The following is a 217,686-nucleotide window of genomic DNA, read 5'->3' on the forward strand; positions in this document are numbered from 1 at the left end:
GGCAAAGCCCGCGCCTTCAGTCTGGCTGCGCGGAGTGACGTCGAATCCGACCTGGCCGGCGCTGTCCCACAGGTCACCACGGATGTCGCGGCCCGCGGAAACGGTCAGGTTGCCGCCTTGGTCCGGATACCAGGCCTGCCATGCCCCCAAGGCGGCCGCATAGCGCCCGTCCGCATCGGTCGGCCCGAGCACGGTGGACAGCCCCGGTGCCGGCGCCCGCCCCGGATTGAACGCTGCATCGCGCCCGTTGCCGAGCGATGTCGGGGCGCCAGCGGTGTACACACCGAAGCCCGACATCATCCGCACGTCGCGGCCGGCCAGCAGCTGCAGGTCGCCCTTGCCGGTGCGCAGCACACTCCACAGCGGCGTGCCCAGCTTCGAGCCATAGATCGTCTTCTCGATCAGTTCGCCGCCGCCATAGCAGTAGTCGGTGATCGCGCAGAAGCTCTCTTCGGTCATGCCGAAGATCTCGGCGAATTCCTTCGCCGACATGCCCACCGCCGACTCGTCGCCCACCAGGTCCAGCGAGGCCTGCTTGGCCACCAGGCGCGGGGCCAGGCCGCAGAAGCCTTCGCCTGCGTCGCACAGCGTCTGCTCGTCGACGCCCAGTTCGTCGGCCACTTCCTTCAACGGTCGATTGGCGTAGGAGGGATCGCCGATCAGCGCAAGCGCGCCATCCAGGGTGAGGACCCGCTCGCCGATCCACTCGCTGGTCTTCTGCACGGTGCCGATCGTTCCATAGTGGCTGTCGGCCAGGATCAGGTCGCCCTTGGCATCCAGCCGGCGCAGGCGCGGATCGGCTGCCGAGGTATCGGCACCGGCCACGGCAGTGACATCCCACGACGTGGTGCCTTCCGGCAACATTGCCGCCAACGCCCAGTTGCGGCCCTGCCTGCCGTTGGCATCGGCCGGCCGCAGGTTGACCGGCTTGCCGCCGGGCAGCTTCACCGCGGTCATCGACGGAATCAGCGAGCCCGGTGCCAGTGCAACCGCGCCGGACAGTTCCATGGCCTCCGGCAACGCCGCGCCTGCCGGCCAGAGCTGCGCCGCCAGCGTTGCTTTCGAAGCGAGCCGGAAGCCGGCGCCCAGCCGGTCACCGGCAGCCAGCTGCAACGGCTGCTGCAGCAGGCTGCCCGCAGCCAGCACGGTGCCGTCGGCGAGGGTGACGGCTGCCGGCAGCACCGTGCCCGCCGCCAGCAGCAGGCGGGCGCCCAGCCGCATCTCCGCCGGCAGCACGGTGCCGGCGGGCACATCGGTCTGCGTGACCGGAATCGCGTAGTTCAGCACCGCGCCCTTCGGGAACCGTGTCGCGGCCTGCAGTGTCACACCATCGATGGGCACCACGATGTCGCCGCCAAGCGGGGTGATGCGCAGCGTATTGGCATCGGCCGTCTCTCCGAGCATCCAGCCCGATTCATCCGGATTGGCCGGGGGCGGCGCGAAGCCATCATTGATGCTGCCGTAGATGCTGAGGTCGCCCGCTGCGCGCAGCACCAGCGCAGCCGACTCGCCGAATCCACGGCGCAGGGGGTCATTGCGATTGGCCTGCGGACCATAGCGGTAGCCGGACAGGTCCAGGTCGCCGCGCACGGTCAGGTTGCCGGTGGGATTGTCGGCCGATACCTGGCCCACGATCTCCACGCCAGGCCGCAGGCGCACCTTGCCCAGTGCCGCAGTGCGCGCCGCCAGATCGGCGTTGCCGAGGGCGGCGTTCATCCATGCCTGGTTGTGCGGATCGACCACCGTGTCCAGCCATTGCTGGGTGACCAGCTGCGGCCGATGGCCATTGACGTCCGGCGTCGCTGCCAGCGGGGCGTCGGTATAGCGCCGGAAGGCATTGACCAGCACATCCCGCGCGCCGGTGACCGACGCACCGGACTCGGCGCGCACTGCTGCATCGTCAGTGCCCCGTCGCGGCACACTGAGGGTGAAGGTGCCTCGTGCCACGCCATCGTTCTGGCCGGGCGCGTCGCCCTGTGCAACCGCGGTGCCGCTGCGCAGGTCAACGCGCGCGGCACTGCCCAGCACCACCTCGCCGTCGCGGCTGCCCAGCTCCACCAGCGCACGGTTGCTGCTGTCGATGATCTTGCCGTAGCTGTCCACCCGCAGCCCGCTGCCGTGTGCATCCAGCAGTCCATCCACCTGCAGGCGGTCACGCGCGGCCAGGCGGATGCTTCCCACCTGCTCTCCGCTGGCGTCGATGGTGCCGAGCACATGCAGGCTGCCGCCATCGATGCTGAGCGCAACGTTGCGCGCCTTCAGCGTGTCGGTCACGGTCAGGTCGCCCTGCTTGAGCTGGAAGCTGCGGGTACCGAAGAAGCCGCCCGCATCCAGCTGGCGATTCAAGCCGGCGAAGTCGGAAAGCTGCTGCGCGCGCAACAGCAGTGCGCCGCTGTCATAGGGCACCGTGCTGCCACCGGTGGCCTGGCGACCACTCGCGCTACCACGCAGGGTCCCGGCCAGGTCGATGCGGCCCGCGTTCTCGCCCAGCGCATTGGCGGTGATCCGCCCTGCGCGGTTGTTCGATGCCGAGACGTCGATGCTCGAACCCGCGGCGGCCAGCACGTTGCCCTGGCGGGCGGTGAGTTCAACGTCGCCGCCCCAGCTGTACTTGTCCAGATCGTCCATGCGGATGCGACGCCCGGCCAGGTCGATGCGGGCGTTGCTGCCCAGCACCACGTCGCCGTCCGCCCTGGCCTGCAGGCGGCCCGAGGCCAGCGCCATGGCGGAGTCGATCAGGATATTGCGTGCCTGCAGCCCCAGTTCGGCGCCCAGCGCGTCGTGCCCCCGGGTCTGGCCGGCGCCGCTGATGCGCAGATCACCCCCGCTGCGTACCTGCAGGGTGCTTCCCGCCGCGCCGGTCAGCAGCGGTGCCTGGATGTCCAGTGCGCCGCCGCTGTACTGCCAACCCGTGCCGGCCTGGTAGGCGCCCTGGGCCTGGTAGACATCCAGCGTGCCCTTGCCGGCGAACTGCACCTGGTCCGTGGCCCGCAGCGAGACGCCGTCGAACCCGAGCACCTGGCGGTTGGCCGGCACTTCCGAACTGGGGCGTGTATAGGGCGCGCGGCCGAGGATCAGCGAGCGCGTGTTGAGCTCGAGCTGTCCATGGCCGAGCCGATCGACCATCGCCGCGCCCGGCGCCTGCGGGGTACCGTCGGTCAGCACCGTCGATACCGCCTGTGTGCCATCCCACACCAGCGTGTCGGCATAGATGCGGGCCTGGTCACCGGCCTTGCCGTAGCCATGGATGGCCGGCGCCCCCAGCACCAGCTCGCGCAGGCTGCTGTTGCCGGTGGCCGGATTGCGGGTGTCCAGGTCCACGCTGCCGAATACATTGATTGCGTCGCGCGCGGACAGGCTCAGTGTCTCCAGTGCGGGCGTGCCAAGCGCGGTATTGCCCCGCAGCAGCTGCTGCAGGGTCTGCTGGTTCAGCGCCAGCCCCTGCGGCAGCGCACCCTGTGCGGCCATCGCCTGCAGCGATGCAGCATCACCGAGGTTGATGGCGGTCATCGACAGGCCCAACCGGCGTGTGCCATAGCTGACATTGTCGCGCAGCTGGAACCCGCCCTCGGTACTGACATTGATGCTGCCCTCGGACAGCAACCGGGTCTGCCCGGTGCAGCTGTCGCTGCGGCAGGCGCCCACATCGATCGCCACCCGGGCGGCCGCGCCCCCCGACAGCAGGTTGGTCTGGCCGTTGGACACGGCCAGCACGCCCGTGGTCGCGTCGAGCTTCATCAGATAGCCATCGGTGGCGTCGTAGCCGGGCTTTCCACGCCCGACCGTACTGATCACGGCGCCCTGCTCGATCACCACGCCCGCGCCACCGGCTGCTGCGCCCAGGATCACCTCAGGGGCGCTCAGCGTTGCACCGGAACGAACCAGCACGCCGCCGCCTTCCGATCTCACATTCAGCGTGCCGGGCAGAGTGGCGTCCGGACGCAGGGTCACACCGACCATCAGGCGCGAGGGCTGCAACGCCGTGAGCGCGTCGGCGAAAATGGCCGCCATGCTGCCCGCGCTGGCGCGCTGGCCTGCACCCAGCACTTCCAGCGTGCTCGGGCCACCATTGCCGACCACCGACACCGTACCGCCGAAGCCCTTGCTGCCAGCCTCGGCCGCGAAACGTGTCATGCCCTGCATGCGCAGTGCGTCTGTGGTGCCCAGACCTGCACCGGCGCCCAGCGTCAGCCGCAGCGTGCCGGCGTCCACCGACTGCATGCCGCGCGCGATGCCACGGCGCGCCGCATCGTCCTGCACGAACGCGTTGTAGCCGGTTTCGTTGTAGCCGGAGTGGCGGCGCACCACATCGGCCGGGGTCAGCACCAGGTCCGTCCACAACGGCGATGCGGCAGGCCCAAGCCCCTGCGCCTGCTGGCCGCTGACTTTCCACGAGCCGGTTCCGGTGGCGGTGGCCAGCGCCTGCTGCGTGCCCTGCGCCCCCACTTCTACCCGGAACGCGCCCGGCTGCAGCGCGTAGGACGCCGGCAGCAACGTATAGGTGCCCGCCGCCAGGCCCGGCACCCCTTCAGGCACCGTGATGCGCTGGCCGATGCCCGGGTCGGCGCTGCCGTCGGCCAGGCCCAGCGGCGCGATGCCGTTGCGGTAGGACGGGACAATGGCATACACCGCGTTGCTGCTGGCGCTGAAGGTGTAGGCCGGATTGGCGTCACGCAGTGCATGGCTGCGCACGTCCACCGAGCCGCTGCGGCCACTGACGAACCCTGCGCCGGTCAGCGTGCCGCCACCGGACAGGTCCAGCAGTGCACCGGCCTGGATGTCGACACTGTTGGCATGCAGGTCGACACCCACCGTGTCCACGGCGCTGATCATGCCCACCAGGCTGGGGCTGACATCCTTGCCGTTCAGGCGCCAGCGCTGGCCATCCACGGTGCCACCGAAGGGAACGCTGAGGCCGGCCGCGCTGCTTGAGGTCACACTGCCGGGCAACAGCGTGATACGCGACGCGACATTGCCTGGGCCCAGGCCGCCGATCACCAACTGTCCCAGCGGCGCGCGCACGACGCCTCCCTGCTCGACCGTGGCGGCAACCAACGCCAGCAAACCGAACACCGAATCGGCCGCAGGAGGCGTGGCGCCGGTGCCATGGATGCGAAGCACGCCCTTGGCATCGGTCCAGTTGTTCTGTCCACCCAGCACGTCGTAGATCGATACCGCGATACGGCCCTTGGTTCCGGCAACCGGATAGATCTGCGCGGCCGTGATGTCCAGGCTCGACGGCGCCAGCAGCTGGGTATCGAAGAAGTTGCTGTTGCCACTGACTTTCGCCAGCAGCCGCAGGTCGCCGCTGCTGGCAAGGTGGGCGCTGCCGAAGCCGGCCAGATCGACCGTATCGCGTACGTCCAGCACCTGTGCCGAGGCGCTGAAACTGTGGTTGCCGGCGTCGGCACGGGCCGCCACCGGCGCCACAAAGGGATTGTCCGAGGTGTCACGGAACCAGCGTGCCTGCGCAAGGCGCACATAGGGCGCCTGCACGTGCAACGCCGATCCCGCCGCGCTGCCGGTGGCCATGCCCATCGCGGCATCGCTCAGCCCGTACAGGCGCAGGCTCTGCCCCACGCGCAGGTCGACATCCCCCTGCGCGCGAAGATCGCCGAACACCGAAAGATGGTCGAAGCCACCGGCCTGCACCTGTGCCGCCGACAGCTCGGCGTGCCCGTGCTGCAATGGCGTGGACGCGCCAGGGGCTGCATCGCTGGACTGCTGCACCAGGGTGATTGCACGCGGGCCAAGTTCCGCAGCGCCCGCCCGGCGCTCGTACACCCCACCACCGAAGGCCACGCCCAGCGTGCCGCCCTGCGCGCCCACGCCACCGGCCGCCGCCCGCAGCGTGCCATCCAGGTACAGGCCATTGGCCGAGCGCAGCACGATCGTGCCGCCGTCGCTGGCCACGGAGCGGGTGCCACTGCCATCCACGGTCAGCGTCTCACGGGTACCGGACGCATCCAGAACCGCGCCGCGCTCGACCACCACGAAGGCATCCGGCGGACGGTTCTCCAGCGCATCGCGCGACTCCCAGTCCAGCGTACCGCCGATCCCGATGCTGCCGCCCGAGTGCAGCACGCCCTGGTGGCGACCCGCGGCGTCCTCCGCGGCGAAGCTGTCGCCGGACACATCCAGCAGCGCGTTGCTGCCGATGCGATAGCGCAACGGGGTGCCGCCGATCTGGTAGCGCTGCTGGTTGTCGCGGACATCGTCGAGGCGGATGCTGCCTGCCTTTGCGATCAGCGCACCGGCCACGTCGATGTTGCCACCGCCGCGCAGCTCGATCGACTGCCCGGCATCGACCTGCACGACCGCGTTGCTGCCGATCCTTACATCTCCGCCCAGCGTATTGCGCTGCGAGCGCAGCAGCACGCTTGCGCCCTGCCGCTGGGTGACCGACCCGCTACCCGGGTCGAAGGCATACAGCGGTGCCGTCCAGGCGTCCAGGCCCTCGCCTGCGGTCGCTGCATCGGCAGCGGCCTGGCGCACGCGCAACGTCGGTGCGCGCACGTCCAGCCGGGTGCCATCGGCCACCTCAAGCCCGGCATGGCCGTTGATGTCGTATTGACCGAATCCGCTGCGCAGCAGCGTCGGTGACAACCACAGGCTGCCATCGTCGCGGGCCCGGTCAGCCAACGTCACCTTGCCCCCGGTCGCCAGCTGCAGGGTGCCGGCCCCCGTGCCGCCCAGGCCGCTGAGCCGCCCGTCCAGCTGCAAGCGCCCACTGCCGTCGGTGGTCACCTGGCTGCTGTCGGCCAGCAGGGCGATGTCACCGCCCTTGCCTGCACTGGCCTTGCCCTGCAGGTCGACGCGTCCACCTGCATCGACACTGATGCGGCTGCCTGCGGCCAACGACACATCATGGCTGCTTTCCAGCTGCACGCGACCGCCGTTGATCCATGCCTGCGCGCTGCCGGCGCCGCCGTCCAGGCGCTGGTTTGCCCAGCGCCCGTCCAGGTCGATCACCGCCGCTTCGCCCAATGCGACCACACCACGGCCGTTGGCCTGCACCACCTGCATGCGGCCGGTGGCGTCGGCCAGGAGGTTGCTGGCAGTCAGGCTGCCACCGCCAATCCGGACCTGGCCGTTGATGTCGATGCGGCCACCGACCAGGTTCAGCTGCCCGCCATCGGCAAGGGCCAGCTCACCGTCGATGCGGATGCTGCCTGCCGTCGCCAGGTCCAGCCGGCCCCACTGCTGGGCGCTCAACTGTGCACCATCAAGCCAGACGGTGTTGCGCCGGCTCTCATCCAGCGCGCTTTGCAGGCTCCAGCGTGCGGTGGCCGCCGCGGCCGTGCCGATGCGCACCTGCGAGTCGAACACCGCATTGCGGCCGGTACCGTCGTAGCGCCCCAGCCACAGCTGTGCGCCGCGTGCCACCGCCGTCTGCGACTGCACGTAGCCATCGGTGCTGCTCCCCGGTGCCCGCGTCTGCCGCACGCCATTGAACACGGCAGTATCGATCTGCCCCTCCAGCACCGCGGTCGGCGCCGAAACCAGCAGCCGCCCAGCATCGCGTCCCACCGTGTAGCCATTCTCGTAACGCGATTCATTGCCGATCAACGGATTGCGCCAGGCTTCGGTGATGCCCCAGCGCGCCTGTTCCACTTCAAAACCGCGATACAGGCCGGCGAATCCACGATCCACCGGCGCGTCGTCCAGGCGATACAGCTGTCCATCGTTGCCGCGCAGCCAGCTCTCCTTGAGCATGCCGCTGGCCACATCGAGGCTGCCGCCTGACAGGTTGATCCGCGAACCCGCGGCGCTGACCACTTCGCTGCCGGCAAGCTGCACGATGCCGCCCTGCGCGGCCCATTCGCCGATGGAGTGGCGCTGGTTGCCCAGGTAGCCGCTCACTTCCAGCAGCCCTCCGCCGGCATACCAGCGTTCGCCTTCATGGCCGCCGGTACCGGCCGGCACGTAGATCAGGCCGCGCCGGTCGACCCAGACCCGGCTGCTGTTGAGCGTGCCGGCATCGCGCACGTCCGGGGCATCGCGCAGTTCGTTGCCCTGCACGTTGATTTCCAGCTGGTTGCTCTCCATCGCCACCTTCACCCCGGTGGCACCGGATACATCCACGCGTGCGCCATCGCCCAGCAGCGTGCGCTGGCGCGCGTCGACCACGATCTGGCCGCCGGTGGCCAGGGTCAGCGACCCGGCCTGGGCCTCGACCGTGCCACCGGAGACGATTTCCACGCGCGACTGGTCGCGCCGATCCTGCAGCCGCGACAGGTTGTCGAACGCGCCCTGTGCGGCGGTACTGCGCACCTTGTCCTGGGTGGCCGACTCGTTCAGCAGTGCCTGCCGCTGGCTGTCGAGCGCGGTGGTCTTGCCATCGTCCTCAAGCAGGATGGCCGTGGTGGCATCGCGGCCGAGGGTCACGCTGGCCTTGCCATCGCTGGCGGAGGTGAGCAGGTGCACGGTGCCGCGCTGGTTCAGGGTGCTGGTGGCGACCGCGACGCCGGCCTGCTCGACATGACGTCCGGCCAGCGTGATGTCGCCTTCGCGTGCCTGGATCAGGCCGCTGTTGCGCACATCGCCTGCCGTGCTGCCCGCCACGAAGCGCGGCGCGATCTCGTTGCCACCTGTAGTGGACGACGTGTTCTGTGCCGTGCCCACGCCGCGCCGGATCACGAAGCTGTCGCCCGCGGCGAGCTGGGTCTGGCCCTTGCGGGTGTCGATCTGGCCGGCATTCTCCACGCTGCGCCCTGCCAACAGGACATAGCCGCCCCCGCGCGTGGCCGTGGTGGGCTCATGGGTGGCAATGCGTGCACCTCGCTCCACCATCACCTTGCCGAACGCCTCGGTCAGCGCATCCGAACTGGCGTTGACGCTGTACAGGCCTTCATCACGGAACTGCGTGTCGCTGATCCGCGCCGCCGCCGCCACCAGGTTGCGCACGTTCACCTGGCCGTTGTTGCCGAAGATCACGCCGTTGCGGTTGACCACGAACACGCTGCCGTCGGCCTTCAGCTGGCCGAGGATCTGGCTGGGCCGTGCGTTGGGGTCGTTGACCCGGTTCAACACCGCCCAGTCCGCGTTCTGCAGGAAGTTCAACGTGGTGTTGGCACCAATGTTGAAGGTCTCCCAGTTCAGGATCGCCTTGTCTGCGGTCTGTTCGATGCTGACCTGCACGCGGCCATCGGCGCCCTGCGCCTGGATGGCCTCGCGGGCGTTGGTCCAGCCCCGCGTCAGCGGGTTCTCATCCACCTTCAGGCCGTCCTTGCCCAGCCCGTCTGCGACCACGAATCCCGCGTCACGCCGCGCCTGCCTGGCTTCCTGCTGCAGCCGCTGCTGCAGCGCGATGGCCTGTGCGGCGGTCCCCAGGTTGTCGATCGACTGTTGCAGCTGCTGGCGGGCTGCATCCTGCTGCTGCGCGGGCAGCTGGAACTGGATCGGCACCCCGCTGGGCATGCGTCCACTCTGCGCGGCCGCGCCCTGGGCGGCACCGCGGTCGGCAAACCAGGCCGGGCTGAAGGCCTGCTGGGCCTGACTGGCCGGCGCCACCACCGTGCCAAGCGCAACGGCGACGGCCCAGGCCATCGGGTGGCTGCGGCGCAGCGTGGACGGGCGCGAAGCGGTCGTGAGCGGATGCGACATCTGAACCTCGTCAACCTGGTTGGGCGGCCGCGATCACGGCGCGCTCTGAAGGATCGGGCGGCACGCGCCCTGCTTCTGTAAGACGGGGACGGCTGCGTGAAGCCGACATCAAAAGACAGCGCCGCCGATGCGGGAATGGGCCGGATACATGCCCGGTCCGGCGCCGGCGGCCACACGCAAGAGAGCGCCGGCCTCACGGCCGGCGCTCGGTTCAAGCACTGCGTTCGACGCGATTACGGGCGGCCGAGGCCGGCGCAGGCGCTGGCGTTGTTCACGCCGTTGACGCTGCTGGCGAGCACGAAGCGGGTGCGGATGGCATCACGCCAGGCCGGGGTGAGCGGAACGAAGCCGTGGGCACGCGACGCGGCATCGTTGTTGCCGTTGTAGTGGCCCAGCAGGAAGCCGCGCAGGGCGAGCGCAACGTTGCCGGCCTTGTAGCACTGGCCCAGCTCGAAGGTGGTGTAACCCACGATCGGGTAACCGACGGCCGGCGGGTTGGTGAACACCGGGGCCCAGTTGCGCACGTCATTGGCAGCAGCGCCGGTCGGCGGCAGCACCGTGTCCAGGGTGGCCTGCACGCTCGGGTCGTTCGGCGAGAAACCACGCACCTTGGCGATCTTGGTGGCGTCGCTCAGGTTCGGCACCACGTCCGGGCCGATGTAACCGATCGCACCGGTGGTGGCGTAGACCTTGTCATACAGCGGCTGGCTGCCCAGCGCCGAAGCGGTGGTGAAGTTCGCCGGCAGCGACGAGAACTGCTTCCAGAACTCCTGGGTGGTGCTGAACTTGCCGCCGATCAGGGTGCTGCCGGCGGTGTCGCTGGCCGAGCAGGCGCTGGCCAGGAAACGGGTCAGCAGTTCGGTGGTGCCGCTCTTCTCGTTGCGGTATACGACGGTGATCGGGCCCGAACGATTCGCGTCCAGGGTGCTCCAGTTGGTGATCGTGCCGGCGAACACGCCGCACAGCTGGGTGACGCTCAGGTCAAGGTTGCCACCGGCGCTGTTGAACGGAACGGTGACCGAGGTGCCGACCGACGGAATCTGGATCAGCGGGCCGTAGGTCGGGGCGAAGTTGGCGGCGTAGGCGGCAATCTCAGCGTCGGTCAGCACCGAGTCGCTGCCGGCGAAATGCACGGTGCCGGTGGTCTTGAACAGGTCGGCACGGTTTTCCAGGAAGGCCTGCTTGCCGGTGCCCGAGCCGGTCACTTCATAGCTGAAGTTGGCCGGCAGGATGCTGTCGGCCGAACCCTTGTACAGCTTGGCCGGCAGCGACGCGCCACCGCCCTGCACGAGCGACTGCGCCGAGGCGGCGCCGGCGGTGGCCAGCAGCGCGGTGGCAACCAGCGCGGCCAGGGTCTTGTACTTGTTCATGATCTTCTCCTGAAGGGTTTACTGCGAAGGGAAACACCAAGGGAGGAACGGTCACTTCACGCCTGCTGCCGCCGAGGGCCTCCCAGCCCACTCTGCGGCGACGTGTCCATGCTGGTCTGCGCCGATGACAGGCCGCTTAAGAAACCTGTGGAAGATCAGGAAAAGGTGTGGAGGATTGTGTGGAGAATCGGGTGATTCCATCCGCGCTTGGCGTGGATCTACTGCACCAGCTGGTTCATCTCCATGATCGGCATCAGTACCGCCAGTACGATGGTCAGCACCACCCCGCCCATCACCAGGATCATGGTCGGTTCCAGCAGTGCGGTCAGCGCCATCGCCCGGCGTTCGATCTCGCGCGAGATGGTCTGTGCAGCGCGATCCAGCAGTGGCGCCAGCGAACCGGTCTTCTCGCCACTGGCCACCAGGTGCACCAGGATAGGTGGATAGACCTTCTGCACCTTCAGCGCAGAGCCCAGCGCCGCGCCTTCGCGTACCCGCGCGGATACGTCGTCGGCGCAGCGCGCCAGCAGTGCATTGCCCAACGTCTGCCGCGCCGCCTCCAGGGCACGCAGCAGCGGCACACCGGCATCGAGCAGGATCGCCAGCGTCGAGGCAAAGCGCGCACTGTTCACGCCCAGCACGAAGCGCCCGACCATCGGCACGCGCAGCAGCATCGCATCCCAGCGCAGGCGCAGCTCGGGCCGGCGCAGTGCAAGCCGCCACGCTACCACCAGCGCGCCACTGCCCAGCGCCACCCACACGCCCCAGCTGCGCACGAACGCGCTGGCAGCCAGCATCACCTGGGTCAGCATTGGCAGCGTCTGCCGCGCCTGCACGAACGCGGTCACCACCTGCGGCACGACGTAGCTGAGCAGGAAGATCACGATCGCCACCGATACCAGGCTGATCGCCGCCGGGTAGATGAAGGCGGTCAGCACCTTGGCCTGGAGTGCATTGCGCTCCTCGATGTAGTCGGCCAGACGCTCCATCACCCGGGCCAGATCACCGGAGTCTTCGCCCGCACCGACCAGCGCGCGATAGATCGGCGGGAAATCACGCGGCCGCGCGGCCAGTGCCACGGTCAGGCGCTGGCCGGCGCGCACGTCGGCACGCACCGCGGTAAGCGCCTGCGCGACGTGCGGGCGCTCGGCCTGCTCGATCACCGCACTCAGCGCGCTTTCCAGCGGCAGGCTTGCGGCCAGCAGGCTGGCCAACTGGCGCGTGGCCCAGGCCAGCTCGCTGGCCGACAACCGGCGCGCGCCCCAGCCACTGCCTGCGGCGCGTGCCGCACTCACCTGTACCGGTGTCAGCCCGCGTCCGCGCAGCAGCTGGCGCGCGCTGCGCGGGCTGTCGGCATCCAGCTGTCCTTTCTCGATGCGGCCCTGCGCATTGGCGGCCTGGTAGTCGAACAGTGCCATCGTCGCCTCAGGCGTCGCCGGTAACGCGCAGGATCTCTTCCAGCGTAGTCACGCCACTGTCGACCCAGCGCTGGCCATCCTCGCGCAGGTTGCGCATGCCAGCACGCCGCGCCGCCTCCCGCAGCGCAGGCTCACCCTGCCCTTCGTGGATCAGGGCGCGCACGCGCTCATCGACCACGAACAGTTCATGGATACCGGTGCGCCCGCGATAGCCGCTGTTCGCGCACGCCGGGCAACCGACCGCGCGCCACACGGTACGGCCCTCGCCATCCACCTCTGCACGCCGGCACTGGGTGCACAGGCGCCGCACCAGCCGCTGCGCCAGTACGCCGCGCAGCGACGAGGCCAGCAGGAACGGCTCCACGCCCATGTCGGCCAAACGGGTCACCGCCGAGATCGCGTCGTTGGTGTGCAGCGAGGCCAGCACGCCATGGCCGGTCAGCGAGGACTGTACCGCGATCTGCGCGGTTTCCAGGTCGCGGATCTCGCCGATCATGATCGTATCCGGGTCCTGGCGCAGGATCGCGCGCAGTGCGGTGCCGAAACTCATGCCGATGCGCGCATTGACCTGGATCTGGCCGATACCGGCGAAGTCGTACTCCACCGGGTCTTCCACGGTCAGGATGTTGCTGGTGCTGCTGTCGAGCTGGCCCAGCGCCGCATACAGCGAGGTGGTCTTGCCACTGCCGGTCGGGCCGGTCACCAGCACGATGCCGTGCGGTTGCCGGATCAACCCGGTGAAGGTCGCCAGGGTGTCGTCGGCCATGCCGAGCCGCTGCAGCTGCAGGCGGCCGGCATCCTTTTCCAGCAGGCGCAGCACCGCGCGCTCGCCATGTCCGGTCGGCACCGTGGACACGCGGATGTCCAGCGGCCGGCCGCCGACACGGATCGCGATGCGGCCGTCCTGCGGCAGGCGCTTCTCGGCGATATCCAGGTGCGCCATGATCTTGATGCGCGACACCAGCGCCGCATGCAGTGCACGGCGTGGCTGGACCATGTCACGCAGGGTGCCGTCCACCCGGTAGCGCACCACCGAATGGGTCTCGAACGGTTCGATGTGCAGGTCGCTGGCGCCATCGCGTGCGGCCTGCGCCAGCAGTGCGTTGATCATGCGGATCACCGGCGCGTCGTCCTGCGCGTCCAGCAGATCGGTGACTTCCGGCATGTCCTGCATCAGGCGGTCCAGATCCACTTCACTTTCAGCGGCACCGACCACCGCTGCGGCATCGCCGCCGTCACGATACTGCTCACCCAACCGTTGCTGCCACGCTGCGGCTTCCAGTGCCTGGAACGGCAGCGGGCCGTGCCGGCGGCGCAGTTCGGCCACCGCCCAGGCGGCGGTTTCGGCAGTGCCCAGCAGTACCGGCTCACCGCCGGCCTCGGCCAGCATCACGCCATGGCTGCGCACCCAGGCATACGGCAGCGGCACGGTTACGCTCACGGGCCGATCACCAGTTCCGGCGTGTAGCCCAGCCCACGCAACTGCTGCAGCGCCGGGTCCAGCCTCGCCGGGTCGCGTGGCAGCCGCACCCGCAGGCGCTGTCCACTCCCGCCCGGCGTGGCCTCGGCATAGGCCTGCAATCCCAGTGCCCGCGCCTGCGCCACGCCCTGGTTGGCGCGTGCCACGTCCAGCCCCTGCGCGAACTGGACCAGCTGCGCGTCGCCTTCGCCAGCCGGATACAACGCCGCCAGGCTGCTGTTCTGCAACGGCTGGCCCTGGCCATCGCGCGCATTGCCCTGGCCCAGCACGGACAGATCCTGCGGCGGCAGCTGCGGCGCGGAAAGCGCGGGCAACGCCCAGCTCTGTGCCGGCTGCGCACCGGCCTGCGCGTTGCGCATGTAGTCGTAGCGGTCGCGGGTCAGACGCTGCCCGGCGGCCGGGTCGCGCACCACGTGCGGGCGCAGGAACACCATCAGGTTGGTCTTGGCGCGCTTGCGCGTATCGCTGCGGAACAGCGCCCCCAGCACCGGGATCTTTCCCAAGCCGGGCACCGCATCGCGACCATGGCTCACGCTGTCTTCGAGCAGCCCACCGAGCACCATGATCTGGCCGTCATCCAGCAGCACGCTGGTGTCCAGTGCACGCTTGTTGGTGATGATGCCGGCCGTGCTGGTCGCGCTCTGCGCGTCGATGCTGCTGACTTCCTGGTAGATGTCCAGCTTCACCGTGCCCCCCTCGGAAATCTGTGGACGCACGCGCAGCTTCAGGCCGACGTCCTCGCGCACGATTGTCTGGAACGGGTTGTTGCTGCCGCCCCCGCCGTCGGTCACGTAACGACCGCTGACGAACGGCACGGTTTGGCCGACCATGATGCTGGCCGCCTCGTTGTCCAGGGTCATCAGGTTGGGCGTGGACAGGATGTTGGCACCCCCCCGGCTCTGCAGCGCATTGGCCAGTGCCTTCATGTTGAGGATCTGGCCCACCCCCGGCAGGTTGATGGTGCCGTCGATGACACCGATCTTCAGGCCATCCTTGGGCAGCACGTCCAGAGTGGTGCGCGCGCCGGTGTTCAGCCCGCTGCCACCCGTGGTTCCCCCGAAGTGGGTGCCGCCGAAGGTGCGGCCATTGCCCAGCATCCATTGCACGCCCAGTTCGGCCGCGTCGGTCTGGTTGACCTCCACGATCAGGCTTTCCACCAGCACCTGCGCGCGGCGCTGGTCAAGCTGGTCGATCACCCGCCGCAGGTTGCGGTACACCGGCTCGGGCGCCGAGATCAGCAGTGTGTTGGTCGCCACGTCGGCCTGCACCGAGATGCCGTTCTGGCTGAAGCCGGTACTGCCGGCCTCGATCGGGTCGCGGCGGTTCGGATCAAGCCGCTGTGATTCGAGCGCATTGCCGCCGGCCTTTGCCTGTTGCGCCTGCGCCTGCGACGGTTGTGACGGCGTGCTGCGGCTGGCATCGCCGGGCAGCGGCGTGATGCCTTCGTTGCTGCCCATCGCCGGTGCATCGCTCTGCCCGGCCACCACGCCGCGCAGCACCCCGGCCAGCTGGTTGGCCTGGGCGTTGCGCAGATACACCACGTGCAGGTTGCCGGACTCGTCCTGGGCCTTGTCCAGCTTCTCCACCAGCTGCCGCGCCAGGCGCGTGCGACCGGGGCTGCTGGAGCGCAGCAGCACGCTGTTGCTGCGCGGATCGGCCATCACCACCACCTTCTGGCTCGGCTCGGCGCCTTGTGCATCCAGCAGCGGCGCCACCATCGCCGCTACGTCGACGGCGATGCCCTGCTGCAGCTTGACCACATCGGTGTCCATGCCAGCCGGCGTATCCACGCTGGCGATCACCCGCGCAATGCGCTCCAGGTTGTCGGCGTAGTCGGTGATCACCAGGGTGTTGTTGCCCGGGTTGGCCGTGATCGGGTTGTCCGGGCTGATCATCGGCCGCAGCACCGCCACCAGTGCGGCCGCGTTCTCGTAGCGCAGCGCGAAGGTCCGCGTGGTCACCTCGCCGCCGGCGCCACCCGCACCGACGCGTCCGCCGAGCAGCTTGGCGTCGGCCTGTGGCACCACCCGGCTCACACCGCCGCTCTCGACCACGGCGAAGCCACGCATGCGCAGCGCACCCAGCAGCAGCTGGTAGGCCTGGGTACGGCTGACCGGACCCTCGGAGACCACGGTCATCTTGCCGGTCACCCGCGGATCGACCAGGAACTGGCGGCCGGTGAAGCGCGCTGCCATGCGCAGCACGCCACCGATATCGGTATCCACCAGGTTCAACTGCACCGGTTCATCGCGGGCGTCCTGCGCCAGCACCACAGCCGGAACATGCGCCATGCCCACGATCAGGGCCAGCGCGCTGCTGCAGGCGAGACTGCGCATCGCTCTCATGAATGACCACCCGCAGCGGGTGCCATCACGATGTTTCCGGAAATCCGTGCCGCCGGCATGTTCGCATCCCCTGTACGTGTCAGTTGCAGCTGCTGCAGTTCGATGGCCGGATCAGCCAGCACCGGCAGCAGCCAGTTCCACAGCGCGTCGGCGGGCACGGCCTGCACCTGCAGGTGCCAGCGCCCGTCGCGTGCTTCGATATGCAGTCCTTCGGCGAGGCCGGCGGACCTGATCCGTTCGCGCAGCCCGGCCAGCGTCGGGCGTTGATCCCGGGCCTGCTGCTGGCGCTCGCGGGCGCGCAGCAGCGGCGCCAGTGCGGTGGCCTGTGCCTGCAGCCGCGGCAGCTCTGCCTGCCAATGCGCGCGCTGCTTCAGCAGCGGCTCCAGCCAGAACGAGCACAGGCCCGCCACCAGCAGCGCACCGATCATCACGCCCAGCATCAACCGGTCGCGAGGCGGCAGGCGCTGCCAGCGCTGCTGCAGGCCTGCCAGCCCCCCACCCCGGCGCAGGGTCGGTGTGGTCACCGGTCGCCCCCGCTCACGCGCAGGCGCCCATCGTTCGCGCGTGCCAGCTCCAGGCCCTGTGCCTGGGCTGCCTGCTGCCACTGCTGCAGCCGTTGTGCGTCGTCGGCCAGCGCCTGCGCATCTGCGTCCAGTTCAAGGTCCAGCTGGCCCGGTTGGTAACGCAGGCCGCGGACCTGGCCGCCCAGTTCCGGAATGGCCTGCAGCGTACTGGCCACCTGCCGCTGCACCGCCGGCAACGACGGCAGCGGCGCCGGTGCTGCCAGCGCCCGCCGCGCCTGCAGCACCGGGTCCACGACATCGGTGATCTCTGGGAAGCGCGCGCTGAACTGCCGCGCCATGTCCTGCTGCAGCGCCTCGCCTTCGCTGCGCCAACGCGAGACCTGCAGTTGCAGGCCCAGTGCCGCCAGCAGCACCGCGGCCAATGCCAGCCCGATCGCCAGCCGCGGCCGCTTCCGGGCCGCACTGGGCAGGGGCAGAGACCACCCTGGCAACGGTCCGCAGGCCTGCAGTTCGTGCGCGACCGGCGTGGCAGGCAGGCTTTCCGGCCACGTGGACGGCACGCTACCGATCCACTGCACGGCCTGTACGCCGGACTGCTGCAGCCGTGCCGCCAGCGCCTGCATCACCGCGCCCGCGTCACGCCCGCCGCACCACTGCACGCCGCCCCGGTCGTGCCCGCTGCGCACCAGCAGGTGCTCACCGCAGGCCCACAGCGTCGCTTCCCCGCTGTTCCACGGCAGCAGCAGCGGCGTCGGGTACAGTGCCCGCAGCCGCAGGCCGCACGCTTCCAGCAGCTGCTGTGCCTGCACCATCGCCTGCTGGCCCAGCCAGGCGACCGGCACGCTGCCGTCATCGGCCTGCGCGCCGTGCGCCAGGGCCACTTCCTGCAGGTCGTCCAGCAGCATCGCCTCAACTTCGCCCTGCAATGCAGCCTGCAGCCTGCGCCCGGTCAGCGGTGGCAGCTGCAGCTCCAGCAGAATCAGGTCGTGCGGATCGAGGCAGGCCAGCACCTCGGCCTGCGAATGGCGCTGGCCCAGTGCCATCAGCGTCCCGCGGCCATGCGCCTGCACGGCGCCCTTGTGCAGCAGCGCCCAATCGACCTCACTGTCGGTGCGCAGGCGTTCCAGGGGTGGCAGGCAGATCCTCAACTGCACGCTCATGCACCGATCCTCGTCCACACGCGTTGCACGCGCACACCGTCATCGCGGTACTCACGCCAGATCAGCGCCCGGAAGTCGACCGCCTGGCCGTCGGCCTGTACCTGGCCGACGGCGAGAAACCACTCACTATGAATGCCAAGGGGCACCAGGGCCATCTGTGCGCTGCTCAGTTGGAGTCGATTGGCAATGTCACCGCGATTGAGCAGCCAGTGGCCGCCGTCCCGCTCCCCGAGCAGCGCCTGCAGGCGCCCCCGTTCGACCTCGGGCGTGACCGCCTGCAGCACGCTGAGATCGCAGGTGTTGGCATTGACCAGGGTCTGCGCCGGCAGCACCACGGTGCGCCGTGCCAGCGCCTGCACGGCCAGCGGATCCGACCCCGCAAAGGCCTGCTCGATCAATGATTCGCGCGGCAGGGGCGCCTGCGCCTGGATGTCGCCATCGCGCAGGCGCGCCTGTATGTGCTCGGCCGCAGAGGCGCAGGCGCCCTGCCCCAGCCCCTGCCCGGCGCACAGGGCGATGAACGCGTGCCGTGCGTCCGGGTCCGGCCTGCCGTGTGCCAGCAGATTGCGCAGGTTGAACATCGACTGCGCATCGACCAGTTGCAGCTGTACCGGAAGCGGCACCTGCGATTGCAGCGGCCGCGCCCAGCGCCCGTCGCGCACCGTCGTCACCTGCTCGCGCGCGTCTTCACGCAACTGCTGTGCCGCGCGCTCCAGCGAGGCGTCCACGGTCATGCGCACCTGCGCGCGCAGCTGGTCGCCGCGCAGCATGCGCAGCTGCGCCGACTGCCGGGTCAGCAGCGCGGTGGCGATCACCGCCACCAGCGCCACCACCAGCATCGCCACGATCACCGCCATGCCACGCTGGCCGGCGCACGACACCGAACGCATCCGGGTTGCCATCGGCGGGCCTCACAGCTGCCAGGAGCCGATGTCCGCATTGCCGGCCTCGCCGCCCGGCGTGCTGTCCGCGCCCAGCGAGAACACATCGATGTCGCCGTGGGTGCCGGGAATCTGGTACTGGTAGGGATGGCCCCACGGGTCATTCGGCAGGCGGTCCAGATAGGGCGTCACCGGCATTGCACCGCCGCCCTGCGGTGGTGTCACCAGTGCCTTCAGCCCCTGCTCGGCAGTGGGGTAGCGTCCGTTGTCCAGCTTGAACAGCTTCAATGCCTGCATCAACGCAGCGATATCCTGCCGCGCCGCCACCACGCGCGCCTGGTCGGGGCGATCCATCAAGCGTGGCACGATCAACGCAGCGAGGATGCCGATGATCACCACCACCACCATGATCTCGATCAGGCTGAAACCCTGCTGCCGAGCCCAGCGACCACGAACCTGCCTTGCCATTGTTCCGCCCCCGTCATCCTGGAAGAGACCGCTGCGCCATGGTCAGCGGTGCATGTGTCAGTACGATAAACATCCGCCTGCTATTCGCAGTGCCTGCGCCTGCTGTGGCATTGCGCGCATTGCAGGCACGCACGCGGCTTCCAGCAGTGGCGCAGGCACTTCGCCCAGCGTGTCTTCGATACAGGCACGCAGCAGCGGCTGCGCGCACGCCTGCAGCAGCCGCACGCACTGCATCGGCGTCCATGCCGTGCCGTGACCGAGGCCGACGAACAACCGATAGGCCTGGTGATAGCGCAGGTCATCGAACACCCGCTGCGCGCTGTTCAGATCGCGCATCACCACCAGCAACGCGGCGCGTTGCAGCGCGCGCGTATCGCCCGCATCGAACGGCAGCAGGTTCATGACAGTCTCGGGCCAGGGCCGCAACTGCGCATCAAGCACCCTGCGCAGGGCCAACAACGGATGCGCGCTGCTGTCCTGGGCTGCCCAACGCGCAGCATCCGCCCACGCATCGCTGGACAGCACCCATACCCACGAGCGTCCATAGCGTTGCACGTTCATCGGCGCATGCCGTGCCTGCTCCAGCGACTGGCTCAGGTGCCGGTCCAGTTCCAGCATGGTGACACTGCGACTGTCTGCCATCGGCATCACCTGCGCTCTGCGACGCGTGATGCGCCGTACTCAGGGAAGACGTCGGCAGGGCGGATGAAGCGACAGCGCGAATGCCTCTCTGTGCGCTGCGTAGCGCTTCCTCATCGGCGTCATCGCAGCGTCATCCGCCTGCAGGCTTCGCGCTCCAGGCGCGGCGCGTCGCCGCCACAGCGGCGCGCCAGCACGGCCACCTCACTGCGTTGCGCGAAGGCCGTCAGCGCATCGGTCATCGCCACGTCATCCAGCCATGACGCCATCGCAACACGCAACGGCGAAAGCTGCCAGCCCTCCATCACCCCGTGGCCGCCAGCGACGAACCAGTGCCACAGCCGATGGTGCTGCACCTGGTCGTGCAGCTGCGCCAGCTCATCGATTGCGTACATGCCCATCAGCAGCAGCGCCCTTGCCATCGCCGCGGGCGCCAGCGCACCCGCCTCTGGCAGCGGAAGTACCTGCTGCTGCAGGCGCAGCAGCATCGCCAACGGATGCGATTGCGGATCGAACTCCAGCAGCACCGCCTGCTGCTGCCATTGCGCTTCGGAGACCACGCACACCCACGGTGATCCATAGCGATGCACCATCAACGGTCGTCGTTGCGTGGTCTCCAGCAACGCCGACAGATTGCGACGCAGATCCAGCACACCGATGGTCTCGTTGCGCACCCCAGGCCTCTCCTTGCTTGCAATGGCCCTGCGTGAGGCGCGGGGCCAGCGTCATCATCTAACCAAGGACGGCGATGCCACCCGGAAAGCGACGCAGATCCAGCGACATCGACTGTCGCAGCTGATCAAGGGCCGCGTCCGGATCATCGATGCGGAAGCGGCCGCTGACCGGCGCACGCGCCAACGCCGATTCACCCAGCACGATCCTGCCGCGGCGGTAGCGGTTGATCTCGTCCACCACCTCACGCAGCGGCGCGCGGCGGAATACCAGCATGCCCTCGGTCCAGGCGCTTACCTCCGCGGCCACCGCCTCGGCCACCACGCCACTGAGGCGCTCGTCGTAGCGGGTCTGCTGCCCCGCCTGCAGCTGCAGGCGGCCCTGCGGATGCTCGATGCGGGCGCTGCCGTGCAGGCAGGTGACCCGCACCTGGCCGTGGGTGTTGCGCACGTCCAGGCGCACCGCACCTTCGTCGGCAATCACGCAGCCTGGCCCGGCAAACAACGCCAGGCGCAGGCCGGCCCGGGTTTCGATCGCGGCCTGGCCCTGCACCAGTTCAAAGCCCTCGCCATCGGCGGCGGCGCGACGGCGCAGGCTGCTCTGCGTATCCAGATCGATCTTCAGCTGCGGCACCGGCGTGATCTGCAGGCGCTCGCCGGTGCCGGTGTGGAAATCGGCGGCCATTGCCGTGACCGGCGGCCACAGGCCCAGCGGCGGGCGGATCGCGGCGACCACCACCAGGCTGGCCGGCGCGGCAATGGCAGCGCCAAGGAAGGCACGCCGGCTCCATCGCTGTGCACGGCCCGGTGCGACCGGCTGGCGTGCCGCGGCCGGCAGCTGTTCGCCCGCCAGCCGCACCTGGTCCCACTGCCGGCGTGCACGGCCGAAGGCCTCTCGATGGCGGGGATCGGCGTCGCACCACGCGCGGAACCTGCGCCCATCGGCGGCGGTGGCCTCGCCCGAGGTCAGCCGCACCACCCACGCATGCGCCTGACGCTCGACGGCATCCAGCGGGCGTTGCGGGCGATCGTCAGCGTCCATGGGGGCTCATGCCGGACCCGCACGCTGCGGGGTTCTGCTCGGCGTCAAAGTGTAGACGGATGCCGGCGCTCAGAACCGCACCTGGCGCCCCTGCCCGCTGCGCTCGGCCAGGTAGTCCTGGGCCGCCTTCAGTTCGCGCTGCACCAATCGCAGCGACACGCCCAGGTGCTCGGCCACGTCCCGCTGCTGCAGGCCATCGACGCGGATGGCCAGCAGGATGCGGCGGCGGCGCTCGGGCATGCGCTGCAGCAGGGCGACCATGTCCTGCAACGCGAAGTCCAGTTCCGCGGCCTGCGCCGGGCCCGGCGCCGGATCGGCCAGGTCCATCAGCGCATCCACCTCATCCAGGCTCAGCAGTCGATGGTCGGCACGTTGGCGGTCGATCACGGTGTTCATCGCCATGCGCAGCAGGTAGGCCGCCGGGTTCTGCACCGCGTCCAGCCGATCGCGGCGGGCGCTCAGGCGCATCCAGGTATCCTGCAGCGCGTCGCCTGCCAGCTCCTCCGAGCCCAGCTTGCGCACCAGGCGCCGCTTCAGCTCGTCGTAGGCCCCCAGAAGGTGGTCCATCAGGTCAACTGCCCCAGCCGTACCGTTGCTCATGTTCGAATCCTTGAAGTCATGGAAGGGGCGAGCGCCGGCCACAGTCGTGGTCGATGCCGGAAGGTCGGATCTGCAGCGTCACCGGCTGCGGCAGCGCGGCGGCATCGGGCGCCAGCACCAGCTGCGCCAGCGCCTGCAGCAGGCGTGCGTCGCGGCCTGCATTGCCACTGCCGGATACCATCTCGGGCGCGTGCACCTGGCCGTCGCTGTCAATGCGGAAGCGCAGCGTTGCTGCATAGCGGCCCGGCGCGATGCCCGGGTCGTCACAGAACGCCTCGCGCAGGCGCTGCTGCACATCGCCATAGCGACGGCGCCGCTCGGCGTCAGCAGGTTCGCTGCCGCTCGTCATTTCATTCGCGGATTGCGCGCCCCGGCGCAGCACCACGCGCTGCTCGCCGATCACCTCGGCCTCGATGCCGGTGTCCTGCAGCAGCGCCTGCAGCGCAGGCAACGGCGGCAGGCTGGCACGCAGCGCATGGCTGCTGCGCCCAGCGGCAAGGTCACCCGGATACATCACCGACCACCCGCTGATGACACTGAATCGCTCGACGGCCAGCTCCAGCGGCTGCGCCGGGATGTCGTAGGCATGAACACCGTCCTGTGCGGCGGCCGCGAAGGACAACAGCAGCCATGCGGCGATGGCCACCCTCCAAGTTCTGACCGCATGGTGTCCATTCAGCCCCCTGACGTAGAACACATGACCCTCGGCAGCGACAGCAGCTGCAGTGCACGCGCGGCACGACCGGAACCCCGGCCCGCGCGACCAGCAAGCGGGTTCAAACCGTACCGGCACCACATGTCATTGCGATGACCAGCGCCCACGGCCGAGGGCGAGCCCGGCTGCGCGGAGTCCGCTGTGAAGCAACGGCATCCGGCCCCATGCCGACCAAAGCGTGTCGACCAAGGTCGACACCCACCAAGAGCAGCTGAGGTCGACACTTGCCAAGAGCAGCTCGTGCCGTTCCGGCACCTCGCGGGGAACTGTCGAAGGCGGGGTGGGTCCGGTTGCAGGGGTGTCCGCGGCATGGATGCCGCGGCCAAGCCCCCAAGGACGGGTTCACGGCGTCCCCTACAACCGGACCCACCCCGCCAACACACGGAATGCCCGCTGCTGTTGCTGTTGCTGCTGGGGTTGCCGGCCAGCGGCCGGCACGACCGCGGGTGCCGGGTGCAACCCGGCCAGCCCCCAGCCCTCAAAGCGGCAGGCGGGTGGTCTGCTTGATCCGCTGCATCGGAATCTCGGTCTTGGTGTTCTGCACCCCGGCAATCCGGTTCAGGTGCTGCATCTGGAATTGCCGGTAGGCATCAAGGTCGGCCACCGCCACCCGCAGCAGGAAATCGCAGTCACCGGCCATCAGATGGCATTCAAGCACTTCCGGGAAAGACTTGATGCTGTTGATGAAGTGATTGGTGGTGTCCTCGTCCTGCCCGCGCAGCCACACCCGCACGAACACGGTGAACCCCCGCCCGACCTTGGCCTCGTTCAGCAGCGCCACGTAGCGGTCGATGTAACCGCCTTCCTCCAGCAGCCGCACCCGGCGCAGGCAGGCCGATGGCGACAGGCCCACCTGACGGGCCAGCTCCAGGTTCTGCAGGCGTCCGTCCCCTTGCAGGGCGTCGAGGATGCGCCGATCAAGATTGTCGAGCTGGTACTGCATGAAATTCCACCCGTCTCGGCTATGGCCGCAGGAAATTCCAATCTTCCTTAATTCAATGGCATCAACGCAACCCGATTTCGTGATTGGACCGCTAGGATGGGCCACCCCACTCAGTTGTGTCGTTCCATGGACGCCCGTACCACCCTCCCCCTGCCTGACGCCGCCTGCGACACCGCCCCGCGTGCCGAATTCCTGCGCGGCCTGCGCGCCGCCGTGCCGGTGATGATCGGCTTCATTCCCTTCGCCCTGGTGCTCGGCGCCCAGGCCGCACAGAAGGGCCTGACCGCCCTTGAAGTACCACTGATGACCGGCCTCAACTTTGCCGGCGGCTCGGAATTCGCCGCGGTCGAGCTGTGGACCTCGCCGCCGCATATCGCGCTGATCGTCGCGATCACCGCGCTGGTCAACAGCCGCCACCTGCTGATGGGTGCCAGCCTGGCACCGCTGTTGCAGCACCTTCCGCGCCGCCGGGTGCTGCCTGCGCTGTTCTTCATGTGCGACGAGAGCTGGGCGATGGGCGTGGCCGACGCACGCCGCCGCGCCCTCGGCTTCAGCCTGGCCTACTACCTGGGCGTCTCGGCCGGCCTGTACACGGTCTGGGTGGCCTGCACCGCGCTGGGCGCGATCGTCGGCCCGATGCTGGGCGACATCCACGCCTACGGCTTCGACATGGCGTTCCCCGCCGTGTTCCTGGTGCTGCTGCGGGGCATGTGGCAAGGCATGAAGGCCGCGCGGCCCTGGCTGGTGAGCCTGGTGGTGGCCGCCACCACCTACCTGCTGGTGCCAGGTGCCTGGTACGTCGCCAGTGGTGCGCTGGCCGGTCTGGCGGCGGCCTGGCTGCTGGCGGAGGACGCGCCATGATCTTCAATGGCTTGATCCACTGGACCTCAGTGCTGACCATCGTGCTGATGGCGGCCGCCACCTACCTCACCCGCATCGTCGGATTCCTGGCGCTGCGCAACCGTACGCTGAGCAAGCGCGCGGTAACAGTGATGGAAGCCGCACCCGGCTGCGTGCTGATCTCGGTGATCGCACCGGACTTCGTCGCCGACAAGCCGGCCGATCTGGCGGCGCTGGCGATCACCCTGCTGGCCGCCACGCGCCTGTCGATGCTGCCGACGGTGCTGATCGGCGTGGTCTCGGCGGGAGTACTGCGCTACCTGATGGGCTGACGCGCCCGCCCTTCCTGGGTAGAGCCGAGCCCTTGCTCGGCTCCACAGGAAACTCCCTGCGACACCCGGTCGCAGCCGATCCCGTCCGTCACTTGACCAATATCAAATCGCCCGCCGCCGCGCGGGCGTATTCCTATGCAGGACCCGAACACGCCGGCGTTTCCGGCATCCACAAGGACCCTGCGATGAGCTACACCCCCGACAACGCCCAGCTGCTGAACGCCCTGCAGAACGTCATGGTGATCTCCACCACCGACCTGCAGGGCAACATCACCTATGCCAACGACCTGTTCTGCACGCTCACCGGCTTTGCCCGTGAAGAGCTGATCGGCCAGCCGCACAGCATCGTGCGCCATCCGGACGTGCCCAAGGCGGTCTACAAGGACATGTGGGACACGATCAAGGCCGGCAAGACCTGGACCGGCATCGTCCCCAACCTGGGCAAGGGCGGCGTGCTCTATGTGGTCGACACCACCGTGCAGCCGCTGTTTGACGCCGAAGGCAACATCACCTCGTACATCAGCATCCGCCGCGTGGTGAACGACCTGATGCAGAACTACGACCTGGTCGAGTTCAGCAAGGAAAAGTTCGACGACTTCTACGAGGCCGCGTGAACGCGCTGCCGACCAGCACCGCCATCAGCCGCCTGCTGGTGGGCTTCGCGTCCGAGTCAGGCAATGCCCGCGCCCTGGCCCAGCGCCTGGGCGCGGACCTGCAGCCGCACGCGCCGCAGGTACTCGCATTCAACGACATCGACGTCGCCAGCCTCGGCCACGGTGACGTGCTGCTGGCGATTTCCAGCTCGTTCGGTGACGGAGAACCGCCGGCCAATGGCGAGCAGTTCTTCGAAACACTGCGCCAGACCCCGACGCTGAGCGGCCTGCGCTATGCGGTATTCGGGCTTGGCGATACCGGCTACCCGCGCTTCTGTGGCTTCACCAAGGCGCTGGATGCCGCGCTGAGCGAGCGCCAGGCGCAACCGCTGCTGCACCGCGTGGATGCCGATCTCGGCTACGAGCAGTTCTTCCAGCAATGGCAGCCGGTGCTCGGCCAGGTGCTGGACGGAAACCCCGCCGCCGGCCACGACCTGCGCCTGCAGGTGACCGCCTATGGCGAAGACAACGCCTTTGCCGCGGGCATCGTTGAACGCCGCCGCTTGAACAGCAGCGATCCCGCGGCCTGGCACCTGCAGCTGGACATTGCCGGCAGCGGCATGGCCTACCGGGCCGGCGACACCCTGCACGTGGTGCCGGAGAACGACCCGGCCCTGCTGCAGGCATTGGCCGCCTGGTACGGCGACGCCGCCGCCGTGGCCACCCTGCACGACCGCGAGCTGCGCCTGCTGGGCAAGAACGTGCTGCGCGAACTGGCCCGGCTCGGTGGCAGCGAAACCTTGAAGGGCCTGCTGAAGGTCAGCCAGAAGCGCGAACTGGAGGCGTACCTGCACGGCCTGGACCTGCTGGATGTGCTGCAGGATCACGCCACCCCGGACAGTGTTCCGCCGGCGCGCCTGCGCGAGCTGCTGTCACCGCGCCTGCCGCGGGCCTATTCGATTGCCTCGCACCCGTGCGACGACCAGCTCAGCCTCTGCGTGCGCGAAGTGCGCTACACCCTGCGTGGCCGCGAGCGCTTTGGCACCGCCACCGGCAGCCTGCTGCATGGCGGCGACCACGCCCGTGTGTACTGCCGCTCCAATCCGGGCTTCCATCTGCCCGATAGCAGCGAAGCACCGCTGTTGCTGGTCGGCACCGGTACCGGCATCGCGCCGTTGATGGGCCTGATGCAGGAACTGCAGGCGACCTCCTGCGAACGTGAAGTGCACCTGGTGTTCGGCGAGAAGCATCGCGAACACGATTACCTCTATCGCGAACACCTGCAGGACTGGCACGCGCGCGGCGCGCTGGCTGGCCTGCATACCGCGTTCTCACGCGATGGGGCCGACAAGGTCTATGTGCAGCATGTGCTGCTGCAGCGTGCCAGCGAGGTACGCGATGTGCTGGCCCGTGGCGGGCATCTGTACCTGTGCGGCAACAAGCGCCACCTGGAAGGCGCGATACGCGACGCCATCGATGCCATCGCTGGCGAAGGGCACTGGGACGCAATGCGCGGCGAAGGCCGCACGCACTGCGAACTGTATTGATCCGTCCGTCGGGTAGAGCCGGCCGCTGGCCGGCTGCTCCAGATTTCGTGGTTGCCGGCCAGCGGCCGGCACTACCATCAGAGGTGACCAACCATCGCCTGTGCATCACGGTAGCGGCGGCCGCTGGCCGGCTGCGCCGGATTCCGTGGTTGCCGGCCAGCGCCCGGCACTACCATCACGGGTCAACTGCCGACGATGCGGCCGTCCACCACGCGGGCCACCTGCTGGCCGAACACGGCCACGTCCTGCGGGTCGTGGCTGATCAGCAGCAACGGGATGCCGGTCTTGTCCAGCACCGTTTCCAGTTCCTGGCGCAGATGCTGGCGCAGGTCGTGGTCCAGCGCGGAAAACGGTTCGTCCAGCAGCAACGCCTGCGGCTGGGTCACCAGGGCGCGCGCCAGGGCGGTGCGCTGGCGCTGGCCACCGGATATCTGCGATGGCAGCAGATCGCCCACCGTGTCGATGCGGAAAGCATGCAACCACTGCTCCACCGCATCGAAGCGCTGGCTGCTGCGTGGATTCAACCAGCCCTTCTGCAGCCCGAACGCCACGTTCTGGCGCACGCTCAGGTGCGGGAACAGCGCATAGTCCTGGAACACGTAGCCCAGCCGGCGACGCTGCGGCGGCAGGTCCACGCCAGTTGCCGCATCGAACAGGGTCTGTCCCTGCAGGCGCACATGGCCCTCGCCGGGCCGCAGCAGCCCGGCCACCGCCTTCAATGTCAGGCTCTTGCCCGCGCCCGAGGGCCCGAACAGCACCACCTGCCGCTGCGTGCACTGCAGCGACACGTCCAACACGAAATCCTGTCCGGCCGCCTGCAGGCGCCGTTGCACCTGCAGGTCAAGCCACATCACGCAGCTCCCGACGGCGCCCACCGACCAGCCGCGCGGCCAGCAGCAGGATCACGATGCACACCACCGAGGTCAGGATCACCAGCGCATTGGCCTTGCCATCCTGCCCGGCCTGTACCGCTTCGTAGATGGCGATCGACAGCGTCTGCGTGCGGCCCGGAATGCTGCCGGCCACCATCAGCGTTGCGCCGAACTCGCCCATCGCGCGCGCGAAGGCCAGCAGCAGGCCGGCAAGAATGCCGCGCCAGGCCAACGGCAGCGTGACCCGGAAGAACACCGCCGCTTCGGACACGCCGAGCGTGCGCGCGGCCTGCTCCAGCTGCCCGTCAACACCCTCGAACGCCGCGCGTGCCGGCTTGAACACCAGCGGCAGCGAGGCCACCGCTGCCGCGATCACCGCGGCCTGCCAGGTGAACACCAGGTTGATGCCGAACCAAGACTGCAGCCACGCGCCGATCGGGCCATTGCGTCCGATCAGCACCAGCAGGTAGTAGCCCAGTACCGTCGGTGGCAGCACCATCGGCAGGGTCAGCAGTGAATCCAGCAGCTCACGGCCCGGAAAGCGCCGTCGCGCCAGCAACGCGCCCAGCGCCACGCCCAGCACCAGATTGATCGCGGTGGCCCAACCGGCCACCTTCAGCGACAACCCCAGTGCGCTCCAGTCGAGATCCATGCCTCAGGGCTTGCCGAACCCGTGCTTGGCCAGGATCGCCTGGCCCTGCGCCGAACGCACGAACGCCGTGAAGCGCTTGGCCTCGACCGGCTGCGCACTGGCCTTGGTCACCGCCAGCGGATAGGCGATGCGCCCCGACACCGGCACTGCGAAGGCCCGGCGCACCCGGTCGGGCATCGCCTGCGCATCGGTGGCATAGACGAAGCCGGCGTCCACTTCACCGCGCGCCACGTAATCCAGCGACTGGCGCACGTTCTGCGTGGTGATGGTCTTGCCCTGCACCGACGGCCACAGCCCAGCCTTCTCCAGCGCGCCCTTGGCATAGCGGCCAACCGGCACGCTGTCCGGGTTGCCCAGCGCAATGCGCTGCACGCTGGCACCGGCCAGGTTCTTCAAGCTGCGCGGCGCGGCCGTGGCCTGCGGCGGCACCACCACCCACAGCGCGTTCACCGCGAACACCTCGCGCGTGCCGGCCGCCAGCAGGTCCTGCTGCTGGGCCTGGTCCATGGTGGTTTCATCGGCCGACGCAAACACGTCCACCGGCGCGCCGCGGCTGATCTGCTGCAGCAGCACGCCCGAGGCAGCGAAGTTGAAATCGACCTTGGTTCCCGGGTGTGCCTTCTCGTAGGCGGCGCCCAGTTCACGGAAGCTCTCGGTCAGGCTCGATGCCGCCGACACCGTCAGGTCGGCCGCCCAGGCCGGCACCGTGGCCAGCAGTCCCAGCAACAACAGTCCCGCTCGTTTCATGGTCGGCTCCCGGCCAGGTTCAGTTCGGATCGGATTCGTCAGCCACCGCCAGCGCCGCCAGGCGCTCGGGCTGCAACAGCAGGATCTCGCGCTGCTTCACCGCGATGATCCCATCATCGCTCAGGCGGCGCAGCACGCGGCTGGCGGTTTCCGGCGCCATCCGCAGGTAGTTGGCGATCTCGGTGCGCGCCATGGTCAGGTTGAAGCGCGTGGCGGAGAATCCGCGCCGTGCATAACGTTCGGACATGTCCAGCAGGAACGCGGCCATGCGCTCCTCGGTGCGGTGGTTGGCCGCCAACGTGGCGACCTTGCCGATCTCCGCACTGAGCAGGCTGAACAGCTTGGCCTGCAGCCCCGGCATGCGCGTGGCCAGCAGGCTCAACTTGGGGAACGAGATGCGGCACAGGTGCACGGTATCCAGCGCCACCGCATTGCAGGGGAAGCGCGAACCATGGATCGCGTTCAGGCCGATCACCTCGCCTGGCAGGCTGAAGCCCAGCACCTGTTCATTGCCCTGGCTGTCATCGACGAAGGTCTTGACCATGCCCGCGCGCACCGCCGCGATCGAGTCGAACGATTCGCCGGCACGGAAGATGTAGTCACCGGCATGGAACGGACCGACATGGTCGACCAGCACATGCAGGTCACCCAGCGCGGTTTTGTCATACCCCTGCGACATGCAGGCATCGGAGAACGCACAGGTGCTGCAGAAATGCAGTGCGTCGCCGTCGTCGGCAGCAGCGGGATTCGGTGTCGCCTGGCGAAGGCGACCATGCGAGGGCGGATTCGGAGACATCGAGGCAACACTCAAGCGATGGCGGCCGCCGGCCGGAAGCATGCAGCCATCATACGCCACAGCAGGCGACCTTCTTCGGCCAGGCGCAGCACGCGTGCGTCCCACTGCGCCCAGCCGCGAGCGAGCAGTGGCGACAGCGCCGGCAGCTGTGCGGCGAAGCACTCCTCGAACGGTTCATCGTTGCGCCATTCGAAGGCGGCGGCATCGAGGGCATGGTCGCAGGCAATGCTCTGCGCCACCTCGGCCGCCAGCCGCTCGTCTTCAGACAGGATCAGGCCGGCGGACACGCCGATGTGCCCGGCCTGCAGCCGAGCGCGCCATTGATCCCATTCGTCCTCCAGCCGGTAGAACACCTCGCCGATCTGGCTGCAGGCAGACAGGCCGAGGCCAATGAAATCGCTGCGGTCACGGCGCGGCACGCCGGCCAGGTCGCAGTGGCGCTGGCCATCGCCTGGCCCGTGCGGGTTCGGCAGGTCACCCCGTTGATAGTGATCGCCGCCGATCGCCTCGTAGCCCGCTGCGCGCAGCAGGCGCCAGGCCTGCAGCCAGTTCGCGGCGGACGGATGCTGCGGCAACGCGCACGGTGCCGGCAGCAGCACGCGCTCGGGCGCTTCGGCCAGCACCTCATGCAGGCGTTCGATGAAGCCTGCATCCTCGCAAGCTGGCACCCGCAACTGGTAGTAACGCGCGGTGAAGCCCACCTGCCGCGCCTGCGCCAGCAGGGTCGGCCCCGGCGCGTCAGCCCGGTCGATCACGTTCAGGCGGGTGCACCCCAGCGCACGTAGTTGTGCCGGTGACAACGCGCTGCCAGCATCCAGCCGCACCTCTACCTGGGGTCGCGCCACGGTGCGCAGGTGCTGCGGCACCGCGTCCAGCAGCTGGCCGAGTTGCGGCGGTGGCAGCGTTTCGGCCAGTCCCAGCTGCAGGACCATGGCCACCACCTCGCGGTCCTCGGCCAGTGCATCGGCCTGCAATCGCAGCGCCTGCAGCAGTGTCTCCAGATAGGCCTGCGGCGGCACATCGCGCCCGCCGCGCCCGGCCTGGAAGCCCAGGGTCAGCCCGCGCGGGATCAGGTGCTCGTTGCTGGCGCGCACCGCGGCGCGCCAACCGCTCTCCCCAAAGCCGGTGCTGAACTGGTCAGCCGGCGGGAACAGCACATGCCGGGGTTGCCGCAGCAATGCCGCCTGCAGCGCGGTGTCCTCACTCTGGTCAACGTGGAAGCTCATGGCAGACATCTTCGGGCGTCTCTCCTCGCGTTGCCCTGATTGAAATCAAGCGCGGCGCATCGGTGGATTCATGCCGGCCAGCGGCCGGCACTACCCTTTCACCCGCTGACCGGCAACCCCGTTCACCTGCCGCGCGCACGATCGGCCGCGGCGGCGTCGATGGCTTCAGGCAGATCCGTCTCGCGGTCGATCTGCGGGAAGTGGCGGCGCTCCATGCGGCGGATGGCGAAATGCATCCAGGCCAGTGCAGCGGCCACCAGCACGAACAGCAGCATGAAGCAGCTGCTCCAGATGCCCAGCGCATCGTTCAGCGCACCGAACACGATCGGCAGGATGAAGCCGCCGAGGCCGCCGATCATGCCGACCACGCCACCGACCGCGCCGACGCGATCCGGGTAGTACACCGGGATGTGCTTGTAGACTGCGGCCTTGCCCAGCGACATGAAGAAGCCCAGCACGAACACCAGCACGGTGAACAGCACCACGCCGATGGCCAGGTGGAAGTGGATCGGGCCGTGAATGCCCTTCACCACGTACTCGGTGTCCGGGTAGGCCAGCAGGAAGGTGCAGATGGCCGAGACGCCGAAGGTCCAGTACATCACCCGGCGCGCGCCCATCCTGTCCGACATCCAGCCACCGACCACGCGGAACAGGCTGGCCGGGATCGAATAGCACGCCGCCAGCATGCCGGCGGTGCCGACGTCCATGCCATAGGCGCCCACCAGGTAGTGCGGCAGCCACAACGCCAGCGCCACGAAGCCGCCGAACACGAAGAAGTAGTACAGCGAGAACCGCCACACCTGCAGGTTCTTCAGCGGTGCCATCTGCTCGGCGAACGGCACCGGCTTCACGCCTTCGCGGCGCCGCTGCTCCAGCGACGGGTCTTCCTTGCTGAAGAGGAAGAACAACACGGCGGTGACGGCCAGCGCCACCGCCCAGACCTTGGCCACCATGGTCCAGCCGGCGGCCACCATCACCAGCGGCGCCAGCAGCTTGGTCACCGCCGAACCGATGTTGCCGGCACCGAAGATGCCCAGCGCGGTGCCCTGCTTGCTGGCCGGGAAGAACTTCGACACGTAGGCCACGCCGACCGAGAAGTTGCCACCGGCGATGCCCACGCACAGCGCAGCGAACAGGAACTGGGTGTAGGTCTGCGCATAGGTCAGCATCCAGGTGGCCACTGCGCCACACAGCATCACCAGCACCATCACCTTGCGGCCACCGAACTGGTCCGACCAGATGCCAAGGAACACACGGCTGACCGAACCGGTCAGCACCGGGGTGGCGATCAGCAGACCGAACTCGGTGTCGTTCAGTCCGAGCTGCTGGCTGATCTGGATGCCGATGATCGAGAAGATCATCCACACGGCGAAACACACGGTAAAAGCGAAAGTGCTCAGCCACAGCGCACGCTGCTGCTGCCCGGCACTGGCGGGGGCAAGAGCCTGGTTCATGGGGTCTCCTCGTTCACGATGGGTCAGCCGATATCCGCTTCAGCTTCGATCTCTTCCAGCCCGCGCACCGGATAGCGTTCCTGCAGCTGCAGCAGGTAGGCCTGCACTTCGCGCTGGCGCACCTGCAGTTCCAGGTACTCACGCAGCTGCGGCAGCACCACCTCGAACGGCTGCGGCTGGCCTTCTTCACGGGCGTCGATGCAGACCACGTGGTAGCCCCAGCGCGATTCCACCGGGAAGCCGGCCAGGCCTTCGCGCAGGCGGAACACCTGGCGATCGAACTCCGGCGTGGTCTGGCCCCGCTGCAGCCAGCCGAGGTCACCGCCCTCGCTGCTGGAGGGGCAGCGCGAATGGCGCAGGGCGAAATCGGCGAACAGGTGCGGCGATTCCTTCAGCAGCCCCACCAGCCGCTCACCCTCGGTGCGTGCGGCAAACCGCCCGGCAACGTCATCGGCCGGTGCCGCCAGCAGGATATGGCGCAGGCGCACGCGATCGGGCGAGCGGAAGCGCTCCGGGTTCTGCTCGAAATAGCGGCGGCAGTCCTCGTCGGTGGGTACACGGTCCTCGATCGCATCTTCCAGCAGTTGCTGGATCAGCACTTCTTCATCGCTGACCCGCCCACCCTCGGGCGCCTGCAGCCCCAGCCGCTGCGCCTCCAGGCGCAACAGCTCGCGCACCACCAGTGCACGCGCTGCCTCGGCGCGTGACTGTTCCGGGCGCATCGCCCGATGGTGCTGCATCTCGCGGGCGATCTCGGCCTCGCTGATGGCAATGTCGTCCACGAACAGCCGGCTCGGTGCCGGCTGCCCGAGCGAACGCGGCCCCTGCTCCGCCGCATCGTGGTGGTGCGAATGCGCCTCGGCAGGCACCGGTGCGGCGGAGTCGATCACAGTGATCGGCAGGAATTTCGGCAGGCTGCCCATGGCTTACTCCCGCGGCCCGTAGCGCAGCGTGGCCTGGCGCCGGCGCACCACCTGGTAGGGCCGCCACAGGTAGCTGATCGGGATGCTCCACACGTGCACCAGGCGGGTGAACGGAGCGATCAGGAACAGGGTCAGGCCCAGGAAGATGTGCATCTTGTAGACCCAGCTGACGCCTTCAATGTAGTCGGCGGCACCGGCACGGAAGGTCACGATGTGCTGGGCCCATTCGGCCAGCTGCACCATCACCCCGCCGTCCAGGTGGCCGGCCGAGATGCGGATGCTGTACAGGCCCAGGCACAGCTGGGCGAACAGCAGCACCAGCACCAGGGTGTCGCCGAAACTGCCGGTGGCACGCACGCGCGCATTGAACAGGCGGCGTACCAGCAGGATGCTGATGCCGATGAAGCACAGCGCGCCGAACACACCGCCGACCACCATCGCCAGCATCTGCTTCTGCGAGGAGGTGATGAAGTGCTCGTACACCGCGTGCGGGGTCAGCAGGCCGACCAGATGCCCACCGAGGATGGCCAGGATGCCGATGTGGAAGCAGTTGCTGCCGATCCGCATGCCCTTGTCCGACAGCATCTGGCTGGAGCCGGTGCGCCAGGTGTACATGGCCTTGTCATAACGGGCCCAGCTGCCGATCAGCAGCACCGCCACGGCGATGTACGGGTAGTACTGGAAGGCGAATTGATGCAGGGAGTAACTCATGGCTGGACCTCTCGATGCGAAGGACGGGCCGGCGAACGCACGGGCGGCTTGCAGTCTTCGGCAGGGGCTTCGGCGCCGAAGCGCACCGCCTCTTCCTCCCACAAGCGGTCCATGGCCTCGGCGGTATCGTCGCGGACTTCTTCACTGGCACGCTGGCGCAGCGCCTGCAGATCGGCCTTGCCGTCGCCGGCTTCGACCAGGATCTCGAACAGCACCCGATGCGGCAGCTCGCGCTCGGCGGCGCGCGCAGCCAGCATGCCGGCGATGTGGCCGATGTGGTGCAGCCACTCACGGGCCTCGCTGCCGGGCCGATGGGCCAGGAACTCCAGCAGCAGCGGCAGGTAGTCCGGCAGCTCGCGAGCATCCAGCTCGAAGCCATTGCGGCGGTACGTCTCGACCAGATCGACCATGGCCTGGCCGCGATCACGCGATTCGCCATGGATGTGTTCGAACAGCAGCAGGCTCATCGAACGACCACGGTCGAAACTGGCCAGCCACGCGGCCTGCGCATCCAGCGCATCGGTGCCCAGCAGCTGCTGCACGAAGCTGCGCAGCTGCTGGCGGCGGGCGGCGTTCAGCGCCGGGTCGTCGCAGGCGGCGAGTAGTTCCTCGCCGTGCTGCCACAGTTCCTCACGGGGGTAGTCCAGCAGCACCCCGACCAGCTTGAGCACGCTCATCACACCACCTCCTTGCGACGGTGGTTCGGCCCCTTGTCCACCACGAACGTGCTGGTGCTGCGCTGGCCGAACAGGTCGGCCGGGCTGTCACCGTTGCAGCCATTGCCGAAGGTGAAGCCGCAGCCGCCGCGCTCGCCGAAGGCATCGTTGGCATATTCGCGGTGGCCGGTCGGAATCACGAAACGGTCCTCGTAGTTGGCGATGGCCAGGTAGCGGTACATCTCTTCCACCTGGGCAATGCTCAGGCCGGTCTGCTCCAGCACCGCGGTGTCTTCTATGCCGTCCACGTTCTTGGCCCGGCGCCAGGCACGCATCGCCATCAGCCGCTCCAGCGCGCGCACCACCGGCGCTTCGTCACCGGCGGTCAGCAGGTTCGCCAGGTAACGCATCGGGATACGCAGCGAGGCCACGTCCGGCAGTTCGCCGCTCATTCCTACCCGGCCACGCTCGGCCGCCGACTGGATCGGCGAAAGCGGCGGCACGTACCAGACCATCGGCAGCGTGCGGTACTCCGGGTGCAGCGGCAGCGCCAGCTTCCAGTCGATGGCCAGCTTGTAGACCGGCGACTGCTTGGCCGCGTCCAGCCAGCTGTCCGGAATGCCTTCCTTGCGCGCGGCAGCGATCACCGCCGGGTCGTTCGGGTCCAGGAAGATGTCCAGGTGCGCCTGGTACAGGTCCTTCTCGGCGGCCACCGAGGCAGCCTCGGCAATGCGGTCGGCGTCGTACAGCATCACGCCCAGGTAGCGGATGCGACCCACGCAGGTCTCCGAGCACACGGTCGGCTCGCCCATCTCGATGCGCGGGTAGCAGAAGATGCACTTCTCCGACTTGCCGCTCTTCCAGTTGTAATAGATCTTCTTGTACGGGCAGGCCGACACGCACATGCGCCAGCCACGGCACTTGTCCTGGTCGATCAGCACGATGCCGTCTTCCTCGCGCTTGTAGATCGCGCCAGACGGGCACGCCGATACGCACGCCGGGTTCAGGCAGTGCTCGCACAGGCGCGGCAGGTACATCATGAAGGTCTTCTCGAAGGCGCCGTAGATTTCCTTCTGCACCTGGTCGAAGTTGTAGTCACGCGAGCGCTTGCTGAACTCCGAACCGAGGATTTCCTCCCAGTTCGGGCCCCACTCGATCTTCTGCATGCGTTCGCCGCTGATCAGCGAGCGTGGCCGCGCGGTGGGCTGGTGCTGGCTGTCCTTGGCGGTGTGCAGGTTCTGGTAGTCGAAGTCGAACGGCTCGTAGTAGTCGTCGATCTGCGGCAGGTCCGGGTTGGCGAAAATCTTGGCCAGCATCCGCCAACGGCCGCCGGCACGCGGTACCAGCTTGCCGGCGCGGGTGCGCACCCAGCCGCCGTTCCACTTGTCCTGGTTCTCCCATTCCTTCGGGTAGCCGATGCCCGGCTTGGTTTCCACGTTGTTGAACCAGGCGTACTCGACGCCCTCGCGCGATGTCCAGACGTTCTTGCAGGTGATCGAGCAGGTATGGCAGCCGATGCACTTGTCCAGGTTCAGCACCATCGCGATCTGTGCACGGACCTTCATCACACCACCTCCTTGCTGGCCGATGCCGAAGCACCAGCGGGCTGCTCATCGTCCAACCAATCGATCTTGTCCATCTTGCGTACGATCACGAACTCGTCGCGGTTGGTACCGCAGGTACCGTAGTAGTTGAAGCCATAGGCCAGCTGCGCGTAGCCACCAATCATGTGGGTCGGCTTGAGCACGATGCGGGTCACCGAGTTGTGGATGCCGCCGCGGGTACCGGAAATCTCCGAACCCGGCACATTGATGATGCGTTCCTGGGCGTGGTACATCATCGCCATGCCCGGCATCACGCGCTGGCTGACCACCGCACGCGCGGCGATCGCACCGTTGACGTTGAACAGTTCGATCCAGTCGTTGTCGACGATGCCGGCGCTGCGCGCGTCATCCTCGCTCAACCACACGATCGGGCCACCGCGCGACAGCGTCTGCATGATCAGGTTGTCGCTGTAGGTGCTGTGGATGCCCCACTTCTGGTGCGGGGTGATCCAGTTCAGCACGATCTCCTTGTTGCCGTTCGGGCGCTGGTTCAACAGCGGCTCCACCGTGCGCGTGTTGACCGGCGGCCGGTAGCCCATGAAGGCCTCGCCGAAGTCGATCATCCACTCGTGATCCTGGTAGAACTGCTGGCGACCGGTCACCGTGCGCCACGGAATCAGCTCATGGACGTTGGTATAGCCGGCGTTGTAGCTGACGTTGTCGTCTTCCAGCCCCGACCAGATCGGCGAGGAGATGATCTTGCGCGGCTGCGCCTGGATGTCACGGAAGCGGATCGCCTCGTGCTCCTTGCCCACCGCCAGATGGGTGTGCTCACGGCCGGTGAAGGTACCCAGCGACTCCCAGGCCTTCACTGCCACGTGGCCATTGGTTTCCGGCGCCAGGTGCAGGATCACTTCGGCCGCGTCGATCGCGGTCGAAATGGCCGGGCGGCCGTGGCTGACACCCTCGTCGTGCACGGTATGGTTGAGCTTGCCGAGGAATTCGACCTCGTGCTTCGTGTCCCAGCTCATGCCCTTGCCGCCGTTGCCCAGCTTGTCCAGCAGCGGGCCCAGCGAGGTGAACTTGCGGTACAGGTTCGGGTAGTCGCGCTCCACCACCGTCATCGACGGCATGGTCTGGCCCGGGATGGCCTCACACTCGCCCTTCTTCCAGTCGGCCACGCCGAACGGCATGCCCAGTTCATTGGGCGTGTCATGCAGGGTCGGCACCAGCACCAGGTCCTTTTCCACGCCCAGCACGCCCGGCGCCATCTCGCTCACGGTGCGGGCGACCTCCTTGAAGATCTCCCAGTCACTGCGCGATTCCCACGCCGGATCCACCGCCTTGGACAGCGGATGGATGAACGGGTGCATGTCCGAGGTATTGAGATCGTCCTTCTCGTACCAGGTTGCGGTCGGCAGCACGATGTCCGAGTACAGCGCCGTGGTGCACATGCGGAAGTCGAGCGTGACCAGCAGGTCCAGCTTGCCTTCGGGTGCCTCGTCACGCCACTTCACTTCCTGCGGCTTGATCGCGCCCATCTCGCCCAGGTCCTTGCCCTGCAGGCCATGGCGCGTGCCGAGCAGATGCCGCAGCATGTACTCGTGACCCTTGCCCGAAGAACCGAGCAGGTTCGAGCGCCAGATGAACATCATGCGCGGATGGTTCTGCTGCGCATCCGGGTCGGCGAAGGCGAAGTCCAGCGAGCCATCCTTGAACTTGCCCAGCGCATAGTCGGCCGGGGCCACGCCGGCCGCTTCCGCCTCGCGCACCAGCTGCAGCGGATTGCGGTCCAGCTGCGGCGCGCACGGCAACCAGCCCATGCGCACGGCGCGCAGGTTCAGATCGGCCAGGCTGCCGCTGTACTTGCTGGCATCGGCCAGCGGCGAGAGCAGCTCGTCCACCTGCAGCTTCTCGTAACGCCACTGCCCGGTGTTGAAGTAGAAGTACGAGGTGCCGTTCATGTGCCGCGGCGGGCGGCTCCAGTCCAGGCTGAACGCCAGCGGCTGCCAGCCGGTCTGCGGGCGCAGCTTTTCCTGGCCCACGTAATGCGCCCAGCCGCCACCGGTCTGGCCCACGCAGCCGCACATGATCAGCATGTTGATCAGGCCGCGGTAGTTCATGTCGTTGTGGAACCAGTGGTTCATGCCCGCGCCGACGATGATCATCGAACGGCCGTGGGTCTTGTCGGCGGTACGCGCGAACTCGCGGGCGATCTCGATCACTTCCGCACGCGACACGCCGGTGATGCGCTCCTGCCAGGCCGGGGTACCCGGCACCATGTCGTCGAAACTGCGCGCCACGTTGCCGCCGCCGAAGCCACGGTCCACGCCGTACTGGGCCAGCAGCAGGTCGTAGACCGTGGCCACCAGGGTGTCGCCGCCGTCGGCCAGGGCCAGGCGACGCACCGGGATGTTGCGCTCAAGTACCTCGTCGGCCGGCGCCGCGGTCCAGCCGTCGGTCTCGATGCCACCGAAGTACGGGAAGCTGACCGCTTCGATGCCTTCATGGCCCTCGGCCAGGCTCAGGCGCAGGCGCGTATCGGCGCCGTTGCTGGCCTTCTCCTCGATGTTCCACTTGCCCTTTTCACCCCAGCGGAAGCCGATCGAGCCGTTCGGCACCACGATCTGGCCACTGCTTTCGTCATAGGCCAGGGTCTTCCAGTCGGGGTTGTTCGCTTCGCCCAGCCCGCCGAGTTCACTGGCGCGCAGGAAGCGGCCCGGGACCAGCCGGCCATCATCGCGACGCTCCAGGCGCACCAGCATCGGCATGTCCGAGTACTGGCGGCAGTAGTCCTGGAAGTACTGCGAAGGCGAATCGACATGGAACTCGCGCAGGATCACGTGGCCGAACGCAAAGGCCAGCGCCGCGTCGGTGCCCTGCTTGGGGTGCAGCCAGTGGTCGGTCAGCTTGGCCAGCTCGGAATAGTCCGGGCAGATCGCCACCGTCTTGGTGCCGTTGTAGCGCGCCTCGGTGAAGAAATGCGCGTCGGGCGTGCGCGTCTGCGGCACGTTCGAGCCCCAGGCGATGATGTAGCGGCTGTTGTACCAGTCCGCCGATTCGGGCACGTCGGTCTGCTCGCCCCAGATCTGCGGCGAGGCCGGCGGCAGATCGCAGTACCAGTCGTAGAAGGACAGGCAGGCGCCGCCCAGCAACGACAGGTAGCGTGCGCCGGCCGCGTAGGACACCATCGACATCGCCGGAATCGGCGAGAAGCCGACCACGCGGTCCGGGCCGTACTGCTTCACCGTGTACAGGTTGGAGGCCGCAATGATCTCGTTGGCCTCTTCCCACTGCAGGCGCACGAAGCCGCCCATGCCGCGGCGGCTCTTGTACGAACGCGCCTTTTGCTTGTCCTCGACAATGCTGGCCCAGGCATCGACCGGGTCCTTGCTCTTGCGCGCTTCGCGCCACAGGCGCAGCAGCGTGCCGCGGATCAGCGGGTACTTCAGCCGGTTGGCGCTGTACAGGTACCAGGAATAGCTGGCGCCACGCGGGCAGCCACGCGGTTCATGGTTGGGCAGGTCCGGGCGGGTACGCGGGTAGTCGGTCTGCTGGGTTTCCCAGGTGACCAGGCCGTTCTTGACGTAGATCTTCCAGCTGCACGAGCCGGTGCAGTTGACGCCGTGGGTGGAGCGCACGACCTTGTCGTACTGCCAGCGGGCGCGGTAGCTGTTTTCCCAGTCGCGGCCCTCGCTCTTGGCAAATCCATGGCCATCGGCAAAAGACTGGGGGTCACGCTTGAAGAACTGCAAGCGATCAAGGAAATAACTCATCGGGGGTCTCCCTTTGCGGACATCTGCAACGTGGCTGTGGTGTTCATTGGCTGCGGTGCGTTATCAAGTTGTCAGCAGGGTGTCTCGGCACCGCGCCGGTAGTACCACCACCAGGTCACGGCCAGGCAGGTGATGTAGAAAACAACGAATCCGTACAGCGCCATGTCGGGGCTGCCGGTCAAGGTGATGGACGAGCCATAGCTCTTGGGGATGAAGAAGCCGCCATAGGCGCCGATCGCACCGGAGAAGCCGACCACCGCGGCCGACTCGATGCTGGCCTGGTGCGCGGCCGCCGCCTTGCCTTCGGCGGTGTCGTTGGCCGACCAGCGCTCGTGCAGGGTGCGGAAGATCACCGGGATCATGCGGAAGGTGGTGCCGTTGCCGATGCCACTGAGCACGAACAGCGCCATGAAGCTGAGCAGGAAGCCATGGAAGTTGCCGCCCTGGCCGTGGCTGGGCAGGAAGTGCAGCACCCCGAACACGGCGGCGATCATCAGCGCGAACACCCAGAAGGTCAGGCGCGCGCCGCCCCAGCGGTCGGCCAGGCTGCCGCCCACCGAGCGCATCAACGCGCCCAGCAGCGGGCCGATGAAGGCGTAGGCCAGCGGATTCACGTCCGGGAACTGGCTCTTCACCAGCATCGGGAAGCCGGCCGAGAAGCCGATGTAGGAACCGAAGGTGCCGATGTACAGCCAGCACATCAGCCAGTTGTGCTTGCGGCGGAAGATCACCGCCTGCTCGGAGAACGACGAGCGCGCACTGGTCAGGTCGTTCATTCCGAACCAGGCCGCAACCGCACAGATCGCGATCGCCGGCACCCAGATGAAACCGGCGTTCTGCACGAACAGCGACGCCCCGCCCTCCACCGTGGGCTGCGGCGCACCACCCAGCGCACCGAACACGCCCACGGTGATCACCAGCGGAATCACCGCCTGCGCCACCGACACACCCACATTGCCCAGGCCGGCGTTCAGGCCCAGCGCCAGGCCCTGCTTCTGCTTGGGGTAGAAGAAAGAGATGTTGGACATCGACGACGAGAAGTTCGCTCCGCCAAATCCGCACAGGATGGCGATGACCACGAACACCCAGTACGGCGTGGCCGGGTCCTGCACCGCAAAGCCCAGCCAGATCGTCGGCGCCAGCAGCGAGGCGGTGGACAGCGCGGTCCAACGGCGGCCACCGAAGATCGGAATCACGAACGAATAGAAGATGCGCAGGGTCGCGCCGGACAGGCTGGGCAGTGCCACCAGCCAGAACAGCTGGTCAGTGCTGAAATTGAAGCCGATCTTCGGCAGGCTGATCGACACCGCCGAGAACAGCACCCAGACCGAGAAGGCCAGCAGCAGCGAGGGAATCGAGATGACCAGGTTGCGGGTGGCGACCCGCTTGCCGGTGCGCTCCCAGTAGCCGGGGTCTTCCGGCGTCCAGTCGCTGATGACGCGACCCGGACGGGAGGTGCTGCGGACAACAGGATCGCTACCGACGGTCATACATGGCTCCAAGGCTGTGGAATGACGTGGGTACTGCGTTTCAAGTTGTGACCCGTCGTCATGCAGCCATTAGGCCGTGCAGCACGGACGACGGGGTTGATCTGGATCAATCAGGAACGGGTTTCCACCCTGCCCCTGACAAATGTCAAACCGATGAAGCCGCGCTGCGGCGGGTTACCCCGCGCTGGCGCACGCTGTCGCGCACATCGACATCGAACTGGAGTTGAAGCTGGCTGCCATCTTCCAGGGCGATGTCGAATGGCAGGCCATCACGGCACGGCAGGCGTGCCGCCAGTGCTTCGACCGCAATGCGCGGCAGGACCAGGCGGCAGAAGGTGCCGCCGTCCAGCAGCACGGGCTGCTCGCCAGCATGCAGCGAGACCGCCATGCCCCAGCCTTCGATGCCGCCAAAGCGGGTCATGTTCTCGACCGATTCACCGGCCAGCAGGCGCGCCAGCTCGGCCTCGTCCAGGCGAAGCCGTACCGACTGGTCCTGCAACTGCACTTTCATGACGCAACATCCTCCCATTGTTCGGGGGTATTGCAGTTGACCAGTCCGGCCTCGTCAACCGGGGCCAGGGCGACGGTGTTCACGCCCAGGCGGCGCTGCAGCGCCTGCAGCGAGCGCGGGCCGTCGGGGTCATCCAGCATCGATGCCAGCGCGGCCCGGCAAGCATCGTCCATATTCAGCAACATGGGCAGGGGGTGGCCCGTAAAGATCGTGCACGGAGCGTGATGGCCGTCACGCAATTGCTGTAACAGGCGCGGGGGCAGCAGCGGCGTATCCACCGGCACCACCCAGGCCGGGCCATCGGGCATGTGCGTAGCCACGCTGTAGAGCCCGCCCAGCGGGCCACAGCGCGCCACCTGGTCGGGGATGCCGCCGAAGGCCGGATAGTCGCCGCTTACCCAGACCCGCTTGGCACCAGCCCGCAACAACAGGCCGCGCATGTGCTCCAGCAGCGTGCGCCCCTGCCACGGCAGCAACGCCTTGTCGCGGCCCATGCGTCTGGACAGGCCGCCGGCCAGCACGATGCCGTCAATGGTGGTGGTGGTCGTGCGCGTGGTCATGGGCATGTGCGGGCTCGCTGTCCGCATGGCAGAGACTGCACCCCTCGCTCCACTCGCTGTCGCCGTCCTCGTAGTGCTCCTGCTTCCAGATCGGGCACTGGTGCTTGACCGCTTCGATCAGCTGCCGGCAGGCACGGAAGGCCTCGTCACGGTGCGGGCTGCCGGCAGCCACCACCACCGCCACGTCGCCGATACCCAGGCGACCCTTGGCATGGGCCACATACAGCTTCAGCTTCGGCCCGAACGCAGCCTCCACGTCCGCGGCCAGGCGCTTGAATTCGTTCAGTACCAGCGGCTCGAACAGGTCGTAGGTGATCCCGGTCACCGGCCGGCCGATATTGACGTCGCGCACCTTGCCGATGAACACATCGATGCCGCCGAAGCCCGGATCGGATACTGCGGCGATACCCTCGGCCGGATCGATCGCCGCCTGCGCGCGGTCCACCACCTTCGCGATGATCTTCTCGCTCACGGCTCAGCCCCCGCTTACCGGCGGCAGGATCGCCACCCGGCCATCGTCGGGCAGCGCCTCGTGGTCGCGCAGCACGCGTTGCTGGTCGGCGAATGCCGAGTAATCCAGCAGGCCCGCGCGGAAACCCGGCCAACGCACCGGCAACAGCTCGCGCAGTGCCTGGCGCAGATCGGCCACAGTGCCACCGGCCACGTCGAGCGCGATTTCGCGGCTGGCATCCAGATCGGAAAAGGCACCGAACAACTGCAGATTCACCTGTTTCATCATCACTCCTGGCTCACCAGCTGCACCGGTTCGTGGTGACCCCAGCCCTGCACGCGCACGTAGGTGCCCGCGTTGGCCAGGTCTCCCTCGGCCTCCAGCACCACCCAGGCGTTGGCCTGCAGCATCGACATCAAACGGAACGATTCCTGCCCGGACAGCACGCGCGCACTCAGGCGCCCCTGCCCGTCCACCTCCACCCGCGCACGCGCGTGGAAGCGCAGGCCCGGCGGCTTGCGTACGTCGGCCTGCAGCGGCAGCTGCAACACGGTTTCCGGCGCCAGCCCCAGCAGGCGGCGCAGCACCGGCTCCACGAAGAAGCGCTGGCCGACGGCGGCCGAGACCGGGTTGCCCGGCAGGCCGAAATACAGCGCACCATTGGGCAGCACCGCAAACAGCAGCGGCTTGCCCGGGCGGATCGCCACCTTGTGGAACACGATGCGCGCACCGCGGCCACGCAGCGCATCGGGAACGAAATCGTAGCGGCCGGCCGACACCGCGCCGGTACTGATCAGCAGTTGAGCCCCTGCGGCCAGCGCTTGATCCAGCACCGCGTTGAACGCGGCCACGTCATCGCCCACCGTGCCCTGCCAGACCACTTCGGCACCGGCCGCTTGCAGGCGACCGACCAGATAGGGCCGGTTGCTGTCACGGATCTGGCCCGATTCCAGCGCCTGCGCGGCCTCGGTCACCAGCTCCTTGCCGGTGGCGATCACAGCGGCCTTCGGTCGTGCCATCACCGCCACTTCGCCCACGCCGATGGCGTGCAGCAGGGTGCGGGCGTTGATATCCAGCACCTGCCCGGCCTGCAGCACGCGCTCGCCGTCGCTCACGTCCTGGCCACGCAGGCGCACGTGCTGGCCCGGCTTCACCGCGCCCTTCAACGCGATACGGGTCGGGCGGCCGTCCTCGCTGGCGAGGATCTCCACATTCTCGACCGGCACCACGGTATCCAGTCCGGACGGCATGCGTGCGCCGGTCATGATTTCCCAGGCACCCTCGCCGCCCTCGGCACCGGCATCGCCGGCGGCCTGCCAGCCCTGCACCGTGAATTCGGTACCGCTATCGAACGCAGCACCGTTGGCACGCAGCGCAAAGCCGTCCATCGCAGAATTGTCGAACGGCGGCAGCGACTGCTCACTGATGACGTCACTGGCCAGAGTGCGGCCGCCGGCCTCATGCAGCGGCAGGCGCTCGGTCGGCAGCGGCGTGGCCGCATCCAGCAGGTGCTGCAGGGCTTCGCTATAGGCAATCATCAGTGGCCACCACCGTCGACCATCGCCAGCGCGTGGCCCAGCACCGGCGCCAGGATGTCCAGGCACTGTGCCGCCGCCTTCGGGCTGCCCGGCAGCGCGAACACCAGCATGCCGCCCAGCTGCACTACTTCGGCACGGCTCAGCCAGGCCATCGGCGTGTGCTGCGCGCTCAGCGCCCGCACCATCTGCGCCAGGCCGTGCACCGGCCGCGCGTTCAAGGAACGCAGCGCCTCCGGGGTCAGGTCGCGCGGGCCCAAGCCGGTACCGCCGGTACACAGGCACAGGCGCACGCCATCGGCAGCCAGTGCCTGCAGGCGGCCCGCCAACGGCTCGATGCCATCGGGCAACACCTCGGCGGACACGACCTCACCACCCAGCCTTTTCACGCCAGTCACCAGGGTCGGGCCAGAGACATCTTCATAGGTACCCTCGCTGGCGCGATCGCTCAGCGTGATCACCGCGCAGGCCGCGCCCTCCAGGCCCTTCGGCGCACGCGGCTTGAAGCGCGCGCGCTCGGCCTCGTCCATGCCATCGGGATGCAGCCACACACCGCGCTTGCCGCCTTCCTTGAACAGCAGGCGGATGCCTTCGATGCGCAGCGCCGGTTCCACCGGCTTGCTCAGGTCGTACAGGGTCAGCAGCGCCGCGTTGACGCCGGCCAGTGCCTCCATCTCCACGCCGGTGCGCGCCTCGCTGGCGCACTCGCACCACACGCGGATCGCCTGCCGTTCCGGTACCGGCGCGCAGAATACCTGCACCAGCTCCAGCGGCAACGGGTGGCACAGCGGCATCAGCATCGAAGCCATCTTGGCGCCCTGCAGGCCGGCAATCTCGGCCATCACCAGCGCATCGCCCTTGGGCAGGCGGCGCTCGACAATCAGCGGATAGGCCACCGGGCCGGCATGCAGCTCGCCCACCGCCACCGCACGGCGGCGGGTGATGCGCTTGTCGCGGACATCGGCCATATGGAAGGCCGCATTCAATTCCCCACTCATCGTGTTGCTCATCCTCCGATGGAGGCCAGGTGCGGGGTGAGCCCGGTCTGGCCCTGGTGCAGGCCATGCCCGGCCGCTTTAAGGCCAAGCTGGGTGGTGATGCGCGCCAGCAGCGCGTCATGGTCATCGTCGCTCTGCAGCAGCGGCCGCAGCGGCACGCCGAACTCGCCGAACAGGCACAGCCGCAGGTCGCCCTTGGCGGTCACCCGCAGGCGGTTGCAGCCCTTGCAGAAGTCACGCGAATACGGGGCGATGATGCCGATGCTGCCGCGATGGTCGGGGTGCCCGAACTCGCGCGCCGGACCGGCATCGGCGGCCCGCGGGCGCTCGTGCCAGCCAGCGGCCAGCAGCTGCTCGATCACCACGTCGGCACGCAGGTGGTGGCGCTGGAAATAGGCTTCGTTGTCGCCGGTGCGCATCAGTTCGATGAAGCGCACGCTGAAGGGACGGTCGCGCAGGTAGTCCATCCACTGCGGCAGCTCGTCGTCGTTCAGGCCGCGAAGCAGCACCGCATTGAGCTTGATCGCCGGCAGGCCCAGTGCCTGCGCCAGGGCCAGGCCCCGCTCGATCTCCGGCAGGCGATCGTGCCCGGTAATGGCCTTGAAGCGCTCGCGCTGCAGGCTGTCCATGCTTACGTTCAGCGCGGTCAGCCCCGCCCGGTGCCAGCCGGGCAGGCGCCGCGGCAGCAGCGTGCCGTTGGTGGTGATGGCCACCTTGCGGATGCCCGGCACCGCCGCCACGGTGGCGATGATCTCGTCCAGGTCCTTGCGCAGGCTGGGTTCGCCGCCGGTCAGGCGGATCTTGCTCATGCCCAGCGCGGCGAACGCGCGCACCAGCCGCGCGATTTCATCCACCTGCAGGAAGCGCGGGCGGCCATCGGCCTGGTAGCCATCGGGCAGGCAGTAGCTGCAACGGAAGTTGCAGGCTTCGGTCAACGACAGGCGCAGGTACGGAAAGCTGCGTCCGAAACCGTCGGTGAGTTGGCTCATGGCTGGTCCACCTTGTTGCTCCACCGTCTTGCCTGTGCCCGGAATGGCCCGGAAACCCTCGTCTGCTGGAACGATTGCCAGAGTACGCGGCCATCAGTTCCATGGGCATGACTTAAATCAATCGTCTTCGGCCCCACACGGCAGGCGTTGTGGCAGCATGCGGCTTTCCGTGCAGCGGGCGTGTGACAACCCTCATGATGATGAATGATTTCCAGCAGCTGCTGCACGCCGCAGGCCAGCAGGCTGAACCGCAACGCTTGCTGTTCGTATTCGTGCGCGCCGAGCTGCCTGAGTCGCCCACTGACGACCAGCGCGGCCGGCATGACCGCCGCGAGGGCGGCACCCTGTCGCCGGTGCTGTGCGTGGACAAGCTGCCCGCCGAAGTGCCCAGCTTCCAGGCGCTGGCGGCTGAATCGACCACCACCGGCATCGACTGGGACCTGGTGTTCGTGGCCGCGCTGGACGGCCGCGCCGGGTTCGCCCCCAACAGCGATGAGGCCGCGCGCCCGCTGAAACTGATGGTCAATGCCATCCATGACGGTCAGATCGGCCGCTTCGCCGCCTTCGACCGGGGCGGCGAGCCTGTTCAGTTCTATTGACCCACCAGCTGCAGGGTCAGGAAGAAGATCACCAGCACGGTGTTCAGGCCCCAGGCCACGGTCAGCCCGCGCGCGGCCACGCCCAGGTTGGGATTGTGTGCGCTGGGCGCCGCCCGCCAGACCGCCGGAATGATCCAGCCGGTATAGAGCAGCAGGGCGGCAAACACCCCCAGCAGCAGCGGCGTGCGCCCGTTGGCCAGGGCCCAGAGAGCCACGGCCCACAGAATGTTGCTGGGGATGACGCCCTGCAGCCAGAACACGCTCCAGAGGCGGGAACGGCCCGTGGTGTCGGGCGCCGGGTGCAGGGAAGCGGTAGCGGTCATAAGTCTCCTTCTGGTTAGGAAACGTGCTCGGGCAGCCTGCGCTTGGCGGATGGGAACGTCAACCCGTGTCGTGCATCACGCTTTGGCGTCTGATGGCGGAATGGTACGGACCTGGCCGGCGCTGGCCGACTGCGACCAGTGCGCGAGCTGGACCGCAACACGACCGCTGCCACGCCCCGGAACACCTTGAGCATCGGGGTACTACATTGCTGCAGCGCACATATGCAGGGCGCATACTTCTCTTCTCGTGCAAACAGGAATCCACTCGATCATGGAAGAAGCCTCCATCCAGCACGGCATTCCGGTGCCTCCGCTCTACAAATTTGTGGGTGCAGAGCGACTTGTTTCGATTCTGAAGAATCCCTCGCTTCGATTCACCCAACCCCCGCTACTCAATGATCCCTATGAGTGCCATCTGACATTGGACAGGAAGGAGGTCATGCGGGCCTTCCGAGCGTACTGGAGAGAGTGCAATCCAGCGATGGAAGATGCCGAACTGGACGTGCACATGCAGGCGATGGAGGCCGAGCGTATGTCCGATGAACTTCTTCGGTATCGCGACTTCAGGAACAGCCTTGGGGTCGTTTCGCTTTCGGAGGACCCGCTGAATCTTCTGATGTGGTCGCACTACGGGGATGAGCACCGCGGCGCGGCCATCGAGCTTGACTGGACCCACACCGATCTCAGACCGGGTTCAACGGGCGGATCCACCTACTCGGATCTGGTCAAGGTCGATTACAGAGAAGACAAGGTTTGCGGGCGCCCGGACCCGGACACGATCATCAAGGTTCTCTCCACCAAATCGCCGCATTGGAGCTATGAACGTGAGTGGCGTCTGATCCGGACTCTCAACCTCACGCGCAAGGTCCAGGACAACGTGCATGTCGTTGATTTCGATCTGTCTGCGATCAAATCCATTCATCTGGGAGCGAATTTCAAGGCCCATCTCCTCCCTGAAATCAGGAGGCTCTGCGATGAGCAGGATGGCGGACACATTCAGTTTCTCAAGGTTGCCGTCTCCCCCCACAGATTCCAGCTGCGGGCATCCACCCTGGAGGCGCATGGTTGGGCACTGCTTCATCGCGAACACCATTTTGGAGATGCAGCACCGGAAGCACTCGCCTGTCTTCCGATGGAGGGCGACATCTGATGACGGGACGGCTCTCAACCGGCAAGACGCGGCGCTGAACCCTCCAACCTCAGGATCCGGACATGCCCAGCAAAGCAACATCCGCCACTGCCCTCGCCCTCCTGCTTTCAGTTGTGTTGCCGGCCCACGCCGCGCAGAACGCGCCCGCCGACATCAAGGCCATCGAACAGGTCGTCGAATCGTTCCGCACCTCGCTGATCAACAAGGACAAGCCGACCTACATGGGCCTGTTCTTCTCGGACAAGGCGGAAGACATCGGCTGGCAGTACGTTTCGGAGGATGTGCGCCTGCAGGACATCCGCAAGGCCAAGCCCGATGCGATCAAGGCGCGGAAGATTCCCGCCAATAATTTCATCGCGCTGATCGATGGAGTCGTGGCGTCGCCGAAGCCGAGGGAGGAAAAATTCTCCAACACGAAGATCGAGACCGATGGCGACGTGGCTTCGGTGTCGTTTGACTACAGCTTCCACGACGATGAGGTGAAGACCAACTGGGGCAAGGAGATGTGGCAGCTGATCCGCACCGAACAGGGCTGGAAGATCTTCTCGGTGGTCTATTCGATCCGCGATTCACGCAGCCCGGCGGAGTGAATCGCCGGCGGCCGCGCCCGGCTATTCCTGCGTAGCTAGGTGACTCGGCCCTTCGCAGTACTACGCCGGTTGAGCGCAATGCTAACGAGGGTCCGACGCTTTCCCGACGCCCGTCTGCACATCCTGTCGCGAGGTCAATTCATGGCAGGACCGGCATGCAGCCACCTCCCCCCAGGGACAGCGGCAAGTACCCGCATGGCAAGACCGGCCTTCGCCGCATCTTCCACACGCTGATCCATTCACGCGACGGCTTCATCGCCACCTTCCGGGGCGAAGCGGCCTTCCGGCAGCTGTTGCTGCTGCACGCGTTGCTGATGGTCGCGGCGTTCGTGCTGGACATCAGCACGATCGAACGGGCCGTGGTGCTGGCCGTCTGCTTCATCAGCCTGCTGGTGGAGCTGCTCAACTCGGCCATCGAAGCAGTGGTCGACCGCATCTCGCTTGACCACCACCCGCTGTCCAAGAACGCCAAGGACATGGGCAGCGCTGCCCAGACCACCGCGCTGCTGATGGTCGGCACGGTGTGGGGGGTGATCCTGCTGGGCTAGGTCACGCCTGACCCGCCGGGCATGACCCGGCGCGCCCCTGGGCGGATGTCTTACTGCGTGGTCAGGGCAAAATCCAGGCCCGCACACACCGCCGCCACCTGCGCGTCGTTGCATTCCTGCGGGTTGGTGCGCGGGCTGTCCGGGTAGACCTCGGTGGTGGTGGCAAAGCGCGCGTCGGTGAAGCCGGCGCAAGCGCCGATCGAACGCGATTCACCCCAGACCACGCCCGGCGACTGCAACGGCAGGCCGACCAGATTGCCCTCGGCATCGGCCGGGGCGATGTGGGTGACCGGCGCAACCGCGGCGATCAGCGCCTTCTGGAATTCGGCCTGCGGATCTTCGCTGTTGCCGATCACGTAGAAGCCGTCCGGAATGGTGTCGCGCTCGAACGGCTTGCCGTCGCGGGCGCAACGGGCCGGATCGAACTCGTGCAGGTCGCTGTCGGTGGTCTCGTGCAGGTCCAGGTGCACCAGCAGGCTCGGCTTGCGCTCGGCCACCCAGCGCATCAGCGCGGCGGCTTCCTCGATCTGGCCGCCGTCACGGAAGCTGCGGTTCGGGTCGATGGCATCCGGGTTCCAGCGCTGGATGCGCTCGTAGCCCCACGGACTGACGCACGGCGCCACGATCAGGTTCAGCCGGCCCAGGTAACGCTCGGCCTGCTGTTCCAGGAACTGCAGGGCGCCATGCACGCCGCTGGTCTCGTAGCCATGCACGCCGCCGGTGATCAGCGCGGCCGGCAGTGCCGGGTTCCAGTCATGGTTGACCACCGCGAACAGCGGATAGTGGTCCGGGGCGTAGTCCAGCTGGCCGTACTGGATCACATCGAAGATGCCGTCATCCAGGCGCTCGAGGGCGGCCACCACATCGTCGTGGTAGCTGCGCTGGCGCTGCTGGCGGGCCCGCCACTGTGCGCGTTCGGCGTCGCCCCAGGGCTGTCCGGGGGTGCCGATCGGATAGAACTGCGCAACAGTCATTGGGGAACTCCAGGGTCGAACGGGTGGGTGCAGCCGGTCATTCTAAGCCTTGTCGCGCCTGCGGGTCCCCTCCCCCTGCCCCGCCTTCATCCAGCCGGGGTCATCTGGTTGTAAAATCAACGGTTTTTGGCCCCTCACCCCTTGATGGCGAACGCAGCGCAGCCGGTCCTGGGTGGACCGGAATTCCTCCGCCTGCTCGCCCGTCTCAGCGACGGCGCGATGCCGGCCAGCAGTCCCGCCCTGACCGATCGCCTCGGCCAGTGGGTGGACTGGAGCCGTGCCGTGGCCCTGTCAGGAGCCCTCGGCGGGCGCCTGCCCGAGCCGGGCGAGGCCGCCGAAGCAGTCGAGGATGTGCTGGCCGACTGCGCCCAGGCCCATGCCAGTCTGCTGGCCTCGATCCGCGAGGATGCCGAGGCCGAGCGCCTGCTCGACCTGGCCGAAGCCGCCGCCGCACCCAATTTCGCCTCGCTGCGCCAGCGCTACCGGGTGCTGCAGCAGGCCATCCAGACCGCCACCGGGCGCCTGCGCGGCCGCCTGCGCGACCAGCTGGTACAGGTTTCGCCCGAGCTGGCACGGCTGGCCGAGGTCGACGCGGTGATGGAACAGACGCTCACTCCGCGCGAGCACAGCCTGCTGGCCACTGCGCCGGCGGTGCTCGGCGCCCGCTTTGAACGCGTGCACGGCCAGCCGGGCTGGCGCGCGGCCTTCCGCCATGACATGCGCACCCTGCTGCTCGCCGAGCTGCAGCTGCGCTTCCACCCGATCGAAGGGCTGCAAGACGCCCTGCGCTCCCACTGACCGGAACACCATGTCCAGAACTGCTTTCCATGTCGTTGTTTTCCTTGTCGGCCTGCTGGCCGTGTGCTGGATCGGCATTGGCTACGTTTCGGTGCATCCGTTGGGGGCAGCGGTGGCCGCGATCATCGCCGCCTGCTACATCGCCGGTGGCGTCGAGCTGTACCGCTACCGCCAGGCCAGCAACGGCCTGCGCACTGCGCTGAGCGACCTGTCCAGCGCGAAGGAAAGCCTGGCCCCGTGGCTGGAGCGCGTGCCGGTGGGCCTGCGCAACGCCGTGCGCCTGCGCGTGGAAGGCGAACGCACCGCCCTGCCTGCGCCGGTGCTGACCCCGTACCTGGTCGGCCTGCTGGTGCTGCTGGGCATGCTCGGCACCCTGCTGGGCATGATGGATACCCTGCGCGGCACCGGCCTTGCGCTGCAGAGCGCGACCGACATGGCCGCCATTCGTGGCTCGCTGGCCTCGCCGGTGCAGGGCCTGGCGGTGGCGTTCGGCACCTCGATCGCCGGTGTTGCCAGTTCGGCCATGCTTGGCCTGCTGGCTGCCCTGCTGCGTCGTGACCGCCTGCAGGCCGTGCAGCAGCTGGACCGCGCCATTGCCGGTGACCTGCACCCGTACTCGCAGGCCTGGCAGCGCGCCGAATCGCTGCGCCTGCTGCAGGCGCAGTCCGCTGCGTTGCCGGCACTGGTCGACCGCCTGCAGGCGATGACCCAGACGTTTGAACAGCACAGCACCGCCGCCAATGAACGCCTGCTGGCCGGCCAGGCCGAGTTCCTGACCCAGAGCCAGGCCCTGCAGGAGCGTCTGGCCGTGTCGCTGCAACAGTCGCTGCGCGAAGGTGCCGAAGCCAGCGCCGCCGCCATCGGTGGCGCGCTGCAGCCGATGGCCGAGACCACCCTGGCCGGCCTGGCCCAGCATGGCCAGGCGCTGCATGCCCGTGTCGAGCAGGCGGTGCAGCAGCAGCTGGCCGGTCTCAGCGACGGTTTCGAGCGCAGCCGCGTTGCCACCGAAGCCAGCTGGGCCAAGGTGGTGAGCGAGCAGACCCAGGCACAGCAGGCGCTGGTGAGCGACCTGCGCCAGCACCTGCAGGCCTTCAGCGATGGCCAGGGCACGCACGCCGAAGCGCTGGTGACACGCATCGGCGAGCGCCTGCAAGCCGATGCCAGCAGCAATGCCGACGCCTGGCGCGCCGCCGCCGAACAGCAGCAGGCACTGAATACCGCGCTGGTCGAACGCCAGCAGCAGGCACTGCTGGCCGCCAGCGAGCATCTGGACGCGCGCGCCGAGGCACTGCTGCAAGCACTGGACCAGCGCCATGCTGCCAGCCAGTCCTTGCTGCAGGAGCATGAAAACCAGCGTTCCCAGGATTGGCAGGCCGCGCAGGCGACCGCCGCCACCGCGCACGCCGAACTGCAGGCCAGCCTGGACAGCCGCGAGCAGCAGCGCCAGGCGCGTTGGGACGCGGTCAGTGCCGAACTGCAGCAAGCGCACGCCACCCTGCAGGCGCAATTGCAGGCTGGTGACGAACAGCGCCTGCAGCGTTGGAGCGATGCCCTGCAGCACGTCTCCACCGATCTGGCCGAGCGCCTGCAGGCCAACGGCGAACACCTGGCCGCGCAGCAGCAGCAGGTCTGCGACACGCTGGCGGCCACCGCGCAGCAGATTGGCGAGAACGGCCGCGCCCAGGCCAGCGCCACGCTGGCGGAAGTCTCCACCCTGCTGCAGACCGCCGCCGCCGCGCCGAAGGCCGCTGCAGACGTCATCAACGAGTTGCGCAGCACGCTCTCCGAGAGCCTGGTGCGCGACAACGCGATGCTGGAAGAGCGCGGCCGCCTGCTGGCCACCGTGCAGACCCTGCTGGATGCGATCAACCACGCCTCGCACGAACAGCGCACCGCGGTGGACGCACTGGTGGGCGGCTCGGCCGAGCTGCTGGAACGCGTCGGCAACCGCTTCACCGACCATATCGCCGCCGAGACCGGCAAGCTGGATGGCATTGCAGCAGCCCTCAGCGGCAGCGCCAGTGACGTTGGCCAGTTGGCCGGCACGTTCGGCGAAGCGGTCGCGCAGTTCGGAAGCGCTTCCACCGAGCTGTCCGGCCGCTTGGAACAGATTGGTGGTGCACTGGATGCCTCGCTGGCCCGCAGCGACGAGCAGCTGGCCTACTACGTGGCGCAGGCGCGCGAGGTGGTCGATCTCAGCCTGCTGTCGCAGAAGCAGGTGATGGAAGAACTGCAGCAACTGGTCGCTCGCCGCAGCAAGGCCGGCAGCGCATGAGTGACGAACTGGAGGTCGACGGCGGCTCGCACGCCCCGATCTGGGCCGCCTTCGGCGACCTGATGTCGGTGCTGCTGGGCGCGTTCGTGCTGATCCTGGTCGGAGTGGTCGCGGTGCAGCTGGAGCTGTCGCAGCGGCTGGACCAGGAAGTGAAGCAGCGCCAGGCTGAGGCCAAGCGCCTGCAGACGCTGGAACAGGCGCTGGCCGGCCCGTTGGCGGCCGGCCGTGTAACCCTGGTCGATGGCCGCATCGGCATCAGTGGCAGCGTGCTGTTCGCACTGAACTCCGACCAGCTGCAGCCGGAAGGCCAGGAGCTGCTGCGCAGCCTGGCCGCGCCTTTGGCCGCCTACCTGGGCAGCCGCGAAGAAATCCTGATGGTCAGCGGCTTCACCGATGACGCGCCGGTGCGTGAAGGCAACCGCCGTTTCGCCGACAACTGGGAGCTGTCCGCACAGCGTTCGCTGACCGTGACCCGCACCCTGATCGCCGACGGCGTGCCCGCCGATGCGGTGTTTGCCGCCGCATTCGGCAGCGAGCAGCCGGTCAGTTCCAACGCGAGCGAAGATGGACGCGCGCGCAACCGGCGCGTGGAAATCGCGCCGATTCCCAAGCCCAAGGCCCCGGATGCCAAGTAAGCCACCCGCACAAGACAGCCTCCGTGCGCTGGTGCGCGACCTCGATGCGGGATCGCGCTCGCTGCCGCATTACCCGCAGGTGCCGATGCTGCAGCAGGTGCAGCGCGAGTGGTCGGAACTGCGCAGCCAACTGCAGGTGCGTCGCTCATTGCGCACCGAGGCCCCGGCCGACGGCGGCCCGCTGAACTCGGCGGTACTGGTGCAGCGCATGCTGGACACGATGCAGTCGACCAGCCCCGGCTACCTGCGCCATTTTATCGACTACGTGGACACCTTGTCCTGGTTGCAGGCACTGCAGGACGGCACCGCCAGCGGCGGTGATACCGCGAAGCCGAAGCGCACGCGCAAGCCGCGTTGAACACCGATTGGTAGTGCCGGCCGCTGGCCGGCAACTGCACATTGCCCGATGGGTCCATGTAGCTGCCGGCCAGCGGCCGGCACTACCCACCCCGCAGAGCGCCTCACAACAACTGAACATGTCACCAGACAGTCATCTGTCTAGCGCACCATTTTCACGTTGACCCACGGCGCCTGCAGCGCCCGCCGGTCGCATCGGCTGTCTCCCCTTCTCAACCCCATGAGCTCCGCGCCGACGCGGTGGCTCGTGCCTGCCTGAGTGTCCGCAACATGACGAAGACTTTGTTGGCCGCTGCGCTGTCGATCGCGCTCGCTCCCGCGGCCTGGGCGCAGGATGCTGCCCCGACCTCCAGCACGCCCTCCGCCACCAACCTCGATGCGGTCTCGGTGATCGGCAGTGGTGAAGCGCGCCAGGTGCAGCGCATCACCCGCGAGAACCTCGACATCCTGCCGCCGGGTACCAGCCTGCAGAAGACCCTGAACCTGCTGCCGGGCGTCAACGCGCAGTCGGCCGATGCGCTGGGCACCAACGAGCAGTCGATGACGCTGAGCCTGCGCGGCTTCAACTCCACCCGTCTCGGTTACACGCTCGACGGCGTGCCGCTGGGCGATGGCGCGTACAACAACTACAACGGCCTGACCATCAACCGTGCGCTGATCAGCGAGAACATGGACGGTGCGGAACTGGCGGTGGGTATCGGCAGCCTCGGTACGCCGTCCACCAGCAACCTCGGCGGCACGATTTCCTATACCTCCGACCGCCCGGCCCAGGAACTCGGCGGCCGCGTGGTGCAGACCTTCGGCAGCGATGCCAACCGCCGCACCTTCGTGCGCGTGGACAGCGGCGAGTACAACGGTTTCTCCGGCTACGTCTCCGGGATGAATGCCGTCTCCGATCTATGGAACGACCAGACCGCCTACAATAAATCCACTACCAAGCAGTTCAATGCCAAGGGTGTGTGGAACTTCGAACGTGGCCAGATCACCGGTTTCGTCGATACCTCACGCACCACCCAGGCCGACTACTTCTACCTGTCCAAGGATGAGATGTCGCGCGGTCTCGGCTGGGACTGGGGCGGCTACGCACCGGACTGGAACAAGGCGGTGGCCAAGGCCTACTGCAACACGGCCAGTTTCAACGCGAAGAAGTGCGACAGCAGCGGCCCGGACAAGGATGCCGACGGTGCCTTCACCGCCGGGCAGATCCTGCGTGACGACAACCTGTACTACCTGGCCGGTGACTTCTTCCTGGCCGATGGCTTCAGCCTGCGCGCGCTGGCCTACCACCATGATGACCGCGGCGAAGGCCACAACTGGAACAGTGGCGCCTGGTCGAACAAGGGCACCGCACAGGAAATTCCGATCATCTTCCGCAACACCATCTACACCATCGACCGCGATGGCGGCACGCTGTCCTTCGACTGGGAGCTGGGTCCGCACCGCATCGAAGGTGGCGTCTGGTACGAGCGCAACACCAGCAGCGCCGAGCGCTACCAGACCGCCGTGGATGGCCCGCGTGACCTGAGCGGCATGAACACCCTGCCCTCCGATGTCGGCGTGTTCGCCCAGCGCACGAGCTGGAAGACCCATCAGTTCTTCCTGAAGGACACCTGGCGCCTGCTCGATGACCGCCTGACCCTGGAGTTCGGCGCCAAGAGCCCGCACGCCACCTCCGATGCACAGGCACTGCCGGGCGACGCGAAGACGCCGATCTCGCCGACCTCCAACAACCAGTTCGCCACCGGTTCGTTGAAGGCCAGCAAGAATTTCCTGCCCAGCATCGGCGCCAACTTCCGCCTGGCCGAGCACCATGAAGTCTTCGCCAGCTATGCCGAGAACATCGCCATGTTCCAGGGCGGCTTCAAGCTCGGTCCGCAAGCGGTCAGCCAAGCGACCTGGAATGCGCAGGGCAACCTGAAGCCGGAGGAATCCCGTTCTCTGGAAGCCGGCTACCGCTTCGTCACCGATACCCTGCAGGCCTCGGTCGCGGCCTACAGCGTGCGCTTCGACAACCGCCTGCTGCAGTACAACCCCTGTGACTCGCGGCAGCCGGTCGGCCCGACCTGCGGCAATCGCTTCTACAACGTCGGCGGCGTCGACAGCCGTGGTGCCGAGCTGACCGTGCTGTGGACCCCGAACGCGCATTTCAGCTGGTACACCTCGGCCTCGCTGAACCGTTCGACCTATGCCTCCAACTACGTGCAGGCCGGCGTCGAGCAGCAGATCAAAGGCAAGATCCAGACCGATACGCCCAAGCAGCTGCTGGCCACCGAAATCACCTGGCGTGACAACGGCTGGTTTGCCAGCCTGCGTGGCAAGTACACCGGCGAGCGCTTCTACACCTACACCAACGACCAGGGCTTCGGTGGCTTCACCGTGTTCGACCTGGCCGGTGGCTATGACTTCGGCCAGGTCGGTTTCGCCAAGGGCATGCGCCTGTCGTTCAACGTGACCAACCTGACCAACAAGCGTTACGCCAGCAACCTGGATTCGAGCGTGTTCGCGCCCAGCGACCCGGCCGGCAAGCTGTATGTGTTCCATGCCTCGGCACCGCGCCAGGTGTTCGGTACGATCGACCTTCGCTTCTGATCGACCGCCCGGAGTCCACCGATGCTCGCGACCGCCATGCTGCTGGCCACCCTCTCCGCCAGCGGATACTCCGCCCCACATGAGGCCAGTGGTGCGCCGCCACGCACCCTGCAGTTGGGCGGTCGTACTTACGTGGATAAAGGCCTGGTCGCCGCCGGGCGGCTGCCGGCGGGCACGGTGGACTTCCTCGGCGACACGCTGGGCTCGTTCTCTTCGCTGGCGGTGCAGCCCGGCACCTGGAAGCGCACCACCAAGGGCTACGAAGGCGTGCTCTGGACACTGCCCGACCGCGGCCGCAACGATCCCGAGGCCGGCCTGTTCTACGACTACGCCGGCCGCGTGGAGCGCATGCAGCTGCGCATCGACACCACCCCGGGCAAGCCCGGTGCGCTGGGCACGCTGATCATGGTGCCCGACAAGGGCGTGGTGCTGAAGGACTTCAACGGGCACCCCTTCACAGGTGCCGACCCGGGCGACCACACCATCATCCAGCGCGACGTGGTGCTGCCCTCGCCCGCCAGCGGCGCCGGTGTGGGCAAGGTGTCGCTGGATGCGGAATCGCTGCAGTTCACCGCCAACGGTCATTTCTACATCGGCGATGAGTACACCGCCAACGTCTACTACTTCGATGCGAAGGGCCAGCTGCAGGGCGTGATCGTGGCGCCGCCCGCGATACGGCCGCAGCGCGATGGCAAGCCGGCCTTTGGTTCTCTGGTGCCGCCGCAGACCGGTCGGCGCAACAACCAGGGCGTGGAAGGCATGGGCTTGTCGCCCGATGGCAGCCGCCTGTTCGTGGCACTGCAGAGCGCGACGCTGCAGGACAGCGCGCAGGGCAATGCGGCCGGACGCATCAACACCCGCGTGCTGGTCTATGACGTGACGACCTCACCGACGCCACAGCAGCCGATCGGCCATTACGTGATGGCTTTGCCCGCGTACGCGCACGACGGCAAGGGCAAGCTCGACCGCACCGCTGCGCAGAGCGAACTGCGCGTACTGGACGCCCACCGCTTCCTTCTACTGGCCCGTGATGGCAACGGCCTCGGCAAGGACGGTGACGACCCCATCGTCTACAAGTCGGTGCTGCTGGTGGATGTGTCTGCTGCCAGCAACCTGGCCGGCAGCACCTACGAAACCGGCACCACCTCGGTACTGGCCGACGCGGCGGACACCACGTTGAAGGCCGGCATCGTGCCTGCGCGCAGCGACGAGCTGCTGAACCTGCTCGATCGCCCGCAGCTTGCGCGCGCCGGGCTGGACCTGGACACGAAGCGCGGCCCGCATGCTGGCCTGCTGTCGGAGAAGTGGGAAGCCATGGACGTAGTGCCGGCACTGGACCCACAGCACCCGAACGACGTGCTGCTGTTGATCGGCAACGACAACGACTTCATCGCCCGCCACTGCCGCATGCAGGGCGAGGCCTGTGACAGCCCCTACGACAACGACAACCGCGTGCTGGTCTACCGCCTGACCCTGCCCTGACAGCAGGTGCCATGTGCGAAATCCTGCTAGTGCCGGCCGCTGGCCGGCATCACGACCAGGCCGACCACGCATAGGGATACTCGCCAATCTGCCCAGAAAGACCAGCGCGCACCGGATTCCCGAGGATGTACAAAGCCTGCCGCGTGAGCGACTCCTCAGCCCTCAACGCAACGGGTAGTGCCGGCCGCTGGCCGGCATCACGACCAAACCGACCACGCATAGGGATACTCGCCAACCTGCCCAGAAAGACCAGCGCGCACCGGATTCCCGAGGATGTACAAAGCCTGCCGCGTGAGCGACTCCTCAGCCCTCACTGCATGATCGAAGTAGCCAGGCTGCCATACCGTACTTCGACGGCCCGCCAGGCGATTCAGCGCAAGCGCACTCGACGACTTCATTCGGCGTGCAATGTCTGGGAGGTGAGCTGCGCGCAGCTCGAACATCCAGTGGACGTGATCCGGCATGACGACCCATGCGAGTGACTGCACAAGTCCACGCTGTTCGATGTAATGGAACTGGTCGATTACACATGCTGCTGCAGCTTCGCTTTCAAAGAGCCGGCAGCGCTGATGCGTGGTAGTTGTCAGAACGTAGACCTGGCCGATGATCGAGCGACGGCCCAGGCGGAGGCGATGGCTGCTCATGCCCCATAGTGGAGCGATCAGTGGGTGTTGAACGTCAGATCTCGCCTCGACGGGTGTTGGGGGATGTCTGAAGTTGAATGAGGTTGCCGGCCAGCGGCCGGCACTACCAGGGATTATGGGTTGCCGGCCAGCGGCCACCGGAGCTCACCCGCGCAGGGTGGCGCCGCCGTCCACGTACAGGTCGCTCATCGCCACGTGTCCGGCCTGTTCGGACAGCAGGAACATCACCGCATGCGCGATGTCGTCGGGCGTGGCCAGCTTGCGCAGCGGAATGCCCGCCTTGTAGGTCTCCAGGCTGCCGGCGATCACCCGCTCCGCACCGCGCTCGTCCTGCCACATGCCGGTCTGCATCGGGGTCAGTGTTGAACCCGGGGCGACGATGTTGCAGCGGATACCGAGCGGCGCCAGCTCCAGCCCAAGGCAACGGGTGAACATCGTGGCGGCAGCCTTGGATGCCGCATAGGCGGCCATGCCATGCCGCGGCACGCCCGCCGCATTCGAACTGACAGTGACAATCGCACCCTGCCGGCGTGGCGACATCACCCGCGCCAGTGCACGCCCGACATGGAACACGCCATCGGCGTTCACCGAGAATACCCGGCGCCAGTCGGCATCGGTGGTCCCGGCGACTTCGCCCACGTGCAGCACCCCGGCCACGCTTGCGGCCAGGCCGATCGGCCCGAGGCTGGCTTCCACCCGATCCACGAGTGCGTCCACCGCCACGCTGTCGGTCACATCGAGCGAAAACGCGTGCACGCCCGCGTCATCCACACGTGGCGCCTCGCGATCGGTGGCCACCACCGTGCAGCCAGCCGCTGCCAGGAACCGTACCAGCGCTTCACCGATGCCACCGGCCGCGCCGGTCACCAGGGCCACGCGGCCTTCAAAGCCGGTCAACTGCATGTTGCGATCTCCTGTTGCTCATCCCAGTGGCGCAGCCGCGCCGACAGCCACGGTGCCAACTGTGCCACCGCGTCACGCCCAGTCAGTTCGGCGTGCAGGAACGGCAGCTCCAGCGCCTGCACCTTGCGTGCGTGCGCCCGCCACAGCGCCGCCCGCAGCTGCGGGCGTGCCTGGTGATCACGACCGGCGCGCACATGTACCAGGGTGCCGTCGAACGGCCGGTGGATGTGTTCGCGGATCAATCGATTGGTGCCGGTCACCGCACGCACCACGCCGTCCAGCACCACGTCCGGCAGACTGCCCAGCGCACTGCCGCCTCGCCGCAGGAATGCAAGGATGCGTTCGCGGTTGTCCAGCTCCGGATGCGCCTCCGGGTCATGGCCGGCGATCGCCAGCAGTGCGCGCAGCGCGGCAATCGGGTCAGGCTCCGGTTCGGTGCGCCAGCACTCGCTGGGGTAGGCATCCAGCAGTACCAGCTCACCCACCTCACGGCCGATCTCATGCAGGCGTACCGCCATCGCCTGGGCGAGGATACCGCCCACCGACCAGCCCAGCAGGTGCACCGGACCCTGCGGCTGCAACGTCACGATGCGGCGCACGTAGTCGTTGGCCATCGCTTCGATGCTGGACGGCATCGGTTCGCCTGCATCCAGCGCGGGAGACTGAAGGCCGTACACCGCACGTGCCGGCTGCAGCGCCCTGGCCAAGGCCCGATAGTTCCATGCAATGCCACCGGCCGGATGCAGCACGAACAGCGGTCCAGGCCCGGTGGCATCGGTGGCGGCCAAGGCAATGACCGGCCCCAACGCGTGGTCGGCCAGTGCCGGTGGTTCAGCGATGCGCGTCGCCAACGCGGCCACGGTTGGCTGGGCGAACAGGGCACCCAGGCCGAGATCGCAGCGCCAGCGCTGTTCGATGGCCAGCAGCAGGTGCACCGCCGACAGCGAGTCGCCGCCGAGGCTGAAGAAGTCCGCATCCACTGCCACCGGTGCCTCGCGGCCCAACGCCTGCGCGAACAAGCCGGCCAGTTCCTGCTCCAGTGGCGTGCGCGGCGCCAGTCCGCCCACGTCCTGCTGCGGCGGCTTCGGCAACGCATTGCGGTCCAGCTTGCCGTTGGCGGTCACCGGCCAGTGATCGACGCCAACAAATGCCGACGGCACCATGTAATCCGGCACGCGCGTGGCCAGATGGCTGCGCAGTGCGCTGGCATCGGCCAGCGCGGATGGCACGTAGGCCACCAGCCGGGCATCGCCGGGCGCGTCCTGGCGCAGCAGCACTTCCACGCGCTCCAAGCCCGCCAGCTCGCGCAGCGCCGCCTCGATCTCGCCCAGCTCGATGCGCAGGCCGCGCAACTTCACCTGGTGGTCGCTGCGGCCGAGGTACTCGACCGCACCATCGTCGCGCCAGCGCGCCACATCGCCGGTGCGATAGATGCGTTCGCCATGTAGGAATGGATCGGCAAGGAAGCGCTCGGTGGTCAGGTCATCGCGGCCAAGGTAGCCACGTGCCAGCTGCACGCCACCGAGGTAGAGATCACCTGGCACGCCCACCGGCAGCGGCTGCATCTGCGCGTCCAGCACATACAGGCGGGTATTCCAGACCGGGAAACCGATCGGCACCGGCCGTGAACGGTCCTGCGCCGACGCAGGCCAGTAGCTCACGTCCACCGCCGCTTCAGTCGGGCCATACAGGTTGTGCAGTTCGGCGCGCACGCGTGCATGGAAGCGGTCGCGCAGCGAAGCGTCCAGCGCCTCGCCACTGGTGAACACGCGACGCAGCTGCAGGCCTTCGGAGGCCGGTGCGGCCAGGAAGGCATCGAGCATCGACGGCACGAAGTGCGCCGTGGTGATGTCATGCGCGCGGATCAGCCGTGCCAGCTCGGTCGGATCACGATGCGCGTCCGGCCCGGCAATCACCAGCGTGGCCCCACACAGCAGCGGCAGGAAGAATTCCCAGACCGAAACATCGAAGGTCGCCGGCGTCTTCTGCAGCACGCGGTCGTCGGCCTGCATGCCGTAGTGCTCGCGCATCCACAGCAGGCGGTTGACGATGGCGCGGTGCTCGATGACCACGCCCTTGGGTTCGCCGGTCGAACCGGAGGTGTAGATCACGTAGGCCGCATCGTGCGGTGCCGGATCGGCCCACGGCGCGGCGAAGCTCAGTGCGGTCCATTGTTCCGGTGCGAGCACCGGCACCCTGGACATCCGCGCCGACACATCCGCCGCCGCCAGCACGCACGCCGGCTGCGCCGAGGCCAGGATGCGCGCCAGGCGTTCGTCAGGATGGGCCAGGTCCAGCGGCAGGTACGCGGCTCCCGCACGCAACACGGCCACCAGCGCAATCACCAGTTCCAGCGAGCGTGGCAACGCCACCACCACCACGCTGCCCGGGCCGACGCCCATCGCGCGCAGCTGGGCGGCCAGCGCAAAGCTGCGCGCCTCCAGCGTGGCGTGGTCCAGCTCGGAATCGCCGAACACCAATGCGGTCGCCTGCGGATCGCGGTCCATGCCCTGCTGCAGCAGCTCAACCAGCGTGGTCTGCGGCAGCCCATGTGCAGTGGCATTGAAGCCGTGCACCACCTGCTGGGCTTCGTCGGCCGTGGCCAGCGGCACCGTCGCAATGTCGTCAGCGTCCAGCGCCGCCGACACGAAATGCAGCAGGCGCGCGGCATGCGCCTGCACGTCCTCGCGGCGGTACAGCGCGGGATTGGCTTCAATCTCCAGATCCAGAACACGCTGGCCATCGCCACGGTAGCCCAGCGTCAGATCGTCGACCGGCCCGGTGCACAGCACCTCCAGCGTCGCCTGCACACCGGGCAACACCAGCGGCGCGTAGAACGGCTGCACATTCACCAGCGGACCGTGCAGCCGTTGCTGCGCGCCCACCAGGCCCAGGTCACGGCGCAACTGCTCGCCACGATAGCGGCCGTGCTTTCGGCCCTGGCTGAGTTGCCGGCCCAGTGCCCGGCTAAACGCCTCGACACTGCCCTCGCCCGCCGCGACACGCAGCGGCAGCACGTTCATCACCATCGCCGGCACGCGCGCCGATGCGTTGCCGAGCCGCCCCATGAAGGGCACGCCCACCACCACTTCGTCGGCCGCGCTCATCCGCCGCAGGTACTCGGCCGACAGCGCGGCCAGCACATCCGGCCAGGGTTGCAGCCAGCGCGCCGAAGCCTGCAGCAGCTGCTCGCGGAACGCGGCATCGAGCGGCTGCACCCAGCGCAGCGCATCATCGCTGGCCGGCTCGGTACCCGCCAGGCCCACGCCCGCAGGCGCCCCCTGCAGCTGCTCGCGCCACCACTGGCCGGCCAGCCCGCGACGTGCGTCCGCGCGATAGGCCGCGTCGTCCGCCAGCACCCCAGCCAATCCCGGCAAGGGCTCACCCGCGCGGCCGGAGTACAGCGCGCAGACACGGTCGCTGAACAGCGCCATCCCATAGCCATCGGCGGCCAGGTGATGCACACGCAGGTACCAGGCCCAGCGCTGCCCGCCCAGATCGAACAACACCTGCTGACTGATCCGGTCGCGGGTCGGATCGACCGCGCTGAGCCGGTCGGCCTGCATCAGCGCACGCGCCTCCGACACCGGGTCGGCCTCGCCCGACAGATCACGCACCGACAGCAGCGGCACGTGCGCCGGGTCGTGCCATTGCAATGGCTGCCCATCGGTGCCTTCGGCAAAGCGCAGCGCGAAGGCCTCGGCTTCAACCGCCGCCTGGTTGGCCGCCGCCACGAACGCAGGCACATCCAGCAGGCCGTCGATCCACACCGCATGGGCGGTATTGAACGACGGATTGTCCGGTGCCAGCCGCTGTGCGAACCACAGCCCGGCCTGCGCCTCGGTCAACGCCCGCGGCGTTGCCATCGCAGCCGCGCTCATGCGCGCTGCGCAGCCTGCAGCGTCTGCACCACACCCCACCACTGGCGCAGCGTGGTGTGTTCGGCCAGCTGCGAGAACTCCAGCGGCAACCCGGTGTTGCCCCAGGCCAGCACCAGTCCGAGCATGCGCATCGAATCCAGGTCCAGGTCGATCAGGTTGTCGTCGTCACCGATCTCGGCCGGTGCACAGTCCAGCACCCGCGCCACATCGGCACGCATGCGCTCCAGGTCCAGCACCTCACCCGTAGCGATCATTACAGTGCCTCCAGCAGCTGGTCGGTCGTCATCGGCACACCGCTGGTGCGCGCGATCCAGTGCAGCGCCTGATCGTGGTCGGCGCGCGAGAAATCCGCCACGGCATCGGCGGCGATGAAAGCTTCGATGTCGCGCTGGAACGCTTCCACCACCGTCGCCGTGCAACCGATATGCGCATACACACCGGTCACCAGCAGCTGGTCGCGTCCGCGCACCCGCATCAGCGTTTCCAGGTTGCTGCGCTGGAAAGCGCTGTAGCGATGCTTCACCAGCACATGCTCGCCCGGCTGCGGTGCGACGGCTTCGATGATCGGCTCATGGTCGGCACTGCGGCGCATGCCCGGCCCCCACAGGTCGGCCTGCAGGCCGCGATCACGACGGTCCTGGTCACCGTGCTGGGCGGTGTAGAACACCGGAATGCCGTGGGCACGGCAATGCGCCAGCAGCCGCGCGATGTTGTCCACGGCCGGTCGCAGCGGCGCGTTGCCGGCATCGAACGCGGCGAGGAAGTAGCGCTGCATGTCGTGCACCAGCAGTGCGATGCGATCGCGCTGCGGGCGCCACGGGCCGCGGGCCTGCGGCAGTTCGGCGGCGGTCGGCAAGGGGTAATCGGTAATACGGGGCAGCGCCATCAGCGCGTTCCTCCTGTCTGTTGCAGATGACGCGCGCGCAGCTGCGCGCGCAGTTCGCGGCGGCTGATCTTGCCGACCGCGGTGGTATCGAAACTGTCGACGAACACAACCTGGTCCGGCACCTTGAACGCGGCCAGGCCGCGCGTGCGCATCCAGGCTTTCAGTGCTGGCGCCTTGATCGGCTCACCCTGCTGGATCACGAACGCGCAGCTGCGCTCACCGAGATAGTCGTCGGGAATGGAGACCACGGCGGCGTCGAACACGCCCGGGTGAGCCAGCAGATGATCTTCGATCTCTTCGGCGGAGATTTTCTCACCGGCCCGGTTGATGTGGTCACCCGCGCGCCCCTGCACCACCAGGTAGCCGCCCGGAAGCTGCTGCACGCGGTCACCGGTGCGGTAGAAGCCGTCGTCGGTGAACGAGCGTGCATTGGCCACTGCATCGTTGTGGTAGCCGCGAATGGTGTACGGGCCGCGGGTCAGCAGGTGACCGACTTCTCCTTCGGCCACCGGCTGGTCGTGGTCGTCGACCACGCGCACTTCGTCGTCCGCACTGATCGGCCGCCCCTGGCAGGCGACGATCAGGTCTTCCGGATCATCCAACCGCGTGTAATTGACCAGGCCTTCGGCCATGCCAAACACCTGCTGCAACGTGCAGCCCAGGCCGTCGATCACCCGCCGCGCGGCCTCGGGCACCAGCTTGGCGCCTCCCACCTGCAGCACCTGCAGGCTGGACAGGTCATGCGCGGTGGTCGCCGCCGCCTGCGCCCACAGCAACGCCAGCGGCGGCACCAGGCCACAGCAGGTCACGTGTTCGCGGGCGATCAGCGGGAACGCCGCGTCCGGGCCGGGGCCGGGGCTGAGCACCACGCGGGCACCGGCATACAGCGCGCCGAAGAACCCCGGCGAGCTCATCGGGAAGTTGTGTGCGGCCGGCAGCGCGACCAGGTACACGCTGTCGCGGTCGATGCCGCAGATCGCGTTGCTGGCACGGAACGAATAGATGTAGTCGTCGTGCGTACGCGGAATCAGCTTGGACAGGCCGGTGCTGCCACCGGAGATCTGCAGGAAAGCCACCGACTGCGGGTCCGGGTCGGCCGGCAGCTGGGCGCGGTCGCCCTGCAGCCCGTCCAACGCGATGAATTCCTGCGCATCGCCGTCGATCACCACCGTGCGTATCGCCGGCACGTCGGCCTGCAATGCCCGCGCCAGCCCGCGATGATCGAAGCCGTCGTGCAGATCGGGGGTGATGTAGGCACTGGCTTCGGCCTTGTTGGCGAAGTGCACCAGCTCGGTGATGCGATGCGCGGGCAACGCATACACCGGCACCAGGCCAGCGCGGAACAGGCCACAGACCGTGGTGATGAAACCGGCGGTATTGCCCAGCTGCACCAGCACCCGCTCGCCCGGCTGCAGGCCCCGTGCCAGCAGCCCGGCACCGATACGGCCGGCTTCGTGCCACAGCTGCGCATAGCTCAGGCGCACGTCGCCAGCGACCACGGCAATGTCATCGGCATAGCATTCCGCGCGCCGGCGCAGGAAGGCCGGGAAGGTTTCGCCACGCCAGTGACCGGCCTCGCGGTAGCGCGCCACCAGGTCATCAGGCCATACCTGCCGCAGTGGCATACGGGAAGAAGTATCAGAAGTGTTCATGCAGCAGGCTCGATCGCGGGCGCGGTGTCGTGGACGCCCAGCGCATTCAACAGGGCAGCAAACTTCGCTGCGGTCTCGGCCACTTCGGCCTCGGGCTGCGACTCGGCGACGATGCCGGCACCTGCGTACAGGCGCAGCTGCGTGCCCTGCAGTCGCGCGCAGCGGATCGCCACGTACCAGTCGCCGTCGCCCTGTGCGTCCAGCCAGCCGACCGCGCCCGCATAGAAACCGCGCGGCACCGGCTCCAGCTCGCGGATGCGCTGCAGCGCAGCCAGGCGCGGCGTGCCACAGACTGCCGGTGTCGGATGCAATTGTGCGAGCAGCTCGGCTGCAGGGGTCTGCGAGTCCTTCAGGGTGGCATGGATGCGCGTGCCAAGGTGCCACATGCTGGCAGTGGCATGCAGCGCCGGGCGCGGCTGCGCATCGATGTGGCTGCAGTACGGCGCCAGGCCGTCGACGATCGCGTCCACCACATGACGGTGTTCGTCATGATCCTTGGTCGAGGCCAGCAATGCCTGCGCGGCGCGCTCGTCTTCGGCAGGATCGGCACTGCGGCGTGCAGATCCGGCCAATGGATGCGACAACAGCTGCGCGCCACGCTTGCGCAGCAACAACTCGGGCGTTGCGCCGACCAGCCAGGCGGGCGCCTGCCCCAGTTCGACCGGAAGCGGAACCGCGTAGGTGGCCACCGAAGGATCGGCGCCCAGGCGCGCCAGCAGCACCTCCGGTGACAGCGCGTTGCGGGTACGCGCCAACAGGCTGCGCGCCAGCACCACCTTGTGCAGGTCCTGTTCGGGTGCGCGCAGCGCCTGCACTGCCGCGGCAACGGCGGCTGCATAGTCCTGCGCTGCGGGCTCGGCCTGCAATGGGCCCTGCAGCGCGGGTGCCACCTGTGGCTGCAGCGGCAACGCCGGCAGCAGGCGCTCGGGCTGGTACAGCGCATCGTCGGCACGCGGCTCGAACGGCACCGCCCCGACCAGCAGGCCCGGCCCGCCGCGCTGCTGCGCGAAGAACTCGGCAACGCGCCCGGCCAAGCTGGCCAGCGCGCCATTCGGCAGCGTCGCCCGACAGCCACGCGCGTGCACATGCTGGCCAGCATGCTGCAGCAGGAACAGCGACGCGTCGTCGCTGTTCTCCAACAGCGCCGGTGCAGCCTCGGGCCACGCGCCCTGCATCAGGGAATCGCTCATGGGGTCTCCTTCATCCGGTGCGCTGCGGCCAGCGCGCACAGCAACAGCAGCAGCGCGCCGACCAGCAGGTAAGGCAGGCTCGGCCCGCCGCGATACAACAGCGTGCCGAGCATCGGCCCGGCCACCATGCCCAGGCCCTGCGCTGCCGCCACGGTGCCGGCGGCGGCGCCCTGCTCGTGCGCCTCCACGGCATCGGCGGCCAGCGCCTGGAACGAGGGGAACACGAAGCCCATGCCGAACGCCGCCAGCGCGTAGGCCGCCGGCAACTGCCAGGCGTGCTGTACGCCCGCCACGGAGGCGAAACCAATACCGGAGATCAGTGCACCGAGGATGATCCAGCGCCGCGGGTGCACGTCCAGCTTCATCACCAACGCCTGCGCCAGGATCAGACCGACGCCGACCGCGGTGAGCGCGATGCCGGCCATGCGCGCGCCGGCTGCAGCATCCAGACCCAATCGATCAATCGCGAAGAAGCCGACCGTGACCTGCGCGATGGTGACCGACACCATCGCGATGAACGCCGCCAACTGCGGCAGGCGCAGGCGCGGGTCGAGCCTGCGCATCGGCGCGCGGCGCTGCGCGCCGCCTCCCGCCACCGGCGGCGTGGCCGGCAGCCGCCAGGCCAGCAATGCCAGCGCCAGCAGCGGCAGCACGGCGGCCACATACAGCGCCAGCGACAGATTCGTGTAGGCCAGCCAACCCGCGGCCGCCGGACCCAGCACCATGCCCAAGGCGTTGGCGCTGCCCAGCCGGGCAAGGAAGCTGGCGCGCTGTCCGGCCGGGGCCTTGTCAGCGATCAGCGCGGCGGCCGTGGGCGGGACGGCCGCATAGAACAGCCCGATCAGGCCGCGTGCACCCACCAGCACCAGCACCGACACCAGTACCGGCGGCACCGCCTGCAGAGCAACATCGATGAACACCGCCAGCGCGATGTAGACCACGGTGTAGGCACTCATCGCCAGCATCAGCACGCGCTTGCGGCCAATGCGGTCGCTGAGCTGCCCCCACGGGCGCGCAGCCAGCATCCACAACACGCCCGCCGCCGTGACTGACAGTCCAGCGTGCCACTCGGACAGGCCGAGCATGCGGACCACCGGACCGATCACGGCAACGAAGGACATCATCGCCATGGTGCCGATCAGGGCTGCCAGGACCAGCGCCGGCAAGCCGGGAACGACGGGACGTGCGTGCATGGAACACCAGCCGTAACAGGGAAGGATCGCCGGGTACGCCTGTGCGCCCCGCCCGGCGTCCGTCCCGTTCAAGGGGCGGACACCGCCCTCAAATGATAACGGCTCGTATTTGCATTTGATACCCATTCTCTTGAATGGGCGTGTAACAGTGGCTTCAGCGCGTTGCGCGCAGGCCCAGCAGGCCACGCCGCTTGAACCACCATTCCAGAGGCAGCGTGACCAGCGGCGGGCCGGCCGCCAGCAGCGCCAGCGCACTGGCCCACCACGGCCAGCGCAGGCGCACGGCCGCGAGCAGGGTGACCGCCACGTAGACCAGGAACGCCGCGCCATGCAGCGGGCCGAACAGTTTCACCAGTGCGACGTTGGCCATCGGGCCGTACTTCATCCACATGCCGATGAGCAGGCCGGCCCAGGTCACGGCCTCGATGAAGGCGACCACTGCGAACAGGCGTCCGGTCGGGTGCATGGGGGAATGTTGGGTCACGCGGGGCTCCGGCATCGGGAAATCAAATGCGAATGATACGCAGATGCACGCCCCCTGTAGAGTCGAGCCATGCTCGACTGCCGTTGATTCGGCGTATCCAGCAGAAGCAGTCGAGCATGGCTCGACGCTACAGTCGGCGCGCGGATACGTGCGGAAGGATCTGCTCTCCGATCTCGCGCAGCACGCTGTCCATCGGCCGCGCGTTGTCGACCAGGTTGAACATCACATGCGCCACGCCCTGCGCATGCACGCGCAGCAGATAGTCGCGCAGACCGTCGCGGCCGACCTTCAGGCCCAGCGGCAGCGGCTCGGGCGGTGCCTGCGGGTCTGCCTGCAGGTCCAGCAGCATCGACTGCACGAACGGTTTGCCTGCCCCGCCGCGTTGCACGAGCGCCTGCTGCCACAAGCCGATGCGCCCTTCCTGCGCAGCCTCCTCGCGGTGATAGGTGGCCCAACCCTCGGCCTCGCGCGCGATCCACTGCAGGCTCTGCCGCGCCGTGCCCACCACCAGCATCGGAATGCGCGTGGCCGGCGCCGGCAGCACATCGAAGCCGCCGGTCGCCCGCAGCACCGCGGCCCGCTCATCGGCATCAGGTGACAGCGCCGCGCGCAGCAGCGACCAGCGTTCGCGGAAGGTCGCCGCCCTGCCCTCCAGGTCCTCGCCGAAGGCGGCGAACTCTTCCGGTCGATCGCCCGATCCCAGCCCCAGCACGAAACGTCCATCGCTGATCCGGTCCAGGCTCAGTGCCGACTTCGCCACCTGCAGCGGTTGCCGCAGCGGCAGCACGATGGCCGCACTGCCGACCGCGATGCGCTCGGTCGCGGCAGCCAGCATGCCCAGCCACAGGAACGGATCGTCCAATGCGCTGGCCGTCGCATCCGGCCCTTGCGGCACCATCAGCGGCACGTCGCGCGTCCACAGTGCGGCGAAGCCCAGATCGTCGGCCAGCCGCGCGATGCGCCGCGCCTCGCGTGGATCGGCCAGCCCATGCGCCGCAACGGGCGTCATCAGGCCCAGGCTCAGCCCTTGTTGCGGAAACAACGAAGCGTAGGCGGGATTGAATTCACTCATGCCGCCAGCTTAGCGTGCAGGTACCCGGCGACGCTGACGCGCCACATACCACGGGAAGAACGCTGCATGCCGAAGATCCGCCCCGCCCATGCCGATGACCTGCCTGCGATCAGCGGGGTGTGCCTGGCCGCGTTCAACGAGGCCGTGGCGCCGCCGCTCAGCGCGACCGGCATCGCCACCTTCGGTAGCGTTGCGGCCGCCGATGCGTTCGGCGCACGCCTGCAGGGCGACAACCTCATCCTCGTCGCCGAGCAGGACGCACGCGTGGTCGGCGTGGTCGAACTGAAGGAGGGACGGCACCTGGCGATGCTGTTCGTCGATCCCGCCTGCCAGGGCCAGGGCATCGGCCATGCCTTGTTCGAAGCGGTGCTTCCGCAGGTGCGCGGGCCGATGCTGACCGTCCGCGCCTCGCTCAATGCAGTGCCGACCTACCTGCGCTATGGCTTCGTGCTGGATGGCGAGGTTGGCGAGTTCAATGGGTTGGTGTATCAGCAGATGGTGTGGGCAGCGGCCTGAAGGCATCCTCCTGGCATTGACCGGCAATGCCCGACGGGCGTCATGCCCTGCAGCGCGCCCGTCATAAGCAAACTGAATCAGCACGTTCCCCGGCCCTTCCTACAATGGCCTGTCACCCCGCCCTTCGAGATGCTGCCGATGCGCGTCGCGCTTTCCGTGTTGCTGCTGGCCTCGGCGCTGAGCGCCTGCACGCCAGCCCCGGTGTCCACCGCCAACTCCGCCGAAGCCCCGGCACCGGCCACCGCCATCGCCTGGCGCCAGGGCGACGTCGACGATGCGTTCGCCGAGGCCGCCGACAGCGGCAAGCCGGTGCTTCTGTACTGGGGCGCGGTCTGGTGCCCGCCCTGCAACCAGCTCAAGGCCGGCCTGTTCAAGGACCCGGCCTTCATCGCACTGACCGGCAAGTTCGTGCCGGTCTACCTGGATGGCGACGAGGAAGGGGCGCAGGCGTGGGGCGAGCGCTTCGGCGTACGCGGCTACCCGACCCTGATCGTGCTCGACCCGCAGCGCAACGAAATCACCCGCGTGGCCGGTGGCAACGACGCGGCCGAACTGACCCGCGCACTGACCGTGGCCGCCGGACGCCGCAGCGCAGTCGCTGCCACACTGGCCACCGCGCTGGCGACGCCGGACAGGCTGGCCGCCGAGGACTGGCAGGTGCTGGGCGACTACGGCTGGGAAGTGGATGCCAACCGCCTGGCCGGCGAACGCAGGAGCGAGGACGTGCTGCGGCAGCTATCCAAGGCGGCGCCGGAGGCTACCCTGCAGCGTCGTTTCGCGCTGCTGGCGCTGGCCACCGCGGAGAAACCGAGCGCCTCGCCCACCGAAGTCCGTGAGCTGCTGCAGGCGGTACTGGCCCAGCCGGCCGAGGTACGCCGCAACCGCGAGCTGCTGGGCTATGCCGGCGCCACGCTGGTCAAGCAGGCCAGTGCCGGCCCGGCCACCCGCACTACGCTGGGCCAGCAGTTGCTGGTGGCGCTGGAACGCGCCGACGCAGAGCGCGGCGACCGCGCCGACGACGCGCTGTCGCGGGCCCTGACAGAGGTGTCGCTGGCCCGCCAGCAGCAACCGAAGGGCGCGCTACCGGCGGCGCTGGTGGCGCGGGTCAAGCAACGCGTCGCCGCGGCCGATGCTGCCGCCACCGATGCCCATGCGCGCCAGGCCACGATCAGCAGCGCGGTCTATGCCCTGCGCGAGGTGGGTGACGACGCGGGAGCGGAAGCGCTGTTGCTGGCCGAACTGAAGCGCAGTGAGCAGCCGTACTACTACATGCCCGAGTTGGCCGAACTGGCCGAGCAGCGCGGCGACACCGCCGGTGCACTGGAATGGCTGAAGCGTGCCTACGACGGTGCGCAGGGCCCGGCCACCCGCGTGCAATGGGGCGTGCTGTACGTGGAAGGGTTGCTGAAGCTGGCGCCGGACGATGCACCGCGCATCGAGCAGGCCACCAGCTCGCTGATCGCCGAACTGGACGCACAGCCGTCGGGTTATCACCAGCGCACGCGCCAGCGTTTCGAGCGCCTGGCCGGGCAGCTGAAGGCGTGGAGTGGCAAGCACCAGGGCGCAGAGACCCTGGCGCGGTTGCAGCAACGGATGCAGCAGGCGTGTGGCGAGCAGGTCGACAGCGCTTGCAGGGACTGGCTGAGCTGATTGTGGTAGTGCCGGCCGCTGGCCGGCATCCCGATGTTGCCTGATTGCCGGCCAGCGGCCGGCACTACCACGCCTCTACGCCGCGCTTGACCTCAACCAATGTTGAGGTGCGATAACGATCTCCCCACGGCCAGCCCGCTGGCCTTCCCCACGGAGATTGCTTCGATGTCGTACTCGCTTCCCCCGCTCCCCTACGCCTATGATGCCCTCGAGCCGCACTTCGATGCGCGCACGATGGAGATCCACCACGGCAAGCACCACCAGACCTACGTCAACAACCTCAATGCCGCCCTCGAGCAGGCCGGCATCGCCGCGCAACCGGTCGAGGCGCTCATCGCCAACCTTGATGCGGTGCCCGAAGCGCAGCGCGGCGCGGTGCGCAACAATGGCGGTGGCCACGCCAACCACAGCCTGTTCTGGACCGTACTCAGCGCCAGTGGCGGCACCCCTGATGACGAACTCGGCGCGGCCATCGATCGCGATCTCGGCGGCTTCGATGCGTTCAAGGATGCCTTCAGCAAGGCCGCGCAGACCCGCTTCGGCAGCGGCTGGGCGTGGCTGACCACTGATCGCAACGGTCACCTGCAGGTTGAAAGCAGCGCCAACCAGGACAGCCCGCTGATGGGCGCAGCGGTCGGCCTGTCCGGCAACACGCCGATCCTGGCATTGGATGTCTGGGAGCACGCCTACTACCTGCATTACCAGAACCGTCGCCCGGACTACATCGGTGCGTTCTTCAACATCATCAACTGGGCCGAGGTCGGCCGGCGCTACCGCCAGGCCCGGGCCTCATGAGCGGCGAGACACTGCCGTACGCCGGGCCGTGGGCGGGGGTGTTCCCCGCCCCGGCTCCGGTGCCGTCGGTCGGGATGCCGCCGCGTGCATTGCGGCGGCTGCTCGGCCATTTCCCCACGGGCGTGGCGATCGTCTGCGCGCGCGACGCGCAGGGCAAACCGGTCGGCCTGACCATCAACTCGTTCGTGCCGGTATCGCTGCAGCCACCGCTGGTGCTGTGGAACCTGGCGCTGCATGCGCAAAGCCTGTCCACCTTCCAGCGCGCCACCCGCTTTGCGATCAGCGTGCTGGCAGCCGACCAGGACGCGTTGGCACGGCGCTTCGCCGATCCACAGGTGCGCGACCGTTTCGACGGTCTGCCGCTGCTGGAGGATGACGAAGACGCCCCGCCGCGCATTGCCGGTGCGGTGGCCCACCTCACCTGTACCCGCCACGCGCAATGGCCGGTGGGTGATCACCTGCTGCTGGCTGGCCGCATCATCGATGTCCACGAGAACGGGGGCGCGCCCCTGCTGTTCCATCGCGGCCGTTTCCAGCCGGGACCGCAGGAACTGCTGCAGGAGGTGCGCTGATGAACATCGAGGCCCTGGAATGCATGCTGGCCAGCGGCAAGGACGGCGCGCTGCTGCGCTTCGGCCTGGGCAAGGGCTGGCTGGATGCCGGCAACCCGGTACGCGCGGCGACCCATCTGGGCCGCTGCGTGGTGCTCGATCCGCAGTACTCGGCGGCCTGGAAGCTGCTGGGCAAGGCGTGGCTGGCCAGTGGCCAGCCGCAGGCGGCGCGCGAGGCGTGGCAGCGCGGGCTGAGCGTGGCCGGCAGCAAGGGCGACCAGCAGGCGCGCAAGGAAATGCAGGTGTTCCTGCGTCGCCTGGACCGCGAACAAGCGGCCCTGGCGAAGGCGGGCTGAGTGGATCAGCCCGCGTTGGCCGATGCCGGTGCGGACATGATGTCCGCCATCGGCAGGCGGCGCGGCTTGCTCGGGAACGCGTGGCGCAGGATGCGCCAGACCACCTGGCCGAACTGGCGCGGCAGCGAGCCGTTGTTGTAGTGCTGGCCGTAGCGGCGGCAGATGTCCTTCACTTCCTTGGCGATGGCCGCATAACGGTTGGCCGGCAGGTCCGGGTAGAAGTGGTGTTCGATCTGGTGGCTGAGGTTGCCCGACAGCACGTTGATCAGGAAACCACCGCTGATGTTGGACGAACCACGCAGCTGGCGAAGGTACCAGTGGCCACGCGATTCATTGCGCAGGCATTCCTTCGGGAAGGTTTCCGACTCAGCGGTGAAGTGGCCGCAGAAGATGATCACGTAGGTCCAGATGTTGCGCAGGCCGTTGGCCACCATGTTGCCCAGCATCACGGTGAGGAAGAACGGGCCGGCCAGCAGCGGGAAGTACACGTAGTCCTTCAGCACCTGGCGGGCCATCTTGCGCGCCACCGGGCGGGTCTGCAGCCACATCGCACGGGCACTCATGCGGCCCTTCAGCCAGCGGCCCAGGCGCAGGTCCTGCGCGGCCACGCCCCACTGGAACAGCAGCGCGAAGATCGGCGCGATGATCGGCTGCAGCAGGTAGAAGGGCTTCCAGCGCTGTTCCGGGAAGATGCGCAGCAGGCCATAGCCGATGTCATCGTCCATGCCACGCACGTTGGTGTAGGTGTGATGGCGGAAATTGTGGGTCTTGCGCCAGTTGTCGGCGGTGGCGACGATGTCCCACTCGTAGGTATTGCCATTGAGCTTGGGGTCGCCGGTCCAATCGAACTGGCCGTGCATGACGTTGTGGCCGAGCTCCATGTTCTCCAGGATCTTCGACAGCGCCAGCAGCAGCGTGCCGGTGATCGCGGCCGGCCACAGCAGCGGCATCCAGAACAGCGGCGAGAACGCGGCCAGGAACAGCAGGCCACGGCCACCGACGCCGAACCAGCGCACGGCGGCGGCCACGCGGCGGATGTAACGGGTATCGGAGGCGCCGAGGCTGCCGATCACACGGTCGCGGATCGCGTCGAGTTCCTCGCCGAAGGCATGCATCTCGGCAGTACTCAGGGCACGGTCGGTAGCGCGGGTCATGGCAGGCGTCCTCAGAGATCCAGGGTCAGGTCGGTGGTCGGCGCGCTCACGCAGATCCGCACCGGCTGCGCCGATTCGGACTGCAGGTCGCCGGTGCGCAGGTGGCGGGTAGCGCCACTGACGCGATCACAGGTGCAGGTGTTGCAGATGCCCATGCGGCAGCCGTGCTTGGGCTTGATGCCATGGGCTTCGAGGCTTTCCAGCAGCGAGCGGCCGCGCGGCACGCTCAGCTGGCGGCCACTGCGTGCCAGCGTCAACGACACCTCGCCTTCGCTGCTGGCATCGAGCAACGGCACCGGCGGGGTGAAGGCCTCGGCCTGGAAGCCCGCCACCTGATGCGCCAGGCGTTCACGTGCGGCGGCGACGAACCCATCCGGGCCGCAGGCCAGCACATGGCGCTGTGCCAGCGGCGTGTCATCGCCGGGCACCTGCAGGTCATGGCTGCCGATGCGCGCGGCCGGGATGTCGCCTTCGCGGGTGGCCAGCAGATGCACGCGCAGATTCGGCTGCGCCGCCGCCAGCGCCTGCAGTTCATCACGGAACTGCAGATGGGCGGCAGTGCGCTCCCAGTAGAACAGGTCGACCGGTGCCGCCAATGGGCGCTGGCAGGCTTCGCGCAGAAGGCTTCGCATCGGCGTGATGCCGCTGCCGGCAGCCAGCAGCAGCACCGGCGCGGCGGCGGGCATGTGGAACTCGCCGAACGCGGCATCGACACGGAACAGCTCGCCCGGCCGTGCGTGGTTGACCAGATGCTGGCTGACCCGGCCGCCCTCGACCGCCTTGACGGTAATCGCCAGCTCGCGTCGCCCAAGCACCGTGGGGCTGTAGCTGCGCTGCCACACACGTCCTTCAATTTCCACGCTCAGGGTCACGTGCTGGCCGGCGCGCATGCCGGCCCAGTGCCGGTTGGTGCGCAGCACCAGGGTTGCCGCGCCCTCACCGGCCGGCTCACGCCGTACCAGGCGGGCCATCGGCTCACGCAGGGTCCACAGAGGATTCAGCTGACCTGCCCAGAAATCGAACAGCGTCGGCGACACCCAGCGGTGCGGAGAAAACAGGGAAGGACGGACGACAGCGCTCATGGGCGCACTATACGGGCGCACATACACCTGTGTATACATGTGTATATTGAACCGGATTGGGTATGATTCAGCCTTGCCCCACCGGAACACCCATGGCCGCCGCCACCGCCCTGACGCCGAACGAAGATGCCAACAGCCCGACCCGCCGAACGGTGAGCCGCGAGGATCTGCTGGCTGCCGCGCTGAAGCTGATCGGGCCGCACCGCAGCCTGTCCACGCTGAGCCTGCGTGAAGTGGCCCGCGAGGCGGGCATCGCACCGAACAGCTTCTATCGGCAGTTCCGCGACATGGACGAACTGGCCGTGGCCCTGATCGACGTGGCCGGCCGCTCGCTGCGCACCATCATCGGCGAGGCCCGCCAGCGCGCCACCTCCAGCGCCAGCAGCGTGGTGCGGGTGTCGGTGGAGACCTTCATGGAGCAGCTGCGTGCCGACGACAAGCTGCTGCACGTGCTGCTGCGCGAAGGGGCCGTCGGCTCGGACGATTTCAAGCACGCCGTCGAACGCGAGCTGCACTATTTCGAGGAAGAGCTGCAGCACGACCTGGTGCGCCTGGCCGCCCTGGATGGTGCGGTCCTGCACAAGCCGGAACTGGTCTCGATGGCGATCACCCGCCTGGTGTTCGCGATGGGCGCGTCGGCCATGGACCAGCCTCCGGAGAACGACCCGGAACTGGTCGAGCAGATCTCCACGATGATCCGCATGATCATCGTCGGCGCCCGCACCCCCGCCGCCTTCCGCCGCGGCTGACAAGACGCGAATCGTGCATCGCGGTACATGACCACCGGCAGGGTCGCGGCTTCGATATGTAATGTTATAACACCTGCATGATCCATCTGGATGCCTGGCGCGCGCAGAATTGCGGCGGCTTCGATATATAGCACTTGCTATATCTATGAGCCACTGCTTTTATATGCTCCAGCCAGGTCGCCCTCGCCGCCTTTCCTCCCCCAAGGACGACGCCCTCATGCACGTTGCCACCCCGCTCTTCCATCGGCTGCCCCTGACCGCCGCCATCGCCCTGATCCTGCCGCTGCCTGTACTGGCCGCCTCACCGAAGCCGACCGAACTGGACCGCGTGCAGGTCAAGGTCAGTACTGCCACCCGCAGCGAACGCCTGCTGTCGGACGTGCCCATCCGCACCGAGGTCCTGCGCAAGGAAGACATCGCACTGCGTGCGGCCACCGACTTCTCGCGCGCCGCCGAACTGATCAACGGCCTGCGCGTGGAGAGCAACTGCCAGAACTGCAACACCAGCGAAGTGCAGCTGCTCGGCCTGCCCGGCGCCTACAACCAGCTCTTGTTCGATGGCATTCCGCTGCTGTCCACACTGGGCAGCGTGTACGGGCTGGAACAGATTCCGGCCGGCTTCGTCGACCGCATCGAAGTGGTCAAGGGCGGTGGCTCGGCGCTTTACGGCCCGGGCGCGGTGGCCGGCGTGATCAACCTGATCCCGCCGCTGCCGGCGCGCAGTGGGGGCCATGTGCAGGCAGGCGTGGATGTATTGAAGGGCACGCCGCAGAAGAACGCTGATGTGCGCCTGGACCTGGTCGCGAAAGATTCCGACGCCGGGCTGTCGGTGATCGCACAGCGCAACTGGAACAGCGGCATCGACTACAACGGCGACGGCTATACCGAGATCACCCGCAAGAACCTCAAGGTCGGCGGGCTGCAGGCCTGGTATGCGCCCACGCCGGGCACGCGGCTGCGCCTGGACCTGCAGGTGACCGACGAAACCCGCCGCGGCGGCAACCGCCTGGACCAGCCCGAATACCTGGCCAACATCGCCGAATCGCTGGATACGAAGTATCGCCGTGGCAGCGTGTCCTGGGATCAGGAAATCAATGCCGACGTCGATTTCCGTCTGGCCTATGCGTTCGCCGATATTGATCGCGACAGCTTCTATGGCGGCCTCGGCGACGTGGTCACCGATCCATCGGCGCCGGGCTACGACCCGTCGCAGCTGGACCCGAACGTCGCCGGCAGTGCCGCCTCGCGTTCGTGGCGGCAGTACGGCCGCACCCATAACCCGCTGCACTACATCGACAGCCAGTTGAACTGGCGCGTGGGCGCGCACGCGCTGGCCTTTGGTGTGCAATACAAGCACGAGGCGCTGCGCGACGACAACCGCAACGGTGCCGGGCAGCGTCTTGCGGTACTGGAGGATGCGCGCTTCCACAACCTGGGTGCCTTCATCCAGGACGAGTGGAGCCTGCGTGACAACGTGGACCTTGTACTCGGCGCGCGCGTGGACAAGAGCTCTGAACTGGACAATGCGGTGTTCTCGCCGCGCATCGCGCTGGCCTGGCAGGCCACGCCGAACCTGAAATGGCGCGCTGGCGTTGCCACCGGCTTCCGTGCACCGGAAATCTTCGTCGAGGACGTGCATGTGGATACCCTCGGCGGCGAACAGGTGCGCGTGCGCAACACCGACGGCCTGAAGGAAGAGCGCGCATTGACCACGCTGCTCGGCTTCGATTGGCGTTCGGACCCGGCCAACCCGGTCTGGAGCTGGGATGCCACCGCCTCGTATGCGCGCATCCGCGACACCTTCGCGCTGGGCGAGATCCAGCGCGGTGAAGACGGCCAGCTGAGCCAGCTGCGCTACAACGCCTCCGGCTCGAACGTGCTGGGCGCGGAAACCAATCTCGGCTGGCAACCTTCGCCGCAGTGGCGGCTGACCGCCGGTGCCTCGTGGTACCGCTCGCGCTTCCGCGAACCGCAGCGCATCTTCGACGACACCGGCGAGGGCGGCGGCACCGTCATCGAGAGCCGCGATTACCTGAAGACACCGCGCTGGACCGGGCTGGCCCAGCTCAGCTGGATGCCGGCCGAGCCGTGGGAAACCTTCGTGGCGCTGCGCCACACCGGCCCGATGTCGGTGCTGAACAACCGGCTGGGCCAACTGCACCGCACCCGTGCGTTCCTGGTCACCGATCTCGGTGCACGCTGGCACCGGCATCTGGGCGCACAGGCGCAGCAGGAAGTGTCGGTGGCGGCAGGCGTCAAGAATGTGTTCGACCAGCGCCAGAAGGACCTGGAAACCGGTGCACTGCGTGACAGCGATTACGTCTACGGCCCGCGCTTTGCGCGCTCGTGGTACGTCAACCTGCGCTATGCGTTCTGACACACTGCGAACACTGTTGCTGGCCGGCGCGCTGCTGCTGGCCGTGCCGGCGATGGCGACGGACCTGCACGCGCAGGTTTCGGCCTCGTTGATGCGGCCCGAGCAGCGCTCACTGCGGCCGATGCAGTGGCCGGCGCCGCCGAAACTGGTGGCACTGTATTTCGGTGCCGACTGGTGCGCGCCCTGCCACGCCTTCGTGCCGACCCTGCGCAGCGTGCGTGATGCCCTGCGCGAGGCCGGCGCCGATACCGAAGTGGTGTACGTCAGCCTGGACGAAAGCGAGGCCGCGTTGCGGCGCTACATGCGCGCGCAGGCCATGCCATGGCCGGTGCTTGACCCGCGCCGCGCCAGGCGCATGCCGGCGCTGCAGGCCTTGGCTGGGCTGGCACCGCCGAACCTGGTGCTGATCGATGCCGATGGCAAGGTGCTGGCCAATGGCTGGCAAGGCCGGCGTTACGAAGGGCTGCAGCCGGTGTTGAAGCAATGGACGAAGCAGGCGTGCGCGCAGCAACAGGCGCGCTGCCCGCCTGAATCTGTAGCGTCGAGCCATGCTCGACTCAGCACGCATCGCGCGAACAGCCGTCGAGCATGGCTCGACGCTACAGAAACCGGGATCGCGCGAAATGCCGCCGGGCATTGCCCGGCGCTTCCGCTACGGCGCCCCGCCCTCGGCCTTGCGCACGAACGCCTCGAACAACGCCAGCGTCTGTTCGCTGACATGGTGCTCGATGCCCTCGGCATCACGGCGCGCGGTATCCGCGTCCACGCCCAGCGCCAACAGGAAACGCTCCACGGTCTGATGGCGCTGGCGGCTGGCCTGCGCCAGCGCCTCGCCTTCCGGGGTCAGGAACACGCCACGGTACGGCCGCTGCACCACCCAGCCGTCACGGGCCAGGCGCCGCAGCATCTTCGCCACCGTCGGCTGGGCCACGCCCAGGCGCGTGGCGATGTCGACCTGGCGGGCCTCGCCGCCGTCGGCCAGCAGGTCCGAGATCAGCTCGACATAGTCCTCCACCAGCTCCATCCGGTGCGCCTCGCGCACTTGCCGGAAGCTCTCGACCTGGCGCTCGGCCTCGATCAAGGGGGTGCTCTTCAGCGATGTCGAATCGTCGGTCTTGCCCACGCCTGCGCCTGTCCTTCCGGTGTACTCCGGTGTTGAACCTGAATTCTGGACCAGCAACGCGATAAAGACGATTGTTTCACATTGCTAATGACTATAGCAGGAGCTATATTCGGACCCATGAACACCCTGGCGCCCCGCGACCCTTCGGCCTCCACTCCGGCCAGCCTGGGCGCGCTCAACGCGTCTGTAGCGGTGCCTGACAAGGGCCATTGGTGGTTCCGCCTGCTGGCCTTCCTCGGCCCGGGCTACATGATCTCGGTCGGCTACATGGACCCGGGCAACTGGGCCACCGATCTGGCCGGCGGCTCGCGCTTCGGCTACCTGCTGCTGTCGGTCATCCTCATTTCCAACCTGATGGCGGTGATCCTGCAGGCGCTGTCGGCGCGGCTCGGCATCGCCACCGGCATGGACCTAGCCCAGGCCTGCCGCGCGCGCTACCCCAAGCCGGTGAACCTGGCGCTATGGGCGCTGTGCGAAGCGGCGATCATTGCCTGCGACCTGGCCGAGGTGATTGGCACGGCGATCGCGCTGAAACTGCTGTTCGACCTGCCACTGCTGTGGGGCGCAGTGATCACCGCGCTGGATACGCTGCTGGTGCTGTTGCTGATGAACCGCGGCTTCCGTGCACTGGAAGCCTTCGTGATCGCGCTGCTGATGGTGATCTTCGCCTGCTTCGTGGTGCAGATCGCAATGGCCGCGCCACCGGTGATGGCGGTACTCGGCGGCTTCATCCCGCGTGCGCAGGTGGTGACCGATCCGCATGCGCTGTACATCGCCATCGGCATCATCGGCGCCACGGTGATGCCACACAACCTGTACCTGCATTCGTCCATCGTGCAGACCCGCGCCTACCCGCGCACCGATGAAGGGCGTCGCAGCGCGTTGCGTTGGGCAGTCACCGACAGCACCATCGCGCTGACCCTCGCGCTGTTCATCAATGCCAGCATCCTGATCCTGGCCGCGGCGGTGTTCCACGCCAACGGCCGCTTTGATGTGGAAGACATCGAGCAGGCGCACCAGTTGCTGGCACCGATGCTGGGCGTGGGCGCGGCGGCCACCCTGTTTGCGATCGCCCTGCTGGCCTCGGGACTGAACTCCACGGTGACCGCCACGCTGGCCGGGCAGATCGTGATGGAAGGCTTCCTTCACCTGCGCCTGCCGCCGTGGCTGCGGCGCTTGATCACCCGGGCGCTGGCGATCATTCCGGTGGTGGTGGTGATCGTGCTGTTCGGCGACCAGGGCGCGGTAAAGCTGCTGGTGCTGAGCCAGGTGGTGCTGTCGATGCAGCTGCCGTTCGCGATCATTCCGCTGGTCCGGATCGTGACCGACAAGGTGACGATGGGCGCACTGGTGGCGCCACGCTGGCTGGGCAGCATCGCGTGGGTCATCGCGCTGGTGATCGTGGTGTTGAACGTGAAGCTGCTGGTGGATACCTTCGCCGGCGCATAGCCCGTTGTAGAGTCGAGCCATGCTCGACTCGTCGCGCATCGCGCGAAAGGCAGTCGAGCATGGCTCGACTCTACATAAGCCGGGATCGCGGCCTACAGATACAACGCGATAGCCGCTTCAATCTGCTGCGGCGATTGGAATCCAGGCAGGCGCTGTCGTTCGTCTCCGTCACGGAACAGCGACAGCGTCGGCGTCTGCCGCAGCCCCAGTTCCCTGAAGAACGCCTCACCCAGCACCTCCAGCTGCACCCGCAACAGGGTCGTGCCCTGCCCCGCCACACTGTTCGCCACGCGATGCAGCGACATTTCCAGCATCCGGCATCCCGGGCACTGGTCCTTGTGGAAGTCCACCAGCACCCGCGGGTGCTCGGCCAGCAGCTGCTGGAACTGCTCAGGCGTGGTGGCGTCGATGATCTGCATCGGTGTTGCTCCAGTAATGGGCCAGGACCCCATCGGTCCAGGCCTCGATGGCCGCGGCATGGCGCTCGCCGTGCGGCATCTGTTCGATCTCCAGCGGCGGGTAGTCGCTGCCGAAATAACGGATCAAGCGGTGCACGGCGCCGCAGTAGTACTCCTGCCCCCACTGTGTCTCGCCGGTTCCGAACACCGCCAGCTGCCGCGGCCGCTCGCCGCGCTCGGCGATGCCGGCCACCCACGCCTTCATTTCCGCAGGCGTGCGGCCGGCGTTGTCGGTCCAGCAGCCGAGCAGCACCAGGTCGGCCTCGTCGGCCGCCAGCGGTGGCGCCTGGCGCAGGTCATCCGCCTCCTGCCAGTGAACGACATGACCCGCAGCCCGGCAGCGCCCGGCAATCTGCCGGCCAAGCTCGCGGGTGTTGCCGCTCAGCGAGGCCACCACCAGCAGAATGCGCAGCACCGCGCCGGGCTCAGAGGTCGTCGAAGCCGTTGTCGACGTTGGTCTTCTTGTAACTTGCATTGCGCATCTCGAAGAAGTCGGTCTTGGTCTCGGTGAAATTGTCGGCGTAGGCCTTGATCCACGGCATCACGTTGTCGGTGGTGTCGCTGTACAGGCGCTCGATGCCGAGCATGCCGGCCATCTTGTTGGCCCGGTACTTCACGTAGCGCGTCATCTCCTCCACGTCGATGCCGTCGATGCCATCCAGCACTTCCGACGACCACTGGGTCTCCAGCTCGATGGCATGCTCGAACGCCTGGTGCACATAGGCGGTCAGTTCGTTGGTCTGCAGCTCCGGGTTCTCGCCGATGATGGCGCGGATCAGCTCGCTGATGAACTTGGTGTGAGCCAGCTCGTCGCGGTTGATGAAGCTGATGATCTTGCCGGTGCCGGTCATGCGGTTCTGCCGCACCATGTTGTAGAAGTACGCGAAACCGGAATAGAAGTTGATGCCTTCCAGGATCGAGGACTGGATCAGCGACTTCAGCAGCGTCTCGGCGGTCTTCTCGCGCATGAAGTCGTCATACGCGCCCATGATGGGCGCATTGCGCTTGATGATGGTCGGATGGGTGCGCGCCAGCTCGAACACGCGGTTCTGGTTCGGCAGGTCGGTGATCGAGGCCAGCACATAGCTGTAGCTCTCGTTGTGGATCACCTCCTGCTGGCCGATGATTGCCGCGTTGGCGTGCGCGGCCGGATCGGTGATGTACTCGGCCACGTTGTAGATGAAGCGGGTCTGCGGCGAATCCAGCGTGGCGAGCAGGCCGATGATCGAGTCGTAGGCATTCTTCTCGCGCCCGGACAGCTCACCGTACTGGCGCGCATCGGCCTTCATGTCGACTTCGTCGGGGATCCAGAAGTTGGTCGACAGTTCCTTGTAGGCCCGATAGAACGACGGATACGGAATGTCGTTCCAGTTGAGGATGCCGCTGGTGCGTCCGTTGATGATGCCGGTGCTGCGGTTGGGATGGCGCGGTTCGAGGATCTTGATGCGGTCGAGGGGGGTTGCCATGGTTTTCTGCCTTCGTTCTCTTTCTATCGTGTAGCCGGCCAGCGGCCGGCACTACCCTGGATCGCGGAGTTGCCGGCCAGCGGCGGGCACGACCGTTGGTCAGCTCGCGCACCACTCGCATTCGCTGATGTCGATGTCGTTGGAGCGCACGTAGTAGGTGGTCTTCAGGCCTTCGCGCCACGCGCTCAGGTGCAGCTCCAGCAGCGTGCTGGCGCGGATCGTGCTGGGCACGTACAGGTTGAAGCTGATCGACTGGTCCACGTGGCGCTGGCGGCGAGCGTTCTGGCGCACGCTGGCGAACTGGTCGACCTTGTAGGCGCCCTTTTCGTAGTACGGCCAGGTCTCCAGCGACAGGCCGGGCGCGGCCACCGGCCGCCGGAAGTCCTTCTTTTCCTCGTAGTAGAACGCGCTGTAGATCGGATCGATCGATGCGGTGGAACCGGCAATCTGCGCGGTGCTCATGTTCGGCGCCACCGCCAGCAGCCAGCCGTTGCGCAGGCCATGCGTGGCGACCTCGCGGGCCAGGCTGTCCCAGGCCGCGCCACTGTAGCCACGATCACCGAAGTAACGGCCGTTGTGCCAGTCGCTGCCAGCGAACATCGGGTAGCTGCCCTTCTCCTTGGCCAGCTGCGCGCTGGCCTGGATGGTCAGGAAGTTGATGCGCTCGTACAGGCGGTCGGCCAGCTGTTCGGCATCCGGCGATTCCCACTGGATCGCCTGCTGCGCCAGCAGGTGGTGCCAGCCGAAGGTGCCCAGGCCGATGGCGCGGTACTTGCGGTTGGTGATCGTGGCCTGCGGCACCGGCAACGCGTTGAGGTCGATCACGTTGTCGAGCATGCGCACCTGGATCGGGATCAGGCGCTCCAGCACGTCGGTAGCCAGCAGGTCATCCGGCGCACTGATCGCACGGCCGAGGTTGATGGAGGACAGGTTGCAGACCACGAAGTCGCCCGCGCGGCGGGTGGTGACGATCTGGTCGCCGCTGACGATCTCCTGGATCATCCGCGTCGGGCTCATGTTCTGCAGGATCTCGGTGCACAGGTTGCTGGAATAGACCATGCCCGCGTGCTTGTTCGGGTTCTTGCGGTTGACCTCGTCGCGGTAGAACAGGAACGGGTTGCCGGTCTCCAGCTGGCTGAGCATGATCCGTTTGAACAGGTCGATCGCCTTCACCGTGCGGCGGCTGATGCGCTCGTCGGCCACCAGCTCGGCATAGCGGTCGCGGAAGCTGCCCGAGCCGCGCTTCTCATCGTAGAAGTCCTGCAGGTACCAGCCCTTGGCGCTCTTCACTTCGTGCGGGTCGAACAGGTACCAGTCGGCACGGCGCTCGACCGCTTCCATGAACAGGTCCGGCACGCACACCGAGGTGAACACATCGTGCGCGCGCAGGCGCTGGTCACCGTTGTTCAGGCGAAGATCGAGGAAGGCCTCGATATCGCGGTGCCAGATGTCCAGGTACACCGCCACCGCGCCCTTGCGCTGGCCGAGCTGGTCGACCGAGACCGCGGTGTTGTTGAGCTGCTTGATCCACGGCACCACGCCGCCGGAGGAATTGGGCACGCCACGGATCGGTGCGCCACTGCTGCGCACGTAGCCCAGGTAGGCGCCCACACCACCACCGTGCTTGGACACGCGCGCGATATCGGTGTTGGAGTCATAGATGCCCTGCAGGCTGTCATCCACCGTGTCGATGAAGCAGCTGGACAGCTGGCCACCGACCTTGCCGGCATTGGCCAGCGTCGGCGTGGCCACGGTCATGTACAGGTTGGACAGCGCCCAGTAGGCCTCGCCGACCAGCTGCATGCGCCGCTCCCGCGGCTTTTCTTCCTGCATCAGGTACAGCGCGATGGTCAGCCAGCGCTCCTGCGGCAGTTCGTAGACCTCGCGGCTGCGGTCGCTGGCCAGGTAGCGCGTGGCCAGCAGGTAGAGGCCGTTGTAGGCGAACAGGCGATCGCGTTCCGGCTCGATCATCTCGCCGGCCTGCTGCAGCTCTTCCTTGGAATAGCAGCGCAGGATGTCGTTGCTGTAGATGCCACGGTCGGCGAGGCTTTCCTGCAGGCCCACGTACGAGCCGTACTTCAGGCTGACGTCATAGAAGCGATTGCGGCTGGCGCGCTTGTACAGGCGGCGCAGGTAGATGCGTGCGGCGAACTGCTCCCACTCCGGCGCGACCAGGTCCACGCGCGATTCGGCCTCGCGGATCAGCAGGTCGACCAGGTCATCGGCACTGAGGCTCGGCTTGCGCTCGACCATCGCCTGCACCACGCGGCGATAGTCGCTTACATCCAGCTGCGGGAACTCCGCGTGCACGGTATCGATGCTGCGCTGCAGGCGCTCGGCGTCGAACGGCAGGCGACGGTTGCCGGCCTCCTTGGTGATCCAGGTCGGCACGCGCTCGCCGCCAGCGCGCAAAGCGTCGCCGGCGCCGGCCAGATCGGCCGCGCGGTAGGTGTTGTCGGTCATGGTCCTGCGTCTCCAGGCTCGCACGCACAGGGGCGTCGATGCCGTGGCAGCCCTGCACGCGATACCGGCGCACGGGGCGATCGGGGTGGGATGCCAACGCACGGGATCATCAGGTCGTCGGCATGCGCCTGCGCCTGCGGCCGGTATCCGGGCCGTGGGGGCGACCTGTGTCCGCGCGATGGCGGCCGCGTCGACACGGCAAGCCTTCAGGGGCGGGCCGCGAGACGTTTGCTGCATGTCCGGCGGCGGCGGCTGACCGGGAGTGACGGCCACAACATAGTGGGGATATTCCGAGTCGTCAACACAAGATGAGGTAATCACGACATGACGCGACGATCCGTCGCAGGATGCCGTGTTGCAGCGGCGGCGCCTTGTCGAACGCGCCCTCGTCCCCAGTTCGATACAACCTCCACTTTCCCCGGAACACAGCCCATGCGCGCTGCCCAGTACGCTTCCTTCGCCGACCCGGCCGACGTCCTTGCCGTTGCCGATGTGGCCCTGCCCGAACCCGGCCCCGGCGAGGTGCGCATCCGTACCGTGCTGGCCTCGATCCACAACCACGACCTGCTGACCGTGCGTGGCCTGTATGGCTACAAGCCGACCCTGCCGGCCATCGCTGGTAGTGAGGCACTGGGCGTGGTCGATGCGCTTGGCGAAGGCGTCGAGGGCCTGCGGATCGGCCAGCGCGTGGCCGCCGCCTCGGTGCACGGCACCTGGGCCGAAGCGTTCATCGCACCGGCGCGCATGGTGATTCCGATGCCGGACGCCATCGCCGACGAGATGGCCGCACAGCTGATCGCGATGCCGCTGAGCGCGCTGATGCTGCTGGAGTTCCTGCACGTCGAGCCGGGCCAGTGGATCGTGCAGAACACCGCCAACGGGGCCGTCGGCAAGTCGCTGGCGATGCTGGCGCGGGCGCGCGGCGTGCACGTGGCCAACCTGGTGCGCAACGCCGACGCGGTGGCGCAGCTGCAGGCACTCGGCATCGATTACGTATTTGATACCTCGGTGGACGGCTGGAAGGATCGCGTGCGCGCCGCAACGGGCGAAGCGCAGGCAGCGGCGGCAGTCGATTCCATCGGCGGCGACGCCAGCGGCGACCTGGTCGACCTGCTTGGCCACCACGGCACCCTGGTCTCGTTCGGCGTGATGAGCGGCCAGCCGATGCACATCCCCGCCGGTGGCCTGATCTACAAGGAGGCCACGGTGAAGGGCTTCTGGGGCAGCAAGGTCAGCCAGGCGATGGCGGTGGAAGACAAGCGGCGGCTGGTCGGCGAACTGCTGAAGCGCGCCGCCGGCGGCGAACTGACCCTGTCAGTGGAGCGGGTCTTCGCACTGGATGATATTGCCCAGGCAGCGAAGGCCGCGGGCGGCTCGGGTCGCAACGGCAAGGTGCTGCTGCGGCCTTGATGGGCTGGCATTGCCTTCTGTAGAGCCGAGCCATGCTCGGCTGCTTTCCGGTCAGTGTGCGGAGCCGAGCGTAGGCTCGGCTCTACAGCAGCGCGCGGACCAACGGCCCGCACCCACCGAGTCATTTCGTTAAGAACCTGTGATGTATAACTGAATGCGCTTTCGTCATTGGAAGGCGCGTGCAGTCGCGTGCGGTACTGAAGGCTCCTCCCCGTTCGGCGTTGTCGCTTTCATGTACCGCACCACCCTGAACCTGCTTGCCGGCGCCATCGCGCTGGGCCTTTCCGCCGGAACTGCCGGCGCCGCTGAAACTGCCGACACCGGCAAGGACAGCACCACCCTGGGCGCCGTGCTGGTGACCGGCTCCAACATCAAGCGCAGCGATACCGCCGGGCCCAACCCGGTGCAGATCGTGAGCCGCGAACAGATCGAACAGACCGGCCGCTCCACCCTCACCGACGTGCTGCGCAACCTGTCGGCCAATGCCGGCAACAGCTTCGACGAGCAGTACACCGGCAGTTTCGCCGCCGGCTCGGCCTCGATCGGCCTGCGTGGCCTGTCGCCGAAGAACACGCTGGTGCTGGTCAACGGCTACCGCGTGTCCAACTTCGGCTTCGCGCTCAACACGCAGGACACCTTCGTCGACCTCAACGCGCTGCCGATCAGCGCGGTCGAACGCATCGAAGTGCTGAAGGACGGTGCCTCGGCGGTGTATGGCTCCGATGCCATCGCCGGCGTCATCAACATCATCCTGCGCAGGAACTTCCAGGGCGTGGAGGTCGGCGGCGGTTTCGGTACCGCTACCCAGGACGGCTTGAACGAACGCAAAGCCAATCTGCTCGCTGGGTTCGGCGACCTCGAACAGCAGGGCTGGAACGTGCTGTTCGGGCTGGACCTGCTCAAGCGAGATCGCCTCGACGCCGATCAGCGCGCCTACACCCGCAGCGGCGATTTCCGCGACAAGCCCGGTGGCCGCCTGGCCGGCTGGTCCACTGCCGGTGGCAACTGGCTGTCCAACCCACGCGCACCGCAGCCATTCGCCAACTGCCCCGATGGCAGCCAGTTGCGGCCGTACAGCGATTTCGGCAGCACCCTGCCCGGCCAGGCCTGCGCCTTCAACGCACAACCGTTCAAGACGCTGCAGCCCGGCGCCGAGCGCCTGCAGGCGTCGTTGAGTGCGACCTACCGCTTCAACGACAGCGTCGAAGCGTTCGCCGACGTGCTGTACAGCCACAACAAGGCCGACCAGATCTTCAGCGCGCCGCTCACTGTTGGTCCCGGCCTGCGTGCGTACAACCCGGCCACCGGCACCCTGATCGACGTGCCGGCGGTTCTGCCGGTCGGCCACCCGAACAACCCGGGCAGCACGCCGCTGCCGTTCGAGTACACCTTCTTCGATCTCGGCCCGCGCCTGAAGGACAACACCCAGGTGTTCTACCGCGCGCTGGCCGGCGTGCGCGGCAGCGGTGAACGCTGGGATTGGGAGGCGGCGGCGCTGACCTCGCAGAGTGCGCAGCGCGAGTATGTCGACAACTTCGTCAACCGCTACGCGTTCGAGCAGACCCTGCGCGATGGCAGCTACAACTTCCTCAATCCGTCCAGCGCGCCGGGCGCGCTGGATGCCCTGCGCCTGCAGACCAAGCGCCCGGGTTGGTACAGCCTGCACTCCTTGAACGTGAAGGCCTCGACCACGCTGTGGGAGCTGCCGGCCGGCACGGTCGGCTTCGCCTGGGGTGCCGAGTTCCGCAAGGAATCGCTGGATTCGCGTACCAGCGCGCAGGTGCTGTCCGGTACCGAACTGCGCCCGGCCATCAACGTGGTCAACGGCGAGCGCCAGGTCAGTGCCGCGTACGCCGAACTGAGCGTGCCGCTGCATCGCACGCTGGAGCTGCAGCTGGCTGGTCGCGGCGACCACTACGATGACTTCGGCAAGGCGTTCTCGCCGAAAGTGGCGCTGCGCTGGCAGCCGCTGGACAGCCTGCTGCTGCGCGGCTCGTTCTCACGTGGTTTCCGCGCCCCCTCGCTGCCTGAGATCGCGCCGGGCCAGACCGTCAGCTACGGCTCGGTGATCGATCCGCTGGATCCGCTACAGCCCGGTGGCAGCCGTGGCGTCACCAACATCCGCACCGGCAACCCGGACCTGAAGGCCGAGCGCTCGCGCAACTTCAACGTGGGTGCGGTGTGGTCGCCGGATGGCGACACCAGCATCGGCCTGGACTGGTACCGCATCGAGCAGGACAACCTGGTCAAGCCGGACAGCGCGCAGTTCATCGTCGACAACCCGACCCTGTTCCCCGGCCGCGTGCAGCGTGATGCACAAGGACGCATCCAGTTCATCACCAACCAGTACGCCAACCAGGGCGAGCTGACCACCTCGGGGCTGGACCTGGACGCCACCCGCACCTTCCGCACCGACGGCTGGGGCAGCTTCACCGTGGCCGGCAGCTGGAGCCACCTGCTCAGCTTCAAGCAGCCCCTGGTGGCCGGCCAGGCCCCGTATGACGGTGCCGGCAACAACCGCCACGGCGCACTGCCGCGCACCCGCGGCACCACCTCGCTGAACTGGGCGGTGGGTGACTGGAGCAGCACGCTGAGCCTGCAGTACGTGAGCGGCTACGACCAGCGCGTGGCGACGGCGACCAGCAACCCGGGCCTGCGCGACCGCGTCAAGCCGTATCACCAATTGGATCTGTACGTGGCGTACGAAGGCATTGCCAACACCACGCTGTCACTGTCGGTGCTGAACCTGACCGACAAGGACCCGCCGTTCGATCCGGCCGGTGGCTCCAACGGCTTCGACATCAGCCAGTACAACCTGCGCGGGCAGTTCGTCTCGCTGGGGGCACGCTACCGGTTCTGATGCGGTATCGGGGCGGCGGTGATGCGCCGCCCCATTTGTGCTGCCGGCCAGCGGCCGGCACTACCACCGACCGCCGGGGCAAGCCCGGCGGTCGTGCATCAACGGCTCAGGTGCAGGAACTGCAGGTGCCGTTCGTACTGGCTGATGATGTCGTTGATGATCTGCTTTCGGCTGTAGCCGACCAGGTCGTAGTCCTGGCTGCCTTCGAACAGGTGCACTTCAGCGCGGTAGTAGCGCTGGTTGCGCAGCTGCTGCGCAGCGAACGACGGCGTCAGGTAGCCGCTGAGGATCACCCGGTACAGGAAGTCCTGCTGTTCGCCGTGGTTGACCGACAGCTCCATGTCACCCGCTTCGAAGCGGGTGGCCACGTCCCAGCCCTGCCCGCGCAGCTGCTCGGCCACCGCTTCCATCGCCGGCTTCACCGTGTCGTCCATGAAGCGGTAGACCTGGTCGCGCACCGGGAAGTGCATGGCCTGGCTCAGGCGCTGGCGCCAGCCCTGGTGGTGGCGGTCGTCACCGATCAGCGGCGAGGGACGGTACTGCAGCGCGCGCTTGCGGTGCGATTCGTCACTGAAGGCGCGGGTCAGGCCCCACATCATCAGCAACAACACTGCCGAGAACGGCAGCGACGCCAGCACCACCGCCGATTTCAGCGCATCGATGCTGCCGGCCAGCAACAACCCGGCGGTCAGCACCGCGATGACCGTGCCCCAGAACACACGCAGCCAGCGCGGGCCATCATCCTCCGGTGCACCGCCGTGCGAGGACAACGTGGACAGCACCACCGCGCCGGAGTCAGCCGATGTCACGAAGAAAATGAAACTGACGAACACCGTCACCGCGATCACTGCCTTGCTCCACGGGTAGCCGTCCAGCAGCGCGTACAGCACGGTGGGTGGATCATCCACCGCCAGCTGCGCCAGCTGTTGCTGGCCGTGGTGCAGCACCTGGTCCAGCGCGCTGTTGCCGAAGATCGACAGCCACGCCAGGGTGAAACCGAGCGGTATCAGCAACACGCCGAACACGAATTCGCGGATGGTGCGGCCACGCGAGATGCGCGCGATGAACAGGCCGACGAACGGCGCCCAGCCGATCCACCAGGCCCAGTAGAACACCGTCCAGCCACCCAGCCATTCCGGGCGACCGCCATAGGCGTACACGTCGAAGCTCTTGCCGACCACGCTGCCCAGGTAGTCACCCAGGTTCTGCATCAAGGTGCTGAGCAGGTATTGCGTGGGGCCGGCGCACAGCATGAACAGCACCAGCGCGATCGCCAGCAGCATGTTGATGTTGGCCATCCAGCGCACGCCCTTCTCCACGCCGGAGACAGCCACGGCCACCGCTGCGCCCATCATGCTGACCACCAGGATGATCTGCACCAGGTTGGAGTGCGGGATGTTGAACAGGTGCGACAGGCCGGCATTGAGGTGCAGTACGCCGAAGCCCATGTCGGCGCCGATGCCGAACACGGTGGCGACGATGCCCAGCGCGTCCACGGTGTAGCCGATCGGGCCGTTGATGCGCTTGCCGATCAGCGGGTACAGCGCCGAACGCAGTGCCAGCGGCAGGTTGTGGCGGTACGCGAAATACGCCATCGCCATCGCGGCCAACGCGAACACGCCCCAGCCATGCAGGCCCCAATGCAGGAACAGCAGCTGCATGGCCTGGCGTGCACCGGCCTCGCCCGCTGCGGGGTCGCCCTGCGGCGGTTGCAGGTAGTGGGTCAGCGGTTCGGAAACGCAGAAGAAGAACAGGGTGATGCTGATGCCCGCGGCGAACAGCATGCCGGCCCAGGACAGATAGCTGAACTCCGGCTCGTCATGGTCGGCACCGAGCTTGATGCCACCGTACTTGGACAGCGCCACGCCGACCACGAATACCAGGTACAAGGTCATCGCCAGCAGGTAGTACCAGCCGACATTGAGCGCGGCCCAGTCCTGGGCCTTGACCAGCAGGCGGCCCGCGCCCAGCGGAAACAGGCTGACGAACAGCGCGAACGCCACGACAACGATCGCCGCGAAGGCGAACACAGGCCGAAGGGTGCGCACCGGGGATTGTTGCGGCTCCAGGGCTTCCATGGGGCGGCGTTCTCCGGCAGATCAGTGAATTAGCCGACCGATTCTGGCTGAACCGCAGTGGACAGAGCATGAAGTCGCGGCCAGCCGTCACAGGCTGAGGCCGCCATTCTGTGCTATCACGCGCGCGCATCCACCCGCTCGGACCCGGCTGCATCGGCCACGCCTGCCGGCGCGTGCGGCGCGCACAGCGTGGCCCCTTCCGCCAAACGCGCGTCGGCGCTGGCGCACTCAGGCCAACGCACGACGCAGGATCAGCACGCTGTCGCCGAGGCCTTGGGCGCGACGCCCGGAGAATCTGCACAACGCTGGCAGGAAGCGCAACCGGGACACCGCGCCACGCACCTGCCGCTGCACCTCGGGCGTGCCCTGGCGAAGGCAGTGCCCGATCACTGCAGCCAGCACGCCAAGCGGCAGGCGGGCGTGGCGCACACTGCCACTGGTGAACAGCAGCCAGTCACGCGCCTGCGCCTCGGCCAGCGCCATCACCTGCAACGGGTCTTCTTCCAGATCGAGGAAGCGCAGGCAGCCCTGCGTGTCCACCGCGATATTGCGGGGTGCGCGCGCAGCAGCTCACCGGCGGCAAGCCCCATCAGGCGCTCGGCTTCAGCGGGTCCCGCGCGACGCAGCAGCCGCGCCAGGCTCGGCCCGCCGTCCTCCAGCAGCAGCGTGGCTTCACCGTGGCCCAGTACGCGCGGTACCGGCACGCCGCGTGCGGCCAGTTCGCGCAACCGACGATGCTCCAGCTCGCACGCCAGCCCGGCGCGCAGCCGCGGCGGTGGTCGCAGGCAGCGCAAGCCCAGCAGGCGCACCACCACATCCAGCACGGCCAGTGCCAACCTGCGCCGCTCCCCCGTGTGCTGTTTCAACCAGGTTCGCCGCCCCTCCACCAGCAAGGCCTCGGCCATATCAGGCTCCCTGCGCGGTCTGGACGGGCGCCTCGGCGAATGCCAGAGGTCGGGTGGGCGCACGCATCGCATGCAGGTTGCGCACGGCATGCAATCGCGGGAGGGGGCTGCGCATGGCTCAGTACTCCACGCGCCAGCTGAGCTGCAGCAGGTCCAGCCCCGGGTTGGGCTTCTTGATGCTCGCATTGGAGTAATGCGAATAGCGCAGCGACAGGCTGTGGTGTTCCGCCACGCGCAGGCCGATGCCGAGGTGGTCGCCAAACTGGAACGCGGTACTGATGCGACGACCGCCCACACGGGTGGTATCGAACAGCGTCGGGCCAATGCCCGCTTCAACGAACAGGCGGGCATTCGGCCACCAGCGCAGCATCGGAATGGCACTGGCCTGCCAGGCGTGCTGGCGCTGCGGGTCGCTGGCCTGCCAGCGCGCGAAGCCCAGCTCCATCGCCAGCTCCAACGGACGCCCCGAGGCCGGCTCGCGCCGCCACAACGGGCCACTGTCCCAGATCAACCCTGCACGCTGGTAGTCGCCACGGCCATGACCGAGCTGCAGGCCGATGGATGGACCGGTTTCGGCGGCCGCCGGCAGAGCCGGCAACAGCATCAACAGGCTGGTCCAGGAGCGCATGCTGCGCGCCAGCAACGAGGTTCGGAAAGCAGCAGGGACAGACGGGACCACGCGACAACTCCAGGCGGGAGCCGCACGCCACCTTCACGCCGGCAGGGGCCGGCGCGTCACGCAACGTGGGCTGGGAATGACGCGGACGCGGGCGCGTCCACGAAAGCGTGCATCACCCGGAAAAGTACGGGGGCCACTTCGATGCACAGCCTGGATCACGCCGCTACCGCGATCCTCGTCGTGCGGTATCCGCTTTGTAAGGCTTTGTCAGTGCAGCGCGGCCACCGGCCAGCGCATCACGAACGAGGCACCGCCGAGGGCGCTGTCCTCCACCCGCACGCTGCCGTGGTGGCAGGCCACGATGCGGGCCACCATTGCCAGGCCGAGACCAACACCGCCGGTCGTGCGCTGGCGGCTGAGGTCCAGCCGGGTAAAGGGCTGGAACACGCGCTCACGATCGGCGGCAGCGATACCCGGGCCATCGTCGCAGACGCGCAGCTGCCAGTGATCGCCGTCCCGCTGCAGCTGCAGGCGCACCCGCGAACGCGCGTGCGCCAGCGCGTTGCGCAGCAGGTTGAGGGTGGCCCGCGCCATGTAGTGCGGGTGCAGCTGTACCTGTGGTGGCACGCACTCCACCACTTCGCAGGTGATGCCACTGCCCTGCGCATCGCGGCTGATCACGCGCAGCTGGTCCTGCAGCCATTCAGGGGCATCCACGCGCTCCTGCTGCAGGCGCCGGCCTACATGTTCCAGCCGCGCCTCGAACAGGAGTTCGCCGACCAGCTCGTCCAGGCCGCGCAGGTCTTCGCGCATCTCCTGCAGCAACTGCCTGCGCGCGTCTGCACATGTCTCGGCAGACAAAAGATCCAGCTCGAACTGCAGCCGGGCGATCGGCGTGCGCAGCTCATGCGAGACGTCGTTGGTCAGCTCACGCTGGCGTGCGACCAGGCTGGCAATGCGTTCGCCCATTTGGTTGAACTGACGGGCCAGCGGCGCCACGCTGGAGCGCTCGGAGATGCGCGCGCGGGCGTTGAGGTCGCCCTCGCCCATGCGCATGCTGGCCGCGCCCAGCCGTTGCAGGTCGCGCCAGGTCGGCCAGGCCCACGCCAGCAGGAACGCCGCCGACACCGAGACCAGCAGCAGCACCGCCAGCGCGATCGAGGCCGGGTCAAGCGGCGGTGAACTGGGCAGCCGCAGATGCAGCCATTGCGCGGGTGCACCGGCGTGTCCCGGCAGCAGCCGGTAGAAGTCCTGCTGCTCGTTGCGGGCAAGGAGGCCGAACTGCTCAAGGGCCCGCTGTTCCTCGGCCCGCGGCCGCACCGCATCGGCTGCCAGCAGCTCAAGCGCGGGCCCATAGTGCGGCGCCAGGCGCTGCAGCTCGGCCTCGCGCTGTGCGGCATCCCTTCCCTGCAGCAGCTCGCCCAGCGTGAACAACGGTCCGCGTACCGCATCACGGTAGTAGGCGTCGGCGTCGTTGCTGAAGCGCTCCTGCAGCAACAGGGGTACCGTCCACAGCGCCACGCCGAATCCGATGCTGGCCAGCACCAGCAGGCGCAGGAAGAAGCGCAGCACGTCAGGCCCCGGCCGGCAGGAACAGGTAGCCCTGGCCGCGCACCGTCTTGATCCGGGCCGGGTCGCGTGGATCGTCCTGCAGCTTCCGCCGCAGCTTGCTCACGCACATGTCCACGCTGCGGTCCAGGCCGTTGAAGTCGATGCCGCGCACGCTGTTGAGCAGGTCGTCGCGGCTGAGCACCTCGCCACTGCGGCTGGCCAGCGTCCAGAGCATCTCGAATTCGCCGGTGGTCAGCTCCAGGCGCTGCCCACCCAGCTGCACGGAGCGGCTGCGGCGGTCGATGTCCAGCGTATCGAAGCGCAGCCGCTGGTCATCGGCCTGCGCCTGTGCCGGGCGCCGCAGCAGCGCGCGCAGCCGTGCCAGCAGCACCGGTGGCTCCACCGGCTTGATGACATAGTCATCGGCGCCGGATTCCAGGCCCAGCACATGGTCCAGCGCGTTGTCGCGGGCGGTCAGCATCAGCACCGGGACGTTGCAGAACGCGCGCAGGTCGCGGCACACCTGCAATCCATCACGGCCGGGCAGCATCAGATCCAGTACCACCACGTCCGGCTGCAGTGACTGGACCGCTGCACATGCCTGGCCACCGTCGTGCACGCAGTGCACCTGGTAGCCGTGCGGTTGCAGGTAGCGGCTGATCAGGCCGGCCAGCTTCAGATCGTCTTCCACAAGCAGCAGTCGGGTCATCGAGTTCCATCTCATCCGGCGCCCGCCGCACGGTGGCGGGCGCGGCCGATTCTACCCAGCGCCGGAAGCGCCGCATCGGTCGGAAGTACCGGATCGATCCCGCCGTTGGCTTCAGGTCATCACATGCACCGCGCACAGCTTGTTGCCATCCGGGTCGCGCAGGTAGGCCAGGAACAACTGGCGGCCGGCCATGTTGCGGATGCCGGCCGGGTCTTCGATGGCGGTGCCGCCATGGGCCACGCCGGCGTCCTGCCAGCCGCGCACGGCCTCGGCACTGTCCAGGGTGAAGCCGATGGTGCCGCCGTTGGCATGGCACGCCGGCTCGCCGTCGATGGGGGCGGTGACGATGAACATCCGGCCGTCCTTGAAGTACACCAGGCGACCCTTGTCGTCGAACACCCCCGGGCGCGCACCCAGGGCGGTGAACAGGGCCTCATAGAAGCGGTGCGCGGCCTCCATGTCGTTCGTTCCAACGGTGATGTGGCTGAACATGCGGGCACTCCTTGTGGAAAGACCGCAGTGTCGGCGAGCGCAGGGGCGCATCGCAAATCCATCCTCCTCGCGCCTTGGCTGCACAAAGGTTTGTCGAGTGGCGCACGATCACCCTATAATGGGAATCATTCTCATTAATGATCGATGCCGATGGCCGTGCCCGCCGCCTCCAGCACTGCGCTGGCGGGGTTCTACCGCGAACACCATGGTTGGCTGCTGGGCTGGCTGCGCCGCCGCACCCACAACGCCGATTGCGCTGCCGACCTGACCCAGGACACCTTCCTGCGCCTGCTCAGCCGTCGCGTCGATCCGGCCGAGCTGCGCCTGCCGCGTGCCTACCTCAGCACCATCGCGCACGCGCTGCTGGTCAACCACTGGCAGCGCGCCGACCTGGAGCGTGCCTATCTGGCCGCGCTGGCCGCGCAACCGGAGCCGGTGCACCCGTCTGCGGAGGAACGCACGCAGGCATTGCAGCTGCTGCATGCCATCGCCGACATGCTGTCCGGCCTGGCCGAGCGACCGCGGCGCGCCTTCCTGCTGGCACGGCTGTCCGGACTCGGCTATGCGGAGATCGGCCAGCAGCTGGGCGTGTCCGAGCGGATGGTCAAGAAGTACATGGCACAGGCGATGCTGCATTGCCTGCGCTTGTCCGGCGACGCCAAGGCATGAGTACCGCGCTCGCCAGCCCGGCGCTGGAACAGGCCGCAGAGTGGTTCGCGCTGCGCCAGCAGGGCTGGAGTGACGGCGACCAGCAGCGCTGGCGCGCATGGCTGCACGCCGATGCCGGCCACGCCGATGCCTGGCAGCGGGTCGAGTCGGTCTGGCAGTCGTTCGCACCGTTGTCGGCTCCCGCGGCAGCGAGGGCGCTGGATGCTGCTGGCCGTCGCCGCCGGCAGGCACTGCGCGGCCTCGGCGGCGCCCTCGGCCTTGGCGCCTTCTCGTTGCTCGGCCTGCACGCCGTGCAGCTGCAGCGCGGCCTGCAGACGCAGCGCACCGCCGCCGGACACACAGGCCACTGGACCCTGACCGATGGCAGCCGGCTGTGGCTCAACGCCGACAGTGAAGTGTCGATCGACATCGGCAACGGCCGCCGCAACCTGCACCTGCTGCGCGGCGAACTGCTGCTGCAGACCGGGCATCTGGCCGCATTTGCCCATCTGCCGCTGTCGGTGCATGTACCGGGCGCGCGCCTGCAGCCGATCGGCACCCGCTTCGCGGTCGGCCGTGAGCCGCAGGGCAGTCGCCTGGATGTGTTCGAGGGCGCGGTGCGCTGCCTGCCGCTGTTCGGCGCGGCGCAGGACGTACCCGCAGGCGGCGCGATGCGGATCGGTCCAATGGGCGGACTGACGACGGTCGATGCGGATCCGCTGCGTGGCGACTGGCAGGATGGCCGACTGCAGGTGCAGGACGTGCCCCTGATCCGCGTCATCGACGAGCTCGCCCGCCACCATCGCGGTTACCTCGGGTGTGATCCGGCGCTCGCCGCATTGAACGTCACCGCCGTACTGCCACGCCTGGACAGCCTGCAGGCCCTGCAACTGTTGGTCCGCGCCCTGCCGATCCGCATCGAGCAGCGCTGGCCGTGGTGGACCGTCATGCGTCCGCATTGAAACAGCGGTTCCCTTTCTGCGCCCTCACCGGGCCTAGCAAGGGAACCCATTGCGGATGTTGCCGCCCCCATGAAACTGCCCTGCCCCTCCCCTCGCCCGCTGGCCATCGCGCTGTGCCTGGCCCTGACCACCCCGTGCCTGTTGCCGGCCGCCGCCCATGCACAGGACACCAAAGCATCCGTGCGCTGGCAGATCCCGGCGGGTGCGCTCGACCAGGCCCTGACCGCGTTCGGCCAGCAGTCCGGCCTGTCCATCGCCGCCGATGCGCGCCTGACCCGGGGTCGCCACAGCAACGGCGTACAGGCCACGCTCGACGCCGATGCCGCATTGGCACAGCTGCTGGCCGGTACCGGCCTGACCTTCCAGCGTGATGCCAGCGGTGTGGTGCTGCAGGCGGCACCCAACGCTGAAGCAGGAGTGCGCCAGATCGGCACCCTGCGCGTGGCTGGCCAGGCCAGCGAAGGCGCTTCGCCGTGGGGCCTGGCCGACGCCGATGCGGTCTACCGTGACAGCGGCTCGCGCGTGCACCTGGACCGCCAGCAGCTGGAACGCTTCCGCGGCCAGTCGATCGGCGATGTGCTGGCCGGTGCGGTCGGCGTGCATACCGCTGACGTCCGCAATGGCGGCGCGCTGGACGTCAACATCCGCGGCCTGCAGGGCCAGAACCGGGTGCCGGTGATCATCGACGGCGGCCAGCAGGCCATCGACGTGTACCGCGGCTATGCCGGCGTGCAGCAGCGCAGCTACCTCGATCCGGACCTGATCAGCGCGGTCAGCATCGAGAAGGGACCGAGCCTGGCCGCCAATGCCGCCAGCGCGATCGGCGGCGTGGTCTACATGGAAACGCTGAACGTCGATGACATCCTCGACGATGGGCAGGACTGGGGCCTGCGCGTGCGCGGCGGCGTGGCCGACAACAGCATCGACCGCACGCGCGTGTTCAAGCAGGTGGCGCGTGGCAGCGACAACCGCAACAGCCTGCGCGACCCGCGTGACTGGAATGGCAGCGTGGCCTTCGCCCAGCGCGGCGAAGACTGGCAGCTGGTGGCCGCCTATGCACGTCGCCGCCAGGGCAACTTCTTCGCCGGCAGCAACGATGCGCATCGTTACGACAATCAGCACTTGTCCAGCGGCGGCACCGGCATGTCCAGCCAGGCGGTGTCCAAGCTCTTCCATCCGGGCGACGAGGTACTCAACACGCATACCGACAACGAATCGGCACTGCTGAAATTCACCTGGACACCCGACCCCGACCAGCGGCTGGAGCTGAGCCACCGCTTCTTCAACTCCAGCTTCGGCGAAATCATGCCGTCGGCGATCGGCCGCGTGGGCGAGTCCAACGAATGGGTGACCTACGTGGACAAGGCCAACACCATGTTCCAGTTCGAGCCGGGGAAGATGCGGGTCAACGCCACCTCGCTGCGCCATCGCTACCGGCCCGAGGCACACCCGTGGCTGGACCTGAGCAGTACCCTGTGGTTCACCACCGCCACCAGCCGCATGTTCAACAGCAACATCGCCAACACGCCGCTGTTCAAGAACTATCCGGGTGACGCGATGCCCGACACGCTGGGCGAGACCTACGGCCCGGGCCTGCAGTCGGACGTGAAGACCCAGCGCTGGGGCCTGGACAGCAGCAACACCACCCGCTTCAGCAACGATCTGGGTGAGTGGACGCTGCGCTACGGTGCCGCCTTCCAGCATGAGGACACCGCGCCGAATTCACCGGTGCTGCCGGTGGACTACAACAACAACCGCTACCTGCGCTCGGGCACGCGCCGCGAAGCCAGCGTCGTCGCCTCGCTGCAGTGGCAGCCGTGGGACTGGCTGTCGCTGACCGCGGGCGGGCGCTTCATCGACTACCGCACCCGTGACCGCAACCGCGTGGCCTTCGTCAGCGAATCGCGTGACCTGCGCTACACCTTCGCCCGCCTGAGCAAGGGCGGCCAGCTGCTGCCGGGCTGGTACAAGGAGTGGTACCCGGACGCACAGGGCAACTACACGTATGACTCGCTGCGCGCCACGCCCTATGGCGACAGCACGCTGGGCCAGGCCTACGACTTCGATGGCTTCATTCCCGATCCGCGCGGTGCCAACGGCTTCTACACCAAGCAGATTCCCACCGCGTGGGGCTACAAGCCGGCGATCCGCCGCTCCGGCCACGGCTTCGCACCGTATGCCGAGGCCCGCTTCAACCTCGATGCGGACATGTTCTTCTACGTGAAGTACGCGCAGGGCTGGAAGATGCCCAGCCTGTTCGAATCGACGCTGGGCAACAGCACCTCGGCGCCAGTGGCCGACCTGAAGCCGGAAAAGAACCGCTCCTGGGACATCGGCTTCAGCCTGCTCAAGCAGGACCTCTGGCGTGACGGCGACCGCCTAGCGTTCAAGGTGGCCTGGTTCAAGAACGATATCGACAACGCGATCACCCGCCGCTTCGATTCCAGCACCTGGGCGTTCTACGTCGACAACGTCGACAACTACACGGTGTCCGGCTACGAGCTGCAATCGGGCTATGACGCCGGCATTGCCTACCTGGACCTGTCGGCCAGCTACTACCAGCGCGCACGCACCTGCGATGCGGCCACCGCCAAGCGCCTGCGCGAAGACCCGTATGCCAAGTGGAGCAAGCTGGATACCACGCCGGACTGCGTGGACGGCGGCTTCGGTACCTCGTTCGTCAACGCGCAGAACCCGCCGAAGTACTCGATCCACAGCACGCTGGGCTTCCGCCTGTTCGACCGCCGCCTGGATACCGGCATCCGCCGCACCTACAACAGTGGCCCCACCCATGAACTGGACAAGCCCTGGAACACGACCGGTTCGACCGGCCTGCAGAACATCTACCTGCCCACCGCGATCTATGACTTCTACGCGCGCTGGCAGTTCACCCCGAAAGCCGAGGTGGAACTGGTGGTCAGCAACCTGCGCGACACCTACTACATGGACACGCTGGCGATGAGCCTGATGCCGGGCCCGGGCCGCACCACGCGGCTGAACTTCACCGCACGCTTCTGAGCCCTGCGGATACGACAGCGCCCCGGGGAGATCCTCCCCGGGGCGCTTGCCTGCGCGACTCACGCTCCGGCAGGTGCCGGTGACTCAGCACTGGTGGGTGCCAACCTTGGTTCGCACAGCGGCGCATTACTTCGCGGTACTGAGCAGCAGTACCGCGAACGTGACCAGCGCGATGCCGACCCAGCCGATCGGACGCAGGCGGTTGCCGAACAGCAGGCGGCCGCAGGTAGCGGTACCGATCACACCGATCGCACCCCACATCGCATAGGCGGTGGCCAGGTCCATGTAGCGCACCGCCTGGCCCAGCAGGGCGAAGGCGATCCAGACCATGACGATCGCCGCAACACCCCAGCGCCAGCGGCGGAAGCCTTCCGACTTGGCCACCATCATGTTGGCGGCGACGTCGATCAAGGCCGAACAGATCACGAAAAACAGGGCCAGGGTGTTCATCAGTGCGCCTCCCCGAGGGTGACGCAGACGATGCCGACCACCGCCAGCACCAGGCCGGCCAGCTGCTGCAGCGACAGGCTCTCGCCGAACACGGTGAGGCCGACCACGGTCAGCAGGGTCAGGCCGAGGCCTTCCCAGACCGCATAGGCCACGCCGACCGCGATGCGACGCACCGAGAGCGCCAGGAAGTAATAGGACAGTGCCAGCGCGCCAGCCATGACCAGGTAACCGGTCCAGCCGCCATCACGGGCGGCATGGGCCATGAACGAGGTACCGACCACTTCGGCGACGATCGCCACGGTCAGGCAAGCCCAGGCGACCAACGCGCCACGGGCGGGAACAGTGCGGGACATGTGAAACTCCTTGCAGGGCGGGGACCGCGCCCCGCCATCAGTAGATCCACGCCATGCGTGGATGATCCGGAACGCCCCACAGACAGGGGCGACGACCGGCAGTATCATCGTCTTTTACGGTGGGATCAAAATGGATTCCATCGACAAGAGCGATGGATCAATGCCCTACTCTCCTGAATCCCTGCAGGCCTTCGTCGAAGCCGCAGCGCTCGGCTCGTTCTCGGCGGCAGCGCGCCGGCTGCGCAAGACCCAGTCGACGGTCAGCACCGCCATCGCCCACCTCGAAGCCGACCTGGGCGTGAGCCTGTTCGACCGCAGTGGGCGCTACCCACAGCTGACCGAAGCCGGCCGACAGGTGCTCGGGCATGCCCAGGAGATCCTCGCCGCCGATGTGCGCCTTCAGCAGTTGAGCGTGCGCCTGGCCGCACCGGTCGAAGCGCGCCTGACCGTGGTGTTCTCCGATGTCTACCAGCTTGATCCGGAGCTGCGGGTCCTGCAACGGTTTGCGGAGGCGTTCCCGGAGATCGAGCTGGAATGGCTGGATGCCGAAGGCGAGGACGTGCTGGAGCTTGTGAGCAGCGGCCGCGCCGCGCTGGGCCTGCTGCCCAGGCAGGAACGCTATCCCGATGACCTGGTGGCCCGACCGCTGGCCCACCACAGCGAACTATCGATCTACGTGGCGCGCGACCATCCGCTGGCCGACGCCGGCCGCCGCGCGGCAGCCCAGCTGCCACGGCACCGGCAGGTGCGACTGAGTGCAGAGGTCGACCACGCCCGCGCGGCTACCGGGCTGGCGTGGACCGCCACCGACTATCTGATGGTGATGGAGATGGCCGAGGACGGCATCGGCTGGGCCGAACTTCCACGCGCGCTGGTACAGCGCTATGACCGTGGGCAGCTGGTGGAACTGAGCCTGCCCGGCTGGCCCCGGCGTATCCACAGCGACCTGCTGTGGCGCCGTGACACGCCGCCGGGTCCGGCCGCCCTATGGTGGGCCGACGCGCTTGGATAAGGTAGTGCCGGCCGCTGGCCGGCAATCCCAGTGTCCCGTGGTTGCCGGCCAGCGGCCGGCACTACCGATCAACGATGGGCGAGCGCGTAGTCCAGGGCCGAGCACACCGCGGCCACCTGTGCGTCGTTGCACTGCTGCGGCGTGGCGCGCGGGCTGTCCGGGTAGACCTCGGTGGTGGTCGTGTACTTCGCACCGGTGATGCCCGCGCACAGCGCCAGCTTCACCAGCGGGTACTCAATCACGCCATGGGCGACCACCGGCGAACCGATGATTTCGCCCTTGTCGTCGGCCGGGGCGATGTGGGTGACCTTCTCCACCGCGGCGATCACCGCCTGCTGGAACGCCGGCTGCGGGTTCTCGCTGTCGTCGACCAGGTAGAAGCCATCCGGGATCAGGCCCGGCTCGAACGGCTTGCCATCACGCGCCGCCAGGGCCGGACGGAACTCGCTCTCGTCGCTGTCGGTGGTTTCATGCAGGTCGATGTGCAGCACGAACTGGCCCTGGTAGGGCCCGATCAGTTCGATCACGGCGGTCGACTCGCGGGCCGGGCCGTCGGCGCGGAAATTGCGGTTGGGGTCGATCGCATCGAAGTTCCAACGGTTGATGCGCTCGAAGCCCCACGGGTTCACGCACGGCGCCACCAGCAGGTTGGCCTTGCCGGCATAGTCGGCGGCGTGCTTCTCGAGGAATTCCAGCGCCCCCATCACGCCACTGGTTTCGTACCCGTGCACGCCACCGGTGACCAGCGCGGCCGGCAGCGCCGGATTCCAGTCGCTGCTGCGCAGGGCAAACAGCGTGTAGGTCTCGCCCGCGTAGTCGAGCTGGCCATAGGCCACCTTGTCGAAGCGCGAGGCCAGTGCCTCGATGCGCGGCAACACCTCCTGGTCATAGCGACGCAGGCGCTGCTGGCGGCCACGCCACTGGTCCCGTTCCGCCGCTCCCCACGGCTGGCCAGGGGTTCCGACGGGGTAGAAAGCGGCTTGGGACATGGCGGATCTCAGCGAGTCAGGAAGCAATCCATCACTCTACCACCCGGTCATCGGCATGAACCGCAGACGCATTCCATTGGCGAATGGAATCAGCAATAATTCTCATTTACGACCTTCCACGACCTGCACCGATGCCCATCAACGCCCTCCGACCGGCCCACCTGCCGCTGGCCGCCGCCCTCGCCCTGTGCCTGCTCCCGGCCGCCAGCGCCTTCGCCCAGGACGGCGCCACCACGCTGGACAGCATCCAGGTCTCCGGCAGCTGGCTGGGCACCGGCCTGCACGACAGCGTCAAGAGCTTCGCCGGCGCCCGCACCGTGGTTGACCGCCGGCGCATCGAGGCCAGCGGCGCGGCCAGCATCGGCGATGCCATGCGCCGCATCCCCGGCGTGCAGGTCACCGACAACTCCGGCACGGCCGGCAGTTCGGTGTCGTTGAACATCGGCGTGCGCGGCCTCACCGGTCGCTATTCGCCGCGCTCCACCGTACTGCTCGATGGTGTGCCACTGGCGGTGGCGCCGTATGGGCAGCCGCAGCTGTCGTTCGCGCCGACCAGCCTGTCCAACATCGAATCGATCGACGTGGTGCGCGGCGGCGGCGCGGTGCGTTACGGGCCGCAGAACGTGGGCGGCATCATCAACTTCAGCACCCGCGCCATTCCGACCGGCGCCGGCCTGCACGGTGAGGCCGGTGTGCGCTACACCGCCTACGATCACGGCGGTGGCGACAGCACCCAGTACAACGCCTTCCTCGGCGGCACCGGCGACAACGGGCTGGGCGCCGCCCTGCTCTACTCCGGCCAGGACGGCCGCGGCTGGCGCCAGGGCAGCGATGATCGCTTCAACGATCTCGCACTGAAGTTCGCCTACGCCATCGACGAACAGCAGGAACTGCGTGCCAAGCTGTCCTACTACGATGTGCGCTCACTGACTCCGGGCGGCCTGACCCGCGCGCAGTACGAGGCCGATCCGTTCCAGAACACCCGCCCGGCCGATTTCTGGAAGGGCCATCGCACCGGCATCGATCTGGGCTACACCAACACGCTGTCGGCCAACAGCGAGTTCGAGGTGCTGGCCTATTACAACGAGAGCAGCCGCGCCAGCTCGCTGATCAATGCCGCCAACACCCAGCTGACCGTGCAGCCGCGCGACTACCGCGTGCTCGGCATCGAGCCGCGCTACACCCAGCGCCTGCACTGGGGCAGTACGGTGCATGACATCACCGCCGGCTACCGCTTCCTGCGCGAGCGCGGCAACGACCGCAGCTACACCGTCACCCGCCGCACCGGTGCGGCCAGCGCCACCACCCGCTTCGACAACGCCACCGACGCCCACGCGTTCTACATCGACGACCGCATCGCGGTCGGCCAGTGGCGGATCACCCCGGGCGTGCGCATGGAGTGGATCGACATGGACCGCCGCCAGTCCGGCGGCAGCGCGACCTTCAGCAGCCGCAACAACAAGGCCCTGCCCTCGCTCAACATCGCCTACCTGCTGACCCCGCAGCTGACCGTGTTCGGCAACTACACGACCTCGTTCGGGCCGGTGCAGAACATCCAGCTGAATTCGCAGAGCGCCAGCAACCCGCTGAACCCGGAAGTGGCCAAGACCACCGAGCTGGGCGCGCGTTGGCAGGACGGCGCACTGCGCGCGGAAATCACCATGTTCAAGATGCGCTTCGACAACCAGATCCTGCAGGTGCCGGGCATCACCCCGCCGACCTTCCAGAACATCGGCGCCACCGACCACAAGGGCGTGGAAAGCGCGCTGGAATACCACTTCGCCGAGGACAGCGCGCTGGCCGGGCTGGAGCTGTACGCCAACTACACCTGGACCAAGGCGATCCAGCAGTCCGGCGACAACCGCGGCCTGGACGTGCCGTTCTATTCGCGCGACACCGACAGCGTCGGCGCCCGCTACGCGCTGGCTGGCTGGACCTTCAACGTCTCCAGTACCCACCAGAGCGGCCAGTTCTCCGATGCGGCCAACACCTGGGATGAGACCGCCGACGCGCGCGTGGGCCGCGTGCCCGGCGTGCGCCTGTGGAACGCACAGGTGGCCTGGCAGGTGCCGGGGCTGGGCGACAGCGAGATCGCGCTGGGCGTGAACAACCTGGCCGACAAGCGCTGGTACACCCGCAACGTCGACGGCAACGCCGGGCGCATGGTGGCCGCGCCGCGCACCTTCTACGTGCAGGGCCGCTACCGCTTCTGAGCCGGTAACCGCCCGATGCAGTGACGGTGGCGCTCACGGTGGCGGCGTATCATGCCGCCACCATGTCACTGCCCGTTTCACCATCGCGCCTGCATCTGGCCTTCCAGGGCCTGCGCCTGCGCCTGCGCGGCAGTGACCTGTGGTTCATCGCGCTGGCGCTGCTGGTCGGCCTGATCGCCGGCTACCTGACCCTGCTGCAATCGGGCATCGCGCGCTGGCTGCAGGGCGCGCTGTACGGCCTGGACGAAGGCATGCGCCTGAGCTCCCTGCCCTCGCTGACCTGGACCGCGCTGCTGGTGCTGCCGCTGGGTGGGCTGCTGGTCGGCCTGGTCAGCCTGGCCGCGACCCGGCTCAAGCGGCCCCTGCTCGATGCGGTGGAAGCCAATGCGCTGCATGGCGGCCGCATGTCGATGCGCGACAACCTGATCGTGCTGACCCAGACCCTGCTGTCCAACGGCTGCGGCGCCTCGGTCGGGCTGGAGGCGTCGTATACGCAGATGGGCGCCGGCAGCGGCTCCCAGCTGGGCCGGGTGATGCGCCTGCGCCGCAACGACGTGCGCATCCTGGTCGGCGCTGGTGCCGCCGGTGCCATCGCCGCCGCCTTCGGCGCGCCACTGGCCGGCGCGTTCTACGCCTTCGAGATCGTCATCGGTGCCTACACCCCGGCTGCACTGGCGCCGGTCGCGGTCGCCGCGCTGGCCGGCGCGTTCGTGGCCGACCAGGCCGGCATCGAGGCCTACCTGCTGCCGGCAGCCTCGACGATTGATGTCCGCGCCGCCGACTACGCCATCTACGGCTTGCTCGGCTGCTGCTGCGCGATGGTCGGCATCGCGGTGATGCGGCTGATCGCCTCGATCGAAGGCACGGTCAAGCGCAGCCCGTTGCCGTTGTGGGGCCGGCCGGTGGTGGGCGGCCTGCTGCTGATTCCACTGGCGCTGGCCAGCCCGCAGGTGCTGTCGTCGGGGCATGGCGCGCTGCACCTGGACCTGACTACACATCTGCCGCTGATCTGGATCGGCGGCCTGCTGACCCTGAAGTGCCTGGCCTCGGGCATCTCGCTCGGGTTTGGCTTCCGCGGCGGCCTGTTCTTCGCCTCTCTGTTCATGGGAACCCTGGTCGGCGCCCTGTTCGCCGGCCTGCTGGCCATGGCCACCGGGGTGCCGGTGATCGACGCCACCTCCGCCGCGCTGGCCGGGATGGCGGCGCTGGCCGCCGCCGTGGTCGGCGCACCGATGACCATGGCCATGCTGGTACTGGAAGGCACCCACGACTTCCTGTTGACCAGCGTGGTGATGAGCGCGGTGCTGGTCTCCAGCACGCTGGTACGGCAGTGGTTCGGCTATTCGTTCTCGACATGGCGCATGCATCTGCGCGGCGAGACCATCAAGAGCGCCCGCGACGTGGGCTGGGTGCAGAACCTCAACGCCGGCCGGCTGATGCGCAAGGGCGTGGCGACCGCACCGGCCGACCTCGACGCTGCCGCGTTCCGCCAGCGCTTCCCGCTGGGTTCGGGCAGCCGGGTGGTGCTGATCGATGGCGAAGGCCACTACGCCGGCATCGTGCAGATTCCGCGCGTCTATGGCGATGGCGTGAAACCGGAGACCGTGATCGGCGAACTGGCCGAGAACCGTGACGTGTCACTGTCACCGGCCGCGGACGTGGTCAGCGTGATGCAGCGCTTCGACCAGACCCAGGCCGACGAACTGGCCGTGGTAGCCACCGACGGCCAGGTGCTGGGCGTGGTCTCCGAAGCCTTCGTGCGCAAGCGCTACGCCGAGGAACTGGACAAGCGCCAGCGCGAACTGATGGGCGAGCGCGTCGAGGACACCGACTGACCCCGCAAAAGGGGACGGAGGGGATTAAGTCGTTTCCGGCACATCTGGATATCCACGCAGGGCGTGGATCTACTGTCACCTCCACCGGGTAGACTCGGGCCATGCGCTTCATTGAAACCTTCCAGGCCGGCCCCTTCGCCGACACCGTGGTCAGCCTGCTGGCCGCCTTCGTGCTTGGCACGCTGATCGGCGCCGAACGCCAGTACCGGCAGCGCACCGCCGGCCTGCGCACCAACGTGCTGGTCGCGGTGGGCGCCGCTGCCTTCGTCGACCTGGGCATGCGCATCGCCGGCAGTGCCGAGGCGGTGCGGGTGATCTCCTACGTGGTCTCCGGCGTCGGCTTCCTCGGCGCTGGCGTGATCATGAAGGAAGGCATGAACGTGCGCGGCCTGAACACCGCCGCCACGCTGTGGTGCTCGGCGGCGGTCGGCAGCTGCACCGGTGCGGACATGCTGGCCGAAGGCGTGCTGCTGACCGTGCTGATCATTGCCGGCAACACCCTGCTGCGGCCGCTGGTGAATGCGATCAACCGCATCCCGATCAACGAGGCGGCGACCGAAGCGACCTACGAGGTGCGCCTGAGCGTGGATGCCGAAGCAGTGCCGCGCGTGCGCGAGCGGCTGGTCGATGCACTGGAGGCCGCGCAGTATCCGGTTGGCGATGTGCAGGTGGTCGAACATGCCGACGCGCCCACCGATGTGATCGCGGTCCTGGTCAGCACCGCCGTCAGCGCCGATGAACTGGACGTGGTGCTGGCGCGGATGGAACACGTGCCAGGCGTGCTGCACGCCACCTGGGAAGTCAGTACGCGCGATTGATTCATCCAGGCATGGCGTGGCGCAGTAGATCCACGCCATGCGTGGATGCGCTTCTCTCACCCTCCCGCGATGCGCTGCTGGGCCCTCAACAACTTGCGGAATGAGCCGCACCGGCGCGCATCCTGCGCCTCCGGGCAGGCCGCTGCCCGCTGCAGGTGCCGACGTATCCGCTGCAGCTGGCTGATCTGCCGCTGCAGTACCTCGGCCTGTGCCAGCAGGGCGTCCCGGTCCAGCGTGAGGCATCCGCGCAGGGGCGGCAGCGATACCCCGATCTGCTGCAGCGACAGCCCGGCCGCCTGGCCGAGGCCAATCAGCGCCAGCCGCTCCAGCACCTGCTCGTCGTACTGCCGGCGCATGCCGCGACGGCCCAGGGCCTGCAACAGCCCCAGCTGTTCGTAGTAACGCAGTGTCGAGGCCGGCACGCCACTGCGCTTCACCACCTCGCCGATATCCAGTTCACGCATGGGCTTGACCTCAAGTCGCCTTCAAGCGCCAACCTATGGGCAACTTCCCAGCAAGGCAAGGCCATGGCCAGCACATCCCCGGTTGATCAAAGCGCGCTCTGGAATGGCTCTGGCGGGCAGGTATGGGTCGCGCAACAGGCCATGCTCGATGGCCTGTTCCAGCCGCTGGCCGATCTGCTGGTCAGCGAGCTGCCGGACACCGTCACGCAATTACTGGACATTGGCTGCGGTACCGGCGCCAGCCTGCTCGCGTCCGCGGCGGCGCGACCAGAGGCGCACTGCACCGGCTTGGACATCTCCGCGCCGATGCTGGCGCTGGCCCGTCAGCGTGCCGTCGGCGCAGGACTTGAGGCGGACTTCATCGTGGCCGACGCGCAGCAGCATCCGCTGCCGCCGGCACACTACGACTGGATCCAGTCGCGGCTGGGCGTGATGTTCTTTGAGGACACCGGCGCGGCCTTCGCCAACCTGCACCGCGCGGCGCTGCCCGGCGCCGGCCTTCGTTTCATTGCCTGGCGCGGCGCAGACGAAAATCCATTCATGACCACCGCCGAGCGCGCCATCGGCGATGCGCTGGATCTGCCGCCGCGCGTGCCCGGCGCTCCGGGACAGTTCGCCTTCGCCGATGGCGAACGCGTGCGGCACGTGTTGCTGGCCGCCGGCTGGAAGGATGTGGATGTGGTCGCCGTGGACCTGCCCTGCTCGATCGCCCGTGATGACCTGCCGACGTACGTGGGCCAGTTGGGCCCGCTGGGTCTGGCACTGCGCTCGATGCCGGAAGCCCGCGCCGCCGCACTTCGCGACAAGGCACTGGCGGCGTTCGCCCCCTTCATCGAAGGCGACCGCGTGCGCGTGGAGGCCGCCTGCTGGCACGTAAGCGCCCGCGCCTAGAAAAAGGGACGGAGGGGATCAAGTCGTTCTTGCCCCGGCAGTGCCGGAAACGACTTAATCCCCTCCGTCCCCTTTTACCTACAACGCCTCGCCGGCATCGGCCAGGCGCGATTCGATGAGCGCGTACCACTGCTGCAGAACGTCGATCAGCATGTCCAGCTCGGCATCGGTGCGCTGTGCGCGGCCGCTGCGCAGGCAGGCCTGGGCTTCCTGCAGCTGGGCCAGGAACCCCGCCACGGTATCGGCCTGCAGGATCAATCCCGGCAGCCGCCGCCCGGGAATACGCACCACGGCGTGGTTGCCGAGCTGGCCGTACACACTCAGTGTGGTTTCCGTCTTCATGGAAAGAGGCAGGAATTGGGCATTCATCGCGTGCACCATGGAAAACCTGAGCCGCCGGCAGGCGTGGATGACGGGGGAGACGTTGCCACGTCCTGCCGACGGTCAGGGGGGACTCGGAATGCCGGGGTCATGCCCCGGCGCAGGAATCTCAGCGCGGATGGGCCATCCCGGCGATCTGCACCCGCCGATTCGGTGCCAGGCAGGCAATCAGCTCGCGGCGGTTGCGCTGCTCGCACTGCACGATCGGCTCGGCGGCCCCGCGGCCTTCGGCACTGATGCTGGCTGCCGGCACTCCACCCTGCACCAGTGCGGCGCGCACGGCATCGGCACGGCGCTGCGACAACGCCTGGTTGTAGCTGGCGCTGCCGATGCGGTCGGTGTACCCGGTCACCCGGATCGACTGCACCTGCGCCGCCTCACGCACCTGCGCCAGGATGCCCTGCACCGCCTGCTGGCCTTCGGCGCTGAGCTTCGCACTGTCGAAGCCGAACAGTGCGTCGGCAGACAGCCGCAACGGTTGTTCCGGCAATGGCGCCGGTGGCGGTGCCGGCGGTGCCGGCGGCCGCGGTGGGTCGAGCACGGCCGCGCACGATTCCGGCTTCCAGTACCCGGCCTGGGCAATGCCCTTGCCGTCGAAGCGCACCTGGAACTGGCAGGTGAAGTACTCCGCGCCCTGCGCGGTCCGGAAGTTGAACAGGTAGTTCCATTCACGCACGCCCCACATGCCTTCGTTGAAGTGCGGCGTGCCCAGCAGAGTGTAAAGCTGGCGCTTGCTCATGCCCGGCGCAAAGCGGCGCAGATCGGCGACGTCGGGATAGGTGCCTTCCTTCAGCGAGGCTTTCGATGCCTCCGGGAAGTGCACGGCGGTGGCTTCGGCGGGGCCATCGGCAGCCGGCGCATGGCTGCGGCAGGCGGCCAGCAGGCCGATTCCCAGGATCAGTCCCAGTGTCGCGGCAACGTGGCCGGCCCGGGCGATGCGATGCTGTTTCATGTCATTCCCCCTGTTGACGTTTCCGCGCTGCCGGGCCGCGTTGGCGGCCCGGCGGCGGCGATCACCACTGGATGCCGGCACCGACGGCCACACCGGCCTCGCCACGGCTGTTGGTGGAACCACTGAACTTGTAGATCCAGCGCCCGCCTTCGGAGACACCGGAGATGCCCAGCGCCACGCCCGATTCGCCGTTGTAGCTGCCGGCGGCGATCGAAGCCATGCTGCGGCCGGCTTCGCTGGGCTGCGGCAGCGCCGCAGTGGCCATCGCCGAGGCGATACCGGCCGAGGCGCGGTTGTCGGTCTTGCGCAGGTCGCGCTCGAAGCCGCCCATGCGCTCGTCGGTGTAGGCCTTCGACCAGTCCAGGGTCTGCGCCATGCCCGACTTCAGCTGGTCGACATTGACCGCATCGGTGCCGGCAGTACCGGCGGCAACGTTGCGGACCGTGGTCGGGCCGCTGCTGGTGCTGCCGAGGGTGACGCTGTTGAAGTTGGTGGCACCGTTGACCGTGGTGTCGTAGCGGATGGTGCCCTGCTGCGAGGCCTGCAGCTGGCGAACGTTTACTGCATCGGTGGCCTGCGAGCCGTCAGCCACGTTGACCACCTGGCGCTCGGCACCGGCGGCACCGACCGACACCGTGTTCGCCCGGTTCGCCACCGAACCCGCACCCAGTGCCACCGAGTTGTCGGCCTGTGCCTGCGAACCGTTGCCCAGCGCAGTCGAATTGGCACCGGCAGCAGTCGAGCCTGCGCCACCGGCGGCCGAGTTGGCACCACTGGCGGACGGGTCGGCCAGGTTGTTGGTGTTGTTGGCGCGGAAGCTGCCGGCCACGTTGGTGATGTTCTGGATCTTCTGGTCGGTATAGGACTTGGACTGGTCGATGGCGTAGTTCACGCCGTTCTTCAGCTGGCCGACGTTGGTCGCATCGTGGTCGTCGGAGCCATCGGCAACGTGGGTGATCTTGCGTTCGTTGCCAGTGCTGCCGACCGACACTTCACCGGCCGAGCTGCTGGCACCGGTCTGCCCGTAGGCGCCGGTGTAGCCGCTCTGCGCGCCGACGCTGGCCACCGAACCGGCACCCAATGCCACACTGTTGCCGGCACTGCTGCTGGCGCCGTTGCCGACCGCCACGCTGTTGGCACCTGCGGCACTGGCCTGCGGGCCGACCGCCACCGCTTCGGCACCGGCCGCGGTTGCAGCCGCCGCCGTCGAGTTCACCGCCAGGTAGGCACTGCCGCCGCCACCGTTGGTGATGCGCTGGTTGAGGACCTTCAGCGAGCCGTCCACCGCGCTGAAGGCTGCGGTGACGTTGTTGTAGTCGCCGCTGGTGAAGCTGCCATCGGTGGCGATGCTGGAGATGCTGAACTTCGGCGCGGTCCACACATTGGTGGTGCCGTTGAAGGCGGTGCTGCCACCGAAGTAGTTGGCGAGGGTGCTGTGGGTGCTGAACAGCTGGTCGCCGGTGATGGCATCGCTGCTGCCGGCCAGGATGCTGCCGGCGGCGACGTTGGTCACCTTCACCGCTCCGGTGCCGGTGCCCTTCAGCGAGACACTGTTGATCACGTTGCCACTGCCGTCGACGTCGTACTTCACCGCCAGCTTGTCGATCTCGCCGGTCTGGTCGGCAACGTTGGCCAGCGAGTTGCTGACCGCATCGAAGGCGGTGCCGACGTCGTTGTAGCTGCCCTTGGTGATGGTGCCATTGGCGGCGATGTTGTTGATCGAGTAGGTCGGTGCGGTCAGCACACCGCTGGCGTTGACCGCTGCGCCGCCGCCCAGGTGGGTGGCCACGGCCTGGTTGGCAGCGAACAGCTGGGCACCGTTGATCGCCTCGCTGCTGGTGGCACTCACCTGGCCCGGGCCGAGGTTGCGCAGCGTGGTGGCGGTGCCGCCCTGGCCCAGCGTGGCGCTGGCATAGTTGACGCTGCCGTCGCCATTGAGGTCGTAGCGCAGTGCGCCGGCCGCGGCCGCCTGCAGCTGGCCGACATTCACCGCATCGGTGGCGGCGGTACCGGCTGCCATGTTGGTGACCTGGCGCTCCGCACCCGCCGCGCCGACCGACACGCTGTTGGCGCGGTCGGCCAGGCTGCCGGCGCCGACGGCGATGCTGTTGGCAGCGGTTGCACGGGCGTTGGTACCGACCGCGATCGAGTCGGTGCCGCTGGCCACGGCCTCGGTACCGGTCGAATTGACGCGCAGGTACTTGGTGCCGCCGTTGCGGATATCGGTGATCTGCGTGTTGAGGTTGACCAGCGATCCATCGACCGCTGCAAAAGCATCGGTGGCGTTGGTATAGAGGCCCTTGGCGATGGCACCTCCGGTGGAGATGGTGCTGATCTCGAACAGCGGCGCCGTGAAGGCGCCCGTGGCCGGGTCGAAGGCCGCACGACCACCGAAGAAGCTGGCGATGGCGGCGTTGGTGCCTGCCAGCTGTCCGCCGTTGACCGCCTCCAGGCTGCCGGCAGTGACCGCGCCGCCGGCAAGGTTGCCGATGGTGGTGGTACCGGTGCCCGCGCCCAGCGTGACCCGGCGATAGTTCGGGTTGCCGGCACCGTCCAGATCGTAGGTCACCGCGACATCGGCCACGCCATTGATCAGGCTGATCGCGCCCTTCAGCTGGGCCACATTGACCGCATCGGTGTTGGCGCTACCCGCGGCGAGATTGGTGATCTGGCGCTCGCCACCGCCTGCGGTACCCACCGACACTTCACCGGCCGAGACCTGCGGCGCGGTGAGGCCATAGGCGCTGTAGCTGGCCTGCGCACCGCGCAGTGCGGCCGAGCGGTAGCCCAGTGCGACCGAGTTGGCCTGGTTCGAGGTGGCCTCCGCGCCCAGCAGGGTCTGTCCGTTGGCGGTGCCGACGGCGCTGTCGCCGACAATCACCGAGTGGCCCATGCGCGCGGCATAGTCGGCCGTCGGTACGCCGGTCGGGTTGCTCGGATCGTTGGTGCCGGCACCGGGGAAGGCGACATTGGCATCCACCTTCGGCAGTTCGTGGCGGGCGTTGGCACCGATCACCACTTCCTTGGAACCGTTGGCGAAGGCGCCGTCACCCATCAGCACCTGGTAATCCTGTGCGGCATTGACCGCCCAGCAGGAGATGTCGGCCAAGGCGATGTCGAGGCACTTGGCTGCCCATGCCGGCGAATCCTTCGGCAGCAGCAGGCCAAGCAGGCCGCCCGGATTGCCGTTGTTGATGTTGTAGATGTAGCTGTCGGAGGTGACGCCACCGATCAGGGTCAGGTGTGAGCTGCCACCGGTAACCGCACCGCCCAGGCCATTGAGCGTGCTGCCGACCGGCGACAGGTTGACCACCGGCAGACCCAGCACGTTGACCGTCGAATAGGTCTGCATCACGTTGGCATTGCTGAGCTTGAGATTGCCGTTGCTCAGGTAGCCATTGCCACCGAACAGGCTGGTGGTGGTCGGACCGATCAGCTGGCCAACATTACCGACCAGGCCGCCGGTGCCGATGATCAGGCCGGCATTGGGGTCGGCGGCAGCCGGCGCCTTCGGACTGGTCGGCGGAATCGCAGAGGGTTTGGTCAGGCCGAGGCCGCTGAGCGTGCCACCGACCAGGCCACCCACGGCGCTGCCCAGATTGCCGAGGGTGCCATTGAGATTGCCATTGAGCAGGTTGCCCACGGCGCTGCCGACGTTGCCAAGCGTGTTGCCCAGCACCCCACCCAGGCCACCGGTGCTGCCGCCAGTGGCGCCGTTCAGCACGCCACCGACGGTGCTGCCAACGGTGCCGACTGCACTGCCCACGGTACCGACCGTGCCATTGAGGGCACCGCCGACGGCTCCACCGACCGTGCCCACGGTGCCATTCAGTGCGCCACCCACGGCTCCCACGGTGTTGTTGAGCGTGCCGCCCACGGCACCACCCACGTTGCCGACCGTGCCGTTGAGGGCACCGCCGACGGCGCCCACGGTGTTGTTGAGCGTGCCGCCCACCGCACCACCCACGTTGCCAACCGTGCCGTTGAGGGCACCGCTGACGGCGCCACCCACCGCGCCGACTGTGCCGACGGCACCGTTCAATGCGCCACCGACGGCGCCCACGGTGTTGTTGAGCGTGCCGCCCACCGCACCGCCTACGTTGCCAACCGTGCCGTTGAGAGCGCCGCCGACCGTACCGACAGCACCGTTCAATGCGCCGCCCACGGCCCCCACGGTGTTGTTGAGCGTGCCACCCACCGCACCGCCTACGTTGCCAACCGTGCCGTTGAGGGCACCACCGACGGCGCCGCCCACCGCGCCGACTGTGCCGACCGCGCCATTCAATGCGCCACCCACAGCACCCACGGTGTTGTTGAGCGTGCCTCCGACGGCACTGCCCACGCTGCCGACTGTGCCGTTGAGAGCACCACCGACGGCGCCGCCCACCGCACCGACGGTGCCGACAGCACCATTCACTGCGCCACCGACGGCGCCTACGGTGTTGTTGAGCGTGCCTCCCAGGGCACCGCCTACGTTGCCAACGGTGCCGTTGAGAGCGCCACCCACTGTGCTGCCGACCGTGCCGACCGCGCCGTTCAATGCACCACCCACAGCTCCCACGGTGTTGTTGAGCGTGCCGCCCAGGGCACCGCCTACGTTGCCAACCGTGCCGTTGAGGGCACCACCGACGGCGCCGCCCACCGCGCCGACTGCGCCGACCGCGCCATTCAATGCGCCACCCACAGCACCCACGGTGTTGTTGAGCGTGCCTCCGACGGCACTGCCCACGCTGCCGACCGTGCCGTTGAGAGCGCCGCCGACCGCGCTACCGACTGTGCCAACCGTGCCGTTCAATGCGCCACCGACGGCGCCCACGGTGTTGTTGAGCGTGCCGCCCAGGGCACCGCCCACGCTGCCGACCGTGCCGTTGAGGGCGCCACCGACAGCATTCCCAGCGGCGCCCACCACACCGCCGACCAGGCCACCCACACCCAACGCGCTGTTCTGCGCCGCTACGGTTGCCTGGCCCGCCAGCTTGAGATTGCGATCCGCCACCACTTCCTGCCCATCCGGCGCCTGCACGCGCACCTTGCCGGCTACGCCGGTGTCGAAGGCCGCGGTGATCGCGCGGTCATGGGTTTCTCCCGGCAACTCTTCCTTGGCCGGCAGGGTGACCGCTGCCGTCGCCTTGGCCTGCCCGTGAGCGTCGATCTGATGGCCCGCCACCTTCAGCTTCGACTCCAGCGCACCGTCAGCTGCTGCCTTCAGGCCTGGCAGGCCTCCCGCCGACGCAGCACTGACGCCGGCCGCAGCCTTGGCACTGCTGTCGATCGACGCCACCTGCGCGCCCGCAACACCGACCTGGGCCTTGGCGCGTGCGTCTGCGGCAATGCCCAGCGGCGCCTGCGCCGCCGGTGCGACCTGTGCAGCCAGCGATGCATCCACCTGCGCGCCCCGTACCGCAGCATTGCCCAGGCCTACGCTGGCGCGCACATCCGCCGCAAGACCCGGTACCGCGACCTGCTTCGGCGTGCTGTTGGCCGCCAGCTTCACCTGTACGGTGGCCGGCAGCACATCACGCACCACCGGCAGCGACGCCGTGCTCAACTGCAGGCCAACGCGCGCATCCGCGCTGATCGCCGGGCTGCTCTGCGCCTGTCGCGCGGCAGCTGCCAATGCAACTTCGGCATCAACCTTGACCGGCATCGGCTGCGTGTACTTGGCGGCAAGCGCCTGCAGGTCGCGCAGCGATTGATTCGATTCGGATGCCCCCGCGTGCCCGCTGGCCAGCGCACACAGCAGGGCAAGGGCCAGGGCGGTCGGCACCAGCAGGACACTGCGCGGATCACGGGCAGCGCTGCCACCGCTGTCGCCCGTGGCCAGTTCCGAGGCCACAACCAGAGCATTGAGCTGGCGGTTCCATACACGCCGGTAGATGCGGTTCATGAGCATTTCCCCCGTAGGCGAACAACTGGAATGTCAGTGGACTTGCCGCTAGGCAGGTGACTGACATTTCAGCGCGGGCGGAAGCCACGGCGCACTTCATTCCGGCACGGCAATCGCGCATTCCGGCAAATCCACGGCCGGAATCGGCAGCCGGTTATGCAGAAGCGGCAACCATATCGGCAAGCGGATGTGCAATTCCGGCAGAAACCACGGAAAAGCCCTTGTGCCGCTTGATTCAGGCCGGCTGGCCAATCTGCGCCGGGGCGCGCATCAGGGTATCGCGGGGCAGCTCGCCAAATACCTTGCGGTAGTTGTCGGCGAAGCGGGAGAGGTCCCAGAGCCCGCAGCTGAGCGCGATCGCCTTCACCGAGCGCCGGCTGGAATCAGCCATCGACAGGCTGCGGCAGGCCGCGCACAGCCGCAGCATCGACAGATAGCGGTTGGGCGATGTGCCGAACAGGTCTTCGAAGGCGTATCGCAGGCCGCGCTCGCTGACCCCGGCCGCATCGCATATCTCATTCATGTAGATATTTCGGCGCAGGTTGAGGCGCATGAAGTTTTCCGCGCGCTGCGCAATCAGATAATGCGTTCGCCGCGCGCGGCTGCAGCCGGGCCGGTCGGAAGCGCCGGCCCCGAGCAGCGCCTGTACATGCTCGTGCAGCAGGCGCTCTGCTTCTTCTGGCTCGAGGTTGCCGCCCTGCCCCAGCTGGACATGCAGCTGCTGATAATGACGCGCAAGCGGCGCCGATTCGCTGGAAAGGTTGAAAAGCGACAGTGCCTGTCCAGCCGGTGGCGTGCTGCGCAGGCTCAGCTCGGTCAGCTTGCGCTGCACACGGGCAACCGGCGCCAGCATCAGGGTCAGGTGCGTACCAGGGCTCAGCGTGAACTCGCTGATGCCCTCCGGCATTACCGTCAACGCCATGCCGGGCGTCAGTGGAACGCCGTGGCACCAGCTCAGTGTCTCGTCGGTCGCGTGCAGGTATCCCAGCATCGCCCAGTCCGGTGGCAGCATGAAGCGGCCGCGGCAATGGAATCCGCAGCTGATGCTGCAGAACAGGGCTTCCTCGTGTACGCGCGAAGCGAACGCCGCCCGCGGCCCATTGCCATCGAGCAGCAGCAGTTCGACATCGCACACCCGAAGTACACCGCTCAGCGTTGCCAGATCGATTGATCGCAGGCCGCCGTCGTCGCTGTCTCCTACCCCACCATCGACCATGACAGTGTCATCCCCCCATTGATCCGTCACACGCTGCGGCCCCCACTGCCTGACAGGGCCACACCTTTCCACGAACATCCCTCGTTGCCGGGACGGACGCAGCCAATGCCATGCAAACTGCCCGGGAATTGCCACAACCTGAAGCCGAGTATGCCCGATAATCCACCCGGGTAAACCCGCAGCCTGTATTGAAGAAAATAGATACACAGGTGAAGAAAATGTGCCCGCGACTGGCACGGTTTTCGCATGTGATCGAAACAGCATCACATTATCTGCACGTCAGTGAATCGTTTTGCCTGCGAACGGATTTGCGTCACAGAAACAGCCTGAAAGTTTAAGCATTGACGGGTTTCTGCCGAATTTGCATATAGGTTCCAGTTGCAGCCAACCGCCATTCAGGCAAAGTCGATAACACGGTGATCCGGCCACTTCAACGCGGCCGCACCCTGGGGGAGCACATGACCATGGCCGTATTGCACGACATTCCGACCAGCGGCGCAGCGCCGCGCGGTGGACGGTGCGCGGCCGGCATTTTCCCCTGGGCCGATCACCCTGCTTGAGCACGGCGGGCACACCCCGTCGTGCCTCCCCCGCCAGGACGCGCGGGGGTCCACGGACGATCCCGGCGGAGCCGGGCCACCGCCCAACAGGTGTCCTGCAGCAGACAGGTAGAGGGAGAAAATCACCATGAACGCATCGATCCGCACGTTCCTGAAGGAAGAAGATGGTGTCACCGCGCTTGAATATGGATTGCTGGCGGCGGTCATTGCCGGTGTCCTGATCGCGGTCGGCCGCACCCAGATCACCTCGTTTTTCACAACGCTGTTCACGCACCTGACGGACATCGCCAAGGACGCCACCACGGCGGCGAAGTAAACGCGGCGGATATGGACCGATCCAAATACCGGTAATAGTGAAACTACCGGAAGCAAGGTCGGGGAGTTTCCAGGGACAGCCCAGTATCGGGCGACGGAGTGTGCGATGACACTGCTGGGATTGTTGGCCATCGGCGTGTGCCTGCGGATCGCGATCAGCGATCTGTACGCCCGCCGGGTGCCCAACGCCTGGCTGCTTGCCGCGTGCGCGCTGGCTGTACCGCTGTTGATCGCTGGCCAGTTCAGTACGCCGCGCCTGCCGTGGGGGTCACACGTTGCGGGCGCGGCGCTGGGCCTGGCCGCATTGCTTCCGTTCTACGCCGTGCGCTGGATGGGCGCGGGCGACGTGAAGTTCTTTGCGGTGCTGGGGCTGTTGCTGGGATTGGAAGCGCTGCTGCCGATCTGGGTGACCGCCAGCCTCGCCGCCGGGCTTCATGCGCTGGTGGTGCTGGCCTCGCGCCGCCTCGGCCCCATGCTGCCGACGGGCCTGCAGCTGCAGATGACCCGGGCCAGCTCGCAGTGGCAGTCACATCCTGCCCTTCGCGAACTGCAGAGCGCACGGCAGGGACGCCACGGCATTCCCTACGCCGCCTATCTGGCGCTGTCGGCCATCGGCTGGATCATCATCCAGGTCTACGGAGGTGTTTCATGAACACTCGCAGCCCTCGCCGGCAACGCGGCGTGGCCAGCATCGAATTCGCACTGATGCTGATGCTCGGCCTGCTGCCGCTGCTGCTGTTCACTTTCACCGGGGTGATGATCATGGCCGCGCAGCAGACGCTGGCGACCGCATCCGCAGAGGGAGCACGCGCCTCCCTGCGCTACGGCACCAACGCCCAGCGCCGCACCGCGGCCTGTGTCGCAGCACGCAACTCAATGCAGTGGCTGCTGCAGTTCTCCAAGCAGGACGTGGACTGCAGCGCAGGCGGCAGCAATGCCATCGTGGTCGCCGCGCCCGCGCCCTGTGCGGGGCTGCCCGCCGCGCAGTGCATCACCGTCACGGTCAGTTACGACTATGCCGGCCACCCCTTCCTGCCCGGCACCGCCACCCTCTACGGGTGGGTGATGCGGGCTCCCATCCGCAGCGTCGCGGTCGCCCAGCTCGACCTCGGCAGCGGCACCTGACGATTGGTACAGGAGACGGTTCCATGCTCAAGTTGACCCGCATCGCCGCCGTCGCCCTGATCGGCCTGGCCGTGCTGCTGGCCGTGATTGCACTGATGATCGGCCGCAAGCCCGACGCGCCGGTACATGTGGCGCCGGTTGCCAGCGCGGACCCGCAGGCCGTCACGGTGGTCGAAGCCGTCGCCCGGCTGCCGGCCGGCGAGCCGATCACCGCCAACGGGCTGCGACTGGCCCAGCGAACCACGCCGGTCGCCGGCGCCGCGACCAGCATTTCCACCGTGGTCGGCAAGGTTCCGGTCCAGGACATTGCAGAAGGCAGCGCGATCAGCAGCTCGGCCCTCGCGCAGGGCTTCTCGCTGCAGCTGCGGACCGGTGAGCGAGCACTGGCGGTACCGGTCGACGAACTGGTCGGCGCGGGCAATCGCATCCTGCCCGGTGATTTCGTCGATGTGTTCCTAAACCTGCGCACCGCCCAGCCCAGCGCAGGGGGCCCGGGCGAGGCCGCACAGGCGCGCCTGCTGCTGTCGCGCCTGCGCGTGCTGAGCTATGGCCAGCAGGATATCGCGCCCAACCCGGGCGATACCGCCGGCAGCACCGATGGCAGCGAACGCAACGACGCACGCGCGGCGGACATCACCGGCAGCAGCCCTGGCGCCAGCGACCAGACCCGCCAACCAGCGCGCAGCGCGGTACTGGCGGTACCGGTGGCGGACGCCAACCGGCTGCTGCTGGGCGCCCAGCAGGGCAAGCTGTTCCTGGCACTGCGCAACCCGGCCGATACCGGCCTGCCCGACCTTGCCCTGTTCCCGCAGGCGCCGGGCGTGATCGATCCGCTGCGCGGACTGGATGCAGAGCAGCAGGTGGCCCTGCAGCGCCCCGAGAACCATGCCTTCGCAGGCATCGATGGCGATGCGCTGGCCGGACGCGGCGCCGCCCCGACGCGCGTCAACCCGCAGGCGGCGCCGCGCGCACCGGCGGTCCGCCACGGTGCACCACGCGCCTCCGGCATTGAAATCATCCGGGGTGACAGCTCTGCTCCCCGTGGTTCCCTCTGACCTGCCCCGAGTGCATCCATGACCCAACGCCGACTGTCTCCACGCCCTTCCCCTCGCCAGCGCTGGCTGGCCCTGATGCTGGTGCTGCTGGCACCGGCAACAAGCGTGGCCGCCGACGATCTGGTGCTGCAGGCCCGTGAGCAGCGTCCTTGGAGCCTGCCCGCCGACCTCGAGCGCGTGGCCATCGCCGACCCTGGTGTCGCCGACATCGTGATGCTGCGCGGCCAGCGCCAGGCGCTGCTGGTGGGCAAGGCGCCCGGCACCACCACATTGCTGCTGTGGCACCGCAAGCAGGCCGAGCCACAGCGCGTGCAGGTGCGCGTGCAGAGCGCCGTGCAGGGCGCGGCGAGCACCGGCACGAGCGGCCTGCTGTTCACCCAGCAGGACCAACAGGGCCTGCTGCAGGGAAGCACGGACAGCGTGCTTGCGCACATGCAGGAACAGCAGACTGCGGCGATGGCACTTGGTAAAGAGGGCCAGCTCGCCGACGCGTCGACGGTCAGCAGCGGTGGCGTGGTCCAGGTCGAGGTCAAGGTGGTGGAGTTCAACAAGACCGCCCTGAAGCAGATCGGCATCAGCTTCCAGAACCGCAACGGCAGCTTCGCCTACGGCATCGCCCGTCCCGGCGGCCAGCTGCCCGGCAACACCGGCATCCTGCCCGGCATGAAGGAAGGCGAATCGGGCAACGAGTCCACTTCACCGATTTCCTCGGCGTTCCGCCTGGTGTTCGGTTCCACCAAGGGCCTGTGGAATGCCGATGTCGACCTGCTGCAGAGCAACGGCATGGCCCGCGTGCTGGCCGAGCCCACCCTGGTCGCCTTGTCCGGACAGAGCGCCAGTTTCCTGGCCGGTGGCGAACTGCCGATCCTGGAACCGCAGGGCCTGGGCACCACCACCATCACCTACAAGCCGTTCGGCATCGGGCTGACCGTGACCCCGACCGTGCTGGCACCGAACCGCATCGCACTGAAGGTCGCGCCGGAAGCCAGCGACCTGGACTACAGCAATTCGATTGCCCTCAATGGTGTGCAGATCCCTTCGATCACCACCCGCCGGGCCGACACCACGGTTGAACTGGGTGACGGCGAGAGCTTCGTCATCGGCGGCCTGGTCAGCTCCAACGTGGTGTCCAGCGTCAACAAGATTCCGCTGCTCGGTGACCTGCCGATCATCGGCTCGTTCTTCCGCAATTTCGACTACAAGCGTCAGGACAAGGAACTGGTGATCATCGTCACGCCGCGGCTGGTGCAGCCGCTTGCGCGCAACACCGAACTACCGCTGCCCGGCGCACGCGAAGCCAAGCCGAACCTGCCCGAATGGGGCTCGTGGCTGCTCGGCCCGATCAGCCAGGACCCGGTGCCCGGCTTCTCACGCTGATTCCATGATGCCTGCGATACCACGACCATGCCCTACGCCACCGCCCAGCCACTGCATCCACAGGGACCACCGATGAACCTGGTCCTGTACGGAATGGATCGCGAACTGCTGCCCCGGCTGGCTGCCAAGTTGCCGCCGACCACGACCCTGCACTGGCAGGACAGCAACGCGCCGACCTCCGCACAGGACCTTCAACGCGGGGGCCAGAGCCTGGTGCTGCTCGATTTCCGCCCCGAACACGCGGCCGCCTCCAGCGCACTGGCCCAGCAGCTGCAGCAGACCCAGCCGGACCTGGTGCTGGTCGCGGTCGGCGCCACCAGTGCCGGCCAGGTCGAAGGCGTGGTGATCGCGCTGCGCGCCGGCCTGCGCGACGTGCTGGACCTGGACAGCGACAACGCCGGCATCGAAGCCGCGTTGCGACGCGCGCTGTCACCGCGACCGACGGCCTCGCCACAACTGGCGCACAAGGCTCGCCTGATCGTGCTGCTGGGCGTGCGTGCCGGGGTCGGCACCAGCACCCTGGCCGCGCACCTGTCAGTGCTCGCGCAGCAGACCCGCACTCTCGCCCAGGGCGAAGCGTTGCAGCAGGATGGCCTGCTGATGGAGCTGGCACAGCCGTCCGGCGATCTCGCGCTGTACCTCAACCTCGACAGCCGCTTCCACTACGAAGACGCGTTGCGCAACGCCAGCCGCATCGATGCCACCCTCGCCCGCACCGCCATGGCCCGCCATGATTCCGGACTGGTGCTGCTTGATCGGGCCGGTGGCAGTGACGCGGTGCCGCCCTCCGATCCGGGTGCACTGCTGCAGCGCCTGCGCGCGGTCTTCGCCAGCGTGCTGTGCGATGCCGGCGGCTGCCCCCTGCGGCAGTTGCCGCCGCTGCTGCTGGATCAGGCCGACGAAATCTGGCTGGTCACCGACGCCTCGATCGCTACCCTGGTGTCGCTCGACCAGGCGCTGAAGCATCTGGCGGGTCAGCGCGAACGCGAGAAGCGGCTGCAGCTGGTGATCAATCGCCACGACGACAGCAGCGGCATGAGCCCCGAACAGATCGCGCGCCGCTTCGAGGTGCCGCTGCTGGCCACCTTACCCGAACGTCCACGCGTGCGCCTCGCTGCCAGCCAGGGCCACCTGCTGCTGCAGGACGCACCGCGCGACCCCTACCTGCGTGCTCTCGCCCCGCTCGTTTCGCGCCTGGACCCGGCTGCATGCCCGGTGCAGGCACAGGGACTGCGGGAAAGACTCTCCCTTGCCCTGGGTGGATCGCAATGGAAGACAAGGTAACCCCGTTCCCGCATGCCGCCACCCGCCCGGTGCTGCCCGACAACCCGCCGGGCCACCTGCCGTTCGCGCAGACCGAGCAGTACCAGAAGGTGCTGTCGGCCGCGCATGAGCACCTGCTCAACAGCATCGAGGACGAGCGAATCGACATCGATTCCTGGGCGCCGGATACCATCGCACGCTGGGTGCAGGTGCAGACGGTGGGCTTCATCCAGGAATGGCGCATCCCGATCAATGAAGAAGAAATGCAGGTGGTCGCAGAAGGGCTGGTCAAGGAGCTGACCGGCTTCGGCCCGCTCGACGACCTGCTGCATGATCCGTCGATCGAAGACATCCTGATCAACGGCTTCAAGGACGTGCACGTCTCGCAGGGTGGCCAGCTCAAGCGCGCCACGCAGCGCTTCACCGACGATACCCACCTGTTGCGGATCCTGCGGCGCATCCTCGCACCATTGGGGCGCCGCCTGGATGACTCCTACCCGATGGTCGATGCGCGCCTGCCCAATGGCGGCCGCCTCAACGCGATCATCTCGCCGCTGGCGGTGGATGGACCGATGGTCTCCATCCGCAAGTTCCGCAAGGACCCGTTCACGCCTGACGAGCTGCTGGCCAAAGGCACCTTCGATGCGCCGATGCAGGCGCTGCTGAAAGCCATGGTGCTGGGGCGCTGCAACATCCTGGTGTCGGGCGGAACCAGCTCCGGCAAGACTTCGCTGCTGAACGCACTGGCCAGCTACGTGCCGCCCAATGAGCGCGTGATCACCGTCGAGGACACTGCCGAACTGTCGCTCAACCACCCGCACGTGGTGCGTCTGGAAAGCCGTATCGGCGGCGCCGAAGGCCATGGCGCAGTGAGCATCCGCGACCTGGTGCGCAACAGCCTGCGCATGCGGCCGGACCGCATCGTGGTCGGCGAAGTCCGTGGCGCCGAGGTGCTGGAAATGCTGCAGGCGATGAACACCGGCCACGACGGCTCGATGGCGACCATCCATGCCAATTCACCGCGTGATTGCCTGTACCGCATCGAGATGCTGGCAGGTTTCGCCGGCTTCCAGGGCAGCGAAGACAGCCTTCGCCGGCAGATTGCCAGTGCGATCGACTTCATCGTGCAGATCTCGCGGCTGGGCAGCGGCCGCCGCGTGCTGGTCTCGATCACGGAAATCACCGGCGTCAGCGACAACCTGATCACCACCCAGGAGATGTTCCGGCACGAACTGCAGATCGACGCAAACGGCCGGGAGATCGACCGCTGGATCGGCCTGGGCTTCCAGCCCCACTCGCACAAGCTGGAACCGTTCCGCCAGCTGCTGCGCGAATCGCTGTACGGAGACTATTGAGCATGGGCACCGGTCTGCTGCTGGGCGTGCTGAGCATCATCTCCGTGCTGCTGGCGCTGGCGGCATGGCTGTGGGGCACGGCCAGCACCCGCGAGCAGCGCCAGGCTTCGCTGCAGCATGCCGAGCAGCAGCTGGCGCGTGGCAATACAGCCACTTCGCCATCGGCCAGCATCGCCAGTGCCGCCGCCAACGAGCCCGCGCGGCCTGCCAGCAGCGGGCGCAGGCCGCTGCCCTGGAATGGACTGCTGCAACGTGCGGGCCTGCAACCGGGCTGGAAACTTCCGGTGATGCTGCTGGTGCCGGGGCTGGTGCTGTCACTGACGGCCATGCTGCGGCTGGGCACTGCGTGGATGTTCCCGCTGACCCTGCTGCTGTACGCGCTCGGTTGCTGGCTGTGGATCATGCGCCGGACCACCCGGCTGCGCGCGCAGCTGCTGCACCAGCTGCCCGATTTCCTCGACAACCTGGTGCGCCTGACCGCCCTGGGCAACAGCCTGCAGGCGGCCTTCCAGGTCGCGTCGATGCAGACCAGCGCGCCGCTGCGTGGCCTGCTCGACACCACGGTGCGCTATGCCCGCAGCGGCATGGATCTGGATCGTGCGTTGTCACTCGCCGCACAGCCCTATCGCATGGATGTACTGAAGGTGCTGTCGGTGGTGATCGGCGTCAGCGTGCGCATCGGCGGCCGCTCCGACCAGATCCTGCAGCGCATGGGCGACTTCATGCGCGACCTGGAACAGGCGCAGCAGGAGCTGGCGGCGACCACCTCGGAAACGCGGATGTCGGCCTGGGTGCTGGGCCTGCTGCCGCCGGCCAGCGCCGTGCTGATGGCCATCGCCAGCCCCGACTTCTTCCAGCCCGTGCTGCACGAGCCCCTCGGCCACAAGGTCCTGCTGATCGCGTTGGGCCTGGAGCTGGTGGGCGCTTTCCTGCTGTATCGACTGGCCAAATCGCTATGAGCCATCGCAGCCCCCCTGGAGAAGCCCGATGAGTGCAAGCACCTGGTTTGCGCTTTCACTGCTGGTGCTGGCCGCGGGCGTGGCCCTGCTCGGGTTTGCCGGCTGGGTCCGCAGCCATCGCGAACAGCGTACGTCGGCCACGCTCAAGACCGCCCTGCAGCCGCGTGACGAAGCGCGCGAAGTGGAAGCCGCGGGCCGCGATTCGCTGGGCTGGCTGGAGCGCTTCGGCCGCTCGCTCAGTGGTGGCCGCCTGGAAGCCGCGCTGCTGGCCAACGAGGATCGCCTGCTGCTGGATCTGGCCGGCTGGAACACGCGCCGCGGCACCGCCATCTATCTCGGCGTCCGCCTGCTGCTGGCGCTGCTGGTACTGGCCCTTGCGCTGGCCTTCAGCGAAGCGACCGGGCTGGCGAAGATCATGGTGGTGATCGGTGCACTGGCAGCGGGCCTGCTGCTGCCCAAGTTCGCCCTGTCTGCCTGGGTCAAGCGTCGCCGCCGTGCAGTCGAGAACGAGCTGCCGTTGCTGATCGACCTGCTGCGCCTGCTGCAGGGGGTGGGATTCAGCATGGACCAGAGCCTGCAGACGCTGGGCGACAAGCTGCGTGATGCGCTGCCGATCCTCGGCGGCGAACTGCAGGAAGCCAACGTGGCCTACACCCACGGGCGCACCCGCGCGCAATCGCTGCGCCGCCTGAGTGACGTCTACGGTGACGACGACCTGAGCAGCCTGGTGCAACTGATCCTGCAGGTGCATGCACACGGTGGCGCGGTGCAGGAGCCACTGCGCCAGTTCAGCATCCGCCTGCGCGAGCAGCGCCGCAATTCGCTGAAGGAAAAGGTCGGCAAGCTCTCGGTGAAGATGACGGTTGTGATGATGCTGACCCTGCTGCCAGCGCTGATGCTGGTTCTTGCCGGCCCGGCGCTGGTTGCGCTGGCCGCCACCATGTCCTCGATGGGAACGACCTGATGCCCGCCCTTCGCACCGCCTGCCTGCTGTTCGCCCTTGCCGCCGTCGCCAGTGGCTGCGCGTCGACCACGCCGAAGTACCTGCGCGCGCCCAGCCTGGCCGCGCCCGAACCGGCACCACAGGACAGCCGCAACGCCTACCTGGAACTGATCGCGCGCATGCAGCAGCAGGGCGCCTGGTATGCCTCGCTGGCCCACGTCGATGCATTCCGCCAGCGCTACGGTGATCGCCCGGCGCTGCGGCTGCTGCAGGCCGACGCCCTGCGCGAAACCGGGCAGGCCGACGCGGCCATCGCGCTCTACCGCGAACTTTCCACGGGGCCGCAGGCGGCCGCCGCCGCACATGGCCTGGGCCTGATCGCCGCGCATCGCGACGACGCCGCCGGCAGCGAGCAGTCTCTGGCCCGGGCCACCCAGCTGGAACCGCTGAACACCGACTACCTCGGCGATCTGGGCTACGCGCGGCTGCGCGCAGGACAGTTCGACCAGGCCCGTGAGCCGCTGGCAAAGGCGCTCGAGCTGTCACCCGGCAATGCCAAGGCGACGGCCAACCTTGCGCTGTGGGCGGTGCTGCGTGGGGACACCGCCACGGCCGAGCGCCTGGCCCAGCAGGCCAACCTCAACGAAGACAGCCGCCGCGGCATCCAGCAGCAGGCCGAGCAGATCCGCGCACGCCTGCAGCAGCGCCAGGCGGCAGCAGCGGCACGCGAGGTGGCAGCCCCCCGCGCGGTTGCCGGCCCGCCGGCCCGCCCGCAGGCCGCAGCCCGGCTGGCCGCCGAAGCGCGACGCGACGCTCGCGATGAGCGGAATCCGCAGCGCCTGCCACCTTCGATGCTCGAACGCTTCAGCACCCCAGACCAGCCCACCGGGAACACGCCATGATCAAGCCACACCTGACCCGTCGCCTGTTGCCCGCGCTGAGCGGCCTGCTGCTGGCGACAGCTGCCCAGGCACAGCAACAGCCACTGACCGGGCAGATGCTCGGCGGCGCCCGTCCCGCGGCAACCGCAGCGCAACCGCTGCAGTCCGAAACGCTGGCAACGGTCGACGTGTCCGCGCCCGAGGCACCTGTACCCGTACCGGCACCCGCCCCTCCCCCTGCCTACCACGTCGCCAGCACTGCGGCCGTACCTGCGCCCGCGGTACGCCGCAGCGAGATCGGCGACGCCACGCGCAGCCTGTTCCAGCTGCAGGCCTCGGGGCAGCAGGCCGGCCCGCGCCTGCCGATCCTCGGCGACCAGGCCACCCTGAGCTACGCACGCTACCTGAAGAGCTTCCAGCACGAGATTCCCGATTTCTTTGAAACCGATGTCGGCAAGTCCAAGGGAACATCCTCATCCGGACGTTGAGGTAGGCCATGAAACGCCCACGCCAGTTCAGCTTCAACCGCCCCCGCGGCGGCATGTCGGTCACCATGATGCTGGTCATGCTGGCGCTGCTGGCCATGCTCGGGCTGGTCGAGATCGGCTACCTGTTCTGGGCCAAGCGCGATGCGCAGAAGGTCGCCGACCTGGCGGCGCTGGCCGGCGCCCAGCGCCTGGAACTGTGCACGTCGGACAACAGTGACAACAGTGCGGCGCGGCAGAGCGCGCTGACCCAGAACCGGTTTGCCGGCAGCCTGCAGATCAGGTGCGGGAACTGGAGCGCGACACGCGACACGACCAACCGCTTCCAGGCCACCGTGGATGCGGCCAACCCCCGCAACGCCGTGCAGGTCATCGCGCAGCGAAGCGTGCTGCCCTTCTTCGGGCAGAACACCAGCTTGCCGACCGTCAGCGTGCAGGCGGTGGCGCGCCGCTCCGAGCCCACTGCGGTGTTCGCCGTCGGCTCGCAGCTGCTGCGGACCCGCGGCGATTCGCTGCTGATGTCGACCCTGCGCCTGATCGGCCTGGATGTCACCAACGCCACGGTGCTTTCCTATGACGGCCTGGCGCAGGCCAACGTCACACCCTCCGGCCTGCTGAAGGCGCTCAACATTCCAGTCAGCGCCAACCTCAGTGTGGCCGACTTCAACCGCCTGCTGGCGGTCAACAAGATTTCGCTGGCGCAGCTGGTCGACGCCACCGCCACGGTGGTCGGCCGCGATACCACCGTCGGCGTGCAGCTGCGTGCCCTGTCGGACCTGGTCGCCACCCGGCTGGACATCACCAAGCTCAACATCGCGCTGGGCAGCGAATCCGGCGGCGGTGGCCTGTTCGCCGAGGTCATCTCTCCGGACGGTACCGCCGGCAGCGCGCTGGAATCGAAGATCAGCGTCCTCAACCTGATCAGCACCGCCATTTCCATCGCCAATGAAGGCAACGGCATCGCGATCGGCGGCCTGAACCTGCTGGGCATCAACGTGCAGGCCGGGGTGGTCGAACCGCCGTCGATAGCAATCGGTGGCGTGGGCTCACGCGCCTACAACGCGCAGGTCCGCCTGATGGCCGATGTCGACAGCAACAACCTGTTTGCGCTTGGCCCACTGCTGCAGCTGCTGGGTACGCGCCTGCATCTGCCCGTGCACGTCGATGTCGCCAACGCGATGGGCACGCTGACCGGCATCCAGTGTGGTGGCACCTCGCCCCAGGCCACCATCCAGGTCGACTCCTCGGTGCTGCGCGCCTGCGTCGGCAACGTCGATCCCGCACAGCGGTTCTCCAAGAACAATGTCTGTGACAACACCCTGCAGAAGGAACAGCTGCTGACACTGCTGGGCCAGCCCTTGATCAACGACAAGATCACCCTGCCCGCGTTGACCAGTTCGCAGAACCTGACCCTGGCTGCCGGCGAGAGCGGCTCCACCCAGATCAATCCGCTGGCACTGGGCAATGCCGTTTCCGATCTGGTCAACGAGTTGCTGCGGGTCCTGTCCGGCATGCTCAGCTCACCCAAGCAGGGTATGAGCGCGAACGACACCGCCAAGGCGCTGGCCGACCGCTACCTGCAGGCGACGTTCCCGCCCAACACGCGCTATGACGTCAACAAGCTGATTCCGCTGCTGCGCGATGGCGACCCCAGCCGGCAGCTGGCGCCGCTGAACAGCTGGAATGTGCCCGGTGGCCTGCCCTACGCCTGCGGCCTGCTGAACCTGGTCACCTGCCACAAGGACGGGCCGGTCTGGGATGCGTTCAAGGTCACCGTTACCGGCCAGGGCCTGGGCGTGCTCGACGGGCTGCTCGGCTCACTGGTCGGCGGCCTGCTGATCAACCGCTGCGACAGCCTGCTCGGCAACCTGATCGACTACAACGGCTGCGTGCGCAACAACCTGGCGTCGTACATCCAGACCGCGCCGGCCGGCTTCCTCGATGGTGCCGGTGGAACCGGCGTCAGCAACCCCGATGGCAGCGTCAGCTGCAGCGGGCTGCTGTGCACGCTGCTGAAGCCGATCCTGGCCGCGCTGCGCCCGGTCCTCAACAGCGTCGGCACCCTGCTGACCAACCTGCTGGCCAGCGTGCTGGGGCTGGAACTGGGGCGGACCGATGTCAACGTGCAATCGATCCAGTGCAGCGCCGCGCAGCTGGTCTATTGACCCGTGACGGGCGCCCTTGGCGGCGCCCGCGCCCATGCTAGACTCCCGGCGGGGAACCACCTTCATCTCAACCCACACTCATCCGTGGATGGTCTAGACATGCGAGAAACTTCAGGGGGCGCGGTCTTCGCCCGTCAGGCGCGCGGCGCGGCAATGCTGGCCGTGGCCATGATGCTGGTGGCACCGGCGGCGATGGCCGCCCGTGGCGACCGCGAAGCCGCCGCAGAGCCGGCCGCGCGCACCGCACCGGTAGTGCGCAACACCGTGGACGAACTCAAGCAGCTGATGGATTCGCGCCAGCTGACCGAGCTGCGCACCACCTACAACGGCAACTACGGTGCCAGCCTGCTGTTCAACGCCAACACCCTGACGTATTACGTCGCCCTGTTCCAGGAAAAGAACTTCTGGCGGGTGATCAAGACCGATGCCGTGGACAACGCCGAGCGCGTGTACCGCACATTTGCGCAGCAGTCCGAACAGCTGGCGCAGGTCTATATCGACACCACCCGGCTGGAAGCCGGCAAGCGCTACACCGAGCGCCTGGTGGCCTATAACGAGGAGCGCCTGCGCACCCTGCAGCAGGAAATGGAACAGCAGCAGGCGCAGTCGGCCCAGGTCAGCGCGGCCCTGCAGCAGGCCCAGCAGCAGGCGGTCAGCCTGAGCACCGACGTGCAGAGCACCAACAGCCAACTGGACGCGCTGCAGCGCCGTATCCAGATCCTGCAGGCCGAACAGGGCAACCCGGAGCTGAGCCTGCCCAAGCCGGACAGCGTGCCCTCGCCGGCACCGGCGGCGGCCAGCGACGGTCGCTGAGCCCGCGCTTCCAGCGTCTCCGCACAACGGCGCCCTTGGGCGCCGTTGTCGTTTCCAGCACTGAAATCAGCGACACGCGTCGTGCACCGCGTCATCCAGCTGTCGGCGCTGTACGAAGTCCAGGCGCCTGGTCCTGGCCAGCGCCTTCCCGCGTTGCTGCCGTGCACGCTCACAGGCGGCGGGATCAGCGCTGATCGGGATCAGCGCAGCGCGCGCGCGCCCGGGGCGTGACGCCCGCCGCCGGGCCGGCGCTGCAGTGGACGTGGCAGGCACCGGGCCACGCGACAAGGACTGTTCCGCCGGAACGTCCCAGCGCCATTCCGCGCGCCCCTGGCACGGCGTCTGCTGGTAGACCGGGTAAGCGCCGTCCACGCACTTGTAGACGTGGGTCTGCGCGCCTACTGCGGCCGACAGCAGCAGGCACACCAACAGGCAGCATGGAAGTCTGGGCATTGCGGGCTCCGCGACAGGTCCGCTGCCATCGTCAGCCGGCCCCCGGTCGCCCGCCAGAGCGATACACGTCACAGCCCCGGCAATCCAGCACAGGCGTGCAAGGCATCCGATAGCCATTGCGCTGTACTGCCGGAGGCACCGGCAGGCCTGCCGGTGCCTTCCCTCCCTTCCGCCAAGGAACCTGCAATGAGCAACTACGTCACCGTCGCCGATGGCGCCCGCATCTTCTACAAGGACTGGGGCAGCGGACAGCCGATCGTGTTCGCCCACGGCTGGCCGCTGTCCTCCGATGCCTGGGACCCGCAGATGCTGTTCATGGGGCAGAGCGGCTATCGCGTGATTGCGCACGACCGCCGCAGCCACGGCCGCTCCAGCCAGACCTGGGACGGCAACAACATGGATACCTACGCCGACGACCTGGCCGCGATGATCGACGCGCTGGACCTGAAGGACGCGATCCTGGTCGGCCATTCCACCGGCGGCGGCGAAGTGGCCCACTACATCGGCCGCCACGGCAGCAAGCGCGTCGCCAAGGTGGTGCTGGTCGGCGCCGTGCCGCCGTTGATGCTGAAGACCGCCGGCAACCCGGCCGGCACTCCGCTTGAGGTGTTCGACGGCATCCGCAAGGGCACCGGCGGCGACCGCTCGCAGTTCTTCAAGGATCTGGCCACGCCGTTCTTCGGCGCCAACCGCGATGGCAACAGCGTCACCCAGGGCATGCGTGATTCGTTCTGGCTGCAGGGCATGCTCGGCGGCGTCAAGGGCCAGTACGACTGCATCCACGAATTCTCGGAAGTGGACTACACCGGTGACCTGAAGAAGATCGACGTGCCTGCGCTGGTCGTGCATGGCGATGATGACCAGATCGTACCGTTCGATGCTTCGGCCAAGCTGTCCTCGCAGATCATCAGCGACGCCGAACTGAAGGTGTATGCCGGTGCACCGCACGGCCTGACGGTCACCCACGCCGACGCGTTCAACGCCGACCTGCTGGCGTTCGCACGCAAGTGATGTGTGGCGGCGGCGCCTGAAGCGCCGCCGCTTCTGCGGTAGTGCCGGCCGCTGGCCGGCAACTTTTCCATCCTGATCCAAAGCACATGCAGCCGGCCAGCGGCCGGCTCTACCAGAGCAGGTCAGATGTCACTGTGGTGGTGCGGAACGCCGGCCTTGGGCAGCGGGTCATGGCCGCCCACGAAGTGACGTACCACTGGTGCCCGTTCGCCGCGATGCAGTTCGCGCAGCACCTCCTGGATCGCCTTGTCATCGGCGGTGATGCGTTCGTGCTGGCGCAGATGCTCCAGCCACGACGGGGTCACGAAATACTCCAGGTGGATGCCCGGCGTCGCCACATCCTCAACCACGCCCCAGACCACGGCGCCATCACGGCGACGGATCGTTCCCAGCGCGCGCATCTGCGCCTGGAATGCGCTGCGATCGGCATCGTCGATGCGGTATTCAATGGTCACCAGCACCGGGCCGCGATCATTGGATACCGGTACTGAGAGTTCCGGTGCCGGCCAGTGCCCGGCCGGACGCAGGTTCAGGTCTTCAGTACCGGCGATGCGCACGCGCCAGACCAGCAGTCCGCCGATCACCGCACCAGCAGCAGCCACCAGCAGGGCCAGCTCAGGCGAGGTGCGCTGCGCCAGCGCGCCCCAGCTCAGGCCGCCAGCGGCCATGCCGGCAGAGAACACCATGATGTACAGCGCCAGCGCGCGCGCACGTACCCACGCCGGTACCGCCGTCTGCGCGGCGATCTGCAGCGAAGAGAGCACGGTGATCCAGGCAAAGCCATTGACCAGCATCACCACGGGAAGCACGTACCAGCTGCGGGTCAGCGCCAGCCCGACCAGGCTCAACGCCAGCGACAGCGTGGCCAGCAGCACCAGCAGGTCGCGGTCCATCTGTGCGCGCAGCTTCGGCAACAGCAGCGCGCCGCCGACCGCACCGATGCCAATGCAGCCCAGCAGCATGCCGTACTGCCCCGCCCCACCCTGCATCTGCCCGCGCACCACCACCGGCAGCAAGGCGTTCATCGCCGCGGCGAAGAAGAAGAAGCCGACCGACTTGATCAGCACTGCCTGCAGCCGCCCGGCGCGGCTGGCATAGCGCAGGCCTGCCTTCAGGCCGGCACCGAAGCCTTCCGGCGGCAGGCTGGACTGCTTCGGGTCGCGCTTCCAGCCCCACACCACGAACAGCATCGCGGCGAAGGTGATGGCGTTGAAACCGAAGGCCCAGACCGCACCGAGCTGGGCCACGATCACGCCGCCGATGGCCGGGCCGATCGAGCGCGCGATGTTGATGCCGATCGAGTTCAGCGCCACCGCCGAGGCCAGCATCGGCTGCGGCACCAGTTCGGACACGATCGCGGCCTGCGCCGGCATCGCCATCGCCGCGCCACACCCCATGCAGAAGGTCAGCAGCACCAGCAGTTGCGGGGTCAGCATGTCCATGGCGGTCAGCGCCGCCATCACCGCAGCCACCAGCAGCATCCAGCCCTGGGTGGCCAGCAGGTACCTGCGCCGGTCGACGATGTCGGCCAGCGTGCCGGCGGCCAGTGCCAGCAGCACGATCGGCACCGTGGTCGCCGACTGCACCAGCGCCACCATCAACGGTGAGCCGGTGCGCTCGGCCATTACCCAGGCGGCGGCCACATCATTGACCCAGGTGCCGATGTTGCTGGCCAGGATCGCCAGCCAGATCGAACGGAACATCCGGATCTTCAACGGCGACCAGGCCCCTGCGGCCGGTACGGAAGGTTGCGACGCGGTTGCGTTCACCATTGCCATGCTCCAACGATCGAGGCGAACAGCGTGTCCTGGCCTCCGGCCTGCTTCAGTGCAGGACCGGCATCGACCCAGGCCAGCTGCAGCTGCCATTGCCAGTGTTCGCTGGCCTGCCAGCGGGTTTCGGATTTGTACTGGTTGCCGATGCGGCGTGCGCCACCGGCAGTGCCTGGCAGCGCCAGCAGCGGTGCCGGCGTGGTGTAGACCGCATCGGCGCGCCGATGCTTCCAGGCCATCTGTACGCCCAGCTCCGTCGTTACCGTGTCGTGCAGGCGCAGGCTCAGCGTAGGCTGGATATCCATCAGGTTGGCCGGCGCCAGCAGGCTGGCCTCGCTGAAGTAGGCCGACTTCGGGAACAAGGCATTGAACGTTCCCAGCCGGCCATCGCGCAGATTGCCGTCGCCGCTGGCAATGTCGGCCTTCAGGCCCAGCCGTGGCTGCAGCGGCAGGTCCGGCCAGCGCCAACCCGTATCGGTGGCCAGCGTCCATGCGCGGATGTCGAGGTCACCCGTGGCGGTCCCCAGTTCACCGCCCTGCACCACCAGTTCGTTGTTCCAGTCCAGTGCACCGGCCTGGCCGAACCAGCGCGCGCCGAGTGTCTGCCGACGTTCGGTACCGCTGCCTGCGGCGAAGCGCGCGCCGTCGCGGCGGTAGTCCAGCAGGTACAGATCCCACTGGCCCGACGCCTGACCGCGCGCCGTCGTGGCGTACGCCCCCCACAGGTGGGCACCGTGTTCGCCCCGATCATCGAAGGCACCGGCTCGATTCTCCACCGGCCGCAGCACCATCAGGTCCAGCATGCCGAGGCGGCCTTTCCAGCCTGCACGTGCGCCGTCGAAGGCCAGGCGGATGTTCGGCCCATCGCGTACCGACAACAGCCGCGAACTGCCGTAGCCGGCCTCCTGCCGCCCCAGCTGCAGGTGAAAGCCACCGTGCTGCCAGCGCCAGTACGCCTGCTGCACGTCCAACGCGCTGCGATCGGTACGGCCGGGGCCGCCGGCCTTGCCACTCTCGGCGTGCACACCCAGCTGCAGCTTCGCCTGCCAGGTGTCTTCCACATAGGTGGCCGAGGCCAGCGCACGCAGCAGGCCGTAGCCATCCTCTGCGCCTCCGATGCCGAAGCGGGTCGGATCGTAGTACAGGCCACGCACGCGTAGCGACGCATCCCATTGCAGTTGGCCGTCGCCTGCATCGCTGCAGTGGCCACCGTCGCAGGCCAGCGCCAGCGCCGGCATGGCCAGCAGCGCCAGGCTCAGAACGCGAAGCACGAGCATCCCATCGCGCCCCAGAACGCGGTCAGGTCATCGGTCGGCGCCACGTGCCGGGCGGCATGACCATGGGCGCCATGCGTACTGCAGGCCACACCGTGGTGATGGCGGTGGGCAGCGGCCAGGCCGGTCGCGGCTCCACCCACGTGGTAGCCGCCAAACCGGTTCACCGGCGACCAGTTGGGCATCGCCGGCGGCAGCTGCGGGGCCAGGGCGGCGTAGTCACCGTCGGCGTGCACGATGCGGCCACCGACCACGGTCAACACGCTGGTGATGTCGGCGATCCGCGCGTCATCGACGCGGAGGAAATCAGCCGACAGCAGGATGAAGTCGGCCAGCTGGCCAGCCTTAAGCGTGCCCTTCACCGCTTCGTCGCCCGAGAACCACGCGCTGCCCTGGGTCCACAGGCGCAGCGCCTGTTCGCGCTCCAACAGGTTCTCATCGCCGTACAGGGCCAGGCCGCCCACGGTGCGCCCGGTCACCAGCCAGGACAACGCCACCCACGGGTTGTAGCTGGCCACGCGGGTGGCATCGGTTCCGGCCCCCACCGGCACGCCTTCGGCCAGCATCCGCTTCACCGGCGGCGTATGCCGCGCCGCCTGCACACCGTAGCGCTCGACGAAGGCCTCGCCCTGGTAGGCCATGCGGTGCTGCACGGCGATGCCGCCGCCGAGCGCGCGGATGCGTTCGATGTTGCGCGGAGTGATGGTCTCGGCATGGTCGATGAACCAGTGCAGGCCATCGAACGGCACCTCGCGGTTGACCTGCTCGTACACGTCCAGGATGCGGGTGATGCTCTCGTCGTAGGTGGCGTGGATGCGGAACGGCCAACGCTTCTCGACCAGCAGCTTCACCACATCGTGCAGTTCCGGTTCCAGCTCCGCCGGCAACTCCGGGCGTGGCTCGTTGAACAGCTCGAAGTCGGCAGCGGAGAACACCAGCATCTCGCCGGCCCCGTTGTGGCGCAGCAGGTCATCGCCCTGGCGAGGCTGCAGCATCTCGCTCCAGCCGCGGAAGTCATCCACTTCCTTGCCCTTGTTCTGGGTGAACAGGTTGTAGGCGATGCGCACTGTCAGCTGGCCATCGCGGTGCAGCTGCTCGATGACCTGGTAGTCCTCCGGATAATTCTGGAAACCGCCTCCGGCGTCGATCACCGAGGTGATGCCCAGCCGGTTCAGCTCACGCATGAAGTGGCGGGTGGAATTGGCCTGGTACTCGATCGGCAGCCGGGGCCCCTTAGCCAGCGTTGCATACAGGATCAGCGCGTTGGGCTTGGCCAGCAGCAGTCCGGTCGGGTTGCCCAGCGAGTCGCGCACGATCTGCCCGCCCGGCGGGTCCGGCGTGTCTTTCGTGTAGCCACAGGCCCGAAGCGCAGCGCGGTTGAGCAGCGCGCGGTCGTACAGGTGCAGCAGGAATACCGGCGTATCCGGCGCGATGTCGTTGAGTTCCTGCAGGGTCGGCAGGCGCTTTTCGTTGAACTGCGCGGCAGTGAAGCCACCGACCACGCGTACCCATTGCGGCGCCGGGGTGCGATCAACCTGTGCCTTCAGCATCGCCATCGCATCGGCCAGCGAACGCAGGCCATCCCAGCGCAGTTCCAGGTTGTAGTTCAGGCCGCCGCGGATCAGGTGCGTGTGGCTGTCGTTGAGGCCGGGCAACAGGCGCCGGCCCTGCGCATCGATCAGGGTCGCTTCGGTGCCCCAGTCGCGCATGATCTGCTCGTCACTGCCGACGGCAACGATGCGCCCCTCCTGCACGGCCAGCGCCTGTGCGTGTGGCTGCTGCGGGTCGAGGGTGGTGATGCGGGCATTGCGGATGACCAGCGTGCTCATGCGACGCTCCTTGGAAGTGGAATCGAATGCAGCTCCGGCGCGGCCAGCCAGGCCCAGCGCCATCGCGGCGCTGCCGCCCAGCACCACGTTGCGGCGGCCGTGGTCGAGTGGATCGTGACTCATGCGAGGTCTCCTGGAAGGCGCTGGCCGTCCAGTGCCCAGGCGCCGGGCCCGGCCAGCGCGAGGGCCAGCAGTACCGTGGTCCACATCAACGGGTACTCGCTACCGCCGCGCATCCAGAACCAGCCCCTGGGCAAGGACAACAGTACGGTGAAGCCGATGAAGGCAGCCGCCGCAAGCGCGGCGACGCGGGTCTGCCAGCCCAGCAGCACGGCCAGCCCGGACAGCACCTGCAGCAGGGCCAGCAACAGCGGCAGCGGTGCCACCGCTGGAAGGCCGAAGCCGCGCAGTTCAGTGGCAAAACCGGCCAGCCCGGGGCCTCCGAACCAGCCGAACAGCTTGCCCAGCGCGTGCGGCAGCAGGAAGCCTCCGGCTGCCACGCGCAGCATCAGCAGGGCCAGGTCGAGGCCATGGCCGGCCAGCATGCTCAGTGCCCGCCTTCCTGCGCGCCGAACATGCGCTTGGCGTACTGGATGCCGATGCCATAGCCGCCGGCGTGGTCGCGGGCGATGCCGGTGGTCAGCTCGTAGGTCTCGCCACGTGCCCAGTCGCGCTGCAGTTCAAGCAGGTACTGCACGCTGGTCGTCGGCACCGCGCCGGCCTGCACCATGCGGGTGATCGCACGCTCGTGGGCCTCTTCGCTGACATCGCCACAGGCATCGGTGATCACGTACACCTCGAACCCCTGCGCCAGCGCTGACAGCGCCGGACCGACGATGCAGACGCTGGTCCACAGGCCGGCAAGCACCAGGCGGCGCTTGCCGATGCGATTGATCTCCGCGATCACCGCCTGATCTTCCCAGGTATTCATCGAGGTCCGGTCGAACACCGGCTGGCCCAGGAAGATCTCCGGCAGTTCCGGGAACATCGGGCCGGAGAACGACGTTTCGGCCACCGTGGTCAGCAGCACCGGTACGTTGAAGCCTTTGGCGCCCTTGCTGATCAGCGACACGTTGTTGCGCAGCGCCGAGATGTCGATGGTATGGGTGGCGAATGCCATCTGCGACTGGAAGTCGATCAGCACCAGCGCGTGATCGGTGGGCGACAGCAGGGACGGGGCGGCAACAGCGGTGGCAAGGCTCATGGATGGACTCCGTTGGAAACATTTTCTGTGGGAAGCAACAGGGCCGCATCGCCGGCCAGGTACTGGCCTGGGCTGCAGCCGGTCTCGGCGCGGAAGCTGCGGACGAAATGGCTCTGGTCGAAGAAGCCCAGCTGCTGCGCCAGGGATGACATCGGCTGCTTCGCGCCCGGCAACAGCTGGCAGGCGCGCTGGATGCGGCGGCGGCGCACGTAGCGCAGCGGGCTGGCGCCCGTGCCGCTACGGAACAGGCGCACCAGATGGAAGCGACTGACACAGGCAGCCTCCGCCAGCTCGGTCACCCGCAGCGGCTGTGACAGGTGGTCATCGACATAGCGCAGGGCGCGCTGCAACGCCGCCGTCTGGTGCGGGGCCAGCGATGCGGCGGGCGAAGCAGGCAGGGAAACGGTGGCCATGGGGGACGCCGCAGAGGGGTGGCTCATGGTCGGTGCCACGCGCCGGAAGCCCTACCCCCGTCGGACGAAGCCGGCACCTACCCGAATGGGGGAGGCCGCCGCCCCAGCAGGCGACGGCCGAACAGCCGGGCATCCAGCGAATAGGCGCCCGGCCCAAGCAGCAGCAGCGCCAGCGGCAGTGGCGCAAGTGCCCAGGGCTGGGCCAGCAGGTACAGGCCCAGCGTTGCCAGCACCGCCGCCAGCGGGGTCAGCGCGCCCAGCACCAGCATCGCGGCCACCACCAGGCCGGGTATCGACCACTCACCGGCGTGCGCCGCCGGCATGCACAACGCAGCGGCCACCCACAGCCGCAGCCAGAGCAGGCCAAGGCCCGGTGCACGGTCGGGAAACATCACGAACAGGCGCTGCATGGCCGGGCTCCACGGAACATGCCGGGGTGATAGCCGAGCGGCGCGCCATGCGCCTACCCCGTTCGGGTCACCCTGGCCTGCCCCGTACCTGACAGAATGCCCGCCATGCGTGGCCGCCCCTTCCCGTTCCAGCACCGCCTGCCAGCGCTGCTGGCGTGCCTGCTGCTGTTGATCTCCCTGCAGGCGTTCGCCGTGCAGCGCCCTTTGCTGAGCAGCGGCCTGCCCGGCTACGAGCACACCGCCTGGCGGGTTGGCCAGGGCGCGCCCGGCGATATCTGGGACATCAGCCAGGACCGCGATGGCCTGTTGTGGCTGGCCACCGGCTCGGGCCTCTACCGCTTCGATGGCCGCCGCTTTGAACGCCAGCCGGCACCGGTCGGCAGCGCCTTTCCCTCCTCCAACATGGTCACGCTGGCGCACGGCAGCGATGGCGCACTCTGGATCGGCTACTTCCAGGCCGGCATCAGCCAGCTCGCGCGCGGCCAGCTGCACAACTACGGCCGCGGCCAGGGGGTGCCGGTCGGCGTGGTGCCACACTTCAGCCAGGCCCGTGACGGCCGGCTGTGGGCAGCCATCAATGGTGGCCTGCGCTGGTTCGACGGCCAGCGCTGGCAACCGCTGCCGAGCGGGAGCGGCGTGCCGGAGCATCGCGTGCAATGGGTGCTGCATGACAGCCGCGGCACTTTCTGGGTACTGGCCGACCTGAAGGTCTGGATGCGCGCATCAGGCGATGCCGTGTTCAAGGACACCGGCATCGCCGTATCGCAGATGGCGTCAATGGCCGAAAGCCCGCAGGGCGAAGTGTGGCTGGCCGACCGCGTGCGCGGCACCTCGCCGCTGGCCAACGCGCAGGGCCTGATGGCCGAGCATGAGCGTGAAGCACGGCGATTGCCGGATCTGGTCGCCGCGCGCCTGCAGTTCACCGCCGATGGTGCGTTGTGGGCCACGATGAGCCCACATGGCGGTGTGGCGCGGGTCACCTTCCAGGGCGATCATGCCGTACGCATGGAACGCTTCGATTCACCGCACGGGCTGACCGCCACGTCGGCCGTGCCGATCATCGTCGATCGCGAGGGCAACCTCTGGGTCGGCACCAATCTTGGCCTCAACCGCTTCCGCGCACGCAGCGTGCATACGCTCACCGCCGGCCCCAGCGACCCCTACCGCTCACTAGTGCGGGCCAGCGATGGACGCGTGTATGGCTATGGCGAGGACCTCAAACTGTACGATCTGCGCCGGCCGTTGCTTGACGGCAACGCCGCGCAGCTGCAGGCGGCCGCACGCCAGGCGCCCACACCGGTCTGGCAGTTCGACTGGGTCAACCTGGCACGCACGGTGGCCGGCCACACCACCCTGATTCCACTGCCGGCACCGTTCACCGGGCAACCGCTGCATGCCCTGCTGTTCGCCGACGACGCGCAGGCCTGGGTCTGCAGCGGCGAACACGGCGTGCTGCATTACCAGCATGGCCAGTGGCAGCGCGAAGCGCGCTTGCCGGAGCAGGCCTGTTCGTCGCTTGCATTGGACCGCGACGGCCAGCTGCTGCTCGGCTATGCCGACGGCCGGCTGCGCCGCATGCGCAGCACGGGCATCGACACCTTCGATGCCACCCAGGGGCTTGCCGTGGGGCCGGTGACCGCGCTGCTGCAGCATCAGGATCTGCTGCTGGTGGCCGGCGAAGCCGGCCTTGCCGCGCGCGTGGGAAATGGCCCATTCGTGCCCGTCCGCACTGACATGGCCGGTGTGCTCGAGGGCATCACCGGCATGGTCGCCGACGCACGCGGGCATTTGTGGCTCAATGGCAGCCGGGGCCTGGTGCGGCTGCGGAGCAACCAGCTGCGCCGCGCCCTGCGCACCGGAATACAGGTGACGCCGCGCCTGTTCGATGCGGTAGACGGCATGCCAGGCATTGCCCTGCAGAGCGGGCCGATCGCCACCGCCGCGCTGGCCGATGACGGACTGCTGTGGCTGGCCACCAACCAGGGCCTGGCCTGGCTGGATACCACGCGCTCGCATGTCAACATGATGGCGCCCAGCGTGCGCATCGGCGAGGTGCTGTACGGCAGCGCACACCAGCCCCTGCACGACGGCCTGCGCCTGCCGGCAGGCACCAGCCAGCTGCAGATCGACTACGTGGCGCTGTCGCTGGCACGCCCGGAGCGCAACCGCTACCGCTATCGCCTGTCCGGCGTCGACGACGGCTGGCAGGACGCCGGCAGCAGTACCCGTGCGTACTACACCAACCTGGAACCGGGCAATTACCGCTTCGAGGTGGAAGCTGCCAACGAAGACGGCATCTGGAGCACCACGCCGGCCAGCCGCAGCTTCCGCATCGCGCCCACGTTCATGCAGACGGTGTGGTTCAAGCTGTTGTGCGCAGCGGCGATACTGGCACTGCTGGTGATGGCCGTACGCATCCGCAGTGGCCAGCTGGCGGCATTGTTCCGTGCTCGTCTGCAGGAGCGCCACGGTGAACGCGAACGCATCGCCCGCGACCTGCATGACACCCTGCTGCAGGGCAGCCAGGGCCTGATCCTGCGCCTGCATGCGATCAGCCAGTCCGCGCAGACCCCGGCGCCGGTGCGCAGCCAGCTGGAGTCGGCGATGCAGCTGGCCGAGCGCAACCTGGCCGAAGGCCGCGAGCGGGTCAACGCATTGCGTGATGGCCCGTTCGCCGATCGCGACCTTGCGTCGGCGCTGGCCGATGTGCACGCCGAGTACGCCGGCAAGGGCACCAACCCGCTGCGCCTGACCGTGGAGGGGGCAGCGCCACTGCTTCAGGCCGACGCCGCTGAAGAGGTCTTCCTGATCGGGCGCGAGGCGATCCGCAATGCGCTGCGTCACGCCGACGCCAGTGCCATCGAGGTGGAGCTGTCCTACGGCACGCGTTGCTTCCTGCTGCACGTGCGCGATGATGGCGTGGGCATCGCCGACGAGCACGCCGGCCACGGCCACTGGGGCCTGCAGGGCATGCGCGAGCGGGCGCAGCGCCTGGGTGCCGAGCTGCAGCTGTGGACCCGCCCTGGACTGGGTACCGAAATTGCGCTGGCGGTTCCCGCGCGGCGCCTGTATCACCGACTTCCATCGCGTTGGCGCTGGCCCTGGAGCACTCCGAAGCATGACTGAAATCCCTGCCCCGATCCGCGTCCTTGTGGTCGATGACCATCCCCTGCTGCGCGACGGCCTGGCGGCGCTGCTGGGCGCACAGGCCGACCTGCAGCTGCTTGGCGAAGCCGCCGACGGCGAAGAGGCCATCGCGTGCTACCAGCGGTTGCACCCGGACGTGGTGCTGATGGATCTGCAGATGCCACGCCTGGACGGTGTGGAAGCAATCGTGCGGATCCGCGCGCTCGACCCGCGCGCGCGGATCATCGTGCTGACCACCTACCGCGGCGACGTGCGTGCGGTGCGCGCACTGCAGGCCGGTGCCAGTGCCTACCTGCTGAAGGACATGCTGCGCCATGAACTGGTCGACACCATCCGCATGGTGGCCGGTGGCCGGCGCGCACCGATCCCACCGGCGGTGGCTGCCAGCATCGCCGCGCACGTGGTGGAAGACCGGTTGTCACCCCGTGAAACCGAGGTGCTGCGGCACGTGGCGTCTGGCCTGTCGAACAAGCGCATCGGCGAACGCATGCAGATTTCCGAGCAGACGGTGAAGGCGCACATGAAGAGCCTGATGGACAAGCTTGGCGTGGGTGATCGCACGCATGCGGTCACCCAGGCGCTGCGGCGCGGCATCATCAGCCTGGATGACAGCGCTCACGATTGACGCACGGATCCACGATCAGTAGATCCACGCCATGCGTGGATGAATCCCAACCGGATCGAATACTTGGACAGCGGAACAGATTGAGCCGAGCATGGCTCGGCTCTACCGGAACGGACGAGCCCAACGCCGCCGTCAGTTGGCCTTGGCTGCCCCGGCATTCCAGGCGGCGACCTTGGCCTTGGTCTCGGCCAGCATCCTGTCCAGCGCGGCACGGTCATACACATTGCCACGCAGGATCACGCTGTCGATCTTCTCGGTCGCGGCGATGTCCTGCAGCGGATTGGCGGTCAGCAGCACCAGGTCGGCGGCCTTGCCGGTGGCCACGCCACCGTAGCGATCGATCTGGCCGAACCAGGCCGGGCCGGAACGGGTCGCCGCCGACAGTGCCTGCGGTGCGCTCAGGCCTTCTTTCACGAACAGCTGCAGTTCCTGGTGCAGGGCGATACCCGGGAAGTTGTACGAGTTCAGGAAGCCCGCATCGGTGCCGGCGATGATCGTCACGCCGGCTTCCTGCAGCAGCGGCAGCACTGCGGCCACCTGGTGGTACTGCGCGTGGCGCGCTTGGATCTGCGCGGGCGTGGCCTTGGCGGCGCGATCCACGCGCCACTGGTAGGTGGCACGCAGGCCCGGGCCGATGTAGGCCAGGTACGGGTCGTTGGCGTGGTCATCCTGGTCGAGGAAGTCGAGGATGCGGCCACCGTTGAGGGTCGGGGTCACGAACACGCCACGCCTGGCGAAATCGCGGTAGGCGTGCATCGCGGTCTCGCGGTCGAAGCTCGCGTCGAGCCGCCGGTTGGCTTCGGCACGGTCGATGCGGCCGGCGCCGAAGTCGGCTGCAATCTGCGCCTCGTCCTTGCTGCCGGCCTTGAACGCATAGTCCAGGTGCTCGATCGAAGCCAGCCCGGCATCGACGGCCTGCTCCACGGTCAGCGCCATCGGGATATGGCCGGACGCCTTGAAACCCGCCTTGCGTGCGGCACTGGCCGAGTACAGGAACAGCTCCGGCTTCAGCGTGCTGTCGGTGATCTTCACGAAATCGACCTTGTCCTGCTGCAGGCGGGCGATCGCCTGGTCGACGTCCGCCTCGCTGCCCACTTCGATCGTGCCCTTCCAGACCGGCTTGATGCCTTCGATCTTCGCGCCCGAACTGAGCAGGCGCGGCCCGAAAAGGGTGCCCTTGGCGATCTCGCCACGCCACTGCAGCACCTGCTCGGGCAGGTCGCCGGAGCAGTCACGCACGGTGGTGATGCCGTGCACGATGTACAGCGGCAGCAGCGCCTTGTTCTCTTCGATCAGCGCCGGGCCGCCACCGAAGTGCACGTGCATGTCCCACAGGCCCGGAATCAGGTACTTGCCCTTGGCATCGATCTGGCGGGCGGTCTTCCACTGGCTGCGCAGCTGCGCATCCGGACCAACGGCAACGATGTCCTCGCCGCGGATCACCACGCTCTGCCCAGGCAGCGTGTTGGCATGTTCGACATCCACCACGGTGGCATTGCGGATCAGCAGGTCGGCACGCTCGGCGGCCGAGGCCGACAGCGGGGCCACTGCAACAAGGACGGCAAGAGACAGCGAATGGAAACGGAACATGGACAGCATCCTGGTGAGCACGCGCAGCGTGCGGGTGGAAGGGGTCAAGCCTCAGCGCACCGCGCCGTACTGGCGCAGCAGTGCTTCGATGTCGGTGTAGCCGCGTTGCCGCGCATGGGCCAGTGGTGTCACGCCATCGCCGTCGTCCCGTTCGGGATCGGCACCGGCATCGAGCAGCAGCTGCACGATCTGCACATGACGCGGTCCTCCATCGCCGAGCAGGATCGCTTCCAGCAATGCAGTCCAGTGCAGGCGGTTGACATGATCCACCGCAACGCCCGCGCGCAGCAGCGTGCGCACGGTGGCGACGTGGCCGCGCTCGGCGGCCGGAATCAGCGCGGTACCGCCATAGCGGTTGGTGCTGCGCAGATCAGCGCCGTGCGCCAGCGTCATCGCCAGGATTTCGTCCAGGCCACGCGCACCGGCGTACAGGTAGGCACTGTCCTGCAACGCATCCTTGGCATTGACGTCGGCACCGGCTTCGATCAGTTCGCGCGCGGCATCCACGTTGTTGCCATGCGTGGCCAGCAGCAGCGCGGTGCGACCTTGGCCGTCGCGTGCTTCCAGATCGGCGCCCTCTTCCAGCGCCGCGCGCACCGCCTCGCTGTCGCCGCGGGCGGCCGCGTCGCGCAGGCGCGCATCGGGCGAGCCCGCGGTGGCCGAACATGCAGGAATGGCCATCGCCAGCAGGCACAGCAGCAGCAGGCGCCCCAGCGGAGCGGGCCAGCGACGGCAACGATGGATACGCATCTTCGTTTCTCCTGTTCGGCGGGTCCTGCGGGCGCTGCCGGCACAACCGCAGCGCCATGCTTGCCGCCCCCTTTCCTGCATGGTAGAAGTCGCCACTTGCATCCAGAAGTGAAATGTTCAAATGCCAGACAGTGCCAAATCGAATAGAACCCTGTTCGAACTGGACCTGCTGCGGGCGCTGGTGATGGTGGCCGACTGTGGCAGTTTCACCACCGCCGCCACGCGACTGCATTCGACCCAGTCCACGGTCAGCCAGAAGGTGCGCCGCCTGGAGGAACTGGCCGGGCACCGCCTGCTCGAACGGGGCCACCGCGATGTGCATCCCACCGATGCCGGCCACACCCTGCTCGGCTATGCGCGGCGCATGCTCGACCTGAACGAGGAAATGGCGCAGGCACTGGCCGGTGCCACGGTGGAGACCGCCGTACGCATCGGCGTGCCCGAGGACTTCGTCAACGCGCAGACCACGCGGATGCTGGCGGCCTTCAGCCGTCGCCATCCGCAGGTGAAGCTGGAGATCAGCAGCGGACTGAGCCGCGACCTGGCGCACGGATTCGACCATGGCGAGCTGGACCTGGTGCTGGTCAAACAGCGTCGCAACACGCGTCAGGCCGTGCACTGCCGGCGTGAGCCTATGCATTGGATCGACAGCCTGCGCAGCAGCTGCCTGCAGCTGGATCCGCTGCCGCTGGTCACCTTCCCGCCGCGCGGGCTGTATCGCGACGAGATGATCCACGCCGTGGAAGCGCTGGGCCTGCGCTGGCGCATCGCCTTCACCAGCTCGTCGCTCAGCGGCATCCAGGGCGCGGTGGCCGATGGCATCGGCATCAGCCTGCTGCCCCGACGCGCGGTCATGCGTGAACACCGCATCATCGATGGTGAGCGCGACCTGCCGGTGATCGACAACTACGAGATCGGCCTGCTGCATCGCGCCGATGCCGATGACGCCGTGCGCGCGCTGGCCAGCGAGTTGTGGCGGCAGGTGCAGCGCGAACCGGATTGAGCAGCGTAGATCCGCGCCATGTGTGGATGCGTTTCGCGCATCAGACATCGATATCTGAACAATCCTGCCGCGCCTGGGCGTCACATCGCCAGATACAGTGCCCACTGTTTCCGTGCTCCGCGGCGCCTCGCCATGTCCGACGAAATTCCCGCCCGCTTCGATCCCCTGCCCGCTGCCCTGCAGACCCATCTGCAACACCAGCGGTCGTTGATCGCTGCACGCGTGGCGGCCGGTTTCCCCAGCCTGCCGGTGCAATGGCCACTGCCAGCCAGCACGCTGCAGCGTGTGGTCGACGCCGAACTGATCGACCGTGACGACGGCGACGGCTGGGAGGCCCTTGGCGTGGCGTTCGGCGACACCCTGGCCCAGCGCGTGCCAGGCCTGGTGTGGATGCAGGTCACCGACGCCTGGGGCATCGATGCGGTGCTGCGCTATGCCGACAGCAGCCTGCAGATCGGCGCCAGTACGCTGCTGCTCAAGCGCGTCGAACAGGGCGAGGTGATCGACATTGCCCACCTGCTGGCGTGGCTGGAGGAGTTCGTCGCGACCCGCGCCGACGATTACGTGTGAGCCGCGCGCCGGATTCGATCGCATCACCCACGCATGGCGTGGACCTACAGCCAGCGGCCGTCCACCACCACGCGGCGTTCCACTGGCACTGCAGCCACCGCCGCCGGGCCATGGTCGGCACGCACCGCGACAAAGGTGGCCGGTAAGCCCTCCGCAAGGCCGTACTGCGGCAGCCCGATCACCTGAGCGGCATGGGTGGTGACCATGTGCAGCGCCAGCATCAGGTCGGCGTCCGTGTAGAAGCCGGAGCGGTAGCCCAGCAGCATCGCCCGCTGCAGCAGGTCGCCATTGCCGTACGGCCACCAGCAGTCGCGGATGTTGTCGTTGCCGGCGAACACGCGCACCCCGGCATCATGCAGCGGGCGCAGTGGCGGGAACGGATGGTCGCCCGGTGCATTGCTCATGATCGCTACGCCGGCCGTTGCCAACGCCTCGCCGACCTGCAGCGCGCGCGCCAGCGGCACCTCACCCAACGAATAGGCATGGCTGACCGCCACCCGGCCCTGCAATCCGGCCGCCCGGGTCCGCGCAGCGATGCGCAGCAGCTGTGCCAGCCCGGTCTCGCCGGGTTCGTGCAGATGGATGTCCAGCCGCACGCCATAGCGCTCGGCCAGGCCGAACAACAGCGCCAGCTGCCCTTCGGCATCGCCGTCGAGGGTGGTCGGGTCGATGCCGCCCAGTACCTCCACGCCCGCGGCAATGGCCTGCTCCAGCACTGCGGCGGTGCCTGGGCAGGACATCACCCCGGCCTGCGGGAACGCCACCAGCTGGATGCGCACGATGTCGGCACAGCGCAGCGCCGCCTCGCGCACCGCGTCCAGATGGCGCAGCCCGGTACTGCCATCGATGTCGACGTGGCAGCGCATCGCCACCGTGCCGAAGCCGCTGCACTGGCGGATCAGCGCCTCGGCCCGGTCGATCATCGGTGCCGCGCCCGCCACCGCCGCCTTCTCCACCGCCAGGCGCTCACGCAGGCTGTTCACCGGTTGGTGCGGATGCCAGCGATCACCCACGAAGCTCTTGTCCAGGTGGATATGGCCGTCCACCAGGCCTGGCAGGACGGCAAAGCCGCTCAGATCGACGCTTTCCGCACCTTCGCGCGGCGTGCCTTCTGCGTTCAGGCCGCTGATGCGTCCGTTGCGGATGTGGAAATGCAACGGTGCACCGTCGCGATCCACGCCGCCATGGACGAACTGAAGCGTCATCGGAAACTCCCGCAAAGCCAGGTCATGGCGCCATCCTGCGCCCCCGGCACCCCCATCGGCCAACGAAATATCTGGATGCCATGCATTCATCAGAACGATGAATGCCGCAACGACGGCCGGCCGCTGCCACGCCGTGCACACGCCTGAACGGGTACCATAGGCACCTGTTTCCGCTGTGATGCCGCATGGGCCCGTCCGACCGCCACGATCGTCTCCGCCGCTGGCAGGCCGCGTCCCTGCTTGCCGCCGCCCCGATCGCCAGCCTGTCCGCCACTGATGCCGCCGCCACTGCACCGCTGCAGGCACCGCCTGGACAGCAGCGCATCGCGCCGGCTGCGCTGGTCGAACGGCTGCACCAGCGCGTGCTGTCCGGGCAGAGCGCTACCGCCACCCTGGAGCACTGGTGCGCCGAGCATGGCCTGGCCGAGCAGGCACGGGTGCGTGCGGTGCGCGTGCGCGGCCAGGACAAGCCGGCACCGGCCGACGTGTTGCAGGCGCTGGGCGCGGCGCAATCCGGTACCGCCCTGCGCTACCGCCGCGTGCAGCTGGTCTGTGGCAGCCGCGTGTTGTCCGAGGCCGACAACTGGTACCTGCCCGGCCACCTCAGCCCGGCCATGAACGACGTGCTGGACAGCACCGACGAGCCCTTCGGGCGCGTGGTCGGCCCGCTCGGCTTCCAGCGCCAGACCCTGGCCGACCAGACCTTCTGGCCGCCGCGCGGCGAAGGCGATCATGGCGTGATCCTGGAAGTGCGCGCCCTGTTGCGCGACCGCCAGCAGCAGCCTTTCAGCTATGTCATCGAGTCGTACCTGCAGCAGGCGCTGCCCTGAACCGACGGCGGGCGCAGCGGCACCGCACAATGAGCCAAAAGCAGAAGGCCCGGCAATGCCGGGCCTTTCGCTTGCAGCGGGATCAGCGGAACCGGTAGTCCAGCTGCAACCAGTACTGGCGGCCATACGGGTCGTAGTTGCCGACCGGATAGAACGGCCAGCCGCCTCCGTTCCTGTCTGCCGGCGGGCGGCTGTCGCGCAGGTTGTTGACGATCACGCCCACCGACAGGTTGTCACCAAACTGGCGGAACACGCTGGCGTTGTAGGTCATGTACGGACCCATGCGGCCACTGCCATCACTCTTTGGCAGCGAGCCGAAACGGTTGCCATACAGCGTGGTGGTCCAGTCACCCTGGTTCCAGGTGATGCTGCCGTTGGCCTTGCTGCGCCACTGGTAGTCATCCAGCGAATTGCGGATGTCGCGCTCCGGGTCGTCGGAGAACTGCCGGTATGTGTGCTCCAGCACCACGGTGTAGGCCAGGCGCGTGGTGAAGCGGCCATAGCGGCCCGCATCGAAGCGCCAGTTGCCCTTCAGGTCCAGGCCGCGCACCGATTCGGACGCCGCGTTGATCGGGTTGATCAGCACGCGGGTCACCTGGTCCGGTTGCACGGTGGCATTGGAGGGGTTGCGGATCACCCGCGACAGCGCGTCCTGGCACAACGGTGAGCCGATATCACGCGCCTCGCCGCCCAGCGTGCGGCCCAGGCGGCAATCGGCCTCGTCGCGCAGGATGCGGCTGGTGTCGAGGCTGGTCACCTCGTTGTCGATGCGGATGTCGTAGTAGTCAGCGCTGAAATCCAGCCCGGCCAGCGGCGACCAGACCACGCCGAAGCCATAGGATTTGGCGGTTTCCGGCTGCAGCTGCGCATTCGCGCGGTTGCTGTAGTCAATCGACAGGCCGTTGTAGTCGCAGTTGTCATACGACTGGCCTGCGGTGCGGCAACGCCAGTAGTCGGTCATGCCCGGGTTGTAGCCACGGGTCTCGGTGGCGAACACGTAGTTCATGTCCGGCGCGCGGAAGCTGGTCGCAGCGGTACCACGGATCAGCAGGCTCTCGATCGGGCGGAACTCCACGCCGAAGCTCCAGGTGGCCTTGCCGAGGTGCTCGCCGCCGGCACGGTACTGGTCGTAGCGACCGGCCAGGGTGGTGGTCAGCGACTTCAGCAACGGCAGTTGCAGTTCAACACCCGCCGCATAGCGGTCGCGCTCGCCCCCGGCACCGATGCCGGCGCTGGTATTCCAGAACTCTCCACTCCCCAGCCGCGGATCAGGGCGGTTGCGGTAACCCTGGCTGCCAGCCTCGACCACCGCCGCCAGCGCGGCATCACCGCCGGGCAGCTCGAACAGGCGGCCGTTGATGCTGGCGCTGAAGGTCTGCAGCCACGCCGCATTGCGGCTTTCCTGGTAATCGGACAGCCCCGCGTACTCGTTCGGCGTCAGCGGCTTGAACAGGCGTGCCGGGTCCGGCGCATAGACCTCCACGCCATCGCGCACGCCCAGCTTCGGGCCGAGCAGGTATTCGTTGATGCCGGCCAGCAGTACCGGGCGACGGGTACGGTTCTCGTAGCGGGAACGGCTGTAGACCGCTTCATAGTCCCAGTCGCTGTCGCCGATCCGGCCTCGCGCGCCGACGTTGAACGACCACGAGTTTTCCAGGAAGCGGTTGGCGTTGCGCGGCAGGCCACCAATCTCTTCCGGTGCGAAGCGACGGTACCAGCTCTCCAGGTTGCCGGTGGTCTGGTTGTAGAAATAGTTGCGGGCCGACGTCCAGGTGGGCGCGCGGGTGTTGTTGGTGATGCGTGCGCTGCCCAAGGCCAGATCGGCGAACAGGTCGGTGGTCTCGTTGACGTGGAAGGTCAACAGGCCATACCCATTGAGGTTGCGCTTCTCGGTCTGCACGGTCCAGTAACTGGCAGCAGCCTCGTTGCTGCCGCAGTACCAGCCCTGGCGCGGGTTGAAGGCACGGAACACACTGCCGCCGTAGATGCCCGACGCCGGGTCGCAGCCGTTCGTACCCGGGTCGATGTTGCGGCCGGTGGCGGCGTTGCGCCGGTAGGCGATGGCGGTGGCCTGCGGCGCCTTGCCGGTCGGGTCATCGTCCAGCGAATCCATGAAGTCGCGCTGGCGCGCGTGGATCGCCTTGCGCACATCGAACTCGAAGCCGAACAGGCCGTCCCAGCGCTCACCGGAACCGCCGCCGACCACCTGCACGCGCTGGTTGTCGCCACCGCCCTGCTGGGTACCGCCAGCGCGCACGTTGACGTCCACGCCCTCGAAGTGGTCCTTGAGGATGATGTTGACCACGCCGGCGATGGCATCGGAGCCGTACACCGCCGATGCACCGGCAGCCAGCACCTCGATGCGCTCGATCAGCGCGCTCGGAATGTTGGCCAGGTTGACCACGTTCACCGAACCTTCGTAGGCCAGTGGGTAGTCGGACTGGCGTCGGCCGTTGACCAGTACCAGCGTGCGGTTTGGGCCCAGCCCCCGCAGATTGATGGTGTTGGCGGCCGGGGTGAACGTATTGCCGAAGTCCTCGCCCTGCACGTTGCCGGTGTTCTCGGTCAGGGCACTCAATGCATCGAAGGCATTGCGGTAGCCCTGTGCATCGATCTGCTCACGGCTGATCACCGTCACCGGCGACGGCCCCTCGACGCTGGCGCGGGGAATGCGCGAGCCGGTGACCTTCACTTCCTGTAGCTGGGTGGGTGCGCTTTCCTGCGCGAAGGCCGGCGACGAGACCAGCATCAGGGACGACAGCGCAAGCACCAGCGGACGCGGGCGCAGCGCCTTGTGAGAGGCGGACATGGGCTTCCTGGAGGAGTGGGTGGTGGCACGGGCGGCGGCCATCGGCACATAACGTTCCCGTAACGAAAGTGTCCTGAATGGGCAGTTTCAACGGAAATGACCAGCCCTGATGGACTTATGCCTGAACCGAATCAGACCTGCCGCGGCAGCGATCACGCTTTTGCAACGATTTGAATGGTCTGCCGCTGCGGGCCTCGCCATCGTTGCGGGGATGATCAGCCCATATCCGACCCCCGCCCTCCCCCCGCTACGCCCGGTGCTGCGCCGCCATCTGCTGCAGCTGCAGGTGGCGCCGATCACCCTGCGCCCGTTCCAGCGCACCGATCTGCCGCGCTGGCGCCTGTTCGACGACCGTCGGCAGCGCGGCCGCCACCCCCCGTCCGGCATCGACGAGGAAGCACGCTTCCTCGCCCATATGCATCGCTCACGCCTGGAGCAGGACAACGACCAGCTGATGCTGGGCGTCTTCGATGACGAACACGGCACGGTGCTGGACCAGCTGCACATCCGCCTGCAATCGCAGGAGGCGCGCTGCGTCGAGCTGCTGTCGCTGCAGCACGGGCATCCGCATGTCGACGCCATGCTGCAGGCACTGTGCCCGTTCCTGTTCGACGGCGTCGGCCTGCATCGCGTGTTCGTGATGCTGCCCCCGGACGGCAACACGCCGTTCGCCAATGCGCTGCACGCCTTCGGTTTCAACCTGGAAGGCCTGCTGCGCGACCATCACCTGGACATGGACGGCTGGCAGGATCGCCAGCTGTGGGCACTGACCGCGCCGATGTGGCGCAGCGGCCTGCAGGTGGCGGACTAGCGCACCCGTTCCAGCACATCGCCGGCACCGGTCAGCACCGAGCAGGCGTGGTCCTGCAACTCTTCTCCGCTGGCCTCGTTGCCGGTTTCCGCGTCCACACGGGTGGCCAGCAGGATGAAGCCCGGGCCACCCTGCACCCGGTCACGCCCCGCCACCACCAGACTCCACTGGCCCACGTCGTCCACGCCTGCCAGGCCATAGGCCAGCAGGTTGAGTGGATTGGCGGTCAGCTCCGCGCCCGGCAGCAGGCGTGCCTGGTAGCGATGGCCACGCAGCAGCACCGGCAGTGGCGCCCACTCGGTGCCCACCGCAGCAGCGTGTGCATCGAGGGCCTGCAGTACGTCTGCACGCAGGCAGTCGACATGGATATGCAGCTGGTGCTGCGAGCGCCCATGCGGTGAATTCAGCGCCAGGCTGGCCACGCTGCGCGGCAGCGGTTGGCCCAGGGCCCGCTCGGTATGGCCGCGGGCCTGCCAGGCGGCGGCGAAGTAGTTCGGTGCGCCGCGCCGGTACAGGCTGCGGTTCTCGATGCCACTCAGCTTGTCCAGCGGCATCAGCAGGAACTGGTAGTCGCCGTGCGCGTCCTTGACCAGCACATCGCGCCGATCCACCGCCGCCTCCACCTGCAGGCAGTCACCACGCGGGCCTTCGGCCCCGCGGCAGTCACGCTCGATCAACCGCCACAACGCATCGGAGTGGGCCGGCGGTGGCGGAGCACTGGCACAACCAGCCAGCGCGGACAGGGACAACAGCAGCAACAGGCGGGGCACGGCACTCACGTCAATGGCTCGGCCAACGGCCGCGGCCCGTAGTGTAGCCGCCCTCCCAGCCACGCACCGCGCCGGCGGCATGGAGGCTTTCCTTTGCCCTGCCCGGGATATGCGGGGTCGCGCCGAATCGCTTGCATGGCGATCCCGGCGTTCCGCCGGATCACTGTCCTGGGTCAGTAGGTGCCGTACGACACTTCCACCACCACCGGCTTGCCCGCGTCCTGGGCCGGCTGCAGGGTGAAGCGGTCCAGCGCGCTGCTGTCGTCGCCCAGCGGCGTGCTGCGGAACTGCAGGCGGTAGGTCGACCCGGCCTGCACGCTGCCATCGGGCAGCAGCCGTGCGTTGGCCGGAACCAGCAACCCACCCAGATCGCTGTAGGCTTCGGGCGCATCACTGAAGCCGTAGTCGACCAGTTCATCGGTACGCCGCATCTCGTAGACCCGGGTCGGCCACGGCCGCGCCGTACTGCGGCCGTTGCGCAGATCGGTCACCCACTGTTCGGGCAGCTGGTAGACCTTGCGCAACGCCGTATCGTCCAGTTCGGCGCTGGCCACCTGCAGGCAACACACCAGCCGCTTGCTTTCGCGGTCGTAGATCGCGAAACGGGCGTCACGGCTCGCCGGCACCGGCAGCAGCGCGAACGGCACATCCCGCAACGCCGGCTCGGCGCCATCGCGCGAGCCCAGGTTGCGCCAGCCACCGAAGGTCGGCTCGGCCGCCTGTGCCGCGGGGGCGGCCAGGCAAAGCGCCACCATCAGCGCGCCGGCCGCGGGTGCGATCCAGTTGTGCATGTTGTTCATCCGTCAATGGCACCAGGCCAATCAGTTTCGTGAGGATGCCATGAAGATGCAGCGGCTGCCATGTGGGGACGGGCAAAGGCGCGGCGGCGCCGGTTCCAGCCCGGCGACGAAGCAGGCCTGCCCGCTAATAGGTTCCGAAAGGCACCTCGACCCTCAGGGCTGCACCGCCCCTGGCCGGTTTCAAGGTGTAGGTGTGTACGCCACCATCGCCATCGGCCAGCGAGGTTTCATCCCGCTGCACCGTATAGCGCTCCCCGGCAATCTCCAGCGCATCTGGCCCCGCCACCCGCGCATCTGGCGGCAGCAACAGGCCACCCGCTGCGTCGCCCTCTTCCCTGAAGGTATGGCTGCCCATCGCATCCTGCACCTTCAGCAGCTGGACATGCGGACGATAGGGTGCGGCATCCAGATTCCAGCCATTGGTCAGATCGGTCACCCACGGCCCCGGAATGTGCAAGCGGTCCTGGAGCTCGCTTTCACTCACCTCGGCGCCTTGCACCGACAGGCAACACACCACCTTGCCTGCCCTGGCGTCGTAGATCGCCCAGCGACTTCCCACCGGTGCAGCATGGGGAAGCATGGAGAAATGGAAGTGCCGCGCGTAATCACTGTCGGAGACCCGGCGCCACCCGCCCACGTCGGGCGGCTGCGCATGGCAACTCGCTGCAAGCAGTACGCCTGCTGCCGCGAGCGCCGCTCGATTCACGAACCCGGCCATCTTCACCGGTCAGCCGCCCATGGCTGTTCCCAGCTGCTGGAACGCGCCGCCGATGGAGGGGATATTCGCGGGCGGCAGCGTGGCGGGATCGCGGCACTCCTGTGCCCTCCTGCCGGCGACGCTGAAGACCTCGCGATAGCGCAGGTAGCCGTAGGTATTGAGGCGCGGAATGTTCAGCTCCGTCCACTTCATCATGTAGAAGCCAGCCAGCGAATCGTGCATGTAATTGTCGAACAGGTTGGTGCTGACATCAGGCACCGGCGTAGCGTTGAGCACCAGGTCCAGCAGGGTGCTGGTTTCGGCGGGAATGCCTGCGTAGGTGTAGGCCGCAGCGGACGCTCGTGGGGTTGGCTCGAACACCGGACGTCCGGCCTTGCGTCCGGCGTCCATGCGTTTCTGGCTTTCATCCAGCTGGCGGCGGTAAGCCGCCATGTCGCTCTTGCCTTGGGCCAGCTCGGTGACCAGATTGGCAAAGTCGCGCTGCGCGTTGGCCAGATCCACCTGATCCTCTGCATCGGACTGCTTGAAGAACGGCTGCTGTAGCAAGCTCTGCGGGCCGTTGGGCAGGCGCTTGCCCTTCCAGGCCACGTACTGCCGACAATGACCGGTGATCTGCTGTGTGTGTGCGCCTGCAGGTACCCCATGGCCGGTCAGCCAGGCGTTGTAATCGCGGATCAGCTGTGGGTGGCAGCCGAAATGCGTGGCATAGGCCGGGTCCTCGTTGAGTTCGGTGATCGTCTCCATCATGACACCCGCCTTGATGGCTTCGTGATGCATGTCGATCAACGGAATCTGTGACAGCTTGGCCTTGCCGTTCGCTGCGCCCGACACGAAATCCTTGCCCTGGCCGCCGGGCGAGTAGCCACCGCCGACATCGGAATGCATGCCGGGATAAAGCACTTCCTTCCCGCTGGTCGCCAGATCCAGCGGGAAGTTGATGCGCTGCTCATGCAGGGCAGCGAAATGCACGCATTGCCGGGCTTCGGGGTGAATGCTCATCATGTCACCGGCGGCCCAGTCCCATTTGCCCTTGGATACCCGGCTCATGGCAGCAACGCCCACCGATGCTACGGTGTCGAAGATACCCATGAAATTTAGGTAGAGCGGAACACCGGCGATGTTGTAGCCACAGCCGCTGCCCCAGGCCTCGGCGGTTTCATACAGCCGATGCACGAACGCCCGCGCCTGTGCGGCACCGCGCGAGAAACCGAAAACGGACACGTGCACAGAGGTGACGCGACGCTGGTGGCTTTTCACCACGCGCTCGAGGCGTTGCGCGATTCCGGTCAGCATGGCGCGGCGCGTCATACCTTCCAGCAGGCGCGTCTCGCTCATCGAACCGACCAGGATCTTGGCTTCAGCCGGCGTGATCAGATCATTGGATTTGAGGTACTGATGCACCGAGTTGATGACTTGCAGGATCGCCCAATGGATGCGATCGGCACCGTATCGTGCAGCCCCTCCTCCCAGCGTGTCGCCATCCTGGTTGGTATCGCCGACCTCGGAAAATGGCGTCCCCACGCCGGGAACATAGACGCTGAAGAAGCCGTTCTCCGGCTCGGCCAGGTTGGCGTCGTACAAGCGTGCCACGTTGCTGTGGCCGTTGCGTGCAAGCTGGGTGCGGGTGGCGCGTGTCTTGCCGGTGACGAAGGTCCCTTCCCACTCACGGTTGTTGCCGGTGCCATCGAAGTAGATGCTCACATGAACCTGGCCCTGGCATTGCGAACCCTTCTCGCGCAGGCACGCCATCGCCTTCGCCCGCCGCTGTGCCTCAGCGCCGCTCAGGGCCCGCTGTCCGTTGGCGGGCATGGGCTGCGCGCCAGTCGCCGTGCGTTCATTCATGTCCTTGCCTCCTTGTTCCGATGTCCGTCCCTGCCGGATTGCTTGTCCCTGTTGATCCCACCCCGCTTACCATCAGCCAGCGGGCGGGCGCCGGAGGTGCTCCCACACGGGATTTTCCCCCTCACGCAACGGCGCCTCGGGTCCCGTCAACGGATAGTCCGGGTGCCCCAGTATCAGATTGGTCACGAACACCTTGACCTGGCCATTGCGCAGGAAGTGAACAGCGAGACTGCCAACCTCGTCGTACCTGGGGATTGATACCGTCGCCTTCTGGTAGGTTTCCAGATCAGTTGTCCACTCGATCTCCACGTTCAGATCCGGAGTCCATCGGTCAGGAACAACAGCGCAGCAGACCGTGCCGCTTGCCGAGTGACGTCGAGCCGATCCTCCGCTTCCACCATTCACCTGGAACTGCGCAATGGACTGGTCGGTATGGTTGTAGCCCCGCACTCCCACAGGTGTAGAGGCGGGCTGGCCCTTGCAGGCGGCCAGTACCGGCAGCAGAAGCAGCACAACCAAGGCGGACAGCAGCGGAACACGCATAATGTGATGTGTACGCACGAATCGTGGGATCATTTCTTCTTGTCCTTGAGGGTGCAGCAGCGACCCGAGCAGCGCGTCATGGCTGTTGCCTTCTGGTTTCCAGCATCTTCATTCCTGATGTAGTTGCTGACGTCATCATTCGCGCCTGGCCCTCTGATCAGCTTTCGAGGGGGCGCCGAAGGTGCTCCCACACCGGATTCTCGCCTTCGCGCAAGGGCGCTTCAGGGCCGGTCAACGGATAATCGGGATGACCCAGCGCCAGACCGGTAACAAAGACCTTGACCTGTCCGTTGCGCAGGAAATGGACCGCCAGGTTTCCGAGCTGGTCGTACTTTGGAACTGCAACAGTCGCCTTCTGGAACGTTTCGAGATCCGTCGTCCATTCGATCTCCACCTTCATATCCGGTGTCCATCGATCAGGCAGCATCGCGCAGCACACCGTTCCGCCTTCCGAGTGGGAATCGGCCGACCCGCCACTGCCGCCGTTCACAAGGAACTGCGCGATGTAGGCATCGGTGTGGTTGTAGCCCAGCACAGCCACCGGTGTGGAGGCTGTCCGCCCCTTGCACGCGGCCAGGGCTGGCACCAGGAGCAGCAGTACCAAGGCCGCCAGCAATTGAGTGCGCATCAAACGCATGGTTGTTCCTCTAGTTCAATGGTGTTGCCGCTTCGGCCGGCAAGGCCGTGGGGGCTTCCCATAATGGAACGCCCATCAACCAGATGTCGTCAGGCAAGGCCGACGCCCAATCCGGGAACGGAGCCTCAAAGGCACTGGCCTCCTGCGAAAACCGGGCCCGCACGGCGGAATGATCCCGGCAGGCGCCTGAGGTGTACAGCGCCAGCAACAGGTACTGCACGTGATCGTCCACCTGGTCCACGCCGTGCGCGATCGTGTCCTGCATATGCTTGACGACGAACGGGTACAGCGCGCGATAAGGCACCCGCTTCATCTCATCGGGAATGACCCGGCGGAGCTGGGCGATGGCCACATCCGGTTCGCACGCATCCAGCAGGCACGTGTACTGCTGCTGGTCCAGGCGCAATGGCGGAAGTGCAGGCAGGCCGGCATCGTCCACCTCGGCCAGCGGCCATTCCTGCAGATCGCCATAGCGATCGAAGTACTGCAGGCGCTGCACGCCCTCCAGCAACGCGGCACGCTGCGCGGGCAACAGCAGCTCCAGCAGCGCAGGCAGGATGCGCGTGTCGTACCAGCGCAACAGCATTTCGCGACCGCCCTTCTCGGGCACCTTGACCAGATGGAAGGTCCGCAGCCGCTTGGCGAGCTCGTCCAGTTCCAGCGCACTCCACAGCAGGGTCACGCCCGGCCGCTGCGTGCCCATCTGCCGGATCTCCGCATCCAGCCTGGCGTGCACGGCCGTGTCCGGCCAAGCCACCAGCAAGGGAGCGATATCCAGCAGGCTCGCCTCGGCCGTGCCCTCGAACAGCGAGCGATAGTGCGCGCCCAGGCGCTCCAGCCGCTCATGGAAATGCGGCCGCTGCGCGCTGTCGATCACCGCATAACGATTCATCACACCAGCACTCCCGGCGTGCCCTGGCGCATCGCGTCGAGAATGCAGCTCTTGCAGCTGCTGCGCGGGAACTGGGGAAGCGGATAGCCCTGTTGGGCCGGCCCAACAAATGACTTGCTGCCGGCATGCACGGTGATCGTGCCGGGGCAAGCAATGGTAATGCTGCCGCCGGCAATGGTCAGGCTGGCCCCTCCGGACGTCGCGACGTGGATCGTGTTGGCCGCGGCGAGCTCCACCGGTGCCTGCGCGCTGGCGCCACGCAGCGCACCACGCGACTGGATGCGGACCAGGTCTGCATGCGCCTGGATGTCCAGCGTTTCGCTGCCGGCCACCACGTCAAGTGCCGTCGGAGCGGCGGCGGCCCCTTCAACGACGGATGCCAGCACTCCGATCGCTTGCCCGGCATGAAGCCGCGCCTGCCCCATCGTGATCGCCTCACTGTGACTGCCACTGGCCAGCAGCAGGCCTTCGCCGCTGCTCCAGTGCATGGCTTGGCCCGCCACCTGCACAACGCCCTGCGGAGCAGCCATCCCCAGGAGCGGGTCGCCCGAATGCGGCACCCTGCCCTGGCCCGCCTCGGACGCGCGCTCGGCCGCACTGCCCTTTCCTGCGCCGAAATCGTCGCCACCGGTGGTGGTACGCACGCTCGCCAGCAAGCCGGGGACCGGTGACTTGTCGGCCACCATCCTGGAGCGCGCCGCAGCCTTGGCACCCTCCTGCATCGCCAACGGACTGGTTACATGCGTGCGCGCGGCTTGGGTGAAGCGCTCGCCCAGGGCCTGCAGCTGGGTCAGCAGCGCGGCGGGCTGCACCGCCTCGCCTGCAGGTGCAGTCGATCGATGACCATAGGCGGTGAACCACACGCCCGCCGTCGCCCGTACCGCCCCCCAGGCATCGCTGCGCAGCTCGAAGCCGGTGCCGCGCACGCTGCCTACATAGTTGTCAGCCTGGTGCCGGAGGTGACCCAGCGACAGCTGCGACGCCTGCTGGCTGCTGGCCAGCTGTGCACGCAGCTGCTGGTTCGAGTCGTCGAACAACAGGTGGTTGCTGCCTTCACCGCCGTCCCATTCACGCGAGCGGATACCCCAGAGTGCTCCGCCCTGCCGATGCGCCTGGTCGCCCGCGCCTGCTGCGTGCCATGCCGGCGCCTGGCCGCCACTGAGGTTGGCCTGTGCGCTGTGGCGCGCATCACCGGCCTGGCCGTAGGCAGAGACATCGCCCTCGCTGCTGGCACCAGCGGGCGTCGGCGTCACGCCGGCCTCGCCGCGCCCGTTGTACAGCGCCCCCAGCACCAGCGGCCGGTCGATGTCACCGTCCAGGAAGCCGACCAGCACTTCCTGGCCGATCCGCGGCAGGAACTGGCTGCCGACGCCCGGTCCAGCGTAGCGCTGCGCCACGCGCAACCAGGCACTGTCATGGGCACCCTCGCCCTGCGCCTGCTGGAAATGGAAGCGCACGCGCACGCGGCCGTGGCTGTCGGCATGCAGGTCCTTGCTGTCACTTCCCTGGCCGGCCACCACGACTGCCGTCTGGTACCCGGGCACCGTCGGGCGAGGATTCAGGCGGGCTCCGGTGCCATCCAGCAGCAGCGGTCGCCACGGGGTGGCGCGCGGCACCGCCTCAAATCGATTGCCGTAGCCAATCGCCTCAGCCTGCTGCCACAGTGCGGCGTCTGCGCTGTCGCCGGGGGCGACGCCGAGTGCGTCGTCAAGGCTGCGACGCAGGTCGGTGGGCAGGTTGTTGATGCCGGCATGGTCGACCGCGACCAGCAGCAGCTCCGGCGGTGTACCGCCCGGGGCCTGCTGCAACCGCAGCCAGCTTCCCGACTGCAGGCCGCGCACGGTACCGTGCCCTTGCCAGCGTCGACTGTGTGCTTCGCGCGCCTGCGCCTGCAGGCGGGCCTGGCGCGATGCGGCCGCGCCATCGCTGAAGGCATAGGCGCCCACCGCATCGAAATCCTCGCGGGTGGAGCCGTTGCCGCCGCCCTCCATCGGCGACTGGCCCGACAGTGCACGCACCTGGCGATAATCATCGCTCTGCAGGCTGACCGTCGTGCTGGCCAGGCTGCGGTGCAGGCCGATGGCCTGCACGCTGTCGCTGGTTTCAGTGGCATCGCTGCGGTGGAAGCGCACGCCGGCCCCGGCGCTGGTGGCATCCTCGGGCAGTGCAACGCTGTCGGCAAAGATCTCCAGGCCATTGCCGCAAGGCGCTTCCTCGTCCGGATACAAGCGCCAGCCCAGTCCTTCCTCGGCCAGCAAGCGCTGCAGGAAGTCCAGATCGCTCTCACGGTACTGCACGCAGTAGCTGCGCACACGCTCATCCAGGAAGGCGTCGACGCCTTCGGCCCAGCGCCAGCGTGCGATGTCGGCGTGTGCGGAAAGCACCGCATCGACAATGGCGCGGATGCCTTGTTCCTGGAACACGCGGCTGTGGCGCGCATGCTGCAACCACCAGGTCCACGACACCAGGTGCAACCGGTAACGCACCAGCCCACCGTCGCCCCCGACCCGCGCGGCGTCGGCCACCAGCCCGCTGCGCTGCCACTGCCCGCCGTCGGCGCGCTGCGTGATCAACGTTGCGCGCGTGGCAGGCAATGCCCCCAGTTCGAGGCCAGCATCAGTGCAGAGCACCTCGACCTCGGTCCATGCGTGCTCGCCCAGCGCGTCACGTCCACGCCAGCGCTCCACGGTGCATCCCGTGAATGCTTCCGACTGCAGACGATACAGGCGCTGCGCATCGCCAAGACCTGCAACCTGCGTCATCAGGTAATTCAGCTGATCCATGCCATTTCCAGAGTGAAGACGCCAGATCCATGCGGAATGGCGTCGGTTTCCAGTTCCCGAATCTACCAGAACAGCGTGTTCGTCAAAATCACGGCGCGTTATTGCGCAACGAACTGCGCTTTGCGTCACATAACCGACGGAATAACGTATTCAGCTACAGGCACTTGCCCGGATCCCGTAATCGCGTTCACATTCAACGGCTAGAATCGTCCGCAGTCCCCAACGAGACCTGCCATGCTGGATCAGGAAGCCCTGCTGGCCCCGATTTCGGAAAACGCCCCGACCGGTGAAGACCTGTCGTTCTCGGCGGAATTCGATCGGATCATCGAAAACCGTCGTGCCGACGACCCGACCCTGGACCAGGGTGCGTGGCAGACCGACATCAAGTACGCCGACTGGAGCAGCGTGCTGCGCGAGGCCGACAGCCTGCTGCAGACCCGCACCAAGGACCTGCGACTGGCCGGCTGGCTCAGCGAGGCGGCCACCCAGCTGGAAGGCTTCCAGGGCCTGGCTGCTGGCTACCGGGTCACCGCCGGGCTGTGCGATCGCTTCTGGGATGAGGTCCATCCTCAGGCTCCGGACGGCGACTTCGAAGAACGCATCGGCAACCTCAGCTGGCTGCTGACCAATTCGCTGCAGTGGCTGCGGGCGGTGCCGATCATCGTCGCCCCGCAGGGGCGCTTCAGCCTGACCGATTTCGAGCATGCCCACGCCCGCGCCAACAGTGGCGAGGACGATGACGGCCGGCCCGGCCTGGACATCCTCACTGCCGCCCGCCGCGACACCCAGCACGGGTTCTACCGCCAGCTGGCGGATGACCTGCCCGACTGCAGCCAGGCCCTGGCCGAACTACAGGCGGCGGTAGACAACCGGCTGGGGCTGGACGGCCCCAGCTTCAGTGCCGTACGCGAACAGCTGGAGCATCTGCAGCGCACCGTGCTGCGCTTTGCCCGCGAGGCCGGAGTGTTGCTTGATGGCGAGACCGGGGCGGTGGAAGACCCGTTCAGTGACAGCCATTTCGCCGAAGACGCACCCACGTTCGAGACGACGCCGGCTGCGCCCTCGCGCGGCCCCGCCGGTGCGCCGGGTTCGCGCAAGGAAGCCTTGCAGCAGCTTCGCCAGGTCGCCGAGTTCTTCCGCCGCACCGAGCCGCACAGTCCGGTTGCCTATCTGGCGGAAAAGGCAGCGCGCTGGGGCGAGATGCCGCTGCACGTCTGGCTCAAGCGGGTCATCAAGGACCACGGCACGCTGGAACAGATGGAAGAAATGCTGGACGTCAATCCAGAAGACTGAGCTGCGCGCCAGGGCCGGGGAGCCTGACCGGCTCCCCGGGCGCAGTTACTGGATCTTGAACTCGATCCGGCGGTTGCGCGCACGGCCGTCGTTGCTGGTGTTGTCCGCCACCGGCTCATCCGGCCCCTTGCCCAGCACGTCCATGTGACTGCCGGGGATGCCCTTGGACATCATGTAGTTCTTCACCGCCAGCGCACGTGCATGGCTGAGCGTGAGATTGGACTCACGCTGGCCGACATTGTCGGTGTGGCCGATGATGAGGAACCGGCTGTCCGGCATCTGCGCCATCTTCGCCACCATCTCGTCGAGGATGCTCATGCCGAACGGCGTAAGGCGCGCGCTGCCGCTCTGGAATTCAATGATGCGGTTGGCCAGAGTCTGGTCCAGCACGTTCTGCTGCGAGCCCACTTTCAGCGCGTTGGTCACCGTGTAACTGGTGTTGCTGGCCAGGCTCAGGTCACTGGCGACCTGCTGGCGCAGGGCTTCATTGCCGACTTCACCCGTAATGCGCACCGCCTGGCCATTGACCTCCAGCTTTCCGGGCGACACCCGCTTCAGGCCCGGATTGATCATGCCGGAAACATAGTCGCCCCAGTTCGGCGGCGTGGCGATGGTTTCCACCTGGATGCGGTCGACCACCCGCTCGGCGCCATAGACCGCGCGCAGGTTGTTGAGCAGCTTGGCCTTGGTCGCCTGGTCAGGCACCACGCCTTCGATGACCACCGGACGCTCGCCGGCGGCCACTGCCGGCGCGTTCTGCGCGGCCAGCGGCGCGACCACCAGCAGCAGCGGCAGCATGAGATGGAGAGGTTTGCACAGGCGCATCGTCAGGTTCCCAGGAAAGTCTCGCCGAACAGCTTGCGTGCGGTGGCCAGGGCCAGGTCGTCACGGTCGAGGAAGCTGCCGAAGCGGTTGAGGTTGTAGTCGCCGCGCAGGTAGTCGTCCACCCACTCCGAATGCTGGATGCGGATCAGGAAGTCGCCCGCCTCGGCCGGATCCAGCACGGCGCGCAGCACCTGGCGATCAGCGCCGTTGAAGCCGACGATCATGCTTGGCGCAGCGTCGTTGCGGATCAGTACGGCAAGTTCGAAATCGCCGCGTGCGACGAAGCTGGACAGCAGGTCGAGCCAGAACGCCGCCACCAGCGGGCGATAGGCCGGATCGCGCACCAGCGGGAACACCAGCGCCTTGTCGATGTTGACGTCGCCGCCACTGAGCACCGGCTGCAGCAGCAGGCCCAGCGCGGGCAGCACCTGGCGCAGCGCCACGTCGCCGTGGCCGGACTCGCGCAGGCGCTGCTCCAGGTCGGCCACCGTGGTGTTCTCGAGGAAATCCTGGAAGCTGCCGTTGTAGTCACCCGGGTCGGTGCTGATGCTGAAACGGGCATCGGCCAGCTGTGCCAGCGCCTGTGCTGCGTCGCTGTCCTGGTAGGCCTGGCGTGCGAGCCTGGCCAGGCCCGACCAAGCGTTGGACATCGCCAACGGACTGCGGCCGATGAACGGCAACGGCTCAGGCGCATCCAGGCGCAACGCCGACAGCAGCGGGAAGCGCCGCTCGGACGCGTCGCGGCTGGCCAGGAAGTGGCCGCACAGCACCATCTTGCTGCGCGAGCCCAGGAAGGCGTAGTGGATCTCGGGCGCTTCGTCGTAGCGCTGCTTCCAGTCCGGGCTCTGGCTCAGCAGTTCCAGGCTCTCGCCGGCCCAGCGGTCGAGCCAGCCCAGCAGCTGGTGGTTGTCGGCCGCGCGGACGAAATCGCCGCGCGAGGGCACCTTGCCGAAATAGGACACGCCCGCGCTGACCACCCGGCTCATCGGGCGCCTCCAGCGGCCGGAGCCGGCGTCGCTGCCGGCGCAGCAGCGGGTGCCGCCTGCGCCGCGGGCTCGCCACCGGCAACGCGTTCGGGCAACTGCAGCCCGCGCTGCCAGTCACCTCCGCCCTGTGCGGCCTCACCGGCACGACGGACGATGCGCATCTCCACCGGCACCGACACACCGTTGCCCGTCCAGGTGATGCGGCTGGAGTCATCCAGGCGCTCGACCTGGCCCGCCCCCATCAAGCGGTTGACGCCGTTCGAACCCGGCGCACTGAACACTTCCACCGTCCTGCCATCGCCGGTCACCGCGGTGATCTTCACGCCCGGCACCTGGCCGACGTTCGGGTACTGCATGGTCGTCCACTGCGGTGGCGTGTTGCGATAGCGCAGCACCTGGCCGTCGATCTCGATGGTGTATTCCAGCGCGCCGGCCGCCGGTGCCGGCAGGATCTCGAAGATCGTGGTGTCCTGCGCCGCGCCGGCCGCCGAACCACTCACCCAGTTGCCGTAGTTGGCCACCAGTTCGGCCGACAGGTTCACGCCCTGCCCGGCCCAGCGGCGGGTCTCCAGCAGCGGGCCACGCTGGATCACCAGCGTACCCAGTGCCTCCTTGTTGAAGGCCGCGATGCTGCCACTGGCGCCGAAGATGCCGGCAATGTCGCTCGGCGCCGCATCGACGTCGGAGTTCAGGTTGAACGGGTACTGCTGGCCGATGCGTGCCTTGAAGGGATCATAGACCTGTGCCTTCCAGGTCTTGTTGACTTCATTCTCGGTCGGCGCGATCAACGTGCCGAAGGTCTGGGTCAGCGGGCGCAGCAGCAGCGGACGCAGCGCTTCACGCTGCTTCTCGTCCAGCCCGGTCAGCACCTGCTCATCGACCAGCGCCAGGCCCACGCTCAGTTCGGAACCTTCGTTGCTGAAGGTGTCCTGCATCAGCTTGCGGGTAGCGACCCCGATTTCGCCCTGGCTCTTGATCGCGTTCAGACGCGCGCGCAGCTTGGCCAGCGTGTCGAAGTAGGCCGTGATCACGGCCGGCTGGTCACCGCGCTCGCTGGTCAAGCGGGCAATGCCCTCGAACGCCTTGCCGATCGGGCCGACCGGCTGTGCCGCAGCCGCGGCGGCCGGGTCCTTGCGCAGGATGGTGCGCTGGAACCAGGCGACGAAGCCCTTGCGCGCCTTGCTGGAGCGGGCCAGCGCCTGCGGGTTGTCCCACACGGTCTCTTCGTTGATGCGCTCCAGCAGCACGCGCAGTGGCGAATTGCTGGCATCGCCCAGCTTGTTGATGCGTGCCACCGCCTCGTCGAAGGTGCTGAACTCCGCCACGCTCAGGCCCTGCAGGAACCGGGTCCACTCGCGGGCATAGTCGTTCTTGTACAGGTTCACCAGCTCGCGCGAGACGTGCTCCGGGCTGCCGGCCAGCGACAGGTCGCTCTGCTCGGTGGTCCCCAGCACCCAGTCGGTGGTGCTCAGCTGCGTGTTGGCCGCTTCCTTGATCGCATCCTGCACGTACTCTTCCCACGCCTTGCGCGAGAAAGCACCGGAAATGGCGTAGTTGCCGTTGATCATGCGGCCGTTGCGCTCGACGCCGATCAGGCTGTCGACCGTGGTGGTGGTGAAGCGTGCACCGGCGCGGGCCTTGATCTGCGCGTACACGCGCTCCATCGCCGGCTGGCCCTTCATCACCTGGCCCAGTGCCTGGCGCGTGTCGGACACCAGCGTGACCTTGTTCTGCACCTGCGGCCAGCTCGGCTGGCCCGCCTGCGCCACGTAGAAGGTCATCAGCTTCTCAGCCGCGCGGACCATTTCCTCGCGGCTCATCTGCCCGCGGTTGGCTTCCAGCCAGGTGCGCCAGAACAGGGTCAGCTGCTGCGACAGGTGCGCACCCTCCACATACTTGCGGTTGCCCAGCATCAGGTAGGTCTTGAGCGCGTTGTAGGCATCGTTGGTGCTGGTCGGCGACGCGTTCTGGTACAGCACCTCGCTCTCGGCAGCGCTGCTGGTGCCCTGCCCCAGCTTGTCGCGCTCGGCGACCACCTGGCCCAGATAGTTCTCCAGGTTCGATACGGTCGGCGCCAGCATCACCTGCTGCATGCCGTGGTTGTACTCGCGCAGCAGCTTCTCGCGGATGGCCGTGCCCTGGTACAGGCCCAGATGGGTGGTGATGCCCCCTTCCTTGCCATAGCGGTCCAGCTGCTCCATGCGATCCTGCAGCAGCAGCAACGCATCGATACGTGACTTCAGGTCCATGCGGTCCTTCTGCACGCGCACGGCCTGGTCCAGATCCTTGGTCGCATTGGCAACCAGCTGCGCATTGGTGGTGTACGACCACGTCCACAGGCCCAGCGCGAGGGCCAGCACGCCCACCGCGCCCAGGAACACGCCATAACGCAGGCGGTTCTGGTGCGGGCTGGAATACTGCCGCACCAGTTCCTTGTCGGCAAAGATGACCTTGCGGAACAGGTCCTTCAGGAAGAACGCGGTATGCCCGGTCGGCGCCTCGTCCACGTTCGAGCCGCGCTCCAGGTTGAACTGGCGGCCGACGCGCTCGGAGGCGTGATGCACCGAGCGCCCTTCCTGCAGCGCGCTGGAGAAGTAGAAGCCGCGGAACACCGGCTTGAACTGGTAGGGGTTGTCTTCGAACAGGGTGGCGATGAAGGTGCGCAGCGCCGGCTTGATGCCGACGAACTCCAGCGGCAGCGACAGCAGGCCCGGCGAGACCTCACGGCCACGCTGCATCGCCATGTGGGTCAGGCTCATCTCCTTGATGCCTTCGGCCAGCTCATCAAAGTGGCTGTCGAAGGCGGCCAGCGCGTCACCCTGCTGCTGCACGTCGAACGGCAGCGTCGCGCCCCACACATGCTCGCGCTCGCCCGGATCGAGGTTGCGGAAGAATTCACTGAAACCGGCGATCAGGTCGGCCTTGGTGAACAGCACGTACACCGGCGCGAATACTTCCAGGCGCTCGGTGATTTCCTGCACGCGCTGGCGCAGGTTCTTGGCCAGTTCGATGGCGAACTCCGGCTTGCTGCCGGACAGCTCGGCCAGGCTGGCGGCGATGATCACGCCATTGATCGGTGCACGCGGGCGGTTCTTCTTCAGCAGGCCGAGGAAGGTCAGCCACTCCAGCCGGTCCTCGACGCTGACCGAGTAACGGCCGGCGGTGTCGAGCACGATGCCGTTGGTGGTGAAGTACCAGTCGCAGTTACGGGTACCGCCGATGCCCTGCACGACGTTGCCGCGGTTGTCCTCGAACGGGAACTGCAGGCCCGAATTGAGGATCGCGGTGCTCTTGCCGGCCGCCGGGTTGCCGATGATCACGTACCAGGGCAGTTCGTACAGCGCGGCGTTGCCCTTCAGCACCCCCATCCGCGAGCACTTGATCTGCTTGACCGCATCCATCATGCGCGTACGCAGCGCTTCGGTATCGGCGCGCTGTGCCGGCTGCGCGCTGGCTACCGCCTTGTCCGCCTCGTCCTTGACCATCGCCTCCACGCGCTTGGCGGCGCGCCGGGCAAGCATCCGCTTGACGACCCAGACCAGCAGCGCCAGCACCAGCAGGCCGGCCAGCACGATGGCGACCCAGATGCCGATCTGCCGTGCCTCGGCCTCGCCGTAGTGGGCCAGCGCAGCGGCACCGACCAGGCCGATCACCATCCACAGACGGTAGTCGCGCAGGTAGTAGCTGAAATTGCTCAAACTCATGCAGGGATCCAAGGGTCAGGGAGCGGACGGCGCCTCGGCCGTCAGCGTCGGGGAAGGAAAAGGATCGACCAGCCCGAACAGGCGCTGCTGGTTGTCGGCGACACCGAGCAGCAGCACAGGTTCGCTCTGGCGCTGAAGCTGCGCGTGGGCCAGCGCCAGCTGGGCCAGCGGCAGCGCCGGGCCCAGTTCGCCGGCGCTGATGGTCAGCGCCAGGCTCTGCGGACTGAAATCGAGATCGGGTGCCAGGGTGGCAGCGATGGCAGCGGCATCCACCATCAGGTCGCCCCGGTGGTCAGCGTCGTGCAGCACGAACTGGGCCTGGGCGCCATCGGTCGCCAGTGATGCATGCCACTGGGTGGCGAGCGCCGCCAGCTGCCGACGCTGTTCTGCCGGGCGCTGCCCCTCGACCTGCTCGGCACTGACCAGCTGTGGTCGCCACAGCCGGGCGTCGCCTTCGCGTGCAGCAGCCTGGCTGGCCAGCAGCACGCCCGCTGCGCCTTCACCGGGTACGTGGCCATCGGTGCGCTGCGCCGTCGCCAGCACCCCGGCCGACTGCCAGGCCGAGACGATGCCGGCATCGATGCTGGACGCGGCCGCCAACAGCAGGTGCCAGCGTGGCGTCGGCGACGACGCCAGCGCATCGATGACCCGCTGCACATACGGCCACACATCGCGCGCACCATCCAGCACGGCAATGCGCACGTCGAAGCGGCGCGCATCGAGGCCGGCATCACGCGCCTGTCGCTGCAGCCACTCCTGTACCCACGGGCGCAAACCATCGGACCAGCTGCCCGGCACCAGCAATTCGAGGGTGAGGATATTCTCAACGCGCTGCTCATCGCGGCGGCGCAGGCCGGCCACCACCACCTCTTCGGAGGCTTCGATCTCCGGCAGGGCCGTGAAGACGGCCTCCAGCAGGCGTTCCAGCACCGGCCGCAGCAGCGCCAGTGCACGCCGTTCGTGCGCGGCGGTATCGATACCGTCCTGGCGCACCTGCAGGACTTCGAATTCGTCCAGATCCGGTGCTGCGCTCATCCGCACCGGCAGGTTGTAGTTGTCGCGGAAACGCCCGTCGAGCACCGGGCGCGGTGGCGCCGCCGCAGCCGCCAGCAGGGCCTGCGCATCGAGGTCCATGCCCAGGCGCAGGTGGCCGGCCAGCAACGCAACGGCAGGCACGCCCGACGGGGCGCCAGCGACACTCTCGCGTTCGGCCGGGGCCGGGCCGGAACGATCCTCACCGGCTTTCTGCAACGCCACATCGGCGCCGCGCCGCGCGGCGTTGCGCAGCATGAAGCCGGCACCACTCAGCCCCACCGGCAGCAGCCCCAGATAGGCCAGCATCTGCATGCCGGTCGGTACCGTGCCGCTGTTGCGCCAGTAAAGAATCGTCGCGCCCCAGGTGGCGATGAAGACCATCACCACCGACGCTGCCTTGCCCAGCCATCCCGCCATCAGTTGCCGTGCTCCATGCGCTGCTCCCGTCGACCGCGTCGTTCAGCGCAGGCCAGTGGTGGCCTGTGACGCCATCAGCGTCGCTCCGCACGCCGTGCGGTCGCCATCGCGCGCCACCGGCTGACCATCGATCACGACGGTTGCGTCACCACTGACAATCGATGTTGCGCCATGCACGGCGCAGACTGCACGGTCGCCCACCCGGGCCACCGCCTTGCCATTGATATCGGTCTGGCCGGTGCCTGCCACCACGCTGCCTCCGTGGCTGAGCTTGTCACCGACGACGATAAACGGTCGTGCCATCCATCATGCTCCTTGATCCTGTGTGACCTGGCGCTCCATCGCCCCCTGTTCCCCGGCGACCCAGATCATCGCGGTAACCATACCAGCACCGCCATGCGGTTATCACCCTTGGCGTGACAGTTCTTCACGCTTGGCCGCACGGGCCGCGCGGCAACGCGCTGTCATTTCCACGTGAACATAATCCTTGATGCTGCGCCAGTTTCCACCCCAGTCCAGGCCTGCCTGTTCAGCCAGCTCGCCGTACAGGAAGTAACCACGCTTGGTCCACTCGTCGTTCATGTCCCACTGCAGCTTGCCATTCCGGATCGGCGCACTGTCCACGCCCAGCCCATATTGATGGCAGCTCTGCCAGGCGCCGGCACGTGTCGCCTTGCCTCCGGCCATCAGCTCGGCCTGCCGCTGCGGACTGCGGTAACCCTCGATCAGCACCATCTCGTAACCGTACTGGCGGCGCATCACCTCATAGATGGCCAGCACGCGCTGCTGCAGATCGGCATCGATCTGATCCCACTTGCGGTCTGCCGTCACGATTTCAGGCCGCAGGCGGCGCACCTCGGCGGTGGTGAAAACTTCCGGTGGTGGCGGCGGCGGCGGGGTCAGGCGCTCCCCCCGCAGCAGCTGGGCGACCATCGAACTCGACTCGGCCAGATCATCGCCGCGAAAATCTTCGAGCACCACCGTCTGACGTGTGATCAATATCACAGTTGGAGGAATCAGCAGCGCCGCTGCCGCAATCGCCATAATCGGCCAATGCCGCCGAAGGGCACTCTGCGCAGCGCCAGCTTCTTCACGAACCCCACTGCGCACCCGGGTAACACCATGGCCGACTTTATCGCCCACCCGACCCGCCTTGCGACGGAATCCGCCCAAGCGGCGCGACAGTGCCTGGCGCAGCGATTCCACGGTCTCGGGAAACAGCAACACCCAGCACACCGCCGCCACAAGTGCGACAACGGCAATGGCAGCAACCACGATTGGCAACACCGGTCCTCCTTGACTCGTAATCTGGTTGACGCCCCACCGCCTTTCACTAAGAATGCGGAAATTCGCTTCGGCAGATGCCGAGTCAAACCAAGGGCTGGATGCACTTGAATAATGGCGGAATCAATCGGCCAAGTCTGCTCTCAGGGGGAGCGCAGGCGAAGGGCCAGGCCCCGAATTCGGGCCGTATTCTGGCAGACATGGAGGGCCGGCAGGCAACCGCGTCCCCTCGTGCTGCGCGCGCGTCGGCCGGTGGCAATCGGCGCCTGGGGCTATGGCTGGGCATCGGCGCCGTCGTCGTTGCCCTTGCCGGGCTGGCCGCCTGGGGCTTCTCCGGCAGCAGCGATTATCCGGAACCGAGCGAGTATTCGCTGACACCGGATCCGGCCCATGCCACCGGGCACCCGGACATTCCGGCGGGCGCCCCGCGTGACGGCGCTGCCATGATCGTCGATGCGCCGGCCACCGCCGGTGAGCCGGCCCTGCCTGCACCTGCCGCAGACACAGCGCCTGCATCCGTTGATGCCGCTTCGGTCGCTGCGGCCCCATCGGCGGCGACTGCAGCGAGCGGGGCGGCCGCACGTAGTCCTGCGCCTGCCGCACGCGCTTCGCGTGCCGCAACGCAGAGCGACGCAAAGAGCAAGGGCGATGAAAACCTGCTCGGCACCCTGCTCGGCATCATCAAGGAAGAGGACAAGGCCAAGGCCAAAACGAAGGCCAATGCCCAACCGCAAAGCATGGACGACCTGATCGCACAGATCGAGGCCGACCAGCGCAAGCGCACCGAAGACGAGCGCGCCGCCTTCGAGCGCGTGGCCAGCAAGAAGTCCGCATCGACCGAGTCGAACATCCAGGCTCAGCTGCGTGCCTGCCCCAGCCCCGCGTCGCTGAAGGGCGTGGATTGCCGCCGCCGGATCTGCGCAGCGGTGAGCGGGAAAGATCCGGCCTGCCCGGCGATGTAAGCCAGGACCTTGGAGTCGAGCCCTGCTCGACTCTCCCGGTCAGATGGACTGCCGACCCGCCTGCGATTGCGCCATGACCTCAGGCTCGGCCAGTCTCAGATCATTCGGATCGACCTTGCAGGCATCCTCCACCCACTGCGGCCATTCCGGCATGCGGCAGGACAGCAGGACCAGCCAGCGGCACAGCACCAGCGGCAGCAGCAACGGCATCAGCACGAAGCGGGCGCCCAGCATGGCTGGGCCAAGGCTGGCGACCACAAACAGGTAGCAATTGCGCAAGGAAGGATTGACCGAAAGGTTCATCTGCCGGCCCTCGATCGTGTCGACCACGTCCGCCGGCCCTTGCTGCATGTAGCGCCTGACGAATTCCCAGAGTCCCTTGATCGCCTGCTCGTCATCGAAGTAATGGCCCACGGCAAAGGTACGCTGAACCACGCGCTCATCGATGATGCTGCACCGGAGATCGCGCAGGAACGCCTGGCTGGTCCCTCGTCCGATATAGAACACCGCTTCATCCCAAGGCACTGCCACGGCCCCTTCCTTGCCGCCGGTGAAGAAATAGACCATCCGGTTGCGACGATTGAATCGGGTCGGATACCAGACGTACGTAAAGAACTCGTACTTGAGTGTCGTGTGCCAGAACAAGACCGGCGCGCCGATCACACACACGGCCACCATTGCGTACATCACCCAGTCCCAGACGTCGCCCTCAAGATTGGGGATCACCAGCGTGAAGAGAAGGAAAAAGCCGAGAAGGAACAGGCCTATGGTGCCCAGCAGGACCACGGTGGTCGACACCATGCCGCGCAGCCTGAAACGCCGGTCGATCAGTTCGATGTAGGTTGAGTTGAAGCGGACCAGTGAGGCGCGTTCGTCGGGCGCTGCGACTTGGGCTGCATGGACATCGAAACGAGAGCGACTCTCCTCTGGAGAGAGCGGCTGTCCCACGGGAAACTTCTGCATCCATCCGGTGTACATCACCGCATCCTTGACGGCTGTCCTGGAGTGCATGTTAACCGCCTCCCGCGCAACAGGGATGGGCCCAGGAGACACGCCGTCGGAGCGCCGGGGCCCTGACCGTCACAGCTAGCCGGTCGACCGCGTGATCGCACACACGATGGCAACGCCCATCACGACACCAGTCGCAGTGCAGATCATCGGCCAAGCCTTGTCCAGGAAACCCAGACGCGGATTGTCGCGCCAATCACGTTGCCATTTGTCTGCTCGGTCGACACTGGCGCCGCCCTCCACTTCGGTCGGCCACGCAGGGATGCGGCTGGTCGTCATCGCCAACCATCGGCCCAAGGCAATGAAGCTGAAAGGCAAGCAAAGAACTACGTGCAACCAAGGCCAGTGAACCAGGCCGGCAAAGGTCCGGACCACGCCAAACACGAATCCCTCTTTCCTGTCATGGATGGGCAAGTAGAAACCCACCTCCCCGCAAAGATGCTCAAGCGCCGCGTCCCCGCCCTGCATGTACATCCGGATGAACTCCCACAACCCCAGCAGATCCGACCGCTCCCCCATGTACTCGTAGCCCAGCGAGAACGTCTCCAGGACGGTCTTGCGGTCATCGGAGAGAAAATGCGCGCGGATGTCGTGGGTTCGCCCTATGGGTGGGGTCGTTGACTCGCCGATGAAGAAGAACAAACGGTCCCAGTCACCACTGGCGACCGTACCGTCCTGGCGGAAGAAGTGCACCTTGCGATTCATGCGATCCAATCGGATCGGATAGTGCGTCCATCGGAAGCACTCGCTTCTAAAGAGCCACACGATGCCGGCAAGAATGAACAGTGAAACGGGCGCAATGAAGAGCCAGAAGCACCAGAGGATCCAGCGTTCGTCCTCCCGGAATGGCTCACCCAGGACAATCAGGTTCACGAAGAGGTAGGACGACGTGGGCACGAACGCGAGTGCGCCCATGACCGAGAGCCAGACATTGAAGCCCTTCACCGGGTACCAGCGATCCACCAGCTCGAGGCAGGTCGAGCTGAACCTGATCACGGACAGCCCGCTCCGTGCGGGCACTCCTACTGAGGCCGAAACGTCCAGTCGCTGATCTTCCTCAGCGGCCGTGAGGGGACGATTGACCGCAAAGCGAAGATTTCTGGTATCGATTCCAGCGTAGTCCATTACCTCACCACTCCAACCCAGTCCATGAACGATCCTACTGCAACAACGTGGTGTCGTGCGGCCCTGCGACATGCACGGGAACGTTGCCGCCGGTGAGCGCTCCTCCCGCCTCGCCGTCGACCGACTCCGCCATTCGAAACAACCCCAGCACAGTGATGCTCATGCCCAGCAGCGTCATGGGCTTGCGTCAGCACTATTCCGGGCATAGCCTCGATGGAGCTCGCATTCAAAGCAAATGTCGCTGCATGCAGACCCAACAGGATCTCCGCTTTACTGAAGGCGCCCTGCCCCCTGATGCAACTCCGCAGGCCTACTCCGTGCGTGACGTGATGCGCCTTGATGACGAGGCCATGGTCTGGTCGGAAAGCAATGCTGCTTCGCGGATGGAATCCATCATGCCGGTCGCTGCACTGGTGATGCTGTGCATGGCCATCGGCCTGGGTTACATGGGGGTGATGGCGGCGCTTGAACCCACAGAAAGCATGGGAATGCGTGTGTTCGTATCGGCGAGCGCGGGCCTTGGGGTCGCGGCACTCGCAGCAGTCGCCTTTCTCTGCGTCAAATTGAGTATCGGCAGCAGACAGAGCGACCTGTACTTCTTCCGCAGGACCCGGAAAGTCTTCTGTGTTGTCGACGGCAAGCAATGCCTGTTGGACTGGAACAACGTCAGGCCCTATGCCCGCGTCGGCCACGGCTCGGCCCAGCCCGGGGCGCCGCTGATGATGGCTCTCGACCTCATGGAGATCTATCCTGAGACTCCTGAACTGTGGCGCCTGCGCTTTACTGTCGATGGCCCCCTTCCAGACCGGGAGGCCTGCCAGCAGGCATGGGAGCTGATCCGGCGCTATATGGATGAAGCGCCCGAAGCGATGCCCCCCACTTTTCTGGTTGATCCATCGCACTGGACGACATCCTTGCTGGAGCGGGGACCGCTCTCTGCCGGTGGCGCGGGCAAGGAGATGATTGAACGCATCCGCGCCATGAACTGGAACGTCTTCGCTGTCCCGCAGTATCTGGGGAACGTACTGCTATGGCTGATCTTCTGGCCAGAACCCTTGTCACAGATGCTCTATGCCCGGTTCAAGCGCCCCGTAGCGCCACCCATGGACCTTTTTGCCAGCAACTCGACGCGCGGCAGCAGCGAGCACTATTCCATCGTGCGCTCCAGCCCGGAAGACATTGCCGGAAGGAGAAAGGCTGCCCTCCAGGTCGCGGTGGTGTGCAGCTTGAGTTGCCTGATCAGCTTGATTGGCTGGAGCTTCATCATCTACTCGCTTGTTTTCCTGCGCAGCTGACAACGCGTTCTCTGCCTGCTGCTGTCCCTCATCAGTACGTATCCGATTGCACAATGACGATTTCTTTTGGAAACCTTTTCTACATTGCGCTGTCCATTGGACTCATCGCGCTCCTTGCGCACTCCATCTATCACTACCTTGGCCGGTTTACCGGCTGGCAGTCCAGGAGCAAGCGATGGCTTGCCATCAGTCCGCTGATTGCGGGCATCGCACTGGTGCTTTTCACTGTGATCTTTGTCAGCACGAAGTGAGATGGCGGGGAATCTGAGCGCCCGTGATCTCTGGCTGGCCAGGTACGCGTAAGACCGTCATGCGCCGAGATGCGGATGCAACGTGACACAGGCAAGGCAGATGCCCAAGCTTGCACGCTGTCAATGCGGATGGCGGGGCACGTCGAAACCCTTATCTGCGCCGCTTCGTACCACCCGCCCCCGGCTTCTCCAGGCTGAGTCGCTCCCTCAGAGTAGCGTCAGTGAATGGACCGGCCCCCACTGAATGCAATACTTCAGCCGGCCATCGCGGCTTCCGCTGCAACCGATAACTGACGTAGCGGTTCAGTCCGATGTACGCAGTCAAGGGCAGCGCGATCAGGCTGATCGTACCCAGCAGCCACATTGCCGGCCCCTTTTTCCAGTACTGATGGGAACCCGGGCCGATCAGAGGCTGCGCAATTGTCAACGCCTCGCCCAGGCTTACCGCAAAATCCTGAAATCGCGACTCACCGGGCGTCCAGACGGGACCGACACCCTCCATCATGCGGCGTATGTACTCCCAGCGCTCTACAGGGCCGGACTGGTTACCAAAGCCAAAACTCGGGCCAACGCCAACACGTTGGATTTCCACCGGGCTACCGGGGCGATCCGAGATCGTAATCACCAGGCTCGCTTCTCGGCGAGGTACTTGGCCGGTAAAGATCGTATAGCTGACAACCTCCGCGCTTACGCACTCCCAGTCGTAAGACTGCACTTCGCAACGAGGTCGCGCAAAAATATTCCAGCACCACTGCCACCAAGGGAGCCCAATTGACTTGAATATGTGGACTTTCCTCGCACGGGAATCAAACAAGACAGGCTCTGCCCGATAACCCACCCAGTCACTCTGTATAAGCGCCAGTACAATCAAGAGCAAAACCAACTCAAGAACTGCCACCCAACTGAAGCCCATTACAAACAAAGAGATGTAAAGACCAAACCCTACGGTGAATAGGCCAACCCAGCCTCCGCTGCTGGCATAACCGCGCATGGCACTCATCTGATCGACAAACGAGATCCCAAACTCGTAAACGTCGAGGACACCCCCATTCGTGGAAGCTCGCGAAGATGCTTGGTGATTCCTCTCGGGAAGCTTCAGCGCAGAAGACGGCACAGCTGAATCATCCCGCATCGCGCACCAATTTGCAACGTAATGGCCTCCCCCGCACTTAAACACGACCTGAGCGTCGCAGTCGAATGTTGAACTCTAGTGCGGATGTCATGGTGAGCAATCAGATGCAGCGGATTGCCATGCTCGCCTTTTCTCAGTGCAGTGGAGGGCGAAGTTAAATCGTACTGCACCGTGCATCCGGAAATCAGCGTCAATTTATCCAAGATAAGTGAGATTTGCGAATATCAGCGCTTCATTTTCCATCGATTGGCGAAGATTCAAAATCCAACATTCAGTGCCCACCGGATGCATACTTGGTCCATGGCGCTTCCTGGGCGCCGCGAACCTCTATATGGTCTGCAAGTGACATCCGCATCGACTCCTTGTTCTTCCCGCTGCCGCGCGGCCTGCGGCCCTACCGGGTCGCAGGCGCGCACGACGATCACCCGGCCCGCACGGTCGCTTCCAGTTGAAGGTGCACGCGCTCGCTACATCAAACGCTGATTGAACCCTTCTGGAGTTGCTCACGCACCTCGTCATTGCGAGCCTTCGCGGCCGCAATCGACTCCTTCCAAAAGCGCTCCATCTCATCCGCCCGCCCCCCTTCTCGATTCACGCGCCCATACACAGCAGGCGCACGGAGCGGAGGCGCTCCAGAATTTGCAGAGGCTCCATGTCTTAGCACTGCCGCAGGCCAAACCGGCTTACGGCACAGTTTCATCGCAAGGAAGCGGAACAGCGCCCAAGGCACCGTCAGTGGAAGCGCAATCAACATCAAACCTTCACCTGCAGATGACACGTGGATGATGAACGCATTGCGGAAACTGGGCTCAACCGAGGTGTAGAGCTGCAGCGGCGGGAAAGGCAGTGCGGAACGCCCCTCTTCCATGAAGCGCCGGATCATTTCCCATTGTGCAAGCGTAATCGCAGGATCACGACCACTGTCAGACCCAACGGCAAAGGTGTGAACGACTTGATCGCCGCGCATCACCAAGCCTCTCAGATCATAGGTATATCCTTCGCCAGGCCCCATTGGCTTGTCCCTGCCGATAATAAATTTTACGTCCTGCCATGACGCCGAAACTACTTTGGCGCCTTTACCAGTAAACACATGGACCTGTTGTGAAATTCGATCAAATCTTACTGGATAGTACTGATATCGCAGAATATCACGCAACAGCAACTTCCAGAAGACGAATGCCAGGAATCCGAGAACCACAGCGATCAAGCCTGCAATCGCATATGTATCGCCTGATGCGAGCGAACCAACTCGATCGACCAAGGACATCGTTGCATGCAAGATTGCCACAATAAATATAATGCCAAGCGAAATAAATACACTGGCACCCATTAACGCCCACCCTCGATATCGAAAGTGACGATCTACATACTCAATACAATTATCATCAATGTATATTATCCCCTTATCGATCGGGGTGAACGTGGACGAGTCAAACTGGCGCAGATCTGCGCGCCTCTCATACTCGGTCAATGGACGATTATTGCGATACCGCTGGGCTAGCCAACCTGCAAACTGACTCACTTCTCACGCTCCCGCAGGAAGCATTGCGTTGTATGCCTCACCCTGCGCCTCAGGCGACTCGAACCTACCATGCTCATGCACTCCAAACGGCGTCATATCAAGCCACCTCTCAACCTTGTCATCACGAATAAGATTAATAATCCACTCGCCCAACATGCTTATCAACCCTAGCACCAGAAGTACAATGAAGCCCACACCCGCCGTCATGGCACCAACGAACATGAGATAGGCCACCACCGCGCCTGCAACAGCCGTTGTTCCGTAGAAAACAGCCATCGGAATATCTCCGGACTTTATTGACTCATACGCCTTCCACCCATCAACAACAGCGCCTAGTAATCCACCGACTGTGCCCAGCAATTTGCCGAGAAAGCCCACAAGTCCCGCCATGTTTGTGACTTCAATTGCACCAAATCTGATCTCGGCCGCCAAAGCCGTTCTTCCCCACGACGTCTTGGCCAAGGCCATGCCCGTCAATTCAACACTGGTACCCGCAAATCCGACGAGTGCAGAAGCAAGACTCAATTGCCTACGACCAGCCGGCCCCTCCTTCTCCACATCCAACTTGCCGTACGAATCCGCAACGTTCCAAGCGTCCAGGATCAGTCCGACAACGCCCAAGCGCACGTCCAAGCTGACATGCGGAGCGGTGTACTGCGCGGCGCGATTCCTCACCAGCGCCCTCACTTGCTCTTCGCTCATCAGCATATTTGCCATCGCCCCCGGCTGTCCATTCCGGACGGCCGCCATCGCCTCCTTGTCCCAGAAAACGGCCCACTCAAAGACCTTCCTACCCCGGGCGTTGCGATCACCTGTAGCTACGCGTGCGCCGCTACGCTCACTGAGCTCCTGACGGAGATGCTGATCGACACGCGCCCTCAGCTCGCGCTTGTTTACTCCGACCTGCCCTTCGCTAAGCGCTTCTACCAGGAAGTGCGCCATTTCACGCTCAGACGCACGAATACCAACCCTCTGAATGCGCTTTCCGGAAAGCACCCCGAGGAGGCCAACCAAATTATTTCTCGTAGCGGCAGAGATGGATATGTTCACTCCGGCTTTCACGATTGCCGATCCGGCTTTTGACAACGCCGTGACGATCACTCCAGAAGTCTTGAAGACAAGTCCCGCAACCAACCCCAAACCGTGTTGGAGTTCCTGAGGCCGGCTGCCTCCGCGGTCCAAAACATGCCCGTAGGCCTTGAAGATATTTGACCACGCCCCAGCATTGTCTGCGTTGCTCAGGAAAGTTTTTGACTCCCTTTCGATCACGTCTGCGGCGATCTTGTCATTCAGGGTCAACGCTCGAACCGTACAGTTTTTGATGTCCTGAAAACGCCCAGCCAGATCTGCAAGGACTGCACCTTGCACACAGTCGAAGCCAACGACGCCATCAAGCGTGCTGTCTACGATTTCAGTCAATCTCATGGAACTGTAGGAAAGCTCGTCATGGTGGTTGCATGCCAACCACGTTCTAAAACCATCATCCTTGTACCAGAGCACAAAGCTCTGGGCGATCGGAGTCAAATGAGTGGAGGTAAAGCGCTCCATTTGCGGCACCAAGTTGGTATCGAACTGGTCAAGCTTTTCCTGGCTGTAGTCATCCCGATATCGGTCCCACGCGGAGTCCCTGGCATCTCTATCTTCTTCAGCAGTCAGCTCCTCACGCATCTTCGTGATGCCCGCAGCATAGAGCTCCATTGCGGCGCGGCCAGTGTAGGCACTGGCGCGAACCTTGCTTAGTTTATCGGCAGCCGCCTGATCCTCGATCGCCTGCCGGATACCGCGAATGGCGACAGACGTGGCGTGTTTCCAGGCCCTGTCATCCTCTTCCTCAAACTCCCTGGTTTTCTGCCGGATCAGGGCTGAGAGCTCCTGCGTGAGTCCGGCAGGATCATTCAAGGCGAGCATCATTGGACGAGAGTCGGCCGCACTCTTTGCAAGCCAAGCTTCCATTCCAGGAACATCCTGCTTGCACCTTACAAATGGCACAAACGAGAAGGAGAAGCCGGGGTTAGCATATACCTCAACCGACTCAAGCGTTCTTGTAATTATGTCATCTGCACCTTGGCCCTGTGTCTTAGCTGGTGGCGCAGGCGTGACCGGCGGCAACAGAGGGATCGTCACCTCCTGCTGCTCGCGGATTTTTCTGCCGAATTTGAATTCGCTGACCAACGCCAGGGCACCGCTGACACTTCCTGCATGGTCCAACGCTTTACCCTTGAGCCACGCCTGTACGTCAACGCAACGCATGTGCTTCTTGCGCTCACCCGAGCGACGATTTCGCTCCAGTATTTCCTTGGGCCACGGAGCTTCAGTGAAGCCGAACCAGACTTTTCCGGCACGCTTCGGATCCGGAATAGTTACGAAACGAGCAACCTGCGAGTCAGCCATTCGAGCACAGGTTGGCTGAAATTCTTCAAGCGGTGGGGGCGCAGCATACGGGTCGAACTCCAGCAGGTAGGAGTCACTGGTGATCTGGTAGCCCTTCCACTCCCCACGAACTTCGTTGAACACGTAAAGGTAGCCCTGGCGAGCGAGCCGGAGGGTATAGCGCGCTTCGTTCGGAGGCAGGGCAATACTTGTAACGTCCTTGCCGAAGGCTCCGCCCAGAGCAGGACCCTGCCACATCTCCTTCACGTCGGTACGGCTGATCGCGTATCGCAGCGGGAGAATCGGCAGGCCGACCTGATCACAGATTTCACATTTTTTTGCAGGGTCGCACGACTGCGTCGGCTTCTTATCCATGCTGCCAAACTCCTTGATCCTGCTGCTTCAACGGTGGCTCGCTCTCATCATCTTCAAGCGCGGCTGTGACAATGCTTCTGTATGCACCGGGCTCAAGGCGAGCTATGCGGATGGCTTCCTGGTACATAGGCGCTTCATGAATTCCTGGCGGCTGCGTGATCGAAACGAATGCAAATGCCTCCTGGTCATCGGCATCGGACAATCCGAGTGCGTCGGCACTCAAAATTTCGTCGTATACCTGCTTGGAGACACTGTGATCATCGATCCCATGGTCTACGCGGAGCAGCCTATCAATCACTCTATTGATAGATGCCAACGAGGAAATGGCATGCATCTGGCCTGGCGCGAGAGGCAATCCATCATTGCCTGTTCCTCTGCTTTCATAAGTACGCCAGATGTCTCTTTTTGCGCTTGGAGCTGTCCAGGACTGAACAGGCCCCAAGAGGGCATCCAATTGCGAGGTGGATAGAATCCAAGTCAACGCACTCCAGACGCGAGGGTCGTAGTACCTGAACAACATGCGCTCGCCATCTACCTTCCTCACTAGTCCGCGCGCGAGTTGATTTCGGACGTGCTCCGGTCCCGCATCGCTGACCAGCAGGGCAGAGAATGGGACCCTGTCATGTTCCCGGGCGTAGTGGACAGTTTCATCCAGAGCTGCAAGGCGGGTATCGGCAGACATTTCGCCCAGTCGCAGCAGATACGGGAACAGATGCTCCTGCCCTCGTAGTTCCTTGGGCACGATTGGTTCGCACGGCCACAGTTGGGCAATTCGGCGATCAATCTGCAATGGGTTGATCAGCGCGTACTGGTGGGCCTCGAACAGGCGATGGTCGAGTTGCATCAGTCAGCCACCGAGCGGAACCAGGCCAGCGCCAGACTTTTCGGCGGCTCGCACTCGGAACTCACACGCCTTGTGTGTACCAGTCGGCATCTTCGCCTCCCCCCCCACACTCGCCGGCCCCACCCAATCCCGCTGGCTGGCCTTGAACTCCACCTTGCCCGGCGCGCCCAGCTCGATGTTGTCGCCCTCGATCCGGATATAGGCACCGGCCGCCGTCGCCAGCAGGTGCTTGCTCGGCGCCGACAGCTGCACGTCCGCTTCGGTACTGGCGATGCGTACCTTGGTCTTGGCCGCCACGATCATCTGGTTCTTGTGCGCACGCGCGCTCACCTTGCCCTGCGCGGCGTGCAGCGCGATGCCGCGCTCCTGGTTCGGGCTTTCACCGCTGGGCTGCACGCCGGCGGTGTACATCACCAGACCGCCGGCCACCGCCATCGTCAACGAGCCCTGCGTCATCCAGTTCAGTGCCACGCCGCTGGCCAGCGTGGTGTGGGTGCCGCTCACCCAGACCTGGTCGGCCGGGGTCAGGCTCAGCACGCCGGCCACGCCGCTGCCCAGCAGCACCGGTGCACTCCAGCCCGGTGCTTCACCTTCGCCACCGGCGATGCTGCCGGCGGCACTGCCGCTGTGGGTGGCGCGCAGCGTCTCCTGCAGCTCGGTCAGGGTGGTGTCCACCGGCAGTTCGTTCGGCTCGCCGGGCAGCTGCGCCTGCTGGTTGGCGGCCGATTCGGCCAGCTGCTGCAGCAGCTGCTGGCTTTCCTGCAGCTGGCTCAATGCCTGCGGCGCGGCCATCTGCGGCGTGCCCTGCTCGGTGGTCAGCAGCAGGCCCCGGCCGGCGCGCAGCGCGCCCTGTGCCTGGGTGGACAGCTCCACGCCGAAACCCCGCTCGCCTTCGCGCACATTGTCCTGGCCTCCCTTCAGATGCCCCAGGGTCAGCGTGGTCTCGTGCTGGGTAGTGGACAGCTGCGCACGGCCCTGCCCGGGCGTGTCGTCGAAGCGCAGCTGCTGGTAGCCGCCGGTGCCGCCCTGGCTGTCGGCCAGCGCCTGGCTCTTGAAGCCGGTGTACACCGCGGCGTGGTCGTTGCCCTCGAACCAGGCGGCGGCGTTGCCGGTGGCGGTGGCGCCCCCACCGTTGATCTGGTTGTGCTGTGCGTCCTGCTGGCCACGGCCGTTGTAGACCGCACCGACCACCACCGGGCGGTCGATATCGCCTTCCAGGAACGCCACCAGCACTTCCTGCCCACGCCGCGGCAGCACCACGCCGCCCCAGTTGTCGCCGGCCCACGGCGTCATCACCCGCACCCAGGTCCAGGCGCCCCCATTGGCCGGTGCGTTGTCATCGCCGCCGGGATGGGCCAGGCCGCTGCTGGCGTTGCCGCCGCGCTGCCACGGGAACTGCACCTTGATGCGATGGTCGCGGTCGGACAGCAGCGGGTCGCCATCGCTGACCACGATCGCGCTGAGCGTGCCGGTGATGGTCGGCCGCGGATGCAGGTGCGCGCCGTGGCCGTCCTCGGTCTGTGGCCGGTAGTTCACTTCGGCCGGGATGGCGACGAAGCGGTTGTCGTAGAACGCGGTGGACACCTCCCCCGGCGCCTGGCCGTAGGCCAGCCCGGACAGCGCGTCCGGCAGCGCCGGCACCGCCACGCTGGACGGACCCAGGGTCTGTTCCAGAGCGTCGAACACGTCGGCATCGAGGTTGTTGCGCGCCTGGTGCAGCACCGACAGGCACAGGAACTGTGCGTCCTCGCCGACCTGCGGGTGCTGCGACAGGCCGAAGCGCGCACCGGGCGCCAGTGCGCGCCATTGGCCGGCGCCGTCGATGGTATGGGCGCGCACGCGCAGCGCGTCCAGATGCTGCTGCGCGCGGCGCTGGCCGCGTGCGTTGTCCTGCCAGCCATAGGGGCCGCAGGTATCACGGTCGACAATGCCCAGGTCGTTGCCCTGCCCGGCCTCGGCGCTGGCCTGGCGACGCTCCAGGGTGCGGTAGTCCCAGGTCGTACGTTCGACCTTGCCCGGCCGCCAGCGGTGCGCGGTGGACCACTGCTGCACGCTGTCGCTGCGCTCGCTCTCGTCGCGGCGATGGAAGCGCACGCGGCCCAACTCCGCGGCGTCGTTGCTGTGGTCGGCCAGCACCAGGGTGTGCGTGCCGAAGTCCGCGCCGCCGGGCTCGCCGGCATGCTCGAACCAGTAATAAATGCCCTCCTCGGCCAGCAGGCGCTGGACGAAGGCCAGGTCGCTTTCCTGGTACTGCGTGGTCAGGCTGCGCCGCGCGTACTGGCTGGCGTCACCCAGCGACCAGCGCCAGGCCGGTGCCAGCCCGCTGTAGTCGGCGAACAGGTCTTCGACGATCTCGACCACGGTCTTGTCGTGGAAGACGTAGCTGTCCACCCGCTGCGACAGGAACGCCAGCCACGGCTGCAGGCGCAGCCGATAGCGCGCCAGGCCGCCATTGCTGCCCAGCCGCTCGGCGGCGGTGATGCGACCGTGCAACGGGCGCAGGCTGCCGTCGGCCTGCTGCAGCTGCAGCAGCGCGCCCTGCCCGATCAGCGGCGCCAGTGACAGGCCGGCATCCAGCGACAGGGCGGTGATCGTCCACTGGAAACCCATGCCGTCGATCTGCTCGACGCCATCGAGGGTTTCGGCCACCAGCACATCGCTCCCCAGCGACGTGTGCAGCCGCAGGAAGCGCTGGGCGTGCGAAGGGCCGGCCAGCGCGGCCCGCAGGTTGTTTACCAGATCCATGGTGCTTCCCCTACTTCCCGTGCCTCAAGGTGGTCTGCATGCGGCATGCGCATCGGTGTACTCCGCGTCCCGCGCCCGCGCGGCCTGCGTCCCGACCGGGGCGCAGGCACGCACGGCCATCAGGCAGCCTGGACGATCTCTTCCAGCTGCAGGCGCACGCCCTCGCTGATCTTCAGGCGGTAATCGCGGCCGCCGGCGGTGATCTGCAGTTCGCGTACGTTGCTCACCAGCTGCGGCTTGCCAACCACCGGGGCATCCATGTGGATGCGCCACGAACCGCGGCTGATCTGCGCGGCGACGTTGCGGGCATCCTGGCGGGCGGCGGGCACGGCCGTGTCCAGCAGCTCGATCACATGCTCCGGGCGCAGCCGGTTCCAGGCACGCACGCGGTCCAGTTCACGGCCCAGCCCCAGTTCCAGGCTGTCGCAGTGGTTGAGGGCCGCTTCGCGGTCAAATCCATAGAATTCCATCAGCGTTCTCCTTCTGCTCAGTGTCATGACACTTTGTATTTGAAGTCACCCTTCTTGCCGGCGGTGACCTTGATGGCGTTGATCCGGTTTCCTTCGGCCATTGCCGCCAGCACGCTCTCGGCGATTTCCGGCAGCAGGGTTCCATTGAGGATGTGGTCAACGTTGCGCGCACCCGAGTCCACTTCGGTGCAACGTGCAAGCACGGCCTCCACCAGGCTGTCGTCCCAGCTGAAGGTGGCCTTGTGATTGGCGATGACGCGGTCGCGGATGCGGCCGAGCTTGAGCGTGATGATCTGCGCCAGCACGTCATCGTTGATGGGGTAATACGGCACCACCTTCAGGCGACCGAGGAAGGCCGGCTTGAAGGTGCGCATCAGTACCGGGCGCAGCGCGTCGGACAATGCCTCCGCGCCGGGGATCTCTTCGGCCGGCTTGTTCAGGCAGGCCTGCATGATCTGCGAGGAACCGATGTTGGAGGTAAGGATGATGAGGGTGTTGCGGAAGTCGATCTCACGGCCTTCGGCATCATCCATCATGCCCTTGTCGAACACCTGGAAGAACATTTCCAGCACGTCCGGATGGGCCTTCTCGACTTCATCCAGCAGCACCACGCTGTACGGGTTGCGGCGCACCGCCTCGGTCAGCACGCCACCCTCTCCGTAGCCCACGTAACCCGGCGGCGAGCCCTTCAGGCCGGACACGCTGTGCGCTTCCTGGTACTCGCTCATGTTGATGGTGACCAGCTTGCGCTCGCCACCATACAGGATGTCGGCCAGGGCCAGCGCGGTCTCGGTCTTGCCGACACCGGACGGACCGACGAACATGAACACGCCACGCGGCTTGTTCGGGTCTTCCAGCTTGGCAGTCGCGGTGCGCACGCGCTGGGCGATCGCATCCAGTGCATGGTCCTGGCCGATGACGCGCTCGACCAACAGATTGCCGAGCGTACGCACGGTGCGGATTTCATCCTTGACCATGCGACCCAGCGGCACGCCGGTCCAGGCCGAGACTATTTCGGCCACCACGGTGCCGTCGACCTGCAACGGCACCATTGGGGTTTCGCCCTGCAGCTCACGCAGTTCGGCCTGCAACCGCGCCAGCTCGGCATGCTGCGGCGAGAGCTCGGCCTTGGCCTTGCCGCGCTTGGCAGCCGGCTTGGCCACGGCAACATCGCCTTCGTTGTCGTCATTGGACGGCTCGGGATCGCCCGATGCAGCCTCGCCCTGCTCCATCTGCTGGCGCAGTACGGCGATGCGGCCGGCCAGGTCACGTTCGCGGCCCAGGCGCTCTTCGTTGCTGGCCAGCACGGCCTGCGCTTCGGCCTGTTGTGCATGCAGTTCGGCCAGGCGTTCGCCGTGCTGGTCGCTGCCACCGGCCGTCTCGCGCTGAAGTGCGGAAATCTCCGCCTGCAGCCGGTCCAGATGCTTGCGAGTGTCTTCGATGATCGCCGGAGTGGCGCTCTGCCCCAGCGCGACCTTCGCACACGCGGTGTCGAGCACGCTGACTGCCTTGTCCGGCAGCTGGCGGCCGCTGATGTAGCGGTGCGACAGGCGCACTGCTTCGGTCACCGCCTCATCCAGCACGCGGATGTTGAAGTGCGCCTCCATCAGCCCGACCATGCCGCGCAGCATCGCCGCAGCCAGCGCCTCGCTCGGTTCCTCGACCTTCACCACCTGGAAGCGGCGCGCCAGCGCGGCGTCCTTCTCGAAGTACTTCTTGTACTCGCCCCAGGTGGTGGCGGCGATGGTGCGCAGCTCGCCGCGAGCCAGTGCCGGCTTCAGCAGGTTGGCTGCATCGTTCTGGCCGGCGGTACCGCCGGCACCGATCATGGTGTGCGCTTCGTCGATGAACAGGATGATCGGATGCGGGCTCTTCTTGACCTCGTCGATCACGTTCTTCAGGCGGTTCTCGAATTCGCCCTTGACGCTGGCGCCAGCCTGCAGCAGGCCCATGTCCAAGGTGTGCAGCTCCACCCCCTGCAGCACGTCCGGCACGTCCTTGTCGGCGATGCGGCGGGCCAGCCCCTCGACCACGGCGGTCTTGCCGACGCCGGCCTCGCCGGTAAGGATCGGATTGTTCTGGCGACGGCGCATCAGGATGTCGATCACCTGGCGGATCTCGCCATCGCGGCCGATCACCGGGTCGATTTTTCCATCGCGCGCCCGCTGGGTCAGGTTGGTGGTGAACTGGTCCAGGGCCGGCGTCTTGGACAGGCCGCCCTTGGCCTCGCCCGGCACCGCTCCCTCGTCCTCACCCGCTTCACCGCCGGCCGAGGCATCAGCGAAGCGCACGGTCTGCACCGCTTCCTGCGAGCCCTCGGTGAGCTTGGCGAAGTCGTGCTTGAGCTCGTCGCGCTTGAAGCGCACGAAGAGCTTGGAGCCCCGGTAAGCCAGCTGCGCCAGGTCGGGTTCGGTCAGCAGGGCCAGCAGCAGATGGCCGCTGCGGATACGGGTGGTTTCCGAGTCAAGCGAGGCGATCAGCCAGGCATGCTCGAACAGCTTGGGAATGTGCTGGGAGAACACCGGAGTGCGGCTGTTGCCGGTCTTGAACTGGCTGATCTCGTCGTTGAGATCGCGTTCCAGCGACTCGGGCAGGATGCCGCTGCGCCGTGCGATCAACACGAAATCGCTCTGCGGCTGTTCCAGCAGGGCCAGGAACAGGTGTTCCAGGTCCACCTCGTAGTTGCCGCGTGCCATGCACAGGTTCGCCGCCCGTTCGGCGGCCTGCCGGCAGGTGTCGTCCAGTTTGCTGATCAGGGTCTTGAGGTTGATGCTCATGCGGAAACGCGCACTCCTTGCTGGAACCGTTCGGGGGCCGATGGCGCGGACGCCATCGGCGCAGTGTCATTGCAATGTGTGGATGCCATAGGTGGTGTCCTCACGCGAGGTATCCTGCGGCCGGGTGCACAGGTAGCTGTCCCAGCCCAGGCGGACGCTCCCTGCGCTACCGAGTGCGCTGCCCTGTACATCCTCGGCCCGCAGCACCAGGCGAACTTCATACTCAAGAATGCCGCCGGTCAGCAGCGACAGCCATTTGGACAGCGCTTCGGCGGCACTGCCACCCGGCAGGAACGCATCGAACTGGTCGCGGCGCAGCGGCCCGATGCGCAGGCGCAGGCGCAGGTCGCGCTGCCACACCCGGTCTCCGGCCAGCGCACTGGCACCGAGCACCGCGTTGGCCTGGCCCAGGCGGGTCGCCTGACCCGGCGGCACCCGGTACCACGCGCCCACGAACTGCTCCAGGTGCAGCGGCACCTGGAAATAGTCCGACAGCACGCGCTGCATCAGCGCCGCCGAGACCGGTCGTTGCCGCACCGCGCCGGCGTAATAGGCCACCGCCTGGTCAAAGATCTCGCCGTCGCCCTCGTGCAGGCGGTCGCGCAGCTCGCTCATGCCCATGCCCAGCAACGACAGCACCAGCGGCAGGAAGCGCTCACGGCGATCCAGCTCGTACTGCAGCGCCAGGCGATGTTTCTTCCAGGCGGCGTAATGCAGTGACACCGCACGGGTGGAGAAGATGTCCAGGAACGCCCGTGCGGTCCGGTCGCGTTGGTAGAGCTCGCGCAGCTGCAGGGTTTCGGTGTAGTGCAGGGGCAATGCACCGGCCGTCCCCAGCAAGCCCATGAACTGAGGCGTCAGGTGGACCTCGGCGAGTTCCTCACCATGCAGCGCCTGTTCCACGGCCTCGCGGTCCAACAGCCGCTCACCCTTGAGCGAATACACCTCGCCCTCGGCCGACAACTCGGTGGCCGGAAACCCCAGCGACAGCGAGTTGCGGAAGCGCACGCGCATCGGCACCGCCTGGCCGGGCTTGACGCCCTGGCGCTGGAATACCTGCTCAAGCAGGCGCACCGCCTGGAAGAACTCGAAGCGGTGTGGTTCGGCCAGCAACTGCTGGGCTACGCCAGGATCGATTCGCCGCTGCGCGCTGGGCATCGGACGATCTCCTCTCCGCTGTCGCCGGATACCAGCACCAGTCGGGTAAAGCTGTTGGCATGCACGTAGAGTGCAAAGAAGTGGTCCATCACCTGGGCGAAAGCGGCCACGCCGGTTCCCACGAAATGGGCCTCGTTGATGGTCAAGCGGATTTCCAGGCCACGCACCACCGAGGCGAACTGGCGGCCGTGCATCCAGGTGGTCACCGGCGTCTGCTGCAGCTCGAGGATGCCGTCGATCTGGCGGGCCGACACATTGCTGCCGGACAGGTCATACAGGCGCAGCATCTCCTTCAGTGCCGGAAGCCCGCTGGCAGTGAGCGACAGCTGGTTCAACGACAGGTGCGAGATCAGGCGCCACTGTGCGTTGCGGCCGTGGCGGAATCGCAGCGGCTTGGTCGGCTTGCGCAGCAGGCTGATCGCCTTGGCCGGGCTGCCGCCCTCGATGGTCAGGTCGCCTCCGGCCACGCCGAACGCCAGCTGGTTGGGCAGGTCGCGATTGCTGCAGGTCAGCTCCAGGCTGACCGTATCGGTCTGCGGCAGTACCGGATTGAACGACAGGTCGACGAAGCTGATCTCGGTTTCGAAACCCGGGCTCTGCCGCGCGATGTCTTCGTCCCGCCGCGCCACCCAGTACTGGCCGGTGCGCTCGGGGTCTTCGCCATGATGCAGCGAATAGAACGGCCGGAATGCCTGGATCAGCTCGCCATGCGGCGTCTGCCGGATGCGGTGCACCGAGTCGATTGAATGCACTTCATAGGCGAACGCGCGGCGTGCATCCGCCAGCACCGGGTAGTTCACCGTACGATGGGTGACACGGATCGGCTCGCCGCTGGTGCGGAACAGATTGACGATGGGCGTGCAGCCAAGTCGCACGTTGTGCGCGCCCAGCTCCTCCAGCACCATCGCGTTGCCCCGGTCCTGGCCCTGGGCGTGCAGTACCAGGTGAAGGGTGAAGCGTCGGCTGGCACCCTCCGTCACCGACGGCAGGTGCAGGTCGACAAAGCCGAATTTCTCGGGATAGGCGAACAGTTCGGTCAACAGCCGATAGGCCGGGTGCGAGCGCGCCGGAAAGTCGATCAGGGCCTCATCGTCGGCGAATCCGACCGGGCTCAACGGCACGCTGTCCAGGCGCCGCCAGCGTCCGTCGCCATCGGATTCGACGTAGGCCGCCTTGACGCCAAGCATCAGGGCATCGCGCAGCGCAGCCCGTACCGAGGGCTCGCCATCGAGGAACAGGCGCAGGCGATCGGTGCCCAGCTGGTGAAAACCCAGCTGATCGGACAGCAGCTGGAAGCCCATCGAGATCTGGCCACCGGTTCCGGCCGGCAGGGTCGTCGCCATTGGCGCATCGGCGACGCTGCGATACACCACCTGCTGCACGCCGACCGGCGCCAGCACCACATCGTAGGCCGTACGGAAATCGCAGGGCACGCCCCGGACCGGACGGCTCTGGACGGCGGTTCCACGCGGCACGCGTACCGGCGCGCTCAGTTTGGAGGCCACCCCTTCGGTATCGAAATGGGCGATCGAGCAGGAGGGGAACGGCCGCAGATAGTGCGGATAGAGCACATCCAGCAGTGCGTCGGTGAACTCGGGATAGTCGTCCTCGATGCGCTTGGATACGCGCGCACTGAGCAGCGCGAAGGCCTCGATCAGGCGCTCGACATGCGGGTCCTGGCTGCCCTCGGCGGAGAGCTGCAGGCGACCGGCGATCTTCGGGTAGCGCTCGGCGAACTCGCGCCCGTAACGGCGGAGGTAGCCCAGCTCGCGCTCGTAGTAAGGCAGCAGGTCCTGCATCAGGCGGCCTGCGTGCGACGTGCGCGGGTGACCTGGTACTGCAGGGTCGAGGGTTGCAGCATCGCATCGAAGCTGACCGGCTCGCGCGCAGGCTCCAGGTCGAGCAGCGCATGGATGGTGAAATGCAGCCCGCCGGCAAACTGGTTGCCCGCATCCAGATGGACGTTGACGTTGCGCAGGCGGCGCTCATGGCGCGCCACGGCCTGCTCCAGCGAGCGGCAGATGGCAGCACGATCGTAGGCGTTGGCCAGGCTCATCGCGGAGAAGTCCGCCAACCCGTAGGTCAGCAGCGATTGCCGGCAATTGGGGAATTCCTTCATGTCGCCTTCCTGGAACGCGGCGCGCGAGTTCAACAGCCCCTCCAGGTCGCGGGCGATGGATTCCTTGTACTGCTCCAGCGAGACGGACTTGAAGACCGGCCCGGCGCCCGTCTGCTTGGGGGCGTCGTCGAACAGTTTTTCCAGCAGGCTGGGTTCGAGTCCCTTCATTGGTCGATCCACTCAGGTTCGGCATCCGTGCGGGCGGCAGCGGTGCATCAAAGGCAAGGCCGTTCCTGGCCTTGCCCGGCGATCAGACTGCGATGGCGCACGAGGCGCCATCGCAGCGACACAGCATCACACGGTGTAGTTCGGGATGTTCTTGGTTGCACTCCACTGCGCGACGGTCTTGCCACCAACTCCGCCTTCCGGCTTCTGCTGCTGGTAAGTCCACTTGATGGCGCCGAAGCTCAACTGAACAACTTCCTGGGGCATGCCTTCCTTGTCCACCGTGGTGGTGACGCGGTGGACCAGCACGTTCAGCAGCTCGACCGTGTAGTAATTGATCGCGTTGCCGTCCTTGTCGGCGCGCATGAACTGGATCTGCGCCTTCGGGAAGGTGGTGCCGTTGGAGGCGGCCTGGTTGAGGGCCGTGGAGGCGAGGTCGATCGACTTGGTGATTTCGATCGGGGACAGGTTCACGCGGGCTGCGGTGGTGCCGCCGGAGGTCGACGCGGTGGCCGAACGCGGCTGCAACAGGTCCTGCGAGAACGACTGGATTTCGATCCAGTCCTTGTGCTTGTCGTCGTGCGACTCGCCCTTGATGGTGTCAATCGAGAGGAAAGCGTGCTGCATATCTGGTCTCCTAAATTCCGTTCTTCCGTGAGATTTGATGTGCCAGGCGCGGGCCTGGCGGTTAAGGGGGGCTACGCCCTCTTGAAATAAGCGTCACTGCAATCCGGGGAGCGGACTCCCCTGGACGCTTCAGTTGAAGCAAATCGTTACGACTTTTTCGCGGACGCCGGCAGTTCGGCGACCAGACGCAACGAAACAGACAGCTCATCGAGCTGGAAATGCGGCCTGATGAAGGCCACCGCGCGGTAGACACCGGGCTTGCCCGGCACCTCCGAAACCTGCACAGAGGCTTCACGCAGCGGGAACTGCGCCTTGGCTTCCTGCGACGCGTTGTCGTCCAGCAGTACGTACTGGGCAATCCAACGGTTCAGGAATTCCTCGACGTTGCCCGCCGAAGCGAAGCTGCCGATCTTCTCGCGCATCATCGCCTTGAGGTAATGGGCGATGCGCGAGACCGCGAAGATGTACTGCAGCTGTGCAGACAGGATCGCGTTGGCATTGGCCGAATCGGTGTTGTACTTCTTCGGCTTCTGTGCCGACTGTGCGCCGAAGAACGCGGCGTAGTCGGTATTCTTGCAGTGCACCAGCGGCATGAAGCCGAGGTCACTGAGTTCTTTTTCACGACGATCGGTGATCGCCACTTCGGTCGGGCACTTCAGCGCCACTTCGCCATCGTCGGTGCGGAAGGTATGGGTCGGCAGGTCTTCGACCAGGCCACCGCCCTCCACGCCGCGGATGGCCGCGCACCAGCCGAAGCTCTCGAACGCCTGGGTCAGGCGCGCGCCCATCGCGTAGGCGGTGTTGCACCACAGAAACTTGCTGTGGTCGGCCGCTTCGATCTCTTCGACGAAGTTGAACCCCTCGACCGTGGTGCCGTCCTTCGGGTTGTACGGCAGGCGGCCGAGGAAGCGCGGCATGGTCAGGCCCACGTAGCGGCTGTCCTCGCTCTCGCGGAACGACTTCCACTTGGCGTACTCGACGGTGTCGAACACCTTGGCCAGGTCACGCGGCTTGCCCAGGTCGGTGAACGTTTCCAGGCCGAACATGCCTTCGCCGGCCGCGGAAATGAACGGCGCATGCGCCGCTGCGGCCACGTGCGACATCTGCTCGATGAAGTACATGTCCTCCGGCTGGCGGCCCAGGAAGTAGTCACCGATCAGCGCGCCGAACGGTGCACCGCCGAACGTGCCGAATTCCTCCTCGTAGACCTTCTTGAACAGCGCGCTCTGGTCGAAGTCGATGGCCGACTTGAAGTCCTTGACCAGGTCCTTCTGCGGCGAATTGAAGACCTTGATCTTCATGTTCGGGCCAGTGGAGGTCTGCTGGCACAGGTAATGCAGGCCCCGCCAGCTGCCTTCCAGCTTCTGGAAGGGCTCGGCGTGCATGACCGCGCTGAGCTGCTCGGAAATGATCCGGTCGATCTCGGCGATGCGTGCGTCAAGGGTCAGGTTGAGGTTGTCGGAGACCACCACGGTACCGTCGAGGACTTCCTTCGCCAGGGCGGCGATGATGTCCTTGGCGCGATCATGCTCGGTCTTGGACTTGGCGACCTTGCTCTTCTCGACGATCTGGTCGAGCAGGCCCGCCTCTTCGGTTTCGACGGCCTGGGCGGCCAACTGGCTGGCTTCAGCTGACATGGGTCAGTCCTCCTTGGTCACGCCGAGCTTCTTCAGCTGCTCGGTGTTGTTGAGCACATCGGTCAGCAGGTCTTCCAGCTTCTCGTTGCCAGCCAGCTTGTTGCGAAGATCAGCCAGCTTGGTACGGGACTCGAGCAACCGGCGCAACGGCTCGATCTGCTCCACCACCGATTCGGGGCGGAAATCCTCGATCGAATTGAACTTCAGCTCGACGCCGAACTCGCCACCTTCGTCGCTGATCCTGTTCGGCACGCGATACACCGCGCGCGGCGCGATGCCTTCCATCACTTCATCGAAGTTGTCCAGATCGACGTTGACGAACTTGCGATCCTTCACCTTCGGCAGCGGCTGCTCCGGGTTGCCACTGAAATCGCCCATCACGCCTACCACGAACGGCAGTTCCTTCTGCTCGATCGCGTCACCCTTCTCCACATCGTAGGTGAGCTGGACGCGCGGCGGGCGGATCTTCTGCAGCCGCTTCTGGATGCTTTCCTTCTTGGCCATGAGTGTCTCCTGACTGGGGCCGGTTCCGGATCAGTTGCCGATGTTCTGGAACGGATCGGAGGTGTTCGAGCGGGCAGCGGGCTTGGCCGGCTGCGTGGCGGCGGGCTGCGCGTTGGCGGCCGGAGCGACGGCACGACCTGCGCGGGCGCGGCTGCGCGGCTTGGGCTTGGGCGTCGGATCGAGAATGGCATCACCCATGGTGTTGCGCAGGGTGGTGGCCAGCGTCTGTGCTTCCTTGCGTGCGGTGTCCGACGCCAGTGCACCACGCCCCTGCAGGCGGGTGAGCGACTGGTTGGCAACGCGGAAACCGGCAACGGTGATCACGCCATCGGCCACCAGATCGTTGGGATCGCGCTGAAGCACCTCTTCCGCCGCGACGATCGCGCGGGCGTACTGGCCCTGATCGAACTGCAGCTGTGCGATGCGCACCCACGGCTCCTTGCGCGTCGGGTCGGCCTTGGCCGCCACTTCGAACGCGCTGATTGCGGCATCGGCACCGCCAGCGGTGACCTGCGCCTCCGCGTTGCTCAGCGTGGTTTCGAACGGCACGACCTCGGCCTTCTTCGGTGCCGATGCGCAGGCCGCCAGGCCCGAGAACATCATCAGCGCGAACATCGGCCGGTAAACAGCCTTCCCCATTGCCTTCACTTCCATAGTGATCCCTCGTCGAAATTAGTTCCTAAAGGAAGCCGAATCTCCGCCGATACAACACACGGGATTCCTGCCCCTGTCGGCGGCAGTGTACATTCGCGAATACGCGCCGGTATAGTGAATTTCGTCAAGAATATGGCGAATCCGGTAGACACACTCTTCACATCCCGATGTGATATTCGCGAGCAAAAACGCATATACGCGCACCTTTTACCCCGCACTCCGAGCCCGCCGACTGCACATGAATGCGCAACTTTTCCGATTCCGCCGCGTGATCTCCGTCACGATTTTCTCCCTGATTATGTCCGGCTCCCTGGCAGGCTGCGCCAGCGACAGCAAGTTGGGTAAAGCGATGGACAAGACCCTGCAGGCGGTCGGCATCCGTGAGGAAAAGCCCCAGTCGCCCCCGACCGTCCCGCTTCGCCTGTACGCCGGCAGCAACCTCAATGCCGGCAATGACAAGCGGGCCACTGCCGCGGTGGTCAAGATCTACCACCTGCGCAGCCTGCAGCGCTTCGAACAGGCCCCCTTCAACGCCTTCCTGGACCAGGCCGGCGAGCAGGCGGCCCTGGGTGCGGACCTGCTGTCGGTCAACGAAGTCGTACTGACCCCCGGCGCCCGGCAGGAATTGTCCGAGCAGTTGAGTGAAGGAAGTGCAGTGCTTGGCGTGGTCGCCCTGTTCCGCGCCCCGGCCGAGAATCGCTGGCGGCTCGCATTCGACACCAAGGGCAAGACACTGCCGCAGGACGGGGTCACCATCGGCGTCCATGCCTGTGCGCTGACCAGTGACAGCAAAGCCTTGTTGACGCGCATTTCCGGAGATCCGGGCAGTCTTGCATCAATCCGTTGTGCAGGCGCGAAATAGCATCGCGCCGGAATTCTGGCACCCAAATTCGTCGATGCGATAGTATCGCCGGTGCAAGGTTTGCCCCGATTCGCTGAATGTGCGAAGTGATTCACATTTTCACATTACTGGATGGGGATTTTTGTCGCAGCGGAGCGCGACGATAATGGAACCGGCCCACCAGGGCGATTTTTTCGAGCTATTTCCAAGGATTGAACGTGGCTTATGTAAGCAGGATGTCGAAGGTACTCTGGGGTGAAGGGCTGTTCCTGCGCCCCCAGCATTTCCAGCGTCAGGACGCCTATCACGAAGCGCGGCTGCAGGACCTTTCGCAGACGCTGCATCCCTACGCCTGGGGTGCGCGTCGCGTGCGTTTCGATCCCCATGCGCTGTCGGGCGGCACGCTGCGCCCACTCGACCTGTCGGCCGTGTTCCCCGACGGCGAGACCTACGACGCGCCGGCCCATGACAGCCTGCCCGATGCGGTGTCGCTGCAGGATCTGCCGCCGGGCGTGCAGTCCACCGTGGTCTACCTGGCATTGCCACTGCTGCGCGATGACGGCGCCAACTGCGCCGATGCCGAGGGCACCGCGCTGGCCCGCTACCGCCAGGCCAATCGTGACACCCAGGACCTGTTCACCGATGCGGTGGAAGCCGAACTTGCGTTCCTCAGCAAGGCGGTGAAGCTGCTGACCGATGATCAGCCGCGCGATGCCTACGCCACCGTGCCGGTGGCGCGCGTGCGGCGCACCTCCAGCGGCGGCTTCGAGCTGGATGACGAGTTCATCCCGCCGTGCGCGCAGCTGCAGGCCTCGCCGTTCCTGCACCGCGAACTGCGCGCGGTGCTCGACGCGCTGCAGGCCAAGGTGGACGCACTGTATGGCCTGCATCGGCAGACCTCGCAGAACATCATCGAGTTCCGCTCCGGCGATATCGCCTCGTTCTGGCTGCTGCACACCATCAACAGTTCGTTCAGTTCGCTGGCGCATCTGCTGCATCATCCGCAGCTGCATCCCGAGCGCCTGCACCAGGAACTGCTGCGCATGGCCGGCGCACTGCTCACCTTCTCCAATGCCTACCAGCTGGGCGACCTGCCGGTGTATCGCCACGATCAGCCGGAAGCCTCGTTCCGCAAGCTGCTGGAGATCGTGCGCGCACTGCTGGATACGGTGATTTCCACGCGCTACTTCAAGATCGCGCTGAACGAGATCAAGCCGTCCTACCACCTGGGCCGGCTGGACTCGCAGCGCATCGATGGCAACGCCTCGTTCTACCTGTCGGTGTCGGCGTCGCTGCCGGCACAGGAACTGATCCAGAGCGTGCCAGTGCGATTCAAGGTCGGCGCTCCGGATGACGTGGAGAAGTGCGTGCTGTCTGCGTTGCCGGGCGTGAAGCTGGCCCATGCCGCACAGGTGCCGGCAGCGATTCCGGTGCGCCCTGGCAGCCACTACTTCGAACTGGACGCGCGCGGCGCGCTGTATGAGCGCATGCTCAAGGCGCAGTCGGTGATGATCTACGTGCCGGCCGGCATTGCCGAGCTGAAGATGGAACTTGTGGCGGTGACCTCATGATGAATTCCCCCCTGCCCCCGACCCCGGGCCCGATGCCGTCGCTGACCGCCAACGGCGCGATGGCCAATCCCACGCCGCAGGCCGCCAACCCGCAGAGCCTGCAGGACCTGATGTCCGACGGTTTCTACCTGCTGTTGCTGCTCAAGCGCGGGCAGCTGCCGCATGATGCGGAGAGCTTCGTGCAGATGGTGCAGAAGTTCCTCGATGGCGTGGAGCGCAATGCGATGCGCCTGGGCGTGGCGTCCGAGGATGTCTACGCTGCCAAGTACGCATTCTGTGCTGCCGTGGACGAGGCGATCCTGTCACAGCCCTCGCCGTTGCACGAGACCTGGGAACGCAACCCTCTGCAGCTGCGCCTGTTCGGTGAGCACCTGGCCGGCGAGCATTTCTTCGACCGCCTGGAAGAGCTGCGCCGACAGGGCGCCGCGCGCCTGCCCTCGCTGGAGGTCTACCACTACTGCCTGCTGATGGGCTTCGAAGGCAAGTACCGGCTGGAAGGCACCGAGAAGCTGGGCTACCTGACCGCCCGCCTGGGCGATGAGATCGTCTACCTGAAGGGCAAACGCCACGGTTTCGCACCTCACGCGCTGCCGCCGGACAATGTTCGCCACAGCCTGCGCCGCGTGGTGCCGTTGTGGCTGCCGGCGGTGGTGGTCGGCTGTTTTGGCATCTTCGCCTTCTTCGGCATGCGCACCTATCTTGGCCATGAGACGCGCCAGCAGCTGGCGGCCTACAACGACGTGGTGCAGATGCCCGAGCGCACTGCCCACATCACGATCACCCTGCCATGAGCCTGATGATATGGACATCCCAAGCTCCGCACTGCTCGCATCCCTTGCTTCGCTGTCCCATCGCGAACGCCTGATCCAGCTGAAGGGGCCCGAGGAAGGCCTGGTCGTCGAACGCTTCGAAGGCACCGAGTCGGTGTGCGGCGACAACCGCCTTCAGATCGACTGCCTGGCCACCGACGCCTTCCTGGAACTGGAATCCTGGCTGGAGCAGCCGCTGACCCTGCAGCTGCGCCAGGCCGACGGCTCGCTGCGGCAGTGGCATGGCCTGTGCACCGAGGCCGCGCAGCTGGGCAGCGATGGCGGCCTGGCCCGCTACCGCCTGATCCTTGAACCCTGGACGGCGCTGCTGCGGCTGCGCCGCAATGCGGTGATCTTCCAGGACCAGGACACCCGCGCCATCTGCGAGCAGATCTTCACCGACTACCCGCAGGCGGTGTTCCGCTTCGACGTGCAGGCCGAACTGCCGGTCCGTGCGATCACCACCCAGTACCGCGAGACCGACTGGGCCTTCGTCACCCGCCTGCTGGCCGAAGCCGGCCTGGCCTGGCGCATCGAGCAGGCACAGGGCGATGAGGCCGCGCACACGCTGGTGGTGTTCGAGCCGGGGGCCGAGCTGCCTGACCGCGGCACGTTGCGCTTCCATCGCGCCGACATGGCCGAGGCGCGCGATGGCATCACCGCCTTCGCCGAGCGCCAGCAGCTGGTGCCCAACGCCAGCACCGTGGCCAGCTGGCACAGCGAGCAGGTCGGTGCCGTGGCCGCGCAGTCCAGTGCCGACGCTGGCAGCCTGCCGGCGCTGGAGGTCTATGTGCAGCCGCGCGCCGGCCGTTTCGCGCAGTCCGGCTGGGCCGATGCCGAAGCGCAGGCGCGGCTGGATGCGCTGCGCGTCGGCCAAGTACTCTACAGCGGCAGCGGCAGCGAGCGCCGGCTGGCCGCCGGCAGCACCTTCAGCCTGGCCCAGCATCCGCAGCACGAAGGCCAGGCCTTCCAGCTGCTGGCGGTGCAGCACGTGGCCCTGAACAACCTGGACCAGGGCATCGCCGACCTGCTGGGCAGCCCGGCACTGGAACGCGGTGCCTACCGCAACAGCTTCATCGCCACCGGCAGTGGCGTGCCGCTGCGCGCCCTGCCGCAGGACCGCCCCACCCTGCACGGCCCGCAGACCGCGCGCGTGGTCGGCATCGCCAACGCGGCGGTGACCCCCAACCGCGAGCACCAGGTGCGCATCCAGTTCGGCTGGCAGCGCGGCAGCACGCCCAACCCCGGCGGCCTGACCGACACCGGCAGCGCCCAGCCCGGCCATGCCCCCGGCGACCACACCAGCGGCAGCTGGGTGGCCGTGGCCGAATGGGTGGCCGGCCCCAACTGGGGCACCAGCTTCCTGCCCCGCGTGGGCAGCGAGGTGCTGGTGGAATTCCTGCACGGCGACATCGACCAGCCGCGCATCACCGGCCAGCTGTACAACGGCGAGGTCGCCCCGCCCTTCGGCGGTGGCATCGACGAGAACGCGCGCCATCCCGGCGTGCTCAGCGGCCTGCATACCCAGGCCCACGACGGCAGCGGCACCCAGCAGTGGCTGATGGATGACACCCCCGGCCAGCTGCGCACCCGCCTGCACAGCTCGCTGGCCGACAGCCGGCTGGAACTGGGCTACCTGATCGCCCATCAGGACACCGCCCGCGGCGCGCTGCGCGGCGAAGGTTTCGAGCTGGCCACCCAGGGCTGGGGCAACGTGCATGCCAGCGAAGGCCTGCTGCTGTCGGCCAGCCTGCAGGAGCGCGCCGCATCCACGGTGATGGACAACGCCAGCGTGGTGGCGCAGCTCAAAGGCGCCGAACGCAGCCTGGAACAGATGCAGCAGACCCTGGCCGAGCAGCAGGTGCCGGGCCTGGCCGAGTACCAGCGCACCCAGCAGCTGCGCGAGCAGATCGACCCGAAGGCGCAGGGCCGCTACACCGGCGACGTGAACGGGCAGAGCGCGATGAAGCCCGGCAGCGACGGCCGCAGCCCTGGCGAGCAGCCGGTGGAACGGCTGGGCACGCCGTTGCTGGTGGCCGAAGCGCCGCACCACGTGGCCTGGACCACCGCGGCCAGCGCCGTGGCCTATGCCGGGCAGAACCTGCAGATGACCGTGCAGCAGGACCTGCACGTCAGCGCCGGCGAGACCCTCGCCACCGTGTCCGGCGAGCATGTTTCGCTGTTCGCGCAGAGTGGCCCGCTGCGGGTGATCGCCGCGCAGGGGCCGGTCAGCCTGCAGGCCAACGATGGCGAGCTGGAGCTGCTGAGCGAGCAGGCGCTGACCATCACCGCCACCGACGAGCGCATCGACGTGCTGGCGCAGACCAAGGTGGTGCTGCAGGCCGGCAGCAGTGCGATCACGCTGGAGGGCGGCAACATCACCTTCAGCTGCCCCGGCGAGTTCAAGGTCAAGGCGGGCGAGCATCCGTTCATGGGGGCCGATACCAACCCCGCCATTCCCGAGCACCTTCCGCGAGGCACGCAGCTGGTACCGCAGCAGTTCGGGCTGCGCCTGGTCGAGCAGTTCGGGCTGCAAGGACTGGCCGGCAAACCCTACACACTGGACATCGGCGGGCAACGCTTCGAAGGCGAGCTGGGCTCCGATGGCAGCCTGATGCATGAGATGCCCGAAGGCGCGAAGCAGGCCAAGCTGAAGGTGTTTCCGTTCGGCGCCGACAACCACCCCTGGGAATGGACACTCGATCTTGCCGCACAGAAGCAGACGGACGAGCACACCGGGTTGCAGTCGCGCCTGAAGAACCTTGGATTCTACGATGGCGCGGTCGACGGCGACTTCGGCCAGCTCAGCCGCATGGCCATGCAGCGCTTCCACCAGGCACGTGAGCTGGTTGGGCTCAATACACCCAGCCTTCCCGGCGTCACCTCGCTGGGCAAAGACCACGACATCTAGGACGGATGCATGATCTACGGCAATCACAACCTCCGACGAGGCGACCACGATGGCACGCCTGCGAACAACAGGCCGCCTCGCTGGGGTGGCGTCGACAACCCGCCCCCGCCCACGCCTGCGAACGCACAGACACCGCAGAACCAGGGCGGCGCGACGCTGGCGATCCCGCAGCACGTACGCCAGCTCCAGCAGGACCTGCGTACGCTGGGCTTCATGTTCGTCGGCACACCTGATGGCGGATTCGGCCGCGGCACCGAGTGGGCGGTACGAGAGTTCCAGATCTATGCCAGCATGGCCAATGCCGCCCAACTGAACCAGGGACGGCTGCACGGCTGGCAACCCCAGGCAGGCTTGACCGCACCGGAAGTGATGGCACTGGGACTGCGCCCCAATTCCAATCCACCGGAAAGCTATCACGTCGCCTCGCTGGACCGGGTCGCCAACGGATCGCGCTACACCGGCCCGATCAGCGGCGTGATGAACGCCAATACGCGCACAGCGATGGAACACTGGTTGCGCAACAACTATCGTTGCCCGGTGGTCATCGAGGCATGGCAGGTTGCCACCGGCAACAACCAGCGCACTACGCCGTATACCAACGGCGTCAACATCTGGAACTTCGACGAGATCACGCAGGGCACCGTGCGCAATGCCTCCAACCGGGTGGTCGCGCGCGTCCGGATGTTCAGCAGGGACTTCACCGGACACTACACGCTTCCCAACGGTCGCCGTGATGATCAGTACCAGTCGCTGGGCAGCTACGCGCGGTTCATGACCTATGGCGGCCCGATGAGCGAAGTGCCCAACCATACGTGGGCCGAAGCGGAAATGACGCCGGAACGCTTGATCGGTCCAGCGACCACCACGGCAATCCTGGCCGCCACACCGAACGGCGCCGCAGCGTCCACCTATCGTGTTGTGCGTGCCACGGCCGAGCAGGAATGCATGGGCATGTTCGACAGCATCAATGCCTACGATGACGCTCTGGTCTCTCTCGGCCCGTGCCATTGGACCATGGGCCTGATGCCTGCCGGCGGCTATGACAATGGCGAGCTGCCTGGCTTCCTGGCCTACTTCCTGCATCGCAATCAAGCCGACTACCAGCGCTATCTCGGGAATCTGGGTCTTTATCCGGCGACGGCCTGGGCAGGCGTCAACACAGGGCCGCTCTGGGACCGTACGGGCCGGAAGTACGTGGGCTGGATCCGCCATCACGACGAACAGACGCAACCTGCACAGGCGGCCACCGGTCTGGCGCAGCTGCCCATGGTCGACCGGGCGACCCTGGAAGCAAACTATTTCAAGACCTGGCACTGGTTCTATCGCTTGGCCATGATCGGTCGCACCTGCGCGAACTTCCAGCAGGCGATGTGGGATATGGTGCGCTTCCGTATCCGCGATATCCGTTCAGCCCCTATCACGGTCAATGTGGGTGCCGTTCATATCAACGGCACGCTGGGCGATATCTACACATCGGAGAAATCCGTCGCGATCCTGCTTCGGTGGCATATCTTCCGTCCGGGCCACGTGACCGGCGCCCGCGTCAGGGATTCGTTGACCCGTGCCATCAACGGCCATGCACAGTTGAATTGGTCGACGGCACCGGCGCAATGGACCAACGCACACGAGCAGGCGATCACCGCGCAGTTGCTCACTGACGCACTTTCCGTCAACGACACGCAGGATCGCCTCGCCAACTGGCCGACCTATGCCGGGCGCAACGGCCGCAACTACACCCTCAACAATGAGTTGGGCGCCTTGCGCGATGGCCGCGGCTCCTTCCATTTCGATACCACGGGAATATGACGATGCCTTACGTCCTTCGCGCCGCGCCGCTGCTGGCCGGTCTTTGCCTGGCTACCTCCTGCGCGGCCAAGCAGCCTGTCGCCGATGTACTGGACCGCGCCTGCGCCGCAGTGTCCATTGACGATCGGATCGAACTGCTGCCGCTGGAAGGAAAGCACGTCAGCGCCTGCCCGCCCGGCGATGATGAAGGCTGCCCCTACAGCGGTCAGCAGGGAAAAACGTCGTTGAGCGACACACCGGATCTGAACAAGGATGGCCGGAAGGACGCCATCCTGACCTACTTCGGCAGCAGTTACGGCGACATCGACGTGACCGACAAGCTGGTCCTGGCCCAATGCAAGGACGGAACCTACATCCGTCTTCTGGAAGGAAAGTTCACGACATTGTCAGCACCTGCCATGCCCCATGCCGTGTGGCCTGAACTGGAAGCGACGCGGAATTGCCCGCAGGGCCACGGTGGTGCAGTCCGTACCGAGAAGATCCGGCTGACCTTCGATAGCAAGGCAGCACAGTATCGTGGACCTGCAGGCCTGAATCTGGCCGCGGCCTGCCAGGCTCAAGGCGATTGACCGAAGTACGCTGCGTGCTCACGGCACGCAGCGGGAAGCGGGACAGTATCCACGCCAGAGAACAAAGAACCTGGTGAGAGCGTTGGATCTACCTGCCCTTCCCCCAGCAAGAAGCTCACCACCGCTTCCGGCATTACGGCGACAGCAAATTCTCCTGATCCTCAAGCGCACTTACTAGTCGCCTCGGGCGTGTCGACCTATGAGATGACGCCAATCACCATCAACGGTCGCAGGCTGTCTACTGCCGAAGTGGACGCTGATGACGGAAACGCCCCCCGCATCGGGCCACTGCAACTGGTAATGGGAGTCTGACGCAGACAGCATCAGTTCCGATCAGCTACAACCGCTCTTATGGGCACATCATGTCTTATTCGCACACCATGAAGCAGTTATCAAACAGGCTTACAGCACTGGTAGCCCTCTCCTGCTTTTGGGCTCCCGCTTGCTCATCAATGCCAAAGGACAACGAACTCAGTGTGCGCTCCCCAAGAGGAATTACAGTCACAGCTGATGGTCCGATTGCACGCAACTATCCGCAGACCAAGTGCCTTGACTTCCGGCGAAAGCACAAGAGCATCGGGTTTCTCTGTTTCTCCTCCAGCGAGCAGTTCATCACTGATTTCGGCATTGCAGCAACAGCGTCTCCTGATGCTCAGAGGCACTTGCAGGTAACCTCAGGCATGTCTACCTATGAACTGAAGCCGATCATCATCAACGGCCGCACGCTGTTTACTGCCGAAGTGGATTGTGACGACCGGGACGCGCCCCTGTATCGAGCCACCTCAACGTGTCATGTGGCATTCATGCCCGTGGCCAATGCCCACTTCTTCTATAGCAATTTCATTCTCAGCAATGAAGCGACTTCCACATCGGGGGTCGATGAGCGGACGGTCATGGACATCTGGAAAAGCCTGGCCAGTGCCAGTGGCGGGCATGGATGAGCACTGACGCAAGACGCATTCGCAGACCCGGTCAATGTCTCTTGATCGCTTTCATGCTGACCATGGGCGGATGTGGCGGGTCGGCCCCCAAAGCGACGTTCGAGACCTCTCCTGCACTATCCGACGCGGATCTGAAAGGTCTTTACCCGGGCACGCTGCTGAGGCAGGTGGTGTTCGAGGACATCGACGGCGCGGGCCTGCTGCTGATTTCGCGTAGCGAACAGACATCGCCGGCGCAGGGAGACAAGGAACCATTGGATCAGATCACGCTGCGTGCAGAGCTGTTCCGGCGTCCTGGCCTGGCGGCGCCCTGGACGTCACGCTGGATCCAGGAAGATCCGGTCCAATGCGAAGGCCTGGACCTAGAGGCGGGCTATTTCCTGGACCAGGTGACGGCCACCGACCTGGATCACGATGGCCGTGCCGAGCTGACCCTGGCCAGCCACAGCTTCTGTGGCGGAGGGGTAGACCCGCAGCAGCTGCGCATCGGCCTTCGCCAGGGCGAGCAGTATTACGAAGTACGTGGTGAATCGCTGGTGCAGGTGGAAGGCGATGAACCCTTCGGCGGCGACCGGCAGGACGATCCTGCGCTGGCATCGGCTGCGCCGGCGCTGCGCGCGCACGTGGACAAGGTGTGGGAAGCGATCAAGCGCGGCCAGCCCGGCCCGCCGTGAACGCCGCGCCCCTGATCCAACGCATGCCGTCGCCATGGGCACGGTGCTATGGTGGCGCCATCATGCCCCACCTGGAGCCGTTCCAATGACCCGAATCAGCATCACCCGTCTCGCCGTTGCCGCCCTTGCCGCGCCCCTGCTGCTGTCGGCCTGTGTCAGCACCCCCGGCCCGGAAGTAAAGGGAACGGGCCGCTGCGACGCCAGTCAGCTGGGCTGGGCGGTAGGCCAGCCAGGCAACGAAGAAAACCTGCGTCGGCTGTCGCGTGAGAGCGGCGCCGGGCTGGTCAACCCGATCGGCCCGACCACCATCACCACCAAGGACATCCGCCAGGACCGCCTGCGGGTCTACATGGACAAGGACAACATCATCACCGCCGCACGCTGCGAGTAAGCGCTGACACGGGCTTCTGTAGAGTCGAGCCATGCTCGGCTGCTCTCCGGTCAGGCTGCACGGAAAGCCAGCCGAGCGCAGGCTCGGCTCTACAGGGCTCAGGGTTCGGTATAGCCTGCGCAGTCCGGCAGCGCCTGGTCCGGATGGAACATTCCTTCGCTGAAGCGGAACAGACGTGTGTAGCTGCACGCCGGGTCCTGCTCGGTGCGCAGGTCCTTTTTCTTCAGCGGGCCCTTGGCCAGTGAATCCTCGAAGCGCGAGGCGCCGGCGGGGAATCGTGTGGCCACGGTCTGGTAGCGCAGCACCGGCATGGCCTGCGCGGCCGGGTCCAGTCCCAGTTTCGCCGAGAAACTGTACTCATCATGGCAGGCCCCGGCCCGTTGCCTCGCATCCTGTTCGCTGAAACAGGCCCGGATCGACGCATTGCCCTGCCACGGAACGGTCAGTACATCGTCATCCACCTGGATGTCGTCCTGCAGGTGGCGCACGCGTGCCAACTGCAACGTGGACGCATCGGCACCGCCGCCGGAATACATGCTGCTGAAGGAGACGATGCCCCCTACCAGTACGTTCTGGCGGGCGCGCTGTTGCGGATCGGTCACCACCGCATCGCTACCCACACCGGGGGCCAGGCGCACGATCCATGGCCACAGCTTCAGTTCGCTTTCCTGCGGCACGTCGATGCTGACGTGGTAGACATGCGGGTCGCCCTCCGCGGTTCCCCGCTCCGACACCTCCAGTGTTGTGGGCCGATCGCCATCGTGGGCCACCGGCTGCACGCGCACGCACCATGCGCCATCGGCGGTGCAATGACGCACCCCTGCCGCGTCCAGCACCTGTCCCAGCGGCTCCATCACGTTGCCGGCCGTATCGCGCTGCTGCGGCAGGATCGAGCCTTGGGCCAGCACCAGCAGCGGGGTGGCCAGCCATGCGGTACACAACACGCTGCGCGCTACGGTGATGGGCATCGGGGTGGCTCCTGCGTGTGGAACCCCGATGGTAACCGCTCCCCCGTAGCGTCGCGCTTGCTCGACTGCATGTAATCCGGCAAAAGAGGCCGTCGAGCAAGCTCGACGCTACCCGGATCGGTTGTCTAGCCGCAATCGCAGCCACCCCACCCCTTCGCCTTCGACGTCTGGCCGATACCCGGGTTGAAGGTGTTGCTCGGGTCCAGCTGCCGGTAGAACCCGGCCAGCGCCGGCTTGGCCGGGTACAGGTGGCCGACGTTGTGCTCGGCCGGGTACTCGGCGCCGCGCTGGTCCAGCAGCGCCCACATCGCATGCTCGATGGCCAACGGGTCTTCGCCCCTGCGCGCGATGTAATCCTGGTGGAACACGTGGCACAGGAAGTGGCCGTAGTACAGCTTGTGCAGCAGGCGGTTGTCGATGTCGGCCGGCAGCTGCTCGAACCAGTCGGCATCGTCACGGCGAAGCGCGATGTCCAGTGCCACGATATCCTGCACCTGCTCGCGGTGCACTTCACGGTAGCGCACTGCGGCACCGGCCACCGCGAAGCGATGCAGGAACGCCTTCCGGCCCTCCTCTGCCGTGCAGTGGAAATAGCCGCCTTCATGGCCTGCGAAGAAGTCGCTCAACCAGGCCTCGGTCTGCGCTGCGTCCTGCGCGGACACCTTCAGCAGCAGATGATGTTCATAGCGCTGGCGGAACTCGCCCATGCGCTTGGGCAGGTGCGAAGGCAGCAACCCGGTCAGCACCTGCATCACCCGGTCGGTGACCCCGCGCAGGCCCAACCGTTCGAACCAGCCATCAACGCGGCTCTTCAGCGCGAACGCAGCCGGCACGCGGGCAGTGCCGAGACGGTCGATCAGCAGGAAGCTGTCCTTGCCGTAGCGTTCACCGATGTCATAGGCATCGCGGTGGATGTACTCACCGGCAATCGGCAGGCGCTCGAAGCCGGTCAGCAGATGGCGTCGGATCGCGGTCAGGCTGTCGGTGCGGTTGCTGCCGATGTAGAAGACCTCGGCGGCCTCCTTCTCGAAGGTATCCAGGCGCACCGCGAACACGGCCAGCTTGCCGGCAGATCCTGCGGCTTCGAAGTGGCGGCTGGGGTCGGCATTGAAGCGCGCCGGGGTATCGGCATCGACCCGGCGCACCTCCTCGGCATAGCGCGGATCGGAGGCGGCGCGGCCCTCTCCATCGCCCACATCGGCGGCGCTGTATCGCCCCTCCTGCAGTCGCTGCAGGATCTGCTCGGGCGTATCGCCCAACGCGATGCCCAGATGGTTGACCAGCTGCAGCTGGCCCTGCGCATCGACCTGCGCGTACAACGCAAGCTCGGTATAGGCCGGGCCGCGACGCACCAGCGCGCCACCGGAGTTGTTGCAGATCCCGCCCAGCACCGAGGCGCCGATACAGGACGAGCCGATCACCGAATGCGGTTCGCGGCCCAATGGCGCCAGCGTCTGTTCCAGCCGATCCAGCGTCGCGCCCGGCAGGCACAGCACCTGCCGGCCGTCGTTCAACAACTGGATGCCGGTCAGGCGCAGCGTGCTGACCAGCACGATCGGACGCCCGTAGTCGTTGCCATCCGGGGTCGAGCCGCCGGTCAGGCCGGTGTTGGCCGCCTGCAGGATGATCGCCGCCCCGCCCTGCACCGCCGCCTGCAGCACGTGCCACAGTTCCAGCAACGTGCCCGGCCGCACCACCGCCAGTACCGGGCCGTCGCCGAAGCGGTAGCCACGGCGGAAACGACGGGTCGCCTTGTCACCGGTCAGTACATGGCGGCTGCCGACCGCTTCGCGCAACTTCGCCAACACCGCCTGCTGGTGGCTCATGGCAGGCTGACCAGCGAACCGCGGCCGATATCAGCGATGCGGCGCGCACCGGTCAGTGTCATCGCCACGCGCATCTCCTTGGCGATCAGGTCCAGCAGGTTGGCCACCCCGGCTTCGCCCTGCGCAGCCAGTGCATAGACGAAGGCACGGCCCAGCAGCACGGTATCGGCCCCCAGCGCCAGCATGCGCACCACGTCCAGGCCAGTGCGGATGCCGGAATCGGCGAGGATCTTCAGGTCGCCCTGCACCGCATCGGCAATGGCCGGCAGTGCGCGTGCGGTGGACAGCACGCCGTCCAGCTGGCGGCCACCGTGATTGGAGACCACGATGCCATCGGCGCCGAACTTCACCGCATCACGTGCATCGTCCGGATCAAGGATGCCCTTGATCACCATCGGTCCCTTCCAGAATTCGCGGATCCACTCCAGGTCTTTCCACGAAATGGAGGGATCGAAGTTGCTGCCGAGCCAGCCGATGTAGTCCTCCAGCCCGGTCGGGTTGCCACGGTAGGTGGAGATGTTGCCCAGGTCATGCGGGCGGCCGAACAGGCCGACGTCCCAGGCCCAGTGCGGATGGGTGATGGCCTGGCCGATACGGCGCAGCGAGGCGTTCGGTCCGCTCATGCCCGAGTGTGCGTCACGGTAGCGCGCGCCCGGTACCGGCATGTCCACGGTGAACACCAGCGTGGTCACGCCCGCGGCCTGCGCGCGCTCCAGCGCGTTGCGCATGAAACCGCGGTCGCGCAGCACGTACAGCTGGAACCACATCGGGCGCTGGATCGCCGGTGCCACTTCCTCGATCGGGCACACCGAGACGGTGGACAGGGTGAACGGGATGCCGCGGCTGTCTGCCGCGTGCGCCGCCTGCACTTCGCCGCGCCGGGCATACATGCCGGTCAGGCCAACCGGCGCCAGCGCCACCGGCATCGCCAGCTTTTCGCCGAACAGTTCGGTTTCCAGGCTCAGGTCGGACATGTTGCGCAGGATGCGCTGGCGCAGCGCGATGTCGGACAGGTCGGAAACGTTGCGCTTCAGCGTGTGCTCGGCATACGCGCCGCCATCGATGTAGTGGAACAGGAACGGCGGCAGCCGGCGTTGCGCTGCGGCACGGTAATCGGTGGAGGCGGAGATGATCATGGGGTCAACCGTGTGGGGAAGGTAGACGCGAGGCCCGCGCACGCCGGGCTTCGTTGTCATCGAGGGTGCGCAGCGTGGTGTGCACGAACTCGAGGTGGGCATGCGCGGCGGCGCGCGCGCGTTCGGGGTCGCCGGCCAGCACCGCGTCCATCATCTCGCGGTGCTGGTCGGACAGTGGCGAGAAGGTCCTCGCCGAGGTGTAGAGCTTCTCGCGGCTCTGCGAGATATTGGTCTGCAGCAGTTCGAACAGCCCGCGCATCACCTGCAGCAGCACCAGGTTGTGCGACGCCTCGGCGATGGACAGGTGGAAGGCCGCGTCGGCCTCCGCTTCGCCGGTGGGATCGTCTTTGCCGTGCGCATCCATCATGGTCTGGAACGCCTGCGCGATGCGGGTGCGGTCCTCGTCAGTGGCGCGCAGCGCGGCGTGCCAGGCGGTGGCGCCTTCCAGTGCGTGGCGGATCTCCAGCACGTCGAAGCGGTATTCCGGGTCGCCCTGGAACAGCGGCAGGTACGGCGCCAGCGGTTCATCCAGTGCCTGCCGCGCCCGCGCCGCCGGTTCGGCCACATAGGTGCCGCCACCGACCCGCGCCGTCAACAGGCCCTGGCTGGCCAACTGTGCGATCGCCTCGCGCAATGCAGTACGCGAGACCCCCAGCTGCACCGCCAGGGCGCGCTCGGCCGGCAGCCGGTCACCCGGCTGCAGCCGCTGTTCCTGCACCAGGCCGCGCAGCTGCGCAGCCACCTTGTCCGAAATACGTTGCGTGCTCATGGCGCCATTGTGGCCCGAAGCGCGCAGCGGGTGGTCGGCCGACCGTGCATGGCTCAGGGAATCATCCAGGTCAGCCAGTAGGCCTGGGCCAGGGTGATCAGGCCGACCATCGTGGTGAAGATCAGGCTGTGCTTGACGGTGAAGCGGAACAGGTCCGATTCCTTGCCGGCCAGCCCCACTGCGGCGCAGGCAATGGCAATCGACTGCGGCGAGATCATCTTGCCGGTCACGCCACCGGTGGTGTTGGCCGCCACCAGCAGCACGTCGGACACGCCGATCTGCTGTGCGGTGGTGGCCTGCAGTGCCGAGAACAAGGCATTGGACGAAGTGTCCGAGCCGGTCAGGAACACCCCCAGCCAGCCAAGGAACGGCGAGAAGAACGGGAACGCATCACCGGTGTGTGCCAGTGCCAGGGCAAGCGTGGCCGACAGCCCCGAGTAGTTGGCGATGAAGGCGAAGGCCAGCACCATGCCGATCGAGTAGATCGGCATGCGCAGCTCGCGCACCGTCTCACCGAAGGTCTGCAGCGCCGAGCGGGCCGGCATGCGCAGCGCGATGATGGCGATCACCGCAGCGAGGATGATCGAGGTACCGGTGGCCGAGAACCAGTCGAACTTGTAGATCGCCTCGTAGCTGAGCGGCGCGTCCACGATCGGTGGCATCTTCTGCACCATCTGGTCCAGGCCCGGCACCGGGATCTTCAGCACCCAGTTCTCCAGCGGGCCGCCCGCCGCGAACAGCGACTTGAACGGCTTGATGCTCCACAGCGTAACCATCGCGGTGAGGATCAGGAACGGCGACCAGGCCTTGGCGATCTGGCCGACGCTGTAGCGCGGCGCCTCCAGCGCCTGTGCGGCCGCCTCGGCGCTGGTTTCGGTATCGAAGCGGAAGATCCGCACCGGCTTCCAGCGACGCAGGAACAGGGTCAGGCACACCAGCGATGCCAGCGAGGCGGTGATGTCCGGCAGTTCCGGGCCAATGAAGTTGGAGGTCAGGTACTGCGCGATGGCGAACGAGCCCCCGGCCACCAGCACCGCTGGCCAGGTTTCCCTGATGCCGCGCCAGCCATCCATGATCGCCATGATCCAGAACAGCACGATGATGGTAAGGAACGGCAGCTGGCGCCCAGCCATCTGGCCGATCTCGAACGCATCCAGGCCGGTGACCTGCCCGGCCACGATGATCGGAATGCCCATTGCACCAAAGGCGACCGGCGCGGTGTTGACAATCAGGCACAGGCCGGCGGCATACAGCGGCTTGAAGCCCAGCCCGACCAGCAGCGCCGCGGTGATCGCCACCGGCGCGCCGAAGCCGGCCGCACCTTCCAGGAAGGCACCGAAGGCGAAGCCGACCATCAGCATCTGCAGGCGCTGGTCCTCGGTGACCGACAGGATCGAGGCACGGATGATGTCGAACTGCCCGGTCTTGACCGAGACTTTGTACAGGAACACCGCGCCGATGATGATCCAGGCGATAGGCCACAGGCCGTAAACGAAGCCGAAGCCGGCTGCGCCCAACGCCTGGGTCAGCGGCATGCGATAGAACAGCAGCGCCACGCCCAGCGCGATGGCCACGGTGATCGTGCCGGCGAGCCAGCCCTTCATCCGCAATACGGCCAGGGCGATGAAGAAGAACGCGATCGGCAGCAGCGCGATCAGGCTGGACAACCACAGGTTGCCGGCGGGGTCGTACAGGTGTTGCCAGGGCTGCATGAAGGCTCTCGACTGGGGGCGGGATGTGCTCCACCGCAGGCGGTGGGTCGCCGTGGCCGATACTTATTGGTATTACCAATAAGCAAAATCATCGAGCCACTCAGGGCGGATTTAACCGTCACTCCGGCGAAGCGCCTATTAGACCATAGGGCTAGGCGCCATATTGGTCCGACCAAATAGACCCTGATGGTAGTGCCGGCCGCTGGCCGGCAACTCGAGATTCCCTTACGAAATCCGCCTCTCCAACCGCCGCATCACCGCCAGCACCAGTACGCACAGCACGCTGACCCCGATCGCGATCACGTACTTGCCGATGCCCACGGCAATGCCGATGGCGGCGGCCATGATCAGTGAACTGGCGGTGGTCAACCCGCTGACCTGGTCCTCGCGCGAACCGCGCAGGATGGTGCCGGCCGCAACGAAACCGACGCAGGCCACCACCGCTTCAATCAGTCGCACCGGATCAACCTGCAGCAGATCGCGGTAGCGCTCCTGCTGGAAGTGCTCGGCCACCGAATCACCGAGGCCGACGATCAGCGCAGCGGCGCCAGCAATCAGCATGTGCGTGCGCAGGCCGGCAGCGTGCTTGCCCATTTCGCGCTCGACGCCGAGCACGCCACCAAACAGCATCGCCGCGCCTACGCGCAGCAGGATCGAGACATCCTGGGTGAGTTCCATCGCCGCCTCCGGGTATTTCCGGCAGCGTTGCGTGCACAGCGTGGGACGGGGGTGAAGGCAGCACCACGGCTCGTTCACCCGGTGGCGCCCGGCCGCGCCCGGCGCCATCGGTGATCAACGCATCACTGCGCCAGGTAGCCACCGTCGATCGCGTAATAGGTGGCGGTCGCGAACGAGGCGTCGTCGCTGGCCAGCCAGGCCACCAGCGCCGCCACTTCTTCCGCCGTGCCCAGCCGCTTCAACGCGTGCCGCCCTTCCAGCGTGGCGCGCACCTTCGGGTCCATCTTCTCCAGCAACGGCGTGCTGATGAACCCCGGACCGACCGCATTGACACGGATACCGTCGCCCGCGTGCTCCCAGGCAGCGGTCTGGGTCAGCCCGACCACGCCGTGCTTGGCCGCGACATAGGCGGTGGAACCGGCATAGCCCACCTGGCCCAGGATCGACGCCATGTTGATGATGCTGCCACCGGAACCCGCTGTACGCATCGCCTGGATCTGCGCACGCTGGCACAGGAATACGCTGGTCAGGTTGACATCGATCACGCGCTGCCAGCCATCGATCGGATAGTCACCACTGCTGGCGGCCGGTCCACCGATGCCGGCATTGTTGACCGCCACATGCAGGCCGCCCAGTTCCTTCACCGTGCGCTGCACCGCTGCCTCGACGGCGGCATCATCGGTCACGTCCAGCGCAATGCCGATCGCCTGTGCACCGCTGCCCTGCAGCTGCGCCACCGTCGCATCCACCGCGTCCTGTTTCAGATCCCAGACCGAAATACGCGCACCGGACGCAGCCAGGGTCTGTGCGACCGCCAGGCCGATGCCGGATACACCTCCGGTCACGATCGCGGTCTTGCCGGTGAGCTGGTAGTCAATCATCTGCATTCTCCATCTGTGGGGGTTTCGATGCGGCTGGCCGCTGTTGAACCCTCACGCTACGACGTTGCCTGTGATGACCCGGCAGACAGTGCGCCCACGAACGATCGTTCCACCCATAAAACCTCAACTCAAGTTGATGTAGGGAATTGCGTATGGATATGCATGCAAAACGCCGCCGTATGTTCTGCGCAGCAATCAACTTGGCCGTATTGATCAATCGTTTTGACCATCTCGAAATCAAATGCAGATGAATCAGGGCGACAATAGGAAACGTTTCCAGTTTCTTCGACACACACATTCCAATCTGGCGTTTCCCCAGCCATCCGGCATGCCGTCGCCACCGCATCGCAGCGGGTCTGCACAGGCCACCACCGGACGTGCATCTGCATCGCAGAGCGCATGGGCCAGGCACAGCCAGCGTCCACCTCCTGCGTACGTGCCGAGCAATGTCCCGATACTTCACTTTTGCCGATTACCGCCGTTTCGGCCACCGCCACGGCTTTGATTACCGCGCCGATCCGGAACACCTGCGCGACGACCAGTGGGCCGGCCACGGCGAGGTCAACGAGCAGTTCCTGCGCGGCGGCATGAGCCTGATCGCGTCCGACGTGCATAATCGTTTCCCGTACGTCGCCACCGCCCAGCAGAGCCCGGGGCTGGCCATCCGCGTAATGCTGCAGGGCCAGGTCGACGTCCGCATGCCACGACGCGCGGGCTTCACTCTGCGTGCCGGCACCGCGATGACCGCGCACCATCGCGAGCAGGTCGAGATGACCGGCGCACACCCAGGCGAGACGCGCATGCGCGGGGTCAGCGTGATGGTGCCGGCCGAGATCGATCCGGACCTGTTCCAGCTGCCGCAGCTACATGCTGCGCTCAACACCCACCTGGAGTGCCGCCACTGGGCGATTCCGCACACCCTGCTGCCGGTGCTGGGCCAGCTGTTCGACAGCCCCTGGCAGGACGGCATCGATGCGCTGTGGCGCGAGGGCGTGGCCCTGCAGCTGCTGGCCGTCGGCCTGCAGGCCGAGGATCTGCAGACCGACCACGTGCGCACGCTGCGCGCGGGACAGCGCGAGCGCCTGGAGCGCGTGCGCGCCTACCTGCACGATGATCCCAGCCACGCCCACAGCCTGCTCGAACTGGCGCAGCTGGCCTGCATGAGCCCGAGCTCGCTGCGCCGCCATTTCGCCCAGCAGTACGGTTGCTCGGTGTTCGACTACCTGCACGAGCAACGCATGCGCCACGCCGAACAGGGCCTGCGCGAAGACGGCTGGACCGTCGAGCAGGCTGCGGCCGCCAGTGGCTATCGCCATCCCAGCAACTTTGCTGCCGCCTTCCGCAAGCGTTTCGGCCTGGTGCCCAGCCGTTGGCGTACCGGCCCTTCAAAGGTCGGGTAGCAGCTTCTGCCCTGGTGGGTGTCGACCCTGGTCGACACGCTTTGGCACCAGCGTCGATGCCGGCCAGCGGCCGGCACTACCCCCATCATGCGACCACGGCCAACGCGCCATGGCTCCGTTTGGGTAGGTGTCGACCTTGGTCGACACGCTTTGGCACCGTCGCGGATGCCGGCCAGCGGCCGGCACTACCCGCATCATGCGACTACGGCCAACGCTCCATGGCTCCGTTCTGGTGGGTGTCGACCTTGGTCGACAGGCTTTGGCACCATCTCGGATGCCGGCCAGCGGCCGGCACTACCCGCATCATGCGACCACGGCCAGCGCGCCATGGCTCCGTTCT

184 protein-coding genes and 2 pseudogenes (1 of these 186 only partly in view) are annotated in these 217,686 nt (G+C 66.9%); 67 read left to right on the forward strand and 119 right to left on the reverse strand.

What is annotated here, in order from left to right; translation table 11 throughout:
* From N5C18_RS14780 to N5C18_RS14850, 15 genes are all read right to left on the reverse strand, one after another.
* On the reverse strand, window positions 1-9,606 hold the 5' portion of the coding sequence (locus N5C18_RS14780; protein WP_279944919.1) for a filamentous haemagglutinin family protein. It extends 2,790 nt beyond the left edge of the window; only the first 9,606 of its 12,396 coding nucleotides appear in the window; the start codon lies at window positions 9,604-9,606; its stop codon lies off the left edge, out of view.
* Window positions 9,607-9,839: 233 nt separating this feature from the next.
* Window positions 9,840-10,976, reverse strand: a complete 1,137-nt coding sequence (locus N5C18_RS14785) for a substrate-binding domain-containing protein (RefSeq protein WP_164241159.1) — start codon at window positions 10,974-10,976, stop codon at window positions 9,840-9,842.
* Between the two features lie 218 nt (window positions 10,977-11,194).
* A complete protein-coding gene (gene gspF / locus N5C18_RS14790; protein ID WP_279944920.1) occupies window positions 11,195-12,394 on the reverse strand; it encodes a type II secretion system inner membrane protein GspF in 1,200 nt (399 codons plus the stop codon).
* Between the two features lie 7 nt (window positions 12,395-12,401).
* Window positions 12,402-13,835, reverse strand: a complete 1,434-nt coding sequence (gene gspE, locus N5C18_RS14795) for a type II secretion system ATPase GspE (protein WP_279944921.1) — start codon at window positions 13,833-13,835, stop codon at window positions 12,402-12,404.
* Window positions 13,832-16,219: a type II secretion system secretin GspD gene (gspD, locus tag N5C18_RS14800; protein ID WP_345782064.1), complete on the reverse strand. Its 2,388-nt coding sequence runs from the start codon at window positions 16,217-16,219 to the stop codon at window positions 13,832-13,834. The genes gspE and gspD overlap by 4 nt, the downstream gene beginning before the upstream one ends.
* A complete protein-coding gene (gene gspM, locus N5C18_RS14805; RefSeq protein ID WP_053508855.1) occupies window positions 16,216-16,743 on the reverse strand; it encodes a type II secretion system protein GspM in 528 nt (175 codons plus the stop codon). Before gspM ends, gspD begins: the two co-directional genes overlap by 4 nt.
* Window positions 16,740-17,903, reverse strand: coding sequence for a type II secretion system protein GspL (gene gspL / locus N5C18_RS14810; protein WP_053508857.1), 1,164 nt, complete (start codon window positions 17,901-17,903; stop codon window positions 16,740-16,742). The genes gspM and gspL overlap by 4 nt, the downstream gene beginning before the upstream one ends.
* The gene (gene gspK, locus N5C18_RS14815; RefSeq protein WP_279944923.1) at window positions 17,900-18,805 is read right to left on the reverse strand and encodes a type II secretion system minor pseudopilin GspK; all 906 of its coding nucleotides are present in this window, start codon (window positions 18,803-18,805) and stop codon (window positions 17,900-17,902) included. Before gspK ends, gspL begins: the two co-directional genes overlap by 4 nt.
* A 9-nt stretch (window positions 18,806-18,814) precedes the next feature.
* Window positions 18,815-19,252 (reverse strand): type II secretion system major pseudopilin GspG, encoded by a 438-nt coding sequence (gspG, locus tag N5C18_RS14820; RefSeq protein ID WP_279944924.1) that lies wholly within the window; start codon window positions 19,250-19,252, stop codon window positions 18,815-18,817.
* A 57-nt stretch (window positions 19,253-19,309) separates the two neighbouring features.
* Window positions 19,310-19,894 (reverse strand): hypothetical protein, encoded by a 585-nt coding sequence (locus tag N5C18_RS14825; RefSeq protein ID WP_279944925.1) that lies wholly within the window; start codon window positions 19,892-19,894, stop codon window positions 19,310-19,312.
* A 119-nt stretch (window positions 19,895-20,013) separates the two neighbouring features.
* On the reverse strand, window positions 20,014-20,565 hold the full coding sequence (locus N5C18_RS14830; RefSeq protein WP_053508861.1) for a hypothetical protein: 552 nt from the start codon (window positions 20,563-20,565) through the stop codon (window positions 20,014-20,016).
* Between the two features lie 58 nt (window positions 20,566-20,623).
* A complete protein-coding gene (locus N5C18_RS14835; RefSeq protein WP_279944926.1) occupies window positions 20,624-21,604 on the reverse strand; it encodes a DUF4880 domain-containing protein in 981 nt (326 codons plus the stop codon).
* Between the two features lie 69 nt (window positions 21,605-21,673).
* The gene (locus N5C18_RS14840) at window positions 21,674-22,204 is read right to left on the reverse strand and encodes a sigma-70 family RNA polymerase sigma factor (protein WP_006449274.1); all 531 of its coding nucleotides are present in this window, start codon (window positions 22,202-22,204) and stop codon (window positions 21,674-21,676) included.
* Window positions 22,205-22,220: 16 nt separating this feature from the next.
* On the reverse strand, window positions 22,221-22,901 hold the full coding sequence (locus N5C18_RS14845; RefSeq protein ID WP_164087704.1) for a TonB C-terminal domain-containing protein: 681 nt from the start codon (window positions 22,899-22,901) through the stop codon (window positions 22,221-22,223).
* 496 nt (window positions 22,902-23,397) lie between these two features.
* Complete coding sequence (locus N5C18_RS14850) at window positions 23,398-23,862, reverse strand: Lrp/AsnC family transcriptional regulator (protein ID WP_008265929.1); 465 nt, start codon at window positions 23,860-23,862, stop codon at window positions 23,398-23,400.
* A gap of 126 nt (window positions 23,863-23,988) precedes the next feature.
* Here N5C18_RS14850 and N5C18_RS14855 point away from each other — a divergent pair, with 126 nt between their 5' ends.
* The 4 genes from N5C18_RS14855 to N5C18_RS14870 all read left to right on the forward strand — a co-directional run bounded on the left by N5C18_RS14855 (window position 23,989) and on the right by N5C18_RS14870 (window position 27,174).
* Window positions 23,989-24,723 (forward strand): AzlC family ABC transporter permease, encoded by a 735-nt coding sequence (locus N5C18_RS14855; RefSeq protein ID WP_053449927.1) that lies wholly within the window; start codon window positions 23,989-23,991, stop codon window positions 24,721-24,723.
* Window positions 24,720-25,034 carry an AzlD family protein gene (locus tag N5C18_RS14860; protein ID WP_005409898.1) on the forward strand — a complete coding sequence of 105 codons (315 nt, stop codon included), beginning with the start codon at window positions 24,720-24,722 and terminating at the stop codon, window positions 25,032-25,034. Before N5C18_RS14855 ends, N5C18_RS14860 begins: the two co-directional genes overlap by 4 nt.
* A 185-nt stretch (window positions 25,035-25,219) precedes the next feature.
* Window positions 25,220-25,648 carry a PAS sensor domain-containing protein gene (locus tag N5C18_RS14865; protein ID WP_053512135.1) on the forward strand — a complete coding sequence of 143 codons (429 nt, stop codon included), beginning with the start codon at window positions 25,220-25,222 and terminating at the stop codon, window positions 25,646-25,648.
* A complete protein-coding gene (locus tag N5C18_RS14870) occupies window positions 25,645-27,174 on the forward strand; it encodes a sulfite reductase flavoprotein subunit alpha (protein ID WP_279944927.1) in 1,530 nt (509 codons plus the stop codon). Before N5C18_RS14865 ends, N5C18_RS14870 begins: the two co-directional genes overlap by 4 nt.
* 182 nt (window positions 27,175-27,356) lie before the next feature.
* On the opposite strand, the gene N5C18_RS14875 is transcribed toward N5C18_RS14870, so the two are convergent.
* From N5C18_RS14875 to moaA, 19 genes are all read right to left on the reverse strand, one after another.
* Window positions 27,357-28,025, reverse strand: a complete 669-nt coding sequence (locus tag N5C18_RS14875) for an ATP-binding cassette domain-containing protein (protein WP_279944928.1) — start codon at window positions 28,023-28,025, stop codon at window positions 27,357-27,359.
* The gene (gene modB / locus N5C18_RS14880) at window positions 28,015-28,698 is read right to left on the reverse strand and encodes a molybdate ABC transporter permease subunit (protein ID WP_006449309.1); all 684 of its coding nucleotides are present in this window, start codon (window positions 28,696-28,698) and stop codon (window positions 28,015-28,017) included. Before modB ends, N5C18_RS14875 begins: the two co-directional genes overlap by 11 nt.
* Window positions 28,699-28,701: 3 nt before the next feature.
* Window positions 28,702-29,445, reverse strand: coding sequence for a molybdate ABC transporter substrate-binding protein (gene modA, locus N5C18_RS14885; protein ID WP_279944929.1), 744 nt, complete (start codon window positions 29,443-29,445; stop codon window positions 28,702-28,704).
* 19 nt (window positions 29,446-29,464) lie between these two features.
* Window positions 29,465-30,241 carry a helix-turn-helix domain-containing protein gene (locus N5C18_RS14890; RefSeq protein WP_008265167.1) on the reverse strand — a complete coding sequence of 259 codons (777 nt, stop codon included), beginning with the start codon at window positions 30,239-30,241 and terminating at the stop codon, window positions 29,465-29,467.
* An 11-nt stretch (window positions 30,242-30,252) separates the two neighbouring features.
* Entirely contained in the window at window positions 30,253-31,467 is a 1,215-nt protein-coding gene (locus N5C18_RS14895) for a coproporphyrinogen III oxidase (RefSeq protein ID WP_279944930.1), read from the reverse strand.
* 122 nt (window positions 31,468-31,589) lie between these two features.
* Complete coding sequence (locus tag N5C18_RS14900; protein WP_053509926.1) at window positions 31,590-32,921, reverse strand: nitrate/nitrite transporter; 1,332 nt, start codon at window positions 32,919-32,921, stop codon at window positions 31,590-31,592.
* Window positions 32,922-32,944: 23 nt separating this feature from the next.
* The gene (locus N5C18_RS14905) at window positions 32,945-33,844 is read right to left on the reverse strand and encodes a peptidylprolyl isomerase (RefSeq protein WP_279944932.1); all 900 of its coding nucleotides are present in this window, start codon (window positions 33,842-33,844) and stop codon (window positions 32,945-32,947) included.
* Between the two features lie 3 nt (window positions 33,845-33,847).
* A complete protein-coding gene (narI, locus tag N5C18_RS14910; RefSeq protein WP_006449390.1) occupies window positions 33,848-34,555 on the reverse strand; it encodes a respiratory nitrate reductase subunit gamma in 708 nt (235 codons plus the stop codon).
* A complete protein-coding gene (gene narJ / locus N5C18_RS14915; RefSeq protein WP_040007589.1) occupies window positions 34,552-35,232 on the reverse strand; it encodes a nitrate reductase molybdenum cofactor assembly chaperone in 681 nt (226 codons plus the stop codon). The genes narI and narJ overlap by 4 nt, the downstream gene beginning before the upstream one ends.
* Window positions 35,232-36,776 carry a nitrate reductase subunit beta gene (gene narH / locus N5C18_RS14920; RefSeq protein ID WP_164241175.1) on the reverse strand — a complete coding sequence of 515 codons (1,545 nt, stop codon included), beginning with the start codon at window positions 36,774-36,776 and terminating at the stop codon, window positions 35,232-35,234. Before narH ends, narJ begins: the two co-directional genes overlap by 1 nt.
* Window positions 36,776-40,531: a nitrate reductase subunit alpha gene (locus N5C18_RS14925; RefSeq protein ID WP_279944933.1), complete on the reverse strand. Its 3,756-nt coding sequence runs from the start codon at window positions 40,529-40,531 to the stop codon at window positions 36,776-36,778. Before N5C18_RS14925 ends, narH begins: the two co-directional genes overlap by 1 nt.
* Window positions 40,532-40,602: 71 nt before the next feature.
* On the reverse strand, window positions 40,603-42,021 hold the full coding sequence (locus tag N5C18_RS14930; RefSeq protein WP_053449943.1) for a NarK family nitrate/nitrite MFS transporter: 1,419 nt from the start codon (window positions 42,019-42,021) through the stop codon (window positions 40,603-40,605).
* 145 nt (window positions 42,022-42,166) lie between these two features.
* Window positions 42,167-42,532 (reverse strand): hypothetical protein, encoded by a 366-nt coding sequence (locus tag N5C18_RS14935; protein ID WP_164241178.1) that lies wholly within the window; start codon window positions 42,530-42,532, stop codon window positions 42,167-42,169.
* Entirely contained in the window at window positions 42,529-43,092 is a 564-nt protein-coding gene (locus tag N5C18_RS14940; RefSeq protein WP_279944934.1) for a molybdenum cofactor guanylyltransferase, read from the reverse strand. Before N5C18_RS14940 ends, N5C18_RS14935 begins: the two co-directional genes overlap by 4 nt.
* Window positions 43,061-43,564 (reverse strand): molybdenum cofactor biosynthesis protein MoaE, encoded by a 504-nt coding sequence (locus tag N5C18_RS14945; RefSeq protein ID WP_164241180.1) that lies wholly within the window; start codon window positions 43,562-43,564, stop codon window positions 43,061-43,063. Before N5C18_RS14945 ends, N5C18_RS14940 begins: the two co-directional genes overlap by 32 nt.
* Before the next feature lie 3 nt (window positions 43,565-43,567).
* Window positions 43,568-43,828, reverse strand: a complete 261-nt coding sequence (locus N5C18_RS14950) for a MoaD/ThiS family protein (RefSeq protein ID WP_053509909.1) — start codon at window positions 43,826-43,828, stop codon at window positions 43,568-43,570.
* A gap of 2 nt (window positions 43,829-43,830) precedes the next feature.
* A complete protein-coding gene (gene glp, locus N5C18_RS14955; protein WP_279944935.1) occupies window positions 43,831-45,081 on the reverse strand; it encodes a gephyrin-like molybdotransferase Glp in 1,251 nt (416 codons plus the stop codon).
* Complete coding sequence (gene moaCB, locus N5C18_RS14960) at window positions 45,081-46,076, reverse strand: bifunctional molybdenum cofactor biosynthesis protein MoaC/MoaB (protein ID WP_279944936.1); 996 nt, start codon at window positions 46,074-46,076, stop codon at window positions 45,081-45,083. The genes glp and moaCB overlap by 1 nt, the downstream gene beginning before the upstream one ends.
* 8 nt (window positions 46,077-46,084) lie before the next feature.
* A complete protein-coding gene (gene moaA, locus N5C18_RS14965) occupies window positions 46,085-47,065 on the reverse strand; it encodes a GTP 3',8-cyclase MoaA (protein WP_279944937.1) in 981 nt (326 codons plus the stop codon).
* 194 nt (window positions 47,066-47,259) lie between these two features.
* Here moaA and N5C18_RS14970 point away from each other — a divergent pair, with 194 nt between their 5' ends.
* Window positions 47,260-47,664 (forward strand): hypothetical protein, encoded by a 405-nt coding sequence (locus N5C18_RS14970; RefSeq protein ID WP_053509903.1) that lies wholly within the window; start codon window positions 47,260-47,262, stop codon window positions 47,662-47,664.
* Here N5C18_RS14970 and N5C18_RS14975 read toward each other — a convergent pair.
* Complete coding sequence (locus N5C18_RS14975; RefSeq protein ID WP_164087363.1) at window positions 47,658-47,987, reverse strand: hypothetical protein; 330 nt, start codon at window positions 47,985-47,987, stop codon at window positions 47,658-47,660. The genes N5C18_RS14970 and N5C18_RS14975 overlap by 7 nt on opposite strands.
* A gap of 271 nt (window positions 47,988-48,258) precedes the next feature.
* Between N5C18_RS14975 and N5C18_RS14980 the strand changes: the two genes are divergently transcribed.
* From N5C18_RS14980 to N5C18_RS14990, 3 genes are all read left to right on the forward strand, one after another.
* Complete coding sequence (locus N5C18_RS14980) at window positions 48,259-49,137, forward strand: DUF2971 domain-containing protein (RefSeq protein WP_279944938.1); 879 nt, start codon at window positions 48,259-48,261, stop codon at window positions 49,135-49,137.
* 62 nt (window positions 49,138-49,199) lie between these two features.
* The gene (locus N5C18_RS14985; protein WP_279944940.1) at window positions 49,200-49,727 is read left to right on the forward strand and encodes a nuclear transport factor 2 family protein; all 528 of its coding nucleotides are present in this window, start codon (window positions 49,200-49,202) and stop codon (window positions 49,725-49,727) included.
* A 155-nt stretch (window positions 49,728-49,882) separates the two neighbouring features.
* Entirely contained in the window at window positions 49,883-50,275 is a 393-nt protein-coding gene (locus N5C18_RS14990) for a diacylglycerol kinase (RefSeq protein WP_279944942.1), read from the forward strand.
* Between the two features lie 50 nt (window positions 50,276-50,325).
* Here the strand turns inward: N5C18_RS14990 and N5C18_RS14995 are convergent, their stop codons facing one another.
* Complete coding sequence (locus N5C18_RS14995; protein WP_279944944.1) at window positions 50,326-51,249, reverse strand: M14 family metallocarboxypeptidase; 924 nt, start codon at window positions 51,247-51,249, stop codon at window positions 50,326-50,328.
* Window positions 51,250-51,393: 144 nt separating this feature from the next.
* Here N5C18_RS14995 and N5C18_RS15000 point away from each other — a divergent pair, with 144 nt between their 5' ends.
* The 6 genes from N5C18_RS15000 to N5C18_RS15025 all read left to right on the forward strand — a co-directional run bounded on the left by N5C18_RS15000 (window position 51,394) and on the right by N5C18_RS15025 (window position 59,385).
* Complete coding sequence (locus tag N5C18_RS15000) at window positions 51,394-52,047, forward strand: DUF3348 family protein (RefSeq protein WP_053509891.1); 654 nt, start codon at window positions 51,394-51,396, stop codon at window positions 52,045-52,047.
* Window positions 52,048-52,057: 10 nt separating this feature from the next.
* Entirely contained in the window at window positions 52,058-54,322 is a 2,265-nt protein-coding gene (locus tag N5C18_RS15005) for a DUF802 domain-containing protein (RefSeq protein WP_279944947.1), read from the forward strand.
* Window positions 54,319-54,957, forward strand: coding sequence for an OmpA family protein (locus N5C18_RS15010; RefSeq protein WP_006449800.1), 639 nt, complete (start codon window positions 54,319-54,321; stop codon window positions 54,955-54,957). The genes N5C18_RS15005 and N5C18_RS15010 overlap by 4 nt, the downstream gene beginning before the upstream one ends.
* Window positions 54,947-55,315 carry a DUF2894 domain-containing protein gene (locus tag N5C18_RS15015; protein ID WP_164241188.1) on the forward strand — a complete coding sequence of 123 codons (369 nt, stop codon included), beginning with the start codon at window positions 54,947-54,949 and terminating at the stop codon, window positions 55,313-55,315. Before N5C18_RS15010 ends, N5C18_RS15015 begins: the two co-directional genes overlap by 11 nt.
* Window positions 55,316-55,584: 269 nt before the next feature.
* A complete protein-coding gene (locus N5C18_RS15020; RefSeq protein WP_279944949.1) occupies window positions 55,585-57,903 on the forward strand; it encodes a TonB-dependent receptor in 2,319 nt (772 codons plus the stop codon).
* Between the two features lie 21 nt (window positions 57,904-57,924).
* Entirely contained in the window at window positions 57,925-59,385 is a 1,461-nt protein-coding gene (locus N5C18_RS15025; RefSeq protein WP_279944950.1) for an esterase-like activity of phytase family protein, read from the forward strand.
* Window positions 59,386-59,434: 49 nt separating this feature from the next.
* Here the strand turns inward: N5C18_RS15025 and N5C18_RS15030 are convergent.
* The 11 genes and pseudogenes from N5C18_RS15030 to N5C18_RS15080 all read right to left on the reverse strand — a co-directional run.
* Window positions 59,435-59,554 (reverse strand): annotated as a pseudogene (locus N5C18_RS15030) (transposase); the annotation flags it as partial.
* 28 nt (window positions 59,555-59,582) lie between these two features.
* Window positions 59,583-60,029: a transposase gene (locus tag N5C18_RS15035; RefSeq protein ID WP_279935256.1), complete on the reverse strand. Its 447-nt coding sequence runs from the start codon at window positions 60,027-60,029 to the stop codon at window positions 59,583-59,585.
* A gap of 144 nt (window positions 60,030-60,173) precedes the next feature.
* Window positions 60,174-60,932, reverse strand: a complete 759-nt coding sequence (locus tag N5C18_RS15040) for a 2,3-dihydro-2,3-dihydroxybenzoate dehydrogenase (RefSeq protein ID WP_279944951.1) — start codon at window positions 60,930-60,932, stop codon at window positions 60,174-60,176.
* The gene (locus tag N5C18_RS15045; protein WP_279944953.1) at window positions 60,923-64,813 is read right to left on the reverse strand and encodes an amino acid adenylation domain-containing protein; all 3,891 of its coding nucleotides are present in this window, start codon (window positions 64,811-64,813) and stop codon (window positions 60,923-60,925) included. The genes N5C18_RS15040 and N5C18_RS15045 overlap by 10 nt, the downstream gene beginning before the upstream one ends.
* The gene (locus N5C18_RS15050) at window positions 64,810-65,067 is read right to left on the reverse strand and encodes a phosphopantetheine-binding protein (RefSeq protein ID WP_006449827.1); all 258 of its coding nucleotides are present in this window, start codon (window positions 65,065-65,067) and stop codon (window positions 64,810-64,812) included. The genes N5C18_RS15045 and N5C18_RS15050 overlap by 4 nt, the downstream gene beginning before the upstream one ends.
* The gene (locus N5C18_RS15055) at window positions 65,067-65,699 is read right to left on the reverse strand and encodes an isochorismatase family protein (protein WP_279944955.1); all 633 of its coding nucleotides are present in this window, start codon (window positions 65,697-65,699) and stop codon (window positions 65,067-65,069) included. The genes N5C18_RS15050 and N5C18_RS15055 overlap by 1 nt, the downstream gene beginning before the upstream one ends.
* The gene (locus tag N5C18_RS15060; RefSeq protein WP_279944957.1) at window positions 65,699-67,351 is read right to left on the reverse strand and encodes an AMP-binding protein; all 1,653 of its coding nucleotides are present in this window, start codon (window positions 67,349-67,351) and stop codon (window positions 65,699-65,701) included. The genes N5C18_RS15055 and N5C18_RS15060 overlap by 1 nt, the downstream gene beginning before the upstream one ends.
* On the reverse strand, window positions 67,348-68,541 hold the full coding sequence (locus N5C18_RS15065; protein ID WP_279944959.1) for an isochorismate synthase: 1,194 nt from the start codon (window positions 68,539-68,541) through the stop codon (window positions 67,348-67,350). The genes N5C18_RS15060 and N5C18_RS15065 overlap by 4 nt, the downstream gene beginning before the upstream one ends.
* Window positions 68,538-69,734: an MFS transporter gene (locus N5C18_RS15070; protein ID WP_053449962.1), complete on the reverse strand. Its 1,197-nt coding sequence runs from the start codon at window positions 69,732-69,734 to the stop codon at window positions 68,538-68,540. The genes N5C18_RS15065 and N5C18_RS15070 overlap by 4 nt, the downstream gene beginning before the upstream one ends.
* Window positions 69,735-69,888: 154 nt before the next feature.
* Window positions 69,889-70,200, reverse strand: a complete 312-nt coding sequence (locus N5C18_RS15075) for a DUF3817 domain-containing protein (RefSeq protein WP_279945054.1) — start codon at window positions 70,198-70,200, stop codon at window positions 69,889-69,891.
* A 145-nt stretch (window positions 70,201-70,345) separates the two neighbouring features.
* Window positions 70,346-71,290 (reverse strand): TIGR03571 family LLM class oxidoreductase, encoded by a 945-nt coding sequence (locus N5C18_RS15080; RefSeq protein ID WP_279944960.1) that lies wholly within the window; start codon window positions 71,288-71,290, stop codon window positions 70,346-70,348.
* Window positions 71,291-71,356: 66 nt separating this feature from the next.
* Between N5C18_RS15080 and N5C18_RS15085 the strand changes: the two genes are divergently transcribed.
* From N5C18_RS15085 to N5C18_RS15105, 5 genes are all read left to right on the forward strand, one after another.
* Window positions 71,357-71,806, forward strand: a complete 450-nt coding sequence (locus N5C18_RS15085; RefSeq protein ID WP_279944962.1) for a GNAT family N-acetyltransferase — start codon at window positions 71,357-71,359, stop codon at window positions 71,804-71,806.
* Between the two features lie 129 nt (window positions 71,807-71,935).
* Window positions 71,936-73,456 carry a thioredoxin family protein gene (locus N5C18_RS15090; RefSeq protein WP_279944964.1) on the forward strand — a complete coding sequence of 507 codons (1,521 nt, stop codon included), beginning with the start codon at window positions 71,936-71,938 and terminating at the stop codon, window positions 73,454-73,456.
* Between the two features lie 165 nt (window positions 73,457-73,621).
* Complete coding sequence (locus N5C18_RS15095; protein ID WP_279944965.1) at window positions 73,622-74,251, forward strand: superoxide dismutase; 630 nt, start codon at window positions 73,622-73,624, stop codon at window positions 74,249-74,251.
* Window positions 74,248-74,823: a flavin reductase family protein gene (locus tag N5C18_RS15100; RefSeq protein WP_053449968.1), complete on the forward strand. Its 576-nt coding sequence runs from the start codon at window positions 74,248-74,250 to the stop codon at window positions 74,821-74,823. Before N5C18_RS15095 ends, N5C18_RS15100 begins: the two co-directional genes overlap by 4 nt.
* A complete protein-coding gene (locus N5C18_RS15105) occupies window positions 74,823-75,158 on the forward strand; it encodes a tetratricopeptide repeat protein (protein ID WP_008267331.1) in 336 nt (111 codons plus the stop codon). Before N5C18_RS15100 ends, N5C18_RS15105 begins: the two co-directional genes overlap by 1 nt.
* A 5-nt stretch (window positions 75,159-75,163) precedes the next feature.
* Here N5C18_RS15105 and N5C18_RS15110 read toward each other — a convergent pair whose 3' ends face one another.
* Together N5C18_RS15110 and N5C18_RS15115 are read right to left on the reverse strand one after the other, a co-directional pair.
* Window positions 75,164-76,312, reverse strand: a complete 1,149-nt coding sequence (locus N5C18_RS15110; protein ID WP_279944968.1) for an acyl-CoA desaturase — start codon at window positions 76,310-76,312, stop codon at window positions 75,164-75,166.
* 11 nt (window positions 76,313-76,323) lie between these two features.
* A complete protein-coding gene (locus N5C18_RS15115; RefSeq protein ID WP_053449969.1) occupies window positions 76,324-77,394 on the reverse strand; it encodes a ferredoxin reductase in 1,071 nt (356 codons plus the stop codon).
* A 92-nt stretch (window positions 77,395-77,486) separates the two neighbouring features.
* Here N5C18_RS15115 and fabR point away from each other — a divergent pair, with 92 nt between their 5' ends.
* From fabR to N5C18_RS15130, 3 genes and pseudogenes are all read left to right on the forward strand, one after another.
* Window positions 77,487-78,143, forward strand: coding sequence for an HTH-type transcriptional repressor FabR (gene fabR, locus N5C18_RS15120; protein WP_053449970.1), 657 nt, complete (start codon window positions 77,487-77,489; stop codon window positions 78,141-78,143).
* Window positions 78,144-78,360: 217 nt separating this feature from the next.
* Window positions 78,361-80,520, forward strand: coding sequence for a TonB-dependent receptor (locus tag N5C18_RS15125; protein ID WP_279944969.1), 2,160 nt, complete (start codon window positions 78,361-78,363; stop codon window positions 80,518-80,520).
* A pseudogene (locus N5C18_RS15130) lies at window positions 80,510-81,049 on the forward strand (thioredoxin-like domain-containing protein); the annotation flags it as partial. The gene N5C18_RS15125 and the pseudogene N5C18_RS15130, both read left to right, overlap by 11 nt.
* A 123-nt stretch (window positions 81,050-81,172) precedes the next feature.
* Here N5C18_RS15130 and mntR read toward each other — a convergent pair.
* Window positions 81,173-81,643 carry a manganese-binding transcriptional regulator MntR gene (gene mntR, locus N5C18_RS15135; RefSeq protein ID WP_049457402.1) on the reverse strand — a complete coding sequence of 157 codons (471 nt, stop codon included), beginning with the start codon at window positions 81,641-81,643 and terminating at the stop codon, window positions 81,173-81,175.
* A gap of 117 nt (window positions 81,644-81,760) precedes the next feature.
* Between mntR and N5C18_RS15140 the strand changes: the two genes are divergently transcribed.
* Window positions 81,761-83,092 (forward strand): Nramp family divalent metal transporter, encoded by a 1,332-nt coding sequence (locus N5C18_RS15140; RefSeq protein ID WP_274510630.1) that lies wholly within the window; start codon window positions 81,761-81,763, stop codon window positions 83,090-83,092.
* Window positions 83,093-83,184: 92 nt separating this feature from the next.
* Here N5C18_RS15140 and N5C18_RS15145 read toward each other — a convergent pair whose 3' ends face one another.
* The 4 genes from N5C18_RS15145 to N5C18_RS15160 all read right to left on the reverse strand — a co-directional run bounded on the left by N5C18_RS15145 (window position 83,185) and on the right by N5C18_RS15160 (window position 87,479).
* Entirely contained in the window at window positions 83,185-83,511 is a 327-nt protein-coding gene (locus tag N5C18_RS15145) for a thioredoxin family protein (RefSeq protein ID WP_006450185.1), read from the reverse strand.
* A complete protein-coding gene (locus tag N5C18_RS15150; protein WP_204303704.1) occupies window positions 83,483-83,962 on the reverse strand; it encodes a flavodoxin in 480 nt (159 codons plus the stop codon). The genes N5C18_RS15145 and N5C18_RS15150 overlap by 29 nt, the downstream gene beginning before the upstream one ends.
* Window positions 83,963-83,975: 13 nt before the next feature.
* On the reverse strand, window positions 83,976-85,016 hold the full coding sequence (locus N5C18_RS15155; RefSeq protein ID WP_008267116.1) for a ribonucleotide-diphosphate reductase subunit beta: 1,041 nt from the start codon (window positions 85,014-85,016) through the stop codon (window positions 83,976-83,978).
* A 99-nt stretch (window positions 85,017-85,115) separates the two neighbouring features.
* The gene (locus tag N5C18_RS15160; protein WP_180880774.1) at window positions 85,116-87,479 is read right to left on the reverse strand and encodes a ribonucleoside-diphosphate reductase subunit alpha; all 2,364 of its coding nucleotides are present in this window, start codon (window positions 87,477-87,479) and stop codon (window positions 85,116-85,118) included.
* Window positions 87,480-87,911: 432 nt separating this feature from the next.
* Here N5C18_RS15160 and N5C18_RS15165 point away from each other — a divergent pair, with 432 nt between their 5' ends.
* Window positions 87,912-88,889, forward strand: a complete 978-nt coding sequence (locus N5C18_RS15165) for a zinc-binding dehydrogenase (protein ID WP_279944973.1) — start codon at window positions 87,912-87,914, stop codon at window positions 88,887-88,889.
* A gap of 232 nt (window positions 88,890-89,121) precedes the next feature.
* Window positions 89,122-91,749: a TonB-dependent receptor gene (locus N5C18_RS15170; protein WP_279944974.1), complete on the forward strand. Its 2,628-nt coding sequence runs from the start codon at window positions 89,122-89,124 to the stop codon at window positions 91,747-91,749.
* A gap of 98 nt (window positions 91,750-91,847) precedes the next feature.
* Here the strand turns inward: N5C18_RS15170 and betT are convergent, their stop codons facing one another.
* From betT to N5C18_RS15205, 7 genes are all read right to left on the reverse strand, one after another.
* Window positions 91,848-93,827, reverse strand: coding sequence for a choline BCCT transporter BetT (gene betT, locus N5C18_RS15175; RefSeq protein ID WP_279944975.1), 1,980 nt, complete (start codon window positions 93,825-93,827; stop codon window positions 91,848-91,850).
* 228 nt (window positions 93,828-94,055) lie between these two features.
* The gene (locus tag N5C18_RS15180; RefSeq protein WP_279944976.1) at window positions 94,056-94,367 is read right to left on the reverse strand and encodes a hypothetical protein; all 312 of its coding nucleotides are present in this window, start codon (window positions 94,365-94,367) and stop codon (window positions 94,056-94,058) included.
* A complete protein-coding gene (locus N5C18_RS15185; protein WP_279944977.1) occupies window positions 94,310-94,732 on the reverse strand; it encodes a phosphotransferase in 423 nt (140 codons plus the stop codon). The genes N5C18_RS15180 and N5C18_RS15185 overlap by 58 nt, the downstream gene beginning before the upstream one ends.
* A 118-nt stretch (window positions 94,733-94,850) precedes the next feature.
* Entirely contained in the window at window positions 94,851-95,360 is a 510-nt protein-coding gene (locus N5C18_RS15190) for an acyloxyacyl hydrolase (protein ID WP_053511500.1), read from the reverse strand.
* 258 nt (window positions 95,361-95,618) lie between these two features.
* Window positions 95,619-96,923: an ATP-binding protein gene (locus tag N5C18_RS15195; protein ID WP_053511501.1), complete on the reverse strand. Its 1,305-nt coding sequence runs from the start codon at window positions 96,921-96,923 to the stop codon at window positions 95,619-95,621.
* A gap of 1 nt (window position 96,924) precedes the next feature.
* Complete coding sequence (locus N5C18_RS15200) at window positions 96,925-97,611, reverse strand: winged helix-turn-helix domain-containing protein (protein WP_154582920.1); 687 nt, start codon at window positions 97,609-97,611, stop codon at window positions 96,925-96,927.
* A gap of 111 nt (window positions 97,612-97,722) precedes the next feature.
* Entirely contained in the window at window positions 97,723-98,103 is a 381-nt protein-coding gene (locus tag N5C18_RS15205) for a VOC family protein (RefSeq protein WP_053511503.1), read from the reverse strand.
* A 150-nt stretch (window positions 98,104-98,253) separates the two neighbouring features.
* On the opposite strand from N5C18_RS15205, the gene N5C18_RS15210 reads away from it, so the two are divergent.
* The 3 genes from N5C18_RS15210 (at window position 98,254) to N5C18_RS15220 (ending at window position 102,731) form a co-directional block, all read left to right on the forward strand.
* Complete coding sequence (locus N5C18_RS15210; protein WP_279944979.1) at window positions 98,254-98,772, forward strand: sigma-70 family RNA polymerase sigma factor; 519 nt, start codon at window positions 98,254-98,256, stop codon at window positions 98,770-98,772.
* Entirely contained in the window at window positions 98,769-99,713 is a 945-nt protein-coding gene (locus N5C18_RS15215; RefSeq protein WP_279944981.1) for a FecR domain-containing protein, read from the forward strand. The genes N5C18_RS15210 and N5C18_RS15215 overlap by 4 nt, the downstream gene beginning before the upstream one ends.
* A 69-nt stretch (window positions 99,714-99,782) precedes the next feature.
* Window positions 99,783-102,731, forward strand: coding sequence for a TonB-dependent receptor (locus N5C18_RS15220; protein WP_279944982.1), 2,949 nt, complete (start codon window positions 99,783-99,785; stop codon window positions 102,729-102,731).
* A 126-nt stretch (window positions 102,732-102,857) separates the two neighbouring features.
* On the opposite strand, the gene N5C18_RS15225 is transcribed toward N5C18_RS15220, so the two are convergent.
* Window positions 102,858-103,181, reverse strand: coding sequence for an SMR family transporter (locus N5C18_RS15225; protein ID WP_053512188.1), 324 nt, complete (start codon window positions 103,179-103,181; stop codon window positions 102,858-102,860).
* A complete protein-coding gene (locus N5C18_RS15230; RefSeq protein ID WP_006450325.1) occupies window positions 103,181-103,534 on the reverse strand; it encodes an SMR family transporter in 354 nt (117 codons plus the stop codon). Before N5C18_RS15230 ends, N5C18_RS15225 begins: the two co-directional genes overlap by 1 nt.
* A 160-nt stretch (window positions 103,535-103,694) precedes the next feature.
* Here N5C18_RS15230 and N5C18_RS15235 point away from each other — a divergent pair, with 160 nt between their 5' ends.
* Window positions 103,695-104,546: a LysR family transcriptional regulator gene (locus N5C18_RS15235; protein ID WP_279945057.1), complete on the forward strand. Its 852-nt coding sequence runs from the start codon at window positions 103,695-103,697 to the stop codon at window positions 104,544-104,546.
* Between the two features lie 68 nt (window positions 104,547-104,614).
* Here N5C18_RS15235 and N5C18_RS15240 read toward each other — a convergent pair whose 3' ends face one another.
* Window positions 104,615-105,535, reverse strand: a complete 921-nt coding sequence (locus N5C18_RS15240) for a M14 family metallocarboxypeptidase (RefSeq protein WP_279944984.1) — start codon at window positions 105,533-105,535, stop codon at window positions 104,615-104,617.
* Window positions 105,536-105,666: 131 nt separating this feature from the next.
* On the opposite strand from N5C18_RS15240, the gene N5C18_RS15245 reads away from it, so the two are divergent.
* From N5C18_RS15245 to N5C18_RS15255, 3 genes are all read left to right on the forward strand, one after another.
* Entirely contained in the window at window positions 105,667-107,748 is a 2,082-nt protein-coding gene (locus N5C18_RS15245; RefSeq protein WP_279944985.1) for a TonB-dependent siderophore receptor, read from the forward strand.
* A gap of 62 nt (window positions 107,749-107,810) precedes the next feature.
* The gene (locus tag N5C18_RS15250) at window positions 107,811-109,583 is read left to right on the forward strand and encodes a chloride channel protein (protein WP_279944986.1); all 1,773 of its coding nucleotides are present in this window, start codon (window positions 107,811-107,813) and stop codon (window positions 109,581-109,583) included.
* A gap of 101 nt (window positions 109,584-109,684) precedes the next feature.
* Window positions 109,685-110,401, forward strand: coding sequence for an MgtC/SapB family protein (locus tag N5C18_RS15255; RefSeq protein ID WP_005409984.1), 717 nt, complete (start codon window positions 109,685-109,687; stop codon window positions 110,399-110,401).
* 56 nt (window positions 110,402-110,457) lie between these two features.
* Here the strand turns inward: N5C18_RS15255 and N5C18_RS15260 are convergent, their stop codons facing one another.
* Window positions 110,458-110,865 carry a MerR family transcriptional regulator gene (locus N5C18_RS15260; RefSeq protein ID WP_164240375.1) on the reverse strand — a complete coding sequence of 136 codons (408 nt, stop codon included), beginning with the start codon at window positions 110,863-110,865 and terminating at the stop codon, window positions 110,458-110,460.
* 63 nt (window positions 110,866-110,928) lie between these two features.
* Here N5C18_RS15260 and N5C18_RS15265 point away from each other — a divergent pair, with 63 nt between their 5' ends.
* Window positions 110,929-111,756 carry a class I SAM-dependent methyltransferase gene (locus N5C18_RS15265; protein ID WP_053511817.1) on the forward strand — a complete coding sequence of 276 codons (828 nt, stop codon included), beginning with the start codon at window positions 110,929-110,931 and terminating at the stop codon, window positions 111,754-111,756.
* 78 nt (window positions 111,757-111,834) lie between these two features.
* On the opposite strand, the gene N5C18_RS15270 is transcribed toward N5C18_RS15265, so the two are convergent.
* The 4 genes from N5C18_RS15270 to N5C18_RS15285 form a co-directional block, all read right to left on the reverse strand.
* Window positions 111,835-112,125, reverse strand: a complete 291-nt coding sequence (locus N5C18_RS15270) for a hypothetical protein (protein WP_019659952.1) — start codon at window positions 112,123-112,125, stop codon at window positions 111,835-111,837.
* Between the two features lie 121 nt (window positions 112,126-112,246).
* On the reverse strand, window positions 112,247-113,089 hold the full coding sequence (locus N5C18_RS15275) for an OmpA family protein (protein WP_279944987.1): 843 nt from the start codon (window positions 113,087-113,089) through the stop codon (window positions 112,247-112,249).
* A 61-nt stretch (window positions 113,090-113,150) separates the two neighbouring features.
* Window positions 113,151-118,976: an ESPR-type extended signal peptide-containing protein gene (locus tag N5C18_RS15280; RefSeq protein ID WP_279944989.1), complete on the reverse strand. Its 5,826-nt coding sequence runs from the start codon at window positions 118,974-118,976 to the stop codon at window positions 113,151-113,153.
* A gap of 235 nt (window positions 118,977-119,211) precedes the next feature.
* Window positions 119,212-120,192 carry a helix-turn-helix domain-containing protein gene (locus N5C18_RS15285; RefSeq protein ID WP_279944991.1) on the reverse strand — a complete coding sequence of 327 codons (981 nt, stop codon included), beginning with the start codon at window positions 120,190-120,192 and terminating at the stop codon, window positions 119,212-119,214.
* Window positions 120,193-120,879: 687 nt separating this feature from the next.
* On the opposite strand from N5C18_RS15285, the gene N5C18_RS15290 reads away from it, so the two are divergent.
* From N5C18_RS15290 to N5C18_RS15350, 13 genes are all read left to right on the forward strand, one after another.
* Window positions 120,880-121,068, forward strand: coding sequence for a Flp family type IVb pilin (locus N5C18_RS15290; RefSeq protein WP_008265706.1), 189 nt, complete (start codon window positions 120,880-120,882; stop codon window positions 121,066-121,068).
* Between the two features lie 105 nt (window positions 121,069-121,173).
* Window positions 121,174-121,719, forward strand: coding sequence for a prepilin peptidase (locus N5C18_RS15295; protein ID WP_279944992.1), 546 nt, complete (start codon window positions 121,174-121,176; stop codon window positions 121,717-121,719).
* The gene (locus N5C18_RS15300) at window positions 121,716-122,192 is read left to right on the forward strand and encodes a TadE/TadG family type IV pilus assembly protein (RefSeq protein WP_053508739.1); all 477 of its coding nucleotides are present in this window, start codon (window positions 121,716-121,718) and stop codon (window positions 122,190-122,192) included. Before N5C18_RS15295 ends, N5C18_RS15300 begins: the two co-directional genes overlap by 4 nt.
* Window positions 122,193-122,215: 23 nt before the next feature.
* Entirely contained in the window at window positions 122,216-123,247 is a 1,032-nt protein-coding gene (cpaB, locus tag N5C18_RS15305; protein ID WP_279944994.1) for a Flp pilus assembly protein CpaB, read from the forward strand.
* Between the two features lie 18 nt (window positions 123,248-123,265).
* Window positions 123,266-124,624, forward strand: a complete 1,359-nt coding sequence (locus N5C18_RS15310; RefSeq protein ID WP_164240385.1) for a type II and III secretion system protein family protein — start codon at window positions 123,266-123,268, stop codon at window positions 124,622-124,624.
* A gap of 27 nt (window positions 124,625-124,651) precedes the next feature.
* On the forward strand, window positions 124,652-125,908 hold the full coding sequence (locus N5C18_RS15315; RefSeq protein ID WP_053449995.1) for a fimbrial protein: 1,257 nt from the start codon (window positions 124,652-124,654) through the stop codon (window positions 125,906-125,908).
* Window positions 125,893-127,242 (forward strand): CpaF family protein, encoded by a 1,350-nt coding sequence (locus N5C18_RS15320; RefSeq protein ID WP_279944995.1) that lies wholly within the window; start codon window positions 125,893-125,895, stop codon window positions 127,240-127,242. The genes N5C18_RS15315 and N5C18_RS15320 overlap by 16 nt, the downstream gene beginning before the upstream one ends.
* Window positions 127,243-127,244: 2 nt before the next feature.
* Window positions 127,245-128,201: a type II secretion system F family protein gene (locus tag N5C18_RS15325; RefSeq protein ID WP_279935718.1), complete on the forward strand. Its 957-nt coding sequence runs from the start codon at window positions 127,245-127,247 to the stop codon at window positions 128,199-128,201.
* 28 nt (window positions 128,202-128,229) lie between these two features.
* The gene (locus N5C18_RS15330) at window positions 128,230-129,165 is read left to right on the forward strand and encodes a type II secretion system F family protein (protein WP_279944997.1); all 936 of its coding nucleotides are present in this window, start codon (window positions 128,230-128,232) and stop codon (window positions 129,163-129,165) included.
* Window positions 129,165-130,046 carry a Flp pilus assembly protein TadD gene (locus N5C18_RS15335; protein WP_279944999.1) on the forward strand — a complete coding sequence of 294 codons (882 nt, stop codon included), beginning with the start codon at window positions 129,165-129,167 and terminating at the stop codon, window positions 130,044-130,046. The genes N5C18_RS15330 and N5C18_RS15335 overlap by 1 nt, the downstream gene beginning before the upstream one ends.
* On the forward strand, window positions 130,043-130,513 hold the full coding sequence (locus N5C18_RS15340; RefSeq protein ID WP_053508730.1) for a DUF3613 domain-containing protein: 471 nt from the start codon (window positions 130,043-130,045) through the stop codon (window positions 130,511-130,513). Before N5C18_RS15335 ends, N5C18_RS15340 begins: the two co-directional genes overlap by 4 nt.
* 8 nt (window positions 130,514-130,521) lie before the next feature.
* On the forward strand, window positions 130,522-132,675 hold the full coding sequence (locus tag N5C18_RS15345; protein ID WP_053508728.1) for a TadG family pilus assembly protein: 2,154 nt from the start codon (window positions 130,522-130,524) through the stop codon (window positions 132,673-132,675).
* A gap of 99 nt (window positions 132,676-132,774) precedes the next feature.
* Window positions 132,775-133,488: a DUF2968 domain-containing protein gene (locus N5C18_RS15350; protein WP_040007538.1), complete on the forward strand. Its 714-nt coding sequence runs from the start codon at window positions 132,775-132,777 to the stop codon at window positions 133,486-133,488.
* Window positions 133,489-133,554: 66 nt separating this feature from the next.
* On the opposite strand, the gene N5C18_RS15355 is transcribed toward N5C18_RS15350, so the two are convergent.
* Complete coding sequence (locus N5C18_RS15355; RefSeq protein WP_279945000.1) at window positions 133,555-133,941, reverse strand: hypothetical protein; 387 nt, start codon at window positions 133,939-133,941, stop codon at window positions 133,555-133,557.
* Window positions 133,942-134,127: 186 nt separating this feature from the next.
* On the opposite strand from N5C18_RS15355, the gene N5C18_RS15360 reads away from it, so the two are divergent.
* Window positions 134,128-134,952 carry an alpha/beta hydrolase gene (locus N5C18_RS15360; protein WP_279945001.1) on the forward strand — a complete coding sequence of 275 codons (825 nt, stop codon included), beginning with the start codon at window positions 134,128-134,130 and terminating at the stop codon, window positions 134,950-134,952.
* A 122-nt stretch (window positions 134,953-135,074) separates the two neighbouring features.
* Here the strand turns inward: N5C18_RS15360 and N5C18_RS15365 are convergent, their stop codons facing one another.
* The 7 genes from N5C18_RS15365 to N5C18_RS15395 form a co-directional block, all read right to left on the reverse strand.
* Window positions 135,075-136,724: an MFS transporter gene (locus tag N5C18_RS15365; RefSeq protein ID WP_053508724.1), complete on the reverse strand. Its 1,650-nt coding sequence runs from the start codon at window positions 136,722-136,724 to the stop codon at window positions 135,075-135,077.
* Window positions 136,718-138,001 carry an alginate export family protein gene (locus N5C18_RS15370; protein WP_279945002.1) on the reverse strand — a complete coding sequence of 428 codons (1,284 nt, stop codon included), beginning with the start codon at window positions 137,999-138,001 and terminating at the stop codon, window positions 136,718-136,720. The genes N5C18_RS15365 and N5C18_RS15370 overlap by 7 nt, the downstream gene beginning before the upstream one ends.
* Window positions 137,980-139,827, reverse strand: a complete 1,848-nt coding sequence (locus tag N5C18_RS15375; protein ID WP_279945058.1) for an amidohydrolase — start codon at window positions 139,825-139,827, stop codon at window positions 137,980-137,982. Before N5C18_RS15375 ends, N5C18_RS15370 begins: the two co-directional genes overlap by 22 nt.
* Window positions 139,828-139,946: 119 nt before the next feature.
* Entirely contained in the window at window positions 139,947-140,372 is a 426-nt protein-coding gene (locus N5C18_RS15380; RefSeq protein WP_279945003.1) for a DoxX family protein, read from the reverse strand.
* Between the two features lie 2 nt (window positions 140,373-140,374).
* A complete protein-coding gene (locus N5C18_RS15385) occupies window positions 140,375-141,031 on the reverse strand; it encodes a hydrolase (RefSeq protein ID WP_279945004.1) in 657 nt (218 codons plus the stop codon).
* Window positions 141,028-141,444, reverse strand: a complete 417-nt coding sequence (locus N5C18_RS15390) for an AraC family transcriptional regulator (protein ID WP_279945005.1) — start codon at window positions 141,442-141,444, stop codon at window positions 141,028-141,030. Before N5C18_RS15390 ends, N5C18_RS15385 begins: the two co-directional genes overlap by 4 nt.
* A gap of 77 nt (window positions 141,445-141,521) precedes the next feature.
* On the reverse strand, window positions 141,522-141,854 hold the full coding sequence (locus N5C18_RS15395; protein ID WP_053450009.1) for a hypothetical protein: 333 nt from the start codon (window positions 141,852-141,854) through the stop codon (window positions 141,522-141,524).
* Window positions 141,855-141,950: 96 nt separating this feature from the next.
* Here N5C18_RS15395 and N5C18_RS15400 point away from each other — a divergent pair, with 96 nt between their 5' ends.
* Together N5C18_RS15400 and N5C18_RS15405 are read left to right on the forward strand one after the other, a co-directional pair.
* Complete coding sequence (locus tag N5C18_RS15400; protein ID WP_279945007.1) at window positions 141,951-144,980, forward strand: sensor histidine kinase; 3,030 nt, start codon at window positions 141,951-141,953, stop codon at window positions 144,978-144,980.
* Complete coding sequence (locus N5C18_RS15405) at window positions 144,973-145,626, forward strand: response regulator transcription factor (protein ID WP_053508714.1); 654 nt, start codon at window positions 144,973-144,975, stop codon at window positions 145,624-145,626. Before N5C18_RS15400 ends, N5C18_RS15405 begins: the two co-directional genes overlap by 8 nt.
* Before the next feature lie 132 nt (window positions 145,627-145,758).
* Here N5C18_RS15405 and N5C18_RS15410 read toward each other — a convergent pair whose 3' ends face one another.
* Both N5C18_RS15410 and N5C18_RS15415 read right to left on the reverse strand, forming a co-directional pair.
* Window positions 145,759-147,216: an amidohydrolase family protein gene (locus N5C18_RS15410; protein WP_279945008.1), complete on the reverse strand. Its 1,458-nt coding sequence runs from the start codon at window positions 147,214-147,216 to the stop codon at window positions 145,759-145,761.
* A gap of 51 nt (window positions 147,217-147,267) precedes the next feature.
* The gene (locus N5C18_RS15415) at window positions 147,268-147,966 is read right to left on the reverse strand and encodes an ankyrin repeat domain-containing protein (protein WP_279945010.1); all 699 of its coding nucleotides are present in this window, start codon (window positions 147,964-147,966) and stop codon (window positions 147,268-147,270) included.
* Between the two features lie 121 nt (window positions 147,967-148,087).
* On the opposite strand from N5C18_RS15415, the gene N5C18_RS15420 reads away from it, so the two are divergent.
* Both N5C18_RS15420 and N5C18_RS15425 read left to right on the forward strand, forming a co-directional pair.
* Window positions 148,088-148,969: a LysR substrate-binding domain-containing protein gene (locus N5C18_RS15420; protein ID WP_053450014.1), complete on the forward strand. Its 882-nt coding sequence runs from the start codon at window positions 148,088-148,090 to the stop codon at window positions 148,967-148,969.
* A 132-nt stretch (window positions 148,970-149,101) separates the two neighbouring features.
* The gene (locus N5C18_RS15425) at window positions 149,102-149,539 is read left to right on the forward strand and encodes a DUF3806 domain-containing protein (RefSeq protein ID WP_279945011.1); all 438 of its coding nucleotides are present in this window, start codon (window positions 149,102-149,104) and stop codon (window positions 149,537-149,539) included.
* A 44-nt stretch (window positions 149,540-149,583) separates the two neighbouring features.
* Here N5C18_RS15425 and N5C18_RS15430 read toward each other — a convergent pair whose 3' ends face one another.
* On the reverse strand, window positions 149,584-150,744 hold the full coding sequence (locus N5C18_RS15430; protein WP_279945012.1) for an amidohydrolase family protein: 1,161 nt from the start codon (window positions 150,742-150,744) through the stop codon (window positions 149,584-149,586).
* Window positions 150,745-150,929: 185 nt separating this feature from the next.
* On the opposite strand from N5C18_RS15430, the gene N5C18_RS15435 reads away from it, so the two are divergent.
* Window positions 150,930-151,574, forward strand: coding sequence for a hypothetical protein (locus tag N5C18_RS15435; RefSeq protein ID WP_164086280.1), 645 nt, complete (start codon window positions 150,930-150,932; stop codon window positions 151,572-151,574).
* An 82-nt stretch (window positions 151,575-151,656) separates the two neighbouring features.
* Here the strand turns inward: N5C18_RS15435 and N5C18_RS15440 are convergent, their stop codons facing one another.
* Window positions 151,657-154,383, reverse strand: coding sequence for a TonB-dependent receptor (locus tag N5C18_RS15440; RefSeq protein ID WP_279945013.1), 2,727 nt, complete (start codon window positions 154,381-154,383; stop codon window positions 151,657-151,659).
* A gap of 211 nt (window positions 154,384-154,594) precedes the next feature.
* Between N5C18_RS15440 and N5C18_RS15445 the strand changes: the two genes are divergently transcribed.
* Window positions 154,595-155,194, forward strand: a complete 600-nt coding sequence (locus N5C18_RS15445; protein WP_279945014.1) for a GNAT family protein — start codon at window positions 154,595-154,597, stop codon at window positions 155,192-155,194.
* Here N5C18_RS15445 and N5C18_RS15450 read toward each other — a convergent pair.
* From N5C18_RS15450 to N5C18_RS15485, 8 genes are all read right to left on the reverse strand, one after another.
* Window positions 155,191-155,964, reverse strand: coding sequence for a CDP-diacylglycerol diphosphatase (locus N5C18_RS15450; protein WP_279945060.1), 774 nt, complete (start codon window positions 155,962-155,964; stop codon window positions 155,191-155,193). The two genes, N5C18_RS15445 and N5C18_RS15450, sit on opposite strands and share 4 nt — an antisense overlap.
* A gap of 173 nt (window positions 155,965-156,137) precedes the next feature.
* Complete coding sequence (locus tag N5C18_RS15455) at window positions 156,138-156,755, reverse strand: decarboxylase (protein WP_197564058.1); 618 nt, start codon at window positions 156,753-156,755, stop codon at window positions 156,138-156,140.
* A gap of 133 nt (window positions 156,756-156,888) precedes the next feature.
* Window positions 156,889-157,482 (reverse strand): hypothetical protein, encoded by a 594-nt coding sequence (locus N5C18_RS15460; protein ID WP_279945015.1) that lies wholly within the window; start codon window positions 157,480-157,482, stop codon window positions 156,889-156,891.
* A gap of 9 nt (window positions 157,483-157,491) precedes the next feature.
* Window positions 157,492-159,063 carry a DUF2235 domain-containing protein gene (locus N5C18_RS15465; protein ID WP_337999984.1) on the reverse strand — a complete coding sequence of 524 codons (1,572 nt, stop codon included), beginning with the start codon at window positions 159,061-159,063 and terminating at the stop codon, window positions 157,492-157,494.
* A 333-nt stretch (window positions 159,064-159,396) separates the two neighbouring features.
* Window positions 159,397-159,900 (reverse strand): DUF3304 domain-containing protein, encoded by a 504-nt coding sequence (locus tag N5C18_RS15470; RefSeq protein ID WP_230078896.1) that lies wholly within the window; start codon window positions 159,898-159,900, stop codon window positions 159,397-159,399.
* 124 nt (window positions 159,901-160,024) lie between these two features.
* A complete protein-coding gene (locus N5C18_RS15475; RefSeq protein ID WP_279945016.1) occupies window positions 160,025-160,504 on the reverse strand; it encodes a DUF3304 domain-containing protein in 480 nt (159 codons plus the stop codon).
* A 10-nt stretch (window positions 160,505-160,514) separates the two neighbouring features.
* Window positions 160,515-161,396, reverse strand: a complete 882-nt coding sequence (locus tag N5C18_RS15480) for a DUF4123 domain-containing protein (protein ID WP_279945017.1) — start codon at window positions 161,394-161,396, stop codon at window positions 160,515-160,517.
* Window positions 161,396-164,179: a type VI secretion system Vgr family protein gene (locus tag N5C18_RS15485; protein WP_279945018.1), complete on the reverse strand. Its 2,784-nt coding sequence runs from the start codon at window positions 164,177-164,179 to the stop codon at window positions 161,396-161,398. Before N5C18_RS15485 ends, N5C18_RS15480 begins: the two co-directional genes overlap by 1 nt.
* Window positions 164,180-164,413: 234 nt before the next feature.
* On the opposite strand from N5C18_RS15485, the gene tssA reads away from it, so the two are divergent.
* On the forward strand, window positions 164,414-165,472 hold the full coding sequence (gene tssA / locus N5C18_RS15490; protein WP_008267731.1) for a type VI secretion system protein TssA: 1,059 nt from the start codon (window positions 164,414-164,416) through the stop codon (window positions 165,470-165,472).
* 45 nt (window positions 165,473-165,517) lie between these two features.
* Here tssA and N5C18_RS15495 read toward each other — a convergent pair whose 3' ends face one another.
* The 6 genes from N5C18_RS15495 to N5C18_RS15520 form a co-directional block, all read right to left on the reverse strand.
* Complete coding sequence (locus tag N5C18_RS15495; protein WP_279945019.1) at window positions 165,518-166,297, reverse strand: OmpA family protein; 780 nt, start codon at window positions 166,295-166,297, stop codon at window positions 165,518-165,520.
* A gap of 2 nt (window positions 166,298-166,299) precedes the next feature.
* A complete protein-coding gene (gene tagF, locus N5C18_RS15500) occupies window positions 166,300-167,283 on the reverse strand; it encodes a type VI secretion system-associated protein TagF (RefSeq protein ID WP_006451227.1) in 984 nt (327 codons plus the stop codon).
* Window positions 167,280-170,987 (reverse strand): type VI secretion system membrane subunit TssM, encoded by a 3,708-nt coding sequence (gene tssM / locus N5C18_RS15505; RefSeq protein ID WP_279945020.1) that lies wholly within the window; start codon window positions 170,985-170,987, stop codon window positions 167,280-167,282. The genes tagF and tssM overlap by 4 nt, the downstream gene beginning before the upstream one ends.
* Window positions 170,988-171,002: 15 nt before the next feature.
* Window positions 171,003-172,439, reverse strand: a complete 1,437-nt coding sequence (locus tag N5C18_RS15510; protein ID WP_279945021.1) for a hypothetical protein — start codon at window positions 172,437-172,439, stop codon at window positions 171,003-171,005.
* Window positions 172,440-172,481: 42 nt separating this feature from the next.
* Window positions 172,482-172,742: a PAAR domain-containing protein gene (locus N5C18_RS15515; RefSeq protein ID WP_006451293.1), complete on the reverse strand. Its 261-nt coding sequence runs from the start codon at window positions 172,740-172,742 to the stop codon at window positions 172,482-172,484.
* A 102-nt stretch (window positions 172,743-172,844) separates the two neighbouring features.
* Window positions 172,845-173,726, reverse strand: coding sequence for a M15 family metallopeptidase (locus N5C18_RS15520; protein ID WP_279945022.1), 882 nt, complete (start codon window positions 173,724-173,726; stop codon window positions 172,845-172,847).
* Window positions 173,727-173,923: 197 nt separating this feature from the next.
* On the opposite strand from N5C18_RS15520, the gene N5C18_RS15525 reads away from it, so the two are divergent.
* A complete protein-coding gene (locus N5C18_RS15525) occupies window positions 173,924-174,685 on the forward strand; it encodes a hypothetical protein (RefSeq protein ID WP_053508686.1) in 762 nt (253 codons plus the stop codon).
* 39 nt (window positions 174,686-174,724) lie between these two features.
* Here N5C18_RS15525 and N5C18_RS15530 read toward each other — a convergent pair whose 3' ends face one another.
* The 3 genes from N5C18_RS15530 to N5C18_RS15540 all read right to left on the reverse strand — a co-directional run bounded on the left by N5C18_RS15530 (window position 174,725) and on the right by N5C18_RS15540 (window position 176,996).
* Window positions 174,725-175,663 carry a DUF6708 domain-containing protein gene (locus N5C18_RS15530; protein WP_279945023.1) on the reverse strand — a complete coding sequence of 313 codons (939 nt, stop codon included), beginning with the start codon at window positions 175,661-175,663 and terminating at the stop codon, window positions 174,725-174,727.
* Between the two features lie 108 nt (window positions 175,664-175,771).
* A complete protein-coding gene (locus tag N5C18_RS15535; RefSeq protein ID WP_279945024.1) occupies window positions 175,772-176,818 on the reverse strand; it encodes a DUF6708 domain-containing protein in 1,047 nt (348 codons plus the stop codon).
* 34 nt (window positions 176,819-176,852) lie between these two features.
* Complete coding sequence (locus tag N5C18_RS15540; RefSeq protein ID WP_279945025.1) at window positions 176,853-176,996, reverse strand: hypothetical protein; 144 nt, start codon at window positions 176,994-176,996, stop codon at window positions 176,853-176,855.
* Window positions 176,997-177,063: 67 nt separating this feature from the next.
* Between N5C18_RS15540 and N5C18_RS15545 the strand changes: the two genes are divergently transcribed.
* Window positions 177,064-178,113 (forward strand): hypothetical protein, encoded by a 1,050-nt coding sequence (locus N5C18_RS15545; protein ID WP_279945026.1) that lies wholly within the window; start codon window positions 177,064-177,066, stop codon window positions 178,111-178,113.
* Between the two features lie 53 nt (window positions 178,114-178,166).
* A complete protein-coding gene (locus N5C18_RS15550; protein WP_279945027.1) occupies window positions 178,167-178,364 on the forward strand; it encodes a hypothetical protein in 198 nt (65 codons plus the stop codon).
* 151 nt (window positions 178,365-178,515) lie between these two features.
* Here N5C18_RS15550 and N5C18_RS15555 read toward each other — a convergent pair whose 3' ends face one another.
* The 14 genes from N5C18_RS15555 to N5C18_RS15620 form a co-directional block, all read right to left on the reverse strand.
* Window positions 178,516-179,355 carry a DUF6708 domain-containing protein gene (locus N5C18_RS15555; protein ID WP_279945028.1) on the reverse strand — a complete coding sequence of 280 codons (840 nt, stop codon included), beginning with the start codon at window positions 179,353-179,355 and terminating at the stop codon, window positions 178,516-178,518.
* Between the two features lie 613 nt (window positions 179,356-179,968).
* Complete coding sequence (locus N5C18_RS15560) at window positions 179,969-181,018, reverse strand: DUF6708 domain-containing protein (RefSeq protein ID WP_279945029.1); 1,050 nt, start codon at window positions 181,016-181,018, stop codon at window positions 179,969-179,971.
* 3 nt (window positions 181,019-181,021) lie between these two features.
* On the reverse strand, window positions 181,022-183,763 hold the full coding sequence (locus tag N5C18_RS15565; protein WP_279945030.1) for a T6SS effector BTH_I2691 family protein: 2,742 nt from the start codon (window positions 183,761-183,763) through the stop codon (window positions 181,022-181,024).
* Window positions 183,756-184,607, reverse strand: a complete 852-nt coding sequence (locus N5C18_RS15570) for a DUF4123 domain-containing protein (RefSeq protein ID WP_008268340.1) — start codon at window positions 184,605-184,607, stop codon at window positions 183,756-183,758. The genes N5C18_RS15565 and N5C18_RS15570 overlap by 8 nt, the downstream gene beginning before the upstream one ends.
* 3 nt (window positions 184,608-184,610) lie before the next feature.
* Window positions 184,611-187,352 carry a type VI secretion system Vgr family protein gene (locus N5C18_RS15575; protein ID WP_279945031.1) on the reverse strand — a complete coding sequence of 914 codons (2,742 nt, stop codon included), beginning with the start codon at window positions 187,350-187,352 and terminating at the stop codon, window positions 184,611-184,613.
* Between the two features lie 119 nt (window positions 187,353-187,471).
* Window positions 187,472-187,822 (reverse strand): hypothetical protein, encoded by a 351-nt coding sequence (locus N5C18_RS15580; protein WP_006465048.1) that lies wholly within the window; start codon window positions 187,820-187,822, stop codon window positions 187,472-187,474.
* Between the two features lie 23 nt (window positions 187,823-187,845).
* The gene (gene tssH, locus N5C18_RS15585; RefSeq protein WP_053450035.1) at window positions 187,846-190,599 is read right to left on the reverse strand and encodes a type VI secretion system ATPase TssH; all 2,754 of its coding nucleotides are present in this window, start codon (window positions 190,597-190,599) and stop codon (window positions 187,846-187,848) included.
* 66 nt (window positions 190,600-190,665) lie between these two features.
* Window positions 190,666-191,757, reverse strand: a complete 1,092-nt coding sequence (gene tssG, locus N5C18_RS15590; protein ID WP_006465179.1) for a type VI secretion system baseplate subunit TssG — start codon at window positions 191,755-191,757, stop codon at window positions 190,666-190,668.
* Window positions 191,721-193,556 carry a type VI secretion system baseplate subunit TssF gene (tssF, locus tag N5C18_RS15595; protein ID WP_279945032.1) on the reverse strand — a complete coding sequence of 612 codons (1,836 nt, stop codon included), beginning with the start codon at window positions 193,554-193,556 and terminating at the stop codon, window positions 191,721-191,723. The genes tssG and tssF overlap by 37 nt, the downstream gene beginning before the upstream one ends.
* On the reverse strand, window positions 193,556-194,044 hold the full coding sequence (gene tssE, locus N5C18_RS15600; RefSeq protein ID WP_006465264.1) for a type VI secretion system baseplate subunit TssE: 489 nt from the start codon (window positions 194,042-194,044) through the stop codon (window positions 193,556-193,558). Before tssE ends, tssF begins: the two co-directional genes overlap by 1 nt.
* A 126-nt stretch (window positions 194,045-194,170) precedes the next feature.
* Window positions 194,171-194,668 carry a type VI secretion system tube protein Hcp gene (locus N5C18_RS15605; protein WP_006465355.1) on the reverse strand — a complete coding sequence of 166 codons (498 nt, stop codon included), beginning with the start codon at window positions 194,666-194,668 and terminating at the stop codon, window positions 194,171-194,173.
* Window positions 194,669-194,814: 146 nt separating this feature from the next.
* Entirely contained in the window at window positions 194,815-196,305 is a 1,491-nt protein-coding gene (gene tssC, locus N5C18_RS15610; protein ID WP_006465400.1) for a type VI secretion system contractile sheath large subunit, read from the reverse strand.
* Between the two features lie 3 nt (window positions 196,306-196,308).
* Entirely contained in the window at window positions 196,309-196,809 is a 501-nt protein-coding gene (tssB, locus tag N5C18_RS15615) for a type VI secretion system contractile sheath small subunit (RefSeq protein ID WP_006465402.1), read from the reverse strand.
* A gap of 30 nt (window positions 196,810-196,839) precedes the next feature.
* Window positions 196,840-197,448, reverse strand: a complete 609-nt coding sequence (locus N5C18_RS15620; RefSeq protein WP_232281380.1) for a tetratricopeptide repeat protein — start codon at window positions 197,446-197,448, stop codon at window positions 196,840-196,842.
* 253 nt (window positions 197,449-197,701) lie between these two features.
* On the opposite strand from N5C18_RS15620, the gene tssJ reads away from it, so the two are divergent.
* The 9 genes from tssJ (at window position 197,702) to N5C18_RS15665 (ending at window position 207,976) form a co-directional block, all read left to right on the forward strand.
* Window positions 197,702-198,325: a type VI secretion system lipoprotein TssJ gene (gene tssJ / locus N5C18_RS15625; RefSeq protein ID WP_279945033.1), complete on the forward strand. Its 624-nt coding sequence runs from the start codon at window positions 197,702-197,704 to the stop codon at window positions 198,323-198,325.
* A gap of 215 nt (window positions 198,326-198,540) precedes the next feature.
* Window positions 198,541-199,875 carry a type VI secretion system baseplate subunit TssK gene (gene tssK, locus N5C18_RS15630; RefSeq protein ID WP_053511779.1) on the forward strand — a complete coding sequence of 445 codons (1,335 nt, stop codon included), beginning with the start codon at window positions 198,541-198,543 and terminating at the stop codon, window positions 199,873-199,875.
* Window positions 199,872-200,666, forward strand: coding sequence for a type IVB secretion system protein IcmH/DotU (gene icmH, locus N5C18_RS15635; protein ID WP_345782065.1), 795 nt, complete (start codon window positions 199,872-199,874; stop codon window positions 200,664-200,666). The genes tssK and icmH overlap by 4 nt, the downstream gene beginning before the upstream one ends.
* 10 nt (window positions 200,667-200,676) lie before the next feature.
* The gene (gene tssI / locus N5C18_RS15640; protein ID WP_279945035.1) at window positions 200,677-203,595 is read left to right on the forward strand and encodes a type VI secretion system tip protein TssI/VgrG; all 2,919 of its coding nucleotides are present in this window, start codon (window positions 200,677-200,679) and stop codon (window positions 203,593-203,595) included.
* A gap of 9 nt (window positions 203,596-203,604) precedes the next feature.
* Entirely contained in the window at window positions 203,605-205,401 is a 1,797-nt protein-coding gene (locus tag N5C18_RS15645; protein WP_053450041.1) for a peptidoglycan-binding protein, read from the forward strand.
* 2 nt (window positions 205,402-205,403) lie between these two features.
* Window positions 205,404-205,970: a hypothetical protein gene (locus N5C18_RS15650; RefSeq protein WP_053511731.1), complete on the forward strand. Its 567-nt coding sequence runs from the start codon at window positions 205,404-205,406 to the stop codon at window positions 205,968-205,970.
* A gap of 362 nt (window positions 205,971-206,332) precedes the next feature.
* Window positions 206,333-206,911, forward strand: a complete 579-nt coding sequence (locus N5C18_RS15655) for a hypothetical protein (RefSeq protein WP_154582928.1) — start codon at window positions 206,333-206,335, stop codon at window positions 206,909-206,911.
* Complete coding sequence (locus tag N5C18_RS15660; RefSeq protein WP_164242580.1) at window positions 206,908-207,585, forward strand: hypothetical protein; 678 nt, start codon at window positions 206,908-206,910, stop codon at window positions 207,583-207,585. The genes N5C18_RS15655 and N5C18_RS15660 overlap by 4 nt, the downstream gene beginning before the upstream one ends.
* Before the next feature lie 94 nt (window positions 207,586-207,679).
* Window positions 207,680-207,976: a hypothetical protein gene (locus N5C18_RS15665; RefSeq protein ID WP_053511738.1), complete on the forward strand. Its 297-nt coding sequence runs from the start codon at window positions 207,680-207,682 to the stop codon at window positions 207,974-207,976.
* A 98-nt stretch (window positions 207,977-208,074) separates the two neighbouring features.
* Here N5C18_RS15665 and N5C18_RS15670 read toward each other — a convergent pair whose 3' ends face one another.
* The 7 genes from N5C18_RS15670 to N5C18_RS15700 all read right to left on the reverse strand — a co-directional run bounded on the left by N5C18_RS15670 (window position 208,075) and on the right by N5C18_RS15700 (window position 215,946).
* The gene (locus N5C18_RS15670) at window positions 208,075-208,944 is read right to left on the reverse strand and encodes a hypothetical protein (protein ID WP_053511734.1); all 870 of its coding nucleotides are present in this window, start codon (window positions 208,942-208,944) and stop codon (window positions 208,075-208,077) included.
* Between the two features lie 125 nt (window positions 208,945-209,069).
* A complete protein-coding gene (gene dld, locus N5C18_RS15675) occupies window positions 209,070-210,770 on the reverse strand; it encodes a D-lactate dehydrogenase (protein WP_053511735.1) in 1,701 nt (566 codons plus the stop codon).
* Window positions 210,767-211,906: an FMN-dependent L-lactate dehydrogenase LldD gene (gene lldD, locus N5C18_RS15680; RefSeq protein ID WP_053511736.1), complete on the reverse strand. Its 1,140-nt coding sequence runs from the start codon at window positions 211,904-211,906 to the stop codon at window positions 210,767-210,769. The genes dld and lldD overlap by 4 nt, the downstream gene beginning before the upstream one ends.
* A 4-nt stretch (window positions 211,907-211,910) precedes the next feature.
* Complete coding sequence (gene lldR, locus N5C18_RS15685; protein ID WP_008264563.1) at window positions 211,911-212,675, reverse strand: transcriptional regulator LldR; 765 nt, start codon at window positions 212,673-212,675, stop codon at window positions 211,911-211,913.
* 53 nt (window positions 212,676-212,728) lie between these two features.
* Complete coding sequence (gene lldP / locus N5C18_RS15690) at window positions 212,729-214,387, reverse strand: L-lactate permease (protein WP_279945036.1); 1,659 nt, start codon at window positions 214,385-214,387, stop codon at window positions 212,729-212,731.
* A gap of 225 nt (window positions 214,388-214,612) precedes the next feature.
* Window positions 214,613-215,065 carry an MgtC/SapB family protein gene (locus tag N5C18_RS15695; RefSeq protein ID WP_008265586.1) on the reverse strand — a complete coding sequence of 151 codons (453 nt, stop codon included), beginning with the start codon at window positions 215,063-215,065 and terminating at the stop codon, window positions 214,613-214,615.
* Window positions 215,066-215,187: 122 nt separating this feature from the next.
* On the reverse strand, window positions 215,188-215,946 hold the full coding sequence (locus tag N5C18_RS15700) for an SDR family NAD(P)-dependent oxidoreductase (RefSeq protein ID WP_279945037.1): 759 nt from the start codon (window positions 215,944-215,946) through the stop codon (window positions 215,188-215,190).
* A gap of 446 nt (window positions 215,947-216,392) precedes the next feature.
* Here N5C18_RS15700 and N5C18_RS15705 point away from each other — a divergent pair, with 446 nt between their 5' ends.
* Window positions 216,393-217,346, forward strand: coding sequence for an AraC family transcriptional regulator (locus tag N5C18_RS15705; RefSeq protein WP_053450050.1), 954 nt, complete (start codon window positions 216,393-216,395; stop codon window positions 217,344-217,346).
* Window positions 217,347-217,686: the final 340 nt, after the last annotated feature.

This window comes from Stenotrophomonas sp. GD03930, from assembly GCF_029839665.1.
Lineage (GTDB): Bacteria > Pseudomonadota > Gammaproteobacteria > Xanthomonadales > Xanthomonadaceae > Stenotrophomonas > Stenotrophomonas forensis.

Coding starts and splice junctions, on each gene's coding strand:
- N5C18_RS15055 (WP_279944955.1), bottom strand. CDS start 65,699: ATGGCGCTGCCCCGTATTACCGATTACCCCTTGCCGACCGCCGCCGAA.
- N5C18_RS14990 (WP_279944942.1), top strand. CDS start 49,883: ATGCAGCCACCTCCCCCCAGGGACAGCGGCAAGTACCCGCATGGCAAG.
- N5C18_RS15200 (WP_154582920.1), bottom strand. CDS start 97,611: ATGACCCGACTGCTGCTTGTGGAAGACGATCTGAAGCTGGCCGGCCTG.
- N5C18_RS15290 (WP_008265706.1), top strand. CDS start 120,880: ATGAACGCATCGATCCGCACGTTCCTGAAGGAAGAAGATGGTGTCACC.
- N5C18_RS15495 (WP_279945019.1), bottom strand. CDS start 166,297: ATGCGCCTGTGCAAACCTCTCCATCTCATGCTGCCGCTGCTGCTGGTG.
- tssI (WP_279945035.1), top strand. CDS start 200,677: ATGGACATCCCAAGCTCCGCACTGCTCGCATCCCTTGCTTCGCTGTCC.
- N5C18_RS15645 (WP_053450041.1), top strand. CDS start 203,605: ATGATCTACGGCAATCACAACCTCCGACGAGGCGACCACGATGGCACG.
- N5C18_RS15480 (WP_279945017.1), bottom strand. CDS start 161,396: ATGAATCGTTATGCGGTGATCGACAGCGCGCAGCGGCCGCATTTCCAT.
- tssH (WP_053450035.1), bottom strand. CDS start 190,599: ATGAGCATCAACCTCAAGACCCTGATCAGCAAACTGGACGACACCTGC.
- N5C18_RS14855 (WP_053449927.1), top strand. CDS start 23,989: ATGGACGCCCGTACCACCCTCCCCCTGCCTGACGCCGCCTGCGACACC.
- N5C18_RS15210 (WP_279944979.1), top strand. CDS start 98,254: ATGGCCGTGCCCGCCGCCTCCAGCACTGCGCTGGCGGGGTTCTACCGC.
- N5C18_RS15545 (WP_279945026.1), top strand. CDS start 177,064: ATGCAGACCCAACAGGATCTCCGCTTTACTGAAGGCGCCCTGCCCCCT.
- N5C18_RS15405 (WP_053508714.1), top strand. CDS start 144,973: ATGACTGAAATCCCTGCCCCGATCCGCGTCCTTGTGGTCGATGACCAT.
- N5C18_RS15100 (WP_053449968.1), top strand. CDS start 74,248: ATGAGCGGCGAGACACTGCCGTACGCCGGGCCGTGGGCGGGGGTGTTC.
- N5C18_RS14975 (WP_164087363.1), bottom strand. CDS start 47,987: ATGACCGCTACCGCTTCCCTGCACCCGGCGCCCGACACCACGGGCCGT.
- N5C18_RS15340 (WP_053508730.1), top strand. CDS start 130,043: ATGATCAAGCCACACCTGACCCGTCGCCTGTTGCCCGCGCTGAGCGGC.
- N5C18_RS14890 (WP_008265167.1), bottom strand. CDS start 30,241: ATGTCTCCGAATCCGCCCTCGCATGGTCGCCTTCGCCAGGCGACACCG.
- tssB (WP_006465402.1), bottom strand. CDS start 196,809: ATGGCCAAGAAGGAAAGCATCCAGAAGCGGCTGCAGAAGATCCGCCCG.
- N5C18_RS15395 (WP_053450009.1), bottom strand. CDS start 141,854: ATGCAGCGCCTGTTCGTGATGTTTCCCGACCGTGCACCGGGCCTTGGC.
- N5C18_RS14980 (WP_279944938.1), top strand. CDS start 48,259: ATGGAAGAAGCCTCCATCCAGCACGGCATTCCGGTGCCTCCGCTCTAC.
- N5C18_RS15025 (WP_279944950.1), top strand. CDS start 57,925: ATGCTCGCGACCGCCATGCTGCTGGCCACCCTCTCCGCCAGCGGATAC.
- gspF (WP_279944920.1), bottom strand. CDS start 12,394: ATGGCACTGTTCGACTACCAGGCCGCCAATGCGCAGGGCCGCATCGAG.
- N5C18_RS15060 (WP_279944957.1), bottom strand. CDS start 67,351: ATGAACACTTCTGATACTTCTTCCCGTATGCCACTGCGGCAGGTATGG.
- tssE (WP_006465264.1), bottom strand. CDS start 194,044: ATGAAGGGACTCGAACCCAGCCTGCTGGAAAAACTGTTCGACGACGCC.
- N5C18_RS14825 (WP_279944925.1), bottom strand. CDS start 19,894: ATGGCAGACAGTCGCAGTGTCACCATGCTGGAACTGGACCGGCACCTG.
- cpaB (WP_279944994.1), top strand. CDS start 122,216: ATGCTCAAGTTGACCCGCATCGCCGCCGTCGCCCTGATCGGCCTGGCC.
- N5C18_RS15355 (WP_279945000.1), bottom strand. CDS start 133,941: ATGCCCAGACTTCCATGCTGCCTGTTGGTGTGCCTGCTGCTGTCGGCC.
- N5C18_RS14950 (WP_053509909.1), bottom strand. CDS start 43,828: ATGAAACAGGTGAATCTGCAGTTGTTCGGTGCCTTTTCCGATCTGGAT.
- N5C18_RS15170 (WP_279944974.1), top strand. CDS start 89,122: ATGTACCGCACCACCCTGAACCTGCTTGCCGGCGCCATCGCGCTGGGC.
- tssC (WP_006465400.1), bottom strand. CDS start 196,305: ATGTCAGCTGAAGCCAGCCAGTTGGCCGCCCAGGCCGTCGAAACCGAA.
- N5C18_RS15230 (WP_006450325.1), bottom strand. CDS start 103,534: ATGTCCCGCACTGTTCCCGCCCGTGGCGCGTTGGTCGCCTGGGCTTGC.
- N5C18_RS15390 (WP_279945005.1), bottom strand. CDS start 141,444: ATGGCCACCGTTTCCCTGCCTGCTTCGCCCGCCGCATCGCTGGCCCCG.
- gspG (WP_279944924.1), bottom strand. CDS start 19,252: ATGGCAAGGCAGGTTCGTGGTCGCTGGGCTCGGCAGCAGGGTTTCAGC.
- N5C18_RS15460 (WP_279945015.1), bottom strand. CDS start 157,482: ATGGCCGGGTTCGTGAATCGAGCGGCGCTCGCGGCAGCAGGCGTACTG.
- N5C18_RS15620 (WP_232281380.1), bottom strand. CDS start 197,448: ATGGGGAAGGCTGTTTACCGGCCGATGTTCGCGCTGATGATGTTCTCG.
- N5C18_RS15065 (WP_279944959.1), bottom strand. CDS start 68,541: ATGAGCGATTCCCTGATGCAGGGCGCGTGGCCCGAGGCTGCACCGGCG.
- N5C18_RS15420 (WP_053450014.1), top strand. CDS start 148,088: ATGCCAGACAGTGCCAAATCGAATAGAACCCTGTTCGAACTGGACCTG.
- N5C18_RS15660 (WP_164242580.1), top strand. CDS start 206,908: ATGAGCACTGACGCAAGACGCATTCGCAGACCCGGTCAATGTCTCTTG.
- N5C18_RS15125 (WP_279944969.1), top strand. CDS start 78,361: ATGCACGTTGCCACCCCGCTCTTCCATCGGCTGCCCCTGACCGCCGCC.
- N5C18_RS15145 (WP_006450185.1), bottom strand. CDS start 83,511: ATGCAGATCATCGACGCCACCACGCCTGAGCAGTTCCAGCAGCTGCTG.
- N5C18_RS14850 (WP_008265929.1), bottom strand. CDS start 23,862: ATGCAGTACCAGCTCGACAATCTTGATCGGCGCATCCTCGACGCCCTG.
- N5C18_RS15140 (WP_274510630.1), top strand. CDS start 81,761: ATGAACACCCTGGCGCCCCGCGACCCTTCGGCCTCCACTCCGGCCAGC.
- N5C18_RS14895 (WP_279944930.1), bottom strand. CDS start 31,467: ATGAGCTTCCACGTTGACCAGAGTGAGGACACCGCGCTGCAGGCGGCA.
- N5C18_RS15270 (WP_019659952.1), bottom strand. CDS start 112,125: ATGAATGCCCAATTCCTGCCTCTTTCCATGAAGACGGAAACCACACTG.
- fabR (WP_053449970.1), top strand. CDS start 77,487: ATGGCCGCCGCCACCGCCCTGACGCCGAACGAAGATGCCAACAGCCCG.
- modA (WP_279944929.1), bottom strand. CDS start 29,445: ATGAAACGAGCGGGACTGTTGTTGCTGGGACTGCTGGCCACGGTGCCG.
- N5C18_RS14875 (WP_279944928.1), bottom strand. CDS start 28,025: ATGTGGCTTGACCTGCAGGTGCAACGGCGCCTGCAGGCGGCCGGACAG.
- N5C18_RS15430 (WP_279945012.1), bottom strand. CDS start 150,744: ATGACGCTTCAGTTCGTCCATGGCGGCGTGGATCGCGACGGTGCACCG.
- tssK (WP_053511779.1), top strand. CDS start 198,541: ATGTCGAAGGTACTCTGGGGTGAAGGGCTGTTCCTGCGCCCCCAGCAT.
- N5C18_RS15245 (WP_279944985.1), top strand. CDS start 105,667: ATGCCCATCAACGCCCTCCGACCGGCCCACCTGCCGCTGGCCGCCGCC.
- gspL (WP_053508857.1), bottom strand. CDS start 17,903: ATGAGCGTGCAGTTGAGGATCTGCCTGCCACCCCTGGAACGCCTGCGC.
- N5C18_RS15400 (WP_279945007.1), top strand. CDS start 141,951: ATGCCCGCCATGCGTGGCCGCCCCTTCCCGTTCCAGCACCGCCTGCCA.
- moaA (WP_279944937.1), bottom strand. CDS start 47,065: ATGAGCCAACTCACCGACGGTTTCGGACGCAGCTTTCCGTACCTGCGC.
- tssF (WP_279945032.1), bottom strand. CDS start 193,556: ATGCAGGACCTGCTGCCTTACTACGAGCGCGAGCTGGGCTACCTCCGC.
- N5C18_RS15695 (WP_008265586.1), bottom strand. CDS start 215,065: ATGGAACTCACCCAGGATGTCTCGATCCTGCTGCGCGTAGGCGCGGCG.
- N5C18_RS14970 (WP_053509903.1), top strand. CDS start 47,260: ATGATGATGAATGATTTCCAGCAGCTGCTGCACGCCGCAGGCCAGCAG.
- N5C18_RS15455 (WP_197564058.1), bottom strand. CDS start 156,755: ATGCACAACTGGATCGCACCCGCGGCCGGCGCGCTGATGGTGGCGCTT.
- narJ (WP_040007589.1), bottom strand. CDS start 35,232: ATGAGCGTGCTCAAGCTGGTCGGGGTGCTGCTGGACTACCCCCGTGAG.
- N5C18_RS15530 (WP_279945023.1), bottom strand. CDS start 175,663: ATGTACACCGGATGGATGCAGAAGTTTCCCGTGGGACAGCCGCTCTCT.
- N5C18_RS14995 (WP_279944944.1), bottom strand. CDS start 51,249: ATGACTGTTGCGCAGTTCTATCCGATCGGCACCCCCGGACAGCCCTGG.
- N5C18_RS15385 (WP_279945004.1), bottom strand. CDS start 141,031: ATGAGCCTTGCCACCGCTGTTGCCGCCCCGTCCCTGCTGTCGCCCACC.
- N5C18_RS15425 (WP_279945011.1), top strand. CDS start 149,102: ATGTCCGACGAAATTCCCGCCCGCTTCGATCCCCTGCCCGCTGCCCTG.
- tssA (WP_008267731.1), top strand. CDS start 164,414: ATGCTGGATCAGGAAGCCCTGCTGGCCCCGATTTCGGAAAACGCCCCG.
- N5C18_RS15550 (WP_279945027.1), top strand. CDS start 178,167: ATGACGATTTCTTTTGGAAACCTTTTCTACATTGCGCTGTCCATTGGA.
- N5C18_RS15235 (WP_279945057.1), top strand. CDS start 103,695: ATGCCCTACTCTCCTGAATCCCTGCAGGCCTTCGTCGAAGCCGCAGCG.
- gspK (WP_279944923.1), bottom strand. CDS start 18,805: ATGGCAACCCGGATGCGTTCGGTGTCGTGCGCCGGCCAGCGTGGCATG.
- icmH (WP_345782065.1), top strand. CDS start 199,872: ATGATGAATTCCCCCCTGCCCCCGACCCCGGGCCCGATGCCGTCGCTG.
- N5C18_RS15410 (WP_279945008.1), bottom strand. CDS start 147,216: ATGTTCCGTTTCCATTCGCTGTCTCTTGCCGTCCTTGTTGCAGTGGCC.
- N5C18_RS15115 (WP_053449969.1), bottom strand. CDS start 77,394: ATGAGCGCTGTCGTCCGTCCTTCCCTGTTTTCTCCGCACCGCTGGGTG.
- N5C18_RS15655 (WP_154582928.1), top strand. CDS start 206,333: ATGTCTTATTCGCACACCATGAAGCAGTTATCAAACAGGCTTACAGCA.
- N5C18_RS15330 (WP_279944997.1), top strand. CDS start 128,230: ATGAGTGCAAGCACCTGGTTTGCGCTTTCACTGCTGGTGCTGGCCGCG.
- N5C18_RS15295 (WP_279944992.1), top strand. CDS start 121,174: ATGACACTGCTGGGATTGTTGGCCATCGGCGTGTGCCTGCGGATCGCG.
- N5C18_RS15090 (WP_279944964.1), top strand. CDS start 71,936: ATGCTGCCGATGCGCGTCGCGCTTTCCGTGTTGCTGCTGGCCTCGGCG.
- narI (WP_006449390.1), bottom strand. CDS start 34,555: ATGAGTTACTCCCTGCATCAATTCGCCTTCCAGTACTACCCGTACATC.
- N5C18_RS14985 (WP_279944940.1), top strand. CDS start 49,200: ATGCCCAGCAAAGCAACATCCGCCACTGCCCTCGCCCTCCTGCTTTCA.
- N5C18_RS15020 (WP_279944949.1), top strand. CDS start 55,585: ATGACGAAGACTTTGTTGGCCGCTGCGCTGTCGATCGCGCTCGCTCCC.
- N5C18_RS15280 (WP_279944989.1), bottom strand. CDS start 118,976: ATGAACCGCATCTACCGGCGTGTATGGAACCGCCAGCTCAATGCTCTG.
- N5C18_RS15310 (WP_164240385.1), top strand. CDS start 123,266: ATGACCCAACGCCGACTGTCTCCACGCCCTTCCCCTCGCCAGCGCTGG.
- N5C18_RS15380 (WP_279945003.1), bottom strand. CDS start 140,372: ATGCTGGCCGGCCATGGCCTCGACCTGGCCCTGCTGATGCTGCGCGTG.
- lldD (WP_053511736.1), bottom strand. CDS start 211,906: ATGATCATCTCCGCCTCCACCGATTACCGTGCCGCAGCGCAACGCCGG.
- N5C18_RS15075 (WP_279945054.1), bottom strand. CDS start 70,200: ATGCACCCGACCGGACGCCTGTTCGCAGTGGTCGCCTTCATCGAGGCC.
- N5C18_RS15540 (WP_279945025.1), bottom strand. CDS start 176,996: ATGACGCTGCTGGGCATGAGCATCACTGTGCTGGGGTTGTTTCGAATG.
- N5C18_RS15265 (WP_053511817.1), top strand. CDS start 110,929: ATGGCCAGCACATCCCCGGTTGATCAAAGCGCGCTCTGGAATGGCTCT.
- N5C18_RS14860 (WP_005409898.1), top strand. CDS start 24,720: ATGATCTTCAATGGCTTGATCCACTGGACCTCAGTGCTGACCATCGTG.
- N5C18_RS15315 (WP_053449995.1), top strand. CDS start 124,652: ATGCCCTACGCCACCGCCCAGCCACTGCATCCACAGGGACCACCGATG.
- N5C18_RS15255 (WP_005409984.1), top strand. CDS start 109,685: ATGCGCTTCATTGAAACCTTCCAGGCCGGCCCCTTCGCCGACACCGTG.
- narH (WP_164241175.1), bottom strand. CDS start 36,776: ATGAAGGTCCGTGCACAGATCGCGATGGTGCTGAACCTGGACAAGTGC.
- N5C18_RS15375 (WP_279945058.1), bottom strand. CDS start 139,827: ATGAGCACGCTGGTCATCCGCAATGCCCGCATCACCACCCTCGACCCG.
- glp (WP_279944935.1), bottom strand. CDS start 45,081: ATGATTGCCTATAGCGAAGCCCTGCAGCACCTGCTGGATGCGGCCACG.
- N5C18_RS15045 (WP_279944953.1), bottom strand. CDS start 64,813: ATGAGCGCGGCTGCGATGGCAACGCCGCGGGCGTTGACCGAGGCGCAG.
- N5C18_RS15705 (WP_053450050.1), top strand. CDS start 216,393: ATGTCCCGATACTTCACTTTTGCCGATTACCGCCGTTTCGGCCACCGC.
- tssJ (WP_279945033.1), top strand. CDS start 197,702: ATGAATGCGCAACTTTTCCGATTCCGCCGCGTGATCTCCGTCACGATT.
- N5C18_RS15275 (WP_279944987.1), bottom strand. CDS start 113,089: ATGAAACAGCATCGCATCGCCCGGGCCGGCCACGTTGCCGCGACACTG.
- N5C18_RS15010 (WP_006449800.1), top strand. CDS start 54,319: ATGAGTGACGAACTGGAGGTCGACGGCGGCTCGCACGCCCCGATCTGG.
- N5C18_RS15535 (WP_279945024.1), bottom strand. CDS start 176,818: ATGGACTACGCTGGAATCGATACCAGAAATCTTCGCTTTGCGGTCAAT.
- N5C18_RS15035 (WP_279935256.1), bottom strand. CDS start 60,029: ATGAGCAGCCATCGCCTCCGCCTGGGCCGTCGCTCGATCATCGGCCAG.
- N5C18_RS15260 (WP_164240375.1), bottom strand. CDS start 110,865: ATGCGTGAACTGGATATCGGCGAGGTGGTGAAGCGCAGTGGCGTGCCG.
- N5C18_RS15435 (WP_164086280.1), top strand. CDS start 150,930: ATGGGCCCGTCCGACCGCCACGATCGTCTCCGCCGCTGGCAGGCCGCG.
- N5C18_RS15000 (WP_053509891.1), top strand. CDS start 51,394: ATGGCGAACGCAGCGCAGCCGGTCCTGGGTGGACCGGAATTCCTCCGC.
- N5C18_RS15015 (WP_164241188.1), top strand. CDS start 54,947: ATGCCAAGTAAGCCACCCGCACAAGACAGCCTCCGTGCGCTGGTGCGC.
- N5C18_RS15370 (WP_279945002.1), bottom strand. CDS start 138,001: ATGCTCGTGCTTCGCGTTCTGAGCCTGGCGCTGCTGGCCATGCCGGCG.
- N5C18_RS15525 (WP_053508686.1), top strand. CDS start 173,924: ATGGAGGGCCGGCAGGCAACCGCGTCCCCTCGTGCTGCGCGCGCGTCG.
- N5C18_RS15240 (WP_279944984.1), bottom strand. CDS start 105,535: ATGTCCCAAGCCGCTTTCTACCCCGTCGGAACCCCTGGCCAGCCGTGG.
- N5C18_RS15220 (WP_279944982.1), top strand. CDS start 99,783: ATGAAACTGCCCTGCCCCTCCCCTCGCCCGCTGGCCATCGCGCTGTGC.
- N5C18_RS14930 (WP_053449943.1), bottom strand. CDS start 42,021: ATGACCGTCGGTAGCGATCCTGTTGTCCGCAGCACCTCCCGTCCGGGT.
- N5C18_RS15190 (WP_053511500.1), bottom strand. CDS start 95,360: ATGCGCTCCTGGACCAGCCTGTTGATGCTGTTGCCGGCTCTGCCGGCG.
- tssG (WP_006465179.1), bottom strand. CDS start 191,757: ATGCCCAGCGCGCAGCGGCGAATCGATCCTGGCGTAGCCCAGCAGTTG.
- N5C18_RS15365 (WP_053508724.1), bottom strand. CDS start 136,724: ATGGTGAACGCAACCGCGTCGCAACCTTCCGTACCGGCCGCAGGGGCC.
- N5C18_RS15085 (WP_279944962.1), top strand. CDS start 71,357: ATGCCGAAGATCCGCCCCGCCCATGCCGATGACCTGCCTGCGATCAGC.
- N5C18_RS15110 (WP_279944968.1), bottom strand. CDS start 76,312: ATGACCCGCGCTACCGACCGTGCCCTGAGTACTGCCGAGATGCATGCC.
- N5C18_RS15070 (WP_053449962.1), bottom strand. CDS start 69,734: ATGCACGCACGTCCCGTCGTTCCCGGCTTGCCGGCGCTGGTCCTGGCA.
- N5C18_RS15470 (WP_230078896.1), bottom strand. CDS start 159,900: ATGATCCCACGATTCGTGCGTACACATCACATTATGCGTGTTCCGCTG.
- N5C18_RS15580 (WP_006465048.1), bottom strand. CDS start 187,822: ATGGAATTCTATGGATTTGACCGCGAAGCGGCCCTCAACCACTGCGAC.
- N5C18_RS15095 (WP_279944965.1), top strand. CDS start 73,622: ATGTCGTACTCGCTTCCCCCGCTCCCCTACGCCTATGATGCCCTCGAG.
- N5C18_RS15165 (WP_279944973.1), top strand. CDS start 87,912: ATGCGCGCTGCCCAGTACGCTTCCTTCGCCGACCCGGCCGACGTCCTT.
- N5C18_RS15300 (WP_053508739.1), top strand. CDS start 121,716: ATGAACACTCGCAGCCCTCGCCGGCAACGCGGCGTGGCCAGCATCGAA.
- N5C18_RS14865 (WP_053512135.1), top strand. CDS start 25,220: ATGAGCTACACCCCCGACAACGCCCAGCTGCTGAACGCCCTGCAGAAC.
- N5C18_RS14840 (WP_006449274.1), bottom strand. CDS start 22,204: ATGAGCAACGGTACGGCTGGGGCAGTTGACCTGATGGACCACCTTCTG.
- tssM (WP_279945020.1), bottom strand. CDS start 170,987: ATGAGTTTGAGCAATTTCAGCTACTACCTGCGCGACTACCGTCTGTGG.
- N5C18_RS15185 (WP_279944977.1), bottom strand. CDS start 94,732: ATGGCCGAGGCCTTGCTGGTGGAGGGGCGGCGAACCTGGTTGAAACAG.
- N5C18_RS15325 (WP_279935718.1), top strand. CDS start 127,245: ATGGGCACCGGTCTGCTGCTGGGCGTGCTGAGCATCATCTCCGTGCTG.
- N5C18_RS15605 (WP_006465355.1), bottom strand. CDS start 194,668: ATGCAGCACGCTTTCCTCTCGATTGACACCATCAAGGGCGAGTCGCAC.
- N5C18_RS15080 (WP_279944960.1), bottom strand. CDS start 71,290: ATGAGTGAATTCAATCCCGCCTACGCTTCGTTGTTTCCGCAACAAGGG.
- N5C18_RS15700 (WP_279945037.1), bottom strand. CDS start 215,946: ATGATTGACTACCAGCTCACCGGCAAGACCGCGATCGTGACCGGAGGT.
- N5C18_RS15510 (WP_279945021.1), bottom strand. CDS start 172,439: ATGGCGGGATGGCTGGGCAAGGCAGCGTCGGTGGTGATGGTCTTCATC.
- dld (WP_053511735.1), bottom strand. CDS start 210,770: ATGAGCCACCAGCAGGCGGTGTTGGCGAAGTTGCGCGAAGCGGTCGGC.
- N5C18_RS15225 (WP_053512188.1), bottom strand. CDS start 103,181: ATGAACACCCTGGCCCTGTTTTTCGTGATCTGTTCGGCCTTGATCGAC.
- modB (WP_006449309.1), bottom strand. CDS start 28,698: ATGGATCTCGACTGGAGCGCACTGGGGTTGTCGCTGAAGGTGGCCGGT.
- gspD (WP_345782064.1), bottom strand. CDS start 16,219: ATGAGAGCGATGCGCAGTCTCGCCTGCAGCAGCGCGCTGGCCCTGATC.
- N5C18_RS14925 (WP_279944933.1), bottom strand. CDS start 40,531: ATGAGTTATTTCCTTGATCGCTTGCAGTTCTTCAAGCGTGACCCCCAG.
- N5C18_RS14785 (WP_164241159.1), bottom strand. CDS start 10,976: ATGAACAAGTACAAGACCCTGGCCGCGCTGGTTGCCACCGCGCTGCTG.
- N5C18_RS15360 (WP_279945001.1), top strand. CDS start 134,128: ATGAGCAACTACGTCACCGTCGCCGATGGCGCCCGCATCTTCTACAAG.
- N5C18_RS15445 (WP_279945014.1), top strand. CDS start 154,595: ATGATCAGCCCATATCCGACCCCCGCCCTCCCCCCGCTACGCCCGGTG.
- tagF (WP_006451227.1), bottom strand. CDS start 167,283: ATGAGCCGGGTGGTCAGCGCGGGCGTGTCCTATTTCGGCAAGGTGCCC.
- N5C18_RS15050 (WP_006449827.1), bottom strand. CDS start 65,067: ATGATCGCTACGGGTGAGGTGCTGGACCTGGAGCGCATGCGTGCCGAT.
- moaCB (WP_279944936.1), bottom strand. CDS start 46,076: ATGAGTGGGGAATTGAATGCGGCCTTCCATATGGCCGATGTCCGCGAC.
- N5C18_RS15345 (WP_053508728.1), top strand. CDS start 130,522: ATGAAACGCCCACGCCAGTTCAGCTTCAACCGCCCCCGCGGCGGCATG.
- N5C18_RS15475 (WP_279945016.1), bottom strand. CDS start 160,504: ATGCGTTTGATGCGCACTCAATTGCTGGCGGCCTTGGTACTGCTGCTC.
- N5C18_RS15215 (WP_279944981.1), top strand. CDS start 98,769: ATGAGTACCGCGCTCGCCAGCCCGGCGCTGGAACAGGCCGCAGAGTGG.
- N5C18_RS14905 (WP_279944932.1), bottom strand. CDS start 33,844: ATGGGCAGCCTGCCGAAATTCCTGCCGATCACTGTGATCGACTCCGCC.
- N5C18_RS15285 (WP_279944991.1), bottom strand. CDS start 120,192: ATGGTCGATGGTGGGGTAGGAGACAGCGACGACGGCGGCCTGCGATCA.
- N5C18_RS15250 (WP_279944986.1), top strand. CDS start 107,811: ATGTCACTGCCCGTTTCACCATCGCGCCTGCATCTGGCCTTCCAGGGC.
- N5C18_RS15650 (WP_053511731.1), top strand. CDS start 205,404: ATGCCTTACGTCCTTCGCGCCGCGCCGCTGCTGGCCGGTCTTTGCCTG.
- N5C18_RS15565 (WP_279945030.1), bottom strand. CDS start 183,763: ATGGATAAGAAGCCGACGCAGTCGTGCGACCCTGCAAAAAAATGTGAA.
- betT (WP_279944975.1), bottom strand. CDS start 93,827: ATGGAAGCCCTGGAGCCGCAACAATCCCCGGTGCGCACCCTTCGGCCT.
- N5C18_RS15575 (WP_279945031.1), bottom strand. CDS start 187,352: ATGGATCTGGTAAACAACCTGCGGGCCGCGCTGGCCGGCCCTTCGCAC.
- N5C18_RS15105 (WP_008267331.1), top strand. CDS start 74,823: ATGAACATCGAGGCCCTGGAATGCATGCTGGCCAGCGGCAAGGACGGC.
- lldR (WP_008264563.1), bottom strand. CDS start 212,675: ATGAGCACGCAACGTATTTCGGACAAGGTGGCTGCGCAGCTGCGCGGC.
- N5C18_RS15160 (WP_180880774.1), bottom strand. CDS start 87,479: ATGACCGACAACACCTACCGCGCGGCCGATCTGGCCGGCGCCGGCGAC.
- N5C18_RS15555 (WP_279945028.1), bottom strand. CDS start 179,355: ATGCGCGGTTATGCCAGCAGCGGAGGCTGGGTTGGCCTATTCACCGTA.
- N5C18_RS15335 (WP_279944999.1), top strand. CDS start 129,165: ATGCCCGCCCTTCGCACCGCCTGCCTGCTGTTCGCCCTTGCCGCCGTC.
- N5C18_RS15320 (WP_279944995.1), top strand. CDS start 125,893: ATGGAAGACAAGGTAACCCCGTTCCCGCATGCCGCCACCCGCCCGGTG.
- N5C18_RS15415 (WP_279945010.1), bottom strand. CDS start 147,966: ATGCGTATCCATCGTTGCCGTCGCTGGCCCGCTCCGCTGGGGCGCCTG.
- N5C18_RS15570 (WP_008268340.1), bottom strand. CDS start 184,607: ATGCAACTCGACCATCGCCTGTTCGAGGCCCACCAGTACGCGCTGATC.
- N5C18_RS14940 (WP_279944934.1), bottom strand. CDS start 43,092: ATGACCACGCGCACGACCACCACCACCATTGACGGCATCGTGCTGGCC.
- N5C18_RS15040 (WP_279944951.1), bottom strand. CDS start 60,932: ATGCAGTTGACCGGCTTTGAAGGCCGCGTGGCCCTGGTGACCGGCGCG.
- N5C18_RS15205 (WP_053511503.1), bottom strand. CDS start 98,103: ATGTTCAGCCACATCACCGTTGGAACGAACGACATGGAGGCCGCGCAC.
- lldP (WP_279945036.1), bottom strand. CDS start 214,387: ATGCAGCCCTGGCAACACCTGTACGACCCCGCCGGCAACCTGTGGTTG.
- N5C18_RS14835 (WP_279944926.1), bottom strand. CDS start 21,604: ATGGACGCTGACGATCGCCCGCAACGCCCGCTGGATGCCGTCGAGCGT.
- N5C18_RS15485 (WP_279945018.1), bottom strand. CDS start 164,179: ATGGATCAGCTGAATTACCTGATGACGCAGGTTGCAGGTCTTGGCGAT.
- N5C18_RS15515 (WP_006451293.1), bottom strand. CDS start 172,742: ATGGCACGACCGTTTATCGTCGTCGGTGACAAGCTCAGCCACGGAGGC.
- N5C18_RS14935 (WP_164241178.1), bottom strand. CDS start 42,532: ATGAAAGTGCAGTTGCAGGACCAGTCGGTACGGCTTCGCCTGGACGAG.
- N5C18_RS15670 (WP_053511734.1), bottom strand. CDS start 208,944: ATGCCCATCACCGTAGCGCGCAGCGTGTTGTGTACCGCATGGCTGGCC.
- N5C18_RS15155 (WP_008267116.1), bottom strand. CDS start 85,016: ATGGCAACCCCCCTCGACCGCATCAAGATCCTCGAACCGCGCCATCCC.
- N5C18_RS15440 (WP_279945013.1), bottom strand. CDS start 154,383: ATGTCCGCCTCTCACAAGGCGCTGCGCCCGCGTCCGCTGGTGCTTGCG.
- N5C18_RS14900 (WP_053509926.1), bottom strand. CDS start 32,921: ATGAACCAGGCTCTTGCCCCCGCCAGTGCCGGGCAGCAGCAGCGTGCG.
- N5C18_RS15350 (WP_040007538.1), top strand. CDS start 132,775: ATGCGAGAAACTTCAGGGGGCGCGGTCTTCGCCCGTCAGGCGCGCGGC.
- N5C18_RS15005 (WP_279944947.1), top strand. CDS start 52,058: ATGTCCAGAACTGCTTTCCATGTCGTTGTTTTCCTTGTCGGCCTGCTG.